Genomic DNA, 230686 nt, shown 5'->3' with positions numbered 1-230686 from the left:
AACAGACGGGGGCGATGAGCAGCGGGCGCACGCTGGCGATCGATATCGTCATGGAGACGCCTCAGCGTTTCAGTGATGCGGTGCGGGCCGCCTTCGAGGCCGAGACGGCAACCTTTTTCCCCGGGGTCTTTCGCTGCCGCTTCCACTTTGCCGAAGTGATGAAGCCGGCAGAACTTGTGCAGCTACTCGATCGCATTCGGCTGCGCGGCACGCACGGCATCGTGCTCAAGGCACCTGATGTCGGCGAGGTCGTTGCCGCCGTCGCGCGGGCGGATGCGGCCGGCATTCCCGTGGTGACCCTGGTGACCGATCTGCCGAATTCGGCGCGGATCGCCTATGCCGGGGCTGACAACCGGGCAGCGGGAGAAACTGCCGCCCACCTCATCGGCGAATGCCTCGGGAGGGGCGGCGGCAAGGTGCTGGTGACGCTGTCGAGCGGGCGGTTCCGCGGCGAGGAGGAACGCGAAATCGGTTTTCGCCGCGTCATCCGCGCCCATTATCCCGGCATCGGCGTCACCGAAATCAGCGAAGGGCACGGCAGCGATGCGGCGACGGGAACACTTGCGACGGCGGCGCTCGCGGCCGATTCCGCGATCAATGCTGCCTATTCGATCGGCGGCGGCAACCGAGCCGTGCTGGCGGCCTTCGAAGCGGCCGGCCGTCCCGCCCGCGTCTTCGTCGCCCATGATCTCGATGCCGACAATCGGGCTTTGCTTACGGCACGCCGGATCGGTTTCGTGCTGCATCATGATCTCAGAACCGATGCGCGTTCGGCATTCAGGGCGATCATGAGCCGCGAGCCCTCAGGCCGGCGGATGGTGGGCACCTTGCTTTCAGCGGTTGAAATCATCACGCCCTACAACATCCCGGCCGGCGATTGATCCAATCGGCTTTCCATAGAGGCCGAATTTGGGCTAAAGCTTGAACTGAGCGAGGTAAGCGGCATGGATTACAGCGACGTCAGCACAATTGCGGCCTGGATTACGGAGCAGGGACTGAAGGGCGCTTCGGAGGCCGAACTGATGACCGGCTTCTGCGCGGCCTGTCGGGATGCCGGCCTGCCGCTCGACCGCGGCCTGGCGCTGATGGATACGCTGCACCCGGTGCATGAGGGCCGCGCCTTCCGCTGGGATAGCGTGGAGGAGATCGAACCCGAGTTCGAGTATGGTCCGACGAGCTCGGGCGAAGCGGCTTCGAACTGGCAGCGCTCGGCTTTCTATCATCTTTGGTCGGGCAACGAGCGGGAGGTGCGCCGACGCCTGGGCTTCGGCGATCCGATCGATTTCGCAATGCTCGACAAGATTGCCGAAGCCGGCAACACGGATTTCGTGGCGATGATGCATCGTTTCAGCGAAGCCGGCACGATCGGCGAAATGGATTGCTTTTTCTCGCATTTCGCGACGAAACATCCTGAGGGGTTTTCCGATCACGATCTCGCCATCCTGCGCAAGCTCGTGCCGGTCCTCGGGCTGGCGATCAAATGCATCGCGCTCGGGCGCATCGCCCGCACCATTGCTGAAGTCTATCTCGGCGAGGATGCGGCGCGCCAGGTGATGGAAGGCAAGATCAGCCGCGGCAAATCGGAGCGAATTTCCGCGGCGCTCTGGTTTTCCGATCTGTTGAACTACACCAAGATTTCCGACCGTGTGCCGCCTGAGGAAATCATCCCGCTGCTCAACGATTACAGCGAGGTGGCGATCTCCGCGATCCACGAGGCGGGCGGCAACGTGTTGAAGCTGATCGGCGACGGGGTGCTTGCCATCTTCAAGGGCGAGGTGCCGGCCGAGACCTGCCGGGCGGCGCTCAGCGCCGAATCGCTGCTGCGGGAAAAGCTCGTCAAGCTGAACGCTGCGCGTGCGGCCGACGGCCGGGCGACGACGGACGTCTATATCGGCCTGCATATCGGCGATGTTTTCTATGGCAATATCGGCAGTCAGGACCGGCTGGACTTCACAGTCATTGGCCCCGCCGTCAACGAGGTCAGCCGGATCGCCTCAATGTGCCGGTCGGTCGACCTCAACCTGCTGATCTCCTCGGATTTCGCCGCGGCGATACCGGAGGGACAGCGAACCGCGCTCGCCTGCGTCGGACGTTATGCATTGCGCGGCGTGCAGCGCGCGCAGGAACTCTATACGCTCGACAGCGCCCGGCTGGACAACTGATCTTCGCCGATCCCTACCGCAGCAGGCTCTGGCCTCCGTCGATCCAGATGGGCGAGCCGGTGATGTGGCAGGCGCGCTCGGAGACGAGAAAGAGGATCGCTTCGGCGACATCGCCGCTTGCGCCCTTCTTGCCGTCGGTGATCGGAATTTCACCCTGTGGCCAGATGACGGGAATTTCGGTTTCCTCAGGGTGGCGCATGGTGGTGTTGGCGGCGATGCCGGTCTCGATCGCTCCGGGACAGACGGCATTGATGCGGATGTGATGTTTCCCAAGTTCCAGCGCCAGCTGCTGAACCATGGCGAGCTGCCCGGCCTTGGTGGCCGTATAGGCCGTGGCGCCGGGCGTCGTAAAAGTGCGTGTGCCATTGATCGAGGAGACGACGACGATAGAGCCGCCGTTCCTCTTCAGAAGGGGCACGGTCAGATGCAGCGTCAGATAGGTGCCGCGCAGGTTCACGGCCATCGTCTGATCCCATTCATCGGGCTTCAGGTCGTCGATCGGCGCCCAGACACCGTTGATCCCTGCATTGGCAACGACGATGTCGATACCGCCGAAAGCCTCGGTCATTCTGTCGATCGCCGTCCGCATCTGAGATTCGTCGCTGGTATCGGCGGTCAGAGCGATCGACTTCCCGCCAGCGGCAGCAATTTCCCGGTGTGTTTCCAGTACCTCGCTTTCCGTACGGCTGAGCACCGCGACCCCTGCGCCTTCGGCTGCGAGCTTCAACGCGGTTGCTTTGCCGATGCCGGAGCCTGCCCCCGTCACCAATGCGCTCTTTCCTTTCAGTACCATGGCCGTTCCTCTTTGCGATCGGTGGTAGAAGCAATGATCGCGGCGGCTCTTGGTTCCGGGACGGTATCGAACCGACGCCTTATTTGACGAGGCTGTGGCGAAGCGCCCATTTCTCCGGCCCATGGACGGCGGCGAAAAGGAGGCCGGCGAGGAAGGTGAAGTGATCGACGAAGAAGCCGAACTCAGCCTGATTCTGCTGCCAATGGGATGGCCCGTGGAAGGCAAAGGCGAGGAAGATCACGTAGATGCCTGCCAGCAGGCTGGCCTCGGTGAAGAAGGCGCCGGATATGAAGGCGAGCGCCAGCGCAATCTCGAAGATGGCCGCGACCAAGGAGAGGAAGGTCGCCATCGGAAAACCGGCAGCGGTGATATAGGCCGCCGTCGCGCCGATATCGGCGAACTTGAAGCCGGCGGCCATGAAGAAGATGAAACTGAAGATGATGCGGGCGCCGATGATCGCGATTGCTCTGGCCATTCTCAAATCTCCTCTTTGAGTCTCCACTATGACGGATGAGACGCGCGATATCCGACACGGCGAACAAAAAGGGCCGCTTGCGCGACCCCTGCAATTTTTACCACTCGGCGAAACTGCCGTCGGCATGGCGCCAGATCGGGTTGCGCCAGCGGTGACCCTCCTTGGCGCGTTCGATGACATAGGCCTCGTCGACCTCGATGCCGAGACCTGGGCCCTGCGGGATCGAGACGAAACCATCAGCATAGTGGAACACCTCCTTGTTGGAGATGTAGTCGAGGATGTCGTTGCCGGTGTTGTAGTGGATGCCGAGGCTCTGCTCCTGAATGAAGGCATTATAACTGACGGCGTCGACCTGCAAGCAGGCGGCGAGCGCAATCGGGCCGAGCGGGCAATGCGGCGCCAGCGCCACGTCATAGGCCTCGGCCATGGCCGCGATCTTGCGGCATTCGGTGATGCCGCCGGCATGCGAAAGATCCGGTTGGATGATGTCGACGTAACCGTCGGATAGCACCTGCTTGAAGTCCCAGCGCGAATAGAGCCGCTCACCGAGCGCGATCGGTGTCGACGTATGGTTGACGATATCGCGCAGCGCTTCCTTGTTTTCGGAAAGCACCGGCTCCTCGATGAACATCAGCTTGTAGGGCTCGAGCTCCTTGGCGAGAGCCTTGGCCATCGGCTTGTGGACGCGGCCGTGGAAATCGACGCCGATGCCGATATGCGGGCCGATCGCCTCGCGGATGGCGGCGATGGTCTCGACCGCCTTCTCGACCTTCTCGTTGGTGTCGACGATCTGCATTTCCTCGCAGCCGTTGAGCTTGATCGCCTTGAAACCGCGGGCAACCACATCCCTGGCATTGTTGGCGACGTCAGCAGGCCGGTCGCCGCCGATCCAGGAATAGACCTTGATACGGTCGCGCAACTGGCCGCCGAGCAGCGAATGGATAGGCTGACCGAGGGCCTTGCCTTTGATGTCCCAGAGCGCCTGGTCGATGCCCGAGATGGCGCTCATATGGGCGGCGCCGCCGCGGTAGAAGCCGCCGCGATACATCACCGTCCAATGGTCCTCGATCAGGAAGGGATCCTTACCGATAAGATAGTCTTCCAACTCGTGGACGGCGGCCTGGACGGTCAGCGCGCGGCCTTCGACGACCGGTTCTCCCCAGCCGACGATGCCTTCATCGGTCTCGACCTTCAGGAACAGCCAGCGCGGCGGAACGATATAGGTGGTGAGTTTGGTGATCTTCATCGCGGTTCTTCAGCTCTTCCTGGGGGTTGCGACTGGCGGCATTTCCGCAGAGGTGGCGGGATCGATTATTTCGATCTGCCGATCGCCTTCTCGGCGGCGGCAAGGTCGCGCACCGCAAGATCGAGCATGCGGTTGGCGCATTCGCGGGCGCCGGCTTTGTCACGCATGCGCAGGGCCTCGACGAGCTCGCCGTGAACGAGCACCGCATCCTCCCGGTTTTCGACGGCGATATTGGAGGCATGCAATGCATATTGCAGCGCCGCATGGATGGCGCTCGACAGGCGGCGGAACACCTGGTTGTGGCTGGCGGTCAGCAGCACCGTATGAAACATCACGTCGGCATCGGTGAAGCTTTCCGGTTCGCCGGCGCTGTCGCGCATCTGCCGCCAAGCCTTGTCGAGATCGGCGATCTCCTGGGCGCTGGCACGTTCGGCGGCATATTCGGCGGCTGCCGGTTCGATGGTGCGCCGGGCCTCGAGGATGCAGCCGAGCAGGTCGAAGTCCTTGATGTAAGGTCCCATCCAATCGAGCACTTCGGCATCGAGGATATTCCACTCGTCCCTGTCGCAAACGGTCGTTCCGACCCGCGGCTTGCCGCGGACGAGCCCCTTGGATTCCAGAACTTTCAGCGATTCGCGAATGACGGTGCGGCTGACGCCGTAGAGTTCGCAGAGGTCGTTCTCACGGGGTAGCGGCGAGCCCGAGGGATAGCGGTCCGCACAGATATCCTGAGCGATCGCCACTGTCACGTTGCGGCGTACGCGCGGCCGGCGTTCGCTGCTGCTGGAGCTTTTTTCCGCTCGGCTTTGTCCCTCAGATTCCAACTTCACCTCTCCGCAGCTCTCTCCCGGGAAGAAACCGAACCTCATTACCCGAATTCGACCGGCTTTGCGACGGGCCCTCCCGGCTCCTATCGCTATCCTATTATTCTAATCATCATACATTGGCAATTGACTGGTATGATGATTTAACATAATTCATGACACACTGCCGGGGAGGCAGTTGCTCGATTTCAGAGTTTAGGGAGAGAGACATGCGCTTGTTCAAAGCAGCTATTGTGGCTGGCGCTTTCGCCGTCTTGGCAGCCGGCTCGGCATTTTCCGCCGATGTGAAAATTGGATTCATCGTCAAGCAGCCGGAAGAGCCGTGGTTCCAGGACGAATGGAAATTCGCCGACCAGGCCGCCAAGGAAAAGGGCTTCACCGTCGTCAAGATCGGTGCTGAAGACGGCGAGAAAGTCCAGTCGGCGATCGACAATCTCGGCGCGCAGGGCGCGCAGGGCTTCATCGTCTGCACGCCCGACGTCAAACTCGGCCCTGGCATCGTCGCCAAGGCGGAGGCCAATCAGTTGAAATTGATGACGGTCGACGACCGTCTCGTCAGCGCCGATGGTAAGCCGTTGGAAGACGTGCCGCATATGGGGATTTCGGCGACCAAGATCGGCGAGACGGTCGGCCAGGCCATCGTCGACGAGATCAAGAAGCGCGGCTGGGACATGAAGACTGTCGGCGCGATCCGGGTCTCCTACGACCAGCTGCCGACCGCCGTCGATCGCGTCGAGGGCGCCATCTCGGTGCTGAAGGCTGCAGGCTTCCCTGCCGAGAACATCTATGACGCGCCACAGGCGAAGACCGATACGGAAGCGGCGCTGAATGCCGCGACCACGGTTCTCAACAAGCATGCCGACGTCAAATACTGGGTCGCCTTCGGCCTCAACGACGAGGCCGTTCTCGGCGCCGTCCGCGCGTCGGAATCGGTCGGCATCCCGGCGGCCAACGTCATCGGCGTCGGCATCGGCGGCGCGGAGTCGGCGATCAACGAATTTAAGAAGCCGGCCGCGACGGGCTTCTTCGGCACCGTCATCATCTCGCCGAAGCGTCACGGCTATGAGACGGCGCTCAACATGTACGACTGGATCGCCAACGGCAAGGAACCGGAAAAGCTGACGCTGACGTCCGGCTCGCTGGCGCTGCGCGGCGATTACGAGAAGGTCCGCAAGGATCTCGGCATCGAGTAATCATTCCCGGGTGATGCATCTCCGGCGGCCGCTTACGCGCGCCGCCGGAACTTTCGCGGTGTGGTGACGATGGCTTTCCTCGAATTCAAACACATTTCCAAGGGCTATCCCGGCGTGCAGGCGCTGGCCGACGTCTCCTTCAGCGTCGAGAAGGGCGCCGTCCACGGCCTGATGGGTGAGAACGGCGCCGGCAAATCGACGCTGATCCGGGTGCTTTCCGGCGATCAGGCGGCCGATGCCGGCAGCATCCTCATCGACGGCGAGGAACAGAGATACGGTTCCGTTCGCGACGCTTTCCACGCCGGCGTCATCGTCATCCATCAGGAACTGCAACTCGTTCCGGAGCTGACGGTGGCCGAAAATCTCTGGCTTGGCCGCTTTCCCGCCAAGGGCGGCGTGATCAATGGGAAAACCCTGATCGAGACGGTCCGGTCAAAGCTCGAAGAGATCGGTATCGATGTCGATCCGTCGGCCAAAGTCTCCTCGCTTTCAATCGGCGCCCGGCAGATGGTCGAGATCGCCAAGGCCGTGATGCTTGACGCCAGGGTCATTGCGCTCGACGAGCCGACGTCCTCGCTTTCCTCGCGCGAAAGCGAAATCCTGTTTTCACTCATCGAAAAGCTGAAGGCGAAGGGCGCGGTCATTCTTTACGTCTCGCATCGTCTCGACGAGATTTTCCGGCTTTGCGACAGCCTGACGGTGCTGCGCGACGGTAAGCTTGCCGCCCATCATCCCGAGATCGCCGGAACGACGCGCGAGCAGATCATCTCCGAGATGGTCGGCCGCGAGATCAGCGATATCTGGGGATGGCGCGCGCGCCCGCTCGGCGAAATGAGACTGGAGGCCAAGGACCTGTCGGGACCGAGACTGCGCAATCCGATCAGCTTTTCAGTCCGTCGAGGTGAGATCCTCGGCTTCTTCGGCCTGATCGGCGCCGGCCGCAGCGAGATGGCGCGGCTGCTCTATGGCGCCGATGCGAGAGACCAGGGCCAGGTGAGGATCGATGGCGCCGCCGTTTTGCCGGACGATCCGAAAGCGGCGATCGATGCCGGCATGGTGCTCTGCCCCGAGGACCGCAAGTCCGACGGCATCGTTCAGGGACGGTCGATCGAAGAGAATATCGCCATCTCCTCGCGCCGGCATTTCTCGCCCTTCGGGATTTTGAATCCCAAAAAGGAGGCGGCGCTGGCTGACGAGTTCATTGCGCGGCTTCGGGTGCGAACGCCGTCACGCAAGCAGGACATCATCAATCTTTCCGGCGGCAACCAGCAGAAGGTTATTCTCGGCCGATGGCTTTCGGAACAAGGCGTCAAGGTTCTCGTCATCGACGAGCCGACGCGCGGCATCGACGTCGGGGCGAAATCCGAGATCTACGACATTCTTTATGAGCTGGCCGCCGGTGGAATGGCGATCGTGGTGATATCGAGCGAATTGCCCGAGGTCATGGGTATCTCCGATCGCATCGTGGTGATGTGCCAGGGCAGGGTGGCGGCCGATGTTGCCCGACCGAATTTTGACGAGCGCAGCATTCTGACGGCGGCGCTTCCCGACAAGAATGCCGCCGGCACCATCCAGCATCAGGAACACGGACGATGAACTCGTTGAAAAAAATCCTTCTCGGCGAACAGGGACTGGTGGTGATCTTCGCCGCCGCCTTCGTGATCGTTTCGCTCTTCGTTCCGAACTTCCTCACCGAGCGGAACATGCTGGGGCTCCTGCAGTCGGTGGTCACGATCGGCATTGTCGCCTGCACGATGATGTTCTGCCTCGCGTCTCGCGATTTCGACCTTTCGGTCGGATCGATCGTCGCCTTTTCCGGCATGGCTGCGGTAATGGTCTCGAACGCGACAGGCTCCATCCCGGTCGGTCTGCTGGCCGCCCTGCTCTGCGGCGCGATTGTCGGCTTCGTCAACGGCATCGTCATCGCCCGCTTCCGCATCAACGCGCTGATCACCACGCTCGCGACCATGCAGATCGTGCGCGGGCTGGCGCTGATCGCTTCGGATGGCCGCGCCGTCGGCATCAACGATCCCGCCTTTTACCAGCTTGCGCTGTCGCGCTTCGTCACCGTGCCGACGCCGATCTGGATCATGCTCATCCTGTTCGTCTTCTTCGGTTTCGTGCTCAACCGCACCGTCTTCGGCAAAAACGCGCTGGCGATCGGCGGCAATCCGGAGGCCTCGCGGCTTGCCGGGGTCAACGTCGTCAACATGCGCGTCTGGATCTTTGCGCTGCAGGGCCTCGTCTGCGGCATTGCCGGCATCCTGCTTGCCTCGCGCATCACTTCCGGCCAACCCAATGCGGCAACCGGGCTCGAGCTTTCGGTGATTTCGGCCTGCGTCCTCGGCGGCGTCTCGCTGGCCGGTGGCCGGGCGGCGATGAGCGGCGTCATTGTCGGCGTGCTGATCATGGGCATTGCCGAAAACGTTATGAATCTGCTGAATATCCAGGCATTCTATCAGTATGTCGTGCGCGGGCTGATCCTGTTGATCGCGGTGCTGCTCGACAATCTGAGGTCTTCGGCGGCAGGACGGCGTGGATGAGCAAGGGACATGGCGGAGATGAAATCGCGCTGAGCCACGGCGATCTCTCGGTCCGGGTCAGCCGCCGGGGCGCCGCCCTGACCGCCGCAACGTTTCGGGCCAAGCCCTTTCTCCTTCCAGCCGGCGGCCCAAGCGGAAATTTCGCGAATTTTCCCATGGTGCCGTTCGGCAACCGGGTGGAAGGCAATGCCATGTCGTTCGGCGGACGCGACTATGTCTTCCAGCGAAATTGTCACGATCCCCTCTATCTGCACGGCGATGGCTGGATCAGTCTTTGGCAGCTGGAGGAATCGAGCCCCGGGCATGTGCGTCTCTGCTTTTCGCGTGATGCCGACGGGATCTCGCCCTATGCCTATCTCGCCCGGCAGGAGATCCGCCTCGCCGGCAATCGGCTGGCGCTGACGCTTTCCGTGGAGAACCGGGGTGAGGCGGCTCTGCCCTTCGGCCTCGGTCAGCATCCGTTCTTCGTCAGGACGCCGGACACGCGATTGACGATTGCCGCCGAGCGCTTCTGGAACGAGCGGCACGATCATCTCCCAGGCGAACCCGGCCCGGTTCCCGCTGCTTTCGATTTCAGCTCCGGCAAGCCGCTGCCGCGGCTCTGGATGAACAATGCCTTCGAGGGATGGGACGGGCGGGCGGCGATCGCCTGGCCGGAGCTTGGAATTGAGGCGGCGCTGGAAGCCGATGCCGCGCTCGGCCGGTTCATGCTGTATATGCGGACCGACCGCACCGATTTCTTCTGCCTCGAGCCGATGAGCCATCTGCCGAACGGCCATCACCTGCCCGAGCTCGGAGGCCTCATACCGCTTTCGCCGGGTGAGGTTCTTTCCGGCAAGGTCACGATCGAGCTGTCGGCGCTGCCGGTTCAACCGGAGGGAAGATGATGAGCAACCGCCTACAGGGCAAGAACATCCTGATAACGGGCGCCGCGCAAGGGATCGGCCTAGCGATCGCGAATGCATTCATCAGCGAAAATGCGGCTGTCTATCTCGTTGACCGCGATGCGGCGTTGCTGGCTCGGGCAGCGGGAGAGCTCGCGAGCACCGGCGCCCGGGTCGGCTATCTGCCGGCCGATATAACCGATGCCGGGACGATCAGGCTGGCGGTTGCCGAGGCGAATGAGGAGATCGGTCCGTTGAACGCGCTCGTCAACAATGCCGGGGTCAACGTCTTTGCCGAACCGCTCGCCACGACGGATGAAGAGTGGAGCCGCTGCTTCGACGTCAACCTCAAGGGCGCATGGAACTGCTGCAAGGCAGTGCTGCCCGGCCTGATCGAGCGGGGCGGCGGCGTCATCCTCAATATCGCCTCGACGCATGCCTTCACAATCATCCCGCATACCTTTCCCTATCCGTTGGCGAAACATGCGCTGCTCGGCATGACGAAATCCCTGGGCCTGGAATATGCCGCCCGCAATATCCGCGTGAATGCGCTGGCGCCGGGCTATGTCTCGACGCAGAAGGTGATCGACTACTGGAACAGCTTTCCCGATCCGGAAGCCGCCAAGGCTGAGACGATGAGGCTGCATCCGGGCGGGCGGATCGCAACGCCGGAGGAGATCGCCATGGCGGCGGTATTCATGATCTCCGACGAGTGCCCGTTCATGAACGCGACCTGCCTGACGATCGATGGTGGGCTCAGCATGTTGCAGCATTCGGTCTGAACGCTTCAAGCGCCGCCGATTTTTACAAGCCTGTCGTCTTCTGGAGATAGAGCATTATATTGCCCGTCGGGGGCTATCTGATCTCCCGCAGGCTCGGAGCGGCGCCCTGCCGCTTCCTCGAGAGCACAATCGAAAACAGGAGGACGGCATGCAGATCAATCGCACGGCTTCGGCTCATTGGAGCGGCGGCCTCAAGGACGGCAAAGGCCTGATCTCGACGCAGAGCGGCGCGCTGAAGGATTATCCCTACGGCTTTGCCAGCCGCTTCGAAGGCATTCCCGGCACCAATCCGGAAGAACTGATCGGCGCTGCCCATGCCGGCTGCTTCACCATGGCGCTGTCCTTGATCCTCGGTGAAGCCGGCTTCACGGCTGAACATATGGAAACCTCCGCCAAGGTGACGCTCGAAAGCGTCGAGGGTGGCTTTGCCGTCACCGCCATTCATCTTTCGCTTTCCGGCCGCATCCCCGGCGCCGATGAGGCGACCTTTACCGAACTCGCCAACAAGGCAAAGGCCGGCTGCCCGATTTCCAAGGCGCTCGCTGCCGTGCCGATCACGCTCGACGTCAAGCTGGCCTGATTTCCGTTATCCCTCGACGACGTGCCGCGCGCTTTCAAGCCGCGGCACTTTTCCATCTCGCTGGATCGTGATCATCCGGTCGCGCCAAAATCCTGACTTCACGAAGCTACGTCCTTCGGTGCAACGGGTCGCGACGCCCGCTGCCCGGCTCCGGAGTATTGACAAATGAGGCTTGATATTTTACGACTGACGAAATTCGAAAATCGTCAGTCGTAAAGTCGAGCATCGAAACTATGAACGACACCACAGAAAATGCGCTTGATGTCACGCGGCAGGAGAATGTCACGCGCATTCTCGACGCGGCCGAGCGGCTGTTCCGCCACTATGGCTATAGCAAGACGACGGTGGCCGACATTGCGCGCGATCTCGGCATGTCGCCGGCCAATATCTATCGGTTCTTCGCTTCCAAAGTGGAAATCCACGAGGCGCTCTGCGGGCGAATGCTCGCGACCGCCTATCAAATCGCCTATGACATCCGCCATCAGCCGGTCAGTGCCAGCGAGCGGCTGCGCCGCTATGTCGAGACCCAGCATCAGTTGACGCTCGACCTGATGCTCGACGAGATGAAGGTGCACGAGATGATCATCGTCGCGATCGAGCGCGACTGGCATGTCATCGAGAAACATATCGATCGCGTTCATGATCTGATTGCCGAAATCATTGCCGAAGGGATTGCTGCCGGCGAGTTCGCCGAGCAGGACCCGGTTGTCGCGTCACGTTGCTTCGGCGCGGCGACAATTAATCTCTGCCATCCGCAGATGGTGGCGCAATGTCTTGCCAAAACCAACCGCGCCAGCGTCGACGAACTGATCGACTATGTGATCAGGGCGCTGAAGAAATAACGGGCGGCAGCCGCCGTCGAATCCCCGAAACGATCCAGGAGTGCGGACGATGTTTTCGCTCAAGACCCTTAGCCACCGCATGCCGTCCGTCGCCAGCCTCGTGCTCGTCAGCGCCATCGGCATTGGCCTTTCCGCCTGCTCGGAGGAGAAGGCCGAGGTGAAAGAGGTCATCCGGCCGGTGAAGGTCGTCGAGATCGCCAGAGCCGGCGACACGCGCAAGCTCGATTATTCCGGTTCGGTCAAGGCACGCACGGAGATGAATCTCGGGTTTCGAGTCGCCGGCAAGATCACCGAACGCCTGGTCGATATCGGCAATCGGGTGACGCCGGGCGATGCGCTCGCCCGCATCGATGCCACGGATTACCAGCTGGCGGTCAAGACGGCGGAAGCCAATCTCGCCGCAGCCGAAAGGGGCGTGGAAACCGCCGATCTCGCCAACAAACGCGCCGAGCAGCTTTTCGACAAGAGCGTCGCTTCGAAGTCGCAGCTCGAACAGGCGGCGCTGAGCCATGACCAGGCGATTTCGCAGCGCGATGCCGCGCTTTCCGCGCTCGACCAGGCGAAGAACCAGGTAAGCTATACCGATCTCAAGGCAGGCCAGAACGGCATCGTGACCGCGATCAATGCCGATGTCGGCCAGGTCGTCGGCTCCGGCACCCCCGTCGTCACCGTTGCCGTCGATGGCGAGAAGGAAGTGCAGATCGCCGTTCCGGAAAACGACATCGCCGAATTCAAGCCCGGCAAGACGGTCAAGGCAAGCTTCTGGGCCGACGATAAGCTGGTGCTCGATGGTAAGGTGCGCGAGGTTTCCGGCAGCGCCGACCAGCAGTCGCGCACCTTTGCGGTGCGGGTGAGCCTGCCGAACGATCCGCGGGTGCTTCTCGGCATGACGGCGACGATCGAGGCCGATATTAGCAACGGCAACAGCTACGTCTCGATCCCGCTCAGCGCGCTCGCTGAAAAGGACGGCAAGCAGATGGTCTGGACTGTCGACCGCGACACGGCGACCGTGCATGGCCGCGATATCAAGATCGCCGATTTCACTGGCGACGGTGTGCACGTGACCCAGGGCCTCGATACCGGCGATCTCGTCGTTGCCGCCGGCACGCAGTTCATGAGCGAAAATCTGAAGGTGAAGGTGCCGGACCAGCAATCGGCCTTGGCCGCCACGGGCCAGACGGTTCGCTGATCGCGTCGCGAAGGGAAGAAGACCATGGATGCCACCACCACTGAAAAGCGGCCCTTCAATCTGTCGCGCTGGGCGATCGGCCATCCGAGCATCGCCCGCTTCCTCTTCGGTCTGATCATCATTACAGGTGTGCTCGGCCTGATGCGCATGGGCCAGCGCGAGGATCCCGAATTCACCTTCCGCGTCATGGTTGTCCAGGCGATCTGGCCGGGCGCTTCCATCCAGGAGATGGAAGACCAGGTCGTCAACAAGATCGAGCGCAAGCTGCAGGAAACCCCGCATATCGACTGGGTCAAGTCCTATACGCGGGCGGGCAGCGCGATCATGACCCTGCAGGTCAAGGGTGATACGAATTCGAAGGACGTGGCGGATGCCTTCTACCAGGTGCGCAAGAAGGTCGGCGACATCTCCAGCGAGCTGCCGCAGGGCCTGCTCGGCCCCTATTTCAACGATGAATTCGGCGATACCTTCATCACGCTGCATTCGATCAGCGGTGACGGCTATTCCTATCCGGAACTGAAGAAATTCGCCATTCAGGCACGCGACATGCTGCTGACGACGCCGGGCGTCGAGAAGGCCGTCATCATCGGCGATCAGCCGGAAAAGATTTATATCGACGTCTCGTCCAAGGCGCTCGCCGAGCGCGGTCTGACGATCCTCGACCTGCAGAACGCCGTCAAGGGCCAGAACAACGTCGATCCGGCCGGCTCCGTCGATACCGGCCTGCGCTCGGTGCGCATCTCCGTCGAAGGCGACGTGAAGAAGGCAGCCGATATCCGTGAGCTGCGCCTTCGCGCCGGCGGCCAGGTGACGCGCCTCGGCGATATCGCCACAGTCAGCTCCGGCCTGGAGGATCCCTATCAGCGCAAGTACCGCTTCAACGGCCATGATAGCGTCCAGGTCGGCGTGGTGATGGCCAAGGGCTTCAACGTGACTGATGTCGGCAAGGACGTCGAGGCGACCTATCAGCGCTTCGAGGAAGCGCTGCCCTACGGCGTGGCCGTCGACCAGATCGCCAACCAGCCCGACGTGGTGACCGATGCGATCAGCGAGTTCATGCATGCGCTCGGCGAAGCGCTCGTCATCGTGCTTGTCGTCTCGTTCCTGTCGATCGGCTGGCGCTCGGGCCTTGTCATCGCCATTGCCATTCCCTTGGTGCTCGCCGCCACTTTCGCGCTGATGTACGAACTCGGCATCGACCTGCAGCGCATCTCGCTCGGGGCGCTGATCATCGCGCTCGGCCTGCTCGTCGACGATGCGATGATCGTCGTCGAGATGATGGAGCGAAAGCTGGAGGAGGGCCTCGTCAAGGTCGAGGCGGCGAGCTTTGCCTATTCCTCCACCGCCTTCCCGATGCTGACGGGCACGCTGATTACCACAGCCGGCTTCATTCCCGTCGGTTTCGCCGCCTCGACGGCCGGTGAATACGTACGTTCGCTGTTTTATGTCGTGGGCATCGCGCTGGTGACTTCGTGGTTCGTCGCGGTCTATTTCACGCCGTGGCTCGGCTACATGATCCTCAAGCAGCGCCATCACGCCGGCGAGCATCACGACGCCTTCGACACGCGGTTCTATCGCCGGCTGCGCGGCACGGTCGGCTGGGCGGTTCGCCATCGGGTCATCGTGCTGCTTTTGACGCTCGGCACCTTCGTCACCAGCCTCTGGGCTTTCCAGTTCATCCCGCAGAATTTCTTCCCGCAATCCTCGCGGCCGGAAATCCTCGTCGATCTCTGGCTGCCCGAAGGCACCAGCATCAAGGAGGTCGAGGTTCAGGCCAAGGCGCTGGAAGCGAAGATGATGGATGATCCCGACAAGAAGTTCATCGCCACCTATATCGGCGAAGGCGCGCCGCGCTTCTTCCTGCCGCTCGACCAGCAGCTGCGCAATCCGAACTTCGCCCAGCTCCTTGTCATGGCTAAGGACGAACCGGCCCGCGAACGGCTGATCGTCAAGTTGCGGACGATCCTTGCGGAAGATTTCCCCTCGATCCGCGGCAAGGTCGACCGCCTGTTCCTTGGGCCCCCGACCGGCTGGCCGGTGCAGATGCGCGTCATGGGGCCGGACCGACAGGAAGTGCGTGCGATCGCCGACCATGTGAAGGCACGCTTTGAGGCCAATCCGATGCTCGGCGCCATTCATGACGACTGGCTGGAACAGGTGCCGGCAATGAAGCTGGTGATTGACCAGGACCGCGCCCGGGCGCTGGGCGTCACCTCGCAGCGGGTGCGCCAGATGCTGCAGACCGCCATGTCCGGCGCGCCGCTCGACGATTTCCGCGACGGCGAGGAGACGGTCTCGATCGTCGCCCGTGAGCCGGATTCCAGCCGTTCGCTGCTGTCGGCGGTCAATTCGGTCTATGTCCCGACGGATTTCGGCGGCTTCGTGCCGGTCTCGCAGGTCGCCAAGGTCGTGCCTGTCATGGAGCAGGGCATCGAATGGCGTCGCAACCGGCTGCCGACCATCACCATACGGGCGACGCTGCCCGATGGCGTCCAGCCGAACGACGTGGTGATGAAAATGTATGCTGACATGAAGGACCTGCGCGACAGCCTGCCGGCCGGCTACAAGGTCGAGATCCAGGGCGGCGCCGAGGATGCGGCGGAAAGCCAGATGTCGATCGCCGCCAAGGCGCCGATCATGCTTGCCGTGATCATCGTGCTGCTGATGGTGCAGCTGCAGCATTTCGGCAAGGCGATGCTAGTGCTCGCCACCGGGCCGCTCGGCATCATCGGGGCCGCAGCCGCCTTGCTGATCAGCGGCGCGCCCTTCGGCTTCGTGGCGATCCTAGGCGTCATCGCGCTGCTTGGCATCATCATGCGCAACTCGATCATCCTGGTCGATCAGATCGACCAGGATATCAAGGCCGGCATGCACCGGCAGGAGGCGATCGTCGGTGCTGCCGTGCGGCGTTTCCGGCCGATCATGCTGACGGCGCTGACCGCCGTCCTGGCGCTGATCCCGATCTCGCGCGGCGTCTTCTGGGGTCCGCTCGCCTACGCGATGATGGGCGGCATCCTGGTTGCGACCGTGCTCACCATTCTGGTTCTGCCCGCCGGCTACGCCCTTTTCTTCGGCCGGGAGCCGAAGGCAAAGGACGAGCCAGGCCGAGATGCCGACGCCATCCAGGAAGAGGCGGATGACAGACATCCGCCGGCGTTGGCAGCCGAGTGAGGACGGCGCGGCGAAAGCCGCGCCGTTTTCCCTTCTAAGTCACTGATCGTCGTCAAAATGTGTCGGTGCGGATTGCCATCACCATCGGCTTTGCCCGGGCTTGCGCCGATTCCCTTGCCGTCTCAAAAAAGCTAAGCTGCAAAGCATGCCGGGAGACCAGCGGAGGGCGCGACCATGGCCGATTATCGTCTGGAAACAAGCTGGCGCCCGGTCGAAAACAGTTTCGGGCGCTTGACCTTCACGCTCTTCAATCTTTCGACCGAGCCGCTGTCGGGCTTCTCGCTCGCCTACACGACGGAGACGCGGGTCGCCGACAATCATGTTTGTGACGGCGGCAGCCTAAAGCGGCAGGTTGCGCATTTCCATGAGTTCCTGCCGCCAGAGGGGCTGAGCGTGCGGCCGGGCGGACATTGGCGCTTCACGGTCGAAGGGCTGACGAGAGAGCCGAAACATGTCAGCGCTGGCGTCAAGTCGGCCTATCTAACACTCGCCGAAGGCCGCCATGTTCCCGTGGAGTTCAGCGATCTCCATTTGGAAGGCCGCGACGGCGGGGCGGCGGCGCCGCTTCTGCCGGTTGGCTCAGTCCCGGACCCGTATTCGCTGCTGCCGTGGCCGCTCTTGCTCGGACTGAAGGCGGGAGAGCTGCCCGTCATTCTCTATCCGGCCGAGAAGACGCGCCCCGACGCGATCAAATCGCTCTCCCTGGTGCTTGCGCTATATCAGCGCCTTTATCCTGCTGCGAATGCGCCGTTTTCGTTGAGCGCCATCAAAGGCGGGCGCGCCATTCGTTTCGCAACCGAATCGTCGATCGCCGGCTCCGCCTACGAGTTGCGTTTCACCGCACATGAGATTGTGCTGTCGAGCGCGGATGAAGCAGGGCGCCAATATGGGCTGATCAGCCTGGCGCAGCTAATGCACGGCGCTCGCGCCGATCGCGAGCGCTTCAAATTTCCCAATTTCGGCACGATCGCCGACCAGCCGCGGTATGACTGGCGCGGCTGCCATCTCGATGTCGCCAGGCAGTTCTATCCGGTCGCCGACGTCAACCGGCTGATCGATATTCTTGCCTGGAACAAGCTCAACATCTTTCATTGGCACCTGACCGACGACGAAGCTTGGCGGCTGGAGATCAAGGCCTATCCGGCTTTGACGGAGATCGGCGCGCGGCGCGGGCCGGACGAGGTGCTGGTGCCGCAGCTCGGCGACGGAGCGGAAACACGCGCCGGCCACTACACGCAGGACGACGTCCGCCAGATCGTGGCGCATGCCGCTTCGCTGCATATCGAGGTGGTGCCGGAAATCGACATTCCGGGTCACGGCACCGCGACGCTACTCTCGCTGCCCGAGCTCGTCGACGGGCAGGAGGCGCCCGCCAGCTACCGGGCGGTGCAAGGCTATCCCAACAACGCACTCAATCCGGCGGTCGAATTCACCTATGAATTCCTCGGCAAGGTGTTCGACGAGGTGGTAGCGTTGTTTCCCAGCGAATATCTTCATATCGGTGGCGACGAGGTGGCGCAGCGGGCGTGGCTTACCTCGCCGCTCTGCAGCGCGCTGATGGAGCGGGAGAAGCTTGCCGGCACCCCCGAACTACAAGCCTATTTCCTCAGACGCATCAAAACCATGCTGTCGGAGCGTGGCAGAAAGCTCGCCGGCTGGAACGAGGTCTCGCATGGTGGCGGCGTGGATCGTGACGGCACGCTGTTAATGGCTTGGGAACAGCCTGCAGTCGGCATCGAGCTGGCGCAGCAAGGCTACAATGTGGTGATAACGCCGGGGCAGGCCTATTATCTCGACATGGCACAGTCGGAGGCCTGGGCCGAGCCTGGCGCGGCGTGGGCAGGTTATTCGTCGCCGGAACATACCTATGCTTACGAGGCCGAGGACGATCTGCCCGAAGCACTGCAGGAGAAGATGCGTGGTATCCAGGCCTGCATCTGGACCGAGAACTTCGTCTCGCGCGGTTACTTCAATCGCCTGGTCTTTCCCCGCCTTTCGGCTGTTGCCGAAGCGGCCTGGACGCCGTTGACGCGCAAGGACTGGGACCGGTTTGCAGCGATCGTGCGGATGTGGCCAATACTTTAAACAGCGGCTGCTTCGGCCTTCAGCCCCAGCAGCGCGGCGCCGATCAGGCCGGGTTCGATACGGCATTGGCTCGGCACCACCAGCGGGCGGTCGAACTTGCGCAGGATGCGGGCACGTACGGCGCGATCGAGTTCGGCGAGCAAGGGCTCGACGTTGGACAGCCCGCCGCCGACCGGCACGATGGTCGCGCCGGTAATGTTGACCGTTAGCGCCAGGGGCGAGGCGACGAGATCGACATAGACGTCGATCGTGCGTGTCGCCTTTTCCTCGCCCTGCCGCCATTGGCCGATGATCTCTTCGCTGGAAAAATCGAGATCGTGCAGCGTCTTGTGCAGGCGCTCCAGGCCGCGGGCGCCGCCGACGGTATCGACGCAGCCTTTCTGGCCGCAGCCACAGGCATAGGCGGGAATGGCGACAGGCGGATTGCCGGCTGCGGACGCGATGATCGGGCCGTGGCCCCATTCGCCGGCAAAGCCGCCGGCTTCGTTGACGAGGCGGCCGTCGGCAACCAATCCGCCGCCGACGCCGGTGCCGAGGATGGCGCCGAAAACGATGCGGTGGCCAAGGCCGGCGCCGAGGCCGGCTTCTGCCATTGCAAAACAGTCGGCGTCGTTGGCGATCAGCGCCGGCAGACCGAATTCGGCTTCGAGATCGGCGGCCAGCGTGCGGCCATGAATGCAGGGAATGTTGGCGCAGATCAGCCGCTGCGTGTCCGGATCGACGACGCCGGCGATGGAGAGCGCGATGCGGCTCGGTTTCTCGCCGGTCTCGGCGATGATGGCGCGCAGGGTATCGACGAAAGCGGCGAAATCGTCCTTCGGCGTCGGTCGGCGGCCGAGAGGAATGATGTCTGCCTCGGAGCGGGCGATGCCGCCCTTGATGGCGGAGCCGCCGATGTCGAACGAAATGATCATTGCCACGCTGCCGCTTTCCTGGTCTATGCCGTCTGCTCGCACTGTTGGCATGGAATTACAAGCCTTCTTTCCCGCGTCGGTTCAAGGTCGTGCCGCAATTTCCGGCCGCATAAGTCATTCATTTGGCATATTGCGCGGCCAAAATCGGAGTCTGTCCCTCCATCATTCGCCGGTATCATGACCATCGAAAACGCCGATTCCCACAGACGCAGAAGACCACGTCCGCCACGTCCCAAAGGCCGCCGCCTCTCAGCCATCCTGCGGCAGCTTGCGGCCGACCGCAGCCGGGAGCGGATTTCGATCGGTGATCTGTTCCAGACAATGGGAGACCGGGCGATCAGCGCGCTGATGCTGATTTTTGCCCTGCCGAACGCCTTTCCCACGCCCCCCGGCACCTCGGCGCTGCTTGGCGCGCCTTTGGTCTTTCTGGCGGCGCAGCTGACCTTCGGTCTGAAGCCCTGGCTGCCGAGGGTGATCGCCGGTCGTTCGGTGCGGCGGGAGGATTTCGAGAGCATTGTCATCCGCATTCATCGCTGGCTCGCCTGGGCCGAACGCATGCTGAAGCCGAGGCTTGCGATCTTCGCCGAGCCGCCGGCAGAGTATTTCGCCGGTCTCGCATGCTTGCTGCTGTCGATCGTACTGGTACTGCCGGTTCCGCTCGGCAACATCCTGCCGGCGGTGACGATCTCGGTTTTCGCCTTCGGCATTATGGGCCGCGACGGACTCTTCGCCCTCATCGGCTTCATCATGACAGCGGTGTCGCTCGCCGTCGCCGGCAGCGTGATCTACGGCCTCCTCAAGGGGGGGATCTATCTCGTCATGCACTGGTTTGCCTGAATAGAAGCGGTTATTCCGGCACCCCTTTGTCAACAGGCTCGACATTTTCAGGAATTTTGTTTTGATCTGGTGCGGTACAGACTCGACATCATATTCGGCGGCGGCAAGCCGGCGCACTTTGCGTGGTAGGCAGTAGATGGCAAAAAGATCCGAGACCCCTGCACGGCTCGACGATGCGGCGCGTGCCGGTTGGCTTTATTATGTCGCCGGGCGCACCCAGGACGAAATTGCCGCCTCGATGGGGATCTCGCGACAATCGGCGCAGCGGCTGGTGTCGCTGGCGGTCGCCGAGCGCCTGATCAAGGTGCGGCTCGATCATCCGATCGCCGCCTGTCTTGAACTCGGCAGTCAGCTGCGGCGGAAATTCGGGCTGAAACATGTGGAGGTGGTGCCGAGCGACCCCGGCTCCTCCTCGACCACCATCGGCATTGCCGAGGCGGCGGCGGCCGAGATCGAACGCTGGCTGAAGCGAGCCGAGCCGATCGTGCTTGCGGTCGGCACCGGCCGCACGCTGAAGGCGGCCGTCGACCAGCTACCGGCGATCGAATGTCCCAATCACCGCATCGTCTCGCTGACCGGTAATATCGCGCCCGACGGATCGGCCGCCTACTACAACGTCATCTTCAGCATGGCGGATGCGGTGAAGGCACGGCATTATCCGATGCCGCTGCCGGTGCTCGTTACCTCGGCCGAGGAGCGGGAGCTGCTGCACGGCCAGCAACTGGTGCGCTCGACGCTTGATATGAGCGCCCAGGCCGATGTCACCTTCGTCGGCATCGGCGAGCTCGGCATCGACGGGCCGCTTTGCGTCGACGGTTTTCTCGAGAAGGACGAGATGATGGAGCTGATGCGCGGCGGCGCGGTCGGCGAGATCTGCGGCTGGATCTTCGATGTCGACGGCAGGCTGCTTGACAATCCGATCAACGAGCGTGTTGCGTCCGCACCGATCCCGTCGCGCGAGGCGTCGATGGTCATCGGGCTCGCCAAAGGAAAACGCAAATTCAAGGCGATCAAGGCTGCCGTCGTCGGCCATCAGATCAATGGATTGATCACCGACGAAGAGACTGCTGAGTTTTTGCTCATGGGCTGAGCAAAAAATTCTTTTTACGAATCAAGGGGATAGGCAGGGTGTTCGGCATTGCAGCAACGATTGCCGATTGACATTTTTTGCCGCTTGATGAGTAATTGCCCATGAGCAAAGCGAATGCTCACATCTCGTCTTCTGGGAGGAAGATATGACATTGAGAACTTTTCTGCTGGGCGCCTGCTCAGCACTGGCGTTTGCCGGCATGGCTTCGGCCGAAACGCTGACAATCGCGACCGTCAACAACGGCGACATGATCCGGATGCAGAAGCTGACGGATGATTTCAAGGCGAAGAATCCCGGCATCGACCTCGAATGGGTCACCCTCGAAGAGAACGTGCTGCGCCAGAAGGTCACGACCGACATCGCGACCAAGGGCGGCCAGTACGACGTTCTGACGATTGGTACCTACGAGGTTCCGATCTGGGCAAAACAGGGCTGGCTGCTGCCGCTCGACAATCTCGGCGCCAATTATGACGTCGACGACCTGCTGCCGGCGATCCGCAGCGGCCTGACCGTGGACGGCAAGCTCTATGCGGCGCCATTCTACGGCGAAAGCTCGATGGTGATGTACCGCAAGGACCTGTTCGACGCCGCCGGGCTAAAGATGCCCGACGCCCCGACCTGGGATTTCATCGCGGACGCGGCCCGCAAGGTCACCAACAAGGATAAGGAAATCTACGGCATCTGCCTGCGTGGAAAGGCCGGCTGGGGCGAGAACATGGCGTTCCTGACAGCCATGTCCAACTCCTTCGGCGCGCGCTGGTTCGACGAGAAGTGGAAGCCGCAGTTCGATCAGCCCGAGTGGAAGGACACGTTGGACTTCTATGTCAAGCTGATGAAGGATGCCGGCCCTCCGGGCGCTTCCTCCAACGGCTTCAACGAAAACCTGGCGCTCTTCCAGACCGGCAAGTGCGGCATGTGGATCGACGCAACGGTTGCCGCTTCCTTCGTCGCCGATCCGAAGCAGTCGCAGGTCGCCGACAAGGTCGGCTTTGCGCTCGCCCCGGACAAGGGCCTCGGCAAGCGTGGCAACTGGCTCTGGGCCTGGAGCCTCGCCGTCCCGGCAGGTACGCAGAAGGCGGAAGCTGCCGAGAAGTTCGTCGCCTGGGCGACGAGCAAGGAATACAGCAATCTCGTCGCCGAGAAGGAAGGCTGGCTGAACGCACCTCCGGGCACCCGCAAGTCGCTCTATGCGAATGCGGACTACCAGAAGGCGGCTTCGTTCGCCAAGATGACGCTCGACTCGATCAACTCGGCCGATCCGACCAAGCCGACCGTCAAGCCGGTCCCCTACGTCGGCGTTCAGTTCGTGGCGATCCCGGAATTCCAGGGCATCGGCACGGCTGTAGGCCAGCAGTTCTCGGCAGCACTTGCGGGCCAGATTTCGGTCGATCAGGCGTTGAAGAGCGCACAGCAACTGGCAACCCGGGAAATGACCAAGGCCGGCTACATTAAGTAAAACCTCCTGAGAAGAGGCGGATCCTTGACAATCCGCCCCTCTGGCCGCCGATCGCCCGAACCGCATCGGCGGCCTCTTTTCCAGACAAAGCTTCCTGCGGCCGCTCCCCGCGTCAGACCAGATCGGTGATTGCCATGGCAACCTTGCACACTCGCTCCGCAGCGCGCCTGATGATTGCGCCCTCCGTGCTGCTCCTCTTTGCGTGGATGATCGTTCCGCTTGCGATGACGATCTATTTCTCGACGCTGAACTACAATCTGCTCAGCCCCGGCATGGAGAGCTTCGTCGGTCTGCTGAACTACGAATATTTCCTGTCCGATCCGGCCTTTATCGCGGCGCTGCTCAATACGCTGCTGCTCGTCGCCGGCGTTCTTGTCATCACCGTTATCGGCGGCATCGCCTTCGCGCTGCTGCTCGACCAGCCGATGTACGGACAAGGCATCGTTCGCATCCTTGTCATTGCGCCGTTCTTCGTCATGCCGACGGTGGCAGCACTGGTCTGGAAGAATATGTTCATGAATCCGGTCAACGGCCTCTTCGCCCATCTTGCCAAGGCGCTCGGCCTGCAGCCGATCGACTGGCTGGCGAATGCGCCGCTGTTCTCAGTCATTCTCATCGTCGCCTGGCAGTGGCTGCCCTTCGCCACCCTCATCATGCTGACCGCGCTGCAGTCTCTCGACGAGGAACAGAAGGAGGCGGCCGAAATGGACGGCGCCGGGGCGATCTCAAAATTCATCTATATCATCCTGCCGCATATGGCCCGCGCCATCACCGTGGTGATCCTGATTCAGACGATCTTCCTGCTTTCGGTCTTCGCCGAAATCCTTGTCACCACCAATGGCGGACCCGGCACCGACAGCACCAACCTCACCTATCTCGTCTATGCGCAGGCGCTCTTGCAGTTCGATATCGGCGGCGCTTCGGCGGGCGGCATCGTCGCGGTCGTGCTTGCCAATATCGTCGCGATCTTCCTCGTGCGCCTCGTCGGCAAGAATCTGGAGGCTTGAGATGGCCAGAAAAGTCACAACGCAGCACAAGGTCATCGTCACCGCGATTGCTTGGACGCTCGGCATCCTGATCTTCTTCCCGATCCTGTGGACCTTCCTGACGAGCTTCAAGTCGGAAGCCGACGCCATCGCCTCGCCGCCGCAGTTCCTGTTCTTCCACTGGACGACGGAGAACTATGCTGAGGTGCAGAGCCGGTCGAACTATCTCAGTCACTTCATGAACTCGGTGATCATATCCTTCGGCTCGACGCTGATCGGCCTGATTATCGCGATCCCGGCCGCCTGGGCGATGGCGTTTTCGCCGACCAAGCGGACCAAGGACGTGCTGATGTGGATGCTCTCGACCAAGATGATGCCGCCTGTGGGCGCGCTGATCCCGATCTATCTGATGTTCCGCAATTCGGGCCTGCTCGACACACGTATCGGGCTGGTGATCGTGCTGACGCTGATCAATCTGCCGATCATAGTCTGGATGCTCTACACCTATTTCAAGGAAATCCCCGGCGAGATCCTCGAGGCGGCCCGCATGGACGGGGCGTCGCTGATGAAGGAGATCGTCTACGTGCTGACGCCGATGGCGGTGCCCGGCATCGCCTCGACACTGCTTCTCAACATCATCCTTGCCTGGAACGAGGCTTTCTGGACGCTCAACCTCACCGCCTCCAAGGCGGCGCCGCTGACCGCCTTCATCGCCTCCTATTCCAGCCCGGAAGGCCTGTTCTACGCCAAGCTCTCGGCGGCATCGACGATGGCGATCGCGCCGATCCTGATCCTCGGCTGGTTCAGCCAGAAACAACTCGTCCGCGGCCTGACCTTCGGCGCAGTGAAATAAGAAAAGGGAGACAAACATGGGCAGCATTACCCTTCAGAAGGTTTCCAAGGTCTTCGGCGAAGCCAAGGTCATCCCCTCGATCGATCTCGACATCAGGGACGGCGAATTCGTCGTCTTCGTCGGCCCGTCGGGCTGCGGCAAGTCCACGCTGCTGAGATTGATCGCCGGTCTCGAGGACGTCTCCGGCGGCAAGATCGTCATCGACGGCAGGGACGCCACCGAAAAGGCGCCGTCGGAGCGCGGCCTTGCCATGGTATTCCAGTCCTACGCGCTCTACCCGCATATGAGCGTGCGCAATAACATCGCCTTTCCGCTGAAAATGGCGGGCGTCGACAAGGCGGAGATCGACCGCAAGGTGGCGGATGCCGCCCGCGTGCTCAATCTTACCGACTATCTGGAGCGCAAGCCGCGCCAGCTTTCCGGCGGTCAGCGCCAGCGCGTCGCGATCGGCCGCGCCATCGTGCGCCAGCCTTCGGCCTTCCTCTTCGACGAACCCTTGTCGAACCTCGATGCGGCGCTGCGCGTCAACATGCGCCTCGAAATCAGCGAACTGCATCAGCAGCTGAAGACGACGATGATCTACGTTACCCACGACCAGGTCGAGGCCATGACCATGGCCGATAAGATCGTCGTCTTGAACAGGGGCAATATCGAGCAGGTCGGCTCGCCGCTCGAGCTTTACAGCCGCCCGCGCAACCTTTTCGTCGCCGGCTTCATCGGCTCGCCGAAGATGAATTTCATCAAGGGCCAGAACGCGGCCGAGCTCGGCGCGCATACGATCGGCATCCGCCCAGAACATATCCTGCTGTCGATGGAGAGCGGCGACTGGAAGGGCAGGGTCGTGGTCGCCGAGCATCTCGGCTCCGATACCTTCCTGCATATCGATATCGAGGGCATTGGCATGGTGACGGCGCGTGGCAGCGGCGATTTTGCCGCCAAGGCGGGCGATACCGTCTACCTGACGCCGGACCGTTCGCGCATTCACAAATTCAACGAGGGCGGCCTTGCCATCTGAGGCAGGCGGCCGGCTGGGGGCAGGCATGCGAGCCGGGCGATGGCGCCCGGCCGTTTGGGCAAGACCTTCAAGAGGACTGGAACATGACGTGCAAACTATCGCTGGCAACGCTTCCGGACGCGGCGCGCACTGCCGCCATCCCCGCATATGACAGGGCGTCGCTGAAAGCCGGGATCGTGCACTTCGGCGTCGGCAATTTCCACCGCGCCCACCAGGCGATTTATCTCGACGATCTCTTCAACGCGGGCACGGATCACGACTGGGCGATTGTTGGCGCGGGTGTTCTGCCGTCCGATGCCGCCATGCGTGAGAAGCTCGCGGGCCAGGACTTCCTGACAACCGTGGTCGAGCAGGACAACAACAGGACCGCGGCGCGCGTCACTGCGCCGATGATCGACATCCTGCCGGTCGGCGATGCCGCCGCGATCATCGCCAGGCTTGCCGATCCCGAGATCCGCATCGTCTCGCTGACGATCACCGAGGGGGGTTACTTCATCGATGCATCGGGCACATTCAATCCTGCCCATCCTGATATCGCGGCCGACGGGAACAATCCCGATGCGCCGAAGACGGTCTTCGGCCTGATCGTCGCCGGCCTGAAGGCACGTAGGGAAAAGGGCATTGGTGCCTTCACTGTCATGTCCTGTGACAACATTCCCCATAACGGCATCGTCACCGCCAATGCCGTGGTCGGCACGGCGGCACTTTCTGATCCCGCCTTTGCCGATTGGATCCGGACGAATGTCGCCTTCCCGAATGCGATGGTCGACCGCATCACGCCGGCGACCGGCCAGCGGGAAATCGATTTCCTCAGGGACAATTTCGACATCGAAGACAACTGGCCGGTCTATTGCGAGGAATTCAAGCAGTGGGTGCTCGAGGACAAGTTCACCGCCGGCCGTCCGGCGCTGGAAAAGGTCGGCGTCACCTTCGTGCCCGATGTCACCCCTTATGAGCATATGAAGATCCGCATCCTCAACGGCGGACATGCGGCGATCGCCTATCCGGCGGCGCTGATGGATATTCACTTCGTTCATGACTCCATGGAAGACCCGTTGATTCGCGCCTTCCTGGCCAAGCTCGAGAAAGACGAAATCATTCCGATCGTGCCGCCGGTGCCGAACACGTCGCTCGCCGATTATTTCGCCCTGATCGAACATCGCCTGCTCAATCCGAAGATTGCCGACACCATTCCGCGCTTGGCCCAGGACGGTTCGAACCGCCAGCCGAAATTCATCCTGCCGTCGACGCTCGACAATCTTCGCCAGGGCAGAGACGTTGTCGGCCTGGCGCTGGTCTCGGCGCTGTGGTGCCGCTATTTCGCCGGCAAGACCGACAGCGGCAAGGCTATCGTCTTCAACGACGCCAGCGCCGAGCGCCTGCATGCGGCGGCGCTGAAGGCAAAGGACGATCCGGCCGCCTTCCTCGTCTTCGACGATATATTCGGCGAGGTGGCAAAATCCGAACTCTTCCGCAAGCGTTTCGCCCATGCCCTCAAAACCCTGTGGGAAAAAGGCACGCGAGAGACGCTGCAACTCTATCTCGACGGCAAGCTTGCGGTGTAAGGACCGGATGGCGGCATTCGCGCCGCGATCCATCCGCCCTTGCGGGCGGCGCGGACGTGCGTGCGAATTGAACTCAGATTGGGTCTTTCATGGCTGATGCTGAACCACGGCTGGTCATTTTCGATTGCGACGGTGTGCTCGTCGATAGCGAGCCGATCTCGATCAGCGTCCTCGTCGGCGCGATGAACGATCTCGGCGTCTCGATCAGCGAAGATCAGGCCTATGAGCGCTTTCTCGGCCGCAGCCTGTCGACGCTCATCTCTACGCTGGAAACCGAATTCAACATCCATGCCAGCGAGGAATTCCTCGAGCGCATCCGCACCGATCTCTACGCTCGCTTCCGCACCGAATTGAAGCCGATCGACGGCATCGCCGCGACGATCGACCGGCTCGGCATTCCGTGCTGCGTCGCTTCGTCCAGCCAGATGGAGCGAATCCGGCTGTCGCTTTCCGTTACCGGCCTTCTGGGCAGATTGCCCGACATCTTCAGCGCAACGATGGTCAAGCGCGGTAAACCGGCGCCCGATCTCTTCCTGCATGCGGCCCGCCAGATGCAAGTCGAACCCGGATCCTGCGTCGTCGTCGAGGACAGTCCGGCCGGTATTGCCGCCGCCAAGGCGGCGGGTATGACGGTCTTTGCCTTCACCGGCGGATCGCATGCGAATTTCGCTGGATACCGTGCCGAACTCGACCGGCTTTCGCCGGAAGTCGTGTTTGACGCCATGCCGGATTTGATACACCTTGTCCGCAACCATAAGCTGGACGGGACCAAGATTTGATGCGTGATCATGTGGTTGCGGTCGATGTCGGCACCGGCAGCGCGCGCGCCGGTGTCTTCGATGCCGCCGGCCGTCTGCTCGCCAAGGCCGAGCACCCGATCGCAATGAACCGGCCGCGCGAAAACCACGCCGAGCACGATTCGGAAGACATCTGGTCGGCCGCCTGCGCGGCGGTGCGCGGGGCGATGGCGCAATCCGCTATTGCCGCCGCCTCGGTCGGCGCGATTGGTTTCGATGCCACCTGTTCGCTTGTCGTGCGCGACGGCGAGGGTCGGCAGATCAGCGTTTCCACCGGCGGCGAGCAGCGTTTCGATACGATCGTCTGGCTCGACCATCGGGCGCTGAAGGAAGCCGATTTCTGCACGGCGACGGAGCACGGGGTGCTCGAGCATTCCGGCCACGTGATGTCGCCGGAAATGGAAATGCCGAAGCTGATGTGGCTGAAAAAGAAGCTGCCCGCCACATGGGAAAAGGCCGGGTACTTCTTTGATCTCGCCGATTTCATGACATGGAAATCGACCGGATCGCTCGCTCGCTCGCGATGCACGCTGACGGCAAAATGGAACTATCTCGCCCATCTCGAAAGAGGCTGGCAGCAGGATTTCCTGCAGCGCATCGGTCTCGAAGATCTTCAGGCGCGCGGCCGCCTGCCCGATGAGACGACGCCGGTCGGCGGCAGCGTCGGACGGCTGACACCGGAGGCGGCGGAAGCCCTTGGGCTGACCACCGATTGCCACGTCTCGGCCGGGATGATCGACGCCTATGCCGGCGCGCTCGGCGCACTCGGCGGTTATGCCGCCGATCCTGTGAAACGCGAGCATCAACTGGCGCTGATCGCCGGCACGTCGAGCTGCATCGTCGCCTTTTCGCAAGACCGCAAACCGAGCCACGGCATGTGGGGTCCTTATTACGAAGTGGTCTTCCCGCAATCCTGGCTGGTGGAGGCCGGGCAATCGGCGACCGGAGCGCTGCTCGACCATATGGTCCGCATGCATGCGGCCGGCGGCCAGCCGACGGCGGCGCTGCATCAGAGGATCGTCGCGCGCATTGCCGAATTGCGGGCCGAGGAAGGCGATGCTTTCGGCGAGCGCATCTTCGTGCTGCCGGATTTTCACGGCAATCGTTCACCGCGCGCCGATCCGCATGCGGTCGGCGCCATCAGCGGGCTGACGCTTGATACCTCCTTCGACGGACTCTGTGCACTCTATTGGCGGTCTGCGGTGGCCATTGCGCTCGGCATTCGCCATATCCTGGAGAAGATGAAGGACTATGGTTACGTGCCGGATACGCTGCACATCGCCGGCGGGCATGTGAAAAACCCGGTGCTGATGGAACTTTATAGCGATGCCACCGGCTGCAAGCTCGTGGTGCCGAAGATGAATGAGGCGGTGCTGCTCGGCACGGCGATCGCGGCATCGGTCGCTTGCGGCTTGCACCGGGATTTGGCGGCGGCCGGCGAGGCGATGTATCCGGGCGGCGAGGAACGGCTGCCCAACAGGGCGAAGCAGGCTCTCTACGACCGCGATTATCGCCGCCTTCTGGCAATGTATCGACATCGCGCCGAGCTGGAAGCGATGCATTAAGCAGGAGCTTCCCTGGAATCGCTCAGTGGTTGGCCGTCTCGCCGAGGACGGTTGCGAATTCCAGCATGCGGCGGCGGCGAAGTGCTGCCTCTTCCCCGACGTCGAGGATGACCGACTCCGACAGGCAATCGAGCAACGCGATTAGCGGCGGAAGATTATCGAGATCGGGGGCGCGGGCGGGCGGCAGCGGCAGCATGACGTTCGACTGATCCGCCATCCAATCGGCCTGCTGCGGTGAAATGAGGACCACCTTGTAGCCGTAGCGACGCGCGGTTCTGGCAAGCAGGCGCGCCTTGGCAAAGCGACGACAGTCGATGATGACGAGCAGCGCGTCATCGACCGCTGGTCGGGCAAAGAGGTCTGCAAAACGGTTGTCGGCGCTGTCGAGCGTGTGAACGCCGTCGCGGGCCTGCGTCAACCGCTGGCAGAAATGATGGGCGAGGCTTGCAAGCCGCGCGTGGGTGGCGATCGACACTTCGCGGGCGGTGCTGATCAGGCTGACAGCTTCGGACCAGTGCGGTTGCGCCGTTAGATGATAGATATGATGAAGCGCCTGGATCTGTTCGGCGACCAGCACGGCGAGCGGTTTGCCTTCCGCAGCATCCGCATGCAGTTCACTCATGGCGCTCTGCAACTGCGCCGGCGACGTCGTCACGGTCTCGCGGATCTCCACTTTGACGCTGTCCAGGCCCTGGTATCCGAGCGCGCGCAGGAAGCGGCCGACGGTCATGGGGGACAGATCCAGCCGGTCGGCAACCGAGGCGGCCGTCTCGAACGGCAGGTCATTCAGGTGTTCGGAGAAATATTTCGCGATACGGCGCTCGGCCGGCGTGCCGCTTTTAACGTATTGCCTGAGTTTGTGCACAAAATCTTCCACATCAGCCTCCCCCGTATTCCCTCAGAGGCGTTCCGTGGATGCGCTATTGCGATCCCTTGTCTTTGCAACTATTGTCGGAAGCTGCTTCTCAGGCCCATGTTTAATTCTATCGGCCATAATATTATATTAGCACTTATATTGCGACAAGTTTCTATTACAGCCTGCAATTTTATTCTCTCTTGCCGGTGGCATTGCCCTTTCCTACATCTTCTGCGCAACTGGAGACGCTGAAGAAATGATCCTTGACGCCGCTCGACTATCGCTCGCCAACCTGTTCGCGCCGGAAACGCGGTCGGTCTTCTGGAAAGTGCTCGGCCTGACGATTCTGGTGCTGGTCGGTCTCTGGTTTGCATTGCGTGGGGCCTTCATGGCCTTCCTCTTTCCCTGGCTGACAAGCTTCTTTCCCGATATGCCGGGCTGGGCGGGGTGGTTTGCGCTGATCTTCGCGATCCTTGCCGGTATCGGCCTTGCGCTCATGCTGGCGCTGCTATTGTCGCCGGTAACGGCGCTGATCGCCGGTCTGTTTCTCGACGATGTCGCCGATGTCATCGAGAAGCGCGATTATCCCGGCGCCGTCCCCGGCGCCGCCATGCCGCTCGGCCCTGCCATGGCAAGCTCGATCAAGTTTCTCGGCGTGGTGATCCTCGGCAATATCGTCGCCTTGCTGCTGCTGTTTATCCCCGGGGTCAATCTGGTCGCCTTCTTTCTGGTGAACGGCTATCTCCTTGGACGGGAATTCTTCGAGTTCGCCGCCATGCGCTTCCGTCCGCCGCAGGACGCGCGACTCTTCCGGGCCAAACATGCGCCGACCGTCTTTCTCGGCGGGCTGGTGATCGCGCTGTTTCTGATGATCCCCATCGTCAATCTGCTGACGCCGCTTTTTGCCGCCGGCATGATGGTGCATCTGCACAAGCTGATTTCCGCACGCGACATCGGTTCTCGCGCCTGAGGTTCAGACGGGCAGGGCGGACAGCCGCTCTATTCGACGGCCTCGCCGATCACCTGCGGCGGCAGTTCGACGAGCGGCGCCGGCACATCCCAGCTCTTTTCCGGCGATTTGCAGAGATCGGCGATGACACAACGCTCACATTCGGGACGGCGCGCCTTGCAGGTATAGCGCCCGTGCAGGATCAGCCAGTGATGGGCGTGGTAGAGGTAATGTTCCGGGATCACCTTCATCAGCCGCGCCTCGACTTCGTCAGGCGTCTTGCCGGGGGCAAGCCGGATGCGGTTGGCGACGCGGAAAATATGCGTGTCGACGGCCATCGTCGCCTGTCCGAAGGCCATGGACAGCACGACATTGGCGGTCTTGCGGCCGACCCCCGGCAGCTTCACCAGCTCGTCGCGTGTCTCGGGCACCTTGCCGCCGAACTCGTCGACCAGCATCTGCGAGAGCGCGATGACGTTTTTCGCCTTGTTGCGATAGAGGCCGATCGTCCTGATATAGTCGCGCAGCCGCTCCTCGCCGAGATCGAGCATCTTTTCCGGTGTGTCGGCGACCTTGAAGAGGGCGCGTGTCGCCTTGTTGACGCCGACATCGGTCGCCTGCGCCGACAGCGCGACGGCGACGACGAGCGTGAAAGGATTGGTATGTTCGAGCTCGCCCCTCGGTTCCGGCCGCTGCACCGAGAAACGTCGGAAGATTTCCTCACGCTCGGCCAGCGAATAGGCGGTCTTCACTGCCGCCGCCGGCTTGCGGCGGGCGATCACATTCGATTTTTGCGACGGTCTGGTAATGGATTTGAGTTTCGGATTCGCCATGGAGAATCTATACTCAACGCCCATGACGGAAAGCAACGCCGACAGTTTCAACGAGCAGCCTGTTTTCGCCGCCGCGCTCTTTCCCCACCGGTCGCTCGGCCGCCGGGGCTTCAAGGTGCTGCTGATCCTGTCCGGCGCCGTCTGCTTCCTCTATGGGATGTTCTTCATCGCTACAGGTGCCTGGCCGATCGGGTTTTTCTTCGGGCTGGATTTCGCACTGCTCTACGGCGCCTTCTGGCTGAACTACCGCTCCGGACGGGCGCGCGAGGAGATCACGGTCTCGCGCACCGACGTATCGGTGCGCAAGTTTGCGCCTTCCGGGCGGATGGTGGAGCATCATTTCAATCCGTTCTGGACGCGCTTCCTCGTCCGCCGGCATCAGGAGATCGGCATTCTCTCCATGCATATTTTCGGCGAGGGCCGGCGCACGGATATCGGCTCCTTCCTCAACCCCGATGATCGCGAAAGCTTCGCCAAGGCCTTCAAGGGGGCGCTCGCGACCGTCAAGCAGCGCATCTGAACGGATCGGGCGCGTGCCGCAAGAATCGGGTGGTTTGGCCGAGGCCTATTGATTATCTCCTTGTGACAAGGAGAAAGACGATGGATATGATTGCGAACCTGCAGACAGACATCACGCCTGACGGCCCTGATTATGATATCGTCCGTCGGGTGATCGAACTCATCACCGAGGATTACCGCGATCAGCCTTCGCTGGAGGCGATCGCGGCGCGGCTCAATCAGTCGCCGACGCAGCTCCAGAAGACCTTCACGCGCTGGGCCGGTCTCTCGCCCAAGGGCTTCCTGCAGGCGGTGACGCTCGATCACGCCAAGCGGCTGCTGCGCAAGGAAGACATGCCGTTGCTGGAAACCTCGATCGAGGTCGGCCTCTCCGGGCCAAGCCGCCTGCATGATCTCTTCGTCACCCATGAGGCGATGTCGCCGGGCGAATGGAAAGCCAGGGGCGGAGGTCTCACGATCCGCTACGGCTTCCACATCTGCCCCTTCGGCGTGGCGCTGATCATGGTGACCGATCGCGGCCTTGCCGGCCTTGCCTTCAGCGATTCCGGCGACGAGCGGGCCTGCCTCGAGGACATGACCTGCCGTTGGCCGAACGCCTGTTACATCGAGGACCTGCAGGCGACGGTTCCTTACGCCGCCCGTATCTTCGAGCCCGGCAAATGGTCTTCCGATCAGCCGCTGCGCGTTGTGCTGATCGGAACGGATTTCCAGGTGCGCGTCTGGGAGAGCCTGCTGAAAATCCCGTTCGGCAAGGCTGTCACCTATTCCGATATCGCCAATGATATCGGGCGGCCGACGGCGCAGCGCGCCGTGGGTGCGGCGGTCGGCGCAAATCCGATCTCCTTCGTGGTGCCCTGCCACCGGGCGCTCGGCAAGAACGGCGCGCTGACAGGCTACCACTGGGGCCTCACCCGCAAGCGGGCGATGCTCGGCTGGGAATCGGCGCACGCCTGAGAATCCTGCGGCTTTAGCTAGTCGAAATCGAAATTGTTGATCCGGACGATGATATCGTCGTCCAGATTCAATATGGCCTCGGCGATATCGATATGCCCTTTGGCGATTGCCTGGGCGGCGCTTGCCGACAGGAATGTCGATCGGCTCCATGCTTCGTGACGATGTATGCTGACGCATTCGGTCAGGGATGCAATCGCTTGCTGATAAGCTTCTTGCAGATCAGACGGTATTTCAGGTCCGCGCCCGGCCTTTCGAGACACTTCGATGCATGCCGGCAATTGGTAGAATGAAAAGTCGATCGGGGTGGCCGTGGTAAGCGCGATCCTGACGATGTGAGGAACGGCCGCATATGAAGCGGTGTAGATATCGCCCTGATGGCAGAGGCTTGACCATAGACTGAACCATGGTTCTGCATCACCCGCCGCCGTTGGACCTGCAGATCGTTCGAGGGCTTTCAGCAGCTCAGGCGTATTTGCTGCTGGGCCATAGCAATGTCGTAATTCGCTCCAGCGCCGGCTATCGAGTGAAAGCATAATTTCATTCCGCCAGTTCGAGCAGCGCCCGCGCGGCGCCCTCGTCGGTGATCAGCGTGTTGCAGCCGATGCGCTTGATCGTGGCGCGGATGGCGATGGCTCTGTGGGCGCCGCCGGAGGAGAGCACGATGTGTTTGGCCTCCTTCAGCGTGTCGAGATCGACGGACATCACCCGGCGATTGATCGAGTGGTCGACCGAGTTGCCGTCCTTGTCGAGGAAGTTGAACATGGTGTCGCAGACGCAGCCGGCGTCGATCAGTTCCTGCAGTTCGGCCTTCGAGATCCAGCCTTCCGACAGCGAGGTGGAGTGCGGGCCGATATCGCCGCAGCTGACGATCGCCAGATCGAGATTCTCGGCGAGACGATAGATCGTGTCCAGCCCGCATTTTTCGATCAGATTGCGCTTGGTCTCGATGGAATCGACGAGAAGCGGCGCCAGGAACATGTAGCATTCGGCGCCGAGCTGATTTGCCAGCCGCCATGTATAGTCGATCGGGTTCGTCTGGTGCACGGCGACGATGCCGCCGAGCAGCGAGACGACCTTGCAATTGCTCCGGCGCGGCGGCCGGAAGCTCGACAGCGAGGCGGTCATGGTGCGGCCCCAACCGACGCCGATCGTATAGTCGTCCGGAATGGCTTCGGAAAGGAACTGGCCAAGCGCCAGGCCGACATTCTTTGCCAGCGAATCGACATCGCCATGGACCGATGACGGCACGACGATCGCCTCGTCGAGACCGTAGGCGCGCTCCAGCTTCACCGCGAGTTCGACGCAATCGCCGATCGAATCGTTGATCCAGATCTGGACTTCGCTACGTTTCATCGCCTCGTCGAGCAGGCGGATGACGGTGGTGCGGCTGATGCCGAGCTGTTCGGCGACATCCTTCTGGGTCAGGCCCTCATTGTAATAGAGCCATGCGGCGCGCAGCCGCAGCGACGATGCCTCGGAATAGGCGGTGTGCGTGCCGCGTTTGAGCTTGACCACATCTCCTCCAGCCGAATTCCTGCCCTAAATCCCTTTTGGGATGAACGGCTGTCACGGCGCGTTTGTTGCCGGAATAATGACGGGCGTGACACTTATGTCAATTGAAATTCACAAATGTCCTTGACTTTTCCTCGGGCGAATGGCGATAGTCCGGGCGACACGAAATCGTTCTGTCCGTCCGAGGAGGACATAGTGCGGGCATGCCGAAAGTCACGACCGGCCTTCCAGCCGCAGGCGACATCGCCTGCGTTCGGCGTGCGGTTTGCCCGCGGGAACATGGCCACTGTCCTTCACGTTTATGAATCATCCGTGACGGGCATGCGCATTTTCGCCTGCAGCAAGCAGACAACCTGTCGCTAGATCACCTTTGCCGGGCGGAACTCGCGCCGGTCACAGCCCAAGTTCAACAAGGATTATTGACCATGACATCCAAGCTTGACCAACTCCGCGAGATTACTACCGTTGTCGCCGATACCGGCGACATCGAGGCTGTCGCTCGCCTGAAACCGGTCGATTGCACGACGAACCCGAGCATCGTGCTGAAGGCGCTCGGCACGCCGATGTTCGCCGACGCCATCAAGGAAGCCGTCGCCTGGGGCAAGACGCAGGGCGGCAATCCTGAAGCCGTCTCCTCCGCCGTCGCTGATCGCCTGGCCATTTCCGTCGGCGCTGCACTGGTGAAGCTCGTCCCCGGCCGCGTCTCGACCGAGGTCGATGCCGACCTGTCTTTCGACACCGAGGCTTCACTTGCCAAGGCGCGCTCGATCATTGCCGCCTATAAGGATCGCGGCATCGAACGGGACCGCATTCTCATCAAGCTCGCTTCCACCTGGGAGGGCATCCGCGCCGCCGAAGTGCTGCAGAAGGAAGGCATCGACTGCAACCTGACGCTGCTCTTCAGCAAGGCCCAGGCGATCGCCTGCGCCGATGCCAAGGTGTTCCTGATCTCGCCTTTCGTCGGCCGCATTCTCGACTGGTACAAGAAGTCAACCGGCAAGGATTACACCGCCGAGGAGGATCCGGGCGTCATCTCCGTCCGTGATATCTACAACTACTACAAGGCGAACGACATCAAGACGATCGTCATGGGCGCCTCCTTCCGCAATGCCGGCGAAATCGAGGCCCTTGCCGGCTGCGACCGGCTGACCATCAGCCCGGCCCTGCTCGATGAGCTTGCCAAGGATGAAGGCAAGCTGGAGCGCAAGCTCTCCCCGGAGAGCCGCAAGCCCGACGCCAAGGTTTCGGTCGACGAGAAGACCTTCCGCTGGATGATGAACGAAGACGCGATGGCGACGGAAAAGCTCGCCGAAGGCATCCGTGCCTTCGCCAAGGACCTGACGACGCTGCGCACCATGGTGCAGAAGGAACTGCAGCTCGCCGCCGCCTGATCGAGCTGTGCAAACAATTGGAGGCGCGGAGGCCGGCTGGCCCCCGCGCCTTTTTCATGCTGATATCAACGGCCTATGCGGTCGGAGACGACGATCGTGCAAGACGAGCGGGCAATCCCTTTGGTGACTTTTTTCCGAAGACATGCGAGCTTCATCATCGCTTTCCTGGGCGGGCTGGCGGTATTTCTACTGGTAACCTCGCGTGAGGTCACCGCCCGCAACATCTTGTTAGGATGGAATGCGAGCGCCGGCTTCTTCATCGTGCTCAGCTGGCGCAAGATGCTGCGGGCGACGGTCGAAAGCATCCGCCAACGCGCCGCGGACCTCGATTTTTCCGATACGGTTCTTTTGGCCCTTTCGATCGGCGCAGCCCTTGCGAGCATTGCCGGCATCGGCCTCGAGCTTCATTTGATCAAGGACGCTACACCCGACGTGGCGCTCACACGGGCGGGCGGCGCCGTGCTGACGATCCTGATCTCCTGGGTCTTTCTGCACACGCTTTTCACCATTCACTATGCCCATTATTTCTATGGCGGGGCCGACGAAGAGGGCGGATTGAAGTTTCCCGACGGGATCGAAGAGCCCGGCTATTGGGACTTCCTCTATTTCTCCTTCACCATCGGTGTTGCGGCGCAGACGGCAGATGTCGCAGTCGGATCGACCAGCATGCGCAAGCTGACGCTGTTGCATGCCGTGCTGTCTTTCCTGTTCAATACGACGATCCTGGCGCTGGCAATCAATGTCGGCGCAAGCCTGCTATAATGCGCTTGCCACAGCGGCGGCGAGAATCGGAAGAACCGTCTGGCTCACGACAGCATGACGGGGAGGTGAAGAAAGAGCGGCTGGCCGATCGGCGCTCTTCGACGGGAGGGTAAGATGGAAAGCGTCTCAAGCCGGCTGCGGCCGGCCGATCTCATTCTCCTCCTGGGCAGGATTCTGCTGTCGCTCATCTTCCTGCACGAGGGCTTGTCGCTTGCGGCCGATCTCGCCGCGACCCTGGACGCGTTCGAAAAACTCGGTCTTTCGGCACCGATCGCCTTTGCCACCATTGTCCTTCAGATCGGCGCCGGCCTTTGCGTTGCGACCGGTTTCCTCAGCCGCCTCGGCGCCTTGGCGCTGGCGCTCTTTTGTCTGGCAACCGCCTTTCTCTTCCACACCAACTTGGCAAGTCAGAACGAACTCCTGCATTTCGAGAAGGATCTGGCGATTGCCGGCGGCATGTTCGTCCTGGCGGCTGCGGGGCCGGGGCCGATTTCGATCGACCATCTGCTGAAAAAGCGGACGGAGCGTATGCCCCTTTGGCTAAGGGCGATATTATAACGGGCGGGAGCTGCCCGCTGCTCCCGATGGGCGGATAGAGGGACGTGGCTTCAGGCCGGCGGCGTGCCAAATACCGCCGCCCGCCAGCGCTTACAGAACTGCCTGGCCGGCCATCAGCGCCAGAACCAGGAAGATCAGGAAAATCACCAGCGCGATACCGAAGAGCACGCGGGCAATGGTCGCGGTGGCGGCGGAAACGCCGGAGAAGCCAAAGAAGCCGGCGATGATCGAAATAACGAAGAATATCAGAGCCCATTTCAGCATGACACATCATCCTTTGCGTTTGTCTGAAAAGACGCGGCAACCGGGAAATTGTTCCACGTCGCGCGAAATTGGACGGCGTTATCTGCTGTCGGCGTTCTATATCCTGCCGGTTTCACGGTCAGCCATGATTGATCATCACGTGACGCACGGCGGTATAATCCTCCAGCGCATAGACCGACATGTCCTTGCCGTAGCCCGACTGTTTGAGGCCGCCATGCGGCATCTCGTTGACCAGCATGAAATGGGTATTGATCCAGGTGCAGCCATATTGCAGCCGGGCGGCCGTCTTCATGCCGCGGCCGATATCCTTGGTCCATACCGAGGAGGCCAGGCCGTAATCGCTGTCGTTTGCCCAGGCGACGGCATCATCGGCATCGGAAAAGCGGGTGACCGAGACGACCGGGCCGAAGACCTCGCGGCGGACGATCTCATCGTCCTGCAGGGCGCCGGCAATGACGGTCGGGGCAAAGAAGAAGCCCTTGTCGCCGGAGACCTTGCCGCCGGTGGTGATCTCTATATGCTTGTGCTCTGAAGCGCGGGCAACGAAGCTTTCGACGCGGTCGCGCTGGCGCCTGGAGATCAGCGGGCCGATCTCGTTTACGGTGTCGTCGGCCTCATTGAAGCGGATGCTGGAGACGGCCGAGGAGAGGTCAGCAACAAAATTGTCGTAGACCCTGGCGTCGGCATAGACGCGGCAGGCGGCGGTGCAGTCCTGGCCCGCATTGTAATAGCCGAAGGTGCGGATGCCTGAGACGACTGCATCGATATCAGCATCGTCAAAGACGATGACCGGGGCCTTGCCGCCGAGTTCCAGATGGGTGCGCTTGACCGTTTTGGCGGCGGCCTGCAGCACCTTTTTGCCGGTGGCGATATCGCCTGTTATCGAAATCATGCTGATCTTGGCATGATTGATCAGCGCGTTACCGACGCTTTCGCCGCGGCCGAGGATGATATTGACGACACCTTCGGGCAGGATTTCGGAGAGCAGCTTCGCCATCTTCAGCGCTGTCAGCGGCGTCTGTTCCGAGGGCTTGAAGACGACGGTATTGCCGCCGGCGATCGCCGGCGCCAGTTTCCAGGCCATCATCATCAGCGGATAGTTCCACGGTGCGATCGAGCCGACGATGCCGATCGGATCGCGGCGGATCATCGAGGTGTGGCCGGGCAGGTATTCGCCGGCGGCTGGTGCGTGCAGATTGCGCACAGCGCCGGCAAAGAAGCGATAACAATCGACGATCGCGGGAATCTCGTCGTTCAGCACGGCATTTATCGGCTTGCCGCAGTTCAGCGCTTCCAGCGTGGCGAAGCCCGCGGCATCCTTCTCGATGGCGTCGGCGATCTTCAGCAGGTAGCCGGAACGCTCGGAAGGCGTCGTCTGCGACCAGCCCGCAAAGGCCTTTTCCGCGGCGTCGACCGCGGCGTCGATCTGGGACAGCGAGGCTTCTGCAAGGTCGATCACCGTCTCGCCGGTCTTCGGGTTCAGGATGTGCTCTTCCGTCTCCGTGCCTTTTTCGAAGCGCGAACCGATCAGCATCTGGGTATCCATGATGTTCTCCCTGTTATTTGCCGCCGCCGGCGATCTGGTCGCCGTCGCGGGTGAGGTAATAGGCTGCCAGGATCGGCAGGAAGGTGACGAGCACCACCACCATGGCAACCACATTGGTGACCGGGCGCTGGCGCGGGCGGATGAGTTCTTCGAGCATCCAGATCGGCAAAGTCGATTGCTGGCCGCCGGTGAAGGTGGTGACGATCACCTCGTCAAAGGAAAGTGCGAAAGCCAGCATGCCGCCGGCCAGAAGCGCGGTGCCGATATTCGGCAGAATGACATGGCGGAAGGTCTGGAAGCCGTCGGCGCCGAGATCCATCGAGGCCTCGATCAGTGAGCCCGAGGTGCGGCGGAAGCGGGCGACGGCATTGTTGTAAACGACGACGACGCAGAAGGTGGCGTGGCCGAGCACAATGGTCCAGACCGAAAACGGGATGTCGAACAGGCTGAAAGCGGAGCGCAGGGCAATGCCCGTGATGATGCCGGGAAGGGCGATCGGCAGGATGACCAGCAGCGAGATCGCCTCGCGGCCGAAGAACTTCGTCTGGCTGACGGCCGCCGCGCAGAGCGTGCCGAGAATGAGCGCGATCGCCGTGGCAATGACGGCGACCTGCACGGACAGGCCAAGCGCCGACCAGACATCCGGCCGGTTCCAGGCGATGGTGAACCATTGCAGAGTCAGGCCGGGCGGCGGCCATTGATAGCTCTTTTCCTCCGTCGTGAAGGCATAAACGAAGATCAGCAGGATCGGCAGGTGCAGAAAGAGCAGCCCGCCGGCGGCGGCGATTTTCAAGGCCAGCGGCGATGTCTTGAGGTCAGAGCGCATCGAAGGCCCCTAGCTTTTTGGCGAGCGACAGATAAAGCGCCATGATGACGATCGGCACCACGGAGAAGGCGGCGGCGAGCGGCACGTTGCCGGCCGTTCCCTGCTGGGCGTAGACGGCCTGGCCGATGAACAGCCTGGACGAGCCGATGATCTGCGGGATGATGTAATCGCCCAATGTCAGCGAGAAGGTGAAGATCGAACCGGCGACGATGCCAGGGAGCGCCAAGGGCAGCAGCACGGTGCGGAAGGTCTGGCGCGGCGTGGCGCCGAGATCGGCCGAGGCCTCGATCAAATTGCCGGGCACCCGCTCGAGGGCCGCCTGGGTCGGCAGGATCATGTAGGGTAGCCAGATATAGACGAAGACGATGAAGGTTCCGAGATAGCTCACCGAGAGCGAATTGCCGCCGACCACGGGCAGATTGAGGATGCCATCGAGCAGCCAGGCGAGATGGAGCTTCTCGAAGATCCAGGTGAGGATGCCTTCCTTGGCGAGGATCAGTTTCCAGGCGTAGATCTTGACGAGATAGCTCGACCACAGCGGCAGCATGACGCCGAGGTAGAAGAGCGCCTTCCACTTGCCCTGCGCATAACGCGCCGCGTAATAGGCGATCGGAAAGGCGATCAGCGCGGCAACAATGGTGACGAGCGCGGCCATGACGACCGTGCGGATGATGATGTCGAAATTCGTCGGGCTCAGCAGCTGGGCATAGGTCGCAAGGGTGAATTCGTAGTTCACCAGGCCGGAGAAATCGTCGATCGAAAAGAAGCTCTGCAAGAGCAGGGCGATCAGCGAGCCGATATAGATGATGCCGAGCCAGAGCAGCGGCGGCGTCAGCATCAGGAAGAGCAAGAGCTTCGGGTGCCGCCAGAAGACATCCGACATCCGACCGAAGAGCCCGCTGCGTCCCGGCAGGATCGATGTCTTGGCGCTGGAGAGGGTGAGCGCCGTCATGCCGCGTCGTCCATATAGTGGATATCGGCCGGCTGCCAGGCGAGGCGGATACCGGCGCCGACATCAGGCACGGGCGCGCTGGCCGGAAGCATCACATGCAGTCGGCTGCCGCCGCGGAGATCAACGCCGAGACGGGTGGCGGCGCCGAGAAAGCTCGCATGTTCGACTGTAGCCTCGATGCCGTCGCCTGCCAGGCGGATCGCCTCGGGCCGCAGGCTCGCCCAGCGTTTCTCGCCGCCGAGTGCGGCCATCAGATCCGGCGCGATGACATTCGAGGAGCCGACGAAATCGGCGACGAAGCGGGTCCTCGGGCGGCGGTAGATATCCTGCGGCGTGCCTTCCTGGACGATGTTGCCGTTGTTGAAGACGGCGACACGATCGGCCATGGACAATGCTTCGCCCTGATCATGCGTCACGAAGACGAAGGTGATGCCGAGCGCGCGCTGCAGGCTCTTCAATTCCTCCTGCATCTGCTCGCGCAGCTTCAGATCGAGCGCGCCGAGCGGCTCGTCGAGCAGCAGCACCTTCGGCTTGTTGACGAGGGCGCGGGCAAGCGCCACGCGCTGCCGCTGGCCGCCGGACAGTTGCCCGGGGCGGCGGGCGCCATAACCCGGCAGCTTGACGAGCTCCAGGGCATCGTTCGCCGCCTTCAGCCGCTCCGCCTTGCCGACGCCCCTGACCATCAGCCCGTAGGCGACATTGTCGAGGATGTTGAGATGCGGGAAAAGCGCGTAGTCCTGGAACACGGTGTTGACGTTGCGGCGATAGGGCGGAACGCCGTCGGCCGTCTCGCCGAAGATCTGGATATGACCGGCACTCGGCTGCTCGAAGCCGGCGATCAGTCTCAGGCACGTCGTCTTGCCGGAGCCGGAGGGCCCGAGCATGGCGAAGAATTCGCCCGGCGCGATCTCGAGATCGACGCCGTCGACGGCGCGGACCTGGCCGAAATGGCGCGATACCTGCTGGAAACGGACGGCTGACGTCATCGGGAACTCCGGGATCACTATGTTCTGCAGTGTCGGCCCCTCATCCGCCCTGCCGGGTACCCCGCCTGGGTTGAGCCACTTGTCTCAACCCGTCCTTCGGACCCCCGCTCGCGGGGAGAAGGAGACACGCGGCGCTGTTCCTCATTCACAGGACTTGTAACGGGGCACGTCCTCTCTCCCCGCAACCGGGGAGAGAGTTAGGGTGAGGGGCTAGGACGCAATTACCGCCCGCCGATCACGCCGATATAATCCGACACCCAGCGATGGTACGGCACGCATTCGCCCTGCGTCGCGCATTTGGCGACAGGGGTCTTCCAGAACTTGATCTTGTCGAAGTGATCGAAGCCGTTGGTGGCGCAGCCGGTTTCCCCCATCAGTTCGTTGCCCTTGCAGGCAGCGGGAACCGAGGGCACGGCGCCGAACCAGGCGGCGGCGTCGCCCTGGACTTTGGCCTGCAGCGAATGTTCCATCCACATATAGGCACAATTCGGGTGTTCGCTGTCGGCGTGCAGCATGGTGGTGTCGGCCCAGCCGGTGACGCCTTCCTCCGGGAAGGTGGAGGCGATCTTCTGTTTGTCGGCCTGCAGCAGGTTCACCTGGAAAGGCCAGGAGCCGGAGGCGACGACGCCCTCGTTCTTGAAGTCGTCGATCTGGATCATCGCGTCGTGCCAATAGCGGGAGACCAGCTTGCGCTGGCCGCGCAGCAGATCGAGGGCGGCCTTGTATTGATCCTCGGTCAGTTCGTAAGGATCCTTGATGCCGAGATCCGGCTTGTGGGCCATCAGATACATGGCTGCGTCGGCGATGTAGATCGCGCCGTCATAGGCCTGGACGCGGCCCTTGTTCGACTTGCCGTCCGGCAGCGTCTGCTCCTCGAAGACGACGTTCCAGCTGGTCGGCGCCTTGTCCTTGAAGGCATCGGTATTATACATCAGCACATTCGGCCCCCAGAGATAGGGCACGCCGTAATGCACGTCGCCGACCGTATACCAGGCGCCCTTCTGCAGGCGATTGTCGACATTCTTGAAGCTCGGGATCAGATCGGTGTTGATCGGCTGGACACGTTTGCCGGCGATGAGGCGGAGGGACGCGTCGCCCGATGCGGTCACGAGATCGAAGCCGCCCTCGTTCATCAGCGATACCATTTCATCCGAGGTGGCGGCGGTTTTGACGGAGACCTTGCAGCCGGTGTCCTTTTCGAAGCCGGTAACCCAGTCGTAATTCTTGTCGGTTTCGCCGCGCTCGATGTAGCCGGCCCAGGCGACGATGCTGACGGCGCCTTCGCCCTTGCCGAGCGCCTTCAGCGGTTCGGCGGCGATCACCTGTGTCGCGAAGCTGAGGCAGGCCACTCCTGCCATGCAGGATTTCAAGAGATTCGTCATCATCCGTCTCCCGGTTTGGTGCCACTTTCCGTGGCTGATCGTTCCCGATTATGAAGGTGAGCCGAAAAAGCCGCTTTCGCAAATTCATTTATCAGAAAGGCGATATCGGAAATTCCGATATCAACGTATGCGGCCGGAGCGCATGCTTTCGGCGATCCCGACGAAATCGCGCGCCGCCTGCGGCAGGCTGGAGCCCTTGCGCCAGACCATGCCGACCTGCACGACCGGCAGCGAGCCGGAGACGTCACGGCTTTCGATGCGGTCGCCTTCCAGCGACCATGGGCGGTAGACGAGATCGGGAAGCAGCGCCACGCCGGCGCCCGTTGCAACCAGGCTGCGCACCGCCTCCACCGAACGGGTGCGGAAGGCGACATGCGGGCGGGCGCCGAGCGCCGACAGCAGCTTGCCGGTATTTTCCTCGATTTCGTCGACCGTCAGCATGATCAGCGGTTCGCGGGCGATATCGGCGACCGAGATAATGTCGGCCGAGACCAGCGGATGGCCCATCGGCAGCCACAGCCGATAGGGCGAGGTTTCGAGGATTTCCGCCTGCAGCGCCATGCGGTCGCGCAGGTTGGAGATCACCATGACGGCGACATCGAGTTCGCCGCCGACCAGGAGATGTTCGAGATAGCCGCCATTGTCCTCAATCGCACTGACCTCGACGCCAGGACAGGCGCGCCGGTATCGCGCCAGCAAGTCGGAGAGCACGTAGCCGGCGACCAGCGAGGTGACGCCGATGTTCAAGGTGCCGGAAAGGGCGCTCTGCCGGCCGGAGAAGCTGGTGCGCGCATCGGAGACGGAGGCGAGGATCTTGGTGGCGTGACGGAGGAACTGGTGTCCGTTGTGGGTGATGGTCAGGCCGCGCGGATGGCGCTCGAAGAGCTCGACGCCGAGGTCGGTTTCGAGCTCCTTCAGCGCCTCCGTCACCGAGGATTGCGAGATCGAAAGGTTCTGCGCGGCGCGTGTCACCGAACCCTGTTCGGCGACGGCGACAAAATACTGGATCTGGCGAAGCGTGAAGGCCATGGGCGTTTAGAGCATGACGGAATGTGTCGTGGCAAGCGGTTGAAAAAGGCGGACCTTTTTTGGTCTTTTTTCAAAATGGAGCAGGCTTGGCATGCTCACTTAAACTTTCGGAAACGTCATTTCTCTAGCATCCCAGCACCTGTCCTGCGTTGGAGTTTGAGATGGCGGAGCAGTTGGCGTGAAGGCCTTACTGCGCATATTCCGGCCTTCCCGGAAATTGGCAATCATCATCGGCGGCGTCGCGCTTCTGGCGGGCGTTTCCGGTGGTGCGGCGCTTTACGTCGGCAAGGACAGGCTGATCGGTGTCTCGGGCGGCGGCTACGGACTCGAATGCTCCGACGTAAATCTGGTGACGATCAAGAAGCAGGATCACGTCTGGGTGCGGAAATACATCAAGACCGAACCGACCGACGGCATGACGCGGGTCAGGACCGCGCTGCGCGTCGCCCAAGCCGTCTATGCCGCGCAGAAACCGGATCTGGTGCAGGTGGTGGTGCTCGACGAGAACGGCCCGACGCTGCGCGCCGACATTCGCGGCCGGGCGATCGGCGCCGACGTCGTCTACATCCCGCATCCCGACAAGACGGTTCCCGGTCTCGACGACAAGCCCTATACGGCGCGCTACTATGACGGCAAGGCCAGCGAAAATGGGCTGTTCTTCGGCGAGCGTATCGACATGCCGGTGGATGAGATCGCCATGATCAGCGCCGGCTTCAAGGATCCCGAGGACTGTGTCGACCCGGTCGCGGTTGGCTCGACCAAGAATGAGGAAAAGGGCAAGAAGGCTGCAGGCGGCGAACGCGCCGAAGCACCGGCTGCCGAAAGCGAAGCCGCGCCTGCCGCCGAAGGGAAGGGCGAGGTCGTGGCCGAGGCGCCGGCCGAAGAGCCGCCGGCAGAAGCTACGAAGACACACTGACCGCAAGCAGGAAAAAAACGGAGCGCCAAGGGCGCTCCGTTTTCAATTTTTGATGTTCCGTTTCCGTCAGTCGGCCTTGTTGCGGCGGGCCGGGAAGAGGATCACGTCGCGGATCGACGGCGCGTTGGTCAGCAGCATGATCAGACGGTCGACGCCGATGCCGAGACCGCCGGCGGGCGGCATGCCCTGGTCGATCGCGTCGAGGAATTCCTCGTCCAGCTGCTTTTCCTTTTCGCCGCGGGCATGCGCCTGTTCCAGCTGCTCGACCATGCGGCGGCGCTGCTCTTCGGGATCGTTGAGTTCCGAGAAGGCGTTGCCGAGTTCCCAGGCGTTGCAATAGGTTTCGAAGCGCTCGACCAGGCGCGGCTCGCCCGGCACTTCCTTGGCGAAGGGTGAGATGTCCTTTGGGAAATGCGTGACGTGGGACGGCTGGATCAGCGTCGATTCGACCTTCTCCTCGAAGATGAAGGCGAGACATTCGCCCCAGGTCCAATCCTTCTCCACCGCGAAGCCGCCAGCCTTGGCGGCGGTGCGCGCTTCCTCGTCCGTCTTGATCGCCAGGAAATCGATGCCGGTCGCTTCCTTCACGGCATCGGGCATCGGCACGCGCTTGAACGGGCCCTTGAAGGACAACCGCTTGTCGCCGAAATCGAATTCGGTCGTGCCGTGAATGGAGAGCGCCAGGGTCTCGAACAGCCGCTCGACGAGGTCCATCATGTCCTCGTAATCGGCATAGGCCCAATAGCACTCCATCATCGTAAATTCGGGATTGTGCCGGGTGGAGACGCCTTCATTGCGGAAGTTGCGGTTGATCTCGAAGACCTTGTCGGTCAGGCCCGAGACCAGCGTGCGCTTCAGGAACAGTTCCGGCGCGATGCGCAGATACATGTCGAGCTTCAGCGTGTTGTGATGCGTCTTGAACGGCTCGGCGGTGGCGCCGCCATAGATCGATTGCAGCATCGGCGTCTCGACTTCCATGAAGCCGTCATTTTCCATGAAGCGGCGGATGCCGGAGACGATCTTCGAGCGCTGCTGGAAGCGCAGCTTCGAATCCTCATTGGTCATGATGTCGAGATGGCGCTTGCGATAACGCAGTTCGATATCGGAAAGGCCGTGCCACTTCTCGGGCATCGGCAGCAGCGATTTGGTCAGCATCTCGATCTTCTGGGCGTTGATCGTCAGCTCGCCGCGCTTGGTACGACGCACGACGCCGGTGACGCCGATGATGTCGCCGATGTCGATCATCGGCAGCAGGGCACGGGCTTCCTCGCCGGTGACGTCCTTGTGCGAGAAGATCTGGATCTTGCCGGAAGCGTCATGGATATCCATGAACATGCCGGAGTTGCGCGAGGAGTAGACGCGGCCGGCGACGGTGACCACTTCCTGCGTCTCGACATCCGGTTCCAGGGATTCGTATTTGGCGCCGAGCTCGGCATTGGTCATCGTCCGGTGGAAATGCGCCGGATAGACGTCGCCGATCTGCTCGCGCAGCAGCTTCAGCTTCTGGGCGCGCACTTCGGTCGCGTCGGAGGAGAGAGCGTTTTCGGTCTTGTTGTCAGCCACTGTCGAAATCCTCTGACTGTTCTTACTTCGCGCCGACCAGGGCGGCGACCGCCTGCGCGGCGAGCTTCAGGCGCTGGCGCACGACCGAACGGCCGAGGATCGCCATGGAATCGAAGAGCGGCAGCGAGCGCGATGAGCCGGAGACGGCGACGAAGAGCGGCGAGACCACGACCTTCAGCTTCTTGCCCATGCGGTCGGAGATCGCGCGCAACTCCGCCTCGATTGTCTCGACATTCCACTCCAGGATCTTTTCGAGATCCGGCTGAACGGCGTTGAGGATCTCCAGAATCTCTTCCGGCGGCGACTTGATCTTGGCGAAGTCGGACGGCTGCAGGCCGAGATCGGACTTCAGCAGGAAGCCGGCGAGATCGGGCAGCTCGCCGAGCTTGGAAATTCGGGTCTGCGACAGGCGCAGACCCGCCTTTAGACGGTCGTTTTCCATCGCCCAGGCCAGCACGCGCGCCTGGAATTCCTCTTCGGACAGCTTCTCGCGAATCCAGCGACCGTTCAGCCAGTCGAGCTTCTGGATATCGAAGATCGCGCCGGCCTTGGACAGGTTGTCGGGGTCGAACTTCTCGGAGAGTTCGTCCATTGTCAGCAGCTCTTCGCCTTCGGCGATCTGGATGAAGAACAGGCCGAGGAAGTTCATCAGCGCTTCCGGGATATAGCCGAGCGCGGAATAATAGGAGATCGAGGTCGGGTTCTTGCGCTTCGACAGCTTCGACTTGTCGGCATTGCGCATCAGCGACAGATGCATGAAGACCGGCTGGTCCCAGCCGAAATAGCGATAAAGCAGGATGTGCTTCGGCACCGAAGCCAGCCATTCCTCGCCGCGCGCCACATGGGTGATCTTCATCAGATGGTCGTCGATTACGTTGGCCATGTGATAGGTCGGCATGCCGTCGGCCTTGATCAGCACCTGCATGTCGACGGAATCCCAGGGGATGGAGACATCGCCATAGACGCCGTCGGTGAAATCGCAGGAGCCTTCGGCCGGGATCTTCATGCGGATGACCGAGGCTTCGCCGGCGGCAGTGCGCGACGTCACTTCCTCCGCCGTCAGGCTGAGGCAGAGACCGTCATATTTCGGCGGCTTGCCGGCGGCGCGCTGCGCCTCGCGCATCTGCTCCAGCCGCGCTGGCGTGCAGAAACAGCGGAAGGCGTGGCCCTTGTCCAGCAGTTCCTGCGCATAAGGCTGGTAGATCGGCTTGCGGTCGGACTGGCGATAGGGGCCGTAGGGGCCGCCGATATCGGGACCTTCCTTCCATTCCAGCCCGCACCATTTCAGCGCGTCCAGGACCTTCGTCTCGAATTCCGGCGTCGAGCGCGTCGCATCAGTATCTTCGATGCGCAGGATGAATTCGCCGCCGTGCTTCTTGGCGAAGAGATAGTTGAAGAGAGCGATATAAGCGGTGCCGACATGCGGCTCGCCGGTCGGCGAGGGAGCGATGCGGACGCGGACGCCGGAAGTTGTCATTGCTATGGCCCGTCAATGAATGCCGGACGGTTTTCGCGGGAAAGCGACGTTCGGCCGGAAGGATGCAGATATCTTCGGCAAACCGGCCGGAAAAAGGGCATGCGCCCGCACCATCCGCCGATCGTCCGTTCGGCTGGCCTTAGGCCATATTCAACCCGGCGCGTCAAGAAAAACCGCGCCTGCAAGGCCTAGCGACACTGGGGCAGGGCGCGCCGGTTGCGGCGCGCCCCTTGCGTCGGTCTCAGTGGGTGCCTTCGCGTTTGCGCTTGCGGGCATTGCGCGCGAACATATTCAGCACCTCGACCAGCGCCGAGAAGGCCATGGCGGCATAGACGTAGCCCTTCGGCACGTGGAAGCCCATGCCTTCGGCGATCAGGGTCGTGCCGATCATCAGCAGGAACGCGAGCGCCAGCATGACGATCGTCGGGTTCCGCTCGATGAAGTTGGCAAGCGGGTTTGCGGCAACCAGCATGACGGTGACGGCGGCGATGACGGCGATGACCATGATCGGCAGATGCGGCGTCATGCCGACGGCGGTGATGATGCTGTCGACGGAGAAGACGAGATCGAGCAACAGGATCTGGCCGATCGCCGATGCGAAGCCTGTTGTGACGGACGTCGCGATGAAATCCTCCTGATGGTCGACCGGATCGACGGTGTGGTGAATTTCCTTGGTGGCCTTCCAGACGAGAAACAGGCCGCCGGCGATCAGGATCAGATCCTTCCAGGAAAAGCCGTGGCCGAAGGCCGTAAACAATGGTTCGGTCAGCTGCACGATCCAGGCGACGGTGCCGAGCAGTCCCAGGCGCATGACCAGCGCCAGACCGATGCCGATCTTGCGGGCCTTTTCCCTGTGTTCGGGCGGCAGTTTGTTGGTCAGAATGGAAATGAAGATCAGGTTGTCGATCCCGAGAACGACTTCCATCACCACCAGCGTGATGAGCGCCACCCAGGCGGCCGGATCCTGAATGAGCGTCATGATGTCCTGCATCAGAATATACCCCTTTGCGTCACATGAATGAATGACGCGCGCAATGTAATGTCGGCGGCCTGCCACGCAAGCGCCGCAAGGGGGTATACGGAATCGATGTGACTTTTATTCCCTAGAGCAGGATGTTGTCCGACCCGCTCACAGTTTTCGGCATCATGCTCTGATCGGCAACCAGATTTCGGTGACGCCCATGCCGGTATAGGGGTCGAAGCGTTCGTCATAACGCTCGAACATATCGGGTGTCTCGCCGTGTTCGAGGCCGGAGGTCGGCCACCATGTGCCGAAAATCCGGTGCATAGTCGCGGAAATGCCGGAGACATGGCCGCGATGGGTGAAGACCACATAGCGCTGGCCCGGAAGCTTGAGCGTCGCAAAATCCGCCGGCAGATCGGCGGCGTCGGAGACTTCGACCGCGGCCATATAGCGGAATTTTTCCGCCTCGCCGTCGAGATGGGTGCAGACGCCGTAGGCGACATTCCCCTTCTGGCCTGATATGTGGCCGAAATGGGCATTGAATTTCTGCCAGAGAGACGGGATGGCGGCATTGCCGCCATAGGGATAGATCTCCTGCAGACCGGCAAGGAGCATCGGCTGCAGGGTTTCGAAGCGGGGTGGTTCGAGGTCGTTGAGGTGGGCGGGGTCCATTCTGATCGGCTCCAGCAAGACAAGGTTACGGGCGTGCCCCTGTCGGCGCACCGCCTCCGGCGTCAGGCCAAACTGGTCGCGGAAGGCACGGGTGAAAGCCTCGTGCGAGCTGTAGCCCGCGCAAAGCGCAACCTCGAGAATGGTGGATGACGCGCCGACAAGCGCGGGCACGGCACGGCTGAGGCGCCGCCCTCTGATATAGCCGCTGATCGAGTGGCCGGTCACGAGCCCGAAGACGCGCGACAGGTGATAGCGCGACAATCCGGCTGCTTCCGATATCTGTTCCAGCGATAAATCGCTGTCGAAATGGCTCTCGATGAACCAGATCGCCCGTGCGATGGCGCTCATCCCTTACTCCCTGGCTGCGACCTCTCTCTTAAAGAAATTCCGACAGCCGGGTTTGATCGTCGTTGCGGAATTTGGCCGATGCAGGGCGGCAGTCAAGAATGGCGTCAGCCGGCCTCATGCCGGCGGGCGCCGTAGGCGGCCATGAAGACCCGGATCGCGCCGCGGATGACGCGGTCGATTTCCTCGCGGGACGGCGGCTCTTCCATGCTTCCGAACAGGCGGAGCTTGAAGAAGCTGCCGCTGGCGAGATCGAGGAACTGGCCGGCGGCCAGATCGATGTCGTCAATCTTAAGCGTGCCTTCGGCGACGTGCCGTTCGAGGAAATCGCGCATGATTGTGCGCAGGTTTACCGGACCCTTGAAGAAGCGCTGACAGAGCACCGGCATGCGGTCGCGAACGCCAAGAACGGTGCGCATCGCGTTGATGACCTTTTCGTCGGTCATGTGGGTGACGAAGCTTATCCCGAATTCGTACAGGCCGGCTTCGGGATCGTCATGCTCGGCAAGCGCGGTGCGCACGGCGTCCACGAAAGCGGCGCGCTCGGCTTCGATCATTGCCGAAAACAGTTCTTCCTTGTTGGTGAAATAAACGTAGAGCGTTCCCTTGGAGACGCCTGCTTCACGCGTCACGTCGTTCATGCTGGCGGCGTCGAAACCCATCTTCATGAAGACACGTTTGGCGCCGGCGAGGATCTGCTGGCGTTTTGCCGGATCTTCGCCCGCAGCAAACCGGCCTCCGCCAACGGGAGGGCTGAAGACGGCGGCATGGTCGGGTTTCAAGGTCATTTTTCCTTAACCGTGTTCACGGTTTCGTCTTTTCTTTAAAGAAATCGAACCGATTGGTTCTATACACCTTGATATGACGGCAAAACAGGTTTAAGTCAACTGAACCGAACCGTTCAGTTCGATTATTTACTCCAAGATCGGTAAAGTGGCCATGTCGAGCAACCAGAAAAGCAACGTCGCGCGTATCGTCAGCGAAAAGGCCGGGTCCGAAGAGGTCAAGGCCGAGGTCGTGACCGTTGTTGAGGCTCCGACGGCGGAAGCCCTGGAAAAACCGTCTGCCCCTGCGCAGTCGGCGCCGGCTTCGGTCGCCGCACCGGCGGCGGCCAAAAAGCGCCGCAGCCCGGTGCTGCCAATCGTCGTGCTTGCTCTGCTGGCGGGCGGCGGCTGGTATGGATACGAATGGTGGACGAACGGCCGCTTCATGGTGTCGACGGACGATGCCTATATCGAGGGCGATATTGCAACGATTTCGCCAAAGGTCACGGGCTACGTCGCGAAGGTGAATGTAGTCGCCAACCAGGAAGTCAAAGCGGGCGACGTGCTTGCCACGCTTGATAACGGCGACTATCAGAATGCCCTCGATCAGGCTGAGGCCCAGATCGCCACCGAACAGCTTTCGCTGCAGCGCATCGACGCGCAGATCGAAGGCGCCAATGCAAGCCTTGCGCAGGCGCAGGCGCAGAAGGTGGCACTCGAAGCGGCCGTTCGTGGCGCCGAGATTACCCAGAAACGCCAGAGCGAGCTTCAGGCGAAGTCAGTCGGCACGGCTGCCGATCTCGACAATGCCAATATCGCGCTCGACCAGGCCAAGGCCAATCTTGCCGGCGGCGACGCCAATATCACCGCTGCACAGGCCAATATCACCATTCTGCAGGCCCAGCGTAAGGAAGCCGAAGGTTCGGTCCGGGCGCTGGAGATCTCGCGCGACAAGGCGGCCCGCGATCTCTCCTTCACCGTGCTCAAGGCGCCTTATGACGGCATCGTCGGCAATCGCTCGGTCCAGGAAGGCGATCTTGTCTCGCCCGGCCAGCGGCTGATGGCGCTCGTTCCGGTGCATGAGCTCTATATCGACGCCAACTTCAAGGAAACGCAGATCCAGCATCTCGTTGCCGGCTCGAAGGTCAACGTTCATGTCGATGCCTATAGCGACCATCCTGTCGTCGGCACCGTCGAATCGATTTCGCCGGCATCCGGCTCGGTCTTCTCCCTGCTGCCGCCGGAGAATGCGACGGGCAATTTCACCAAGGTGATCCAGCGCGTGCCGGTGCGCATCGCGCTGCCGCAGGATGCGCTCGACAGCGGCCGTCTGCGCGCGGGCCTCAGCGTCGTCGTCGACGTCGATACGCGCACGGCGCCAAGCAAGTAAGCCTTTAGAGCAATTCCAGCAAAAGTGTGCAGCGGTTTTGCGCCCGGAATTGCGTGAAAACAAAGAGATAGAGCATTTTCGTTGCTCAGAAACGGAAATGCTCTAGACAAGGCGGAGGTGGTCCGATGGCCGGAAGCGCGACAGCAACAGCGGGGACGATTCCGGCAGCGCCTGCCCATGCCGGGGATCGCATGGATCCGCGGAAGCTCATCGCCTTCTTCGCGATGGTGCTCGGCATGTTCATGTCGATCCTCGACATCCAGATCGTCTCGGCCTCGCTTGCCGAAATCCAGGCCGGGCTTTCGGCCGGCTCGGACGAGATCGGCTGGGTGCAGACGGCCTATCTGATCGCCGAAGTGATCATGATCCCGCTGTCGGGCACACTGGCGCGCATCATTTCGACGCGTTATCTCTTCGCGATCTCGGCCGCCGGTTTCACCATGGCGAGCGCGCTGGCGGCGACGGCGACGAATATCGATCAGATGATCGTCTACCGCGCCATCCAGGGCTTCATCGGCGGCGGCATGATCCCCTCGGTGTTTGCGGCCGCCTTCACGATATTCCCGCCGTCGAAGCGCAGCATCGTCTCGCCGATCATCGGCCTGATCGCGACGCTGGCGCCGACCATCGGCCCGACAGTCGGCGGCTATCTCAGCCACGCCTTCTCCTGGCACTGGCTGTTCCTGGTCAATATCGTTCCCGGCATCATCGTCACGCTGGTCACCTGGAACTTTATCGATTTCGACAAGCCGGAACTGTCGCTCTTCAAGAAGTTCGACTGGTGGGGACTGATCTCGATGGGGATCTTCCTCGGCACGCTGGAATATGTGCTCGAAGAGGGCAATTCGAACGATTGGTTCAACGACAGCTCGATTGCGATTGCCGCCGTCGCCTCCGGCGTTGCAGCCATCGTCTTCTTCTACCGCGCCTTTACGGTGGATTTTCCCGTCGTCGACCTCAAGGCCTTTGCCAACCGGAATTTCTCCTTCGGCTCGGTGTTTTCCTTCGTCATGGGCATCGGCCTTTATGGCCTCACCTATATCTATCCGGTCTATCTCGGCCGCATCCGCGGCTATGACTCGTTGATGATCGGCGAGACGATGTTCGTCTCCGGGCTGGCGATGTTCTTCACCGCGCCGATCGCCGGGCGGCTGTCGACCAAGATGGATCTGCGCCTGATGATGGTGATCGGCTTCATCAGTTTCGCCGCCGGCACATATATCATGATCCATCTGACGGCGGATTGGGACTTTTACGAGCTGTTCATCCCGCAGATCCTGCGCGGCTTCGGGCTGATGATGTGCATGGTGCCGATCAACAATATCGCGCTCGGCACCATGCCGCCCTCGCGCATCCGCGGCGCGTCCGGCCTGTTCAACCTGACCAGAAACCTGGGCGGTGCCGTCGGCCTTGCTGTCATCAACACCGTGCTGACCAACCGGCAGGACGTGCATTACGAGCGGCTGCGCGAGAATATGGATTGGGGCAATCCGGCGGCGATCGACCAGATGAACAACATGGCCGCCAATTTCAACAGCTACGGCATGGATGGCAGCTCGGTCGCGATCAAACAGATGGTCGGCCTTGCCACCAAACAGGCGGTTATCCTCTCGTTCAGCGATATCTTCCTGATCCTGACCGCGCTTTTCGTTGCGATGATCTTCGGCGTCGCGATGATCAAGAAACCCGCGCCGCAAGGCGGGGGAGGCGGTGGCGGCCACTGACCTCCGGCCTGCCGCCCCATGAAAAGGTCCTCTCCGGAGGGCCTTTTTGTTTGCAGTTTTCCGGCCCCTATGCGATCAGCCAATAATAGCCTTGCATCCCGGCCCAAGGCCGTCGGCAATGCGGGAAAAGCGGCGCGCGAGTCGGCCCGTTCGATTTTTTGATTTACGTACATCAAAATTGGCGTTAATTGATCTCATCAGGAGGAATGATGAGGCCAACAGTTCACGATATCGCTGCCGCTGCCGGGGTCAGTCTTGCGACTGTCGATCGGGTTCTTAACCAGCGCCCGGGCGTGCGTCACGTCACTCGGGAAAAGGTCGAGACTGCGATTCGCGAGCTCGGTTATATCAGGGACGTGGCCGCCGCCAATCTCGCCAAAGGGCGCACCTATCCCCTCGTTTTCATCCTGCCGGCCAGCGACAATTCCTTCATGCACGGGCTGAATGCCGAGATCCGGCAGGCGATCGTTCGCTCGCCGGCCGAACGCACCAATATCCGCACCATCGAGGTGTCGGCTTTCGATCCGGCCGCCCTAGTCTGCGTACTGGAAGGGCTGGCCCGGGAGAAGCCTTGCGGCATCGCAATGGTGGCGACCGATGCGCCGGAAGTTCGTGCTACCGTCGACAGGCTGGTGCGTGCAGGGTTTCCGATCGTCACTCTGGTGTCTGACCTCACGGGGTCGCTGCGCCACCACTATGCCGGCGTCGACAATATCGCCGCCGGCCGCACGGCGGCGCGTCTGCTCGGCCGCTTTCTCGGGCCGCGAAAGGGCGAGATCGCCGTGCTCGCCGGGTCCATGCTGGTGCGCGACCATCGCGAGCGGCTGGAGGGCTTCACCGCAGTCATGGCCGAGGAATTTCCCGATCTGGCGATCCTGCCGGTTCTCGAAGGTCGTGACGATCCGGAGATCGCCCATATGCTCGTCGCCGGCGCGCTTGCCAGGAATGCCGGCATTGTCGGCGTCTACAGCCTCGGCGCCGGCAATCGCGGCCTCGTCCGCGCGCTGAAGGAGAAGGCCGTCGACCGGACGCTGACCGTCATCGCCCATGAACTGACCACCCATACGCGGGCGGCGCTCATCGACAATACGATCGATGCGATCCTCAATCAGGACGCCGGCCATGAAGTGCGCAGTGCGATCCGCGTGCTGAAAGCCAAGGCGGACGGGCTCTCGGTTATCGACGCGCAGGAGCGCATCCGTCTCGACATTTTCCTGAAAGACAATCTGCCGTAACGGCAAAGGAGCAACCCCATGTATCTCGGTCTCGATCTCGGAACTTCCGGCGTCAAGGCAATGCTGATCGACGGCGATCAGACGATCGTCGGCTCGGCCAATGGTTCGCTCGACGTCTCGCGTCCGCATTCGGGCTGGTCGGAACAGGAGCCGGCCCATTGGGTGCGCGCCGCGCAAGAGGCCGTCGCCGGTCTCAAGGCAAAACATTCGAAAGAGCTTGCCGCGGTGAGGGGTATCGGCCTTTCCGGGCAGATGCACGGTGCGACGCTGATCGATGCCGCCGACAAGGTACTGCGCCCCTGCATCCTCTGGAACGATACGCGCAGCCACGCCGAGGCCGCCGCCCTCGACGCCGATCCGCGTTTCCGTGCGCTGACCGGCAATATCGTCTTTCCCGGCTTTACGGCGCCGAAACTCGCCTGGGTGAGGAAGCACGAGCCTGAGGTTTTCGCGAAGATCGCCAAGGTGCTGCTGCCGAAGGACTATCTGCGTCTGTGGCTGACCGGCGAATATATGTCCGAAATGTCGGATTCGGCCGGCACCTCCTGGCTCGACACCGGCAAGCGCGCCTGGTCGTCCGAGCTGCTCGCCGCCACCGATCTTTCAGAGGAGCAGATGCCGGCGCTTGTCGAAGGCACGGCGCAGGCCGGCAGGCTACGCTCTGAACTGGCGGCACAATGGGGCATATCAGGGGGTGTCGTCGTTGCCGGCGGCGCGGGCGACAATGCGGCTTCGGCCTGCGGCATGGGCACCGTCAGCGATGGCGCCGCTTTCGTCTCGCTCGGCACCTCGGGCGTGCTTTTTGCCGCCAATGGCTCCTACCTGCCGAAGCCGGAAAGCGCCGTGCATGCCTTCTGTCACGCGCTGCCGAATACCTGGCATCAGATGGGCGTCATCCTGTCGGCCACCGATGCGCTCAACTGGCATTCCGGCGTGACCGGCAAATCGGCGGGCGATCTCACCGGCGAACTCGGCGAGACGCTGAAGGCGCCGACCGGCGTTACCTTCCTGCCTTATCTTTCCGGCGAACGCACGCCGCACAATGATGCGGTCATCCGTGGCGCTTTCATCGGCCTGGAACATGAAAGCAGCCGCGCCGTGCTCACCCAGTCCGTGCTCGAAGGCGTCGCCTTCGCCATCCGCGACAATCTCGAAGCGCTGCGGTCGGCCGGCACTGGCATCTCCCGCGTCACGGCAATCGGCGGCGGTTCGCGCTCGCGCTACTGGCTGGCGGCGATCGCCACTGCCCTCGGCGTTCCGGTCGACCTGCCCGCCGACGGCGATTTCGGCGCGGCCTTCGGTGCCGCCCGCCTTGGCCTGATCGCCGCGACGGGTGCCGATCCGGTTGCCGTCTGCACCCCGCCGGTGACATCAGGCACGATCGAACCGGTGTCGGCGCTGAGCGGCGCTTACGAGGATGCCTATAGGCGTTACCGCGCACTCTATCCGGCGATCAAATCGCTGGCGCATTGAGAACTGCAGCCTGTGGCCCCCTCATCCGCCTGCCGGCACTTTCTCCCCGCTGGGGAGAAGAGAATCGCGGCGGCGCCTCATTCCCCTTCTCCCCTTGGGGGTCCGAAGGACGGGGCGAGCGCGTGGCTCGCCCCTGGCAAAGGTGGCCCGAAGGGTCGGATGAGGGGGCCACAGGCGCAAACGACAAGACCGAACTACCACCCAAGGAGACCTGACATGAGCACCGGATTTTTCGGCGATATCCAGAAAATCAAATATGAAGGCCCCGACAGCACCAACCCGTTGGCCTTCCGCCATTACCAGCCAGACGAGATCGTTCTCGGCAAGCGCATGGAAGACCATCTGCGTTTTGCGGTGGCCTATTGGCACACCTTCACCTGGCCGGGCGGCGACCCCTTCGGCGGCCAGACCTTCCTGCGTCCGTGGTTCGAAGACACGATGAAGGCTGCCAAGCTCAAAGCCGACGTCGCTTTCGAATTCTTCTCGCTGCTCGGCGCGCCCTATTACTGCTTCCATGACGCCGACGTGCGCCCCGAGGGCAGGAACTTCGCCGAGAACACCAAAAATCTAAACGAAATCGTCGACTACTTCGCTGAGAAGCAGGCGGCGACCGGCACCAAACTGCTCTGGGGTACGGCCAACCTCTTCTCCAACCGGCGTTACATGTCGGGAGCGGCGACCAACCCGGATCCCGATGTCTTTGCCTTCGCAGCCGCGACGGTCAAGACCTGCATCGACGCCACGCAGAAGCTCGGCGGCGAGAACTACGTGCTCTGGGGCGGCCGCGAAGGTTACGAAACGCTGCTCAACACCGATCTCAAGCGCGAGCTCGACCAGCTCGGCCGCTTCCTCAACCTCGTCGTCGAATACAAGCACAAGATCGGCTTCAAGGGCACGATCCTGATCGAGCCGAAGCCGCAGGAGCCGACCAAGCACCAGTACGACTATGACGTCGCGACCGTTTACGGCTTCCTCAAGAAGCACGGCCTTGAAAACGAGGTGAAGGTCAATATCGAGCAGGGCCATGCGATCCTCGCCGGCCACTCCTTCGAGCACGAGCTGGCGCTCGCCAATGCGCTCGGCATCTTCGGCTCGATCGACATGAACCGCAACGACTACCAGTCCGGCTGGGACACCGACCAGTTCCCGAACAATGTTCCGGAGATGGCGCTTGCCTATTACCACGTTCTGGCAGGCGGCGGCTTCAAGACCGGCGGCACCAACTTCGACGCCAAGCTGCGCCGCCAGTCGCTCGATCCGGCAGACCTGCTGATCGGCCATATCGGCGGCATGGATTGCTGCGCGCGCGGCCTCAAGGCGGCGGCCAAGATGATCGAAGACAAGGCTCTGTCGCAGCCGCTTGCCGATCGTTACGCCGGCTGGGAATCGGCCGAGGCGCAGAAGCTCTTCCGCGGTGAGTATTCGCTGGATGAGATCACCAACTGGGTCGAGAGCCACGACGTCAACCCGCAGCCGAAATCGGGCAAGCAGGAACTGCTTGAAAACGTCGTCAACCGTTACGTCTGATAAAGCGCGCCGGCGGCCAGCGGTCGCCGGCGCAGCTCTTTGTAGCCGGCTATTATCGCGTCTTCAGCGCTTCAACCATAGGCGCGACGGTGCGGAGACGGAGTTGCGAACCACCAGATCCGGCCGCAGCAAGATTTCCGTCTCGGCCGGGCGGCCATCGGACAAGAGTTCCAACAGCAGCGCCATGGCCTGTTTGCCGATCGCCGTTCGCGGCTGGCGGATCGTCGTCAGCGAAGGCGATATGAAGACGGCCTGCGGCACGTCGTCGAAACCGGTCACCGAGAAATCGCGTGGAATGTCGTAGCCACGTGCCCCGAGCCCGACCATGACGCCGATCGCCGTCTGATCGTTCACGCACATGAAGGCGGTCGGAAGCGTGTCGCGCATGAAAAGCTGTTCAACCGCATGCCGGCCGCTCTCGATCGTGCCGTCGCCTTCGAGCACGATCCTGAGATCCGGCGGGATGCCGGCGGCATCGAGGCCGGCATCGTAACCCATGCGGCGTCTGACATAGGCAAGCCGGGTGCGGGAATCGCCGATGAAGGCGATCTTGCGATGGCCTTCGGCCAGCAGCAGATCCACCGCCTTTCGCGCCCCTTCGCTATCGTCGACGCCGACATAGGGAATGCCTCCGTTGAAGACCGGTTCGAAAACGCCGACGCTCGGCGGCAGCCGCGCGGTCATCGTCTGATGACCGAAGGGCAGGATGCCGGTGAAAAGGATCAGCCCGGCCGCTTGGTTGGAGTTGAAGAATTTCAGATATTCCAGGCCGCGCTGGGCATCGTTCTGCGTGTGGCCGATCAGGACGCCGTAGCCATGGGCGCGGGCCTCGTTCTCCAGGCCGACGAGAATATTGGAGAAATTGGGGTCGCCGATATCGGGCGCCACCACGAGGATCATGTTGGAGCGGCCGAGCCTGAGGCTGCGCGCCATGGCGTTGGTGGTGTAGCCGGTGACGGCGATCGCCTGGTTGACTTTGAGCCGCGTGGAGTTGGCCACCTTCTCCGGCGTGTGAATCGCCCGCGAAACCGTTGCGATGGAGACTTCGGCGATCCGGGCGACGTCTTCGATTGTTGCGGGCGTGGAATTCGACACTGGGCTCTGCCTTGGGGCTGTCTTCGCCGCGACACTACACAGACTTGTCGACAGGTCAAAGGCAGGCTTCGACGGATCTGCTTAAATCCACGATGTAAACCTTTACATGCTCGATGTAAAGGTTTACATAAAGTCCCAAAGCGGACGGGAGCCGTAAGCGCACGCGCCTGAAAGTCGGAGACGGTTTTCAGAAGCAGAATCTGCGCTAGTTCAAGATGATGGAGCGTTGCCGGCGCGTGCTGCCGGATGCAAGGCGCTTCTGGGGGAGGCATGATGACCGTGGAGATCGCCGACACCGCGCCTGTGGTGCTGTCCGCAAGGCGTATATGCAAATCCTTCAGCGGCGTGCAGGTCCTCTTCAGCGTGAACTTCGATCTTCGCGCCGGCGAAATTCATGCGCTGATGGGTGAAAACGGCGCTGGCAAGTCCACGCTCGTCAAGGTGTTGTCGGGCTTCGAACAGCCGAGTTCCGGCGAAATCCTGCTCGACGGCAAGCCTGTCGTGCTGCCGCCTAATGGCGCGGCGGAAGCACTCGGTATTGTCATCATTCACCAGGAATTCAATCTCGCCGACCACCTGACCGTGACGGAAAGCCTTTTCCTCGGGCGTGAGGTGACTCGTTTCGGTGTACTGGATCGCAAATACATGCGCGCTGAGACGCGCAAGGTGCTCGATGTGCTCGGTTCGCATGTCGACGAGAATGCGCTGATCAGCACGCTTTCCATCGCCGACAAGCAGATGGTCGAGATCGCCAAGGCGATCAGCCGCGATGCGCGCGTCGTTTTCATGGACGAGCCGACGGCCGTCCTGTCGCGGGAAGAGACCAATATGCTCTTCAAGCAGGTGCGCAAGCTGCGCGACCAGGGCACCAGCTTCGTCTTCGTATCCCATAAGCTCGACGAGGTAATGGAGCTGACAGATCGGGTGACGGTGCTGCGCGATGGACAGTGGATCAAGACGTCGCCGACATCAATTCTCGATGGGGAATCGATCGCGCAGCTGATGGTCGGCCGCGAGCTTTCCAGCCTCTATCCCGCCAAGGTCGAGCCGGATGTCGACGAGGAGGTCGTTTTGAGCGTTTACTCGGTGTCGACCGATTATGTCAGGGATGCGAGCTTTGAGGTGCGCAAGGGCGAGATTATCGGCTTTTCCGGGATGATCGGCTCCGGCCGAACCGAATTGATGGAGGCGATCGCCGGCCTGCGAAGCCGCCTCGAGGGTGACGTGGTCATCAAGGGGCAGAACGTTCCCTCCGGCGATGTGCATGCGGCCAATCGCTGCGGGCTTGCCTACATGACCAAGGACCGCAAGTCGAAGGGCTTGCTGCTGCGCTCCGGCATGATGACCAATCTGACGCTGCAATCGCTCGGAAGGCATTCTCGCCACGGTTATCTCAGTCCCGGCAGTGAGGCGGCTGCTCTGGCGAAGGCCAAGCGCCGCTTCGACATCAGGGTTCGCGACGGCAATATTCTTGCCGGCCGCATGTCCGGCGGGAACCAGCAGAAGCTGCTCTTGGCGAAGGTCATGGAGACCGAGCCTGATATCATCATCATCGACGAGCCGACGCGCGGCATCGACGTCGGCACCAAGCAGCAGATCTATCATTTCATCTCGGCACTCGCCCGCGACGGCCGGTCGATCATTGTCGTTTCCTCGGAGATGCCCGAGGTCATCGGCCTGTGCACGCGTGTGGTGGTGATGCGCGAGGGACATATCGTCGGCGTGCTCGAAGGCGACGAGATTTCCGAGCAGGAGATCATGCGCTACGCCGCCGGCCTCAAGAAGAAGGCGGCCGCCTGATGCATGTCGCCCCGACAGCGTGCCGCGGTTCGGGAGACATGCATAAGACAAAGACCTGAGCGGACGGGACTTTGCCGACGCGGACAATAGATAACATGCCCAGGCAGGCTGGGACGGGAGGTGGTTTTGGACATGAGTGTGAACGAGGAGACCAGGGAAATCCGGCGCAGGTCCTGGCGTGACGTTGATCTGCGCGCAGTCGCACCTTTTGCCGCTTTGGCCTTGCTTCTCATCGTCGGCGCACTGGTCAATCCGAATTTCATCGGCATCACCAATCTTGCCAACGTCGCGACACGCTGCGCTTTCATCGCCATTATCGCCGTCGGCGCAACCTTCGTGATCTCCGCCGGAGACCTCGATCTTTCCGTCGGCTCGATGGTGGCCTTTGTAGCCAGCCTGATGATCCTGCTGATCAATTCGGGCGTCATTGTCGACCCGGTGCTTATGCTGACGGCGGCTGTGGTCTTCACGGTCATTGCGGGGGCGCTTTGCGGCCTCGCCAACGGTCTCATCACCACCGTCGGCAAAATCGAACCTTTCATCGCCACGCTCGGCACCATGGGCATTTATCGCGGCCTGACCACCTGGCTGTCGCAGGGCGGCGCGATCACGTTGCGTTCGAGCGACATCCAGACGCTCTACCGGCCGGCCTATTTCGGTAATATCCTCGGTCTTCCGGTCCCGATCGTGGTGATCCTCGTCGTCACCGCGATTGCGGCCTTCATCCTCTACCGTACGCGTTACGGCCGCCATGTCGTGGCTGTCGGTTCGAACAGCGACGTCGCGCGCTATTCCGGCATCGCCGTCAACCGCGTGCGCACCATTGCCTTCGTCATCCAAGGCCTCTGCGTGGCGATTGCCGTGCTTCTCTACGTGCCGCGTCTCGGTTCCACCTCGGCAACGACCGGCATCCTGTGGGAGTTGCAGGCGATTACCGCCGTCGTCGTTGGCGGCACGGCGCTCAAGGGTGGCGCCGGCCGTGTCTGGGGCACGATTTGCGGCGCCTTCATTCTCGAGCTCGTTGGCAACATCATGCTGCTGTCGAACTTCATCAGCGAGTATCTCATCGGTGCGATCCAGGGTGCGATCATCATCATCGCCATGCTGGTGCAGCGGTCGCTGGTGCGCAAATCATAAAGTCAGACTGTTCTCAGATTGGCCGGGCTTCACAGGGCACCCGGCTCGCATTGGACAAGTCCCTGATTTTTTTGGGAGGAAATAAGCATGCGCAAGCTCATGTTGGGTCTGGCCGTTGCGGGGGTGGCTTTTGCCGGCGCAGCCTACGCCCAGGACAAGAACTACACGATCGGTGTGTCCATTCCGGCCGCCGATCACGGCTGGACCTCTGGCGTCGTGTTCCATGCCGAGCGTATTGCCAAGAAGCTGATGGCCGAACATCCGGGCCTCAACGTCATCGTCAAGACCTCGCCGGATGCCGCGACGCAGGCCAACGCCGTGCAGGACCTCGATACGCAAGGCATCGACGCGCTCGTCATCCTGCCGTCGGATCCTGATCCGCTCGTCAACGCCATCAAGGAAGTCAAGGACAAGGGCAAGTTCGTGGCGCTTGTCGACCGTGCACCATCGAACAACGATAACTCCGTGCGCGACCTCTATGTCGCTGGCAACAACCCGGCGCTCGGCGAAGTCGCCGGCAAATATATTGCCGAAAAGACGCCGAACGCCGAAGTCGTCGTCATCCGCGGCCTGCCGATTCCGATCGACCAGCAGCGCCAGGACGGTTTCGACAAGGGCATTGCCGGCTCCAAGGTCAAGGTGCTTGACCGCCAGTATGGCAACTGGAACCGCGACGACGCCTTCAAGGTCATGCAGGACTACCTGACGAAGTACCCGAAGATCGACGTCGTCTGGTGCCAGGACGACGATATGGCCGTCGGCGTACTGCAGGCGATCGAGCAGGCCAAGCGCACCGACATCCAGTATGTCGTCGCCGGTGCCGGCTCCAAGGACATGGTCAAGAAGGTCATGGATGGCGACAAACTGATCCCGGTCGACGTTCTTTATCCGCCGGCAATGGTCGGCACGGCGATGGAACTGACGGCGGCCGCGCTCTACGATCAGGTCCCCGTTCATGGCAACTACATTCTCGATGCGACGCTCGTCACCAAGGACAATGCCAAGAACTTCTACTTCCCCGATTCGCCGTTCTGATCGCGATCGGAGATAGGCGCCCATTCGAAAGAGTGGGCGCTCTTCTGTCTTTCGATTGGCATGCAGCTGAAAATGCTGCACGTACCTCTTGCCCGCCAAAGCCCATCATGAATAGCTCACAGCCACATCGCATGCGGGCTCACGCCAGATCCGAGAGCGAGGGCGAAGAGGCGCCTTGCGCCCGCCGAATTGCGTGCTACAAAGTTTCCAGAAACGTTTACGGTCGATATTCAGGGAGGAATCTGACATGAAGACGATCAAGGGTCCCGGCCTTTTCCTTGGCCAGTTCGCGGGCGATGCCGCGCCTTTCAATTCGTGGGACGCCATTACCAAATGGGCAGCCGATATCGGCTATAAGGGCGTTCAGGTGCCGACTTGGGCGAGCCAGCTGATCGATCTGAAGAAGGCCGCGACATCCAAGGATTATTGCGACGAATTCGCCGGCAAGGCTCGCGAAAACGGCATCGAGATCACCGAACTCTCCACCCATCTGCAAGGCCAGCTCGTCGCCGTTCATCCGGCCTATGACGAAGCCTTCGATGGGTTTGCTGCTCCTGAAGTGCGCGGAAATCCCAAGGCCCGCCAGGAATGGGCGGTCGAGCAGGTCAAGATGGCGCTGACGGCATCGAAAAACCTTGGCCTCAAGGCGCATGCGACCTTTTCCGGCGCGCTCGCCTGGCCGTTCATCTATCCCTGGCCGCAGCGTCCCGCCGGTCTGGTCGAGACCGCCTTCGACGAGCTTGCCCGTCGCTGGACGCCGATCCTCAACCATGCCGACGAAAACGGCATCGACGTCTGCTACGAGATCCATCCCGGTGAAGACCTGCATGACGGCATCACTTTCGAGATGTTCCTGGAGCGGGTGAAGAACCATCCGCGCGCCAACATGCTCTACGATCCCTCGCATTACGTGCTGCAGTGCCTCGATTATCTCGACAATATCGACATCTACAAGGACCGCATCAAGATGTTCCACGTCAAGGATGCGGAGTTCAATCCGACCGGGCGCCAGGGCGTCTATGGCGGTTATCAGGGCTGGGTGGAGCGCGCCGGCCGCTTCCGCTCGCTCGGCGACGGCCAGGTCGATTTCGGCGCGGTCTTCTCGAAGATGACGGCCAATAATTTCGACGGCTGGGCCGTGGTCGAGTGGGAATGCGCGCTGAAGCATCCCGAGGATGGCGCCCGCGAAGGGGCCGAGTTCGTCGCTGCACACATCATCCGCGTCACCGAAAAAGCCTTCGACGACTTCGCCGGCAGCGGCACCGATCAGGCGGCCAACCGGCGGATGCTGGGGCTTTAAGACACAAGGCGTGCCGCGAGGGCTGCCCCTCACCCTAACCCTCTCCCCGTAAACGGGGCGAGGGGACTTGCTCCACGAAATGTTGGAGTGGGACGGAGGCGGCGCGGCATATCCCTTCTCCCCGCTGGCGGGGGTCTGAAAGACGGGTCGAGACCCGTGGCTCGACCCAGGCAAAGGTGGCGGCAGCCGGATGAGGGGCCCATTCGCACCAAGTTTAAATTTCAGGAGGACAAGAATGGCAATCGAAGCATCATCCGAACAGACCCGCGAGCCGCGCATCCGGCTCGGCATGGTGGGCGGCGGTGCTGGCGCGTTCATCGGTGCGGTGCACCGGATCGCGGCCCGCATCGACGATCAGTACGATCTCATCGCCGGGGCGCTGTCGTCGACGCCCGACAAGGCCGTAAAGTCCGGCCGCGACCTCGGCCTCGATCCGTCGCGGACCTATTCCAGCTACCGCGAGATGGCAATCCGCGAGGCGAAGCTGAAGAACGGCATCGAGGCGGTGGCGATCGTCACACCGAACCATGTGCACTACGATGCGGCCAAGGAATTTCTGAAGCGCGGCATCCATGTCATCTGCGACAAGCCGCTGACATCGAACCTTGCCGACGCGAAGAAGCTGAAAAAGCTCGCCGACGAAAGCGGCGCGCTCTTCGTGCTGACGCATAATTACACCGGCTATCCAATGGTCCGCCAGGCGCGCGAGATGATCGCCAATGGCGAACTCGGCGATATCAGGGTCGTCCAGGCCGAATATCCGCAGGACTGGCTGACCGAAGCGGTCGAACAGACCGGCCAGAAACAGGCTGCCTGGCGCACCGATCCGGCCCAGTCCGGCGTCGGCGGCTCCACCGGCGATATCGGCACGCATGCCTATAATCTCGCCTCCTTCATCACGGGCCTGGAACTCGACAGCCTGGCGGCCGATCTCGACAGTTTCGTGCCCGGCCGCCGGCTGGACGACAATGCCCATGTCATGCTGCGCTTCAAGGCGAAGGGCTCGGAGAAACCGGCTAAGGGCATGCTCTGGTGCAGCCAGGTCGCGCCCGGTCACGAGAACGGCCTGATGGTGCGCGTCTACGGCAGCAAGGGCGGGCTGGAATGGACGCAGAAGGATCCGAACTACCTATGGTACACGCCGTTCGGCGAGCCGAAGCGGCTGATCACCCGTGGCGGCGCCGGCGCCGGAGCGGCTGCCGGCCGTGTTACGCGCGTGCCGTCAGGTCATCCGGAAGGTTATCTCGAAGCCTTCGCGACGATCTATACAGAAGCCGCGCATGCGATCAATGCCCACAAGAAGGGCAAGGCGGTCGACAAGGCGGTGGTCTATCCCACGGTTGACGATGGCGTGAACGGTGTCGCCTTCGTCGAAGCCTGTGTCGCCTCGTCCAAGAAAAACGGCGCCTGGGTCAAGCTCTGAGGCTTGGTGATCCGCGCCTGGGATCGGGCGGAGCCTGCGAAAACGCCGAGGCGGCCATTGGCTGCCTCGGCTTGTCCGTCCTTCGTCAGGCCGCAACGCGGTTGCGCTTCATCAGGCCGTCGACGCTGAGTGGCCCGGCGCCTGCCGCCACCAGATAAAGAAATAGGAAGCAGAACAGGATCGCCGCGACGCCGCCGTTCTGCGCGGGATAAAAGCTCTTTCCCGCATGGCCGATGAAATAGGCGAAGGCCATCAGGCCCGACAGAACGAAAGCTGCGATGCGGGTCTGGAATCCGATCAGGACGAGGAAGCCGAGGGTGAGTTCGATCAGCCCGGCAATCCAGGAGAGCGAGCCCATCGGCGGCACGCTTGCCGCGGCCGGAAAGTGCAGGATCTTCTGCGTGCCATAGCTGAACAGCACCAGCGACGAGATGATACGCAGCAGGCTCAGCAGGTGCGGCTGCAGCAGATGGATCGAAGACAGCATCGGATTCCTCTCATGTTTGCGATGACTTGGCTGTGTCGGTGATCGCAGGCGCGGCGGCAAGTCACGACTTCTGACATTCACGTTATGAGAGCGTCAGCGTCGGAGAGCGCGGCGGATGAAAGCGACGAAATGCTGCAAACGCCACCGCTTTCGCGGCCTACTGTAACGTTGCAGTTTCTGCCGCCAGACCTGTACTTTGTTTTTCGGCTTGGCTAAATCCGAACCTAAAGGATCCATTCACACGCTGAGAGACGGGAATTTACAGATGATCGATGCGAAGACGCTTGCAGACCGCTTTCCCGGCGATTTCACCTTTGGCGTCGCCACCGCCGCCTTCCAGATCGAGGGCGCGAGCAGGGCCGACGGGCGCAAGCCGTCCATCTGGGACGCTTTCTGCAACATGCCCGGGCGCGTCCACAATCGCGATAATGGCGACGTTGCCTGCGATCACTATAACCGGCTGGAGCAGGATCTCGATCTCATCAAGGAGATGGGCGTCGAGGCCTATCGCTTCTCGATCGCCTGGCCGCGCATCATCCCCGACGGCACGGGTCCGGTGAATGAGGCCGGCCTCGATTTCTACGACCGGCTTGTCGACGGCTGCAAGGCGCGCGGGATCAAGACCTTCGCGACGCTCTACCATTGGGACTTGCCACTGCTACTTGCCGGTGACGGCGGCTGGACGGCACGTTCAACCGCCTACGCCTATCAGCGCTATGCCAAGACGGTGATGAGCCGGCTTGGCGACCGTCTCGATGCCGTCGCGACCTTCAACGAACCCTGGTGCATTGTCTGGCTCAGCCACCTCTACGGCATCCACGCGCCGGGCGAGCGCAACATGCAGGCCGCCCTTCACGCCATGCACTACATGAACCTTGCGCACGGCCTCGGCGTCGAAGCGATCCGTTCGGAGGCTCCGAACGTGCCGGTCGGGCTTGTGCTCAACGCTGCCTCGATCATTCCCGGATCCAGCAACCCTGCCGACCTCGCCGCCGCCGAGCGCGCGCATCAGTTCCACAACGGCGCCTTCTTCGATCCGGTCTTCAAGGGCGAATATCCCAAGGCATTCGTCGAGGCGCTCGGTGACCGCATGCCTGTCGTCGAGGACGGTGACATGAAGCTGATCAGCCAGAAGCTCGACTGGTGGGGTCTTAATTACTACACGCCGGAGCGCGTCGCCGACGACGCCGACCGCAAAGGCGATTTTCCCTGGACCCTGAAAGCGCCGCCGGCAAGCGACATCAAGACCGACATCGGCTGGGAAATCTATGCGCCGGGCTTGAAGCGCCTGGTCGAGGATCTCTATCGCCGCTACGATCTGCCGGAATGCTACATCACCGAGAACGGTGCCTGCGACAACACGGGTGTCGCCGATGGCAAGGTCGAAGACACGATGCGCCTCAACTATCTTGGCGACCATCTCGATGTCGTGGCCGGCCTCATCAAGGACGGCTATCCCATGCGCGGTTATTTCGCCTGGAGCCTGATGGACAATTTCGAATGGGCGGAAGGCTACCGCATGCGTTTCGGCCTCGTCCATGTCGATTATGAGACACAGCTGCGGACGGTGAAAAGGAGCGGCAAATGGTATCGCGACCTCGCGGCACAATTTCCGAAAGGCAATCACAAGCCGAGTGAGCTCTGAAAGCGACTCCTGCCGGCGCCGCCCGGTGGGCTTGGGCCGGCGGCAAAAAATAGGCCGACGAAATCTGCAACAGACGGTTGCTTAAACGTTTCTGAACCCTTGGCTGGCAAAGTCGGATGGTCAGGGAGCGATAATGCAGATACTCGGAAAATTGCAGGGCAGGGGATCGGGAATAGGGCGTCACATTACCGTTACGGGCGTCTTGTTCTCCTTTGCGGTCATTGTCGCGGTTGCCACCATCATGGTGCTGTCGGCAATCGAACGCGTGGCTGAAAATGCCAATGTCCTTGATGACGAGCGCTCGCGTGAAACGACGATCGGCGCGTTGAAGACCTTCGAGGATCAACTCGGGGCGACGCTCGACGATTATGCCGCCTGGGACGACGCTGCCGCCAACGTTTACGCACCTGACGGAATGGCGTGGACGGTCAGCAATTATGGCGAGATGTCGGTCAACAGCTCGCTTTTTGATGTGGCGATCGTCATCGACGATACAAAGAATTCGATCATCGCCTATCGCGACGGCAAGCCGATGGAGGAGTCGCTCACAGATTTCTTCGCGCCTTCTCTCTGGAAGCTGCTCGACACGGTCAAAGCGGCCGGCTCGGCGGACAGGCCACAGGCCGTCGGTTTCGTCCGCACCAAACGGGGGATTGCCGCTGCCGGCGTGGCGCTGGTACGGCAAAAATCCGGGGCGCTCGACGTGCCCACCGGCCAACACCGCTATCTCATCTTCGCCCGCCATCTCGATGACGACCGGGTGAGCGCGCTGGGCCAGACCTATGTCATCGGCGGATTGAGGCTGGCGCCGGCGACGTTCAAAGCCGATTATCTCGTGTCCATCGTCGATCCGCTCGGGGCAACGCTCGGCAAGCTCGTCTGGACCTCGCGCTCACCGGGGAACGTGGCCTATGCCCAGGTGCGGCCGATGGTCATCGAGGCTCTCGGTCTGGTGGGCATGTTCTTCATGGTGCTGCTAGCCATCGGCTGGCTCGCCGGCCGTCGCCTGAAGGCGGAGGAAAACAGCGCTCGCGAGGAGGCACTGCGCGACAGGCTGAGCGGGCTCTCCAATCGCGACGGCCTGGGGCTCGCCGTCGACGGCTTTGTCGCCGAAGCTCGCCAGAGCAAGCGCAATGTGCTGCTCCTCTATCTCGACCTCGACGGTTTCAAGGAAGTCAATGACAGTTATGGACACGGCACCGGCGACCAGCTGATCCGGGCGGTCGCGGCCGGGCTCCAGGTGTTGATCCCACAAGGCGCGGTGCTTGCCCGCATCGGCGGCGATGAATTTGCGATCGCCTTTCTCTCCGACGGCGAGAATGCCGCCGCGCTGCAGCTTTCCGAGCAGATTCTCGATTTTATGGTCGAGCCGCTGGAGATCGGTCGCCGCGTCGTCGTCGTCGGCGCCAGCATCGGTATCGCCATGTCGCCCGCCGGCGCGATCGACCGCGAAGAACTGGTGCGGCGTTCCGATTTGGCCATGTACAAGGCCAAGGAGGCCGGCCGTGCGCGCATGACGCTCTACGATCCGTCGATGGATGCGGACCGGGAGCAGCGCAATGCGCTGGAGCTCGATCTCAGGATCGCCATCGAAAGCGGCGACCTGACGCTTGCCTATCAGCCACTGGTCGATGCAGCCACGCAGGCGCTGACAGGCGTCGAGGCGCTGGTGCGCTGGAACCGCCCGGGCCACGGTCCTGTTTCGCCCGAAGTATTCATTCCGATCGCCGAGACCAGCGGCCTGATCGAATCGCTCGGCCTGTTCGTGCTGCGCAAAGCCTGCGAGACGGCCAAACAATGGCCGGAACTCAACGTTTCGGTCAACGTCTCGCCCGGTCAGTTCCGCAATCCAGCCTTCACCGACTATGTGCGCTACGTCTTGAAGCAGACGGAGATCGAAGCCAGCCGCATCACGCTGGAGATCACCGAAGGTTACATGATCCAGAATCCGCAGCGTACTCGCCAGTCGATCGAACGGCTGAAGGGGCTGGGAGTGAAAGTGGCGCTCGACGACTTCGGTTCCGGCTTCTCCTCGATCGGATACCTCCGGCAGTTCGGCTTCGACCGCATTAAGATCGACCGCTCGCTTGTCATGGGCGTCAACGAGGACAAACGCCAGCGCGAAATGCTGCAGGCGACCGTGGCGCTCGCCCGCTCCCTCGATATCCCGGTGACAGCCGAAGGCATCGAGACCGAGGGACAGGCGGTCGCCATGCGCCTGTTCGGTTGCGACTGCCTGCAAGGTTACTTGTTCGGAAAGCCCATGGTGGCCGAGCAAATTACTGACATGCTCAACGAGCTTCGTGCTGCGGAGCCGTCGACCCGGCGCCGTCTCGGCGCGGCCTAACGGAGAAATTCGCAGACCGCAAGCCCGTCCGACAGGAACAGGCTCAACTGCCGATATGCCGCTGGCCGCGTTTTCTTGCCAGGGCGATCTGATGCTGCCGCTGACGGTAGCGCAGCCGGTCTTCTTCCGAGCGCGTGTGATAGCAGTGGCTGCAGGAAACACCTTCCTCGTAGAGCGGCGAGGTGATTTCCTCTGAAGTGATCGGGTTGCGGCAGGCGTGGCACAACCGGTGCTCACCTTCCTTCAGTCCATGCTCGACGGAGACGCGTTCGTCGAAGACAAAGCAGGCGCCGTCCCAAAGGCTTTCCTCCTGCGGTACGTCCTCCAGATATTTCAGAATGCCGCCCTTGAGATGATAGACTTCATCGAAGCCCTCAGCCTTCATGAAGGCCGTTGCCTTCTCGCAGCGGATGCCGCCGGTGCAGTACATGGCGATCTTCGGCTTGTTGTGCAGGCCGGTATTGCTGCGCACCCAATTCGGAAATTCGCGGAACGTCTTCGTCTTCGGGTCGAGCGCGCCGCGAAACGTGCCGATCGCCGTTTCGTAGTCGTTGCGGGTGTCGATGACGATCGTATCGGGATCGGAAATCAGCGCGTTCCAGTCCTGAGGCGCCACATAGGTGCCGACCACCTTGTTGGGGTCGATGTCTTCGACGCCCATGGTGACGATTTCCTTCTTCAGCTTCACCTTCAGACGCAGGAAAGGCATTTTCGACGCCCGGCTTTCCTTGTGCTCCAGGCCCGCAAATTCCGGCTGGGCACGCAGGAAGGCGAGCACGGCGCCTATGCCGGCATCCGGTCCTGCGATCGTGCCGTTGATGCCCTCATGCGCCAGAAGCAGCGTTCCCTTGACGCCGTTCTCTTCGCAAAGCGCCTGCAACGGCGCCTGCAGGCTCGCAAAGCGCGGCACCGAAACGAAATGATAGAGCGCCGCTACGAGGAACGGGCCGGTGTGTGTCAGGCTGTCGGTCATGGCCGGGAAATACAGAAAATCGGCGAGCGGCGCAATTGCCTTCCGAAATGGCCTCATCAACTCCCGGCCGTCAGCCAGAGGAGCTCGATACGCTCGGCTTCCTCGTCGGGATCGTCGGCGAAGACGGCCTCGGCCTTGACGAGCGCTTGCCGCCGGTCTTCCTGCTGGCGGAAGATGATGGCGTCGAGCAGGTGGGCCAGATCATCGTTGCGGGTGAAGAGCTGGGGTTCTGCCTCGACCAGTTCAGAGAGTACGGCGAGATCGTGGATGTGGCCGAGATCCTCGACAAGCTCCTTGGCCGCATCGCGTTTGGCCTGCATCGCGCCCGGCCAGACGTCGCGCAGGAGGGAATGATAGAGCCGGTAGTCATACGTGCGCTTGCGCAGGTCGTGGAAATCGCCGGCCGATGCCTCGCCGTGGCAGGCGTCAAGGGCAGCCTTCGCCTTCCGGGCGGTACGACGCCAGCTTTTGCCCAGCATGCGGGCATTCTTGCGATGGCCGCCGGCGAAGGACACCTCATCCAGGCAACCGGTCGCCTCGTTCAAAACATTCGAGATTTCCACCAGTCTCTGTTCCAGGCCGCTTTCGGCTTCTGTCATCCAATCGCGGCGCCCTTCGAGGATGGCGACGATGCGGCCGAGCGCCTCGTTCTCTTCTTCCTCGCGAGCCGTTGCCTGCAGGTATTGGGCGGTGCCGACGAGCGCGTTGGCGTCCCGGATCGGCGAAAGCGACCGGGCTGCGTCGCGCAGACGTTCGTTCTCACGGGCCTGGAAATCCGGCACCTCGTGGGCTACGAGCCGATAGAGCGAGCGCAGCCGCTTCAGGTTCTTGCGAAAGGAATGGATCGCCTCATGCGCGCCATCCGGTCTCTCCTCGAGAACTGTGACCGCTTCAACCAGCTGCTCCTTCGCAACGCTGTGGAATTCGCGGGTGAAATCGGTGTCAGGCCGTATGCGATAGGCCATGCCTGTGGTGCCCATATTCTGTGGCAAGGGCCTGGTTGGAATAGCGGAAATCGCCGGTTACCTCGCGGCCAAGCCAGCTGGGCAGGGCCGGGTCGTCGGTCTCCGACGTCATCTCGACCTCGGCGATGACAAGTCCGCGGTGCTCGCCGGCAAAGACGTCGACCTCCCAGATGAAGCCCTGATGCGGAACCCGGTAGCGCGTTTTCTCGATGACGACGCCGATTGCGTTCTGCAGCAGCTCTTCGGCATCGGCGATCGGAATGTCATATTCGAATTCGTCACGGGTGATGGCGCTGCGACCGATCTTGACGGTCAGCTTCGCATTCCTGCCGTCGAGGGTGCGCACCCGGACGGAACGATCGTCCATCGAGGCAATGTAACCCTGCCTGAGAACAGACTTCGTTTCGACGGCGGACCGCCATCCATCGGCGCGTACCAGGAACTTCCGCTCGATCTCTTTCGCCATAATCAGTGAACCTTTTGTGACGATCACTGCACGGTAGAACAATTCCCACGCATTTCCTACCCATCTTAACATGCCGCCGGGTTTTATCTCGACAAGGTCCGGCGGTAGCGTTATTCGGGAGACAATTTCAATCGTTTCAAGGAGGTCGTGCGACCATGGGCGAGAAAACAGAGAAACTCCTTTCCATCCTGAAACTCCAGCCCGTCGTCCCGGTCCTGATCGTCGATGATGCCAAGTCCGCGGTGCCGCTGGCCCGTGCACTCGTCGCGGGCGGCCTGAAGGCGATCGAGATCACCATGCGCACGCCGGCTGCCCTCGAGGCCGTGCGCGCCGTCGCCGCCGAGGTCGAGGGCGCCGAGGTCGGCGCCGGTACGATCCTGAATGCCGCGCACTGGGAAGCCGCCGTCGAGGCCGGTTCCAAGTTCATCGTCAGCCCGGGCACGACGCAGGAACTGCTCGATGCCGCTGCCGATTCCGACGTGCCGCTGCTTCCGGGAGCTGCCACCGCCAGCGAGGTCATGGCGTTGCGCGAGGAAGGCTACCAGGTGCTGAAATTCTTCCCTGCCGAGCAGGCCGGCGGTGCTGCCTATCTCAAGGCGCTTTCCTCACCCCTTGCCGGCACGCTGTTCTGCCCGACCGGCGGCATTTCGCTGAAAAATGCCAATGATTATCTGTCGCTGCCGAACGTCATCTGCGTCGGCGGCTCCTGGGTGGCGCCGAAGGAACTGGTCGCTGCCGGCGATTGGGCGGGGATCACCAAGCTCGCGGCAGAAGCGGCAGCTCTCAAAGCTTGAGTTTCGACGGGAGCGGGTCGAGCCCGCTCCCGTATTTGTATTTCAGCCGTCGCAAACCTATGTTCTCCTCCAGCCTCAACAGGGAGACGACGAGGAATGTTCGACGCAAAGAAGCTTCTCGACCAATTCTTGGGTTCGCAGGTGCCGGGTCTGGGCGGTTCGGTCCGCGACCGGGCCGACGAGGCCGTGCAGACGGCAAAGAACAATCCAATGAAGACCGGCGCGATCGCAGCCGTGCTTCTTGGCACCAAGACCGGTCGCAGCATCGCCGGCAATGCACTGGCGATCGGTGGTCTTGCCGCCATTGCCGGCCTCGGCTACCAGGCCTACAAGAATTATCAGGCGGGACAGGCGCCTGCGGCTCCCTCGGATGCGCCCTCGGCGAACAATCCGGTTCTCCTGCCGCCGCCGGCCGAATCCGGTTTCGGCCCGGCGTCGCCGGCCGGCAGCAACGAATTTGTGCTGGTGCTGATCCGTGCGATGATCGCCGCCGCCAAGGCTGACGGCCATATTGACGATGCCGAGCGCGCCCTCATCATGGACAAGATCAAAGCCGCCGACGTCAGCGGCGAGGCTGCCGCCTTCATCGAGCGCGAACTCGCGTCGCCGACCGATATCGATGCGCTCGTTGCCGCGGCGGTAACGGAAGAACAGCGTGTCGAGCTCTATACTGCCTCGCGGCTCACCATCGATCCGGATTCGCGCGCCGAGCGTGGTTATCTCGATCTGCTCGCCGGCCGGCTCGGCCTTGCCGATCAGCTGGTCGACCATATCGAGGCGACGGTCTCGTCCGCCAAGACCACCTTGTCACAGTAACATCTCGGCCGGTTGCCTTTGTCGGGCGGCTGGCCTATCCACTCCTCAGAACACGGGAGTGAACATGCGCGATCTTGCAAATTTTAAGGGCTGCCCGGCCCCGAAGCCGGTGACGCTTAGGGGCCGCTTCGTCACCGTCGAGCCTTATCGACGCGCGGAGCATCTTGAAGCGCTGTGGGACGGGCTTGGCGGCATGGGTATCAACCCGCTGCTGCTTTATTTCGCGCAGGACGATTTTTCCGGCATTGAGGACTTCGCCAATTGGCTGGAATCCGTCTACACCAAGTCCGGCTGGCTCACCCATATCTTCCGTGACAACGCCACCGGCAAGATTGTCGGCATGGCGAACTATATGCGCGCCGACCCGGCAAATGGTGTCGTCGAGATCGGCGGGGTGGCGCATGGCCCCGACATGAAGCGTTCACCGCTTTCCACCGAGGCGCATTACCTGATGGCCAAGCACGTCTTCGAAGATCTCGGCTACCGGCGCTACGAATGGAAATGCGACAATAACAACGAGGCGAGCAAGACGACGGCCGCCCGTTACGGCTTCAGCTTCGAAGGCGTGTTCCGCCAGCACATGATCTCCAAGCACCGCAACCGCGACACTGCCTGGTTTTCGATGATCGATGCCGAGTGGCCGCTGATCAACAATGCCTTCGAGGCCTGGCTCTCGCCGGAGAATTTCGACGCCGCCGGCAACCAGATCCGGCGCCTGCAGGATATTCGCGCTGATCTGGAAAAGGAAAGGCTAGCGTGAGCCCTGAGAGCCGCTCGCAGGCGATTGCCGCCGCCATCATTCTGCTCGGCGCCGGCCTCGTCATTTATTTTCTGCCGACCATTGTCTTATGGATCGGCAATTTCTCGCCGGTGCTGGGGATCGCCGTCGGCGTCTGCCTGATCATGGCGTTTTTCGCGGTCTTCTGGCTGCGGGCGCGTTATCAGCGCGGCAAGGGGAAGCACTAGACGCGGAGGTCTCACTACCCCTGCAGCGATGCCCCGAGTAGCAGGGCGCCCATCAATATGACCAGCAGGGCGCCGAGGATTTCGATAGCGTTGCCGATCCAGATCGAGGCGGTCGAGCCGCGCCCGGAGAGGCGGACGGCAGCACCCTTGGCGGTGACGGCGAGGGTGGCAAGGACGGAAACCGTGATTGCGGTGCCAAGCGACATGGCGGCGACCGACAGCATGCCGCCGACGTAGAGCCCGTTCAGCAGCGAGAAGGTCATCACCAGAAGCGCGCCGGAGCAGGGCCGAAGGCCGACGGCAACGATCGCCGACCAGGCCTCGCGGACGCTGAACTTGTCGCCGGCGAGCAGGGCCGGATCCGGCACGTGCGCGTTGCCGCAGGTCTCGCAGACCATGCCGGGAACGAAGGTGTGGCCGGCGGCGACGGCCTGCGCCTTGCCGTTGAAGGCATAGGCCTGGCGTTCGGCCGCGTTGTCCTTCCAATCGAGCATCATGCTGACCGGACCGGCGGATGTCGCCATCAGCCGTCGACGCGGCAAATTGCCCACCATCGAGCGCAGTTTGCGAAACAGCAGCCAACCGCCGAAGAGGATAACCATGACGAAGCTTGCGATTTCCATCGCATGGGTCGCTGCCGTCAGCGTGATGCCGGTGCCGCGCAGCACCAGCCAGGCACCGCCGACCAGCCCCACGGCGACGATGCCCTGAATGAACGCCGAAATGAAGGAAATCACCACGCCGCGCTTCAGCTCGACCTCGTTGGCGATCATATAAGAGGAGATGACCGCCTTGCCGTGGCCGGGGCCGGCCGCATGGAAGACGCCGTAGGCAAAGGAAAGGCCGATCAGCGACGTCAGTTGCCACGGATCCTGACGCATGCCCTTCAACGCATCGGTCAGCGCCCGGTAGAAGGCCTGCTGCTCATAATTCACATAGAGCAAAAGCGGTGCGAACGGCCCGCCGGTCGGTTGAAAACTCGGTTCCGCCGTGCCGATGCCGAGCGGCGATTGCGCATGGGCGAGACTTGCCGCCGTCACCAGCGCAAGGAGTGCTGCGGAAAGGACGAAGCACGGGCGTTTTGTCAGCATGTGATCTCCAGCCGGGTGGCGAAGAGTTTGGACATGTTGGTGCCGGTGGGGTCGTTGAAGAAAGCGTCGGTAAGCGACTGTTTGTTTTGCGAGATCACCTCGTCGGCGTCGGGCCTTACCACCTGGTGTTTGCAGGCCTTGAAGCCGTCGCCGACCGTGGCGAGTTCGTTGTCTGTCGGAAAGTCGATCGATGTATAGAGCGTCGGGTCGTAGACGCCGAAAGTGAGCCTGCCTTTCAGCGGCATCTTCTCCGCCGGTTTGACTGCGAAGAACATCAGCAGCTGGCCGTTCTTGTAGTCGACATGGATGATGTCAGGCTGCTGGACGGTGACGTTCTTCCCGTTGACCGTCAGGTTCATGTAGTAGTCGTAGTCGGCAAGCGATTGCTTCACCGTTTTGCCGACCTGCGCGAGTTCGTTCGGCTCGAGCTTCAGATCGGTGTTCTTGTCGAAATCCATGACGACCGAGGAGGAGAAGACCTCGTCGAAGCGCCAGACATTGCGCAGTTCCTCGACGCTGCCGTCAGCGCCGGCCACGACTTCGAGCCGCGCCTCCACGAAGATATGCGGATGCGCAAAGGCGGCGGCTGGCGCCAGCGAAAGAAGCGCGGTCATCAATGGTATGGATCTGTTCATGCGTCCCGCTGCCTTATTCGCTCGAGCTGAGTTCTTGCCAGAAATTGGGACGGAATTGGGACAGGCTTGCCGGCCGAACGTGCCCGGCATCACCCGATCGTCCGGCTCGGGCGGCCTTTCGGTGCAGTCTCACGGATGCTTCTTGAACCAGCTGTGCAGGTAGTCGACGAAGATCCTCACCTTGGCCGGCAGGTAGCGCCGGTGCGGGTAGACGGCATAGATGCCGCGGTCAGTCGGGATGTAGTCGTTAAACAGCGTCAGCAGTTCGCCACTCTCGATCGGCTTGCGGGCGATGAAATCGGGAATGAGGGCGATGCCGATGCCGGCAAGGGCGGCGCGTAATGTCGCATGCGGACTGTTGACTTCTATCGGCCCGGAGACGGCGACGGCGAAGGTTGTGTTATCAGGGTTGTAGAAGCGAATGCTACCTTGGGTGCGCGAATTGGTGTCGACGATGAAGGGGACGTTGGAAATGTCGCTCGGATGCTCGAGATCGGGATGGTGCTCGATAAAATCCGGTGTGGCGCAGAGATGGACGCGGAAATCGGAGATCTTGCGGGCGATCATGCCGGAATCTTCGAGCTTGGAAATGCGAATCGCCACGTCGAAGCCTTCTTCGATCAGGTCGACGAATCGGTCATCGGCAGCGATCTCCAGCGAAAGATTCGGGTTCTCGGCGGCAAAATCGATCAGAGACTGGCCGACGTCGGCGTCGACGAAGGTGCGGGGGACGGATATGCGCAGCCGTCCCTTCAACTGGGCGTTGTTTTCACGCACGAGATCGGCAAGGTTGTCGATCTCCTTCAGAATATCGGACGCGCTGCGGTAATAGGTGTGGCCGGCTTCGGTCATGGAGAACTGCCGAGTGGTGCGGTTGAGCAGCAGAGCGCCGAGCTCGTCTTCCAGTTCGCGCACATATTTGGACAGCAGCGCTTTCGAGCGGCCGGTGCGCCTTGCGGCGGCGGAAAAGCCTTCGGCCTCGACGACGTCGATGAAGGCGCGTATGCGGGTCAGAGTGTCCATTGCGCTTCCCCAAGCTGTTTCGAAACGTTGAACAAATTGGCCCGACCTGTTCAATTATTTTTTTTGACCCCGAGATCAAAAAAACGCTTGATTGTGAAGGCGAATATTCTTATTTCCACCTCAGCCCAAAGTCGCACGTGCCCATGGGTGTCCGCCGAACCCTCGAATTGGTGAGGAAATCGGTAAGGTACCTGGAATTAACCCCTCCAGTCGCTATTCCGGCCAACCGGAAAATGCGAGGACGCCTGAAGCAACGACGGTGCGGGCCTTTTTGTTCTCTCCCTGCTTTCCATCAGCGGGGGTTACTGAAGAGGCACACCATCATTGCCGGAAGTGCGGTTGGGATTCTCCCTCCAATCCATGGCAGACAAAGCCGAACTTACACCGCGTCCGCGGCGTTGGTTCACTATCCGCGCATCGAGCGCTTGCTATGGTTCCGGGGTCTCCACCGGCTGGTTCCAATGCGAGTTCTCGTATGCCCTTTGTCCTCCGGTTCATGCCGGAGCTCTGGAATTGGAAGAGGGAACGATATGACCACCCAGCGCATCCGCGACTTTCTCGCAACCCGACGTCCCGACGGTCCCTGCCTCGTGGTTGACCTTGACGTCGTTCGCGACAATTTCCACGCCTTCCGTCATGCCATGCCGGACAGCGCCATCTACTATGCCGTCAAGGCAAACCCGGCTCCTGAGGTCCTGAAGCTGCTCGCAGGTCTCGGCTCCAATTTCGATTGCGCATCCGTTGCCGAAATCGAAATGGCGCTCGAAGCCGGTGCGACCGCTGCCCGCATCTCCTTCGGCAACACGATCAAGAAGGAACGCGATGTCGCCCGCGCCCATGCGCTCGGCGTCAGCCTCTTTGCCGTCGACAGCCACGAGGAAGTCGAGAAGATCTCGCGTGCCGCTCCCGGCGCCCGTGTCTTCTGCCGCGTGCTCACCGATGGCGAAGGCGCTGAATGGCCGCTGTCGCGCAAGTTCGGCTGCGTTCCGCAGATGGCCGTCGACGTTCTCGTCTACGCCCATCAGCTCGGCCTGCAGTCCTACGGCGTCTCGTTCCATGTCGGTTCGCAGATGACCAAGGTCGATGCCTGGGATTCCGCACTCGCCGATGCCAAGCGCGTCTTCGTCTCGCTTGCCAAGCAGGGCATCCACCTGCAGATGGTCAACATGGGCGGCGGCTTCCCCACCAAGTATCTGCGCGACGTTCCGTCCGCGGAAGCTTACGGCAAGTCGATCTACCAGGCGCTGCGCACGCATTTCGGCAACCAGATCCCGCAGACGATCATCGAGCCGGGCCGCGGCATGGTCGGCAATGCCGGCGTCATCAAGGCGGAAGTCGTGCTGATTTCGAAGAAGTCGGACAATGACGATGCGCGCTGGGTGTTCCTCGACATCGGCAAGTTCGGCGGTCTCGCCGAAACGATGGACGAAGCCATCCGTTATCCGATCCGCACGGAGCATGACGGCGACGAGATGGAGCCCTGCGTCATCGCCGGCCCGACCTGCGATTCGGCCGACGTGCTCTACGAGAAGAACCTTTATCCGCTGCCGATCTCCCTTTCGATCGGTGACGAGGTTCTGATCGAAGGCACCGGCGCCTATACGACGACCTATTCGGCGGTCGCATTCAACGGTTTCGAGCCGTTGAAGGCCTACGTCATCTAAGGTCGTTTCCGCCGGCCCCGTAACCAGCCGGGGCGGCAACTTCACAATTTTCCTTCATCGCCGCTGATAACGGTATTGGGTACGGGAGGCCAAGATGGCCGCTGTTCTTGATTCTGTCCGCGCATTTTTTGCGCCCACCACCTTCGCCATCGACGCCGAAAATCCCTCGGATGTCGTTGCCCGTGAAAACCTGCTCGACCGCGTCATGGGGCCGGACCGTCGCAAGAAGTCGTCGGAGAAGATCCGCCGCAACCGTGTTCCGGCCGAGGGTCTCGCGCTCGTTGCGCGTGATCGCGATGGTCATGTCATCGGCTCGGTGCGGCTCTGGAACATCGAGGCCGGCGTCAATGATGAAGGCACGCCGATCAATGCGCTGCTGCTCGGTCCGCTCGCCGTCGATTCCCGTCACGGCGGCAAGGGCATCGGCGCGGCGCTGATGCGGGCAGCGATTCTCGAGGCGAAGAATCGCGGGCATGGTGCCGTCCTGCTCGTCGGCGATGCAGCCTATTACGAGCGTTTCGGCTTCTTTGCCGAAAAGGCTCGCCATGTCGTCATGCCGGGTCCGTTCGAACGCTCGCGCTTTCTTGCGCTGGAGCTTACGGAAGGCTGGCTTGACGGTGCGGCCGGCATGATCGTCCCCTCAGGACGCATGCTGGCCAGCGCGCCGGTTCGCCGCGCCGCCTAAGTTCGGCGCCAACCAGTCGGCGCTGGGGTTGAGGTCCTTCCCTCGGCCGGCAATGTCCGCGCCACTTGACCATGAAGGCAGGCGGGCCGCCGTGGTTGCGGCACGGATTTTCTTTCAGCAAGATATTATCGGCGCCGTGCGCGCCGCCTGACAAAAGGCGCCTTGAAAAATCGGGATCGTTAAACTTTTAACGAAGCCTCCAATCAAACCGCAAAATGCTTGCTGTAGGTTCGCTGCCAGAACCTCGGGAATGCGTCATGCTGCTGGATCTCCGGACGATCTATTTCATTGTTGCCGTGAGCTGTTTCGTGCTGGGGATTCTCCAGCTTGCAGCCTATGCGACCGGCCGCTCCGACAGGTGGCCGCTTTGGTGGGGCTTGAGCAACCTCCTCATCGGCATCGGTTCCTTTCTCGTCGCGCTGCGCAATAGCGTTCCCTACGCGGTCTCGATTGACGGCGGCAATGTCGTCACCATCGCCGGCTACATGCTGATGTTCTTCGCCATGCGCGTCTTTTCCGGGCGGGTTCTCGAGCAGCGCTTTTTCTGGCTGGCCATCCTCCTCGTCAGCGTGCCTGTCATTCTTATCGTCAGCGATCCCACAGCGGTCTCGGCAAGGCTTCTCTACGTTTCCGTCATCTGCTGCCTCTGCGACCTTGCCGTCGCAAGGGAGGCGTTCAGCATCGTCCGTCGCGAGAGGCTCTATTCGGCGGCCCTGCTGGTCGCCCTCTACATCTGCACAGCCATGATCTTTGCCGCGCGCAGCATACTTGCGGCGACCGGCGAGATTGGCGGGCCGGATCCCTTCGGCGGCAGCGTGATCCATAGCTGGATGGCGGTATCGGCGGTTGCTTTCATCATGCTTCGCAGCATGGCCATGGTGCTGATGGCAGCCGAGCGCAGCCGAAACCAGCTGACCGAACTCGCCCATCATGATCCGCTGACAGGCGCGCTCAACCGCGGCGGCCTTGCGCAGCATGCGTCTGCTCTTGGGTCTCAGCCTATCTCGCTATTGATCATGGATATCGATCACTTCAAGCAGCTGAATGACCGGCACGGTCACGCGGCCGGCGACGAGATCCTGCGACTTTTCGCAAGGGTCTCCAGAGGTATCATGCGCCCGCAGGATCTGCTCGCCCGTCAAGGCGGGGACGAGTTCCTGGCGGTGCTGAAAAACCTATCGCGGGAAGATGCGATGGCGATTGCCGAGCGCATTCGTCTCGAATTCGCCGCCGTCGTCATGCAGCGGCCGGATCTGGCCGTCTTTCCGACACTGAGCATCGGTGTCGCCACACGGATAAGCGGTGGAGACTTCGAAAGTCTGATGCACAAGGCGGATGAGGCGCTCTACCGCTCGAAGCGCGAAGGCCGCAACCGCGTCGAAGCCTCCTGGGATAACCAGCAGGCCGCGTAGCTAGATATTCTGATCCATCGTCTCGGCCGGGACTTCGTCGGCGCGGTGGATGCGCACGACGGTGGCCGGCACGCCGGCGACCGTGCAATGTTCCGGAACCGGCTTCAGCACGACACTGCCGGCGGCGATCTTGCTGAAGGCGCCGATCTCGATATTGCCAAGGATCTTGGCGCCGGCGCCGATCATCACGCCATGGCGGATCTTCGGGTGGCGGTCGCCGGTTTCCTTGCCGGTGCCGCCGAGCGTGACGCCCTGCAAGATCGATACCTCGTCCTCGATCACCGCCGTTTCGCCGATGACGATGCCCGATCCGTGGTCGAGCATGATGGAGGCGCCGATCCGTGCGGCCGGATGGATATCCGGGCCGAAGACCAACGAAGCAAGATTGGCGAGCCAGGTGGCGATCTCCGGCCGGCCGGCGTTCCAGAGTGCATGGGCGATGCGATGCGTCTGCAGCGCATGAAAGCCCTTGAGGTTCAAAAGCGCGTGCAGAAATGTCGTGCAGGCCGGGTCGCGCTCGCGCACGGCTGCGAGATCGGCCTCGACCTTGCGCATGATGTCGTCGGTGAGCGTGGAGAGGATGAGATCGAACAGATTGCCGGTTTCCACCTGCGTCACCGAAAGCCGCGCGGCCAGAACACGGGCGAGGATCTCATTATCGCCGATGGCATCCGTTACCTCGGTGGTCAGCAGCCGCCGCAAGATCGGCTCGCGCGCGGCAAGCTCCGCCGCCTCGGCGCGGATGGTGGTCCAGACGGATGCATCGCCCAAAGGCGGCGGCTGTTGCTCGGCAAAACCGAGGCCGGTCGATTTCGGCATTCGCATTTCCTCTGTCAGAACGGCGACGGCAATGCCTGCGTCAGTTTCCATGTTTCGCCCGTGCAAAGCATTTGGCAAGCCCGATATTCTCAGGCCTCGGCCGATATATTAGCCGGACGGTTTCAGGTCAGGTGCCAGCTCCGGAAGGCGGCGCCAATGATAGAGCACGTCAGGCTCCTTTTCCTCATTATCAACGCCGTCGGTTTCCTCTTCGGCGGAAAAACCATGCCGCTCGTAGAAAGCGCGTGTGCCCCTATTGCGCTGGAATGTCCAGAGCCTGAGCTCATCCATCTCCCCCTTGGCGCAGCCGAGGAGCAGGGAGCCGATCCCCATGCCCTGGAAACCCGGGAGAACATAAAGCTGCTCTATCCATTCGCCGCCATAGGCGATGACGCCGACGAGCTTGTTTCCTACAGCGGCGCCGAGGATCATGCAGTTCGGCAGGAGATGCATGCGCCAATACTGCTCTTCTTCCTCAGGAGCATGTACGTCCGGCAGCCAGGGCAGGCGCTGCCACAGCGCCACGCGCCGGATCCCTGCCGCCACCTGCATGTGCTCGGCGCCAAGCGTCACGATCTCTGGTTTCAGAGCGCCATCCATCGCCGGCAACACGGCCTCAAGCCGAAATATCGATGACGCCGCAATCACCGGCTTCGGAGGCGAAGGCGAGCAGCTTGCCGTTTGCGCTCCAGCTCATCGCCGTGATCGCGCCCTTGCCGGGGCGGCGCAGCAGCGCTTCCTTGCTGTCGGCGATGCGCACAGCCAGAATCATGCCGTCGACGAAGCCGATGGCAAGGATGTCTTCCAACGGGTGGAATTTCACCGAGGTCGCCATGATATTGGCGCGGGTGCCGAGTTCGAGCGGCGCCTTGCCCATCGGCCCGTCCTTGCCCTGGAAGGGCCAGACGATGGCTGCGGGTGCGCCTGATGAGGCGAGCCACTTCCCCTTGATCGACCAAGAAAGCGATTTAACCTTGGCGGGATAGCCGGTCATGCGCATGTGCCGGGCCTCGGCGCCGGGCTTGCTGTCGAGCTTCCAGCCGTGCAGGGCATTTTCCTGCATCGAGGTGACGAGGAAATTGCCATCCGGCGAGAAGGTGACGCTGGTATGGGCACCCTTCCACTCGAGATCGACCGGTTTGGCGCTCGTGCCGACCCAGTGCAGCGTTACGCCGTTGTAACGGGCGGCGGCGATGCGCAGGCCCTTCGGCGCGAAGGCGATGCCTTCGACCGTGCGTTCCTCGGGAAATTCCTTGGTCGTGCCGTCGGCGAGGCGGACGAGCGAGCTCTTGCCGTAGGAATAGGCGATGGCGCCCTGCGGGCCGGCCACAACTTGGGAGATCCACTTGCGCGGCGCCGTTGCGAGTTCGCTGACGCTGCCATCGGCAGCGATGCGCAGCACCTTGCCGTCCTCACCGCCCGAGATCAGGCTTTCGCTATAAGGATCGCGGATGGCGGTGAGCATGCCCTGATGGGCTTCGCAAACCCTCTCGCCGCCGTCCAGCCGATGAAACGTGCCGTTTGCGTTTGCGAAGACGGGGATGTCACCTAAAAATTCGACGGCCAGAACGTGGCCGTCGAGATCAAGCGGTGCAACTGTCGGCATCAGGCGGCTGCCTCGCAGGCCTTGAAGGAGGCCTCCAGTTTTTCGCGGTCGAGGTCGCGGCCGATGAAGACCAGACGGCTTTCATGCTTTTCGCCGTCCTTCCAGGGCCGCTGATGATCACCCTCGATGATCATGTGCACACCCTGGACGACATAACGCTCGGGATCGTCCTTGAAGGCGATGATGCCTTTGAGGCGCAGGATGTTCGGCCCCTGCATCTGGGTGACTTTCTGGATCCAGGGGAAGAAGCGCTCGGCATTCATCTCGCCGCCGCGCAACGACACCGACTGCACCGTCACATCGTGGATCGCCGACATGGCGCCGTGATGATGGTGGCCGTGGTCATGATCGTGATGGTGGTCGTGATCATGGTCGTGGTGATGATCGCAATCCGGGCCGCAAACATGATCGTCATGGCCGTGTTCGAGGAAATGCGGATCGTTTTCGAGCGCGCGCTCCAGGTTGAAGGCGCCCTGGTCGAGCACGCGGGCGAGGTCGACGCCGGAGCGGCTGGTCTTGTAGACGCGGGCGGCCGGGTTGATGGCGCGGACAATGTCTTCGATCACATCAAGTTCTTCCGCGGTTACCAGATCGCTCTTGTTGATGACGATGACGTCGGCGAAGGCGATCTGATCTTCGGCCTCACGGCTGTCCTTCAGGCGCAGCGGCAAGTGCTTGGCGTCGACGAGAGCGATGACGGCGTCGAGCTCGGTCTTGGCGCGCACGTCGTCATCCATGAAGAAGGTCTGGGCGACCGGCACCGGATCGGCAAGGCCGGTCGTTTCGACGATGATGCCGTCGAAGCGGCCGGGCCGGCGCATCAGGCCTTCGACGACGCGGATCAGGTCGCCGCGCACCGTGCAACAGACGCAGCCATTGTTCATCTCGTAGATTTCTTCATCCGACTCGACGATCAGGTCGTTGTCGATGCCGATTTCGCCGAACTCGTTGACGATGACCGCATATCTCTTGCCGTGGTTTTCGGAGAGGATGCGGTTGAGCAACGTCGTCTTGCCGGCGCCGAGATAACCGGTGAGCACGGTGACGGGAATAGGCTTCTGGGTGGAGATCGCGTCGGTCATGAGAACCTCTAGGATTAGGCGTGCGGCCGAACGGCTTGGGATCGGCCGCTTGAGCGGTTGGTCTCATATAACGGCATGGGCACGGCAGTTCAAAGGATTTTATAATGTTATAAGATCACGTCATCTGCCTGTGCTGATCGGTCGTCCTCACCGGAGTTCGCCAACGTCGAAGGCATCGACATCCTCGAGCAATTCCACCAGCCCCTTCACCGCATGGGCAATCAGCGCTTCGCCCTTTTCAGCCGTCGCGGCCGCGGCGTTGCCCGCCGCGCCTTGCGGGTTGAGATCCGACATCTTCCAGCCGAAAGCGTGCGGCCCGTAGGCGCGCAGATGTTTGAAGCGCCCGGCAAATTCGCTCTGCCGGGAGGGGAAGTCCGCCGCCTCCGCCATGTCGACTTTATCAGGATGAAGCGCCAGCATGACCGAGGTCTCGATATCGCCGCCGTGAATGCCGATCGCCTTTTCCTGCGGCCGGATCACACCGTCGGGCAGGCCGAAGCGGGTCCAGCTCGTCGCCACCGCCAGCATGGCAAAGCGAATCCGCGCCTCGGTCGCGACGATCGTCATCAGGGGCGAATTGCCGCCATGGGCGTTCAGCATCACGAATTTGCGTATTTTCTGCTCGGCCAGCCGCTCGGCAATGCCGAGCCAGCGGTTGACCGCTTCGTCGAAAGCGAGCGTCTTCGTTCCTTCAACATCCATGTGCTCTATGGAATAGCCGACCGATTCGGCGGGCAGGAAGGTGACCGGCAGGCCGGCGGGCAGGGCCGTCTTCAATCGTCCGGCGATGCCTTCGGCAATCAGCGTGTCGGTTTCGAAGGGCAGGTGAGGACCGTGCTGTTCATGAGCACCCAGCGGCAGCACGGCGATCGGCGGGCGCGGGGCAGGGGCAGAGGCCGGCTGGCTATCGGGCGAAGGCGTCATCATCCGGTCGTTGCCTCTTGTTTATGACGAGATCCTGGGCAATGTCATATCGCAGCGGCGTCGGGGCTTAAAGATCAAAGGGATGGCTATGGGAAAGAAGCATAAGGACGGCAAGAAGAGCAAGTCCAAGAAGAAGGACCAGACGGAGTATACGCTCGTCGATCTCTCGCCGGCGCTGACCCAGGCGGCTCGTTCCATGCGCACGGTGCTCTCGCGCAACCTGTTCGAGAGCGGCCTCTATGCCGGCCAGGACGGCGTCATTCTCGCGCTCGCCGAGAGCGACGGCATGACGGCGGGCGGCCTTGCCCAGAAGCTCGGCGTCAAGGCGCCGACGATGACGCGCACGATCGGGCGCATGGAGGCGCAGGGCTTCCTCGAGCGCAAGCCCGACGCCGAGGATGCGCGCCTGACCAAGGTCTATCTCACGGCGCTCGGGCGTGACAGCGTGCGCGCGATCGAGATGGCGGCGTCGGCCTGCGACAGACTGGCGACTCTGGAATTTTCAGAAAAGGAAATCCGCAATCTCGTGCGGCTGCTGAAGGCGATCGACGCCAATCTGCAGGCCGAAGCGCTTCCTTTGGAAGAGCCGGACGAAGATTGAAATTTCGCTGAAAGACGAATTGCCTCCGCCTGTTAAATCTTTTAATTAAACATTTTAAGGGACTGCGCCGGTTTTCCGGCGCGGTTTGCTGTCTTGCGTGCTGCCTGGAGGAGGACACGTGGTCCAGAAGATCAAGCTTTCGACAATTGCCGAAACGCTCGGCATTTCAACCGCGACGGTCTCGCTAGCCCTGCGCGACAGTCCGCTCGTTGCCGGCAATACCCGGGAAAAGATCAAGGAGCAGGCGCGCGCGCTCGGCTATATCTACAATCGCCGCGCCGCCAGTCTTCGCACCTCGCGCTCCGGCATCATCGGCGTCGTCGTGCACGACATCATGAATCCGTTCTACGGCGAAATCCTGAAGGCGATCGAAAGCGAACTCGATCGCAGCCGCCACACCTTCATCCTTTCCAACCATTACGACAATGTCGAAAAGCAGCGCACCTTCATTGAGACGCTGCTGCAGCTCGGCGGTGACGGCGTCATTATGTCGCCGGCGATCGGCACGCCGCCGGAAGATCTGCAGCTGGCGGAGGAAAATGGCATGCCGGCAATCCTTGTCGCCCGCTCGATGGACGGTCTGGAGCTGCCGACCTATCGCGGTGACGACAGCTACGGCATTTCGCTCGCCACCAACCACCTGATCGGTCTCGGTCACCGCTCGATCGCGATGATCGGCGGCACGGACCAGACCTCCACCGGCCGCGACCGCTACCAAGGTTATGTCAATGCGCTGCGCAAGGCCGGCATCGAAGTCGATCCGAACCTGCGCATTCCCGGGCCTCGCTCGAAGCAGGGCGGTTTCGAGGCCGCGGTGCATTTCCTCTCACTGCCACAGCAGCCGACGGCGGCCGTCTGCTGGAACGATCTCGTTGCAATCGGCCTGATGAATGGCATTGCTCGTGCCGGCCTGGTGCCGGGGCGCGACATTTCCGTCACCGGTTATGACGATCTCGAGGAAGCCTCGATTGCCACGCCGGCGCTGACAACCGTCTGGAACGGCCAGACCGAAGTCGGCCGCCTGGCTGCGCGCGCCCTTCTTGATCGTCTCGCCGGCAGTCACGAACCCGATGGCATGCATCTCATCAAGCCGGAAATGCGCATCCGCCAGTCGACCAGTCCCCATCGGCCCCGCGCCTGAACCAGACCCCGTCCAAGAGGAAAAGCCATGTCCCGCATCGCCATTCTCGTTCCTGGGAAGATACACGAGCGTGTTCTCGAGAGACTGAAGGATCGTTTTGAGATCATTGCCGTCGCCCGCGAGGAAAAGCTGGGGCTCGACGGCGAGATGGCCGGCCGCATCCGCGGCGTCGCCGTCTCCGGCGCCTTCCCCGGCAGCTGGATGGACCAGTTGCCCGGCGTCGAGGTGATCGCCAGTTTCGGCGTCGGTTATGACGGCATGGATGTCAAACGGGCGGCCGAAAAGGGCATCGTCGTCACCAATACGCCAGACGTTTTGAATGACGAGGTTGCCGACACGGCGATTGGCCTGCTCCTCAACACGATCCGCGAATTGCCGCGGGCCGAAGCCTGGCTGCGCGCCGGCAACTGGAAGCCGGGCACAGCCTATCCGCTGTCGCGTTTTTCGCTCAAGGGCCGTCATGTCGGGCTCTACGGCCTCGGCCGCATCGGCCTCGAGATTGCCAGGCGGCTGGAGCCGTTCAAGGTGAAGATCAGCTATCACACGCGCTCGCGCCATGCCGATGCGCCCTATGATTATTATCCGACGTTGAAGGGATTGGCCGAGGCGGTGGACACATTGATCGCCATCGTTCCGAAGACACCGCAGACGCATAAAACGATCGATGCCGATATCCTGGCCTCTCTCGGTTCGAACGGCATTCTCATCAATGTCGGCCGTGGCTGGACGGTGGATGAAGAGGCGCTGAGTGCGGCGCTTGCGTCAGGCGCGCTCGGTGCGGCCGGCCTTGACGTCTTCTATGACGAGCCGACCGTGCCGGCGACGCTGATGGAACCGGCCAATGCCGTGCTGCTGCCGCACGTCGCCTCGGCCTCCGTGCCGACACGCAACGCAATGGCCGATCTCGTCGCCGACAACCTGATCGCCTGGTTCGAGACAGGGGCGGCGCTGACGCCGGTGCCGGAGACACCGCAAAAGGTTTAGAGATGGTTCAAGCCGGCGCGCTTGACCGAGCCAGTGGTCAGCTGATCGCCTGCGCCGCGGTCACTGGCGGTTTGGCGGCGGCGTAATCGCGGACGGCGTCGCCGAAGGCGGAAAACAGCCGATTCGACGTCTTGTCGGTTTCGGCCCAATATTCCGGATGCCATTGCACGCCGACGGCGAAGGCCTTGGCATCGATGACGGAAACGGCCTCCACGGTGCCATCCTCGGCGGTGGCCTCCACCTGCAGGCGCGGCGCGGTCCTGGCGATCGCCTGACGATGGAGCGAGTTGACGCGGATATCGCCCGGGCCGAGGATGCCGGCAATGCAGGAACCTTCCTTGACGTGGACAGTCTGGCGGATGGCGTACATGCCGTCACGGTCGACGCCTTCCGGCCGGCGATGGTCCCAGATGCCGGGCTGCTCGTGGATCTCGCTTGCCAGCGAGCCGCCGAGCGCAACGTTCAGCTCCTGAATGCCGCGGCAGATGGCGAGCAGCGGGATGGCGCGATCGATGGCGCGGCGGATGAGCGGCAGGCTTGTCGCGTCGCGGGCGGGATCGAAGGGGCCGTCCTTGTCTTTTGCCTCGGCGCCGTAAAGCGAAGGATGCACATTGCTGGCCGAGCCCGAAACCAGCAGACCATCGACGCGGTCGAGGATTGCGTCGGTGTCGTAGCCCGCCTCGAAAGCCGGGATGAGAAAGGCCATGACGCCGGCCGCGTTCAATGCGGCACCGAGATATTGGTGCTGCACGGCGTGCCAGGTCGCGCCGTCGTAGCTGCGGATATCGGCAGGAATGGCAACGATCGGTTTCGTCATGTTCGCCCCGGTGAAATCTTCTGCTTGTCGTTTCTGCCGCCAGAATGACGGCGAAGTCAACGTTTGGCTGCGGCTGGCGGCCATTTTCCGCCAGGGCCTCGTCGCTGCTTCTGTCCTCGCAGCTAACCTGCTGATTTTGATGGGTGCGTGCGTGTTGCCTTATTGCTGTCTTGATGCCAAAGGCTAATAGACTAAAGCTTGAATCGCGGCCTTCGCCATGCTTAGCTCTGCCCTCGCTGCGGGTAGGGGTGAAGATCGGCCGCGCAGTGCCATCTATATGGGAGGTTTTTGATGGATCGTCGTTCGTTTTTCAAGAAGGCGGGAACCGCCGGGGCCAGCGCGGTCGCCGCAACGGCATTGGCAGCGCCTGCGATCGCGCAGGAGAATCCGAAGATCGCGTGGCGCATGACGTCGTCGTTTCCGAAGAGCTTGGATACGATCTATGGCGGTGCCGAAGACATCGCCAAGCATGTTGCCGCCGCAACCGACGGCAATTTCACCATCCAGCCCTTCGCGGCCGGTGAAGTCGTGCCGGGCCTGCAGGCCGTCGATGCCGTCGCCGCCGGAACGGTCGAGGCAGCCCACACCACCTCCTATTATTTCGTCGGCAAAGATCCGACCTACGCCATCGGGACGGCTATCCCTTTCGGCCTCAACAGCCGCCTGACCAATGCCTGGTTTTACGAGGGCAACGGCACCAAGCTGATGAACGAGTTTTATGCCACGCAAGGGATGTATGCTTTGCCGGCCGGCAATACCGGTGCCCAGATGGGCGGCTGGTTCCGCAAGGAAATCAACACGCTCGACGACCTGAAGGGCGTCAAGATGCGCATCGCCGGCCTTGCCGGTCGCGTCATGGAAAAGGTCGGCGTCATCCCGCAGCAGATCGCCGGCGGCGACATCTACCCAGCGCTCGAAAAGGGCACGATCGATGCGGCGGAATTCGTCGGTCCCTATGACGATCTGAAGCTTGGCTTCCACAAGGTGGCGAAATATTACTACTATCCGGGCTGGTGGGAAGGTGGCCCGACGGTGCATGCGTTCTTCAACCTGGATAAATGGAGCAATCTGCCGAAGCACTACCAGGCAGCGCTCACCGACGCCTGCGCCTTCGCCAACACCAACATGCTGGCGAAATACGACACGAAGAATCCGACGGCGCTGAAGCAGCTCGTCGCCGAAGGGGCGACACTGCGCCCGTTCAGCCAGGAAATTATGGAAGCTTGCTTCCAGGCGGCCATGGGCATCTACGGCGAAATCTCGGCCAACAACCAGTATTTCAAGAAGATCTACGACGACCAGACCGCTTTCAAGCGCGACGCCTATCTGTGGATGCAGCTTTCGGAATACACGTTTGATACGTTCATGATGATCCAGCAGCGGGCCGGCAAGCTCTAAGCGCTTCCAGCGCCGCATCGACGCATACAAAACCCCGGATCGGTTGGTCCGGGGTTTTGTTTTGGCCCTGTTGTTTTGAGGAGCTATTTCGCGGGTGGCGGCGGGGCTCCCGGCAAGCCGAGAGGCGGCAGGTTGAGGCCGGGAATCTGCGGCGCGCCATTGCCGCCGCCGCCCACCGGCGGCAGGCCGAGCTGGCCGCCGAAGCCCGGCACTTCGATCTTGATCGAGTTCGGGTCGACCTTCGGGCCATGGTCCAGCCAGTAGGTCACCGATTGCGGCCAGAAGATCACGATTGCCACCAGGATGATCTGCATGCCGACCCATGGCAGCGCGCCCATATAGATATCGGATGTCTTGACGTCCTTGCTGGCGATCGAGCGCAGATAGAAGAGCGCGAAGCCGAAGGGCGGATGCATGAAGCTCGTCTGCATGTTGACGCAGATCAGCACGCCGAACCAGATCAGATCGATGCCGAGACTGGAGGCGACCGGCGCCAGCATCGGGATGACGATGAAGGCGATCTCGAAGAAATCGAGAAAGAAGGCGAGCACGAAGATGAAGATGTTGACGAAGATCAGGAAGCCGACCGGGCCGCCTGGAATGCCCGAGAGCATGTGCTCGATCCAGCGCGAGCCGTCCATGCCCTGGAAGACCAGGCTGAAGCAGGTGGAGCCGATCAGGATCATCACCACCATCGAGGTGATGTGGGTGGTCGACGTCATCGCTTCGCGGATCAGCGGCCAAGTGAGGCGCCGATTCATCTCGGCGAGCAGCATGGCGCCGACGACGCCGAGCGCGCCGGCTTCCGTCGGCGTCGCAAGCCCCATGAAGATCGTGCCGAGTACGAGGAAGATCAGCACGATCGAGGGCACCATGCCCATCAGCACCTTCGCCAGCAGCGCCCAGTTGAAATCGCCGCGCACCTCCTTCGGCAGCGGTGGCATCGATTTCGGTCGGATGATCGACATGACAAGGACGAAGAGCACGAAGATCGTCACCTGCAGGATCGAGGGGCCGATCGCGCCGAGATACATGTCGCCGACCGATCTGCCGAGCTGGTCGGCGAGGACGACGAGCACGAGCGAGGGCGGGATCACCTGGGTGATGGTGCCGGAGGCGGCGATGACGCCGGTGGCAAGGCGCGGGCTGTAACCGTAGCGCAACATGATCGGCAGCGAGATCACGCCCATGGTGATGACGGAGGCGGCCACCGTGCCGGTGATGGCGCCGAGCACGGCGCCGACCAGGATGACGGCATAGGCGAGGCCGCCGGGAATGCCGCCAAAGAGCTTGCCGGTGCCTTCGAGCAGATCCTCGGCAAGGCCGCAGCGTTCCAGCACCGCCCCCATGAAGGTGAAGAAGGGAATGGCGAGCAGGAGGTCGTTGGAGACGATGCCGAAAAAGCGCAGGGGCAGCGCCTGCAGAAAGGCTTCGCTGAAATGGCCGGTGGCGATGCCGATGATGCCGAAGAACAGGCCGACGGCGGCGAGCGAAAAGGCCACCGGAAAGCCGTAAAGCATGAAAATGACCATGCCCAGGAACATGGCCGGCGGAATGATGCCGAAATCAAACAAATCCGTTCCTCCCCGGGGGCGCTATTGCAGCGGCTTTTCGTATGTCGTGTCGATGCTGATATGACCGGTGAGGGCGGCGATCCGCTTGATCAACTCGGAAAGGCCCTGGAGGGACAACAGTCCGAAACCGGCGACCAGGATCAGCTTGACGGGCCAGCGGATCAGTCCGCCGGCATTGCCCGATATTTCCCCCTGCCTGTAGGAAAGTGCGAAGAAGGGCCAGCAGAGCCAGGTGAGGAAGATGCAGACGGGGATGAGGAACAGGATGAGACCGACGATATCGATCCAGATCTTCGCCTTGTCGGACACGGCGCCGTAGATCAGGTCGACGCGGACATGCTCATTGTTGCGCAGCGCGTGCGAGGCGCCGAGCATGACGACAAAGGCGAAAAGGTACCACTGAATTTCCAGCCAGCCATTCGAACTATAGTTGAAGGCATAGCGAACGATGGCATTTCCGGCGCTGATCAGACAGCAGAACAGCACCATGTATTCGGAAAGTTTTCCCATGATCCGACTGACCGAATCAATCAGCCGGCTTGCCGCCAGAAGTCCCGACATGCGTTTCCCTTGTTCTTGTCCTGCCGTTATTCGGCAGCTTTCCCTCTTTGGAATCGGTGTAGACCACGGCATTTGAAATTGGAAGGATAAATGCCGCGCATAGGCGCATAGTCGTATAGCGCCGTCTCGTCATTTCCCGCGCGCTTCGGATTTTCCGAAAACGATTCCGATTTTCGGGGCTGAGGCGCCACTTAAGATGGCCGGCCCGCACGGCCGGTAACCATTTTAACAACCCAGGCGTGGATGATTATTTCAACAACCTCGCGACAAGGCTGCAATATCACGCCAAGGCTGTGGTGCTCATCCTGGGGTTTTAGAAAATTCGACCAAATGTTTGATTCGATTGAAATCAATTTTTAAAGGGTTGCCACTAGAATTCCCGCGCACAGGGAAAGTGTGGATGAAGCCAGATAGCCCGAACAGGGTCCCTTTAGATGTGTATCTGTCGTTTGTGAGCTCCCTTTCCGGGAATCGCATGACGCTTCTTGTTGGCGTGATAGTACATATTGCGACGTGCCTTGCTGTGGCCGCCAAAACACAATCTTTCATCTATATTCCGCTGTCGATTGCCTTCCTCCTGGTTTTCACCGCCCGCATGGCCATCTTTCGGCAGTTCGATCGCGTCGACAAGGAGAGCTTGTCGCATGCCGGAATCGAGCGTTGGGAGCGGATCCTCGTTGCCAGCGGGGCCTGCACCACGGCCCTGCTTGGCTTTGCCAGCGGCTACGCCATCTTCGTCGTCCACGATTCCTTTGCCGAACTTGCCTGCATTTCCGTTACCATGGCGACGATGGTGTCCGTCGTCGGCCGCAACTACGGCTCGCGCTTCGCCGTCGACCTCCAGACGTTCTTCTGCTGCCTGCCGATGATCGTCTGCAGCCTGCTGGCGATGGATTTCTATCGCGGCGTGCTGTCGATCTTCCTCATCCCCTTCTGGCTGACGACGCGGGCGATGGCCAACGGCGTGCGCGAGTTTCTTTACGAGAATGTCATCGCGCGCCGGGAAATCACCATCATTGCCGATCGTTTCGATACAGCGCTCAACAACATGCCGCATGGTCTCGTCATGGTCGATGCCGAGAACCGCGTCCAGGTCATCAACCGCAAGGCGTGCGAGCTTCTGAAGATCGGGGCGCCTGAGCGGCTGAAGGACCGCGATCTCGGCGCGGTGCTGCGCTACGGCGCCCGCTACAGCTTCATGGATGCCTCGCAGCCGGAGCTCATCCTGCGCCAGCTCACCCAGGTCGCCGACGGCAACCTGTCGCGCACGCTCATTCATTTCCCTGAGGACCTGTCGCTCGAATTCTCCGCCAGCCGGAGGGCCGACGGCGGTGCCGTTCTGATCTTCGAGGACGTGTCGAGCCGGGTGAAGGCGGAGCAGAAGATCATGCATATGGTCCGCTTCGATGCGCTGACCGGCTTGCCGAACCGTGAATATTTCGGGCAGCTGGTACAGGAATATCTCGCCAGACACCCGCGCAAATCAGGACCGCTCGGCTTCATGGTCCTCGACATCGACGAGTTCAAACATGTCAACGACATGCGTGGTCACGTCACCGGCGACCATCTGCTTTGCGCCATCGCCGCCCGCATCAAGCAGGCTTGCGGCAATGCCATCCTCGGCCGCTTGATGGGCGATCAGTTCATCCTGTTCTTCCCGCATGCGAAGGAGCCCACATCGCTCGAGCTCTCGATTCGCCGGGTGCACGCTGCGATCCAGGGCCATTACGAGGTCGACGAGCTCACCTTCCTCGTTTCGCTCAGCGCCGGCTACGCGATCCTCGAAAGCTCGGCCTTTGCCATGGACGAGTGGAGCGTCAAGGCGGATCTCGCACTGTTCGAAAGCAAGTCCCGCCTCAAGGGCGGCATCTCAGGATTCGAGCGGGAGATGGACGGGCGCTATATCGAGCAGCAGAAGCTGAAGGCCGACTTGCGCGAAGCGGTTTCGGCGCAGGCGCTGCATCTCGTCTTCCAGCCCATGTTCCGGGCTGATGGCACACGGATAGAATGTGCCGAAGCGCTGGCGCGCTGGGTGCATCCGGAGAAGGGTTCGATCCCGCCCGACGTGTTCATCCGGCTTGCCGAAGAGATGGGCATTATCTCCGACATTACCCGTTTCGTCTTGTTCAAGGCTTGCAGCGAGTGCATGAACTGGCCGGACCATATCGCCGTTTCGGTCAATCTCTCGGCGCGCGACCTGCGCGATGCCGATATCCTTTCGGTGGTCGCCGATGCGCTCGTCCATTCCGGCCTCGACGCGGCGCGGCTGCATCTCGAAGTCACCGAAAGCTGCCTGATCGACGAGCCGCAGGCCGTGCGCGCCATCCTGGCGGAACTCAGGGCCCGCGGCATCACCATCGCCATCGACGATTTCGGCACCGGTTTCTCCAGCCTCAGCTATCTCGACACGCTGCCGCTCGATATCGTCAAGATCGACCGGTCCTTCGTGCGCAACATCGTCGAGGATACCCGCCGTCTCAAGCTGTTGCGCGGCACGGTCCATCTCGCCCGCGAGCTCGGCCTGAAGATCGTCATCGAGGGCGTCGAGACAGAGGAGCAGCTCGCGCTGCTCAACAAGCACCGCAGCACCGATCTCGTCCAGGGCTATGTTTTCTCTCAGCCGGTGCCTTCCCAGAACATCCCGCTGTTGCAGCAGGGCATCGGCCGCCGCCCCGTCCAGCGCCGGCGCAACAAGGTCGCCTGAGCGCGCCGCAGCGGCCGCCTTTTCTCCGGACAATACTCCCCGCCGTTAACCTTAATAGTTTATATACCGCCCGAATTATCGGATTTCCTTGCCTAAATTTCGCCGGCATATGATTAATGATCCGTTAACGACGGATCGAGAGAATGTCAGACATACTTTTCACGCGTAGTGATTTCAGCAGTAAAATCCTGGAAATTTTGGACCATGTCGAATATCGCCGCGTTGAGAGCAGCGAAGACATGGAAGAGGTGGAACGCCTGCGCTACAAGGCCTACAAGGCCCACGGCGCGCTGTCGCTTGCCCCGGAAGGCCTATTGGACGAGGTCGATTTCGATAGCCATGCCTATATCTTCGGACTGTATTATTATGGTGAACTGATCAGTACGATCCGAATTCATTATGTGACACCCGAACATCGTGTCAGCCGGTCGGGAGAGGCCTTTCCCGAGGCGATGGACGAGCTTCTGGACGCCGGGCTGACCTTGATCGACCCGGCGCGTTTCGCGGCTGATCCCGAACTCACCGCCAACATGCCATGGGTTCCCTATCTGACATTGAGACCCGCCATCGTTGCGGCAGCCTATTTCCGGGCGGACCGTGTTATTCAATCCGTCCGGCCGCCGCATGCCGCCTTCTACAAGCGGGTTTTCTATGCCGATACGATTGTGCCCGGCCGGCTGGCGGAGAGTTACGGGGTTGATGTCACGCTGATGGCGACGAACGTGGTCGAGGTCGGGCGCAAGCTTCTGACGCGTTATCCCTTCTTCATTTCCAGCGCCAGCGAGCAGCGCATGATGTTTTCGCGCAATCCGAATGACACGCTGCCGCCGCTCACCATTATCCCGACGGCGCGTTTCGTGCCGCAAGGCGAACTCGGCACCGACCTGCCGCTCTGATTTCTTCGAAGCCAGCATCCAAGTGAGAAGCGTGGGGCGACGGCGCTATCGCAGTCGTCGCCTTCATGCTTTTTCGCCTGGAAACCGGTGGTTTGCAGCGTAAAGCGCGTCGTATCAAATTTGATTGATGCGATGCGCCTCAGTCCTTTGTTCTCATGCATGTCGTGTCCCGGAGCCGCTGCACACATCCCGATGACATGGGCTGACTGCGGCATTCTCATGCATTGCGCTTTCGCCTGTCATTGTGTAATTCCTGCAAGCAGGGATTTCCCTCGGCATAAGCGGGGGAATCAGGCAGCGCAGAGGCATTTGAGGGAGACGATATTTATGGCCGAACATCATACCGGACCGGTCGAGACCGGCGCGCCGATGGATTACCGCGAACATGAAAAGACCTACGACATGTTCATCGCCGGCGCGAAATACGGCTCGATGCTTCTCATCGTCCTCCTGCTTGCCATGACTGCCGGTTTCTTCGGCGGCGCCGGCCTTCTCGGTGGCCTCTTCGTTTTCATCGTTCTTCTCGCTGCCGGCATCTTCCTGGTCCGCTGATCGCGGCAAGGGGAGGAGGGGCATTTCCGCAGCTTTGTGACTGAAGCGCGTCGCGGTCTTTCAGATTCGCTGCTCGCGCTTCAGGTCTTTATTTTCTCGCACGTCGTCATCGCAGAACTCCCGTACAGTTTTGCGCGACATGCTTAGGTGCTTGGCCTGCGCAGGTAAGCCTGCGGCGGTCTGGCTGACCCGGAGGAGGGGGCAGTTGGGCAATATCGTTTTCGTTGCAAGGGAAATTGCCGGCGGGGAGACGCGTGTCGCGGCCTCCGCCGAGACCGTGAAGAAAATGAAGAGTTTCGGCTTCGACGTCGTCGTCGAAGCCGATGCCGGGGCGGCGTCACGTATTCCTGATCGAGAGTTCGAGGCTGCCGGCGCCAGGATCGGCAGTTCGGCGGATGCCGCTTCGGCCGACGTCGTGCTCAAGGTGCGTCGTCCGAACGAACAGGAAATCTCATCCTATAAAAGCGGCGCCGTGGTGATCGCCATCATGGATCCCTACGGCAATGACGAGGCGATCGCGGCCCTCGCCGCTGCAGGGCTTTCGGCTTTCGCGATGGAACTGATGCCACGCATAACCCGCGCCCAATCGATGGACGTGCTGTCGTCTCAGGCCAATCTCGCCGGTTACCAGGCCGTCATCGAGGCGGCCGCGGTTTATGACCGCGCCATGCCGATGATGATGACGGCGGCCGGTACCGTGCCGGCTGCCAAGGTCTTCGTCATGGGCGCTGGCGTCGCCGGTCTTCAGGCAATCGCCACCGCGCGGCGCCTGGGTGCTGCGGTCTCGGCCACCGACGTGCGACCGGCCGCCAAGGAACAGGTCGCCTCGCTCGGCGCGAAGTTCATCGCCGTCGAGGACGAGGAGTTCAAGGCGGCGGAAACGGCCGGCGGCTATGCCAAGGAAATGTCGGCCGATTATCAGGGCAAGCAGGCCGCGCTCGTGGCTGAACATATTGCCAAGCAGGATATCGTCATTACCACGGCACTGATTCCCGGCCGCGCTGCGCCGCGTCTCGTTTCGCGCGCCATGCTCGCCTCGATGAAGCCGGGTGCGGTGGCCGTCGACCTTGCCGTCGAGCGCGGCGGCAATATCGAGGGCGTCGTTGCCGGTGAGATCGCCGATGTCGAAGGCGTGAGCGTTATCGGTTTTGCCAATATGCCGGGCCGGGTTGCGGCCAGCGCCTCGGCGCTCTACGCCAAGAACCTCGTCACCTTCCTCGAGACCATGGTCAACAAGGAAACCGGGAGCGTCGTCATCAACCTCGACGACGAGCTGGTCAAGGCGACGATGCTGACCTATGCCGGCGACGTGGTTCATCCCGCCTTCGGCGGCGCGAAGAAGGGGGACAACTGATGGCCAGTGAAGCAATGGACAAAGCGCTGGAACAGCTCGACCAGGCGGTAACCGCCGTCGTCACGGCGGCGGCCCAGGCGCCGGAAGCGGCAAGTGCGGCGACCGGTGGGGCGATCGATCCCTTCGTCTTTCAATTCGCGATCTTCGTCTTGTCGATCTTCGTCGGTTATTACGTCGTCTGGTCGGTGACGCCGGCGCTGCATACGCCGCTGATGGCAGTCACCAATGCGATCTCCTCCGTCATTGTCGTCGGCGCGCTTCTGGCGGTCGGCATTTCGACGAGCGGGCTTGCGACCGGCTTCGGCTTCGTCGCCCTCGTGCTGGTTTCGGTGAACATCTTCGGCGGCTTCCTCGTCACGCAGCGAATGCTTGCGATGTACCGCAAGAAGGACCGGTGAGGGACCGATGACCAATATTGCAGCCTTCCTCTACCTCGTCTCCGGTGTCCTGTTCATCCTGGCGCTGCGCGGCCTGTCGCATCCTGCCACCAGCCGCAAAGGCAATCTCTACGGCATGGTCGGCATGGCGATCGCCATTCTGACGACGCTCGTGCTGGCAACGCCCAATTTCGGCGGCTTCGTGCTGATCATCCTCGGCCTTGCCATCGGCGGCAGTGTCGGCGCCTATGTCGCCCGCACGATTGCCATGACCTCGATGCCGCAGCTGGTCGCTGGCTTCCATTCGCTGGTCGGCCTTGCCGCCGTCCTGGTCGCCGCCTCGGCGCTCTATACGCCGGCCTCGTTCGGCATCGGCGAAATCGGTCACATCCACACCGAGGCGCGCATCGAAATGGCGCTAGGCGTGGCGATCGGAGCGCTCACCTTCACCGGCTCGATCATCGCCTTCCTGAAGCTCGACGGACGCATGTCGGGCAAGCCGATCTTGCTGCCCTACCGACATGTGATCAATGCGGCGCTGCTGGCGCTGATCATTCTCTTCATCATCGGGCTTGCCGCCACCGAAAGCCATTTCGATTTCTGGGCCGTCGTGGCGCTGTCGCTGGCGCTCGGCGTTCTCCTGATCGTGCCGATCGGCGGCGCCGACATGCCCGTCGTCGTCTCGATGCTGAACTCCTACTCAGGCTGGGCCGCGGCCGGCATCGGCTTCACGCTCGGCAATCTGGCGCTGATCGTCACCGGCGCGCTCGTCGGCTCCTCCGGTGCAATCCTCTCCTACATCATGTGTAAGGGCATGAACCGTTCCTTCGTTTCCGTCATCCTCGGCGGTTTCGGCGGCGAGACGGCGTCCGGCGGACCCGACACCACAGACCGGACGGTCAAGCTCGGCTCGGCCGAGGATGCGGCCTATCTAATGGCCAATGCGTCGAAGGTCATCATCGTGCCGGGGTACGGCATGGCGGTGGCCCAGGCCCAGCATGCATTGCGTGAACTCGCCGACAATCTGAAGAAGAATGGCGTCGAGGTGAAATATGCAATCCATCCGGTCGCGGGCCGCATGCCCGGCCATATGAACGTGCTGCTCGCCGAAGCCAATGTTCCCTATGACGAAGTCTTCGAGCTGGAGGACATCAATTCGGAATTCGCCCAGGCCGATGTCGCCTATGTCATCGGCGCCAATGACGTCACCAATCCTGCCGCGCGCGACGACAAGACCTCGCCGATCTACGGCATGCCGATCCTCGACGTCGATCGGGCCAAAACCTGCCTGTTCGTCAAGCGCTCGCTCGGCTCCGGTTATGCCGGCATCGACAATACGCTGTTCTACAAGGACGGCACGATGATGCTGCTCGGCGATGCGAAGAAAATGACCGAGGATATCAACAAGGCGATTTCGCATTGATCGAGTGAAATGCAGCCGCCCATCGGGCGGCTGTTTGCTTCATCCTGTTCAGCCGGTGTGATGCCGGCTCGGTCTCGCCTTGCCGCAAACAACGCTCCTTCGTCATATCTCGCCGGGTACGAGCGTCATCTTCTCGACCCCGATCGCCAGGTTCAGCCCTTCCTGAGCCTGCACGTTCAACGGCTGCAGCATGAAAGCCTTGTTGGTGCCGCCCGCGATCACCTTGGCGCCGGCGCCTGCACCGATGCTCGCATCCGCCCCGACGCCGTAATACTCGCCGGCCAAGGCGTATTGTGGCATATCCCTGCCGGCTTTCGCCAGCACCTGCCAGATCATCACGCTCTTGCCGGTCTGGCCGATATCGAGGCCGAACTTCTCAATCTTGCCGGCATAGACCGCCTTGGCGCCGCCGGATGCCGGCGTGTAGGTGCAGATGAGGTTCTTCTGCGACGTGATGATCAGACCCTGGCCGCCATCCGATCCGCAGACCAGGCGGCCAAGCGTGACATAGTTTTCCGCGCCCGCCGGGCTTGCCCAGGCCGCGGCCGTCAGAGCCGCGGCCGCGATCATGGTTTGCTTGAACATGGTCTTTCTCCTTGGAAACGACCTGTTCGAAACGGGTGCAGGTGGCGATTGTTCCGGGAGACTGAAGCCCGCTGCATCAGACGTGATGCATGGGATGCGCTCCCGCGCTTCAATTTCCGGGGAAAGACTCCGCCCTTCCGGGCGACATATGTCAGTCCCGCTCCAGCGTGGCGCGCTGCGCCGTCAACACCCAGGACAGGCCTTCAGGCAGGAAATCGATCTCAACCGTGCCGCGGAAGGCGGCGGCGGCATGGGCTTTGATAACGGTCGTGCCGAAGCCCGTGCGTGACGGCTCTACCACCGGTGGGCCGCCACGCTCCTCCCAGGTGAAGCGGAGCAGGGCATCCGGCTTGTCTGCCTCCCTGACATCGCGCCATTCGAAGCGGACGCGGCCTTGCGGAACGGAAAGCGCGCCGTATTTCACCGAATTGGTGGCCAGCTCGTGCAGCGCCAGACCCAGATTCTGCACCGCATCCGGCTTCAGGACGAAATCCTCACCTGCGATTTCGATCTGTTCGCGCGATTGCGGGAAGGCCTGCAGATGGATATCGACGACCCGCCGGAGTGACACGCCTCCCCATTGCTCGCTGGTCAGGAGCTCGATCGAACGCCCCAGTCCGTCGAGGCGGTCGGCGACAGCGGCCTGGAAGGTCTCGACGCTATCGGCCTGCTTAGCGAGCTGGCGCATCATTGCCTGGGCGAGCGTCAGAAGATTCTTGGTGCGGTGGACGAGCTCGTGCATGACGAAACGCAGCCGGTCCTCGGTCTGGCTGCGGTCGAAGGACGCATTCGACAGGGCGATCGCCACCTGGTTCGCCTCGATGACGCTGGTCTCGACCGGCGAGACGATGTGGCCGTCGCCCATACGCTTTGCCATGTCGGCGATATCGCGGATGGTGGTGCGCACCTGCCTTGCGACGGCATAGGCAGCGAGCACTGCGACCAGCACAAGCGCCACGCCACCGATGATCAGGAAGCGCCAGGTGCTGAGGATCGAAGCCTGCGCCACCGGCCCCCAGATCACTGTTTTCCATGACCAGCCGGGAATTTGGGCATAACCCAGGAGCATGTGGGGCAGGATCGTCCTATCTTCGAAGACACCTCGGGCGAAACTAAGCGCCGGCAGGATGCGGGGATCGAAGGGTGTGCCGGGTTCCAGCGCTGCCGGGCCGGCGGCAACGACCACGTGACCGCTTTGATCGATGACGGCGGCCGACCAGCCGGGAGCAAGGCCCTGAGTCGTCACCAGCTTGCCGAGATCTCCCGCATCCTGCGTGATGATGAGGGCGGCGACCGGATCATCCGCCCGCGGGAGGGTGACGTTATAGACCCAATCGCCGCTGGTTTTGCCGCGAAAAACATCCGAAGCCTCGATGCGGCCGGATTTCATGGCGGCATCCAGCGCAGCGATGTTTGCCATCTGTCCCAGCGGCGTCCCGAAAGGCCGGCGTGTATTCAGCAGTTGGTGACCGGTGCGATCGACGGCGAGGACGTAAAGCGAATTGTTGCGCAGCGCTGTTTCCGTGCGCTCGTGGAAGGAGGCGAGGTCGCCGTTTTCAAGCTCCGGCGAGCTTGACAACAGCCGCAGCGTCGTCGCCATGTCCTGAAGCTGGCGGTCGATGATGCGCGAAAGGGCAAGCGCGTCCTGCGCCGTCTCGCGCTTCAGTGTCGAACGCTGGTTGTCCTCCAGCTGCAGCAGAAGCAGCGCCACGAAGGCGAAAATCGGCAGCGCGATCGCCACCGCCATGGCGACGAGATAGGTGCCGATCGAAGCCTTTGGGAAGAACAGCGTAACGATCTTCATTGAACGCGCCACGTCGCCAGTACCATCGGACAATCCAGCGAGGCCGATCGAGCGAAGGATAAAATCACGGGGCGGAAAAGGTAGCCGCATCCCTGGCGTCGCTCGGACGAAGCGCGGCACCGGTGCGGGCGCTGCCCGCGATAGTTTTCGCTCGCGGTCAGGAAGGCAAAGATCCGCATTTCTCGCAAAACGCCCTCAACACGTTTTTCCAACGCCCGATAGCGGGCTATCGAAGCAGCGACATGTTAGGGGGAGCATGAGCCGGTTGCAACATCGTATGACATGCCATCGATGATGACGGGTGTTTTTCCGTCTCTCTTTTCAAGGCGATGCGGCCGCCTTCATGACAAGCTTCGCTGTCATCGGCGGCCGCGCCCATGCGCATCTTTAGCCGGCTGAGGCGCCAACCCGGGCGAGGCCATCGCGGGCCGGCTGGTATTTCGGATCAAGCCCGACGGCATGGCGATAGGAGCGGGCAGCCTTCGCCTTATCGCCGCGGCGTTCGTAGACGAGCGCCTGGTTGGCCCATGATTCGGCGATGTTGCCGTTGAGCTCGATTGCATGGTTGAAATCGGCAAAGGCGTTATCGTCGTCATTCAGTGCGATGTAGGAAATGCCTCGGCCGTTATAGGGCTCGGGCGAATTCGGTGCGAGCGAGATCGCTTTCGAGAAATCGTCGATCGCCTTGTCCTGCTGATTGCGCTTCTGATAGATCAAGCCGCGATTGTGATAGGCGCGACCGTCGGTGGTGCCGAGCTGGATCGCCCGGTCGAAATCGTTGAAGGCCTGATCGTCCTGGCCGGCCATGCGATAGACATTGCCGCGGCCGATATAGGCGACGTCATAGCTCGGATTGATCTGCAGTGCGGCGTTATAATCGGCGATCGCCTGGGCCTGCTGACCCATGTTGCGATAGACGAGGGCGCGGTTGGCGTAGGCCTGGAAGAAGCGCGGATTGATCTGCAGGGCCGTATTGAAATCGTTCAGCGCCTGGCGGAACTGGCCGCCGCGGCCGTAGGCGGAGCCGCGGACATTATATCCTTCGGGATCCTTGGGGTTGGCGTTGATAACCGCCGTCAGCGACGCAATATTCTCTTCCGACCCTTGAGCCTTGTCGATGCGGATCACGGCGTCCGTGGTATTGGTCGTTTCGCAACCGGCAAGGCCGAGCATGGCGGCCAGCGCCATAGCGGGCAGCAATGCGGTTTTCTGCAGGCGCCAGGCGCGCGACGGATTGAAGGTGGTAACAGCCATTCGGGCTCGCTTTCCCCATGCGGCATATCCGAGACCGGAATATGCGATCTTCAGCGGCAAACTAAAAAGGCGGCGGCGAACCAATCGCCCCCGCCACAATGCATCTGAAAACGTCGAAAAAACGACGGCAACGCTTAGCGTGCGACCAGGCCTTCGCGCTGGGCGCGCTTGCGGGCCAGCTTGCGAACGCGGCGAACAGCTTCGGCCTTTTCGCGCGCACGCTTCTGCGACGGCTTCTCGTAGTAGTCGCGCATCTTCATTTCGCGGAAAATGCCTTCGCGCTGCATCTTCTTCTTGAGAGCGCGGAGAGCCTGATCGACATTGTTATCGCGGACAAGTACCTGCACGAGAATCACGTTCCTTTGGTTTGGTTGATGCCTGAGGCGGCGCAGCGCCAGGGGCAAAAAAATAACGTTCGCGCGGCCGCAGCCTTGCGATTGGTGATGCGGGATATCAGATCGAGTAGGGGAAGTCCAGACGGATATGGGAGACGGGCGGAAAAATCACACCTGGCCGGCATCCTGTCTCGATCGCGCCGACTCCGGCAAGGCTTCATCCAGAGCTGCGATCGCCTCCTTGAGCGCCGTCCTGACCCGCAGGCGGTCGGCAGGCTCCACTCGGCTCATATCCAGATGCAGGTCGAGGCCGGAGAGGTGTTCGCTCAGAACGCGGCTCTTATGGTCCGCACCGAGCGTCAGCCCGTCCACGGCATAGGGCACGATCTCGCGCTGTATGCCCTTCATCGTGATCGGCGGCAGCGGATGAGCGGCGACGATTTCGTTCACCAGAGCATAGGTTTCGTAGCTGATGACGATCTCTCCGCCCTGGGCGATCGATTGCAGGCGGGCGGCGAGATTGGCTTCGGCGCCGATGATCGTATAGTCCATGCGGTCGTTGCTGCCGAAATTGCCGACGTTGCAATAGCCGCTGTTGATTCCCATGCGCACGACGAAAGGCTCTTCGGTGCCATTTCTGCGCCATCTGTCCTTGAGTTCGCCGAGGCGGCGCTGCATGTCGACGGCCATGCGCAGGCAGGCCTTCGCATCCTCCTCCGGTCCCTTTGTTTCCGGATCGCCGAAGAAGACCAGCATGGCGTCGCCGATGAACTTGTCGACCGTGCCGCCGTGGGCGAGCGCAATGTTCGACATTTCGGTCAGATATTCGTTGAGCATCTCCGTCAGCGCTTCCGGCTGCAGCCGCTCTGTGGTCGCGGTGAAATCCTTGATGTCGGAGAAGAAGATCGTCAGCCGCTTGCGTTCGGTATGGACCACCACGTCCTTTTGTCCGCTGAAAATGCTCTTGTAGATCTGCGGCGAGAGGTAGCGTGAAATCTTAAGGGAAACGCCGGCGAGGAATTCATTAGCCGCTTCCAAATCCCGGTTGGCGTTGTGGATCGCGCGCGCCTGCTGCCGCTGCAGCAGAATGAAACTGAGGCCGATGATGGCGACAAAGAGAAAATAGCAGAGCAGGTATTTGAAGGCGAAGACGTTGCTGGCATAGGGCTGCCGGATGATCACTTCCTGGATGCCGCGCACATCGCCCACCTTCCAATCGGTCTTTGGGCTTTCCGGGTGGCTATTGTGGCAGGCAACGCAGGCCTGCCCCATGACGACGGGGGTGATGAACCGCAGGGTATCGGTCAATCCGACACGCGTGAGATCGTTCAGCGTCTGTTGCGGATTGGCGCGCAGCGCCGCAAGCGCCCGTTTCTCGAAGTCGTCGAGTTCGTGGGATGCGCGGCTCTTGAACGGCAGGTCGGAGACGAAACGATAGGTAATATTGGCCTGCTGTTCCTTGATGACGTCGCCAAGCTCGAGCGAAAGTGTCGCCGGCAGCGGGATGGCGCCTGGAATATTGGCGTAGTTGTGGGAGACGACCGTGCCGGCGGTCGCCCCGCTGGCATGCGCGGCCAGAACGCGTCCGACGACGTTCGCCGAATAATAGGAGCGAATGCTCGATATCAGCGAGCTCATGTCACGCGCCTGCCGCCGCAAGGTATTTCCCGAGAGATCGCTGATGTCGAGCCAGACGGCAAGCGGTAGCCCGGCCAGCATTGCCAGCACGACGGCGATCAGCCAGTAGCCGCTTCGGCGCGCGGCGGATTCGGAAATCACGGCGATCCTTCCCCTTCTCTTGAAAAAAGCGTGCGATTTTAAATCGGCACAAGAACATTTCGCCGGGCGCCCGGCAAGGTCGAAGCCTTGTCATCCCGGTAAAAGCCCCGCCAAAATCAAGGCCGCGGGCTGATTGAAGGCGCTCCTTATCGGCTGAGTGGAAAGACGAAGGGCAGGAGGTCGAAAACGGAGCGTCCTGGACGCGTCCGTGAATGGCATTCGGGCCGAAAGCGGCGTAGCCTATCTGCCGGCAGACGCAGGCCGCTTCATCGGCCGCGGGAGGGACAGCCGGTGAGATGATGACGCGCGCGCAGCAAATCGGTGTGGTTATCGGCCTGGCGATCGTGGCGGCGCTGACGATGCTGCGGGCGGACGATCCCGGGATTTTCAAGCTGATCCGCGGGGTGACCTTCGACGAATATCAGCGGCTGGTCCCGAGAAGCTTCGAACCGATGCCGGTCCGCGTGGTCGACATCGACGAGGCTTCGCTGCGCGAATTCGGCCAGTGGCCGTGGCCGCGGGACAGGCTGGCCCTGCTGGTGGACAGGCTCTCGCAAATGGGGGCCGCCGCCATCGCCTTTGATGTTCTTTTCGCCGAGCCGGACAGGCTGTCGCCGCGCAACGTCGTTCGCGAGGTCGCCGGGGTCGATCCGCTGCTGGCTGAGAAATTGCCTGACAACGACGAGATATTCGCCGGTTCGATTGCCGGCAAACCCGTCGTGCTCGGCTTCGGCTTGTCCAACGAGGGCGGATACCGGCCGCCCGTCAAGGCGGGCTTCGCCTTTACCGGAGAAAGCCCGGTCTCGGCTCCGCCCTTTCTCAGCGCTTCGACGCCGCTCAGGCCGCAACTGGAGGCCAATGCAGCCGGGCTTGGCCATATCAGCCTCAATCCCGGCAATCCCTCGCCTGTGGTTCGTGCAGTTCCGCTGTTCCTGACCGATGGCGAGCAACTCTATCCGAATCTGGCGATCGAGGCGCTGCGGGTCGCCCAAGGGGTGTCGACCTATGTGCTGTCGGGCGCGCCCGATCGCGCCGGGGTGATGACATCGGCAAAGATTGGCGATTTCGTCGTGCCGCTGACGGCGGCTGGCGAACTCTGGCTCTATGTCACGCCGGACCGGGCCGAGCGCTATATTTCTGCCCGCCAGGTGATCGCCGGTGCAGGTGCAAGCCCGGACGTGGCGGCCGCAGTCAACGGCAGCATCATTTTCGTCGGAACTTCGGCCGCCGGCCTGCAGGACATTCGCGTCACTGCGCTCGGCGAGAATGTCCCCGGCGTTTCGCTGCATGCGCAGGCCGTCGAGCAGATTCTCTCTGGCCAGTTCCTGTCGCGGCCCGATTGGGCGGACGGGCTGGAAATCCTTGTCATCGCGGTGCTCGGATGTCTGCTCGTCGTGGTGACGACCTTCGTCAGTCCCGCCGTTGCTCTGATCTGCGGTCTTCTGATCACGGCAATGGCGCTTGTGGCGTCCTGGTTGTCGTTTCTCTATGCGGGCCTTCTCTTCGATCCGCTGGCTCCGATCATCAGCGGATCGATCACCCATTTTGCCGCGACCTCGTTCCGGATCCTGGTGATCGACCGGGAGCGGCGCGCGGTGCGACGCGCCTTCGGGCACTATCTGTCGCCGTCGCTGCTCCATCGCATCGAGCATACCCGCGATGCATTGCGGCTCGGCGGCGACGACCGCGAACTGACCGTCATGTTCGTCGATGTCAGGAACTTCACCGAGATCAGCGAGCGACTGGCGCCGGCCGAGGTCGTCAGGTTCCTGAACACGCTGCTCGATGCGCTGAGCCGCCATGTGGTGGCCAATGAAGGCACGCTCGACAAATTCATCGGCGATTCGATCATGGCGTTCTGGAATGCGCCCATCGATGTGACAGATCATGCGACAAAGGCGGTTCGCGCCGCACTTGCCATGCGCGAGACGCTGACCGAATTGAATGCCGGCGACGCTTTCGGTTTTGGGCCCGGGCAACAGGTCGGCATCGGCATCGGCATCCATACCGGCCTTGCCTGCGTCGGCAATATGGGTGCCAAAACGCGCTTCAACTATTCGGCGGTCGGCGATGCCGTCAATGTCGCGGCGCGCATCGAATCCTGCTGCAAGGAGGTCGGCTTCGATATTCTGATATCCGACAGCACGGCAAAGCTGGTGCAGACCATGGCGCTGGTCGAGGCTGGCGCCATCCCGCTCAAGGGGAAGAGCAGCCGAACGAAGATCCTCGCGGTGGTCGGCAATGAGCGCGTCGCGGCATCCCGGGAATTTGCCGCCCTCGATATCGTTCACCGGCAACTGATCCAGGCTTTGCATTCGCATTCGAGGAACACGCGCAAGCTTGTCGGGACCGCAAAACTCAGAGCGGCGCAGGTGATCGGCGGTTTGACGGAGTTTTACCAGCGGATTTCTGCCAGGACCGACCACTTCCGGGACGTGTCCGAGGACATCGAGAAGAACGCCGCTGATTGAGGGGTCTCAGCGGCTGTGATTGAAATTCCAGCTTCTGTCGTGGTTGCGATCCCAGTCGTGATGGCGATGATCCCTGTTGTCGTCCCCATGATCCCTATGATGCTCGCCGTGGTCGTCATGGCGCCCGTGGCGGTCCGGCTTGTCATGCTCATCATGCACGTCGGGTTTATCCGGCCTATCATGATGCGGCCTATCGTAATGCGGCCTGTCGTGATGGGGCTTGTCGTGATGGTGCTCATGATGCGGCTTGTCGTGATGCGGTGTGTCGGGTTTGTTCGGCCGTTCTTTCTGCGGCTCGACAGGTGTTTGCGGCGGATCCTGGCGTTGCGGCGCGGGCGTGGCTGCCGGCGGCGGCGGGCTCCGATCGCTTCTTTCCGGCAGCAGTGAGGCCATTCCGCAGCCGCCCAGCATGCCGAGGCCGCCGGAAAGCCGTTGATTGCCGGAAAGGAAGGGCAGGGCACGCTGGTTCCCAAGTCTGCTAAGAACGTTGCGATCGACCCGGCCGGCTGCCGTCATATCGCCATTCGGTTTGGCGACAACGCAATCGCAGCGTTGCTGCAGCTGGCGACAGCCACCGGGGCCGCAGAAGTTGGCCGCGCCGTTCAAGAGGACGACGGCGGTGGTGCCGTCGGGGCCGACATAGAAATCGAATGCGGTGCCGCGCACGCCGATCGTGCCGGCCGGCGTCAGGATTTGATAGGCCGAAGATTTCGAGTTGCCGCTGACCCAGCGGAAGGTCCCCTTGGCCGCCCTGATGGTGAGTTTCCTGACCGATTGGGAATCATCGAAGACATATTTGTCGATAACGACGGAGGAACCCCAGCCGACTGCGAGCTTTGTGCCGTCACGAAACACAAACTGGCCGAGCCCGGATTGCGACGTCCTGATGCGTTCGTCGCGGTGCACGCTGGTATTGACCTCAATCGGTCCGGCCTGTCCGGTGACTTCGGTCTTGATGAGGACAGCCTGGCCGACCGGCTCGGCGGCGAGCGCCACCTGGGCGCTGCAAAACGCGACGAAAAGCGCGTGGAAGAATGAACGCCGACCCCACATCATGCAAGAACCCCGGCAATGGGGCGAGAATTAACATTTTAGTAACTGCTTGTCTTCTCGCCCTCTTGGGTGAGGGCTAATGCCGCCCCGGTGCATGGCATTCGCTGCGGCGCCGGAGGCAGAGAAACAGGGCGCTTTTCGACATCATGTCGCTCAGTGTCAAAACCAAAGCTCTCGCGCGTCGCAAAAGAGCCGTTGTGCCGCATTTGGATTTGCGATTTGTATGGGCACGGAGAATAGCCTGCCCGAAGGAGAAGAAGGCGGATGCGGAAATATTCGGTTTTTGCCGTGGCGCGAGAGGCCCTGCGCGGTCATCGGGGTTGGGAGAAGCAGTGGACGTCGCCGGAACCGCGCGCCGAATACGACGTCGTCATCATCGGCGCCGGCGGACACGGCCTGGGCGCCGCCTATTATCTCGCCAAGGAGCATGGCATCACCAATGTGGCGGTGATCGAGAAGGGCTGGCTCGGCGGCGGCAATACCGGGCGAAACACCACCATCATCCGCTCGAACTATCTCTATGAAGAGAGCATGCACATTTACGAGCATTCGATGAAGCTCTGGGAGGGGCTATCGCAGGAGCTCAATTACAATGTGATGTATTCGCCGCGCGGCGTGATGATGCTCTCGCACAATATTCACGACCAGCAGTCCTTCAAGCGACATATCCACGCCAACCGGCTCTACGGCATCGACAATGAGTGGCTGACGCCGGAACAGGCGAAGGCCTATTGCCCGCCGCTCGATATCTCCGCCAGCGCGCGCTACCCGATCAACGGTGCGGCGCTCCAGCGGCGCGGCGGCACGGCGAGGCATGATGCGGTCGCTTGGGGTTATGCCCGCGCAGCATCGGACCGCGGTGTCCATATCATCCAGAATTGCGAAGTGACCGGCATCCGGCGTGCGCCCGATGGACGCGTGACCGGTGTGGAGACTACGCGCGGGTTCATCGGCGCCAGAAAGATCGGCGTGTCGGCAGCCGGCCACACGACGACGATCATGAAAATGGCCGATGTGCGGGTGCCGCTGCAGTCGAGCCCGCTGCAGGCGCTGGTGTCCGAGCCGCTGAAGCCGATCTTCCCATGCGTCGTCATGTCAAACACGGTGCATGCCTATATCTCCCAGTCCGACAAGGGAGAACTCGTCATCGGCGCCGGCACCGACCAATACAATTCCTACTCACAGACCGGCGGGCTGCAGATCATCACCCACACGCTCGATGCCATCTGCGAGCTCTTCCCGATGTTCCGGCGCGTCAAGATGATGCGCCAATGGGGCGGCATCGTCGACAACACGCCGGATCGTTCGGCCATCCAGTCGAAGACGCCGGTTCCCGGGCTTTACGTCAATTGCGGCTGGGGCACCGGCGGCTTCAAGGCGACGCCGGGCTCGGCCAATCTCTTCGCCCATCTTATCGCCCGCGACGAACCGCACAAGTTCAGCGCCGGCCTGACGCTGGAGCGTTTCCGCAGCGGCCGGCTGATCGACGAGGCTGCTGCGGCGGCGGTGGCGCACTGACGATGGGTGCTTTCGTGCTAACGCTCGCTCCTTTCGTCACTCACCCCCTCATCCGTCTTTCAGGCACCTTCTCTCCGCTGGGGAGAAGTGGAGGAGAAGGAAATCCTACATGCTGCTGATCCATTGCCCTTACTGCCAGGAAGAGCGCTCCGAGCTCGAATTCCGTGGCGCGGGTGACGCGCATATCGCGCGGCCCACCAACATGGCCTCGATATCGGATGAGGAATTCGAGGCCTATTTCTTTCTGCGCGACAATCCGAAGGGGCTGATCTTCGAACGCTGGCGGCATATCCACGGCTGCGGGCGCTTCTTCAACGCCGCGCGCGACACGGTGAGCGACAAGTTCATCATGACCTACAAGGCAGGCGAGCCGAAGCCCGAGATTGGGGCTGCGGCCGAGAAACATGCGCCTGTCGAGACATATGAAGCCCTGGAAGGAGAGGCGCAATGAGCGGCGTCAACCGTATCGCCGGCAAGGGGCGTCTGACGCCGGCCAAAACCGCGCGCTTCAGCTTCGACGGCAAAAGTTACACGGCGCTCGAAGGCGATAGCGTCGCCTCGGCGCTGATCGCTCACGACGTGCATCTCGTCGGCCGTTCGTTCAAGTATCATCGGCCGCGCGGCATTCTGTCGGCCGGCGCCGAGGAGCCGAACGCCCTGATCGACGTCGCTCGCGATGCCGCACGCAAGCAGCCGAACGTGCGTGCCACCGTGCAGGAAGTCTTCGACGGCATGATCGTCAGCTCGCAGAATCGCTGGCCGTCGCTTGCCCGCGATGTCGGGGCCATCAACAATCTGATGGCGCCGTTCTTTGCCGCCGGCTTCTACTACAAGACCTTCATGTGGCCGCGCGCCGCCTGGAAGCACGTCTATGAACCGCTTATCCGTCGCGCCGCCGGCCTCGGTGTTGCGCCGAAGGAAGGCGATCCGGATCATTATGCCAGCCGTTACGCCCATTGCGACGTGCTGGTGGTCGGCGCCGGCGTTGCCGGGCTGTCAGCGGCGTTGGCCGCGGCCCGGACCGGCGTCAGGGTAATCCTCTGCGACGAGCAGCCGGAAGCGGGCGGTGCGCTGCGCTATGATGCCGGCGCCAAGATCGACGGGCAGGACGGCTTCACCTGGGCGCAGAAGACCGTGGCGCAGCTGAAGGCGATGGACAATGTCGAAGTGCTGCTGCGCACGACTGCCTTCGGCTACTACAACCACAATTTCGTCGGTCTCGCCGAGCGCGTCACCGACCATTTGGCCAATCCGGCCCATGATCTGCCGCGCGAGCGGCTCTGGCAGGTCCGGGCCAAGCGCGTGGTCCTCGCCAACGGCGCGATCGAACGGCACATGGTATTTCCGAACAACGACCGGCCAGGCATCATGCTGGCCTCGGCGGCGCGGACCTATCTCAACCATTACGGCGTCGCTGTCGGCACGAATGTCGGCATCTATACGGCCCACGATTCGGCCTATGAAGCGGCTTTCGATCTGAAACGAGCAGGTGTCTCGATCGCCGCTATCGTCGATGTCAGGCAGGCGCCGGGTGCGGCGGTGCTGGCGGAGGCGCGGGCGCTCGGTATCGATGTCCTGGCCGGCCAGTCGGTCATCAACACGGCTGGGCGGCTGCGCATCTCGTCGATGACGGTGGCGCGCAACGGCGGCGGTTCGCCGCGTAAGATCGCGGTCGATGCACTGCTGGTTTCGGCCGGCTGGACGCCGTCGGTGCATCTGTTCTCGCAGTCGCGCGGCAAAGTCGCCTTCGACGCTGAAAGCCAGCGCTTCCTGCCCGGCTCCTACGCGCAGGACTGCCTGTCGGTCGGCGCCTGCAACGGCACCGACGACCTGCAGCAGACGATCGAAGAATCGCTTGCCGCCGGCGAGCTGATGGCCCAGGCCACCGGCGGAAGCCGCGGCGAGAAGATCGCAATTTCGGCCGAGCAGGCCTTCGAATGGACAGGCGGCATGATCGGTGCTGCCGAAGGCGCCGGGCCGAAAACCAATGCCAAGGCCTTCATCGACTTCCAGCACGATGTCTGTGCCAAGGATATCCGCCTTGCCGTGCGCGAGGGCATGCATTCGATCGAGCACATCAAGCGCTTTACGACGAATGGAATGGCCTCGGACCAGGGCAAGCTTTCGAACATGCACGGCCTGGCGATCGCAGCCGAAATGCTCGGCAAGGAAATCCCGCAGGTCGGTCTCACCACCTTCCGCGCGCCCTACACGCCGGTCACCTACGGCACGCTGATCGGCCATTCGCGCGGACCGCTGTTCGATCCGACGCGCAAGACGCCGCTGCATGGCTGGGAAGAAGCCCATGGCGCCGTTTTCGAAGATGTCGGCAACTGGAAACGCGCCTGGTTCTATCCGCGTGCCGGCGAGAACATGCATCAGGCGGTCGCGCGCGAATGCCGCACGGCCCGAGAGTCGGCTGGTATTTTCGACGCTTCGACGCTTGGCAAGATCGAAGTGGTGGGGCCGGATGCGGCGAAGTTCCTCAACCTCATCTACACCAATGCCTGGGATACGCTGAAGCCGGGCAAGGCCCGCTACGGCATCATGACCCGCGAAGACGGCTTCGTTTATGACGACGGCGTCGTCGGGCGACTGGCCGAGGACCGTTTCCATGTCACGACGACGACCGGCGGAGCGCCGCGCGTTCTTCACCACATGGAAGATTACCTGCAGACGGAATTCCCGGACCTGAAGGTATGGCTGACCTCGGTCACCGAGCAATGGGCCGTCATTGTCGTGCAGGGACCGAAGGCGCGCGCGATCGTCGAGCCGCTGGTCGAAGGCGTCGACCTCTCAAACGAGACCTTCCCGCATATGAGCGTTGCCGAGTGCACGGTTTGCGGCGTGCCGGCGCGGCTCTTCCGCGTCTCCTTCACCGGCGAAATCGGTTTCGAAATCAACGTGCCGGCCGATTATGGCCAGTCCGTGCTCGAAGCCGTCTGGGCCAATGCCGAACCACTCGGCGCTTGCGTCTACGGCACGGAGACGATGCACGTTCTGCGCGCCGAAAAGGGCTACATCATCGTCGGCCAGGATACTGACGGGACGGTTACTCCTGATGACGCGGGCGTTGCCTGGGCCGTTTCGAAGAAGAAGAAGGACTTTGTCGGCATTCGCGGCCTGCAGCGGCCGGACCTCGTCAAGGAGGGACGCAAGCAGCTCGTCGGGCTTCTCACTAAGGATCCGAAGCTGGTGCTCGAGGAAGGCGCTCAGGTCGTCGCCAACCCGAACGAACCGAAGCCGATGACAATGCTCGGCCACGTCACCTCGGCCTATTGGTCGGAAAACTGCGGCCGGTCGATCGCCTTCGCGCTCGTCGCCGGTGGCCGGGCGCGGATAGGCGAGACGCTCTACGTGCCGATGCCGGACCGGACGATCGCCGTCGAGGTGACGGATCTGGTGTTCTTTGACAAGGAAGGAGGCCGCATCCATGGCTGATGTCGCAATTCGCAAGCCAGTGCTTGCCGGCCGTCTCGGCGGCTCCGCTACGGTACGGCTGACGGTGGCGCCGGCAGCGAGCCGGGTGGCGCTGCGCGCGCCGGCGGAATCGCTTGCCGCGCTTTCCAAAGCGCTCGGTCTTACCCTGCCGAACGCTCCGAAAACATCTAGCCGGGCCGGCGCGCGGTCGGTGCTCTGGATCGGGCCGGACGAATGGCTTGTCATCGACGAGGATGGCGCCGATCTGATGGCGGTGTTGTCAGGCGTCGGCGCCGTGCATTCGGCGACCGACGTTTCCCACCGCAATGTCGCAATCATCGTCTCGGGACCGGGCGCGGAAAAGACGCTTGCCGCCGGTTGCCCGCAGGATCTGTCGCTTTCTTCCTTTGCGGTCGGGGCTGCGTCTCGCACGATCTTCGGCAAGGCGGAAATCGTGCTTCTGCGCACGGATGAAGAGACGTTCCGGGTCGAATGCTGGCGGTCGTTTTCCGACTTCGTCTTCGGGCTGCTCAACGAGGCGGCTCATGATGCCGGCCATTGAGCCCGGACCAGTCCTGCCTGCATAGGGCGCCCATTCGAGGGAGGAAAAATGCTGCAACATGCCTCCCTCGGCGTTTCCGATATAGAGCAGTCGGCGGCATTTTACGATGCCGCCCTCGGCGCCCTCGGTTATGTCAAGGTCTGGGATGACATCAGGCCTGGTCAGACGGGACAGGCGGTCGGCTATGGCCTTCCCGGCGGCGGCGACAAGCTGGCGATCAAACATCGGCCAGAGGGTCAGCGCCCAGCCGGCCCAGGATTTCATCTGGCTTTTGCCGCGCTAAGCCGTGAGGCGGTCGATGCGTTCCATGCCGCGGCAATCGCGCATGGCGGTCGTGACAATGGCGCTCCCGGTCTGCGGCCTCATTACGGCGAGCACTATTATGCCGCCTTCGTCATCGATCCGGACGGTCACGCTCTTGAAGCGGTTCTCAATTCCGCAGAATCATAGCCGCATCCGGGCTTAGACGTCCTCGGGACGATCCTTCGGGTCGAACTGGATGATGGTGATCCACCTGGCCGTCAGGGCCGGCTTCTTCTCGTTTTCGATTTCGATCGTGACGTCGTAGGTGGTCATCAGCATGCCGCCGCCGCGGAAGCGGGCGTCGGAGAGCAGGAAGCGGCCGCGCACGCGGGCGCCGCTTTTGACCGGCGTCATGAAGCGGACGCGGTCGAAGCCGTAATTGATGCCCATGGTCTGCTCGCGCACCTTCGGCAGGCAGTTGTAATTCATCGCCGAGAGCAGAGACAGTGTCAGGAAACCATGGGCGATGGTGCCGCCGAAGGGGCTCTCGGCGGCGGCGCGCTCCGGATCGACATGAATGAACTGGTGGTCATCCGTTGCCCCCGCGAAAGCGTCGATCATCGTCTGGTCGACGGTGACCCAATCCGAAAGGCCCGTTTCCATGCCGATCAATCCCCGCACGTCGGAGAGTGAAATTTCCGTGCCCATGCATTTCCTCGTCAGATAAGCCCGCCGGGCCAAAGCCTTATCGTGCATTTATGACGATTGCGACAAGGATTTGCGCCAAGGGGAGGCGCCGGTCATTTTTCTATGAAAAAGGCGACGGAGCGTGGCTCGACGGTGACTCGGGCGCCGGACTTCTTCGTACCCGCCGGCGTCAATTGACGCCACGACGCTTCGCCTTCCGACGGAAGCGTAAAGAGTTCGCGGCTTTCGGAACGATTGAAGAGCACGGCAAGCCGGGTCCGCCTGCCCTTTGAGGCCCGGTCGCCGGTCGCCAGCAGCATGCCGAGGGTTGGGAGCGACGGCGTCTCCCATTCGGCGACCGTCATCGGTTCGCCCGAAACCGAAATCCATTCGACGTCGCCATTCCCCGACAGGAAATCCGTTTCAGAAAAGACGGTGAAGCGGCGGCGCAGCCCGGAGACGAAGGCGGTATGGGCGATGAGAGCCTCATCCAATGCCTTCCAGTCGAGCCACGTGATTGCGTTGTCCTGGCAGTAAGCGTTGTTGTTGCCGCGCTGGCTGCGTCCGCCTTCGTCGCCCGCCGTCAGCATGATGCTGCCGCGGGTGGCAAAGAGCGTTGATAGCAGCGCCATCACATCGTTTATCCGGCGCTTGCGGATCGAGGGGTAGAGCGTTTCGCCTTCGAGGCCGTTGTTCCACGAGTGGTTTTCATTGTGGCCGTCGCGGTTGTGCTCGCCATTGGCGTCGTTGTGCTTTCCGGCATAGGAGACCAGGTCGATCAGCGTGAAACCGTCATGGGCGGCCAGGAAATTGACGCTGCGCGTCCCTTGGCCGTCGTTGCGGGAGAAGATGTCGGACGAGCCGGCAAGCGCGGTTGCCAGGGCGCCGGTCTTCCACTGGTCACCGCGCCAGTAACAGCGCAAATCGTCGCGCACCCGGTCGTTCCATTCGAGGAAGGACGACGGGAAGTTGCCGAGCTGATAACCGCCCGGACCGATGTCCCAGGGTTCGGCGATCATGATCCGGTCGGCGAGCACATTATCGGCCAGAATGGCGGCAAGCGTTCCGCCGTCGCGCTCGAAGCCGGTCGCAGTGCGGCCGAGGACGGGCGCAAGATCGAAGCGAAAACCGTCGACGCCGGCGTTGAGCACGAAATGGCGCAGGCTGTCGATGACGAGACGGCGAACTTCGGGATGGTCGCAGGCGAGCGTGTTGCCGGTTCCAGTATCGTTGACCAGCTCGCCTGGGCAATTCTGGACATGGCGGAAATAATGCAGGTTGTCGAGGCCGCGCAGCGACAGCGTCGTGCCGTACCGGTCGCTCTCGCCGGTATGATTGAAGACGAGGTCGAGGATGACGGCGATGCCTTCGGCGTGGAGGGCGGCGACCGTCTCGCGCAGCTCCGCCATGCCGCCGGGAGCAAGCCGCGGATCGAGCGCCATGAAGGCGACGGGATTGTAGCCCCAGCCGTTGGTGAGGCCGAGCGGCGGCAGGTGGCGTTCGTCGATCCAGGCGGTGATCGGCATCAGTTCGACGGCATCGACGCCGATCCGCTTCAGGTGGGCGATGATCGAGGGATGGGCAAGGGCTGCGATGGTGCCGCGCTGGCGTTCCGGTATGTCGGGATGGAGGATGGTAAAGGGTCGGACCGCCACTTCGTAGATGAAGCCGCCCGGTTTGAAAAGCGGCTTGGCGATGGCGGCGCGCGTCTCCGAGGTGACGATCGCCTTCGGCATCAGATCCTGGCTGTCTTCCCCATAGACGCCGAGACGTGGGTCGTAGCGGAACGGCCGGTCGATCTCCTTGGCGTAGGGATCGATCAGCAGTTTGGAAGGATCGAACCAGAGGCCGTTGTCAGGCGCGTAGATGCCATCGGCGCGATAGCCGTAGCGCGTGCCTGCCTTCAGGCCGTCGACAAACAGACGGTGGGTGTGGTCGCCGTCGCGCGCCATCGGCAGGCGCGCGAATTCCCGGTTGCCGTCCTCTTCGAAAAGGCAGAGCTCGATTTGTGCGGCGTCATGCGACCACACGGCAAATTCGACGCCGGTCTCGAAGACAATCGCGCCAGCCTGCGCCGCATTATTCCCGCGCATGTTTCCCCCGGATCAGGTGATCACGGTTGGCGCGTCGCGTCCCGTGCGTTCCCGAATGCTGGCAACGCTGTCGGCGGCCGTAATGAGATCGGCGAGCGCTTCCTGCGTTTCGATGTTGTGGCGAGTCGAATCCGGCTCGTAACGCTCGATATAGACACGCAAGGTTGCGCCAGACGTGCCGGTGCCGGAGAGACGGAAGACGACGCGGGAGCCGCCCTCGAAGAGGACGCGGATGCCCTGGTGCTCGCTTATCGATTTGTCGATCGGATCGTGATAGGCGAAATCGTCGGCTTTCTCGACCTTCAGGCTGCCGAAGCTCTTGCCGGGCAGGGTGGAAAGCTGGCTGCGGAGATTGTCCATCAGCCCGTTCGCAGCGTCGGTGTCGAGGCCTTCGTAATCGTGGCGCGAATAATAGTTGCGGCCGTAGGTCTGCCAGTGCTGGGTGACGATATCGGCGACGCTCTCGCCACGCACGGCAAGAATATTCAGCCAGAGCAGCACCGCCCAGAGGCCATCTTTTTCGCGGACGTGGCTGGATCCGGTGCCGGAGCTTTCCTCACCGCAGATCGTCGCCATGCCGGCGTCGAGCAGGTTGCCGAAGAACTTCCAGCCGGTCGGCGTCTCATACATGCCGATGCCGCGTTTTTCGGCGACGCGGTCGGCTGCACCCGAGGTCGGCATCGAGCGGGCGATGCCGGCGAGGCCGCCCGAGTAGCCGGGAGCGAGATTGGCGTTGGCGGCGAGGATCGCCAGGCTGTCGGAGGGAGTGACGAAGATGCCGCGCCCGATGATCAGATTGCGGTCGCCGTCGCCATCGGAAGCGGCGCCGAAATCAGGCGCGTCGTCGCTCATCATCTCGTCGAACAGTTCCTTGCAATGAACCGGGTTCGGGTCGGGATGATGGCCGCCGAAATCCGGCAGCGGCATGAAGTTGCGGACCGAGCCGGAGGGAGCGCCGAGGCGGTTTTCGAAGATTTCTTTCGCGTAAGGACCGGTGACGGCGCTCATGCCGTCGAAAGCGATGCGGAAGCCGAGGCTGATCAGATTGCGGATGGCGCCGAAATCGAACAGCTCTTCCATCAGCGCGGCATAGTCCTCGACCGGGTCGATGACCGAAAGGATCATGCCGCCGGGAAGCTCTTCCTTGCCGATGCGGTCGAGATTGACGTCGGCGAAATCGGTGATCTTGTAGCTGTCGATCGTCTTGGAGCGGGCATAGATCGCGTCGGTGATCTTTTCCGGCGCCGGACCGCCATTGTTGATGTTGTACTTGATGCCGAAATCTTCTGTCGGGCCGCCGGGATTGTGGCTGGCAGACAGAATGATGCCGCCGAAAGCCTTGTACTTGCGGATGATGTGGGAAGCGGCCGGCGTCGACAGGATGCCGCCCTTGCCGACCATCACCTTGCCGAAGCCGTTGGCGGCGGCCATCTTGACCGCCTTCTGGATGACTTCGCGGTTGTAGTAGCGTCCGTCGCCGCCGATGACGAGGCACTTGCCCTGGTAGCCCTCGAGCGAATCGAAGATCGACTGGATGAAGTTCTCCGCATAATTCGGCTGCTGGAAGACCGGAACCTTCTTGCGCAGGCCGGACGTGCCGGGCTTCTGGTCGAGATAGGGCGTGGTGGGTACGGACTTGATCATTTTAGGTCACATGCCTTTCGAGACGAGGCTTGAATAGAGGGCAGCGTAGCGTTCGGCGCTCTTCTCCCAGGAGACATCCGATTTCATGCCCTGCTTTTGTAATTGGGTCCAGAGTTTTCGGTCCGCATAAAAATGCATTGCACGGCGGATTGCCTGCAGCAGGCCCGTTTCCGTCACAGGTGAGAATTGTATGCCGGTTGCCACTTTCGCTGCAAGTGCGGCGTGATTGGCATCGATCACCGTGTCATTCAAGCCGCCGGTGCGCGCGACGATCGGCACGCAGCCATAACGCAGGCCGTAAAGCTGGGTCAGGCCGCAGGGCTCGAAGCGCGAGGGGATGATAATTGCGTCACAGCCGGCCTGCATCAGGTGCGACATCGGCTCGTTATAGCCGATCGAGACGCCGATGCGGCCGGGATGACGGCTGGCGGAGGCAAGCAGCGCGCCTTCAAGTGCGGCTTCGCCGGAACCGAGCACGACGAGCTTGCCGCCCATGGCGACGATTTCGTCGGCGACGTTGGCGACGAGATCCATGCCCTTCTGCCAGGTGAGACGGCTGATGACGCAGAAAATCGGAGCATCGTCATTGTCGAGATGGAAGAACTCGGCGATCGAGCGGCGGTTCTCGTCGCGGTTCTTCAGCGTCGTCGGGCCGTAATGGGTGTGGACGACGGGATCGGTTGCCGGATTCCAGATATCGGTGTCGATGCCGTTGACGATGCCGTGCAGATTGTCGATGCGGGTGGCAATGACGCCTTCGAGCCCCATGCCGAACTCCGGCGTCAGGATCTCATCGGCATAGGTGGGGCTGACAGTGGTGATCGCATGCGCGGTCTGCAGGCCGCCCTTCAGAAAGCCGGTCGTGCCGTAATATTCGACGCCGTCGATGGCGAAGGCATGACCGGGCAGCCGCAGGCCGGGAAAGATCTCGGAACCGAACTGGCCCTGGAAGGCGATGTTGTGGATCGTCAGCACGCTCGGCAGTTCCGGCGTCGGATAATAGCGCATGTAGACCGAGGTCAGCGCCGCCTGCCAGTCGTGTGTGTGCACAAGATCCGGCTGCCAGCCGGGCAGCAGGCCGGCGGCGATTTCGGCGGCGGCAAGCGACAGGGCGGCGAAACGGCGCCAATTGTCGGGGTAGTCCTTGCCGAGCGGATCGAGATAGGGGCCGCCCGGCCTGTCGTAATAGGCTGGCGCATGGAGGACGAGGAGATCGAGGCCTTCGTGCTCGACCTCGAGCACGGTTGCTTTTTCTCCGAGCAGGTCCGCGAATTCGAGCCTGACGACCGGGTCGCGAATGACCTTCATGACGGCGGGATAGCCGGGCAGGAGGGTCTTGGTCTCGACCCCGAAGGCTTTGAGAGCGATTGGCAGGGCGCCGGACACATCGGCCAGGCCCCCTGTCTTGATCAGAGGGAAGACTTCGGACGAAACCGAAAGAACTTTCATAAGTCAGATATCCAGCTTGTCGATCATCGGTTGCGTGATCAGGCAGATGCCGCTTTCCGTCCGCCGGAAGCGCTTGGCGTCGAGTTCGGGATCCTCGCCGACAACAAGACCTTCCGGAATGACGACACCGTGGTCGATCACCACATTCTTGAGCTGCGCGCGGCGTCCAATCTTCACATTCGGCAGGATGACCGCCCCTTCAAGCTTGGAGAAGGAATTGGCCCTGACACCGGTAAAGAGCAGGCTCTTGTTGAGGCTGGCGCCGGAGATGATGCAGTCGCCCGAGACGACGGAAGACGTGGCCGAGCCGCGGCGGTCCTCGTCGTCATGAACGAACTTCGCCGGCGGGGTGATCTCGGCATAGGTCCAGATCGGCCAGGACTTGTCGTAGATGTCGAGTTCCGGAACGATCGCCGTCAGGTCGATATTGGCCTGCCAATAGGCGTCGATCGTGCCGACGTCGCGCCAATAGGGCTCGTGCTCGAAATCCGATCGGACGCAGGACTTGGCGAAGCGGTGGGCGACCGCCTTACCGTTCTGAACGATATAGGGGATGATGTCCTTGCCGAAGTCGCGGCTCGAATTCGGGTCGGCGGCGTCGCGGCGCAGCGCATCGAGCAGGAACTTGGTGTGGAAGACATAGATGCCCATCGAGGCAAGCGCGAAATCCGGCTTGTCGGGGATGCCAGGCGGATCGGCCGGTTTTTCGACGAAGGCGAGAATCTCGTCCTTGTCGTTGACATGCATGACGCCGAAGCCGGTCGCCTCCATGCGCGGCACTTCCAGGCAGCCGATGGTGACGTCGGCGCCGGAATCGACGTGCTGCTGCAGCATCCATTCATAGTCCATCTTGTAGACGTGGTCGCCCGCGAGAATGACCATGTATTCGACGCCGTAATCCTCGATGATATCGATGTTCTGGTAAACGGCGTCGGCCGTGCCTTCATACCATTGCGTCTCGGAGACGCGCTGGCTGGCGGGCAGGATATCGAAGCTCTCGTTGCGTTCGGGACGGAAGAAGTTCCAGCCGCGCTGCATGTGGCGGATCAGCGAATGCGCCTTGTATTGGGTCGCGACGCCAATACGGCGAATGCCTGAATTCAGCGCGTTCGACAGAGCAAAATCGATGATGCGGGCCTTGCCGCCAAAATAGACGGCCGGCTTGGCGCGCCGGTCGGTGAGTTCCTTGAGACGGCTCCCCCTGCCGCCCGCCAGAACATAGGCCATTGCATCGCGGGCAAGTGGCTGAATACGCTTTTCTACCATTTTCTCCTCCCACCAGTCTTAATTTTCAGGTTCAAGCATAATTGTCGCCAAGGGCGGCAGGGTGATCGAGCAGGTGATGTTGCCGCCGGCATCGACGGCCTGCACGCGCCCGCCATTGCCCTTGCCGCTGCCGCCGTAGATGTCGGCATCGGTATTCAGAATTTCCCGCCAGCGGCCCGCCAGTGGCAGGCGGATCGAATAGTTCTCGCGATAAACAGGCGTGAAGTTGGTGATGACGGCGACCGGCTTCTGGCCCGGCGCCTTGCGCAGCCAGGCGAAGACGGAATTCTCGCCGTCGTCGGCGACCAGCCATTCGAAGCCGTCGCCCTCGCAATCACGCTCGTGCAGCGCCGGCTTGCTGCGGTAGGTGAAGTTGAGATCACGCACCAGGCGGCGCATGCCCTCGTGCATACGGTATTGAAGCAGGTTCCAATCGAGCGACTTCGCTTCGCTCCACTCGCTCCACTGGGCGAATTCCTGGCCCATGAACAACAGCTTCTTGCCGGGATAGCCCCACATATAGGCGTAATAGGCGCGCAGATTGGCGAATTTCTGCCAATCGTCTCCCGGCATCTTGGCAATCAGCGAGCCTTTTCCGTGGACGACCTCGTCATGCGACAGCGGCAGGACGAAATTTTCCGAATAGGCATAGAGCAGGCCGAAGGTAAGCTCGTTGTGATGGTGCTTACGGTGCACCGGATCGCGTTTCATGTAGCTCAGCGTGTCGTGCATGAAGCCCATGTTCCATTTGAAGCCGAAGCCGAGGCCGCCTTCATGCACGGGTTGCGAGACTTTCGGCCAGGAGGTCGATTCCTCGGCGATAGTCATGACATTGGAATGCTGGCCATAGATCCGGGTATTGAGGTCTTGCAGGAAGCGGACAGCTTCGAGGTTTTCGTTGCCGCCGTACTCGTTCGGGATCCATTCGCCGTGTTTGCGGGAATAATCGAGATAGAGCATCGAGGCGACGGCATCGACCCGCAGGCCGTCGAGATGGAACTTCTCCGCCCAATAGAGGGCGTTGTTGACGAGATAGGAAACGACCTCGGTGCGGCCGAAATTGTAGATCGCCGTGTTCCAGTCGGGATGGAAGCCCTTGCGCGGATCTTCGTGCTCATAGAGCGCCGTGCCGTCGAACCAGCCGAGGCCATGTTCGTCGGTCGGAAAATGCGCCGGCACCCAGTCGAGGATGACGCCGATGCCGACCTTGTGGCAGCCATTGACGAAACGGGCAAAACCCTCCGGCTCGCCGAAGCGGGCGGTCGGCGCGTAGAGGCCGGTCGTCTGGTAGCCCCAGGAAGGATCGTAGGGATGTTCGGTAATCGGCAGGAATTCGATATGGGTGAAACCCATGTCGACGCAATAGGGAATGAGGCTCGAGGCAAGCTCGTCCCAGGTCAGCATCGTGCCGTCCTGCCGGCGCTGCCAGGAGGCGGCATGAACCTCATAGATCGAGATCGGCTGGCGGCGCTTGTCGGTCTCGCGCCAATGCTTCAGATGGGCCTCGTCCTCCCAGACCTGCTCCAGTTCGGCGGCGGCGACCGAGGCGGTCTTCGGCCGCAACTCGCTGCGCCGGGCGAAGGGATCAGCCTTCAGCGGCAGCAGGACGCCGTCATGGCCGCGGATCTCGAATTTGTAGGCAACGCCGATCGGCACGTCAGGGGCAAAGATTTCCCAGATGCCGCTGTCGGCACGCAGCCGCATGACGTGACGGCGACCGTCCCAATTGTTGAAATCGCCGACGACCGAGACGCGCTGCGCATTCGGGGCCCAGACGGCGAAGTGGATGCCCTGGGCGCCGTCATGGCGAATGAGGTGGGCGCCCATCTTGTCGAACAGACGCAGATGCGAGCCTTCGCGGGCGAAATAATCGTCCATAGGGCCGAGCACCGGCCCGAAGCTGTAGGGGTCGGTGACGGCCCATTCGGCATCGCCGCGCCGGGCGCGGTAGCGCACCGGCTGCAGCCTTGTCAGCGACACCGGACCGGCGAAAAAGCCGTCGGCATGCAATTGCTTCAGCTCGCCGATGACGCTGCCGTCGAGTGTCATGGCGGTCACTTCTTCGGCGCCCGGAATGAAGCAGCGGGCGACGAAGGTGTCGCCGGCCTGATGCACGCCTAGGACGGCAAAGGGATTGGAATGCGAGCCGGCAAGGATCGCCTTGATTTCATCTGCCGAAATTTCCCAGGAAAGCTTTACTTCAGGGACTGTTTTCGGCGTTTTCATCCGGCTCTCCAGATTTCGTCGGCATATTGCCTGATCGTCCGGTCGGAAGAGAACCAGCCCATCCGTGCCGTGTTGTTGATCGTCTTGGTGTACCAGGCGGACTGGTTGGTCCAGATCTGGTCGACGTCGCGCTGAGCCTGGGCATAGGCGTCGAAATCGGCGGCGACCATGAACCAGTCGTGCGAATAGATGCCATCGATCAGCGCCGCGTAGCGGTTGCGGTCATCGGGGGAGAAGACGCCGGAGCCGATGGCCGAGAGCGCCTGCGAAAGTTCGCGCGAGCCCTCGATGATGGCGCGGGGATTGTGGCCGTCGCTGCGGACCTTGGCGACCTCGTCGGCCCTGAGGCCGAAAATGACGATGTTGTCCTCGCCGACATTGTCGCGCATTTCGACATTGGCGCCGTCGAGCGTGCCGATCGTCAGTGCGCCGTTGAGGCCGAACTTCATGTTGCCGGTGCCGGATGCTTCCATGCCGGCAGTCGAGATCTGCTCGGAAAGGTCGGCGGCGGGAACCATGACCTCGGCGAGCGAGACGTTGTAGTTCGGCACGAAGACGACCTTCAGCAGACCGCGCACCGACGGGTCGTTGTTGATGGTGCGGGCGACGTCGTTGATCAGCTTGATGATGAGCTTGGCGTTGTAGTAGCTCGGCGCCGCCTTGCCGGCGAAGAGCTTGACGCGCGGCACCCAGTCCAGCTCCGGATGCGAACGGATCTGGTCGTAGAGGGCGACGGCTTCGATAATGTTCAACAGCTGGCGCTTATATTCGTGGATGCGCTTGATCTGGATGTCGAACATGGCCGAGGGATCGAGCTTCACGCCCATGCGGCTGGCAACGAGATTGGAAAGCGCCACCTTGTTGGCCCGCTTCACTGCGGCGAATTTCTGCTGGAAGGCCGGATCGGAAGCGTGGGCCTCGAGCGGGCGCAGCTCCTCGGCATCATCGAGGAATTCGTCGCCGATTGCCTCGCGGATCAGGCCGGTGAGGCCGGGATTGCACTGCTGCAGCCAGCGGCGCGGCGTGATGCCGTTGGTCTTGTTGTTGATGCGGTCGGGATAGAGCTTGTGCAGGTCGGCAAAGACCGTGACCTTCATCAGATCGGTGTGCAGCGCCGAGACGCCATTGATCGAATGCGAGCCGATGAAGGCGAGGTTGCCCATGCGCACCCGGCGGTCGCCGCTTTCCTCGATTAGCGAGATCGAGCGGATTTCGCTGTCGGAAAAGTTCTTGGTCTTGCGGGCATCGAGCAGGATCTTGGCGTTGATCGCATAGACGATCTGCATGTGACGCGGCAGCAGGCGCTCGAACAGCGGTACGGGCCAGCTTTCCAGCGCTTCGGGCAGAAGCGTGTGATTGGTGTAGGAGAAGGTGTGGCGGGTGATCTCCCAGGCCTGTTCGAAATCCATGCCATGCACGTCGCAGAGCAGACGCACGAGCTCGGCGACCGAGACGGCCGGATGGGTGTCGTTCAACTGGATTGCCACCTTATCAGGCAGCGAGGTGAAATCATCATATTGCTGCAGGTGGCGGCGCAGGATGTCCTGCAGCGAGGCGGACGAGAAGAAGAACTCCTGACGCAGGCGCAATTCCTGACCGGCGGGAGTGGCGTCGGCCGGATAGAGAACCCGGGTCAGACTTTCGGCCTTGTTGCTTTCGCGCAGCGCGCCGATGTGGTCGCCGGCGTTGAAGGCATCGAGCAGGATCGGATCGATCGGCTGCGCCGACCAGAGGCGCAGCGTGTTGACGCGTTTGCCGCGCCAGCCGACGGCCGGCGTGTCGAAGGCGGCGGCGATCACGCGCTCGGCCGGTTTCCAGACGTAGCGCGGCTGGTCGTCATGGGTGGTGATGAATTCGACGGAACCGCCAAAGCCGATTTCATAGGAGCTCTCGCGGCGCTCGAACTCCCAGGGATTGCCGTGGGCAAGCCAGTTTTCAGGCAGTTCCACCTGCCAGCCGTCGGCCAGCTGCTGACGAAAGAGGCCATGGACGTAGCGGATACCGTAGCCATAGGCTGGGACGTCGACGGTCGCCATGCTCTCCATGAAGCAGGCCGCGAGACGCCCGAGACCGCCATTGCCGAGTGCGGCATCCGGCTCCAGCCCGGCGATGACGTTGACATCGACGCCGAGCGAGGCAAGCGCATCGCGCACCTCTTCCATCAGGCCGAGGTTCGAGACGGCATCGCGCATCAGGCGGCCGATCAGGAATTCGAGGGAAAGATAATAGACGCGCTTGGCACCCGTCGCATAGACCTCGCGGGTGGAGGCCATCCACTTGTCGATGATGCGGTCGCGCACCACCAGAATTGTCGCCGTCAGCCAGTCATGCGGCTTTGCCACCTTGGCGTCCTTGCCGATGCGGTAGGTCAGACGTTCGATGATTTCTTCAGCGAGAATTTCCGGCCTTGAACTACGGGGAGCGGGAGAAGGGATAACCGGCTTGGAAACGGTATTCATGGTCAGATCTCGCCAATTTTAATTTGGTTTCAGGGTGTTATACCTGATTTAATCGATTTGTCGCTGCGCTGACCACAGTTTATGCATCGTTAGGAAGCACTTGCAACAAAGGATTTGGACAAACGAAAAATTTGCGAAACCTTCATATGCACGCCGTTCAAGGCGATTGATTTCAATAGATTTTCCCGAACTGATGCCGGCACAAAACAAAGCCGCGGCGGTCTGGTCCGACGCGGCTTTTTGTTTTTTGTCTGTCGAGCGTTCTATCAGTTCGTCAGGCGCGTCAGCTGCGACGATGCCTTCGCTCCGATTGCCTTGAAGGCGGCGAGTAGGTCTTCCATTTTTTCCGCCTGGAAATAATGGGAGTCGTCGGAAGCGCAATAATGCAGCAACGCCTGTCCGCCCTCGGGCGCCATGAAGGCGATCGTATAGATCTCGATACCCTTGGACTTGGCGGTGTCGCATGTTGCCTTGGTCAGCGTGTCATATGAACGGCCGCCGCTGCTATCGTCGTTGTTGTCGCCGTCCGTCATGAAGACGATGTATTTTTTGGGTGTCTGCCCGGTCTTCAGCTTGTGGGCGGCGTCTTCGGCATCGTTCCCTGCAGCATTCTTTGCCGTCAGGGACGAATAGGCGGTGCTCATCGCGCCGCTGGAATTCGTGCCGCCTCCTGCCTGAAGCGCATTGACATAGGTTGAAACACCAGAAGTCCCCCAGGCAAGAGCGCTGGGTGTATATTGAACGATATCGTAAGATACTGCGCCGGTGCGGACGTATTGAGCGTTGGGATCGGCGCTGCTCAGCTGGCCGAAGAGATTGCCGGCGGCCATCTTTAGCGCTTCTATTTTCGTGTAATAATTCGCGCGGCTGCCGGTGCAAGTATCGTAAATCCACTTGCCCTTCTTATTGTAGTGCCCATTGCAGTCGTAGGTGTACGATTCCGTGGGGTCCTCCTCGTTGACGGTCGCCGTGTCTTCTCCCATCGATCCCGACTTATCGAGCGCCAGATACATCGAGATCGAACCCTGAGTCTGCGAATGGCCGCCGATCGTCGTGCCGGATGTCGAAAGGTGCTGCGTGGTGAAGCCGACCGCTTGCATCAGCGGATTGACCGTCAGGTCGTAGCTCGGCGAGACTGTTACCTGGTAGGATGTCGAATTTCCCGACGTGTTCGTTTGCACGGTGACGCCCGTCGCGCTTTTGATGTCGACGCCGCTTTGCAGGTAATTCGCCATTTGTCCCGCGACGAAATTCCGCGCGAAGGCCTCGGCCTGAGAGGTTTGGATCGTGCCATTCGCGAGCGCGGTGGCGGTCGCAAGCGCCGCCGAATCGGCGGCTTCCTGCAGTTGCTGTTTGGAGATCAGCATATCGCCGACCTGGATCGCCATGCCGGCAGCGCCGAGAAGGACCGGCGCCAAAATCGCCGTCATGATACCGAAGTTACCGCCTCGATCGCTGAACATGCGACGCAGGCAGGGATGCAAAAAGGAGGTGCTCATCATGTTCACCCAACTGGAAACCCTGTGAGGTGATTAACGCACGCTGCTTCTTTACGGCGCCCTTACGGCGTCAATCAAATTTTAGCGAATCGACGGTTTTTTCCAGTTTTGGGATTGGCTTATTTTAGCGGGATCACATCGACCGCCTGGACGGCGCGCTGACCGCCATAGCTTTTCAATACGCCGATGACGGGAACCACGTCGGCATAGTCGCGCCCATAGGCGACGACGATGTGGTCCATGCTGGCGGCGATGTCGTTGGTCGGGTCGAGCTCGATCCAGCCGATCGTTTCGCCGCACCAGATCCTGACCCAGGCATGCATAGCATCCGCCCCTTCCAGCCGTTCCTTTCCGGGTGGCGGAATGGTGCGCAGGAAACCGGAGACGTAACCGGCCGGAATGCCGAGGCTTCGCAGCGCCAGGATCATGATGTGGGTAAAATCCTGGCAGACGCCGCGCTTCAGCTTGAACGCCTCGAGCGGCGTGGTGTCGACCGTCGTTGCGTCGGGATCGTAGGTGAAGTCCTTGTTGATGCGGGTGCAGAGCGCATGGGCGATCTGCATCGCCGTGAGATCGGGCTTGGTGCAGCCCCGTGCATAGTCGGCGATCTCGCGCGTTTGCGTCAGGCGCGGGCTATCGCCGAGGAAGTGGTGCGGCGAATCCGGCGCCAGCGACCAGATGCCTGCTATCTCCTCCGGCAGGTCGGCAAGCAGCGGCGAGAAATCGGCGGCGATCGGCTGGCTTTCCACCTGCACGCGGGCCTGCATGCGAATGTCGAGCGCCTCGTGTGGTGCGCGCAGCATGAAAGAGGTGGCGGGGTGTTGAAAGAAATCGACGAAATGCGACTGTTCGTCCGGCGTCGGCGAAATGGTGATCGATCCGGCGACCAAGCGTTGCCGGTTGGTCAGCGACAGTGGCATCAGGCGCATGACGTGGCGAGCGCCGGAGGCCGGCACGTCGTAGCTGTAACCCATGCGGAGCGAGAGGTCGTAAAGCACTGCCGTCACCCGAGATAGGTCTGGGCGAGCAGGTCGGAAAGCTGCTCCAGTTCGCGTTCGAACCGCTGATAGACCTCAGGCCCCATGCCCTCCGGCGTCATCACCGCGAGGCCCGAATGAAGCCGCATCGCCTCGCGGTAGAAGGGCGACATCTGGCCGTTGATCAGGGCATTCGGCAGTTGCTCGACCTCGTGGTGAATCTCGTTCACCTGGAAGAGCACCGAGCGCGGGTTGAGCGGATCGAGCGCCAGCAGATCGGTGACGGTCAGCCGCGCGGTGTTGACGTTGTAGCGGCGGCGGTGGGTCATGACGCTGTCCCCGATCTCCAGCAGCATGTCGAGCGCGCCGTCGGGCGCCTCCGGGCCGGACATGTGGCCGAGCAGGCGGGTCATGTGCAGACCGCGTTCGATATAGCGGCCGAGCGAGAGGAAACGCCAGCCCATGAAGCGGTACATGTTCTCGTGCACAAGGCCGGCAAAGCCGGCAAGCTTGCGCAGAAGGATCGTCATCGCATGGCTGGCGTCGTCGCCTGCAGAGACGGTGACACGAAAGCGGCGCGCGGTCTTGGCGAGATCGTTGAGCGCCAGCCAGCCATCCGGCGAGAAACGGTCGCGGATGTTGCTCGCCGAATAAACCGCGCTGTCGATGTTGCGCAGCAGCGTTTCCGGCACGGCTTCCGCCGTATCGATATCGACGGCGGCGAGATAGGCCGAGACGTCGGCAAGCAGCGGCTGGCTCGGATCGGCGGCCTCGGCATATCGCGCATGCCAGGCGCGCAGGATGCGCAACGCCCCTTCGGCGCGTTCAATGTAGCGGCCGAGCCAGAACAGGTTGTCGGCCGCCCGGCTGGGCAGGCTGCCCGGCATGTTGCGGGTGAAGCTGCCTTCGGCCGGCAGCAGCGTGTGGCGCTCGACCGGTTTGTCGCTGACGATCCAGACATCGGCGGCCGCGCCGCCCGACTGCATGGCGATCGCCGCGACATCAGCGCCGGAGCCGATGCGGGCAAAACCACCGGGCATGATCTGCCAGCCGTTGGCGGTGCGGGCGGCGAAGACGCGCAGCGACATCGGCCGCGGCACCAATTTACCGTCCACCCAGGCGGGCGTCGTCGAGAGTGTGACGACCTCCTGGCCGACCAATTTGGGACCGTCGGAACTCAGCCAGTCGGTGATGGAATCCCTGGCGGTTGCCCGCAGCGACGAGCCGAGCACGGATTGGCCGTCGTCGTCGAAGAAGGGCGCCCGGGAATAGGCCGGGCCGATCACCATCTTCTCGATATTCTTGGCGACGTGCTCGCGCTCTTCCTCCTGGCCGCACCACCAGGTCGCAATCGAGGGCAGCCGCAGATCCTGCCCCAACAGACGGCGGCAGATGGTCGGCATAAAGGCCAAAAGCGCCCGGGTTTCGAGAATGCCGGTGCCGAGTGCATTGACGATGGTGACGCTTTCGGTGCGCAAGGCTTCGACGAGGCCGGGCGTGCCGATATGCGAATTCTGGTTCAGTTCCAGCGGATCGGCGAAGGCAGAATCGAGACGGCGCCAGAGCACGCCGATCGGCTTCAGGCCGGCGACGGTGCGCACCATGACGCGGCCCTTGACGACAGTGAGATCCTCGCCCTCGAGCAGCATGAAGCCGAGATAACGGGCAATATAGGCGTGTTCGTAATAGGTCTCGTTGGCCGGGCCCGGCGTCAGCACGGCGATGCGGTCGTCGCCGGAATGCTTCATGTCCTGCAGCGCGTCGCGGAAGGCGCCGAAGAAGGAAGCGAGGCGGTGGACCGGGGTTTCGGCGTAGATATCCGAGAAGGCTCGGGTGGTGGCGACGCGGCTTTCCAGCGCGAAACCGGCGCCCGACGGCGCCTGCGTCCTGTCGGCGAGAACCCACCAGTTGCCGTCAGGCCCGCGGCCGATCTCGAAAGCGCAGAAATGCAGATAGTGGCCGGATGCCGGTCTGATGCCGGAGAGCGGGCGTTGGAATTCCGGATTGGCGGCGATCAGCGCCGGCGGCAGGACCCCTTCCTCGACCAGCCGGTTGTCGCCATAGATATCGGCGACGATCGCTTCCAGGAGATCGGCGCGCTGGACCAGGCCCGCCGACAGCGCCTGCCATTCGCGCTCGTCGATCAGCACTGGAATATGCGAGATCGGCCAGGCGCGTTCGCCGGTGCCCTTGCTGCCATAGGCGCGGTAGAAGACGCCGGCATCCCTGAGATAACGGTCGGCCCGGGCGAAACGTTCGGCGAGATCCTTTTCCGGCATCGCACTCAGATGCGAGAGGAAACGCTGCCAGACAGGGCGAACGACGCCATCGTTGTCGACCATCTCGTCGGCGGTGCCGGGAAGCGGCGCATAGTCGAAGGCCGCATCCTTGCCGATGCGATCCTCTGCCTCACCCCTACGCTCCGCTGCGGGCCTTTTACCCATCAAAACTCACATCCCAACCCCGGTCTCAGCCCTCGGCCTCGGCCCGCTCAAATTCCGGCGGGCCGCCGCAGATCCAGCGTCAGCGGGAATTCCGGCGAACCCGTCTCGGCGCGCGGAATATAGCCGCCCGCCGTATGTCCCCACGGCTCGAACCGGGCGAGCCGCCTTGCTTCCGCCTCGTTGCCGTTGACCGGGAAGGTGTCATAGGTCCGGCCGCCCGGATGGGCAACATGATAGATGCAGCCGCCGATCGAACGCTTCGACCATGTATCATAAATGTCAAATGTCAAAGGCGTGTTGACCGGCAGGACGGGGTGCAGGCCCGAGGCCGGCTGCCATGCCTTGTAGCGGACGCCGGCGACCGATACGCCGGAGGTGCCGGTCGGCGTCAGCGGCAGGATGCGGCCGTTGCAAGTGACCGTGTAGCGGGCCGTGTTGCTGGTTTCGAACCGCACCTGGAGGCGCTCGACCGACGAATCGACATAGCGCACCGTGCCGCCGATCGCGCCTTGCTCGCCCATGACATGCCAGGGTTCCAGCGCCTGGCGCAGTTCCAGCTTCGAGCCTTCATATTCGACTTCGCCGCAGAAGGGGAAGCGGAATTCGAGCTGCGCCTTGAACCATTCGGGGCTGAGATCGAAGCCGTTTTCGCGAAGGTCGGCGAGCACGTCGAGAAAATCGGCCCAGACGAAATGCGGCAGCATGAAACGGTCGTGCAGGGTCGTGCCCCAACGGACGAACTTGCCGTCGACGGGGTTTGTCCAAAACCGGGCGATCAGCGCGCGCACCAGCAATTGCTGGGCAAGCGACATGCGCGCGTTCGGCGGCATCTCGAAGCCGCGGAACTCGATGAGGCCGAGCCTGCCGGTCGGACCGTCGGGCGAGAACAGCTTGTCGATGCAGATCTCGGCGCGGTGGGTATTGCCGGTGACGTCGGTCAGCAGGTTGCGGAACAGGCGGTCGACGAGCCAGGGCAGAGGCTTTTGGCCGCGGCCGGGCGGCGCGATCTGAGCCAGGGCAATCTCCAGTTCGTAAAGGCTGTCATGACGGGCCTCGTCGATGCGCGGCGCCTGGCTGGTCGGGCCGATGAAGAGGCCGGAGAACAGGTAGGACAGCGAGGGATGACGCTGCCAGTGCAGGACGACGCTCTTCAGGAGATCGGGACGGCGCAGGAAAGGGCTGTTGTTCGGATTGGCGGAGCCCACGACGACATGGTTGCCGCCGCCGGTGCCGGTATGGCGGCCGTCGATCATGAACTTGTCGGCGCCGAGTCGGCTGGCGCGGGCCTCCTCATAGATCGCCGTGGTGATGTCGACCGTATCCCTCCATGTCGAGGACGGGTGGATGTTGACCTCGATGACACCGGGATCGGGAGCGACGCGGATGACGTTGATGCGCTCGTCCTGCGGCGGCGGATAGCCTTCGATGTGGACGGGCAGATCCAATGCGGCGGCCGCGCGTTCGGCCGAGGCGACAAGATCGAGATAATCTTCAAGTGTTTCCGTCGGCGGCATGAAGATGCAGAGGCGGCCGTCGCGGGGTTCAACGGAAAGCGCGGTGCGGACATGGCCGCCGATCTCGTTGGCCGATTGTGGCGTGATCGGTTGCTGGCCGTTGAAGGGCTGGAAGTGCGCTGCCTGCAGCGCGCGTCCGCTATCCTGCCCGAAATCCGGCAGTTCGGCCCGCTCAACAAAGGGATCGAGCGGATTGATATAGGGATATCGCGAAGGCGGGATATAGGCGAGCGAATCGAGCGGCAGGCGATAGCCGACCGGGCTGTCGCCCGGCACGAGGAAGATGCGGCCGCGCCGCGTCGACCACTTCTCGCTCGTCCATGTGCGGCCGCTGGCGCGCGCATTCCAGGCTTGGACAGGCAGCACGTAGCCGGTCGGGCGCGTCAGTCCGCGATCGAAGACGCGGGCGATGCGGCTGCGTTCCTCGGCATCCTCAAGCTTGGAATTCGAGGGGTCGACATTATCGGGCAGGCTCGCTTCCTTGACCAGCCATTCCGCCGGATCCTCGAAAGCGGGCGTGACATATTCCGGTGCAAGGTCGAGCTCGCCGGCGATGGCCGTCAGCAGGCGGCCGGCATCGTCCTCCGACACCTGGTAGTTGCGGCCTTCGGTGGCGACGAGATTGTCGTTGGACCAGATCGGCAGGCCGTCTTTGCGCCAGTAGAGCGAGAAGGTCCAGCGCGGCAGGCTTTCGCCGGGATACCATTTGCCCTGCCCGTAGTGCAGGAAGCCGTTCGGCGCAAAGCGGTCGCGCAGGCGGCGGATGAGCGTGTCGGCCTTTTCGCGCTTGGTCGGTCCGACGGCGGCGGTATTCCACTCGTCGGACTGGAAATCGTCGATCGAGACGAAAGTCGGCTCGCCGCCCATTGTCAGCTGCACATCCTCGGCCTCAAGAACACGGTCGACCTTTTCGCCGAGTTCGTTGAGCTCCTGCCAGCTGTCGTCGGAGAAGGGCTTGGTGATGCGCGGGTGTTCAGCGACGCGCGAGACCTTCATGTCGAAGGCAAATTCGGTTTCGGCCTCGCCGAAGTAACCGCCGGAGATCGGCGCGGCATTGCGGTAATGCGGCGTGGCGGCCAGCGGAATATGGCTTTCGCCGGTCAGGAGGCCAGAGGTCGGGTCGAGGCCGACCCAGCCGGCGCCGGGCAGATAGACCTCGGCCCAGGCATGCAGATCGGTGAAATCGACCTCGGTACCCGAGGGGCCGTCGAGCGCCTTCAGATCCGGCGTCAGCTGGATGAGGTAACCGGAGACGAAGCGGGCGGCAAGGCCGAGATGACGGAGAATCTGGACGAGCAGCCAGCTGGTGTCGCGGCAGGAACCCGTGGCGCTTTCCAGCGTCTCCTCAGGCGTCTGCACGCCGGCTTCCATGCGGATGACATAACCGATCTGCCGCTGCAGGCGGGCGTTCAGAGCGACGACCATATCGATCGTCGCCTGGCCCGGCGACCAGTCGAGCGTCGGCAGCAGCGCCTTCAGGCGCGGGCCGGCCGGCTCGGGCGTCATATAGATCGACAGATCCTCGCGGATCGTTTCAGGATAATCGAAGGGCCACTTGGTCGCTTCTTCTTCGACGAAGAAGTCGAAGGGGTTGTAGACCGTCATGTCGGCGACGAGGTCGACCTCGATCTTGAACTCCGTCACCGGGTCCGGGAAGACGTAGCGGGCGAGATAGTTGCCGTAGGGATCCTGCTGCAAATTGACGAAATGGTTGGAAGGCGTGACCTTCAGCGAGTGGCTGAGCACCCGCGTCTTCGAATGCGAGGCCGGTTTCAACCGGATTATCTGGGGGCCGAGGCGAACCGGCTTGTCGTAAATATAATGCGTCAGATGATAGATGCTGGCTTTGATCGACATATTTCTCTTTTTATCCGGCGCGCATCGTCGTGCGTCTTGCTGTTCCCAAAGCCAGTCTGTGCAATGCAGCGAAAGAAAGCAAGGTGGAAAGGCCGAGGTGGCGACGGCTTTTACGACGCCCTGGCAAAGGTGATGGCCACCTTCAGCCCGCGGCCGCCCGTTCCGGGCTCCAACGTCATGACGGCATTGAAAAGATTGGCGATTTCTTCGACGATGGGAAGGCCGAGGCCGGCGCCGGGCGCGTCGGATTCATTGCCGCGCGAAAAACGGCGGCGCACCGCCTCCAGCTTTTCACACGGAATACCGGGGCCGTTGTCTTCGACCTCAAGGCGGATCGTCTCGGTGGCAGCGATGACGCGGACGGTGGCTTCTGCCCCCTTGCCGGCATAGGCGATTGCATTGCCGGCAAGATTGCGCAGCATTTCGCCGATCAGCAGCGGCTCGGCGCGGATCATCGCCGGGCTTTCGCCTTCGAAGCCGAGATCGATGCCGGCGACGGCGGCGGCCGGGATCTGTTCGCCGGTAATTTCCTGGGCGAGGGCGGCGAGATCGATGGCGGAGGCGGTCAGCGCCTCCTTGGCCGTGGCGGCGTCGATCTTCGCCATCAGCAAAAGCTGGGCAAGGATGCGCTCGGCATGGGCGACGGCCTGGTCGCCTTTCAGCGCCGCCGCCTGAGCTTCGTCAAGCGAGCCGGCCCGAGCCGAAAGAGCAAGCTGGGTGCGGATGATCGCCAGTGGCGTGCGCAGCTGGTGGCTGGCATTGCCGGTGAAATGGCGCAGCGCATCGAGGGCCGACTGCAGGCGGACCATGAAGGAATTGACCGTATCGACCAGCGGCTCGACCTCGCGCGGCACGGTCTGTTCGATCGGGTGCAGGTCATCAGGACTGCGCTCGCCGATGGCGTCGCCGAGCTTGTAGAGCGGACGGAGCGCCATCGTCACCGAGATCCAGACGATGACCGCCGCTCCGGCGATCATGACGGCGAGACGCAATGCCGAGCGCACGAGGATCGCCTGGGTCAATTGCCGGCGGGCAATGGTGGTTTCGGCCACGGTCACGACGAAGGGTACGGAGCGGATGCCGGTCGAGGCGGAACGTTCGAGGGTGGCGACGCGGATCGGCTCGCCGCGAAAGTTGCCATCGCCGAAGGCAGCTGCACCGCTCGGCGTCTTCTGCAGGACTGGCAGAGCCTGGTAGCCGGTGATGAACTGGCCCGGCGGGCCGTCGACGCGGTAGAAGACGCGGTCCTGCGCGGCCGAGGTCAGCATTTCGAGCGCGACATAGGGGATATCGACCTGCAGCGTGCCGTCTTCGGCAACGACGACTCGTTCGGCGATTGCGAGCGCCGAGCCGGCGAGAACACGGTCGGAGACGATGTTCGAGGTCTGCACAGCCTCGCGATAGGTGTCGGCAAGCGCCACCGTGCCGATCACGGCCGTGGAGACGAGCAGCCAGAAGAGCAGCCGGCGCCTGAGGGAATAGGCCGCCTTCATGGGGCCTCGGGCAGCTTGTCGAGATAATAGCCGATGCCGCGGGCAGTCTTGACCGTCAGGCCGTGCGGCGACAGGCGCTTTCTCAGCCGGCTGACATATTGCTCGATGGCGTTTGAGGAAATGTCGTCATCGAAAGCGGTCAGCGACTGGATGATCGCTTCCTTGGCGACGACCTTGCCGGCCCGCATGAAGAGGATTTCGAGCAGGCCAAGTTCGCGGGCGGGAATGTCGAGAGGGGTGGAACCGGCGGAGAAGGTGCGGGAGGTGAGGTCGAAGGAAATGCCGCCGAAGCCGACGGTCGCCGAACGCAGCCCGGCTTGGCGGCGCAGCAGCACGCGCACGCGCGCCTCGAATTCTGATATGTCGAAGGGCTTGATCAGATAATCGTCGGCGCCGAGATCGAGACCCTTCACCCGTTCTTCCGGCGTGCCGCGCGCCGTCAGGATAAGAACGGCCGCCTGGTTCTGCCGGGCGCGCATGGCGCGCAGCACGTCGAGCCCGTCCATCTCGGGCAGGTTGAGGTCGAGAATGACAAGATCGAAATTTTCAGCGGCGATGACCGCATTGGCAGACGCGCCGTCATGAACGACGTCGACGGCATGGCCCGTGCCGCGCAAGATCGCCGACAGGCCGTCCGCCAGCGCGATATTGTCTTCGGTGAGCAGAATGCGCACGGATGGTTCCCCTGTTTTTCAGCGAGATTACAGAGGTGCCGATACGCCGGTCAACGGCGCCCACGAAAAGGCGCTTTCAGCTGGCCGTCCTCTCGATCCGTTCGCGCTGCGTCATCGCTGCGGCGAGCAGTTGCTGGAAGCGGCGATCGCCGCGGATGTTATCGAGATCGGAATCATTGTCGTACCATTTGATATGGTAGACGGAGCTGTCCGGCAGCAGCTTCTGCAGCAGGTCGAGGCGCGCCCAGTTTTCCGTATCAAGCACACGGCCGAGCGAGCGGTAGGCAGACATCAGATGGATCGGCGAGACATAATCGTCGGGGCGGAGCTCGACGAGGACCGTGGCGCAACTTCGAAGCCGTGAGGTTCGCCACCCTCGAATGGATCGGCTGATTCAACAACTGCCAGCTTCCGGAGCCCATCGGCAACATTCCACCAGCTGAAGCCGGAAGAACGATACTACGCCATGCTGGACGCGCCAGTCATGGCCGCATAACTTAAACCAAACGGTCTCCGTCAAACCGGGGGCGGTTCACAGCCCTTGAACGAGAGAACAGACAATGCTTGGTTTCCTACGACGCAAAGCAGAGCCGGACCCATCACCCGAAATCCTGCGGATTCCATCGAAAAAGTTCAACGCTGCCATGGGTGCTGCTATGGCGGCTAAACAGGAGTTACAGGATATCGCGAGACGCGCAAAGTCTCGGATGAGGGATCAAAAGAGACCAATCGAGCAAGGAGACCTTGAGGAAGTCCTACGAATGCTGTCCGATGCAAAGCGGCGAATTGATAGCGAACTGGAAGATGAAATAGCAAAATCTGACGATCAAAGTGACACTGAGTGGAACAAGGACGGATATGATCGACTTGTGGCTCCAATTTTTCGAATGGCTAACTCACCGCAGGAAATAATTGATCTTACGTTGAGAGCTGCATACGGTGGCGCCAAGAGTGCCCGATTGGTGTATGAACTGATAATTGCGGAGATGGATGTTGCTGTTGCGCGTTTTTGCGTGACACTAAACGCAGGCATCAACACTGAATAGGAGCAAACCAGGTCAAATGTGACTTGGATGCATAGGGGGCGTTGGCGCCGAGATCAAGACCCTTCACCCGCTCTTCCGGCGTGCCGCGTGCTGTCAGGATGAGGGCGGTGGCCTGGCTCTGTCGGGCGCGCAGTGGCGCGCAGCTCATCTAGCCCCATCCATCTTGGGCAGGTTGAGGTCAAGGATCACCGGATCGAAATTTTCGGCGGCGAGGCGCTTTCAACTGGCCGTCCTCTCGATCCGTTCGCGCTGCGTCATCGCGGCGGCCAGCAGTTTCTGGAAGCGCGGGTCGTCGCGGATGTTGTCGAGGTCGGAATCATTGTTGAACCATTTGATATGGTAGACGGAGCTGTTCGGCAGCAGCTTCTCCAACAGGTCGATTGCCTGGTCGAGGTCGCCGAGGACGGAATAGACGCAGGCGAGATTATACTGGGCAACAATGTCGTCGGGATCGATGGCGATCGCCCGCGCCGCCCAGTCGCGTGCGCGCGCCGCATCGCCGAGATGGGCAAGCGCCAGCGCGCCGCGATGGGCCGGGCCGGAATTTTCCGGATTGAGATTCAGCGCGCGTTCGGCGCGCAGCAGACCGAGGCGCGCCCAGTTTTCCCTATCCACCCAACGGCCGAGCGAATGGTAGGCGGCCATCAGATGGATTGGCGAGACGTAGTCGTCAGGGCGTATTTCGGCGGCTCGGGTGAAATAATGAACGCATTCGGCAAAGTTTCCATGCATGAAGAAGAACCGGGCATAATGGAAATTCGCCTCGAAGAGGTTCGGGTCGAGCGTCAGGGCACGTTCGAAGGCCGCCGCCGCCCGATCATCGTAGCCGCTCTGGTGCAGCGCCAGACCGTGCGAGGCATGGGCTTCGGGAAGATCGGGATCGAGCGCCAGCGCGCGGGCGCTCATCTCGAGGATGCGTCTGAGCGGCACATCGTCGGGTGCCCAGTCGCGGATCGCGGCGTCGCAATCGGCGATGCCGGCATAGGCGCGGGCATAGTCCGGATCGAGCTCGACTGCCTTGCAGAACATCCGTCTGGCGAGCTGCAGATAGGATTTCGTCCAGGTATGGGAAAGCTGGCGGCCCCGGAGATAATAGGTATAGGCCTCGACATTGGCGGTCGGTTCGTTGGCGATCGCCTTCTTCTCCTCCGGCAGCAGGCGCACCTTCAGCTGGCCGACGATCGCATGGGTGATCTCGTCCTGGATGGCGAAGATGTCGGTGAGGTCGCGGTCGTAGCGCTCGGCCCAGAGATGATCGCCATTCGCGGTGTCGATCAACTGGCCGGAGATGCGCACGCGCTTGTCGAAGATGCGCACGCTTCCTTCGAGCACATAGCGCACGCCGAGTTCCTGGGCGAGCCGCTTCAACTTCACCGATATGCCCTTATAGGTGAAGATCGTATTGCGCGGTACGACGTGCAGGCTTGAGATCTTGGAGAGATCGGTGATGATGTCTTCGGTGATGCCGTCGGAGAAATAATCCTGGTCGGCGTCGCCGCTCATATTGGTGAAGGGCAGCACCGCGATGAAGCAGGTATTGCGGTTCTGCGCGATGAGCCTGGCGGAAGAGGGCGGCGCAAGGGTGACGGTATAGACCTGCACCGGCTGCCGGATGTTCTTCAGCATGTGCTCGCCGATGAATTCGAAGCCGAGATTGAGGCGCGAGCCGACCTGATCGCGGACCGAGGCGGAAACGGCGATGCCGCCCGGCGCGGCGATACGCTCGAGTCTGGCGGCAAGATTGACGCCGTCGCCGAAAATGTCGCCGTTTTCGACGACGACATCGCCGAGATTGATGCCCATGCGGAATTCGACGAGCTCATCCTTGGGAACGTTCTCGTTGCGGGCCGACATGCTGCGCTGGATCTCGGCGGCGCAGGCGACCGCATTCACCACGCTCTGGAATTCGGCAAGGATGCCGTCGCCGGTGAGTTTGACGATCCGGCCCTTGTAGTCCGAAATCCGGATATCGACCAGCTCGCACCGATGGCGGTTCAGCGCCTGCAGCGTGCCTGACTCATCGATGCCCATCAGTCGGCTATAGCCGACGACGTCCGCAGCGAGAATAGCGCTCAGTCGTCGTTCCATGACCCCTCCCATGGATCTTCCTGGAATAACCTAGCTATTTTCAGAGTTTTTCGTCGCGCACAGTCGTCGCCCAAAAACAAAATTCGGGCCGCTTCGACGTTTTGACGCGGTAGCGCGACCATATATCGTCGCGGGTCTTCATCAATACTCTAAAGGGGTGAAGGACGGCTTTGATTGCTAATCCTTTGTGGTGAAAAAGGGTTCTCGTTGGCGGAGACGAAATAGACGGCTCGGTCAAAGCCTGCCTGTCGGCAGCGAAAGCGATGAGTTACCGAGTTGCGCTGGCCTGATCGAGGGGGCTTGCTCCAGCGCGCCCTTGCTCCCACCCGCACGCTCGGGCATTGTTCCGGCATGAGGAGAATTTTCATTTTGTTGTTGGCGTTCTGGCCGGGCTTTGCCCTGGCCGATCAGACCTTCTATCCGGCGAAATCGGGCAGGGCCGGGGCGCCGGTGCTGACCGTTTATTCCTCGCTCGACCAGCCGCTGGCGCAGCCGATGATCCGGGGTTTTCAGGAGGCCAATCCCGATGTCGCGGTCAGGTATGAGGACATGCTGACCGGCGAAATCTACGACCGGATCGTCGGGGAGACGGATGCCGGCGGCAAGACGGCGGATTTTGCCTTCTCCTCGGCGATGGACCTGCAGGTGAAGCTCTCGAATGACGGCTATGCGCAGGTCAGCAATCTGCCGATGAGCGCCGCCTGGCCGAAATGGGCGAACTGGCGCAACACCGCTTATGCGCTGACCTTCGAGCCGGCGGTCTTCGTCTATCACAAGCCGAGCTTCGCGCATGAGCCGGTGCCAAGTTCGCGGGCGGAATTCGTCGACTATCTGAAGCGCAAGGGCAATGCGGTCTATGGCCGGATCAGCACCTACGATATCGAGCGGTCCGGTGTCGGCTTTCTGTTCATGGCGCGCGACCAGGAGCAATTCGGCGACATCTGGTCGGTGATCGGCGCGATGGGCGCGGCCGGCGTCAAGCTTTACTCGACGAGCTCGGCGATCCTCGAACGCGTTGCCGACGGGCGCTTCGTGCTCGGCTACAATATCCTCGGCTCCTACGCCGCCGACTGGGCGTCGCGGCATCCCGATGTCGGCATCGTGCTGCCGAAGGACTATACGGTGGTGATGTCGCGGATCGGGCTGGTGCCGCAGGCTGCCGCCGAGCCGGAGCTCGGTCGCCGCTACCTTACCTTCTTCATGTCGAAAGAGGGCCAGACGATCATGGCGCGTGAGCTGCAGATCCCCGCGGTGAGTCCCGAGGTGGCCGGCGAGAATACTGCCAATACGCTGCAGGAGCTGCTCGGCGCCCAACTTCGGCCAGTGCCTGTCAGCCCCGGGCTGATGGTCTATCTCGACCAGGTGAAGCGGGCGCGGCTGATCGCGCACTGGAACGAGGTCCTGCGGGCGCAGTGAAAGGCTCCCAGCGAAGACGACGCGTGCAATTACGGCAAAAAAGTGTCCTTTCCTCCTGGATATCTGGCCGATGTCAGCTAGATGACAGCTTGTTGTGGTGGCTTTGGCTACTTCTTCTCCGTGGAGGCGGAGAACTGAAGTCTTGGGAGGTCTTCCGCTCGTCATTCAGGACAACTGTGTCCGCCGGCCGGCTACCCCTCCCGATTCCCTGGAGAATAACAGGCGGTGCGCTCAGCCGCCGACGGAGGACACATCGTGAAGCATACGTTCATCGCAACCATCATCGCAGCGGCGATCGCTCTGCCCGCCTATGCGGCCGACTACACCATCATCGCGCCGGCTGCGCCCGGCGGCGGCTGGGACCAGACGGCTCGTTCGCTGCAGACAGCGCTGCAGCAGGAGAAGATTTCCGGCAACGTCCAGGTCCAGAACGTCCCCGGCGCCGGCGGCACCATCGGGCTGGCGCAGTTCAGCAGCCAGGCCGCCGGCAACCCGAACTCGCTGATCGTCGGCGGCTATGTCATGGTCGGCGCTATCCTCACCAACAAGTCGCCGGTGACGCTCAAGAACGTCACACCGATTGCTCGCCTTACCGGCGAATATGAGGCCGTCGTCGTTCCCGCCTCGTCCGATATCAAGACGATGGCCGATCTGGTCGCGGCGCTGAAGAAGGATCCAGGCGCCGTTTCCTGGGGCGGCGGCTCGGCCGGCGGCACCGACCACATCACCGTCGGGCTGATTGCCAAGGCCGCCGGCGTCGACCCGACCAAAATCAACTATGTCGCCTTTTCCGGCGGCGGCGAAGCACTTGCCGCCATTCTCGGCAGTCAGGTTACAGCCGGTGTATCGAGCTACAGCGAGTTCGAATCGCAGGTGAAAGCTGGCACGCTGCGTCTTCTCGCGGTTTCCAGCGACAAGCGCATCGACGGCGTTGATGCGCCGACGCTGAAGGAAGCCGGCACCGATGTCAGCATCCAGAACTGGCGCATGGTCGCCGCTGCCCCCGGCCTGTCGGCAGAGCAGGTCGCGGCCATCACCTCCGATTTCGAGAAACTGCACGGCTCCGCCACCTGGCAGGAAACTCTGAAGACCAAAGGCTGGGCCGACACCTATCTGTCCGGAGACGCCTTCAAGGCGCAACTCGAAAAGGATGTCGCCGCCACCGAAGGCATTCTCAAAGAGATCGGACTTGTTCAATGAGCGGGGATAACACCTCCTCGGCAACCACACGCCGCCCTGATTGGGCGGCGTTCATCATTGCCGCTTTCCTCTTTGTCGTCGCCGGCGTGATGTTCTGGGATGCATCGCATCTGAAAACAATCGCGCAGTACGACCGCATCGGCCCGGCAACGATGCCCGAAGTGGTGGCCTTCGGCCTATTCTGTCTTGGGATCTGGACCGTCGCCGAAGCCTGGCGCGGCGAGTTTCCGGAACGCGATCGGCAGGAAGTGGCGCCGGTCATCTGGATCGTTGCCGGTCTTGTCGGACAAATGCTGCTCTTGCGCCTTGCCGGCTTCTCGATCGCCACCGGCCTGCTGTTTGCATTCACGGCACGCGGCTTCGGCAAACGCAAGCTCTGGATCTCGCTGCCGTTCGGCATCGTCTTCAGCTTCGTCGTCTGGGCGATCTTCTCGCAGCTGCTGCAGCTGACGCTGCCGGCCGGCCCGCTCGAACGCCTGTTCTTCTGACAGCGCGGATGCGCTGTCGGCACTTTTGATTTTGCGCAGCGCCGGATCGGGTAACGCACGGCCGGGAACGCGCTTGGGATATCAAGATGAGCACATTCGAATTCCTATGGCAGGGGATCCTGGTTGCGATGCAGCCGATGAACCTGGTTTATGCGCTGGTCGGCGTGACGCTCGGCACTGCCGTCGGCGTGCTGCCCGGCATCGGACCTGCACTCACCGTGGCGTTGCTGTTGCCCGCCACCTATAAACTCGACCCCGGCGGTTCGCTGATCATGTTCGCCGGCATCTATTATGGCGGCATGTATGGCGGTTCGACGACCTCGATCCTCTTGAACACGCCAGGCGAAAGCGCCTCGATCGTCACGGCGCTCGAGGGCAACAAGATGGCGCGGGCCGGGCGTGGTGGGCCGGCGCTGGCGACGGCGGCGATCGGTTCTTTCGTCGCCGGCCTGATTGCGACACTCGGGCTCGCCTTCATCGCACCCTATATCGTCAAGCTGGCGCTGGTCTTCGGACCGCGTGAATATTTCGCACTGATGGTGCTCGCCTTCGTCACCGTCTCCTCGGCTTTCGGCGATTCGGCGCTGCGGGGGCTGACCTCGCTGTTCATCGGCTTTGCCCTTGCCATGGTCGGCATCGACCAGCAGACGGGGCAGGCCCGGCTTTCCTTCGGCATACCCGACCTGCTCGACGGCATCGAAGTGACGACGCTGGCGGTGGCGATGTTCGCAATCGGCGAGACGCTTTATATCGCCGCGCAGGGCAACCGGGGCGAGGACAAGGTCGAAGCCGTCAAGGGCTCGCTGTGGATGAACGCGCAGGACTGGGCGCGCTCGTGGAAGGCGTGGCTGCGCGGCACGTTGATCGGCTTTCCGATCGGCGCCATGCCGGCGGGCGGCGCCGAAATCGGCACTTTCCTCTCCTATGCGACGGAAAAGCGGCTGGCCAAGAACCCCGAGGAGTTCGGCCATGGCGCGATTGAAGGCGTGGCCGGCCCGGAGGCGGCGAACAACGCGTCTGCGGCTGGGACGCTGGTGCCGCTGCTGACGCTCGGCCTGCCGACGACGGCGACGGCGGCGATCATGCTGGCCGGCTTCCAGCAATATGGGCTGCAGCCCGGGCCGCTGCTGTTTGCCACCAACCCGCAGCTCGTCTGGGGTCTGATCGCCAGCCTGCTCATCGCCAATGCGATGCTCCTCGTCCTCAACCTGCCGATGATCGGGCTCTGGGTAAAGCTGCTGACGATCCCGAAGCCGTGGCTCTATGCCGGCATTCTGCTGTTTGCGACGCTCGGGACGATCGGTGCCAATCCGTCGGTGTTCGAGCTCGGCATGCTGCTGGCGTTCGGCCTGCTCGGTTACGTGATGCGGCTCTTCGGCTATCCGATTGCGCCGACGGTTGTCGGCCTGATCCTCGGGCCGCTTGCCGAACAGCAGCTGCGCCGGGCGTTGGCGATCAGCCAGGGCGACGTCACGACGCTGGTCATGTCGCCGATCGCCGCCGGCCTGCTCATTGTCGCCGCAGCCGCCTTCCTTATCCCGCTGATCCTGCGGCTGCGGGGCCGCGGACAGGTGCTTGCGCAGCTGGCGGCAAACGAAGACTAAAAGACAGACTTACCCCTGCCTCAAGGCCGGCCATGGAGACATGCGCCGGCTTCTTCTTTTTGCATGGCTGAGGTGATTTTCCGTGCATTGTGCTGCGGGACGGACGGCCCCACTTACAGCTGGTCAATCGTAGAACGAGAGTAAAACACAATGTCCGCTATCCGCAGTTCAATCCGCACCGGTTTCCTTGGCCGTGCATTTGCCGTGCTCGGCGCCGCAAATGCGGTCAGCGCCGCTGTCGAAGCCGGCCGCCGGCCGCGCGCCCGCGACCTCAGGGAACTCGGCATCGACCCGGCCTCTTTCGATCAGGTCAGCCGCTGAAATCTTCAAGGCATGCATGAACGAAACTGCCCGCAACCGGATGGTCGCGGGCTTTTTTTTGATATCGTCAGGCGTGAAGTTCTTCCTGCCGGGGCGCGTGATCTTCCCGCTCGCGCCTGTTGTGGCGGATGGATGACCAGAGCGACAGGCCGATCAGGGCGGCGCCGCCAAGGCCGGTGATCACCTCGGGGATGTGCACCAGGGTCTGCGCATACATGATCACTGCGAGGATCAGGATGGCATAGAAGGCGCCATGCTCGAGATAGCGGTATTCGGCAAGCGTTCCCTTCTCCACCAGCATGATCGTCATCGAGCGCACGTACATGGCGCCGATGCCGAGGCCGATGGCGATGACGAAGAGGTTCTGCGTCAAGGCAAAGGCGCCGATGACGCCGTCGAAGGAGAAGCTGGCATCCAGCACCTCCAGATAGATGAAGGCGCCGAGGCCGCCCTTGGCGGCCGCGCTCATCGTCTGCTGCGACGCATCGAGCAGCTCGCCGACGACCTCGACCGCCAGGAAGGTGAGCAGGCCGTAGATGGCGCAATGGACGAAGATGCTGGCTTCCTCGCCGCCGATCAACCAGGAGAAAACAAGCATCAGCGCCAGCACGAAGGCGATCTCGATGCCCCTGATGGTCGCCGAGCGCGCCATCACCTTTTCCAAGCCGCGCAGCCAATGGATTTTCTTCTCGTGGTCGAAGAAATAGCTGAGGCCGACCATCATCAGGAAGGTGCCGCCGAAGGCGGCGATCGGCAGATGCGCATCGTTCATGATGCGGGCATATTCTTCGGGCTCGCGGGCAGCCAGCACCAGCGCGTCCCAGGGACCGATCCGTGCCGCGATCGCGACGATCGCCAGCGGAAAGACGATGCGCATGCCGAAGACGGCAATGATGATGCCCCAGGTGAGGAAGCGCTTCTGCCAGAGCGGCGTCATCTCCTTCAGCTTGTTGGCATTGACGATGGCATTGTCGAAGGACAGCGAGATCTCGAGCACCGCAAGCACGGTGCAGATGAAGAAGACGGTCGCCATGCCGCCGATGGTGCCGGTCGTCTGCCAGCCGAGCACGGCGCCGAGAACAAGGCCGAGCGCGGTGACGATGAAAGCCCAGCGGAAATAGCCGAGCGAGGATTTATGGGTTGCAGATTGATTCATGGCCGCACCTCCCGGCCGCAAATCTTGTTGGAGAGCTTTGAGAGCGAAAAACGCGGCATGCCACAACGGGCATGCTGGCAAGGCATGGTGAGCATTTTCATCGATGAAAAATCCGCCGGCTAAGCTGCAGGCGGTACCGACATCACGAGAGCGCCGTAAAAACTCTCGCCAGAGGGGCCCGGCACCAAACGTTGCCCGCAGCCGATGTCTGGAAGGCTGCGGACAGGCTCTAGGTAATCAACTTCCCGGCGCAGTCAAGGCCGTCGTCGCAGGTCGATCGGCCGATTTTTTGGGAACCATCCCGGCGCCCGCTCGTTAAGCTCTGGTTGAGCTGAAAAGGAGGCCGATGATGCACACTTCGACCCATGTTCCGGACAAACGCACGGAGGCGTCAGACCGCATGAAGCGGGCGAAGCCGAACCGCATGCAGAAGGCGCAGGTGTTGCCGCCGCATCACGTCGACCTGACGCTAACGCCTGGCGTCATTCATGACATCCATGTGCCGGCGCATGTGACCGGCGCTGATCTTTCGAAAGGCGGCCCCGACCTGAAGGGCCACACCGAAACCAAGAAATAACGCCTATTCCAGCGGCCTCTTCAGCGCCTGCCGGCAGATTTTCGAAACAGGATGAGGAACATATGACGATCACCTTTGTGCCCCGCGACATCGCCATCCGGCATGAAAACGAATGGCAGGCTATACGCGAGGCGGCGGACGAACGCATCGATATCGGCAAACGCCAGAAGCCGCTTGTCTCGTCCATTCCAGGCTCGGCATTGGCTGGGAAAAACGATTCTTCGGCCGCACGCGCCGAATGAGCAGTAGACCCATCATGTCGAGACGGCGCCCGGCATGATGCCGGGCGTTTTTCTTTCTGTCGCTGTTCATCCCGGTCGGCACGTTTTGCGGCGCCATTCACTCGCTGGCTAATTTATGGCTTCGGATTCGTTCGGCTTTTCCTTCACGACGATTGCAGCTTCCGTGCAGGCCTTGCCGTCTGACGCCCGGCCTGTCGATTCCATTCGTGGGAAAGATCGGGTGTGCAAGCATCTTCAGTCGCCGCGCCAACCTTTCGGAAAGGATTGGCCGGCGATAATCCCGGCCTCACGGGAATCGGACAGATGGCCAAGACAGCGACACGCGGCCGCCGCAAGGCGCCGGCGAGAGGAAAGAGCAAAGCGCGCAGCGGCGGCGGATTGCTGCCCTGGGCGGTGATCGGCATTGCCGCGATCGGCGGCATTGTTGCTCACGACCATTGGAAGAGCATTCAGCCGCTGCTTGCCCGCCAATCGGCGCCGGCTACGCGGGAAACGGCGGAGCCGAGGCCCGTCACCAGGAGGGATGTTCCGCCGAAGCAGGTGGCGCTTGCCGCGCCGACGCCGAAAACGGCGCCGGCCACCGCGCAACCGTTGCCGCCGGCCGCCATCCCGACACCGGCCATCCAGCCGGTCAAGGCGGTTCCGGCCACGATCTCTTCCGGGGCTGCGGAAACGGGAACGGCCGCCTTCGGCTATTGCGGGCAGGGCGCCCATATCAACTGCGTCGGCGACGGCGGCGTCTTCTGGTACAAGGGCGAGAAGATCGTCATCGCCGATATGGCAAGTCCGGTGGTCGACCGGGCGCGCTGCGATGACGAGCGGAGGATCGCCTTTGCCGCCAAGTCGCGCCTGCTGACGCTTCTGAACGCCGGGGCCTTCACCATGAATGCGGCGGGCAAGACCGACGCTTCCGGCGCCCCGCGCGTCGTTTCGCGCGATGGGCGCTCCTTTGGGGCGCAGCTGATCAACGAGGGGCTGGCGCGCAAGCCAGGAGCGGGCGGCGCCTGGTGCGCCTGATCTTCGTTACTTGCCCTTTTTCACCAGTTTGCCGCCGGTGCGGAAGCTGCCGGTGAAGGAGGAATCCTTGCTTTCGGCCGTGCATTCGATCGCGATCGGCTTGCCGGCGTAGGGATTGCCGAAGGTGCAGAAGCCGGCGACCTTGACCTGACCGGTCATCTTGTTGCCGACGCCCGTGGTGACGAGGCTGAGCGGCAGGCGGGCATTGCCATTGGAGGCGGGCTTGATCCCGGCGCCGTCGCCCTGGAAGCCGAGTGCCTTGCCATCCGACGTGAAGATGAACGTCACCGAGCCGTTGGCCAGCGTAACGCTGGCAAGCTCGTCCTTGCAGCCTTTTGTGGCGTCAAACTTGGCGACGACGAGCTTGGCGCATTTGCCGGCAAGGGTAATGACGCCGGCTGCGCCGGGAAAAGTTTCGGCGGGAGAGGCCGGCGCGGCGGCGGCCGGCAAGGCAAGGGCGGCGGATAAAAATGCGGCGGCGGCAAGCGCGGATAAGTTCATTTCGATTTCAAACCCCATGTGCTGGCGAGGCGAATCACTGCCTCATCCTCGATTCGCCATGGCATGGTTCTGTGTCCGAATTTGGTTCCGCTGTCGCCGCGGCCTGAGATTCTCGCCGGCTGCGGTTGATCAGCGATCGACGGCAAATGGGAAGAAAAGCCCGTTGAGCTTGCTTCGGCAAGGGCGTCGCCGTCAGGCATCGACAACAAGCCGACAGGATATGACGGTGGCAAGGCACTCGTCGAGCGCCTGCCGTCTTGAATGCACTGTCTGATCAGGGGGAATGGGTCCAGGCAGGGAAGTCCAGACCCATTCTTTCCCGATCGGAGGTCAGTCGGATCAGGAATTTGCGGCTGCCGGACGAGCCGGCAGCCCTTTTTATTAGAATGCGCGCTGCAGGCGGAAGTAGCCCGAGGTGACGTCTTCAGCATTGTCCGGATCGAGGTACTGAACCGAAACCTTGGCCGAAAGGTTGTCGACGATCTGGTAGTCGATCGTTACGCCGGCCTTCCAGGCGTCAACGTCGTCGTTGAACTCGCCAGCAGTGACGCCGTAGTTGTTGTAGTACTGAACAGCCGGGGTGATCTTCAGCTTGTCAGTCGCCTTGATGGCGTATTCAGCAGCGATCGCCCATTCGGCCTTGTTGTAGTAGGCGTTCGGGTTGGATGCGTAGACGACTGCGAGGCCGAGCGTGCCCGGGCCGACGGCAACCGTACCCATAGCGCGGACGGCGCCTTCTTCGTTGTCGGTGTCGTAACCAGCCGTGATCTGGTAGCTGAAGGCACCGGCCTTGCCGCCGAGACCAATGGCAACGCCGACGTTGTTGGCGGTTTCGCCGTTGTAGAACGGGCTGTCTTCCAGCTCGTCAACGCTGATGCCAGCGTAGAAGGCGTCGGTTTCGTACTGATAACGCAGCGAGTTATGCAGCGTGACCGGAGAACCGATATCGTCGGTTTCGCCCGAGAGGCCATCGTCCCACCAGCTGTAGAACAGACCAGCGCGGAAGCCGGCGATGTCGAGGTAAGCAGAGTCGAGCTGGGCCTTCTGGGCCGAAGCGTTGTCAGCATTGAACTGCATGACGATGACGCCGGTCAGCGGACCGTACTCGGTGTCGCTCTTGGCGGTGAACTGAACCTGACCGCGCGTACGGGCGTCCCAGTCGGAGTCGTTGGCAACAGAACCGCCGCCGCCGGCGCCAATCGAGCTGGCGTTCGGAGCAACGTCAACCTGGAAACGGATGTAGCCGTTGATCTTGAGGCAGGTTTCGGTGCCGGGGATGTAGAAGTAGCCGGTGCCGTAAGCGTCGCAGACGCGAACATATTCAACCGGTTCCGGCTCGGCAGCAACGATAGCGTCAGCCGCCTGAGCGCCGGATACTGCTGCGAGAGCAGCAGCGGAGCCGAGAAGAAGGCCCTTGATGTTCATGAAATAACCTCCAGTTCAGATGCGAGAGGATGAAGACCGTTGCCATCGGCAGTCCCTACGGATCTTCACCCCGTGTGAGCGAAGCGGCACCTTTTTGACCAGGTGCCTGCCTCGCCGCGGTAGTTACATGGAGGATGTTGCGCCGCAATAACGATCTCGATCATGACAGCAGGCCGGTGTTGTTATGTTGCTGAAACAACACGCGTTTTGTCATCTGTTCGTCACAAAGTCGGCACTTCCTGATGCTTGATCAACGAGGGGCTGAAGCTTGAAAACGCTAATGCAAGTGACGGGCGTGTGAGCATATCCTCATATCCTGTCGCGCCGTCGCTGTGATCTGCGCGAAATCCGGGGATGCGCATAGGTAACTGCGATGAGCATGATCGGAGCGTGGCAAGCGACACCGGGACCGCGGCGCTTTCGTTGTCTGCCTTTTTATCTTTTTGCCGTGGGTGCGGAAGCTACCGGGACAGAGGAGTGGCGACGACCAGTCCGGCGCACTTGCGGGAAGCGTAATGACCCGGGGGGGCGCCGGGAAGTGTCTCAGGCGTGGAGGCAGCCTTGGCAAAGGCCGGCAAGGCGAGGACGGCGGCAACAAGGGCCGCGGGTGCCGGGACGAAAAATCTCCTACCCACTGTCTGCGCGGCGAACCGGCCGTGTGCTGGAAGGTCAGCGGCGGCGAACGCCTGTGCCCAAGAATTCACTCCAGGGTGGCTTCCTTGCGGGACACATTGCCGCTCACATCGATGTCACTGCCCAACATCGCACTGCCGGTCAGGTCGACACCGTAGTCCACGAGATTCTGACGCGTCAGGTGAAGCACAATCCGGCCGGCCTGCTCGACCGGCCTGCCACGCATATGGGAGACGACGTACTCGGCGGTGACGGGGTAGCGTCCCTCAGGAAGGCTGACACCCTTTGCGAGGGAAATCTTGTCGTTGGAAACCACAAGAGTTTTGCGTCGTTTGATGACCTGGGCCAAGTCTGAAACTCCTACTGGGAGCAGGTGTAGCACACCCGCAAGCCGCGATGTAAAAAGGCCTCTCGATTTCTCGAAAGGCCTTCTAGCTCAAGCAATCTGGATGGTGGGCGTGACAGGGATTGAACCTGTGACCCCTACGATGTCAACGTAGTGCTCTCCCGCTGAGCTACACGCCCATCCGATGGCGGCGCATAGATCACAAAACCTTTGGAGCCGTCAATAGGCTTTTTTCAGTTTTGTGACGCGCCGCCCGGCAAGCCTTATGCGGCAAGCATTTTGTTGACCTCGTCGACGAGGTCGCGCAGGTGGAAGGGCTTGGAAAGGACCTTGGCATCCTTCGGCGCCTTCGAATCAGGGTTCAGCGCCACGGCGGCAAAACCGGTGATGAACATCACCTTCAGGTCGGGATCGAGTTCGGTGGCGCGGCGCGCCAGTTCGATGCCGTCCATCTCGGGCATGACGATATCGGTCAGCAGCAGGGAAAACGGCTCCTCGCGCAGCCGGTCATAGGCGCTGGCGCCGTTATCATAAGAAAGGACCTTGTAACCGGCCTTTTCCAGCGCTTTCACCAAGAAGCGGCGCATGTCGTTGTCGTCTTCGGCGAGAAGTATCTTCTGAGTCATCAATCCAGACCGCTGATCAATAGGTTTTGGGTGGGCTGCCAGCCGTTTACACTAGTCGTTGCCCGGTAAACAACCGGTGAATTGCCTGTGCGTGATTGCCATCCCTCCTACATAGTATGGACTTGGGGCCGGGCAACTGGCAACATGGCCGAAGCAGTCAGTTCATGACATGGTAAAGAGGGCCGAAAGTGCCGGAAATCCGCGAATACGAGCTTTTCGAGGTCCATGAGCCCGTGTCGCAGACCATTCCCTTCGTCTACAACTCCCCCCATAGCGGCCGCATTTATCCACCGGAATTCATCGCCCAGTCGAGGCTCGAAGGCATCGCTATCCGCCGTTCCGAGGATCATTACGTCGATGAGCTCTTCGGTTCGGCCGTCACTCTCGGCGCGCCGCTTCTCGCCGCCAACTTTCCGCGCGCCTATCTCGACGTCAACCGCGAGCCCTACGAGCTTGATCCCAGGATGTTCGACGGGCTGCTGCCGCCCTATGCCAATGTCAATTCGCTGAGGGTTGCCGGCGGGCTCGGCACCATTCCGCGCATCGTCGCCGAGAACATGGAGATCTATGCGCGGCGCCTGCCGGTGCAGGAGGGGCTGGATCGGGTCGAGGCGGTCTACAAGCCTTACCATGCGGCGCTGCGCCGGCTGATCGCCCGCACCCATGTGCAGTTCGGCTTCGGCGTGCTGATCGATTGCCACTCGATGCCAGGCAATGTGCGCGTCGCCGGCTGCACCGGACGGCCCGATTTTATCATCGGCGATCGCTACGGCACCAGCGCTTCGGCCGAGCTTTCACGCGCCGCCATCGCCATCCTTGAGGAAATGGGCTTTGCGGCGATCCGCAACAAGCCCTATGCCGGCGGTTTCATCACCGAACATTACGGCCGCCCCTCGCGCGGCCTGCATGCATTGCAGATCGAGGTGAACCGGGCGATCTATGTCGATGAAGTGACGCTGGAGAAGCGCGAGGATTTTGCCGCGGTGGCCGACGCCGTGACGGCCTTCATGCAGCAGATGGCGGATTACGTCGAAAAGTTCGCCGGCGACCGGGCGCTGGCCGCCGAATAAGCTCTCTGTCAAATTGGGATTTTTAAATGGCCGCCGTCTTTCGCAAGGGCCAAAAAAGAACCGCGCTTGTCAGCGCGGCTAAGTCTAGGGAGGAAACACCCAAGGAGGGTATTTACAGTCAGAAGACTGTACCGAAGACGCTACTATTGCATTGCACAAATGTCAAGCAATATATTGCGCTGCGATATCTTTGGGCAGTACGTCCGAAATTGCCCGCTGCGTTTGCATTCCCGCCACGTTTCGCTATGAAAGCCCCGTTCCCGCCAGCCAAAGGGTGCCACCATGCTTCCTGACCGTTCGTTCTTCAATCGTCTGGCGGAGGCCGCCCGCGCCGAGACGCTGCCGCGCTTCCGCTCCGGCCTCGATGTCACCAACAAGCTTTCCTCGGGATTCGATCCGGTAACGGAAGGCGACCGGGCGGCCGAGCTCGCCATCCGGGCGCTGATCGAGGAACATTTCCCCGATCACGGCATTCTCGGCGAGGAGCACGGCAATGTCGGGCTTGACCGGGACCATGTCTGGGTGATCGATCCGATCGACGGAACCCGCGCCTTCATCGCGGGCGTACCGGTCTGGGGAACGCTGATCGGTCTGCAGAAGAAGGGCCGGGCGATCATGGGGATGATCGAACAGCCTTTTACCGGCGAGCGCTATTTCGCCGACGAAAACGGTTCGATCTACAGCGGGCCGGAGGGCGAACGGCGGCTGGTGACGCGCCGGTGCGACAGGCTTTCGGACGCCATCCTGTTCACCACCTCGCCGCATCTCTTCGGCGGCGCGGAGATGGAAAAATACCGGGAGATCGAGAGCCAGGTGCGGCTCTTCCGTTACGGCTGCGACTGCTATGCCTATGCGCTGCTTGCTGCCGGCCATGTCGATCTCGTCATCGAGAACGGCCTCAAGCCCTATGATGTCGGCGGCATCATTCCCGTCATCGAGGGCGCGGGCGGCATCATCACCACCTGGGACGGCGGCCGGCCGGAAAATGGCGGCTCGATCATCGCCGCAGGCAGCCGGGCGGTCTATGAGCAGGCGATGGCCGTGCTGCAACGCTAATCCCTTGACCGGCCATCCCCGGTCAGCTTGGTCAATCCCGCGGTGAGTTCGGCTGATCCCCGGTCGGTTCCTGATCCGGGCTCACGTGCCGAGGGCGGCCACATCCTGGTTCTCCTCGGCATCGCTGCCGGGAATGAAGGCATGGAAGGCCGCCAGCGCCGCAGCGCGGTAGATATCCCGTTCCTGAAAGATTTCATGGCGGGCGCCGTTGATCGGCACGAGCTGACCGGCGCGGAAATAGCGCGAGAGCCGCTCTTGTGCGGTATAGGGAACGACGCCGTCACGCGTCGGGGCGATCACGATGGTCGGGATGGTGATCGAAAAGAGATGGTTGGGTGAGGTGACCCGATCCATGGTGCGGAACGCCTCGGTGAGCCAGCGGGCGGTCGGCGGACCGAGCGTCAGCTCCGGATGAGCCTTCATCATTGCGACATTGCGGTCGAAGCGGTGCTCGTCCGAAGTCAGCGGGTTGTCGCTGAAATCAGGCTCCTTCAATTTCGAGGTCAATGGCAGGAAACCAAGGCCGAGAGCAGTCAGCGTGCCGGCAAGGGTACGGATGACACGTGGCGAGGCTGCCTGGCCGGTCAGGCCGATGAAGGGGGCGGACAGCACCATGCGGTCGATGCGGGTGGTCAGATAAGGCGCGGCCGACAGCGCGATCAGCCCACCGGTGGAATGGGCGAGCAGGTAGAAAGGCAGGCGCGTATCCGGCAGCACCACCTTCTCGAGGAAGGTGTCGAGATCGTGCTCATAATCGGCAAAGCGGCGGATGTGACCGTGATTGCGGCGCTTCATCAGCCGCGGCGAACCGCCCTGGCCGCGCAGATCGAAGGTCGCGACCCAGAGGCCTTTCGCCGTCAGGTCGCGGATCGTCTCGAAATACTTCTCGATATATTCGTTGCGGCCATGGAGAATGACCACGGTGCCCTTGGCGACCTGGCCGCCGGAGCGAAAGACGGCGTAACGCAACTGGTGGCCATCATGGGTTTCAAAATACCCTTCCGTGCGGTTTTCCGGGGCGGGATTGTCGGGCGTCGAATAGAGAACCTGATCCATGACTTTGCCAATGCGCCGCTGCTGACTGCTTCCCCATCAGGGATAGCGCATGGCTCCCGGCTTGGAAAGCGGCGGCTCCGCAAAGCGGCGGGAGAAAAGGGCCGGCAGGAGCATGAGGGTGCCCGCAGCCGGCCTAAGTTAAGGCTGAAGAAGAAGGGACGATGCACTTCAGCCGTCGGGACCAGATTTACCCGACGCTGCAATCTCTAGGCGCATGCGTCTGAATGCGTTCCGAACCGGCCGTTCATGCGGGGTTCACGGGCCGTTCAAGGCGATTTCGAAAGGGTCTTGAACTCCGCAAATCCCATCACCATCTCCTTGCTGCGGGTGCCAAGAAGGGCCCGCGCAACCGTCCCGGGGCCGCCAAACATGGGGTTTCAGGGACAATTTATCGCAACACGTCGCTTCCATAGGAGGACATCATGCGTCACGTAGACTTCTCTCCCCTTTATCGCTCGACGGTCGGTTTCGACCGGCTGTTCACCATGCTCGACAGCCTTGCCCAGCCGGAGCAGGCGCAGACCTACCCGCCCTATAATATCGAGCGCACCGGTGAAAACACCTATCGCATCACCATGGCAGTTGCCGGTTTCGACGAGACCGAACTTTCGATCGAAGCCCATGCCCATGTGCTATCCGTGAAGGGTGAAAAGAACGAGGACACCGCCGAAGGCGGCGAATTCCTCTACCGCGGCATTGCCAAGCGCGCCTTCGAGCGCCGCTTCCAGCTTGCCGACCATGTCGAGGTGACCGCCGCTTCGCTGAAGAACGGCCTGCTGCACATCGACCTTCTGCGCAATATTCCCGAGGCCATGAAGCCCCGCAAGATCGCGATTGCCGCAGAGCCGGTCGAGGCTCCGAAGGCCATCGAGGCGCAGGTCGTCAACCGCTGATCATCATCCTGTTTGGGTAGATGGACGGCGCTCCGCTTGGGGCGCCGTTTTTTATTGCCGCTTGCTTTATTGCTGTTCAGGCCGGGCTGGCGGCGTCCTTGATCTGCTGGTCGGTTGCGCGGCGGGCCGCTGCGGCGGCATATTTCTGGGCGATGACGGCGCAGACCATCAGCTGGATCTGGTGGAAGAGCATCAGCGGAAGCACGATCGCGCCGATCGATTGGCCGGCAAATATGACGTTTGCCATCGGCACGCCGCTTGCGAGACTTTTCTTGGAACCGCAGAAGGTGATGGTGATCTCGTCGGCCTTGCCGAAGCCGAGCCGGCGGCTGACGAACATCGTCAGCACCAGCACTATCCCCAGAAGCACGGTGTCGGCGACGATGACGACGGCGATATCGGCGACTGAGAAGGTATGCCAGAGTCCCTCGACGACTGCCTTCGAGAAGGCGAGATAGACGACCATCAGGATAGAGCCGCGGTCGACGGGCATCAGAATCTTCTTCCTGGCGCGAATCCAGTCGCCGATCCAGGGCTGCAGGATCTGGCCGGCGATGAAGGGGGCAAGCAGTTGCAGCAGGATCTGCTGAAGCGCGTCGAGGGAGAAGCCGCCATGGCCGCCTACGGAAAAGAGCAGGCCGACGAGCAGCGGCGTCAGAAACATACCGAAAATATTCGAGGCGGAGGCCGAGCAAATGGCGGCAGGCACGTTGCCGCCTGCCATCGAGGTGAAGGCGATGGATGACTGCACCGTCGACGGCAGCACGCAGAGGAAGAGAATGCCGAGATAGAGCGGCTGCGGCAGGATCGTATCCGGGATGAAGCCGAGCGCCAGGCCAAGCAGCGGGAAGATGCCGAAAGTCGTCAGCAGGATGAGGAGATGCAGGCGCCAGTGCAGCAGGCCTGCTATGACGACATCACGCGAGAGGCGGGCGCCGTGCAGGAAGAACAGGGCGGCGATGGCGAGATCGGTGGCAATGCCGAAATAATCCGCGAAGGTGCCGCTTGCCGGAAACAGCGAGGCGAGGATGACGGTGCAGACAAGCAAGCTGGTGAAGGTATCGGGCAGAAAGCGGCGCATGGGCGGTCTCGCGGCAAAACAAGATTGGTTATTGTTCTGTCGTCCATTATGATCCAGGATGCAAGAAATAACAGTTATCAAGAAGCTGGATTTCATGCTTGACCTTTCGCAATTGCGCAGTTTCGTCGCCGTCGAACAGATGGGCAGTTTCACACTCGCCGCGGAAAGGCTGGGTCTCGGGCAATCAACGGTCAGTCAGCATATTCAGCGGCTGGAGGCGACGCTCGGTCGCAAGCTTTTGGCGCGCGACACGCACAAGGTCATGCTGACCGGCGATGGCGAAGCGCTGCTGACGCATGCGCGCGCCATGCTGTCGATCGAGGGGCAGGTGCAGTCGCTGTTTAAGAGCAACAGCCTGCGCGGCAGCCTGCGGCTCGGCGTCTCGGAGGATTTCGTTACCAGCCAGTTGCCGGCGGCATTGGAGGATTTCGTTCGGTCGCATCCGTCCGTCGACCTGGAATTGACCGTGGCGCTTTCCGGCGTCCTTTACGAAATGCAGGACAATGGCGACATCGATCTGGTGCTTGCCAAGCGTCGGCTCGGTGATGCGCGCGGCAAGCTCGTCTATCGCGAGCCGCTGGTCTGGCTGGCGCGCGATCCCGAACGCGTGCTCGCCTCCGGCCCGCTGCCGCTGATCGCCTTCCCGCCGCCGAGCGTGACGCGGGCGATCGCCCTGGAGGCGCTCGGGCGCAACGGCGTGTCGTGGCGGATCGTTTGTACCTGCGGCAGCCTCAGCGGGCTGACGGCGGCGGCGCGGGCCGGGATGGGTGTGCTGGTGCAGCCGCGCAGCATGGCGCCATCGGGGTTGAAAGAGATCGCCGCAGGAAAATTGCCGGCGCTGGAGGACGTGGAATTCGTACTCGTGCCGCGCAAGGGCGCCGACCAGGCGCTGGTCGCCGCACTTTCGGACGATATTCTGCAAAAAGTCAGGGGGCTGAGGTCGGCGTGAGCCATCGTCGGCACCGGGAGCCTGCCCGGCGGCGAGCTCGGCCGATCAGGCGGCCAGGCACTTCAGGAAACCATCCACGTCCGCTTCCGTGGTCGCAAAGCTGGTGACGAGACGGATCAGGGTTTCGCCGTCGGCGACGAGTTCGGGCATTGCCGCAGGCACCGGCCATGCGTAGAATTTTGCCCCCCTTTCCTCGGCGGTTTTTGCCGCGCTTTTGCTGATGACGGCAAAGACTTCGTTTGACGCGGTCGGCCAGGCGAGCCGGGCGGCGTTGCTGGCGCCGATGCCGGCGCGCAAGCGGTCGGACATGCCGTTGGAATGGCGAGCGAGGTCGAGCCAGAGGCCGTTTTCGAAATAGGCATCGAACTGGGCGGCGATGAAACGCGACTTGGAGAAGAGTTGGGCGGCGCGCTTGCGGATGAAGGGCATTTCGCGCGCCCGCTCCGGATCGAAGAAGACGATCGCCTCGGCGCACCAGCAGCCGTTCTTGGTGCCGCCGAAAGAGAGCATGTCGACGCCGCGCTTCCAGGTCATTTCGGCCGGGGTGGCGCCGAGCGCAATCAACGCATTGGCGAAGCGGGCGCCGTCCATATGGAGCGGCAGGTTGCGCTTTCTCGATATGGCGGCGATCTCGCCGATCTCCGGCAGTGAATAGACGGTGCCGATCTCGGTTGCCTGAGTGATGGTGACGGCGCTGGCACGGCCGTGACGGAGGGCGTCCTCGGGAAAGTTTGCGATCTTCGCCGAAAGCTTGGCGGGATCGATCTTGCCGGCTTCGCCGTCGACGGCGACAAGGCGGGCGGAACCGGAGAAGAATTCTGGCGCACCGCATTCATCCTCGATCACATGCGCCTCGGAATGGCAGAAAGTAATGCCGCCGGGGCGCTGGACGCTTGCCAGCGACAAGGAATTGGCGGCGGTGCCGGTGGCGACGAAGAAGACGGAAACCTCACGCTCGAAGATCTCGCAGAAACGGGTCTCGATCTTTTTGTCGAGATCGCCGGCGCCATAGGCCGGGGCAAAACCGGCCGATTCCGCCAGCAGGCGTTCGGCAATGGATCTGTGGGCGCCGGCCCAATTGTCGGATGCAAAGAACATAGCGGAGACCGTGAGGAGTGAAACAGGTTGGGAGGTTCGCAGCGGACATTACGTCAATCGTTTACGCGATCAAGGCTCTTGCCGACAATCCATCACGAAAACTGAATGGCGCAATCACTAGATAAAATATTCAGCGCTTGCGTAATTTTATTTCGTGATTGCGACTGATTTGGTAATCTTCCTTCGCAAAATGACGATTTTTGGGGCGGCGCTCTTGCGAAGCCAAATGCTTTCTGGCATAGAGCAGATGAATTAGGACAGTGTTGCTGTCCTATTTTGGCCATTGCGGCCGAAGAGGCGCCGAAAGCCCTGGAACGGGCGGGCTTTCACGCTATAGTTCTCCCGAGCGCCAAGCCCCAGGGCGGGCGGCGCGCGGAGGCGAATGGCAGGCGCGGAACGCGACGGTTTGCTTTCCCTAAAAGCAGATGTCTGCGGCGATCTTCACAATGCAACAGCGCTGTCATGCGTCGACCCTATCTTCGGGTTGCGGCGCATGACGAAAAGCCGCCCGCGGCCCGCGGGTTTCGACAGGAGGAAAGACGATGACGAAGACGCCATCCATGGAATTTGACCGATTTGCCGCTGCTGAGGCGCGCGCGACGGCCAATATGTCCAAATCCGCCTCCGGCCTGCCGAAGAAACAGGGCCTCTACGATCCCCGCAACGAGCATGATGCCTGCGGCGTCGGCTTTGTCGCGCATATGAAGGGCGAGAAGTCGCACCAGATCGTCAAGGACGGCTTGTTCATTCTTGAGAACCTGACGCACCGCGGCGCCGTCGGCGCCGATCCGCTGATGGGCGACGGTGCCGGCATCCTGGTGCAGATCCCCGACCGCTTCTTCCGCGAGGAGATGGCCGGGCAGGGGATCACGCTGCCGCCGGCCGGCGAATATGGCGTCGGCCATATCTTCATGCCGCGCGATGAAAAGCAGATCGAGCACTTCAAGAAGGTGATCAAGGACGTCATCGAAGAGGAAGGCCAGGTCCTGATCGGCTTCCGCGACGTGCCGGTCGATAATTCCTCGCTCTCCAAGGCGCCGGCAATTGCCGCGACCGAGCCGCATCATGTGCAGGTCTTCATCGGTGCTGGCGAGGATGCCGAGAACAACGACGAATTCGAGCGCCGGCTGTTTACGCTGCGCAAGGTGATCTCCAACCGCATCTATGACGAGTTCGACGGCGAGGAAAGCAATTTCTATCCGGTGTCGCTGTCGTCGGCGACGGTGGTCTACAAGGGCATGTTCCTGGCCTATCAGGTCGGCGCCTATTATAAGGACCTGTCGGACCCGCGGTTCGAAAGCGCGGTCGCCCTCGTGCACCAGCGTTTCTCGACCAACACCTTCCCGTCGTGGAAACTCGCCCATCCCTATCGCATGGTCGCCCATAACGGTGAGATCAACACGCTGCGCGGCAATGTCAACTGGATGGCGGCGCGCCAGGCCTCGGTTTCCTCGCCGCTGTTCGGCGAAGACATCTCCAAGCTCTGGCCGATTTCCTACGAGGGACAGTCGGACACGGCCTGCTTCGACAATGCGCTCGAATTCCTGGTGCGCGGCGGCTATTCGCTGGCGCATGCGGTGATGATGCTGATTCCGGAAGCCTGGGCGGGCAACCAGTCGATGGCGGCCGAACGCAAGGCCTTCTACGAATATCATGCCGCATTGATGGAGCCGTGGGACGGGCCGGCTGCCGTCGCCTTCACCGACGGCAAGCAGATCGGCGCGACGCTCGATCGCAACGGCCTGCGGCCGGCGCGCTACCTCGTGACCGATGACGACCGTGTCATCATGGCGTCCGAAGCCGGCGTGCTGCCGGTTCCGGAGGAAAAGATCATCCAGAAGTGGCGCCTGCAGCCGGGCAAGATGCTGCTGATCGACATGGAAGAAGGCCGCATCATCTCCGACGACGAGGTGAAATCGCAGCTTGCGACGGCACATCCCTATCGCAGCTGGCTCGACCGCACCCAGCTCATCCTCGAAGAGCTGAAGCCGGTGGAGCCGCGGGCGCTGCGCCGCGACGTGTCGCTGCTCGACCGCCAGCAGGCCTTCGGCTACACGCTCGAGGACACCCGCATCCTGATGTCGCCGATGGCGACGACAGGTCAGGAAGCGATCGGCTCGATGGGCACGGATACGCCGATCTCGGCGATGTCGGAAAAGCCGAAGCTGCTTTACACCTATTTCAAGCAGAACTTCGCGCAGGTGACGAACCCGCCGATCGACCCGATCCGCGAAGAGCTCGTCATGAGCCTCGTCTCCTTCATCGGCCCGCGCCCGAACATTCTCGACCATGAAGGCATGGCGAATGCCAAGCGCCTCGAAGTGCGTCAGCCGATCCTGACCAATGGTGACCTCGAGAAGATCCGCTCGATCGGCCATACGGAAGACCGGTTCGACACCAAGACGCTCGATTTCACCTATGATATCGAGCGGGGTGCTGCCGGCATGCCCGAGATGCTCGACCGGCTCTGCGAGCGCGCCGAGGCAGCCGTCAAAGGCGGCTACAACATCATCGTGCTCTCCGACCGTCAGATCGGACCGGATCGAATCGCCATTCCGGCGCTGCTGGCAACGGCGGCAGTGCACCATCACCTGATCCGCAAGGGGCTTCGCACCTCGGTCGGCCTCGTCGTCGAGACTGGTGAGCCGCGCGAAGTGCATCATTTCTGCCTGCTCGCCGGCTACGGTGCCGAAGCGATCAACCCCTATCTTGCCTTCGACACGCTGCTCGACATGCATGCCAAGGGGGAGTTTCCCAAGGAAGTGGACGCCTCGGAAGTCGTCTACCGTTACATCAAGGCGGTCGGCAAAGGCATCCTCAAGGTCATGTCGAAGATGGGCATCTCGACCTATCAGTCCTATTGCGGCGCGCAGATTTTCGATGCGATCGGCCTGTCGTCGGAACTGGTCGACAAGTACTTCTTCGGCACCGCGACGATGATCGAAGGTATCGGCCTCGAGGCGATCGCCGAAGAGACCGTCGCTCGCCACAACGCTGCCTTCGGCAAGGATCCGCTGCTTGCGACGACGCTCGACATCGGCGGCGAATATGCCTATCGCATGCGCGGCGAAAGCCATGCCTGGACGCCGGATGCGGTGGCAGCGCTTCAGCATGCCGTGCGCGGCAATGCCGAGGATCGCTACCGCGAATTCGCCGAGATGGTGAACAACACGGCGCTGCGCATGAACACGATCCGCGGGCTCTTCAATATCAAGAGCGCCGAGTCGCTCGGCCGTAAGCCGGTGTCGATCGACGCTGTCGAGCCGGCGGCCGATATCGTCAAGCGGTTCTCGACGGGCGCGATGTCCTTCGGCTCGATTTCCCGGGAGGCGCATACGACGTTGGCGATCGCCATGAACCGGATCGGCGGCAAGTCGAACACCGGCGAGGGCGGCGAGGAATCCGACCGCTACATGCCGCTCTCCGATGGCTCGAGCAATCCGGAACGTTCGGCGATCAAGCAGATCGCGTCGGGCCGCTTCGGTGTCACGACCGAATATCTGGTCAATGCCGATGTGCTGCAGATCAAGGTGGCGCAGGGCGCCAAGCCCGGCGAAGGCGGCCAGTTGCCCGGTCACAAGGTCGATGCGACCGTCGCCAAGACCCGCCACTCGACGCCGGGTGTCGGCCTGATCTCGCCGCCGCCGCACCACGACATCTATTCGATCGAGGATCTGGCGCAGCTGATCTACGATCTGAAGAACGTCAACCCGACGTCCGATGTCTCGGTCAAGCTCGTCTCCGAAGTCGGCGTCGGCACGGTTGCCGCCGGCGTCGCCAAGGCGCGCGCCGACCATATCACCGTCGCCGGCTTTGACGGCGGCACGGGTGCATCGCCGCTGACCTCGCTCAAACATGCCGGCAGCCCGTGGGAAATCGGCCTTGCAGAAACCCAGCAGACGCTGGTGCTGAACGGCCTGCGTTCGCGTGTTGCGCTGCAGGTGGACGGCGGTCTGAAGACCGGCCGCGACGTCATCATCGGGGCGCTGCTCGGCGCCGACGAGTTCGGCTTCGCTACCGCGCCGCTGATCGCGGCCGGCTGCATCATGATGCGCAAGTGCCATCTCAACACCTGTCCGGTCGGTGTGGCGACGCAGGATCCGGTGCTGCGCAAGCGCTTCAAGGGCACGCCGGAGCACGTCATCAACTACTTCTTCTTCGTTGCCAACGAAGTGCGCGAAATCCTCGCTTCGCTCGGGTTCACCCGGCTCGACGAGATCATTGGCGCCTCGGAGCTGCTGGAGAAGGACGAGATGCTGGCGCACTGGAAGGCCAAGGGTCTCGACTTCAGCCGCATCTTCCACAAGGTCGACGCCGCCAAGGAAGAGACCTTCTGGACGAGCCGGCAGCAGCACCCGATCGACGATATTCTCGACCGCGTGCTGATCGAGCAGGCTCAGCCGGCGCTGACCGACAAGACGCCCGTTGCCTTCGAGGTCGACATCAAGAATGTCGATCGCTCGGCGGGCGCGATGCTGTCCGGCGAAGTCGCCAAGCGCTTCCGCCATCGCGGGCTGAAGGAAGACACGATCAATGTGACGCTTCGTGGCACGGCAGGCCAGAGCTTCGGCGCCTTCCTGGCGCGCGGCGTCACCTTCAATCTGATCGGCGACGGCAACGACTATGTCGGCAAGGGACTTTCGGGCGGCAAGATCATCATCCGGCCGCCGGAAAACTCCAGAATCATCGCCGAGAACTCGATCATCGTCGGCAACACCGTGCTTTACGGCGCGACCGAGGGCGAATGCTACTTCCGCGGTGTGGCGGGCGAACGTTTCGCCGTCCGCAACTCGGGAGCGATCGCCATCGTTGAGGGTGTCGGCGACCATGGGTGCGAATATATGACCGGCGGTGTCGTCGTCGTGCTCGGCGCCACCGGCCGCAACTTCGCGGCCGGCATGTCCGGTGGCGTTGCCTATGTGCTCGATGAAGCCGGCGATTTTGCCAGCCGCTGCAACATGGCGATGGTCGAGCTCGAGCCGGTGCCCGAGGAGGATGACATGCTGGAGAAGCTGCATCATCACGGCGGCGATCTCATGCACAAGGGACGCGTCGACGTCTCGGGCGACATGACCCGCCATGACGAGGAGCGCCTTTACCAGCTGATCTCCAATCATCTGCACTATACGGGCTCGTCCCGCGCCAAGCAGATCCTCGATCACTGGGCCGACTACCGTCCGAAGTTCCGCAAGGTCATGCCGGTCGAATACCGCCGTGCGCTTGAGGAAATGGAGCGCAGCCGGATGGGTATCGCCGCCGAGTGATTTGCACCGGGATATTCGCCACGGGCTGATTGCGGGTGGCGAATATCGGAAACGTCTCGATGATCCGTGACGATCATGCCGACGGCCGATGCCGTCGAGATCGACCGGAAGTTTCAGGGGATATGTTCCAATGACGGTCAAGAGAAGCAACCCGCCCGGAATGCCGGGACTGACGACAGACAATTGGCCGCGGATGAGGCGGTCATGAGGGTAAGGGACGAAGAGATGGGTAAGGTAACAGGGTTTCTGGAAATCGACCGGCAGGTGGCGAAGTACCAGCCGGCGTCGGATCGTATCCGCCATTTCCGCGAATTCACGATTCCGATGTCGGATCCGGAAGTGCAGAAACAGGCCGCGCGCTGCATGGACTGTGGCATCCCCTATTGCCACGGCCCCACCGGCTGCCCGGTGCACAACCAGATTCCCGACTGGAACGACCTCGTCTACAACAACAACTGGGAAGCGGCGATCCAGAACCTGCATTCGACCAACAACTTCCCGGAGTTCACCGGCCGCGTCTGCCCGGCGCCTTGCGAGGAAGCCTGCACGCTGAATCTCGAAGATGCGCCTGTTGCCATCAAGACGGTCGAGCAGGCGATTGCGGACAAGGCCTATGAACTCGGCTTCATCCGGCCGCAGCCGGCCACCGTTCATACCGGCAAGAAAGTGGCCGTCATCGGCTCCGGTCCGGCGGGCATGGCGGCGGCCCAACAGCTCGGCCGCGCCGGCCATGAGGTGCATGTTTATGAGCGTGAGACCAAGCCGGGCGGCTTGTTGCGCTACGGCATTCCCGATTTCAAGATGGAGAAGAACTTCATCGATCGCCGCGTCGAGCAGATGAAGGGCGAGGGCGTCACCTTCCATTGCGGTGTCAATGTCGGCGTCGACGTCAAGGTCGAGCAGCTGCTCGCCGATCACGACGCCGTGCTTTATTGCGGCGGCTCCGAGACCCCGCGTGAGGCGGGCATTCCGGGCATCGACCTTGCCGGCGTGCATGATGCCATGCCCTATCTGGTGCAGCAGAACCGCCGCGTCGGGCGCGAGAACATCGACAGCGTCGGCTGGCCGTCGGATCCGATCCTGGCCGGCGCCAAACATGTTGTCGTCGTCGGTGGCGGCGATACGGCATCGGACTGCGTCGGCACGGCGTTCCGCCAGGGCGCCGTCAAGGTCACCCAGCTCGACATCCGGCCGCAGCCGCCGGAGAAGGAAGACAAGCTCGCCGTCTGGCCTTTCTGGGCGACGAAGATGCGCACCTCCTCCTCGCAGGCCGAGGGCGCCGTGCGCGAATTCCAGGTGGCGACACTCGAATTCATCGGCGAAGACGGTGTGCTGACAGGCGTCAAATGCTGTGAGGTCGATGAGCGCCGGCGGCCGGTTGCGGGCACGGAATTCGTCATCCGAGCCGATCTCGCCTTCATCGCCATCGGTTTCCGCGGCCCGTTCACGACAAGCGTGCTGAAGGAGCTCGAGGGCAAGCTGACGCTCAATACCGATAAGCGCGGCTCGACCAACGTCGTCGCCAACGACCGGGACTACAAGACCTCGGTCGACAAGCTCTGGACGGCGGGCGACGTGCGCCGCGGCCAGTCGCTGGTGGTCTGGGCGATCCGCGAAGGCCGCCAGGCTGCCCGCGCCATCGACGAGGCTTTGATGGGCTCGACCGTGTTGCCGAACTGACGGGCGGCTCACCCAGACTCAGCAAGAGACGAACTCCGCCTGTGAACTGACCCCCGAAGGTTGTTGCCCAACTTTCGTGGGTCAGTTCACAGGCGGAATTTTTTATGGAGTCGCGTCCGGAACGGCGCTTTGTTGCCGGTGCGACCGCTTGACGCGCCGGGCTTCCCCGCAAGCCTCGAGCAATGCCCGCACATGAAGCTTGCGGCGGACGCGGGCTCAGGAGGAGCCGGCGGCGACCGGAGCGGAGGTGCCCCGCCGTTTCGGCCAAGGCATTTCACCATCGGCCGCGGCACTGGGGATATTGACCGCCGCGAATGATCGACAAGGATTTTTCAAATGGTTTCCGCGCTTGACAGCACACGGGTGGTTTCGGCCCAATATGCCCTGAAGAACCTCCGCAATTCCGACGACGACTCGCAGGATACGCAAAGTTCGTCGGCGGCCAGTATCCTGAGCAGCTACGGGCTCGATCCGAGCTCCGCATCGCTTCTTTCCAACCAAGCGCTGTCGGGACTGCTCGACACGCTTTCATCCCAGAGCGACACGACTGAAGAAACCGATGCGACGGGTGACCGCGCGGATATCACCAGCGCCTCCTTCATGGCGATGCTGAAGCAGCAGTTGCAGGAAGCCGCCGCCGCAGAGGGCGAGAGCGGCAAGGCTCATAATATGCTGGCGGCGCTGGAAGCAGGCACGCTCACCATCTCCGATCCGACACAAGGCGTGTCGGTCGCCGCCTGGGACGTCGACGATCCTGATGAGGCAGACACGGAAAGCAAGGCCGGCAAGGCGATTGACGTCAGCGGCTGGAGCGATTTCCTGAATACACATCTGGAGCGTGGTTCCGACGGCGCCTTCGTCAAGGAAAACGGCAGCTATGTCGACCAGACGACCGACAGCAATGCCTTCTTCGGCCTGATCGGTTCGAACTATTATTATCTGAGCTGGCCACAGGCGGCGGCAAAGTGAAGGCAATAAAGACCGGCTAGAAGGGGATGATTTCAGGCCAGTTCGGCCTATCATCCCCTTCTAGCTTCTGTGATCAAAGCATGACCTGGTCCGAAAGCAGCCGACACGTTTCGGCATCATGCTCGCGCGGCCTTTCTCATTTCACCGAGACTTCAGCCGGCGTCTTGGCCGCCGGCATGCGGTAGTCGTCGACGCGCCCGACGGGCGCCGGCGTCATCTCGCCCTGCTCGACGAGAAGATCGCGCGGCGATTTCGTCAGCGTCACAGGCGGCGGCCTTGCGCCGAGAAGCTCGGTGCCGCCGTCGAGATTGGGATCGGAGAGACTGATCGGCACGGTGTGTTCGACCGGATTGGTAGGAAGCCCGAGACCGGGCAGGGCACTTTCGTCCAGCCGCACCAGATCCGGGCTTGCCTGGGTGCCGAGAATGCGGCGAGCTGGCTTTTCCACATAGAAGGCAAGTTTGCGGCGGCCCGCCTGCGTGAGATTGATGCCGTCGGATGTACGCAGACGCACCTGCTGGCCGTTCACGTCCGAACCGGTGACGATGAAATTGCTGTTTTCGTCGACGAAGCCATCCCAGATATCGACGAATTCGCCGCCGATGCTTTCGACTTGGTTGCGGTAGAGCTGGTTCATCTGAACGGCGTCGGCCGTCATCTGATCGGATTCGAAGGCGGGCAGCCCGACCCAGAGCAGCGGGATCTTCCGGTCGGTGACCTCTTTGCCGAAGGAAAGGACACGGCGGCGATATTCGGCGAACCAGCCGTCGGTGCGGAATTTTTCCTTGGCGGTGTCGGTCACCATCTGCTGGCGGTCATTGGCGCCGATCATGACGACGATGATGGCCGGCTTCAGCTCGTCGATCATCTTCGGCAGCTGTTCCGGCCAGTCGTAATAATCGTCGCGGACAAGGCCTGAGGAGACATTGCCGCGGGCTTCGACGACGACGCCGGGCGACGTCTCGAAGGCGGCGGTCAGGCCGTCGCCGAGGCCGCTGGCGAGGAAATCGCCGACGATCAGGATTTTCTTGGCGTCGCCGAGCTTCTGCACGACCGGCTCTTCCTGCACTGGCGGCCGCACCGGCGGCGCGGTGCGGGTATTGACCACCGCCTTCTGCGCCGGCGGGCGCTTGCGCTGCTGCTGGCGTCTCGGCTGCGGGGCGTCGGGGGCCTGCGGACTGTCATCGAGATAGCGCCGGCCAAGGAAGAAATCGAGGATCGACCGGCGTTGGTAGCGCTGCTCCTGGGCCTCGGCGACATGCACCGGTGCAAGCGCGCCGATGCATAGCGAAGCCGCCGTCAAGGCGAGCACCAGCCAACGGGTTGGGGGTCGATCCATTTTCTTCATCATGGGCAGTTCCGCATCTGCCGGCATCTTGCACGCAGGGTAGGTCCGCGTCCACTCCCGCTATTCATGTAGGTCACGGTTCCGCCGCTTCCAATCAGCGCTTGCTTTTCGGCATGGCGATAGAACATTTCGTTTTTTTTCGATCACGAAAATGCTCAATCTTTTCGATTTTTCGCAATTCCGAACGCAAAACCGCAGCACACTTCTGCTGGAATTGCTCTAGCGGCGAAGTGCGTTCAGAAGCGGCAGCGAGGGCTCGCCGTCCGGCTGCATGCCAATGCGCTCCTGCACCGCCGATATCGCCGCCTTCGAACCCGAGCCGAAATTGCCGTCGACCTCGCCATTGTAATAGCCGAGGGTCTTGAGGCGGGTCTGCAGCTCGAACTTCTCGGTGATATCAAGGGCGCCGTCCGGGCGCGGCCAGCGCTGCTGCATGCCGCCGTAACCGGCGATCTGATCGGCCAGCAGGCCGACGGCAAGCGCGTAGCTGTCCGAGGCGTTGTAGTTCTTGATGGTGAAGAAGTTGGCGGTCATCAGGAAGCCCGGACCGTTCGGTCCGGCCGGCATTTTCAGCATGGCCTTGGTGCCGCCCTCGCGGAAGGCCTTGCCGTTTGGGCGTTTCAGGCCAAGCTCCGCCCATTGCGCGAGCGTATGGGTCTTACCCACCTGCTTGGCGGCGGCCGCGGGAACGACGACCTCGTAACCCCAGGTCTTGCCGGTATCCCAGCCGTTCTTCATCAGGAGATTGGCCGAGGTCGCCAGCGCATCCGGCACTGAATTCCAGATGTCGCGATGGCCGTTGCCGTCGGCATCGACGGCGTAAAGCAGGTAGCTCGTCGGGATGAACTGCGTGTGGCCCATGGCGCCTGCCCAGGATCCTGTCATCTCACGTGCCGGCACGTCGCCGTTCTGCAGGATCTTCAGCGCGGCAACCAGCTGCTTCTTGGCGAATTTGGCGCGGCTCGGATCGGCATAGGCCAGCGTCGCCAGTGCGCGCGGCACGTAGTGCAGCCGGTCGTCCTTGTCGAGGATCGCGCCGTAATTGGATTCCATCGACCATATGGCGAGCAGAATGGTCTTGTCGACGCCGAAGCGCTGCTCGATCGCGTTCAGCGTCCGGGCATGCTTGGCGGCCATCTCGCGGCCGATCTTGACCGTGTAGGGATTGACGCGCGAATCGATGTAATCCCAGATCTTCGAGGTGAATTCCGGCTGATAGGCGGCTTTTTCGAGCACCGTCGGGTCGGGTTCGCTCACCCCCGAAAAGGCCTTTTGGTAGGTTGCCTTACTGATGCCACTCTGTGCGGCTGTTTGGTAAAAATCCCCGATCCATTTCTGGAACCGGGAATCGGCTTTCGCGTTGTCGGGGACCAGGCCTGCCTGGGCGGCGACAACGAGGGCGAGAGCAAGACCACGAAGGGAGTTTTTGTGATTCTGGATCATCGACAGTCGTATCCGTCATCTTCAGTTTTCGGTGCAGCAGAGGCGTCATGTCCGCCCAGACCCGAGACTACAGGAACGGAGTCAACAAATTCTTTACCATGGCGGCGCGCTCCGGTCACCATTGCAAAACAGTAGCAATTCTATACTAGGTAGAGCGAAAAGGCTCTATTCCAAAGCGATATGACGAAGCAGGAGGCCGATGTGGCTCAGCACAACAAAGTTCGTAAAGCAGTATTTCCGGTGGCCGGGTTGGGGACGCGATTCCTGCCGGCGACAAAGGCTGTTCCGAAGGAAATGTTGACCGTCGTCGACAAGCCGATCATTCAATATGTCGTCGACGAGGCGATCGAGGCCGGGATCGAACATCTGGTTTTCGTCACCGGGCGCAACAAGCACGTCATCGAAGACTATTTCGACATTCATTTCGAGCTGGAGCAGACGCTGCGCGAGCGCGCGAAGAAGGCGGAAATCACCCTTCTCGCCCAGCAATTGCCGAAGGCCGGAACGGTGAGCTTCACCCGCCAGCAGGAGCCGCTCGGCCTCGGTCACGCGGTCTGGTGCGCCCGCGAAATCGTCGGTGACGAACCTTTCGCGCTGCTGCTGCCCGACATGATCATGAAGGGCGACACGGGCTGCATGAAGGGGATGATCGACCTTTACGGCCAGAGCGGCGGCAATATCATCGCCGTTGAGGAATGCGCGCCCGACCAGGCGCATAAATACGGCATCGTCGGCGTCGGTGAGGCGATCGGCGAGGGCTTCCGCATCACCGGCATGGTGGAAAAGCCCGCCAAGGGAACGGCGCCTTCCAACTTCTTCATCAACGGCCGCTACATCCTGCAGCCGGAGATCTTCAAGATCCTCGAAACCCAGGAGCGCGGCGCCGGCAACGAGATCCAGCTCACCGACGGCATGCTGAAGCTGCTGAAGGAACAGGATTTTGCCGGGTACCACTTCCGCGGCACGACCTACGACTGCGGTGCCAAGGATGGCTTCATCCTGGCAAATGTCGCCTACGCCCTCGAGCGCGCCGATATCCGCCCGACCGTCGAAGGCGGCTTCAAGGAATTGCTTGCCGGCCTGAGGTAAGCTTCTTTTCAGCGCATACTTGACAAAGCGCCGCACATCCCACCGGATGTGCGGCGTTTAGCGTTTCAGCTTGAGCCCGACGCCGGCGCGCCATTGCTGGGAATCGTCGCCCTCCTTGCGCGTCGTCAGTTCGTAGCCGAGCGTGCTGGTCAGATCGAGATAGCGGTTGATGTTCCAGGTGAGGCCAGTCGCCGCGGTATAGACGAGCTCGTCGTTGATGGTGCTGTCTGTGGGATAATCGCGCCATACGACGCCGCCGATCATCGTGCCGACCAGATTGTCGCGCAGCTGATGCGTGACCGTCGTCGTCAGCGCGTGCGAGACGTAGCCGCTTTCGCCTGCGGTGGTCGAGGGCTGGATGCTCGTCTGCAGGTCGAGATTGACATCGGTGCCGCGGATCGGCGACCAGAGCAGGCTCGCATCGAGCGTCGCCGTGTCGATCGAGGAGAGCCTGTTATCTTCGAAATCCGCCCTCTCGTAGCCGACGCCGACTTCGCCTTTCAGCTTTTCGCCGAGATCGACCTCGACGCCGGCTTTGGCGCCATAGCTGTGGCCGGAACGCTCGTAGCCGGCGGAATCGCGTGTCTCGTCATAAAGCGTCCGGCCGATATTGGCCTCAAGGAAGGGGATGAGCGCCTGCGACAGCTCGTAGCCGACGCGGCCGCGCAGCGTGCCCGTTGTCTGGTTGCGGTCGCTCAAGGTCACCGTCGTGCCGTTTGCCAGTGTGGCGTCGGAATAGATTGAACGGGTGAGCGCCAGCGCCGTCGTACCGCGCAGGATGCCGAAATCGCGTTGGACGGAGGCCCCGGCCGAAAACTCCTGCACATCGGATTGCTGCGTCGCATTGGCGATCGCGTCAGGGTCGTCCGTATCTTCGCGGTAGAAATTATACCCGGCGGTGAGGTGCGCGACCGTGTCCTGGGGAAGATCCAGCCTCAGATCGCCGTTGATCTTGAAGGAAGGCTGCTCCTCGCCTTCACCACTGATATTCCTCTGCCAGGCGCCCTCCGAGGTGACGCTCAGCTGGTGGCGGCTCCAGTCGGAGGTTAGCGCTGCTGCCGCATCGGTTTCGAGAAAGGCGCGCCGCTGCCTGGTGTCGCCGTCCTTGGTGGTCTCGGTGTTGATGCTCTGGGTGACGCTCGGACGGAGCACGAAAGTGCCGAGCGGAATGCCCGGCGTTTCCGCCGTCGAGGCGCTTTCGGCAGCCCGGCGCCCCGGCAGCGTCTCATCGATCCGCGCTTCACGGGTGTTCAGCCGGCGCATGTTCTCGTCGAGGATGGAGCCGGTAATCTCGTCGCCGGTTTGCGCGTCGGCTATGGCGGGCCGCTGGGCTTCATCCGCAGTCGCGGCCGCGCCGTTTGCCGCAGGCGCGGTGGAAGCATCGGTTTCCTCATCGAAACCGGGGGCTGCATTGTTTGTGGTGCGGGTGTTCGTCGCGCTTGCCGGCTGCTGGGAGGCGGACTGCGCGAAAGCGGGGGTCTGGCCGAGAAGCAGGCAGCCGAATGCAGCAAAAGAGACGGCACGGCTCATGGCGCGGAGCGGCGTCACACTGCTCGTCTGATTTGGGTGGCCCATGCAATTCGCGCCTGACATGCTTTCGGTTCTTACCCAAACGTAAAGCCTCGTGGTTAATCATTCGTTGCCGTAGGCGGGCGCCGTTCACAATTCGGAAAGAAGCCGGGGTGGACTTGGAAAGTGAAAAGGTCTAACGCAGGTCCATGAACAGAAGAGCGATAAAACTGGTCGAAAACGGCGTGCTCGAATCAGCAAAACGCACGATCGAAATCGAAAAACGCGGTCTTGAAGCGCTCGAACAGGCCTTGGACAATGGATTGGCCGGCCCGTTCACCCGCGCAATCGAAGTCATCGGCGATATCTCCGGCCGGGTGATCGTCACCGGCGTCGGCAAGAGCGGCCATATTGGCGCCAAGCTGGCGGCGACCTTCGCTTCGACCGGGACGCCCGCCTTCTTCGTGCATGCGGCCGAAGCCAATCACGGCGATCTCGGCATGATCGCGCGCGACGACGTCGTGCTGGCGATTTCCAAGGGTGGCGAGAGCGCCGAGCTCAAGAGCATCATTTCCTTCACGCGGCGCTTCTCCATTCCGTTGATCGCGCTCACCTGCGGCGAAAGCTCCTCGCTTGCCACTGCCGCCGATATCGTGCTTCTGGTGCCGAATGAGCAGGAAGCCTGCCCCAACGGTCTGGCGCCGACGACCTCGACACTGATGCAGCTTGCGCTTGGCGACGCCTTGGCAGTGGCGCTTCTGGAGGCACGCGGCTTTACCGCCACCGATTTCCACGTCTTCCATCCCGGCGGCAAGCTCGGCGCCAGCCTGACGCATGTCGCCGACATCATGCATACCGGCGAGCGGTTGCCGCTCGTTGCCAAGGGCACGCCGATGCCGGAGGCGATCACCGTGCTGTCGCGCAAGCATTTCGGCTGCGTCGGTGTGCTCGACGAGGAGGGACGGCTCTGCGGCATCGTCACCGAAGGTGATATGGCGCGCAACCTCACCCGCAATCTCGCCGAGCTTGCCGTCGACGACATCATGACTAAGACGCCGAAGACCGTGAAGCCGACGATGCTGGCGACCGCGGCCCTTGCGCTGCTCAATCAGCACAGCATCGGCGCGCTGATCGTCGTCGACGATGATCGGCGGCCGCTCGGGCTGGTGCATTTCCATGACCTGCTGCGGATCGGCGTCGCCTGATCAGCATTGTGTGATCAGATGGGCTCGACCCTGAGGTCGCGGCCGTTGCTCGCCACCACCTTAACCTGCGTCCCAACGGGCAAATCAGGCCCCATCACCTGCCACAGCGTATCATCGAGACGGATGCGGCCGCGGCCTTCGCGGATCGGCTCGTGCAGCGTCGCGGTACGGCCGACGAGGCTTGCGCCGCGCTGATTGAGGAAGGGCTCGTCGGTGGCGGCATTGCGCAGCATCAGCCGGCGGCCGGCAAAGGTCGTGGCGACGGCGAGCAGCGCGAAAAGGATTGCCTGCAGCTCCCAGACCCAGAAGGCGCTGTCCCAGAAGAGCAGCGACAATGCGCCGACGATCAAGGCGGCAAGGCCGATCCACACCAGGAAGAAGCCGGGCACGATCATTTCCGCGGCGAGCAGAACCAGGCCAACAACCCACCAGCTCCACGGACCGAGTTCGGCGATGATCTTCGCCAGCATGGCTTAGCGCTCCGGATCGGGGTTGAAGGGATTGGGGTTCGGCGGATTGATCGGCGGCGTCGAGCGGACCGGGGCGGGACGCGGACGCGGCGGCGGAGGCGGCGGGTTGCCGGCGTCGCCGAAGACCTCGCGGGCAATGGCGCCGATGCCGCCGAGAGAGCTGAGAATAGACGAGGCTTCCATCGGCATCAGCACGATCTTAGAGTTCGGCGCCGAACCGACCGAGGCGAGTGCTTCGGTGTATTTCTGCGCGACGAAGTAGTTGATCGCCTGAACGTCGCCGGCGGCAATCGCCTCGGAGACCATCCTCGTCGCCTTGGCTTCGGCCTCGGCTAGCCGCTCGCGGGCTTCGGCGTTTCGGAAGGCGGCTTCGCGCTGGCCTTCGGCCTGCAGGATGGCGGATTGTTTGGCGCCCTCGGCTCTCAGGATCTGTGCATTGCGCGCGCCTTCGGCTTCCAAGACCTGCGCGCGTTTTTCGCGCTCGGCCTTCATCTGGCGGGCCATGGCATCGACGAGGTCACGCGGCGGCTGGATGTCCTTGATTTCGACGCGGGTGACCTTGATGCCCCAGGGCTGCACGGCCTCGTCGACGACGCGCAGCAGCCGGTCGTTGATCGCATCGCGGTTGGAAAGCAGTTCGTCGAGATCCATCGAGCCCATGACCGAGCGGATATTGGTCATGGTGAGGTTGAGAATGGCGTTTTCGAGGTTGGAGACCTGGTAGGCGGACTGGGCAGCGTTCAGCACTTGATAAAAGGCGACGGCATCGGCCGAAACCGAGGCATTGTCCTTGGTAATCACTTCCTGGGTCGGCACGTTCAGCACCTGCTCCATCACGTTTAACCGGGCGCCGACGCGCTCGATGAAGGGGGTGATGAGGTTGAGGCCCGGCTCCAGCGTGCGGGTATAGCGACCGAAGCGCTCGATCGTGTAGCGGTAGCCCTGCGGCACCGTCTTGATCCCGGCGAAGAGGACCAGGATGACGAAGATGACCAGCACGATCACGACGATATCGAAACCGCCCAACAGCATGAAAAATCCCTCCCATCGGCGCATGCGCGCACACACTCATGTGGTGAGTTAGCATGTTCTTTGCGAGGAAGAAATGACCCGCGGATGCACCACCTCCGAGGGAAATAGAATGTGGGGTCTCGGCAGGATTCATCCGGGCCACCCGTCGGATGCGGGTCCGCGAAGGTCTCTCAGACCCAGCCCTGCAATTCGCGTCGGACGACCTTTTCCAGCACCTTCATGCCGTCTTCACTGTCGTTGAGGCAGGGAATGTGGGCAAACTTCTCGCCGCCGTTCTCGTGGAAGGAATGCGCGGCCTGTTCGGCGATCTCCTCGAGCGTTTCCAGACAGTCGGAGACGAAGCCGGGATTGATGACGGCGATGCGCTTGACGCCGTCGCGGGCGAGCTTCTCCACCGTTTTGTCCGTATAGGGTTGCAGCCATTCCTCCGGCCCGAAGCGAGACTGGAAGGTGACCATGAAGTTTTCCTGAGTGAGGCCCAGGCGCTCGCGCAGCAGCCGGCCGGTCTTCTGGCACTGACAGTAATAGGGGTCACCCTGCTTGAAATAGGACATCGGAATGCCGTGGAAGGAGGCGATCAGCATGTCCGGCTTCCAGTCGAGCGACGAAAGATGCTTTTCGACGGATTGGGCGAGCGCGTCGATATAGGTCTCGTCGTCATGATAATCTGGCACGGTGCGCAGCGCCGGCTGCCAGCGCATCGAAAGCAGCTTGTGGAAGGCCTTGTCGTTGACGGTCGCGGTCGTTGCCGCCGCATATTGCGGATAGAGCGGGAAGAGCACGATGCGGTCGCAGCCTTCTTGCTTCAGCGCCTCGATGCGTGAGGCGATCGACGGCGTGCCGTAGCGCATCGCCCAGTCGACCTTGACGTTATCAAGATCCTTCAGCCGTTCGGCCATCAGTTCCGACTGATTGCGGGTATAGGTACGGAGAAAACTTTCGTTTTTCTCCTTGTTCCAGATCAGCTCGTAGGCCCTCCCGACCTTCTGCGGGCGCCTGTTGAGCACGATGCCGAACAGGATCGGATACCACTTCCAGCGCGACCATTCGATGACGCGGCGATCGGTCAGGAACTCCCTGAGATAGCGGCGCATCGAGGTGTAGTCGGTTCCATCGGGCGTGCCGAGATTGACCAGCAGGACGCCGACTTTGCCTGACTTGACGGCCGGATGATCCGCCGGACGGAGTGAAATATCTGCTGTCATTCTGGCCCCAACACTCATTGTCTCGTCGGCTCATACGCAGCCGGGAGATCATGGTTCACCCTATAGAAAGAAAAGCCGGCCCGGGAAACCCCGGGCCGGCCGATGACATCGAGACAAATCGTCTTACTTGGCGGGAACCTGGATCTCCTTGCCGACCGTCAGGTGATGCGGGTTCGGCTTGCCGTTGGCTTCCGAAAGCTTCCGCCACAGCGTACCGTCGCCATAGAAGGTCACGGCGAGATCCCAGAAGGTGTCGCCCGCGGCGATCACATGGGTCGATGGCGTCGTTGCTGCCGGCGCGGAAGCTGCCGGCGCCGGTTCAGTGCCCGGCGCGGGTGCGGCCGGTGCTGCCGGAGCAGGCTCGGTGGCTGGGGCGGGTGCCGACGGCGCGGCAGGAGCAGGCTCGGCGGTTGGCGCCGGCGTTGCCGGAGCCGCGGGGGCGGGAGCAGGTTGGCTGGTTGGCGCCGGTGCTGCGGCCGGTGCCTGTGCGACAGTTGCGCCGATTTCGGTAACGCGGCCATCGGTATAGGGCTTATAGGGCGAGTGGGCAGCCAGATATTCGGCGGTCACGTCGGCGAGATCCGGGCCGAAATCATAGGCGTTCTTGCCGTCCTTGAAGATCGAATAGCCGTCACCGCCAGCCCGCATGAAGTTGTTGGTGGCGAGCTTGTAGGTCTTGGCTTGGTCGATCGGAGCGAAACTGTCGCCGTCCTTCACCTGGACATCGCTGACGCGGCTGCCTACCGGCTTGGACTGGTCAAACGAGAATTTCAGGCCGGCGACCTGCGGAAAGCGGCCGGCGCCCTGATCAATCTGGCTGACGCCGTTTTCGAGCGCCTTGACGATGTCGGCGCCGGTGGCCTCGAACGTGGCGAGCGTGTTCTGGAAAGGCAGGACGGTGATGACCTCGCCCTGGGTAACGTCGCCGCCGTCGATCGACGCACGCAGGCCGCCGCCGTTCTGAACGGCGATGGTGACGCCCTGGTTCTTCGTACGGTCGAGCATGGCGTCGGCCACCAGATTGCCCATCGAGCATTCCTTGACGCGGCAGACCTTGCGGTCGCCCTCGATCGGGCCTTCGGAGGAGCCGATCACCTTTTTGCGCAATTCCTCGATCGGTTTTGCGAGTTCGGTGACACGGGCGACGACGGCCGGATCGGGCGTGAAGGACGCGTCGATCAGGATCGGGTCGCCCTTGGCATCCTTGACGACGCCGTTATCGTCGAAATTGACGACGACATCACCGAGATATTTGCTGTAGGAGGCGGCCTGGACGACCGGCACCTTGTAGCCGCCGGGATTGTCGACCATCGTCGGGTATGGGCCTTCGGCCTTCGGATCGGTGTTGGACAGCAGGCTGTGGGAATGGCCGCCAACGACGACATCGACATCCGGAATCTTGGCGATGAAAGCGAGGTCGCGGGGATAACCGACATGGGTCAGCGCAATGATCTTGTTGACGCCCTGGCCCTTCAGATCCTGGACGGCTGAAGTGATGGTCTGAACGTCATCGTCGATCGTGACGTTCGGGCCGGGCGACGACAGCTCCGGCGTATCGTTGGTGACGGCGCCGACGATGCCGATCTTCTGGCCGCCGACATCGAGCACCAGTGACGGCTTGATGCGGTCGCCGAGCTTGGAGGCAGCCGTCGCCTTGACGTTCGCCGTCACGACGGGGAATTGCACCTTGTCGAGGAAGGTGGCAAGCCCGTCTTCGCTATCGTCGAATTCATGATTGCCGACGGTCATGGCGTCGAACTTCATCATGTTCAGGAATTCGGCTTCGGCTGCGCCCTTATAGGTGGTGTAGAAGAGCGAACCCTGGAAATTGTCGCCGGCATTCAGCAGAAGGACATTCTTGCCCGATAGCGCCTGGCGGCGCTGGTCGATCGCGGTCTTCAGGCGGGCAGCACCGCCGAAGCATTCCTTCTTGCCTTCCTCTTCGGCCGAGCAGGTGGAATCGAACTTGTTGATCGATTCGATGCGGGAATGGAAATCGTTGATATGAAGAATATTGAGTTCGTAATCCGCAAAGGCGGCACCCGCGCTCAGCGCCAGCATGGACGCGGTCAAAAGACCGAAGCTGAAAGACTTCGTCATCCCTGTTCTCCTGATTGAGGCGAAAGATCCCCCTCGCCGATCCCTTCCATAGTCCGCCGGGCCGGTACCCGGCATGCCGATGTTCCATGACACGACATATGACTGCAAGGGAAAGCTGGGCCAGACGGCACTCTTTCCAAGAGGGACGGGACAAAAAAGCCGGCTGCTATTCCCGGCATTCGCCGCCGACGTTGTTTCGGTGGAGTTCGTGCATAGCGGCGACAATGTTCGGAACCGCGGAGAGTGCTGTGATCAGGCAGAGAAGGGAAACGAGGCGATGAAAGCGCCGCCCGGCTCGATAGAGAAGGAGTGCACCGACCCCATAGATCAGCACGACCGGCAGGGCGAAGATCAACACCTGCAGCGCTCCATCGCAATCGGGAGCATCGATGCCCTGGGCGCGATAGACATTGGACGGCAAAACGACGGCCAACGCGGCAAGCGGCATTGCGAGCAGCAGGATGAGGTAACCGGCACCGGCCCGCATAGTGTGCTTTCGGCCTACCGCCTCACCCTTCAGCCGCGGCGGGAAAGGGTGAACTGGGACCCCGTTGCGGTGGTGCAATTAAGCTGGCTTGGGCCAATGAGGGCGCAATTGACGAGAGAGCTTGTCTTTTTCACATTCGAATAAAGGTTAATCTGAATAATTTGATCAGCTCCGACCGTATAGGTGCCCGATGCCATCTGCGTGTTTGTTCCATCACTTGTACGCGTTACAAACTGCCCACCTGTGAAGGTGGAGGTTAAGCCATTGGCATCCGTCCATTCGCCCTCGACAGAATTCGTAACGGGTGGGGCGACTGCAATCGCCCTCTGTCGCGGCTCCGGTGAAACGCAGGCGGCAAGAGCAACCGCGGCACCGACAAGAACGAGACCAGTTCTGATTTTCATAAGGCTTCTCCCGGCGATTCGGCGAGGCGGTCGCCCGCCAAGTTCGGGCAAAACATGGCGTGCGCCCGCCATGATGGCAAGGCTCGGCGCGGCGGAGAGGCCATTTATACAGCCAGCGTTACAAAAATGCCCGCCTTGCGGCGGGCATCATGGAGCTTATGCTGAGCACTCTCAGCGAACGAGAATGTTGCGGAACTGCCAAGGATCCTTGGTGTCGATGTCCTCGGGGAAGAGGCCTGGACGGCCGTCGAGCGGAGTCCAGTCGGTGTAATGGCCTTCGACCGGGCCGAGATACGGCATCTGCACTTCGAGGCAGCGCTTGTAGTCGATCTCGTCGGCTTCGACGATGCCGACCGTCGGGTTTTCCAGCGCCCAGACCATGCCGGCGAGAACAGCAGAGGTCACCTGCAGGCCGGTGGCGTTCTGATAGGGCGCGATGCGACGGGTTTCTTCGAGCGACAGTCGCGAGCCATACCAGTAGGCGTTCTTCTCATGGCCGTAGAGCAGCACGCCGAGTTCGTCGATGCCGTCCTCCAGTTCGTCCTCGTCGAGAACGTGATGGACCGGCTGCGGCGTACCGCCATTGCCGAACATCTCGTGCAGCGAGAGCACGGCGTCGTTGGCCGGATGATAGGCATAGTGGCAGGTGGGGCGGAAGGTCACTTCGCCGTCCTTGTCGCGGACCGTGAAATAATCGGCGATAGAGATCGACTCGTTATGGGTGACAAGGAATCCATATTGTGGGCCGGGCGTCGGGCACCAGGTGCGCACGCGGGTGTTGGCACCGGGCTGTTCCAGGTAGATCGCCGCCTTGTTGCCCTTCTTGTGCTTCTTGGCGTTCTTCGGCATCCATTCTTCGTGCGTGCCCCAGCCGAGTTCGGCCGGCTGCATGCCTTCCGAGATGAAACCTTCGACGGACCAGGTGTTCCAGAAGACGTTAAGCGGCTTCGGATGCTTGGTGCGCTGGGTGTCGCGCTCGGCGATGTGGACCCCCTTGACGCCGAGCTTCTTCATCAGCTTGGCCCAGCCTTCGCGATCGTGCTGGTCCGGCTCGTCGAACTTGAGGCCGATGTCATTGGCGAGGTTGACGAGCGCCTGCTTGACGAACCAGGAGACCATGCCCGGATTGGCGCCGCAGGTGGAGACGGCGGTGGCGCCGCCCGGGTTCTTCGCCTTTTCCTTGCGCACGGTTTCGCGCAGCGCATAGTTGGTGCGGTCGGCGTTGCTCATGCCCTTGTCGAAATAGAAGCCGAGCCAGGGCTCGACGACGGTGTCGATGTAGAGAACGTCGAGCTTGCGGCAGAGCTTGATGATGTCGAGCGAAGAGGTGTCAACCGAGAGGTTGACGCAGAAGCCCTGGCCTTCACCTTCCGTCAGGAGCGGCTTCAGCAGGTCCTTGTAATTGTCCTTGGTGACATATTCCTTGATGTGACGGACGCCGTGCTTCTTCAGGATCTCCATGTCCGAGGGCTCTTCACGCGGGTCGATGACGACCATCCGGCTCTTGTCGAATTTGAAGTGGCGCTCGATCAGCGGCAGGGTGCCGCGGCCGATGGAGCCAAAGCCGATCATCACGATCGGACCGGTAATTTCGGCATATACCGGGTGGTTCTTGTCCGTCATTCTTTTCTCCTGTGGAAGGGGACGAAGGCGATCAGCCCTGAAGAATTCTTTTGAAATTGCCGCAGAAATTGCGAGGTGACCGGCTCTAACCACAAAACGCCGTCACAATAAAGAGCGTAGACCGGGAAAGGTCAAATATCGGGCGGGTGAGACCGGCAGGCGACGGATCGTCCGCCCCGCCTCTGCAAAATCAGCGTTTCAGGATTTCCAGCCCTTCGACCGTCGTCGTCATGGCAAGCTCGATGATGTCATATTCGGCGACGCCATGGACGGTGAAGGGATCGGCGGCGACATAGGCCTGGATCGCGGCGCGCTCGCCGATTGCGAGGATTACGCCGCCGGTGCGCGGCACCTTGCGGCCGGAGGCGAGGAACCAGCCCTTGGCATAACCCTCTTTCACCCACGCCATGTGCGGTTCCATGTGCTTGTCGGCCTCGTCATTGGATTTGCGATAGGTGAGGGAGAGAATGAACATGATCAGGTCCTGACGAGATTGGCGCGGATCAGCCCGCGCAGCGAGTTGCCGACGTAAAGCGTGCCTGTATCGAGATCGGCAAGTGTGAGTCGGCCGACACGCGCCTTGCGCGCGCAAATCAGCTCGGTGCGCAGCACGCCGGCAAGCAGGCCGCAGGAGATCGGCGGAGTGCGCAGCAAACCGGTCCCGTCATCGAGAAAGACGGAGGTAATGGTGCCCTCGCAGACCTCGCCGCGCTCGTTCAACAAAATGACTTCATCGGCCTCATCGGGTGCATATTCGGCGCGCGCCGTCTCGTAGACGGCACGCCGCGTGGTCTTGTGGCGCAGCAGCCTGTCGGTGGAATCGAGGCGGGTCTCGGCGATGCGGATCGTCCAGGCCGTCTCCGGCGCGAGCGGGACGAAAGCCGCGCTCGTTACCTCGATGCGGCCCTGCGCATCGAAGGTCAGTCGGATGCGCCGCGGACCGGCAGAACCTGCAACGGCGTCCTCGAGCTTGGCGGCCGCCTCGATCGGCGGCGGGAAGCCAAGGCGACGGGCGGAACGGGAAAGCCGGGCGAGATGCAGGCGCAGGCGGATGAAACCGCCGCGGGGCTGCCAGCGCAGCGTCTCGATCAGCGAAAAATCGGTCATCGTGTGATCCATTGATCACCGACGGCGAAGCGGGCCTTGAGCAGACATTCCTCATATTCGGCCTCGGCGGTCGAATCGAAGACGATGCCGCCGCCGACGTTGAAGATGGCCCTGCCGCGCTCAAAAAGCGTGATGGTGCGGATCGCGACGGAAAAACGCATGGCGCCGCTCGGCGAGATCATGCCGATCGCGCCGCAATAGGCATCGCGGGGAGCGTCCTCCAGCGCGTGGAGGATTTCCATCGCCCGCATCTTCGGCGCGCCGGTTATCGAGCCGCAAGGAAAGAGGGCGGAGAAGATGTCGCGGAGCGAAAGGCCGGGACGCAGCCTTGCCTGCACATGGCTGACCATCTGGTGGACGGTCGGATAGGTCTCGACATCGAAGAGCTTCGGGACATCGAGCGTGCCGACCTCGCTGATGCGGGAGATATCGTTGCGCAGGAGATCGACGATCATGCGGTTTTCGGCCTGCGTCTTGATATCGTTGCGCATGGCCTCGATGATGCCGGCATCCTCGGCGGCGGTGGCGCCGCGTTTGGCCGTGCCTTTCATCGGATGGGTCTCGATCCAGCCTTGCTCATCGGTGCGGAAGAACAATTCGGGCGAGCGCGACAGGATGACGGGGCCGCCGAGATTGACCAGCGCGCCGTATTTGACCGGCTGGCGTTCGATCAGCGACCAGAAGGCAGCGCGCGGATCGCCGTTCCAGCGAGCCTCCACCGGCATGGTGAGGTTCGCCTGGTAGGCGGCGCCGAGCCTGAGATGCTCGTGAAGCCGGTCGAAACGCTCTTTATATGTAGGGAAATCCCAGGCGGCTTTCGGGCGGTTAAGGAATTCCTCGTTTTCGAGACGCTGTTTCGGCTTGGCAAGCGGGTGTGTGTCCGGCTGGGGCGCGTCGAAAACGCCGAAAAGGAGAAGCGGTGCTTCGCGGTTTTCATCGGCGAAGGAGGCGAGTTTTTCTTCGAAGAGATATCCGGCTTCGTAGGCCATGTAACCGGCAAGCCATTTGCCTGCGGCCTTGGCCTCTTCCATTCTGATAAGGCCGGCAAAGAATTCGGTGCGCGTTCGCGCAACGATGATCTCGGCCGGTTCGGCGAACAGCATCACCTGGCCGGTCGTATCGTCGCGGAAGAGGATATAGGGTTGATCGGACACGCAACGCTTTCAGTTGTTCTGCTCCCCATGGCTCGGATGCGATCGGGAGCGTCAGATATTTTCTCTCTTCTTCCCTCGGGGAGAAGATGCCCCATGGGCAGATGAGGGGGTGGAGCGAAACGACGTCCTGAGCGTATGCGAAGGAGAGCGGCTACCGTGTAGCCCCCCTCATCCGCCTGCCGGCACCTTCTCCCCGAGGGGAGAAGGGACTCGCTCTCTTACGCCTTATCCAAAGCTTCCAATTCGTCGATCAGCCCTTCAATCATCGACAGGCCATGGCTCCAGAACGACGGATCGGTGGCGTCGAGGCCGAAAGGTTTCAGCAGTTCGGAATGATGCTTGGTGCCGCCGGCCTTCAGCAGCTCGAAATACTTCTCCTGGAAACCCTTCTCGGCCTTCTGGTAGACGGCATAGAGCGAATTCACCAGGCAGTCGCCGAAGGCATAGGCGTAGACGTAGAATGGCGAGTGGATGAAGTGAGGGATATAGGCCCAATAGGTCTCGTAGCCCTCGGAAATGCTGATCGCCGGCCCGAGGCTTTCCGACTGGACGGAGAGCCAGAGTTCGCCGATGTCGTCGGCGGTCAGTTCACCTGATTTGCGGGCGGTGTGCAGCTTGCGCTCGAATTCGTAGAAGGCGATCTGGCGCACGACCGTGTTGATCATGTCCTCGACCTTCTGGGCCAGCATCGCTTTGCGCTCGCGTCTGTCGGTAGTCTTTTCGAGAAGTGCGCGGAAGGTCAGCATCTCGCCGAAGACGGAGGCGGTTTCGGCAAGCGTCAGCGGCGTCTGGCACATCAGCGCCCCTTGCGCGCCGGCGAGAACCTGGTGCACGCCGTGCCCGAGTTCATGGGCAAGCGTCATCACGTCACGTGGCTTGCCCATATAGTTGACGAGCACATAGGGATGGGCCGAGGGAACCGTCGGATGGGCGAAGGCGCCGGGCGCCTTGCCGGGACGGACCGGAGCATCGATCCATTGCTCGTCGAAGAAGCGCCTGGCGATATCAGCCATCTCGGGGGCGAAGTTGCCATAGGCCGACAGCACCGTGTCCTTTGCGTCGGACCAGGAGATGACGGCGCTGGAGGTTTCCGGAAGCGGCGCGTTGCGATCCCAGAAGTTCATTTGCTCCATGCCGAGCCATTTCGCCTTCATCTTATAATAGCGGTGCGAAAGGCGGGGATAGGCTTCCCGGACGGCGGCGGCGAGCGCATCGACGACCACGCGCTCGACACGGTTTGCAAGGTGCCTGGAGTCGGCAATGTCCTCGAAGCCGCGCCAGCGGTCGGAGATATCCTTGTCCTTGGCAAGCGTGTTGGTGATCAGCGTGAAGATGCGGATATTGGCCTTGAAGGTCTCAGCGAGCGCCATCGCGGCCTTGCGGCGCACCTCCGGATCCTTCTCCTGCAACATGTTCAAGGCAACCTCGAGCGGCACCTTCGCGCCATCGATTTCGTAGCGAAGTTCCGCCATGGTTTCGTCGAACAGGCGATTGAACGCGGCGGCCGATGTCATCGACTTTTCGAGGAAGAGCTGCTCCAGCCTGTCGTCGAGCTGATAGGGCTTGTCTTTCCTGAGGTCGATCAGCCAGGGGCGATAATGGCCGGCATCGGGGTCGTTGGCGATGCAGGCGTCGATGACCGCGTCGTCGATGCGGTTCAGCTCCAGCGCGAAGAACAGGAGATGGCCTGAGAATTCGGTGATCTTGGCCTGCACGTCGCCGTAGAGCTTGCCGTTGGTCGGGTTTGTGGTGTCGGAGAAATAAGTGAGGCCGGCGAAGGAGCCGAGACGGCCCATGATGTCGTCAAGCGCCTCATATTCCTTCAGCGCCGCGCCGATGCCCTCAGCGCCGGCTTTCGTCGCGGCGTCGGCGAGTTTGCCCTTCCACCTTTGCTCGAAGGCGATCGCGGCCTTGCCGGCCTTTTCCATGTCGGCAACGAAGGCGGTCGACGTGGCGGAGGGATAAAGATCCTGCAGCTTCCAGACCGGCAGATCGCCGAGCGCCGGATCGGCAGGCCCCGCCGGCGCTGCAGGCGACAAATGAAGGCTGGCGTGCGGGAGCTTGATTTTCATAAACGCAATTCCTCTCCACTTTATAACAGGTCTGTTTGAATAAGCGTGAGCAGGCGCCGCATCAAGGGCCTTTCGGCCCATCAACAGCCTCGCTTCGGCACGAAAAACGGCCGTCGCAATCGTTAAAATGCAATTGTTTCTCAAAACTGGATGTTCAAGCCTTTCTGCCAGAGTGCCCTCCATGGTTTCGCATGAAGTGAGGCGACAATGACCGGTTACAATGAGCTCAAGGGAGCAGGGCAAATCCTCGTGGTCGAGGACGACCCGGTGCAGCGCCGCCTGCTCAAAAACGCAATCGAGCGTCACGGCCATGTCGTGCACCAGGCGGAAAACGGCCGGATCGGCCTTGAAATGGTCAAACGCGACAGCGGCCTTTTCAACGTCATCGTGCTCGACCTGATGATGCCCGAGATGACCGGCCTCGAATTCCTCGACGCGCTTCACGAATTCGGCACGCAGATCCCGGTCATCGTGCAGACGGGTCAAGGCGGCATCGAGACCGTCGTGCAGGCGATGCGCGCCGGCGCCTTCGATTTCGTCGTCAAGCCGGTTTCGCCCGAACGGATCGCCACGTCGATCTCCAATGCGATGAAGCTCGACCAGCGCGAGGTGAAGGCACGGGCCGGACGCCGGTCGCGTTCAGGCTCCGTCGGCTTCGACGACATCGTATCGGCCAGCCCGGCGATGCTCCGCGTCATCGACCTCGCCCAGCGAGCGGCGCAATCCAACATTCCCGTCGTGCTCGAAGGCGAATCAGGCGTCGGCAAGGAACTGGTGGCGCGCGCCATCCAGTCCGGCGGCGAGCGCTCGAACAAGCCGTTCGTCACCGTCAATTGCGGGGCGATCCCGCACAATCTCGTGGAGAGCATCCTCTTCGGCCATGAGAAGGGCGCCTTCACCGGCGCGACCGAACGTCACATCGGCAAGTTCATGGAGGCCGACGGCGGCACCATCTTCCTCGACGAGATCGGCGACCTGCCGCTCGAAGTGCAGGTGAAGCTGCTGCGCGCGGTGCAGCAGGGCGAGATCGAGACCGTCGGTGCGCGCACGGCCCACAAGGTCAATGTCCGGCTGATCTCGGCAACCAACAAGGACCTGATCGAAGAAGTCAAGAACGGTCATTTCCGCGAAGATCTTTACTATCGCCTCAACGTCTTCCCGATCACCATCCCGGCGTTGCGCAAGCGCAAGGAAGACATTCCGCACCTGGTGCGCGTCTTTGCCGACCGCTTCTCCAGCGAGCAGAAGAACGGCCGCCGCATGACGGTGAACTCAGGCGCGTTGGCGCTGCTGACCGCCTACGACTGGCCGGGCAATATCCGCCAGCTCGAAAACGCGATCTTCCGCGCGGTTGTTCTCGCCGAGGGGCCCGAGCTGACCGAGGCGGACTTCCCGCAGATCGCCGCCCAGCTTCCGGAATATGAAGTGGTGGATCACCTGGCGCTCGTCGCCGACAATACCGGCCTCGACGCGGACGAGGCATATAGCGAAGAATACCGGGCGCCGCCTGAGGTTCACCATCACCGCCTGTCCGAGGCCTCCGATAATGCAATCGCCAGCGTCAACCCCTCAGGCGACGTGCGCAAGCTTGCCGATGTCGAGGAGGAACTCATCCGATTCGCGCTCAAATTCTATCGCGGACAGATGAGTCAAGTGGCGCGCAAGCTTGGCATCGGACGATCCACACTTTATCGCAAGCTCAAAGATTACGGCATAGACCCCGATAATCCCCAGAAAGATGCGGCTTAAGCCCTATTTATTAAGACTCAGGCAACCACGATTTGTTACTGATCATAAACCACTTGTTAGTGGCTCGTTCACTATGTAAAGAAAAGGTTGATCATGTGTGGCATTTTTGCCATCGTGTGACCGCATTTGACAGTCATCTGAGACAGTACGGGACATTGTCTGTCTGACGGGGATCGAGTTGCCGAATCTGAATGGGATTTCCAAGCCTTCGCGCTTGAGCTGGCGTTCTTTGTGCGCCGACATCTGCGGAAAGGCAGTGAGGACGGCGGCGGCCGCCCTTCTTGCGCTTGCGGTTTCCTCGCCGGTATTCGTCAGTACGCCTTCCGAGGCCGCGGGCGAAACCCGCAGCCTCAAGCTCTATTTCATCCATACCGGCGAAAAGGCGGTCATCACCTACAAGCGTAACGGCAAGTTCGATCCCAAGGGTCTGGAGCAGCTGAACCGCTTCCTCCGTGACTGGCGCAAGAACCAGCCGACGAAGATGGATCCGCGCCTGTTCGACCTGATCTGGGAAGTCTATCGCCAGAGCGGTTCACGGGACTACATCAATGTTGTCTGCGGCTTCCGCTCGCCGGCGACCAACGAGATGCTGCGCGGGCGCTCGCGCAATTCCGGCGTCGCCGAAAAGAGCCAGCACATGCTCGGCAAGGCGATGGATTTCTTCATTCCTGATGTCAAGCTCGCAACCTTGCGCGGCATCGGCATGAAGATGCAGGTCGGCGGCGTCGGCTTCTATCCGAAATCCGGCTCGCCCTTCGTGCACATGGATGTCGGCGGTGTTCGCGCCTGGCCGCGCATGAGCCGCGACGAGCTCGTCCGGCTGTTCCCGAACGGTAATACCATCCATATTCCGGCCGACGGTAAGCCGCTGCCGGGCTATCAGCAGGCGATGGCCGACTACAAGCGCCGCGTCAGCGGCACGCAGATCGAGATCGCCAGCGCTTCCGAATCGGCGCCGAAGCACAAGACGCTGTTTGCGGCGCTCTTCGGCGGCGGCGCGGACGAGCAGGAAGACGATACCGACGATTCGGCCCCGGTCGCCGTCGCCAAGGCCACGCCGCCGAAGGCCGAGCCTGCCCCTGCCGAGCCGCAACAGACTGAGGTCGCCGATGTCAACGCGCCGGTGCCGCAGGTTCGTCCGGCATTCAGCAACCAGCCGGCCGGTAGCGAAGTGGCAAGCGCCCTGGTGGCGCCGCCTTCGGGTAATGCCGCGCAGCAGGCCCTGGCCGCGCTCCCGGTCGATCAGGCCCAGCCGCAGCAATTCGCTGATCTCAGCGCCTACAGTATCCCGGTCCCCTCGCTTCTTGGTCAGCGCCGCGCGCCCGGCGATGCCGAAGTTGCTTCGACCGACCCCGCCATGCTGAGCGGAATGCCGGTTCCGACGCCGGTTGAACGTCCTGCTCTGGCCGAAAAGCTTCTCGCTGCGGCCGATGCCGATCCGGAAGCAGAGGCCGACGAGGCCGATCAGGACGGCGGACTGTCTCCTGCCGTTGCCGATGCTCTCGACCAGCAGAACAAGGGTGACGAAAATCAGGTCGCTGCGCACGCTCCCGAGATGACGGTTGAGCAGGCGATCAACGCCGCGATGCCGCAACAGCCGCCTGCCCAGAAGCCGTCGCTTCAGCTCGCAGCCCTGGCGCCAGTCACGAAGTCGGCAAGCTTCGGCGACGCCTTCGACGAACCGGCTGCCGAAAACGCCGTGGCACCGGCTGTTCCCAGCAAGGGTGGCCGCCCGACGCATAAGGAGGCCGCTGCGGCCGACGCCAGCCGCGCGACGGTGCGTACCGAGCCGAAGCTAACGCAGAAGATGATTTCGCAGTGGGCGCTGACCAATGCCCGCCTCGAAATGGCCTCCAAGCAGGTCAAGGCGCCGCGCTTCGTCAGCCAGACGATGCGTGCCCAGCCGACCGCCGTCTATGCCGAAGGCTTCAACGTCAAGACCGCCTCAGTCGATCCGGCCCGCTTCAGCGGTACGGCCGTCAACTTCATGGAAGTGCGCAAGTTCAATACGAACTGAGCGTGCCGATCATCGAAGTATCGGAAGCTGCCGATGCGATCGGCAGCCGCCAACCAATTGCAGATTCCCTAGACGCAACGGGGCTCGTCTCGCTCGGGCAGGCACATTGCGACCATTATCCTTGCCGAAACTATCCTCCTGAAGCATTCTGCAGGCTCTATCCGCTCGAAGATCGAAGGGAGAGAATGTCGTGACAGAGGGTGCTTTGCCAGCCGCGTCGATGATTAGACGCGCGCGCCGATCTGATGCCGAAGCCTTGTCCGACTTCGCGGTACGACTATTCCGCGACACCTACAGCGGCGACACAGCAGCGTCCGATCTCGAATCCTATATCGACGAGCATTTCAGCACGGAACGCCAGGCTGCCGAGATCGACGATCCTTCAGCCGCCGTTTTTGTCGCGATGGTCGATAATCTGATCATTGGGTATGCGCATGTCGTCGTGCGCTTGGCCGATGAACGCTCTGCTCTTCTCAAGCGAATTTATGTCGATGCCGGGTGGAGGGGACGCGGATTGGCCAGCGGTCTTCTCGACGCCGTTGTCGGCGAGGCCGGGGAGCGCGGCGTTAGACACTTGGAGTTGACGGTGTTCGAACGGAATAATCGAGCTTTGGCATTCTACAGGCGGGTTGGATTTGCTGCGATCGGCAGCACGACATTTATGGTTGGCGAGGACCCCCAGACCGACGTCGTGATGCAATTGGACTTGGTCGGACGGCTTAACGGCGGATTAGCCTGAGAAAAAAAGCCGCCGGATCGCTCCAGCGGCTTGTCGGCATCGGTGATTCCAGTCGGATCAGCCTTCCGGCGGGGACTCGATCATGCCGAGCGCGTGCAGGTAGGTGTCGAGGATCGCTTCCTCTTCCATGCGCTCCTGCTCGTCCTTTTTGCGCAGCGCCACGACCTTCTTCAGGATCTTGGTGTCGAAGCCCATTCCCTTGGCTTCGCCATAGACGTCCTTGATGTCGTCGGCGATGGTCTTCTTTTCTTCTTCCAGCCGTTCAATGCGCTCGATGAAAGCGCGAAGCTGGTCGCGGGCGACGCCATGAGCATCAGACATCGTGTTCTCCTGATTGGGATGATAGTTTTGGATGCCCGTGACTGCCGCGAAGCGGCGCGAGGGTCAAGCCTATTCGCCGCGTGATGGGCTATTTGTGCGGGTTGTTCAGTTCAAAAGCGGCCTTTTGCACAGGCGAGGCCTCGTTCTGGTGGAGATTTTTCCAGTCCTCGTAAGCCATGCCGTAGACCATTTCGCGCGATTCGTCCTTCGTCATCGCAACGCCCTCGGCTTCGGCCGCTTCGCGGTACCAGTTCGACAGGCAGTTGCGGCAGAAGCCGGCGAGATTCATCAAATCGATGTTCTGCACGTCGCTGCGCTTCTGAAGATGCGCGACGAGGCGGCGGAAGGCGGCGGCTTCGAATTCGGTCTGCTGTTCTTTGTTGAGCGCGGTCATCTCGCTTTCCTTCCTTCATAGGGACCGGTACGCGACAGATGGACGTCGTATTCGTGCAGGGCAGGATCGGCGTTCATCGCCGCAAAGATCGGCGCCAGGCGTTCGGCCCATGCAGCAATTCCGGTCTCGTCTGTGATCAGATCCTGGCGCACTTCGAGCAGCGCGTGCGGGATGCCGGTCATCATGCAGTGGCGGTACATGGTATCGCCCTTCAGGGCGCCGTCATAGGGCTCGTTGTCGCCAACGACGAGATCCGGATCGGCGCGCAGCATGTCGAGCAGCGGGCCGACGGCGCGCCGGTCGCTGTCCCAGAGGACTGCGGCATGCCAGGGGCGGGGAATTCCTTTCCACGCCGGCGTGAAGGAATGCAGCGACAGGACCAGCGGCGCCCGGCCTGTGGCGTTCGCAACCCTATCGATCGTTGCTGCCACGGCATGGTGATAGGGGCGATGGAAGGTCTCGATGCGATACTCCCATTCCTGCGCTGTGATCGGATGATTGCCCGGGATGACGGCGCCGTCGGAAATCTTCATGATCAGTGTCGGGTCATCTTCACCGCGGTTCGGGTCGATCAGCAGGCGCGAGAAGCCGCCAAGCACTGCGGGCACGCCGAGTCTCGCCGAAAGCTGCCGTGTCAGGCCCTCGATGCCGATGTCATAGGCGATGTGTCGGGCAAAGGCGGCATCGGGCAGGCCGAGCCGGCCATATCGCGCGGGCAGGCGGTTCATCGCGTGATCGGCGAGGATCACCATGCCTTTGTCATGTTTGCCGGATAGGATTTCGAAGGATTGGAAGTCGTCCATGAAGGAATTGCCATTCGTCATTGCGCGGTCGGGCTCAGTGATCGCATGTGGCTGCCGACGGTTCAAGCACTACAGGCGGCAGGAACGGAGATGACCCTTGACGTACAGTTTATGAAAGGAAATATAATCGATTAGCATCGCGTTGACTTTCGCATGACGGCGGCGCAAGAAGACACGGATATGAATAACCGTGGAGCTATTTGGGAGCCGTGTTGATTCAAGCCGCGCCAAGTTTCCTCACGCGGTCCGGACCGCTGGTCCGACTCGCTCTGTTCGCTCTTGCAGCCTTTATGCCGTTCTTCATCGCAGATGCCGCACGCGCCGATTTTCGCGTCTGCAACGGAACACAGAATCTCGTCGGCGTCGCGATCGGGTACCGGGCCAAGGATGGCTGGGTGACGGAAGGCTGGTGGCAAGTGCCGGCAACAACCTGCGCCACGCTGATCGAGGGAGAACTGCAGTCGCGTTATTATTACCTCTACGCAGAGGACGCCGCCCGGGGAGGACGATGGACGGGGGACGTGCAGATGTGCGTGGCGGAAAACGAGTTCAAGATCTCGGGCGTGCAGGATTGTTATGCCCGCGGTTACCAGAAGATGGGATTCAAGGAATACGACACGGGCCGCCAGGGCAGCTGGATGGTCCAACTCTCCGACACCCCAGGGACGCAAGAAAGCCAGAATTGATGAAGCGTAATCGCAAAATTAAAATCCTCGCCACCCTCGGGCCCGCCTCCGCCGAGGAATCGATGATCGAGAAGCTGCACCAGGCCGGTGCCGACGTCTTCCGCATCAATATGAGCCATGCGAGCCACGACCTGATGCGCACGCTGATCCAACGCATTCGCTCGGTCGAAGCCCGCTCCGGGCGGCCGATCGGCATTTTGGCCGACCTGCAGGGGCCGAAACTGCGTGTCGGCAAGTTCGTCGACAGCAAGGTCGACCTGAAGCCCGGCCAGACCTTCACGCTCGACAATAATGAAGCGCTCGGCGATCAGACCCGCGTCTATCTGCCGCATCCGGAGATTCTGGAATCGGTGCAGCCCGGCCATCGCCTGCTGATCGACGACGGCAAGCTGGCGCTGCGCGCCGAAAAATGCGACGGCAAGAGCATCGTCACTACCGTTATTTCGGGCACGCGCATCTCCGACCGCAAGGGCGTCAGCCTTCCCGACACGCTGCTCGGCGTCGGGGCTCTGACGGATAAGGACCGCGCCGACCTCGACGCCGTGCTGGCCACCGACGATGTCGACTGGGTGGCGCTGTCCTTCGTCCAGCGTCCCGACGACCTTGCCGAAGTGCGCAAGATCGCCCGCGGCCGCGTCGGCCTGATGTCGAAGATCGAAAAACCGCAGGCTCTCGAGCGCATCGAGGAAATCATCGAGCTGTCCGATGCCCTGATGGTCGCCCGAGGCGATCTCGGCGTCGAAATGCCGCTCGAGTCGGTTCCCGGCATCCAGAAGCAGCTGATCCGCGCCTGCCGCCGTTCGGGCAAGCCGGTGGTCGTCGCCACGCAGATGCTGGAATCGATGATCTCGGCGCCGGTGCCGACGCGCGCCGAAGTGTCTGACGTCGCGACCGCCGTCTTCGAAGGCGCCGACGCCGTCATGCTCTCGGCCGAATCGGCTTCCGGCGACTATCCGGTCGAAGCCGTCTCGACCATGGCGTCGATTGCCACTGCGATCGAGCGCGAGCCGCATTATCCCGGCATCATCTATGCGCAGCGTGCTCAGCCGGAAGCGACCGGCGCCGATGCGATCTCGCTCGCCGCTCGCCAGATCGCCGAGACGCTGAAACTGTCGGCGATCGTCTGCTATACCTCCTCGGGTACGACAGGCCTTCGCGCCTCGCGCGAGCGTCCGCAGGTGCCGATCCTGGCGCTGTCGCCGATCATCAAGACGGCGCGCCGGCTTGCCATCGTCTGGGGCCTGCATTGCGTCGTCACCCATGACGCCACCGATCTCGACGACATGGTCAACCGCGCCTGCCGCATCGTCGCCGATGAAGGCTTCGGCAAGCCCGGCGACCGCATCATCATTTCGGCCGGCGTGCCGCTCGGCACGCCCGGCGCCACCAACATGATCCGCATTGCCTATATCGGTTCCGACGGCCAGAGCGGCATCTGATCCGACGCATCCCTACAAGAGCCCGCTGCCTCAAGGAGGCGGCGGGCTTTTTCGTTAATGGCAAGGCATTGCCACGGGTTGCGGCCTGTGCAAGTTTCACCCTCCGGGCTTGGAGGGATCATCATGGACATCGTCACGCTTCTCGCTTTTGCAGCCGTTTCCTTCGTCGGCATCGCGACGCCGGGGCCGACGGTGCTGCTGGCGCTGACAAACGGTTCGCGACATGCGCTGCGCCGAGCGGTTGCGGGCATGATCGGCGCCGTACTTTCCGATTTCGTGCTGATCGGTGCCGTGGCAATCGGTCTCGGCGCGGTGCTGGCGGCATCGGAATTCTGGTTCTCGATGCTCAAATGGGCCGGGGCTGCCTATCTTGCCTTTCTCGGCATCATGCTTTTGCGCTCGAAGGGCACGATCGATGCGGCGCTCCAGCCGGGGGCGGCGGCGGGTGCGTCTTCGATCTTCTCGATCGGGTTGAAGAGCTTCATGGTCGCTGCGACCAACCCGAAGGGCTATCTGTTCTTCTCGGCCTTTCTGCCGCAATTCATCGACCCGACCCTGCCGCAGGCTGGGCAATACGCGCTGCTCGCGCTCACCTTTGCCGCGCTCGATTTTCTCATCATGTTCGGCTACGCCTTCTTCGGTTCGCAGGCGGTGCGTCTTCTGAAAACATCGGGCACCCTGTGGCTGGAGCGCGCCTGCGGCGGCGCGCTGCTGGCGCTTGCCGGCTCGCTCGCCTTCTACCGGCGGGCGACCGTTTGACGTCAGGGCAGGGACAGGTGACCGACGCGATAGCCTTGGGTGCGCGCGTCAATTGCGGGCATTTCCGGCCATAATCTGAATCGCACTCGCGTCCATGTCGTCGGTTCGAAACCGGAGACGGAGGCAAGCGCGCCGCCTGCCGCAACGTCGGCTCCAGCGGCAGCACTTTCGGCCTCGCGGATATCGGCGAGCGGCGCGTAGGGCTCCGTTGACAGGATGTCGCGTGTCGCAAACCTGGCCGCGGCGATATGAGGTGAAGCCTCCGCATGCCAGACGATCCAGGTTCTGACCTGTGGCCAACCGAAGGCGCTGGTCAGGGTTTCGAAGCCCGGGCTGCAGAGGAAGTCGCTCGCCCCTTCCGGCTTCTGCCAGAGATAGAAGGGCGCATAGAGATTGTCGCGGCTGGCGATTTCATCCCTGCGGGCGCTGAGGTAAGCCTTGAAACCGAGATTGGGAAAGCCGTCGAGCAGCGGCCCCTTGTCACGGACGCGGCGGTCGACGATCGACATGTCGTAATCGGCGGGCAGAGTGAAACTATACTGCATGGCGATCATGAGCATTCCTCCACGGGCTGCAGCCATTCGACAATGCTGCCGTTTTCAACCGCCTGGATGCTGAGATAGCTGAAGGGGCTGTCGTCGGCCGCGCCATGCCAATGGCGCTCGCCGGGCGCAAACCAGATGGCATCGCCGGCACGCAGCGTCTCGGCGGCGCCGCCTTCGCTCTGCGCCAGCCCATGGCCGGAAAGCACATAGAGCAACTGGCCCCTGGGATGCGTGTGCCAGCGCGTGATGGTGCCGGGATCGAGCGTGGCGCGCATGGCGGTGTTTTCACCGTCAGCGCTGCTTTCGAGCAGCATTTCGACCCAGAACGGCGCTGTTGCGACGCCCTCCGGCGAGCGCACCGCCCTGCCGGGACGGCTGACGGTCATCGCCCTCGGGTTCGAAGCGCTCATTGCTGGCCCCCGAGCGCCCGCGCCCGCCAGTCAGGGTCCGTCATCTGGGCGACGCCGTTGCCGAAGGACCAGTCTTCCGGGGCGCTGGTGCTGATGACAATCATCACGTCCTCCGGTCGAAGCCCCGGCGATTGCGCCAGGAGATCGACAAGCCGGCGGTAGAGCGTCGCCTTCATCTCGGCCGTGCGGGGGCGGCCGATCGTGATCGAGATATAGACGAAATCGTCGGAGCGCGGACCGGCGAGGTAGTTGCGGTCGAAGATCAGCTCGTGCTCATCATGCTGGTGGATGGTCTGAAAGCGATCACTCGCGGGCACATCGAAGGTCTCGACAAGGGCGCGTTGAATGGTGTCGGCGAGTGCTGCGAGATAGTCCGGCGACTTGCCTTTGCGAAGAGAAATGCGAACAAAGGGCATAGGAAACTCCATGATTAAGGCCGTCCGTCGGCCTTGACAAGGAAACCTTGGCACGACACGATAATGCTGAAAATCAGAATTTTTTGAACGTATGATCCTGAAAATTGGAACTGTACGGTGCGGCGGACGATCTTCGATCTTGATGTGCTTCGAACCTTTTCGACCGGCATGGAGCTTGGCAATTTCGCCAAGGCTGCCGAACGGCTCGGGCGTTCGACCTCGGCTGTCAGCGCCCAGCTGAAGAAGTTGGAGGAGCAGGCGGGCACGCCGATCTTCCGCAAGGCGGGACGCGGACTGGCGTTGACCGACGCCGGCGAGACGCTGCTCGGTTATGCCCGGCGGCTCCTGGAGCTCAACGACGAGGCGGCCGCGGCCGTAAACAGCATCGAACTGGAGGGCTGGGTGCGGCTCGGGCTGCAGGAGGATTTCGGAGAGACTTTGCTGCCCGAGGTGCTCGGTCGTTTCGCCCGCGCCCATCCGAAGGTCCGCATCGAGGCGCGGGTCGGACGCAATACCGAACTGCTCGATCGCGTCACCTCAGGCAAGCTCGACCTGGCGCTCGCCTGGAGCGCCGGCGCGCTGACGGCGCATTGCGAGCGGATCGGCGAAGTGCCGATGTGCTGGATCGGGCCTGCGGAGGGGCCGATCGGCTGGCATGCGGCAAGTGGCGAGCCGATGCCGCTTGCCTCGCTGGAGGCGCCCTGCCTGTTGCGCAGCGCGGCGACAAAGGCGCTTGACGAGGCCGGCATTTCCTGGCGGCTCGCCTTCGTCAGTGCCAGTCTCGGCGGCCTCTGGGCGGCGACGGCAGCCGGTCTCGGCCTTACCATCCGCACCCCGATCGGCGTGCCGGCGAAGCTCCGGCCGCTGACGCCGAAGGCGGTTGGACTGCCCGACCTGCCGAAGCTTGGCCTGGTTCTGCATCGGGCCGAAGCCGAGCTGCAACCGGCTGCGGCGCGGCTTGGTGAGCTCGTGCTGCAGTCCGTGCACGGGGCGCTGCAGGAAAGGCGCTAAGCGCGTCGCATCAAGTTTGATTCACGCAACGCGCTTTAGTTCTTTGTTTTTATGCGTGTCGTTGTCCCGGAACCGCTGTTCCGGGCGACATGCATCAAAATCTCAGCCGAAGCGTTCGAGCGCCATGGCGAAGAGATCGGCATCGACGTTGCCGCCGGAGGTGACGGCGATGACCGCGTCGCTTTCCAGCGCCTCGCCATGGAAGAGGGCGGCGGCGAGCGCCACGGCGCCGCCGGGTTCGACGACGATCTTCAGCCTGACGAAGGCGAGCGCCATGGCGCGCAGCGCCTCTTCATCGCTGACGACGATGCCGGCGCCGGCAAGGCGCCTGAGGATCGGAAAGGTGATGTTTCCCGGCTGCGGCGTCAGGATCGCATCGCAGATCGAGCCTGATATCGTCGCGTTGCGCTCGATCCTGCCGGAGGCGAGCGAGCGGGTGGTGTCGTCGAAATCCCTGGGCTCACAGGGGCGGACGCGAAGGCCGGGAGCACTGGCTTCGAGGGCAAGGGCGATGCCGGAGGTCAGTCCGCCGCCGCCGCAGGGCACGAGAACGTCGGCGGATGTCACGCCTTCTTCCTCAATCTGTTCGGAAATCTCAAGGCCGGTCGTGCCCTGGCCGGCGATCACCAGCGGCTCATCGAAAGGCTTGATCAGCGTCAGGCCGCGCTCGGCCGAAAGTCGGGCGCCGATTGCGTCGCGATCCTCGTTGGCGCGGTCGTAGAGCACCACTTCAGCGCCGAAGGCGCGGGTGTTGGCGATCTTCAGCTTTGGCGCATCGCTCGGCATGATGATGACGGCCGGCACGCCGTGCAGCTTGGCGGCCAACGCCACACCCTGCGCATGATTGCCCGAGGAGAAGGCAATGACGCCGCGGGCGCGCACGGCCGGATCGAGGCCGGAGACGGCGGACCAGCCGCCGCGAAATTTGAAGGAACCGGAATGCTGCAGACATTCCGCCTTCACGAACAGGCGCCGACCGGCGATCTCGTTCAGGAACGGGGAGGAAAGAAGCGGCGTGCGGCGCGCATGACCGCGTAGACGGGCGCGGGCGGCGACAATCATTTCAATGCTTGCCATTCGGGAATCGTCCTGCTTGGAGAGTTCTGACATGCATAGGACGCGGCACGCCGTTTGTGAACGTCGACTTTGTCACCGTGACATGAATGGTTATCAGCCGCGCTAACCATTTTGGCGCCATCAATAGCCGCCGGCCGAACCTTCTGCCGCCCGAGCATCCATGGCGCCGTTATAGCGGGCGCCACCGCCCTTTTCGATGGCGGCGAGGCTTTTGCCGCCGACCAGGATGCCGGCAGCCTGGCCCCAGAGCGGCGCGTCGTTGCCGCCGTCGAAGCTATAGCCCATGGCGGCAAGCGTCCTTTCCGTATCCGGCGAAAGCGCATAGGGCTCGAGAAAGATCTTATCAGGCTGCCATTGGTGATGGAAACGCGGTGCATTGACCGCCTGGCTGATATCCATGCCGAAATCGACGACGTTGAGGAATGCCTCCAGCGTGATGGTGATGATGCGCGAGCCGCCGGGGCTGCCGATCACCATGAAGGGCTTGCCGTCGCGGGTGATGATCGTCGGGCTCATCGAGGAGAGCGGCGTCTTTTTCGGCGCGATGGCGTTCGCCTCGCCCTGCACCAGACCGTAGAGGTTCGGCACGCCGGGTTTGGAGGTAAAATCGTCCATCTCGTTGTTGAGCAGGACACCGGTGCCCGGCGCCACGACGGCGGCGCCGAAGGAGCCGTTCAGCGTGTAGGTGACAGCGACCGCATTGCCCTCGTCATCGATGATCGAATAATGCGTCGTCTCGTTGCTTTCCTTGCCGCCGAGCGGCTTCAAATCCGCCGACGTGCCGGCTTTGTAGGGATCGATCTTTGCTGCGGTCTCCTTGGCGTAGTTCTTGTCGAGCAGTTTTTCGACCGGGTTTTCGACGAAATCAGGATCGCCCAGCGCCGCATTGCGGTCGACATAGGCATAGCGCATCGCCTCGACCATCACGTGCACCGTTTCTGCCGAGGCGTAGCCGAGATAGGAAAGTGGATAACCTTCGAGAACGTTGAGGATTTCGCAGATGATGACGCCGCCGGAGGAGGGCGGCGGCGAGGAGATGATGTCGTAGCCGCGGTAATTGCATTCGATCGGCTTCAGTTCGCGTACGGCATATTGCTCGAAATCTTGCCTGGCGAGAATACCGCCCTTGGACTGGCTCGCCGTGACGATCGCCTCGGCGGGCGCGGCCTTGTAGAAGGCGTCGGGGCCTTTTTCGGAGATGGCTGCCAGCACTGCGGCGAGATCCGGTTGCTCAAGTTTCTCGCCCGATGCATAGGGCTTGCCATCCGGCTTCAGAAAGATTTTCGCCGCCGCCTCATCCTTGGCGAGGCGTTTGGAGCTGCCGGCGAGGATGGCCGCGTCGCCCTGTTCGAGGGTGAAACCCTCCTTGGCGAAGCGGAGCGCCGGCGCGATCAGATCCTGGCGTGAGCGGGTGCCGTATTTCTCGCGCGCCGTTTCGAAGCCCATGACCGACCCGGAAACGCCGACGGCGAGATAGCCGTCGAGGCTGGCACGCGGCACGATATCGCCCTTGGCATCAAGATACATGGTCTTCGTCGCGGCGAGCGGCGCGCGTTCGCGGAAATCGAGGAAGGTTTTCGTGCCGTCTTTCAGGCGGATGGTCATGAAGCCGCCGCCGCCGAGATTGCCGGCCGAGGGATAGACCACCGCCAGAGCGTAACCGACAGCGACGGCCGCATCGACGGCGTTGCCGCCGCTCTTCAGCACCTCGACGCCGACATCGGTCGCCAGATGCTGGGCGGTGACGACCATGCCGTGTTCTGCTTCAACAGGTGCAGGCGAGGCCGCGAAAGCCGATGTCAGGCTGAGCGACAATGCCGATACGACGGCGATCGTCCCGATATGCAGGCGGCCCATGATATCCCCTCCTATGGACAACAACGGAAAAACATATGGGGCTGCGCCGGCTCGAGGCAATGCAGCGATCGGCTTTATGCGAGCCGTTCGATCGAGTTTCCTGCTGCTGAAGGATCACGCCCGGGCGGAGCGCGAGGCTCCAGCGACGGCAGCGTCGTCCGATCGGCTGAAGCCGCGGCGAGCCGCTCTTCGGCCTTGCGGGCGATTGCCTGCAGGTCGCGTGGCTTGCCGGCGATCTTTTCCATGGCAGCGATGGCGACATCGGTCGCGAGATAATCCGGCTTGTGGCCGACGCCGCGGACGGTGATGAGTTCGGACCCTGCTATGTCGCGGGCAAGGCCGCGTGAATGCAGGTGTTCCCAGACGATCTCGTCGCTATCGCCTGTTATGATGACGGTCGGCGCGGTGATCTGCGAATAGAGCGGCGATTGCTCTTTCAAATAGGCGAGCAGCCGTTTGAAATCGGTGGCGTTGTTGCGGAAGGTGCGGGGCCGCAGCACCAGCGATGGGCCGGTCCTTTCGATGTAATCGAGCGGGCGCGGATTGGGACGGAAGACATTCAGCGTGCCGCGCTCCAGCCGGCTGAGCCCCAGCGGCACGACGATGGCGTGATTGAACAGCCAGCCGACGACCGGCGCCGTCGCGACATGATAATACCAGTCGATGCCGCCCGGCCAGGGATGGGTGGCGGGTGCGAGAAAGAGCAGGCCGGCTGTCTTTTCGGGATGGCGCAGGCCGAAGGTTGCGGTGATCGCGCCGCCGAAAGAATGACCAACAATGATCGCCCTCTCGATGCCGCGCGCCTCCATCAGCCGGGCGATCGCGTCCGCCTGGCCGGAAGGCACCGCATTTTCGGGGCCGCCGCGTTCGGAATAGCCGTGACCGGGACGATCGACGAAGAGCATTTCGGCCCGGCCCTCGAGTGCGGTGCGGAAGGCGACGAGCTGGTCGAGCAGATTGCCGCTGGCGCCGTGAATGAAGACGAGAGGGGGCAGATCCGCCTGTTCCGGACGCCTGATATGGACGGCATTCATGCGGTAGCCGCCGATATCCGTCAGTTCACCGATATTGGGATAGGCCTGTTCGAATCGCCGTGCCTTGTAAGAGGAGTAGCCGATGGCGGCGGCGAGGGGAGCGAGAAGAGCGGAAACTTCTGCAAGCATGATCTTTACGGGCGATGGTTGCGGCGGTTCTCGAGAAGGGCGGGCGAAGTGCCACGTGGCCCTTCGAGAATTCTAAAATTGTGCGGTCCGGCCGGGCTTCAAGATCGGGGTGAGCGACATCAGGTGCGGTTGCCGGCAAGTTTTTCCGACAGCGTATTGACCTGTTCCTGGGCGGTGCGCTCGGCGGGATAGATGTCGAGGAACCGCTCCCAGGCTTTCAACGTCAGCTCATCGTTACCGGCATTGCTGAGGATCGCGGCCATGCCGGAGAGGGCGCCGAAATGGCGCGGCTCGAGATCCAGCACGTGTTCGATGTCGGACATCGACTTGCGGTAATTGCCCATGACGAAATTCAGCGTGGCACGGCGATTCCAGCTTTCGGCGTAATCGGGCTTCAGCGCTATTGCCTCGTCGAGGAAATCGAGAGCGGCGGGATTGCGCTTTTCCTCAATCGCCTTGTCGGCCCATTGCATCAGCAGATTGACGGTCGCGCTGCCGGAATCATTCCATTGCAGGCGAATTTCGTTGGCGATGCTGCTGGCCTTGTCGGGATCGCGCTCACGCTTCAGCTGGCTGAAGAGCTGGTCGAGACGCTGCTTCGGCGAATTGTCGGCGTTGCTCTGCTCGACGATGACATCCTTTTCCGCCGCGATGGCCGGAAGCGGAGAGGTGGAGAGGACGAGGAAGAGCGGCAAGACCGCCGGCATCAAAGCAAAAAAGCGCATGGCGGACATATTAGCCCGCCAGCGCCGAAGATCAAACAAATTAGACGTGATCACCACAGCGACCCTCCGGATATCCGCCGGCGCAATCTGCGCGGCGCAGCAATCCGGATGCGCGCAATCAGCCCTGACGAGCCTTGTAGCGCGGGTTCAGCTTGTTGATGATGTAGATGCGGCCCTTGCGGCGAACCAGACGGTTGTCACGGTGGCGAGCCTTGAGCGACTTGAGCGAATTCTTGATCTTCATTTTTCTGATCCGCGATCTCTATGGGGGAATTCACATTCGCCCGTATCTTTAACAATCAAAAGCGCGCCGTCGGGGCGCGCTCTTTAGGTGGGGGAGCAGATACCCCGTCGCCCTTTCCGTGTCAACCACGTGACGGTGTTTTTCCCAAGGCGAGAGGGTGTTTTCTCACCGGGAAAGCGGCGATTTCAGCGCCAATGTGGTGACATGGCCCATCTTGCGGCCGGGACGCCACTCGGTCTTGCCGTAGAGATGGACCAGCGTATCGGCACGTCGCAGCCAGTCGGGAACGGCAAGGATATCGTCGCCGATCAGGTTCTGCATGACGCAGTCGGAATGCCGCTCGCCATTGCCGAGCGGCAGGCCGGCGACGGCGCGGATATGCTGCTCGAACTGGCTGACGGCGCAGGCGGCCTCCGTCCAGTGTCCGGAATTGTGCACGCGCGGAGCCATCTCGTTGGCGATCAGGCTGCCGTCGGCAAGCACGAAGAATTCGATGCCGATGACGCCGACATAGTTCAATGCTGCGAGGATTTTTTCCGCCGACCGGCGTGCGGCTTCACCCGTCGTTGCGGAGATCGCGGCGGGAACGGTCGAGGTATGGAGGATGCCGTTGCGGTGCACATTCTCGGCGGGATCGAAGCAGACGACCGTGCCGTCGGCGGTGCGCGCGGCGATGATCGAAACCTCGCGTTCGAAGGCGACAAAGCTTTCGAGGATCAGTGGCACGGCGCCGAGCGCGACATAGGCGCCGTCTGGGCTGTCGGCCGCCGAGCGGAAAACCTTCTGTCCCTTGCCGTCATAACCGAGACGGCGGGTCTTCAATACGCCCTTACCGCCGAAATCCTTAAGTGCCGCCTCGAGGTCGGCCTGGCTGTCGATCGCGTGAAAGCGGGCGGTGGTGATGCCGCAATCGTTGAGGAAGCGCTTTTCGACCAGGCGGTCCTGGGCGGCTTCCAGCGCTTTCGGCGGCGGATAGACGGGAATGCTTGCCGAAAGCGTTTCTGCGGCTGCGACGGGCACGTTCTCGAATTCGTAGGTGACGACGTCGCAGGCGGCGGCAAGTTCGGCCAGCGCCGCCGGATCATCATAGGCGGCGGTGATCTGCCTGTTGGCGAGCTGGGCGGCCGGGCAGTCCGCCTGCGGCTCGAGAATGATCGTGCGGAAATTCAGTCTGGCGGCGGCGATGGCCAGCATGCGGCCGAGCTGGCCGCCGCCGACAATGCCGATCGTTCTTACAGTCATTGGTCGTCCATCGGGTATTCGGCGATCGCAGCGCTCTGACGTTCGCGCCATTCGTCGAGCCGCTCGGCGATTTCTTCGTCGGACAGCGCAAGCACGGCGGCGGCGAGCAGGGCGGCGTTGACGGCGCCCGCTTTGCCGATGGCGAGCGTTCCCACGGGAATGCCGGCCGGCATCTGCACGATGGACAGAAGACTGTCCTGGCCGGACATGGTTTTCGACTGGACCGGGACGCCGAAGACCGGCAGCGGCGTCATCGATGCGGTCATGCCCGGCAGATGGGCGGCGCCGCCGGCGCCGGCGATGATAACCTTGAAGCCTTCGGCGCGCGCGCCCTTGGCGAAATTCGCCATGCGGTCGGGCGTGCGGTGCGCGGAGATGATGCGCGCATCATAAGGGATTTCCAGGGCTTCCAGGGTATCGGCCGCGTTCTTCATGGTTTCCCAATCGGATTGGCTGCCCATGATAATGGCGACGGGTGGTCTGTCTGTCATCGTTGCCGCTATTCCTCTCAAGCGATCGGGCGATACGATCAGGCGATGATATCAGGGACGATCTGATCTTCCAGCTTGGAAAGCTTGTCCTTGATAACGAGCTTCTTCTTTTTCATGCGCTGGATTCGCAGTGCGTCGCATCCGGTCTCGATCATGGCGTTGATCGCGGCGTCGAAATCCTCGTGCTCCTGACGCAGACGCGCCACCATGAGCCTGATTTCCGCCTGTTCCTGATCGGCCATGTGCATTCCCCGTTATCGTCTTCGGATCTTGTCCGATCTGCCGATGATTTCCGCAAGCTCCTATCACCAAATACGGGTAACGGCTAGTTAGTCTTGATCATGAATTTGCCATCTCATCTTCATCTTTTCGCCTTCGACAAGCCGTCAAAAATATGTCACAGTCCGGCGCGTTGACACCTTGATCCCCGACGATGATGGCCGGGGAGGGTAAGAGGAAGGAAGGGTCAAATGACAGTTGAAGCTCATCTTGAATCACTCCAGAAAAAGCATGTCGCTCTCGAGGAGGAGCTGCATGCACTCAGAACAGCTCCTTCGATCTCCGATACGGAAATTGCTGAATGCAAGCGCCGCAAGCTGCGCATCAAGGACGAGATTCAGCGTCTCAAGTCATCCGTCCATTAAATCTTCCCAAGGGTCGCCGGACGATCTTCTTGCGTAAGAGGTAAACCATCCATTCCGCCTAAAATTTGCAAGACCCGGTGATTTGACACCAGAATTGCGCCAGCCCGATGCTCGCGGCATCGCGGCTGGCGCTTTTGCATCTGGCGCCGCAGTTCGCGCTCGCGTGAGCCCAGGGTTCTTAGAGTATCTCGCGAAAGTGTGCAGCGGCTTTGCGATAAAGACATGCGTAAAAACAAAGACCTGAATCGTAACAACGAATCTTAAGACCGCGACACGCTTCAGGGGAGGGCGATCAGGCCCAGAACTGATCCAGCCAAAGATTGAGCTTGTCGAAGCCGCGGTTGTTGACCGCGTAGATGCGTTTCGTGCCTTCCGACGTCACGGAGACGAGGTTGCTATCGAGCAACGCCTTCAGGTGCTGCGAAACAGCGGGACGGCTGATCGATAGACCCTCGGCAAGCTGGTTGACTGTCCGGGGCGCGCGCCGCAATTCCTCCAGCAGAAACCGCCGGTGCGGATCAGCAATCGCAGAGAAGGGGTCCGTGTTCGACATGGCGGGAACGCTACGTCAAACCGGCCGCGGCGGCAAGAAAATTGTGCGTTGCAGCGTACGAGAGCGCCGCGCGTCTTCTGAGCCGCGCTCGGGACGCTGTTCCACCTAGAACTGCTGCATAATTCCTCAGGTCGAGTATGCAGCAGCGCTGCCTTACCCGCCAAGGCCTTCGCGCACGATCAGGAAGGCGGCGATGAAGGCCATCGCATACATGAAGGGATAGAAAATCTCCGGCTTCATGCGGCGCACGCACCAGGCGCCGGCAAGCGTGGCAAGCGGCGCGAAAGGCAGCAACGTCGCCGAGGTCGCGAGATTCTGCGTGTCGAGCTGGCCGAGCGCGAAATAGGGGATGAGCTTGACGGCATTGAGGATCGCGAAGAAGCGCACGCTGGTGCCGGTATATTCGCGCGGCTGCAGCTTGAGCGGCAGGGCATAAACCTGAAAGGGGGCGCCGCCGGCATGGGCGACGAAGCTGCCGTAGCCCGAGAACGCGCCCCAGAAACCGGCAGCGATCGGCCGCTGGCCGCGCGGCGGGATCACCCGGCCGGCGCCGGGGCCGAAATTGTTCCAGAAATAGCGCAGGCAGAAGAGGATGGTCACTGCGCCGATGACGATGCGCAGGATGTTGCCCGGAACGAGCGCCGAGGTCGCCCAGCCGAGGCCGATACCGAGGATGGCGCCGGGCAGCATGATCTTCAGCGTCGTCCAGTCGCCGTGCTTGCGCCAGACGACGAGCGAGATCATGTCCATGAAGACCAGGATCGGCAGAAGGATCGCAGCCGCCTCGACCGGCGAGACGACCAAGGCGAGAAAGGGCAAGCCGATCAGCGACAAAGCGTCGCCCATGCCGCCTTTTGCGAGGCCGACCAGCAGAACGGCGGGCACGGCGGCGTAGTAGAATGACAAATCCTGCGGCATGCTTTCGGCGTCCTCCTCTTGCAAGCCTCCTCTAACGGAACTACTCACACAAAACGAGTGCGGATCCGTCCTTTCGAAGAGGGGAATTCGCAGGAAACGGAAAGACCTCATGACCGAACCCGAAAACCGCTGCCGCCTGGTGCTCATCGTCCCTGATATCGCCGACGCCGATGAACAGGCAAGGATCGTCGCCGATGCGCTGAAGGGCGGCGATGTCGCCTCGGTGATCGTGCCGCAATACGGGCTCGACGACGGCACCTTCCAGAAACATGCCGAAAAGCTGGTGCCTGTCATTCAGGATGCCGGCGCCGCGGCGCTGATTGCGGGCGACAGCCGCGTGGCGGGACGGGCGAAGGCCGATGGCCTGCATCTTTCCGGCAATGCCGAGGCGCTTTCGGAGGCGATCGACAAGCACGCGCCGAAGCTGATCGTCGGCGGTGGCAATGCGGCCGACCGGCATACGGCGCTGGAGATCGGCGAAGTCCGGCCGGACTATATCTTCTTCGGCAAGCTCGATGGCGATATCAAGCCAGAGGCGCATCCGAAGAACCTTGCGCTTGGCGAATGGTGGGCTTCGATGATCGAAATTCCCTGCATCGTCATGGGCGGCACCGACCCGACTTCGGCGCTCGCCGTTGCGGAGACCGGAGCGGAGTTCGTCGCGCTGCGGCTGGCGGTCTTCGACGATCCCGCCCGGGCGCCATCAATCATTGCCGAGATCAACGCGTTGCTTGACGAAAAAGCGCCACGGTTTGAGGATTGAAATCGCGCTCATGCCGATCCCGCCCGCCCGCCTTTCGAAATATTTTCTTGCAAGCATGGCCGTCCTCGCTGCGGCCGGGCCGGGTATTGCGCTGGCGCAGGCGCCCGACAGCGTCATCAGCCAACCGGGGACGGCGCCGGCTTCGACCTTCCGCACCGATCGGCTGACTGGCGAGGACGTAAAGCCCTCCGATGGCGTCGGGGTCTTCGACCGGATGGGCGCGAAGCTGCCCGACCTGCCGCCGGAGAAGGATTACAAGGGGCCGATCGACGAGGCTTACGGCGCCTATCAGCGCGGTTACTACCTGACGGCAATGGATAGGGCGCTGCCGCGCGCCCAGCTCGGCGATCCGGCGGCGCAGACGCTGATCGGCGAAATCCTCTCCCAGGGTCTCGGCGTCAAGAAGGACGTGAAGAACGCGGCCTTCTGGTATGGCAAGGCGGCCGAAGGCGGCGATGCGGCGGCAATGTTCAAATACGCGCTGATGCTGATGGAAGGCGAAGGCGTGCCGCGCGACAAGGTCAAGGCCGACGACTACATGCGCAAGGCAGCCGAGGCAGGCAACCCTTCAGCGGAATTCAACTGGGCGCAGATCCTCGTGGCCGACAATCCTGGCGAGAAGGGGCTGAAGCTAGCGCTGCCATTCTATGAAAAATCCGCCGAGCAGGGCATTGCCGATTCGCAATATGCGGTGGCGCAGCTTTACGCGACGCTGAAAGACCTGCCGGAGGAAAAGAAACGACTGGCCCGCGAGTGGATGGCGCGTGCAGCGCGTGCCGGCTTCGACACGGCTCAACTCGATCTCGGCATCTGGCTCGTCAACGGCGTCGGCGGCCCGAAGGATTATGTCAAAGGTTTCGAATGGCTGAAGCTTGCCGCCAATGGCGGCAATGTCGCGGCGCAAAACAAGCTCGCCCACCTCTATGTCAATGCCATCGGCACGGCGCCCAATCCGGTCGAGGCGGCGAAGTGGTACGTGCTGTCGCGCCGCGCCGGGCTTGCCGATCCGGCGCTCGAGGATTTTTATCTAGGCATCGAGGACGACCAGCAGAAGGCGGCGATCGAGGCCGCCAACAAGTTCCGGCGGCGCTAAATAAGCGCGCCGCGCCTCTCAACCGGGGCGACTTTAAAACAGCGCATCGGCGAAAAGATCCTCATCGTTTTCGATTTTGGCAGGCTCGGCGGGAGCCGGGGCAGCAGCGCTTTCCGCGCAGGCGGGGATGATGTCGCGATGAATGTTGCGCTCCTGAACCATCGTATAGTGCTTGAAGATCTTGCGGTCGAGCGACGCGATCGCCTCCGCCAGATCGGAGATATCGGCGACCTCGGTGCCGGCGGCCTCATCAAGTACATCGGCGCAGCGGGCGAAGACCTCGCCGAGGTCACGCTGGAAATCGAGCTTGCCGATCAGCAGACCGATCTTGGTGGCGACCTCGCGGCCGTTTTCGGCAAGCACCTTCAGCTCTTTTTCCATCATGTCGGCTGCGGAGCGGATGTTGCCGACGGCCGAGGTCAGGCCTTCTCCTAGCCCCCCCGTTCCGGCATCCATGGCCGGAGTGACGCGCCCGGCCGCGGCTTCGAGCGCCGGCAGGCCGGTGACGATGGCATCGGCGGATTCGTCGAGCTTGCCGGCGAAAATGCGCAGCTCGGCCGTAACGACGTTGATCGACCTGCCTTCCTCGCCGAGACGGCTGCAGCGCAGGTTGGTGTTCAAGGCCATATAGTGGATGTCGGTCTTGACGGCGCGGATGTTGGCAATCGCTTCGGAGAGCTTGGCGGCGGTGCCGATCGTCGACTGGCTGACCTGGTCGGCTTGCCGGCTTGCCGTATCGACCTGCCGGACGATTTCATGGGCGGCCGAAACGCTTGATTCCAACGCCCGCATGAAATTACCGCCGGATTCGCCGCTGGCGCCGCTCATCTGGTCGCGCAGCTTGAGGATCTCCCGCATGTCGTGGTCGAAACTGGCGATCGTCGTGACGACGTTTTCCGACTCCCGCTGGAAATTTACGCACATGTCGCTCATCTGCGCCGCGGTCAGATGGTGAATAACGTTCTGAAGACGCTTGCGTGCGCCGGCGTCGAGCTTCGCGCCCTCCTCGCCGGTAAGGAATTCTTCGAGCAGCGAAAGGGTGGCCTGCACATGCTCGATGCGCTGACGGGTGATGTCGCCTATCTGCAAGGCGGAGAGCGTCGAGGCGACCTTGCTCTGAACGCCGCGTGCAATCGCGCCGACCTCACGGGCGACGACGCCCAGATGCTTACGATGTTCGGCGATCTTGGCGGCGTCGTCGCGCAGGGCGGCGGCAACGGCCGGGACGGTATCGGCGTAGCCCTTGGAGACACTGGCGCCGAAGGCGGCTGCGAGTTTGACCTCCTTGTCTAGGCTGTCGAGATGCGCGGCGAAACGGTTGACTTCATCGGTGCCGGAATAGATCCGCTCCAGGATCTCCTGGGCGAAGCCGGCGAATTCGGCAAGGCCGGCGCCGGTGATCTTCACGGTCACGGCGAAGGTTCTGAGATAACGCATCGTCTCCTGCATGTCGGACACGTATTTGCGCAGATCCCGGCCGGTCTGCGCCAGTGAGACGAGTGCCTGCTGACGATTTTCTTCGGTGACCGGCAGCGCCGTCAGGCTCTCCACCGTGGCACGGAGATCGGCGCCGGTATCGCTCTGCTCCCCATTGTCCAGCGCCGCGGTGACACCCTCAAGAGAATTCAACAGACGGTTGAGAACATCCATCACCGAGAGCAGCACCGTGCCGCCTTCGAGAAAACGTTCCTCGACCCGGCTGCGGGCGGATTCCAGGGTTCGGCCAATGTCCCGCCCGGAGGTGTAGGCTGCAGCGGTCGGCGATACCAGAGTGTGTGCCAACATTTATACCTTTTCTTAAAACACCGGCTTATCTGACTCTATTTCTACGGGAAGGATGGAAACGTCCGGTAAACGCGCCGGACTCGTCAGCGTTGTGATTAACGAAAGATGTGGAGGGCACGCGGCCCGAACCTCGCGGCGGGTTAATATTGCTTAACCTCTTGCTTTTGTTTTATTTGTTTCTAAATTTTGAGAAGAGAATACAACTTATCCCCGATGAGAAATTGGGAGTCCCGGGACTCGTTATACGACAGCTTCATACAACCGCTGTTTACCCTGCATTAACGCTGCCGTGAGAGTCCTCTAACGGTCGTCAAGTATTTCTCGGCCAGAGGAGGCTGCGTTGGACACTCCTAAACAATATTGCGAATCTATAGATCTGCCGGAAGCGCTCAGTATTCGCTCTGTGTCTGAGCTATATTCAAAGTTTTCCAATGAATTTCGGGGCCGCGATACAATCATAATCAGCATTCCCGAAAGTGCGGAAGCGGATCTGAGTTTCATTCAACTCATAGAGTCATCGCGCCGCCAAGCAAAAGCTGACGGGAAGACATTCAAACTTTCCACACCTGCTCGCGGCTCGGTTCTGAAGGTACTTGAGCGTGCAGGTTTTATAGAATCCTTCGATCAAGAAGATTCCAAGTTCTGGTTGCATAAAGAGGTAACGTTATGAGTGCAAACATCCTGACTGTTGACGATTCCGCCAGCATCCGCCTGACCACCAAGGTTACGCTGAGCAATGCCGGTTACAACGTCACCGAGGCCGTAGATGGGGCCGAGGGCCTCGCGACGGCCAAGAGCAGCCGCTTCGATCTGATCGTGACCGACCTCAACATGCCTGTCATGGACGGGCTGACGATGATCGAGGAACTGCGCAAGCTGCCGGGGCAGGCAGGCGTTCCGATCATCTTCCTGACGACGGAATCGGATACCGATCTAAAGGCACGCGCCAAGGCCGCGGGTGCTACGGGTTGGCTGACCAAGCCGTTCGATCCGGAAAATCTCGTGAAGATCGTGAAGAAGGTTCTCGGACGATGAGCACGCTCGATCCCGTTGCCGTGTTCCGCATGGAGGCCGCCGAATGCCTTGAGGCGATCGAGGCCGGTCTTCTCGACCTGACCCACCAACTCGACAACAAGGATCTCGTCGATGCCGTATTCCGCGGGCTTCATACGCTCAAGGGCTCCGGCGCGATGTTCGGTTTCGAGGCGCTCGCCGCTTTCACGCATCATTGCGAAACCGCCTTCGACCGCGTCCGCAAGGGCGAGGTCGCTGCGACCAGCGAACTCGTCGCTGCCGTCCTGGCCGCCCAGGACCATATGCGCGCCCTCGTCGAACGGCCGGACGCCGATCACGGTGACACCGGCAGCAAGCTTCTGGCGCAGCTGCAGGCTGCCGTCGGCGGCAAGCCGGCGGCGCCGGCGGCGGCACCTTTAGCTGTTGCGGCACCCGTGGTCGTGCGTGAGGTATCGGCGAAGAAGAAGAACAGATGGCGGATCCGCTTCAGTCTGCCCGCCAACTCGATGGCCAACGGCACCAACCCGCTTGGCCTGCTGGATGAGCTGCGCGATCTCGGCGAATGCACGGTGCGGGCCAACACCTCGGCCATTCCGCCCCTTAACGAGCTCACGCCGACGGAGCTCCATATTTCCTGGGACGTGATGTTGACCAGCGAGCAGGATCGCTCGGCGATCGACGACGTCTTCATCTTCGTGCTCGACGATATGGAACTCAGCGTCGAGGAGATCGTCGGCGCGGCAACCGCCGCTCCGACCGCGGAGAAGGCTGCAGCCGCACTGGTCGCTGCAGTATCGGCTGCCGTTCCACCGGCAGCCGTTCCGGAGTTTCGACCGGTCGAGGCCGTCCCGGTCCGGCGCGAGGCGCCCGCGGCCGCCAGCCAGGCGAAGTCGGCCGAGAATGTCCGCGTTCCGGCCGAGCGTCTCGACGAGCTGATGGACCGGGTCGGCGAGCTTGTCATTGCGCAATCGCGGCTCAGCCAGCTCGCCAGCGCCAGCGCCGATATTGGGCTGCGCTCCGTCTCGGAAGAAATCGAACGCCTGTCCGGTGAACTGCGCGACACGATGATGGTGCTGCGCATGGTGCCGGTCGCAACCCTGTTCTCCCGCTTCCGCCGCCTCGTCCACGATCTCGCCCGCGAGACCGGCAAGGTGATCGAGCTGGTGATGGAGGGCGAAACCACCGAAGTCGACAAGACGGTGATCGAACGGCTGGCCGATCCGCTGGTGCATCTGGTAAGGAATTCGATCGATCATGGCCTCGAGATGCCTGCCGACCGCCTTGCCGCCGGCAAGACCGAAGCCGGCACGGTGATCCTTTCGGCCCGGCAAGCCGGCGGCGAGGTGATCATCTCGATCAAGGACGACGGCCGTGGCATCAATCGCGAACGGGTTCGGGCCAAGGCGGAATCCTCCGGCCTCATTCATCCCGGCCAGCCTCTTTCCGATTCCGAGCTGCTGCAGCTGATCTTCGCTCCCGGCTTCTCGACGGCTGCGGCTATCACCAATCTCTCCGGGCGCGGCGTCGGCATGGACGTGGTCAAGAAAACGGTCGAAGAGCTTCGCGGCGCGATCGACATCGTCAGCGTCCCTGGACAGGGTTCGGAAGTGTCGCTGCGCATCCCGCTGACGCTTGCCATCATCGACGGCCTGCTGGTGCGTGTCGGTTCCGGCCGCTACGTCATCCCGCTTTCGGCAGTCGAGGAATGCCTCGAACTGTCACTCGAGGAAGATCTCCGCTCGCGCGGCCGCAGCTTCATCTCGCTGCGCGACAGCCTGGTGCCGTTCCTGCGCCTGCGCGACCTCTTCCGTACCGGCACGAAACCCGACGTGCACCAGAAGGTCGTCGTCATCTCGACCGGCACGGAGCGCGTCGGCCTGGTCGTCGACCAGATCATCGGCGACCACCAGACGGTCATCAAGTCGATGTCGAAACTGCATAACGACGTGGCGACTTTTTCGGGCGCCACCATTCTTGGCGACGGCAGCGTCGCCCTCATTCTCGACGTCGGGCACCTGGTTGCCGCGGGTCAGCAGCAGGAGGCGCAATTGCGGGTAGCAGGATGAGTGCAACAGCAGCGACAGCCGAACGATTCGACAATCACTGGAACTATGCCGAGGAGGTCGAGGTCCTGACCTTCGATCTCAACGGTGAAACCTTCGCGCTCGAAGCGGTCATCGTCCAGGAAATATTGGACCTGCTTCCGGAGACCGCGGTGCCGGGAAGCCAGCCCTTCGTCGCCAGCGTCATCAACTTTCGCGGCAAGGTCATTCCGCTGGCCGATCTGCGTCTTGCCTTCGGGATGGAGGCGGCGGAGGCCACGATCGACAGCCGTATCATCGTTATCGAAATCGATCTGCAGGGCGAGCAGACACTCGTCGGACTCAGAACCGACAAAGTGAACGAGGTGACGACGCTTGCAAAATCCGCGAGCGAGGCGCCGCCGAGCGTCGGCATGCGCTGGCGCGCCGATTACATCAACTGCCTGGTGAAGCGGGGCGTGGAGTTCATCATTCTCCCTAATCTGCAGGCGATATTTTCGTCGAGGCACAAGGCGGCGGGAGCCGTCAGCTGACGTCGGATGAATTCAAACGTGGGGGTTTGACGATGCGCTTGACAATAAAGACGAAACTGGTGACGGCGTTCACCTTCATCATTCTGATGCTGGTGGGCACCGCCGCCTACGGTGTCCTCAGCCTTGGATCGCTGAACGATACGATCGATAAGCTTCTCTCCGGCCCGGCAGCCCGCCTCGATCTGGCGCAGCAGATCAACATTGCCCAGCTCGAAGCCATTCGCCAGCAGAAGAACCTGCTCACCGCCCGCACGGCGGAGGAGACGGCGGGTTCGATCGCCAAGGGCAATCAGGCCCGCAAAGACTTCGCCGACGCCTTCAGCCAGGTGCTGGCACTGGCAACGGAAGAAGGGAAGGCGCGCTGGGCACGCATTGCCGAACTTTCCAAAACCTTCAATGCGGCCGACGATCAGATCCGCGAATATGTTAAAGTCGGCAATGCTGAAGGCGCAAATAGCATCTCGGTCACCACGGCGCGGGCCGCCGCCAACGACATCGACGCGACACTCAGCGAAATCCTGACACTTGAAAAGCAGCGCATGAAGGCAGCCGATGACGGTGCCGAGGCACAGTATCTGACGACGCGCACAATGATGGTCGCGGTCGCCATTGTCGCCCTGCTGACTGCGGCTCTCACCGCCTTCTGGATCGCCAACACGATCAGCAAGGGCCTCAAACGCGCCAACACCGTGGTTCGCGAAGTATCGGAAGGCGATCTGACCAAGACGGCCGATATCACCAGCCATGACGAAATCGGCGAGCTTCTCGGCAACGTCAACACGATGATCGAACGCCTGCGCGGCGTCGTCGCCGATGCGCTATCGGCCGCCGACAACGTCTCTTCCGGCAGCCAGGAACTTTCGGCAAGCTCGGAGCAGGTATCGCAGGGCGCCACCGAACAGGCGGCTTCAGCCGAAGAGGCCTCCGCCTCGATGGAGGAGATGGCCGCCAACATCAAGCAGAACGCCGATAATGCCGCGCAGACTGAGAAGATTGCCCGGCAGTCGGCCAAGGATGCGGAAGCGAGCGGTGAGGCGGTGACGCGTGCTGTCGACGCCATGCGGACGATCGCTCAGAAGATCGGCATTGTCCAGGAAATCGCCCGCCAGACGGACCTGCTGGCGCTCAACGCCGCCGTGGAAGCGGCGCGTGCCGGCGAACACGGCAAGGGTTTTGCGGTTGTCGCCTCCGAAGTGCGCAAGCTTGCCGAACGCAGTCAGTCGGCCGCTGCCGAAATCAGCGCGATGTCGAGCGACACGGTCAAGGCTGCAGCCGATGCCGGCGAAATGCTTGGCCGCCTGGTGCCCGATATCCGCAAGACGGCTGAACTGGTTTCCGAAATCAGTGCTGCCTGCCGCGAACAGGATATCGGCGCCTCGCAGATCAACGAGGCGATCCAGCAGCTCGACAAGGTGACGCAGCAGAATGCCGGCGCTTCCGAGCAAATGTCTGCGACCTCGGAAGAGCTTGCCAGCCAAGCGGAGGAACTGCAGACGTCGATCGCCTTCTTCAAGGTCGATATGGCAGGCAGCGCTCGGCCCGACGCCCACAGGGCGCAGCCGAGCGCTTCGGCGAGGGGGATCAAAGCCTCGGCGGCTGCCCGCAAGCCCGCCCCGCAGGCCCGCAGCCAGGGTCGCGGCCAGACGGTCTCGGCTCAGCAGCAGCGTCTCAAAGGCTTTGCTCTCGACATGTCGATGGGCGGCCCGGACGCCGGCGACGATGATTTCAGGGAGAGCGCATAAGCGCTCCCCTGGGGAGAGCGCACTCCCTCTGGGGAAGCCGCCCAAGCGTCTTCGCCCCCATATGATCCCTCGGGCCGCTCCGGTGGCCCGAGGCGGAATATCCCCAACGCGTGTAGGCGTTGGCGCTGCGACCGATAAATGTCCGGCTGCCGGGAAGTGAATGTAGTCGCTTTCCCCCTTTCAGACACATCACTTGAATTTCGGCGTTCCGTGGACGGGAACGTCTCCATCTCATCGTTTTGGCGCATAGAACGGGGTATCACATGCGTTTCACCATCAAACTCAAACTAGGCCTGGCCTTCGGGATCATGACGCTGCTGCTGATCGGCATCGCAGTCTATGGAAGCCTCAGCCTCGGCACTTTGAACGAGGCAAGCGGGAATATGATCGACGGCCCGGTGCGCCGCCTGGAACTGGCGCTGAACGCCAATATTGCCGAAGTCAACGCCATCCGCGCGCAAAAGAACGCGCTGCTTTCCACCGATGCCGAGGCTGCCGCCGGTTTCTACAAGGAGGCCGACGAGAACATGCAGGCCATGTTCGACGCCGTCGATGCCGGTCTTGCCATCGCCAGCGCGGAAGGCAAACCGCACTGGGAGAAGTTGCGGACGGTCGGCGAGAAATTCCGTGAAAAATCCGCCGAACTGCAGCAACTCGACGCCAGAGGCGACAAATCGGGTGCGATGGCGCTTTCACTCGGCGACCTCAGGACGATGACCGACGATATGGGCGGTGCTATCGCCGCCCTGACGGAGATCCAGCGCAAGGGTATGCAGGCGACCAACAACGCCAATACCGAGCTTTATGACTCGACCAAGCTTGTTCTCACCACCGCATCCGGCATCGCCGTGCTGATCGCACTTGGCGCGGCATTGTGGATCACCTTCGGAATCAACACCGGTCTGCGCAAGATCACGACCGTCGCGAACGCCGTAGCACTCGGCGATCTCAATCAGACGGTCGATGTCAGAACCAATGACGAGATCAAGGATTTGATCAACACGGTCAATGCCATGACCGCCAACCTGCGCTCTACCGCGGCGCTTGCCGACCAGATTGCCCTGGGTGACCTCACGACCGATGCCAAGCCGCTCTCCGACAAGGATACGCTCGGCATGGCGATGCAGAGCATGATCGCCAACCTGAGGACCACCGCCCGTATCGCCGATCAGATCGCCAATGGTGATCTGACGGTGTCGCCGAAGCCGCTCTCCGATAAGGATGCCCTGGGCCTTGCCCTGGAGCAGATGGTCGACCGCCTGCGCGGCGTTGTCGCCGATGCGATCTCTGCCGCCGAGAACGTCTCCGCCGGCAGCCAGGAACTTTCGGCAAGTTCGGAGGAGGTGTCGCAGGGCGCCACCGAACAGGCGGCTTCAGCCGAAGAGGCCTCCGCCTCGATGGAGGAGATGGCTGCCAACATCAAGCAGAACGCCGATAATGCCGCGCAGACTGAGAAGATTGCCCGGCAGTCGGCCAAGGATGCGGAAGCGAGCGGTGAGGCGGTGACGCGTGCTGTCGACGCCATGCGGACAATCGCCCAGAAGATCGGCATCGTTCAGGAAATCGCCCGTCAGACCGATCTGCTGGCGCTCAACGCCGCCGTGGAAGCGGCGCGTGCCGGCGAACACGGCAAGGGGTTTGCGGTTGTCGCCTCCGAAGTGCGCAAGCTTGCCGAACGCAGTCAGTCGGCCGCTGCCGAAATCGGTGCGATGTCGAGCGATACCGTGACGGCCGCCCAGGAAGCAGGCGAAATGCTTGGCCGCCTGGTGCCCGATATCCGCAAGACGGCTGAACTGGTTTCCGAAATCAGTGCGGCCTGCCGCGAGCAGGATATTGGAGCTGCCCAGATCAACGAAGCGATCCAACAGCTTGATAAGGTGACGCAGCAGAATGCCGGCGCCTCCGAACAAATGTCTGCGACCTCAGAAGAACTCGCAAGCCAGGCAGAAGAGCTGCAGACGTCCATCGCCTTCTTTAAGGTCGATACGGCAGGTGATCGTCAAACCCGCGCGCCGGCTGCCAGGACGAAGGCCCGCAATCCGGTACTCGCCACTGGGCGCAGCCTCGGCGGCAGGAGGCCCGCGGCCAATAGCGTCGCTGGCCAGCAAGCGCGGGCAAAGGGCTTCGCTCTCGATCTCTCCATGGGTGGTCCCGATGATGGGGACGCCGAATTCAAGGAAAGCGCCTAAACATGGCTCCAACATCTCTGGAAGCGCAATTCGTGACCTTCAGCCTCGGCGAAGAGATTTTCGCCGTGCCGGTTGAGGTCGTAAGGGAAATCCTCGACTATGCGGAAGCTTTCAAGATTCCGAACGGTCCCGACTATCTGCTCGGCCTGCGCGATGTGCGCGGGCAGGGCGTGCCGACGATCGATCTTCGATTGAAGCTCGGCATGACGAAGACCGAGCCGACGCCGCATACGCGGGTGCTCGTCCTCGACGTGCCGATGGAAAGTCGGCTCTTAACGCTGGGCCTCGTCGCCGACCGCGTGTTCGAGGTCACGCCGTTTCGGCGTGACCAGATCGAGGCGGCGCCAGATATCGGCGTGCGCTGGCGTTCGGACTATATCGCCGGCGTCGTTCGCCGTGAAAACGGCTTTGTCGTCATCATCGATCTCGCGCGGCTGCTGTCGCGCGAGGACGCCTCTGCACTGCAATCGGCGGCCTGACCGCGCGTCAACCCGGAGTACTACGTCTCATGAGTATGGCAGCAGCGGTGGAAACCCAATTGCCGGGCGACCGGATCAGCAAGCGCAATTTTGAGCGGCTTGCCCGGTTCATCTACGACTATAGTGGCATCAAGATGCCGCCGACCAAGCTGACGATGCTCGAGGGGCGGCTGAGGCGCCGTCTTCGGGCAACCAATCATGCGACCTTCGACGACTATTGTGACTTCCTGTTCAATCAAGACGGTCTTGCACAGGAAACCATTTACCTGATCGACGTGGTGACGACGAACAAGACCGACTTCTTCCGCGAAGCCAAGCATTTCGACTATATGCAGAGCGTGGCATTGCCGGCTATCGCCGGCAGCGGCGTCCGCACGATTCGCACCTGGAGCTCGGCCTGCTCGACGGGAGCCGAACCCTATACGATGGCAATGGTGCTGGCGGAATTCGCCGAAGGCCGCAACGACGTCTCCTACAGCGTGCTGGCGACCGATCTTTCCACCGACGTGCTGCAGACGGCGCGCCGGGGCATCTATCCGGAAGATCTCATCGCACCGGTGCCGCGCGACCTGCAGCGAAAATATGTGCTGACGGCCAAGCAGCCGGATCGGCGGGAGGTGCGCATCACGCCGAAACTGCGCAGCAGGATCGGATTTGCCCGCATGAATCTGATGGACGAGAAATACCCGATCGGCGAGCCGATGCACGTCATCTTCTGCCGCAATGTGCTGATCTATTTCGACAAGCAGACCCAGGCGGGCGTGCTCAACCGTCTGTGCGATTGCCTGGCGAAAGGAGGGTACATGTTCATCGGTCACTCCGAATCGATCACCGGTTTCGATCTGCCATTGAAGCAAGTCTCCAATACGGTATTTCAGCGTGTCTAGTGCGTGTCGGTTTTTGCGAGCACCTCCCGGCAAAACCGCTTATGCGCGTCGCGCTTTGCCTGGCAAAACCGCTTTGCGCTTTGCCTGGGAAAACCGCTTCACACTTTTCTGGAATTGCTCCAGGGGCATTCATGGCTAAGAAAATCCGCGTTCTCATCATCGACGATTCCGCCAGCATCCGTCAGACGCTGGCGCATGTGCTGGAGCAGGATCCCGATATCGAGATCATGGCGGTGGCCTCCGATCCCTTTGTGGCGGCGCGCAAGCTGCTGGAGGAGGTCCCCGACGTCATCACGCTCGATGTCGAGATGCCACGCATGGACGGCATCACTTTCCTGCGCAAGCTGATGGCGCAGCGGCCGATCCCTGTCGTGATGTGCTCGTCGCTGACGGAAGCGGGTTCGCAAACGCTGATCCAGGCGCTGGAGGCCGGTGCCGTCGACGTCATTTTGAAATCGAAGATCGGGGCCGCCGACAGTCTTTCCGATGATGCGATACGCATCCGCGAAATCGTCAAGAGTGCCTCGCATGCACGCCTTCCCACCGTCCGCCGCGCCGCCGGAACCGTGCGCTCGGCTTCGGCCGACGGGCCGGCCAAGAAGCTGACGGCGGATGCGATGCTGCCGCCGCCGACAGGACAGGCCATGGCGAAGACGACCGAGATGGTCGTCTGCGTCGGCGCCTCCACCGGCGGCACGGAGGCGCTGCGTGAATTTCTGGAGGAATTGCCGGCCAATGCGCCCGGCATGGTGATCGTCCAGCATATGCCGGAAAAATTCACCGACGCCTTTGCCAGGCGGCTGAACGGGCTCTGCGAGGTCGAGGTCAAGGAGGCCGTCGACGGCGACCCGGTGCTGCGCGGGCATGTGCTGATCGCGCCCGGCGACAAGCACACGCTGCTTGAACGCCAGGGCGCGCGCTATCATGTCAGCGTCAAGACCGGGCCGCTGGTGTCGCGCCACCGGCCTTCTGTCGACGTGCTCTTCCGCTCGGCGGCGCGGTCCGCCGGCTCGAATGCCATGGGGATCATCATGACCGGCATGGGTGATGACGGCGCGCGCGGCATGCTGGAAATGCATCAGGCCGGCGCCTACACGGTGGCGCAGGACGAGGCGAGCTCGATTGTTTTCGGCATGCCGAAGGAGGCGATCGCCAAAGGCGGCGTCGACCGCGTCTTGCCGCTCGATCAGATCGCTCGCGAAGTGATGCTGACGCAGCAGAAATTCTGAGATCTGTTTCAGCGGAACCGAAGCAAAGTGCTAGGCAGGACACTGCCGCCGGGCAACCTATTCGGCATAATCGGCGATGCATCGATCCGACGTCGTTGAGAACAAGCGTTGGGACGACCTGCTGTCGATTGTCGCTAAGCCGCCTCGAAGGCTTTGACCCGTTGCTTGAAAGATCAATCGTTGGTGATTGCCGCTGGGGTCTCAAGGCGCGCGATTTCGGCGCCGGCTTGTAAAGAGCTGCCGGCCTCAACCTTGAAGCGGACCGTGCCGGCCTGCTGCGCCGTCACCTGGGTTTCCATCTTCATGGCTTCCACGACGGCAACCAAATCGCCGGCCGCCACCTCGGCGCCATCCTCGACCTTGAAGGCCTGCAACGTACCCGAAATTGGCGCCGTAATGCTCAAGGGGTCGTGCGCCGCAATAGCAGAAGCCGGAGCGGCAGCGGTCGGTAAGCTCCCCAAGCTGGCGAGAAGCGCAGATGGAATACCGACCTCGTGGCGTCTGCCGTCTATTTCGACATGGGCGCGGATGAGCGTGTTATCGAAGCTTGCTGCCGGCCGAGCTTCCGCCTCAAGACGGGCGGCGAAGTCCGTTTCGATCCAGCGCGTATGTACCTTGAAGCCATCCTCTCCAGTGAAATCGCGGCTTTCCATCACCGCGCGGTGGAACGGCAGCACGGTCGCAATGCCTTCGATCCTGAATTCGCTCAAGGCGCGCCGGGCACGAGCGAGGGCCTGTTCGCGGGTGGCGCCGGTGACGATCAGTTTTGCCATGAGGGAATCGAAAGTGCCTGGCACGGTCGAACCGGAAACCACGCCGCTGTCGAGACGGATGCCAGCGCCCGCCGGAGCATCGAAGCGCGTAATCGTCCCCGGTGTCGGCAGGAAGCCGCGGCCTGGATCCTCGGCGTTGATGCGAAATTCGATTGAATGGCCACGTGGCGCAGGCGTCTCGGTGACAAACAGCGGCAGGCCGTCAGCGATGCGGAATTGTTCGATGACCAAGTCGATCCCCGTCGTCTCTTCGGTCACGGGGTGTTCGACCTGCAGGCGGGTATTGACCTCGAGGAAGGAGATCGTACCGTCAACGCCGACCAGGAATTCCACCGTGCCGGCGCCGGAATAGCCGGCGGCGGCACAGATGCGCTTGGCCGCATCATGGATCTGTTGCCGTTGGGCATCTGAGAGGAAGGGGGCAGGAGCCTCTTCGACAAGCTTCTGGTTGCGTCGTTGCAGCGAGCAATCGCGGGTACCGAGAACCAGAACATTGCCGTGTTTGTCGGCCAGAACCTGCGCCTCGATATGGCGCGGACGGTCCAGGAAACGTTCGAGGAAACACTCGCCACGGCCGAAGGCGGCCTTGGCTTCACGCACTGCGGATTCGTAGAGTTCGGCGATGTCTTCGATCTTCCAGGCAACCTTCAAGCCGCGGCCGCCGCCGCCATGGGCTGCCTTGATAGCGACTGGCAGGCCATATTGTTCGGCAAAGGCAATGACTTCGGCTGCGCTCTCGACCGGGCCATCGCTGCCTGCGACCAGGGGGGCGCCGACCGAGGTCGCGATCCGCCGCGCTTCGACCTTGTCGCCGAGCGCGTCGATGACATGCGGATCGGGGCCGATCCAGATCAGTCCGGCTTCCTGCACGGCGCGAGCAAATTCGGCCCGTTCGGACAGGAAGCCATAACCCGGATGGACGGCATCGGCGCCCGAGCGTTTGGCAATGGCGATCAGCTTTTCGATGTCGAGATACGTCTCAGCCGGCCGGCTGCCGTCCAGCCCGTAAGCTTCGTCTGCCAGCGTGACATACGGCGCATCAATATCCGGATCGGCATAGACGGAAACCGATTTCAGGCCATGATCGCGGCAGGCGCGGATGATACGGACGGCGATTTCACCGCGATTGGCGATCAGCACTTTTTTCATTGGCGTCTCCTCACTGTTTTTCTCGCTCAGACCGTGGCGGGCTTGATATCGCCGAAATCTCTCACGGGTCTGAAGCGTATCTGGGCATTGACCGGGATCTGTCCGGCGAGATCGAGATGATATTCGGCAACCGTGCCGATGACCGGATAGCCGCCGGTCAAGGGATGGTCGGCGAGGAAGAGGACCGGTTGACCACTGTGCGGCACCTGAATGGCGCCGGTCGCTGTTCCCTCACTCGGCAGTTCCGCAGTATCCTTGCGCTCGAGTGCTGTTTCACCGGAAAGTCGGATGCCGACGCGATTTGACTGCGGTGTGACATGAAAGAGCTGACTGGACAGCATTCCGATGGCAGCCTCTGTGAACCAGTCGCTGCGCGGCCCCATGATCACGTCAAGGGTCACGACATCGCCGCAGGCCGGATGATCGAAAGCCGGCGCTTCGGTGAGCGAGACGCTGGTGAGGTCCGATGCGTCATTGTTGACGCCCAGAACCATGCCCGCCGTCACGGGATCAGGCCCGACCACGGCGAGCGTATCGGTCGAGGCACTGCCGAGCACCGGCTTCACATGAAAGCCGCCACGAATGGAAAGGTAGCTGCGCATACCCTTCGGCGCCTGTCCAAGGGTCACGACATCGCCGGCTTCGAGCGAGATCGGCTGGTAGGTTGCGGCAGCGAATACTCGGCCCGACGCGTCGCGGATGCTGATCGGGCAGGGGGCGCCCGCCACGCCGATAACAGTACGGCCGGATACCTCGAAGGAGAAACCGCCGAGGACGATTTCGAGACAGGCTGCGCCGACAGGATTGCCGACAAGGCGATTGGCGGTTTTCAGGGCGCCTTGATCGAGTGCACCGGACGACGACACACCTTGTCCTGCCTGGCCGAAGCGGCCGAGATCCTGAAACAGCGCCGGCATAGGGGCAAGCAGCACCTTCAGCGTGAGGGCATCGGTTTCCGTCTGGGCCGATGCGGAGGTTGCGGTCTTTGCCGGTGTGGTCGAAACAAGGACCGATTTTTTTGCAAGATCGAAAAATCGCACCCGGTAACCGGGCTGAAACAGCGCCGGCGGATCGCGCGACAGATCCCACATCTTTGTCGTCGTCGTGCCGATGATCTGCCAGCCGCCAGGGCTCGCTTGCGGGTAGACGCCGGAAAATGCACCGGCCAGCGCGACCGAACCCGCCGGAATTTTTGTCCGCGGGCTCTGGCGGCGTGGCACCTGCAGGGCGATATCGCCGCCGACAAGATAGCCGAACCCCGGAGCAAAACCACAAAAGGCGACCGTAAAGGTGCTCTCTGTATGGCGGCGGATGACCTCTTCCACGGAAAGGCCGCTGAGTTCGGCCACGTCGGAAAGATCCTCTCCGTCATATTGCACGGGAATTTCCACCAGCATGTCCGAAGGCGCGATCCGGGCGGAAAGATCGCGCGTGGCGATATTGGCGGCCAGCGCCTCCGCAGTCAGCTTTTCCGGACGAAACCGGATCATCAAGGTGCGGGCGGCGGGCACCGTATCCACGACACCCTCCACGGGCTCTGCCTTGAGAGAGGCAAACAGCGCCAGGGTCTCGTCGAGATCGGCGAGTTCGACCAGGATAACCGTCAGGCTGACAGGCAGGAAACGCATCGGAACCTCCGGCGTGATAGGCTGAATCAAGAATATTAGTGACGAACATATGCTCCGGCACATGGGTGATGGAAAAAGGCACGCCAGATGCGGTAGAGCGGCAAATCCCTGCGCAGGTCGGCCCCGGCGCCAGAAGTGTTGCGTGTGAGCCCGGATCCGAAACGTCGAGAACCGGGCAGGCTTTCGGATTGCTTTGCGCATAGAGTAGGTCGTCGAAGGCAGAGTCGCGCGGCCGCACGATATGTCGGCCTGGGTAAAACCGGGGGTGATGCCCTAGGCCAATGGTGCCTGCGCGACAGCACGCGCTGGCGGTGCGCGCCGACTCGATATTGACGTGGCGAAGATGGTCGACGGCGATCACGATGTTCCTCCCGTGGACGCCTGATCAGGCGGATAGGAATGAGCGGACAGTGATGCCGGCGGCTTCGAAGGCGCGACGAATTTCCCGGGCGATGGCAACGGCACCGGGACTGTCGCCATGTACACAGATCGATTGCGCGTCGATCCGGATGGTCGAACCGTCGATAGCCTCCAACGTGCCCTCGTTGGCAAGCTGCAGCATGCGCTGGGCGATGACCTGCGGATCATGCAGGACCGCGCCTGTGTCGCGGCGCGAGACAAGCTGACAGTCGGGCGTGTAGGCACGATCGGCGAAAGCTTCGGCAACGACCTGAAGGCCGGACTTCCGCGCGAGTTCCAGAATGGGTGCGCCGGCCAATCCCATCAGGACCAGCGAGGGGTCCACGGCCTTGATGCCGTCGATCACGGCCTGGCCCTGTTTCGGATCGTGGGCAATGCGGTTGTAAAGCGCACCATGCGGCTTGACGTAGCCGACGCTGACGCCGGCCGCTGCGGCAATGCCTTTCAACGCGCCGATCTGGTAAATGACGTCGGCGATCAGTTCGTCGCGTGCAACGTCCATGTCGCGCCGGCCGAAGCCGACACGATCCGGGTATGAGACATGCGCCCCGATCGACACACTTTTTTCAGTGGCTGCCCGGACGGTCTTCAGGATGCCGAGCGGATCGCCGGCATGGAAGCCGCAGGCGACATTGGCGCTGGAAACGACGGCAAGCATCGCCGCATCATCACCCATGCCCCAGGCGCCATAGCTTTCGCCGAGGTCGCTGTTCAGATCGATGGCAGTCATGTCTGTTCTCCTCAAGCAGCTGTCAGCAGAGCGAAGATCGGGCCGATCGACTTGTAGCCCATATACCAGGTGAGCACGCACGTCAGTACGCCCAGCACCAGGAGCCAGCGCGGATAACGATACCCGCCCAACAGATCCGAACGAGCCCAGACCGCATACATGAAGATCGACAGGCCGACCGGCAGGACGAGGCCGTTCAATCCGCCCACAAAGACCAGCATGGCGGCCGGCGGGGTGGTTATCAGCATGTAAGCGATTAGAGAGATGGCAATGAAGCCGACGGTGGCGAAGTTGCGCTGCCGCTCCGGCATATCCTTCTTGAACGCCGTCAGGAAGGAGACCGACGTGTAGGCAGCGCCGATGATGCTTGTCATCGCCGAGGCAAGGAAGACTGCGCCGAATAGACGCAAGCCGATATCGCCTGCAGCTGCATGAAACGCTTGGCCGGCCGGATTTGCAGCTTTGCCCGACAGGTCAATGACGGCGCCACTTGCGACGACACCGAGGACGGCGAGGAAGAGAATATACCGAAGCATGCCGGTGATCGCGATGCCGCTCAATGCTGCCCTGTTCACAGCGCCGAGATTTTCAACGCCAACCGTGCCCTTGTCCAGCAGGCGATGCGCCCCGGCATAGGTGATGTAACCGCCAACAGTGCCGCCGACGATCGTCGTGATCGTCGCGAAATCAATGACGTCGGGCAGGACGGTCTGGCGCAGGGCTTCGGCGATGGGCGGACCTGATACGATTGTCGCATAAAGAATAAGAGCGAGTTTGATGAAGGCTGCCACATAGACCACGCGATCCATGGCTACGCCCGCGCGCCGCGACAGGAAAATACCGATCGCCGCGAGCGCGCCGATCAGGCCGCCGATCTTCGGATCGAGGTCGATCATCGCGTTGAAGCCGAGGCCAGCTCCGCCGATGTTGCCAATATTGAAGAATAGTCCACCAATGATGACGAGGGCGGCGAGGAGATAGCCGGAGCCGGGTATCGCCGCATTGGCGATATCGGAGGCGCGCATGCGGGTGATGGTGACGATCCGCCAGATGTTTGCCTGGACGATGAAGTCAATCAGGATCGAAACGATAATGCCGAAGGCAAAGGCCGCGCCCAGCTTGACGGTGAATGTGGCGGTCTGAGTGATGAAGCCGGGGCCGACGGCAGACATCGACATCAGGAAGATGGCGGCCATCAGAGCCGAGCGGCGCGACTTGACCGATATCCCAGACGGCACTGGTGATGCGATGCCGGTGGACGAAATAGCTGGCTGTTCCAAGAAACCTCTCCTTATGTGTGGACGGCCCTGAACTCCCCCGGGTTGGCCCACTTGATTTATCGACAGGGCTAGCGTCGTCTTGTTCGACAATTATGTCAAGATTGTTCAACGATTTTCTTTATATCGTTCAAGGAGAATGTGCAGATGTTGAGCGATCTGGTGTATGATTGGGCACGAAAACGCCTTACTTTGTGCAGATTTGGACCGCGGTGTAGCCGTGCCCGCCGCCTTCCGGTTGTTACGTGGCTGCGATCTGCCCGGTCGCGTCGTGCAGCCATTGTCCCCATGGGGCGAGAACCGCTATATCGATCGCCACATGGACGGATGTTTTGTCCGTGTGCGTATATAGGGGTTTCGATGACTGAGCAGGATACCACATTGGCGCTTGCGCCGCGGCTGGCGGAGGAGCTCCGCGACAAGCTGATTGCGGGCGAATTGAAGCCCGGTCAGCGCCTCTCCGAGGCGGCGCTCAGCGTCGGTATGGATGTGTCTCGCAATTCGTTGCGCGAGGCCTTCCGACTTCTGACCAAGGAAGGCCTTTTGCGGCACGAGCACAATCGCGGCGTCTTCGTCGCCACGCCCAGCGTGGCCTCGATCATCGACATTTACCGGGTGCGCCGCACGATCGAATGCCAGGCGCTCGCCAAGGCCTATCCCAATCATCCGGCGGTAGCGAGAATGCGCTTGGCTGTTGAGCGGGCTAGGGCCGCGCGCAGCGACAAAGATTGGAGCACGGTCGGCAGCCAGAACATGGTCTTTCACGCAGCGATCGTCGATCTTGCTGACAGTCAGCGGCTGAATGCCTTCTATGCTCAGATCGCCGCAGAACTACGCCTTAGCTTCGGTCTGCTCGCCGATCCGGAGCTGTTGCACGCACCCTATGTCGACCTGAATGCGGCGATAGTCGAAAAGCTCGAAGCTGGGATGACGGCTGAGGCTTCCGCGGCGCTCGAGGCTTACCTAACGCAGTCTGAGCGCACTGTTCTCGCTGCCTTTTCGCGAATTGATGAGAGGAACCCTTCCGGGAAGTAAGTGAGTAAGGCACACAGCACGAGCAGCAGAATCTCCGGCCACGGTCAAACCACCCGCCAACTTTGCCGAGGATCGAAAAGCGCCGAAACGATCGGAAATGGCACGTGAAGATGCGGAAGAGGCTGGCATGAACGGCTTCGTCGCTTCGAAGTGCCTCATGAATCACAATCCTACCGCTCCACGCCACGGCAATTTCCAACGCTGAAGCGATTGCTCTGCAGCCATGCGTGCGTCCCCTTGAAATTTCCGTGATTTTGTGGTCTTGAGGCCGCCAATCTTTGCAGCGCTGCCTGTCATGCATGTTCAGGGACAATTCCCGCCCCTGGCAGCGCGCGTCCCGTATCAGTCCCAAGGAAATGTGCCGATGGCCCGTTCAGCTCTTCTCAATGTCATGGTTCAGGCTGCCCTCAAGGCAGGAAAATCGCTGGGGCGTGATTTCGGCGAAGTGCAGAACCTGCAGGTTTCGGTGAAGGGGCCGGGCGACTTCGTTTCCGCCGCCGACCGCAAGGCCGAAAAGATCGTTCGGGAAGAGCTGCTCAAGGCGCGCCCGACTTATGGTTTCCTCGGTGAGGAGAGCGAGGAGATCAAGGGCACCGACGGCGCGCATCGCTGGATTGTCGATCCGCTCGACGGCACCACCAACTTCCTGCACGGTATCCCGGCTTTCGCCGTCTCGATCGCGCTCGAACGCAACGGCGAGATCGTTGCGGCCGTCGTCTTCAACCCGGCGACCGACGAACTCTATACTGCCGAGCGCGGCGGCGGCGCCTTCCTCAACGACCGGCGCCTGCGCGTCGCTGCGCGCCGCGTGCTGTCGGATTGCGTCATCGGCTGTGGCGTGCCGGCGCTCGGCAAGCGCAATCACGGCAAATTCCTGGTCGAGCTTCGCCACGTGATGGGCGAAGTGGCGGGCATTCGCCGTCTGGGCTCGCCGACGCTTGATCTCGCCTATGTTGCCGCCGGACGTTTCGATGGTTTCTGGGAAGCGGAGCTTGCGCCCTGGGACATGGCGGCGGGCATCCTGCTCATCCGCGAAGCCGGCGGCTTTGCCAGCGATTGGGACGGCGGAGCGGCCATTCTGGAGGGTGGCGCGATCGTCGCCGGCAACGAACACATCCACAAGGCGCTGATCGAGGTTATCAAGCGACCGATTCCCGCCAAGTAGGCGGGAGAAAACGCGGCTGTTGTAAAGTCACGGTTTTCGCCTCCGGATACTTCAATTCGGCACAATGTTGCTCTAGTCTCCGCCAGCAATGAGTTCGGAGGCTGCTGAACCTATGGAAAATGTGAATGTGGCGGAGCTCGGCTCCACCGAAAAGACGCCGGGCGGTTATGCCTACAGGCTTTCGAGCCCGATGCCCTTCCTCTGGACGATGCTGCTTTTCCTCGTCATCGTCGGGTTCATTGCCGCCATCCTCTTCCGGCAGACGCAGACCGCCTTCATGCACAATCCAGGCCTCAACGGCCTGATCGTCGGGGTTCTCGCGGTCGGCATCATCCTTGTTTTCAGTCACGTGCTGGCGCTTCGCCCCGAAGTGCGCTGGTTCAACTCCTTCCGCGCCGCCGGCAGCGCCGACAAGGTCAATCGCAATCCGCGGCTTTTGGCGCCGATGCGGGCACTGATCGGCAATCGCAAGACCTCGTTGGCGCTATCGACGACGGCGCTGCGTTCGATCCTCGATTCGATCGCGACCCGCCTCGATGAATCGCGCGACGTCTCGCGCTACCTGATCGGCCTGCTGGTTTTCCTCGGCCTGCTCGGTACGTTCTGGGGCCTCATCGGCACGATCGGTTCGATCAGCAGCGTCATCCAATCGCTCGATGCCGGCTCGAACGGCACGGGGGACGTGCTTTCGGCACTGAAGGAGGGGCTGTCCACGCCGCTTTCGGGCATGGGCCAGGCCTTCTCATCCTCGCTGCTCGGCCTTTCCGGTTCGCTCATTCTCGGCTTCCTCGACCTGCAGGCCGGCCGCGCGCAGAACCGCTTCTACATGGAGCTGGAAAACTGGCTCTCCTCCGTTACCGATGTCGGCTCCGACCTTGCGCCGGCGCTCGACGCCGTGTCCGGTTCGTCGTCGGAGGACATGCGTGCGCTCTCCGAATATCTGCGCAAGGCCTCCGAAGAAGGGGGTGTCGGCAGCCAGCGCTCGGTCGCCGCCATGGCGAGCCTTGCCGAAGGCATCCAGGGACTGGTCAAGAACATGCGCAACGAGCAGCAGATGCTGCGCGACTGGATCGAGGCACAGCAGGACGAGGCCAAGGCAATGCGCCGCACGCTCGACCGGCTGGCCGAACGCATCGGCTCGCAGGAGCGGGCCGGTGAGAAACCCGAACGCCACCGCGACCGCGCAAGCCACACAGAGAAGAGCGAGGGCAAGTAGGCCATGGCTCTTGCCCGCAACCGCCGCCGCGAACGCACGGTGGATTACTGGCCGGGCTTCGTCGATGCTTTGTCGACGCTGCTCATTTCCATCATGTTCCTGCTGACGGTCTTCGTCGTCGGGCAGTTCATCCTCAGTCGTGAGATCACCGGACGTGACGAGGTGCTCAATCGCCTCAACAGCCAGATCA

General features: G+C 62.0%; 205 protein-coding genes, 1 tRNA gene and 4 pseudogenes (2 of these 210 only partly in view). 106 read left to right on the top strand and 104 right to left on the bottom strand.

Annotation, left to right across the window (positions count from 1 at the left end):
* A protein-coding gene (locus AMC88_RS19125) for a LacI family DNA-binding transcriptional regulator (protein WP_041683782.1) crosses the window boundary here: on the top strand, nt 1-881 show its 3' portion. It extends 145 nt beyond the left edge of the window; only the last 881 of its 1026 coding nucleotides appear in the window; its start codon lies off the left edge, out of view; the stop codon is at nt 879-881.
* A gap of 63 nt (nt 882-944) precedes the next feature.
* The gene (locus tag AMC88_RS19120; RefSeq protein ID WP_012485320.1) at nt 945-2162 is read left to right on the top strand and encodes an adenylate/guanylate cyclase domain-containing protein; all 1218 of its coding nucleotides are present in this window, start codon (nt 945-947) and stop codon (nt 2160-2162) included.
* Between the two features lie 13 nt (nt 2163-2175).
* Here the strand turns inward: AMC88_RS19120 and AMC88_RS19115 are convergent, their stop codons facing one another.
* The 4 genes from AMC88_RS19115 to AMC88_RS19100 all read right to left on the bottom strand — a co-directional run bounded on the left by AMC88_RS19115 (nt 2176) and on the right by AMC88_RS19100 (nt 5545).
* Nucleotides 2176-2955, bottom strand: coding sequence for an SDR family oxidoreductase (locus AMC88_RS19115; protein WP_012485319.1), 780 nt, complete (start codon nt 2953-2955; stop codon nt 2176-2178).
* A gap of 79 nt (nt 2956-3034) precedes the next feature.
* Nucleotides 3035-3430 (bottom strand): DoxX family protein, encoded by a 396-nt coding sequence (locus AMC88_RS19110; protein ID WP_012485318.1) that lies wholly within the window; start codon nt 3428-3430, stop codon nt 3035-3037.
* A gap of 97 nt (nt 3431-3527) precedes the next feature.
* Nucleotides 3528-4676 carry a galactonate dehydratase gene (dgoD, locus tag AMC88_RS19105; RefSeq protein ID WP_064825671.1) on the bottom strand — a complete coding sequence of 383 codons (1149 nt, stop codon included), beginning with the start codon at nt 4674-4676 and terminating at the stop codon, nt 3528-3530.
* Nucleotides 4677-4741: 65 nt separating this feature from the next.
* Nucleotides 4742-5545 carry a FadR/GntR family transcriptional regulator gene (locus AMC88_RS19100; RefSeq protein WP_404817298.1) on the bottom strand — a complete coding sequence of 268 codons (804 nt, stop codon included), beginning with the start codon at nt 5543-5545 and terminating at the stop codon, nt 4742-4744.
* Nucleotides 5546-5709: 164 nt separating this feature from the next.
* Here AMC88_RS19100 and AMC88_RS19095 point away from each other — a divergent pair, with 164 nt between their 5' ends.
* The 10 genes from AMC88_RS19095 to AMC88_RS19050 all read left to right on the top strand — a co-directional run bounded on the left by AMC88_RS19095 (nt 5710) and on the right by AMC88_RS19050 (nt 18769).
* On the top strand, nt 5710-6693 hold the full coding sequence (locus AMC88_RS19095; RefSeq protein ID WP_012485315.1) for an arabinose ABC transporter substrate-binding protein: 984 nt from the start codon (nt 5710-5712) through the stop codon (nt 6691-6693).
* A gap of 69 nt (nt 6694-6762) precedes the next feature.
* A complete protein-coding gene (araG, locus tag AMC88_RS19090) occupies nt 6763-8289 on the top strand; it encodes an L-arabinose ABC transporter ATP-binding protein AraG (protein ID WP_012485314.1) in 1527 nt (508 codons plus the stop codon).
* Nucleotides 8286-9236 carry an L-arabinose ABC transporter permease AraH gene (gene araH / locus AMC88_RS19085; protein ID WP_064825670.1) on the top strand — a complete coding sequence of 317 codons (951 nt, stop codon included), beginning with the start codon at nt 8286-8288 and terminating at the stop codon, nt 9234-9236. The genes araG and araH overlap by 4 nt, the downstream gene beginning before the upstream one ends.
* Nucleotides 9233-10123, top strand: a complete 891-nt coding sequence (locus AMC88_RS19080) for an aldose 1-epimerase (protein WP_012485312.1) — start codon at nt 9233-9235, stop codon at nt 10121-10123. Before araH ends, AMC88_RS19080 begins: the two co-directional genes overlap by 4 nt.
* Nucleotides 10123-10902 carry an SDR family oxidoreductase gene (locus tag AMC88_RS19075; RefSeq protein ID WP_012485311.1) on the top strand — a complete coding sequence of 260 codons (780 nt, stop codon included), beginning with the start codon at nt 10123-10125 and terminating at the stop codon, nt 10900-10902. Before AMC88_RS19080 ends, AMC88_RS19075 begins: the two co-directional genes overlap by 1 nt.
* 148 nt (nt 10903-11050) lie before the next feature.
* Nucleotides 11051-11482, top strand: coding sequence for an OsmC family protein (locus AMC88_RS19070; RefSeq protein WP_004668726.1), 432 nt, complete (start codon nt 11051-11053; stop codon nt 11480-11482).
* Between the two features lie 233 nt (nt 11483-11715).
* Nucleotides 11716-12324 (top strand): TetR/AcrR family transcriptional regulator, encoded by a 609-nt coding sequence (locus AMC88_RS19065; RefSeq protein ID WP_064830001.1) that lies wholly within the window; start codon nt 11716-11718, stop codon nt 12322-12324.
* 49 nt (nt 12325-12373) lie between these two features.
* A complete protein-coding gene (locus AMC88_RS19060) occupies nt 12374-13513 on the top strand; it encodes an efflux RND transporter periplasmic adaptor subunit (RefSeq protein WP_064830000.1) in 1140 nt (379 codons plus the stop codon).
* Nucleotides 13514-13537: 24 nt separating this feature from the next.
* The gene (locus AMC88_RS19055) at nt 13538-16684 is read left to right on the top strand and encodes an efflux RND transporter permease subunit (protein WP_064825667.1); all 3147 of its coding nucleotides are present in this window, start codon (nt 13538-13540) and stop codon (nt 16682-16684) included.
* 174 nt (nt 16685-16858) lie between these two features.
* Nucleotides 16859-18769, top strand: a complete 1911-nt coding sequence (locus AMC88_RS19050) for a beta-N-acetylhexosaminidase (protein ID WP_064825666.1) — start codon at nt 16859-16861, stop codon at nt 18767-18769.
* Here the strand turns inward: AMC88_RS19050 and AMC88_RS19045 are convergent.
* A complete protein-coding gene (locus tag AMC88_RS19045; protein WP_064825665.1) occupies nt 18766-19683 on the bottom strand; it encodes an ROK family protein in 918 nt (305 codons plus the stop codon). The genes AMC88_RS19050 and AMC88_RS19045 overlap by 4 nt on opposite strands.
* A 258-nt stretch (nt 19684-19941) precedes the next feature.
* Here AMC88_RS19045 and AMC88_RS19040 point away from each other — a divergent pair, with 258 nt between their 5' ends.
* From AMC88_RS19040 to AMC88_RS19000, 9 genes are all read left to right on the top strand, one after another.
* Nucleotides 19942-20520: an exopolysaccharide biosynthesis protein gene (locus AMC88_RS19040; RefSeq protein WP_029532257.1), complete on the top strand. Its 579-nt coding sequence runs from the start codon at nt 19942-19944 to the stop codon at nt 20518-20520.
* Nucleotides 20521-20656: 136 nt separating this feature from the next.
* Nucleotides 20657-21610: a sugar-binding transcriptional regulator gene (locus AMC88_RS19035; RefSeq protein WP_064825664.1), complete on the top strand. Its 954-nt coding sequence runs from the start codon at nt 20657-20659 to the stop codon at nt 21608-21610.
* Nucleotides 21611-21755: 145 nt separating this feature from the next.
* Complete coding sequence (locus tag AMC88_RS19030) at nt 21756-23066, top strand: ABC transporter substrate-binding protein (RefSeq protein WP_037112991.1); 1311 nt, start codon at nt 21756-21758, stop codon at nt 23064-23066.
* A 134-nt stretch (nt 23067-23200) separates the two neighbouring features.
* Nucleotides 23201-24073, top strand: a complete 873-nt coding sequence (locus AMC88_RS19025; protein ID WP_004668735.1) for a carbohydrate ABC transporter permease — start codon at nt 23201-23203, stop codon at nt 24071-24073.
* Between the two features lies 1 nt (nt 24074).
* On the top strand, nt 24075-24905 hold the full coding sequence (locus tag AMC88_RS19020) for a carbohydrate ABC transporter permease (protein WP_004668736.1): 831 nt from the start codon (nt 24075-24077) through the stop codon (nt 24903-24905).
* A 16-nt stretch (nt 24906-24921) separates the two neighbouring features.
* Nucleotides 24922-25920, top strand: coding sequence for an ABC transporter ATP-binding protein (locus AMC88_RS19015; protein ID WP_004668737.1), 999 nt, complete (start codon nt 24922-24924; stop codon nt 25918-25920).
* 83 nt (nt 25921-26003) lie between these two features.
* The gene (locus AMC88_RS19010) at nt 26004-27485 is read left to right on the top strand and encodes a mannitol dehydrogenase family protein (RefSeq protein WP_012485300.1); all 1482 of its coding nucleotides are present in this window, start codon (nt 26004-26006) and stop codon (nt 27483-27485) included.
* Between the two features lie 89 nt (nt 27486-27574).
* Entirely contained in the window at nt 27575-28264 is a 690-nt protein-coding gene (locus AMC88_RS19005) for an HAD family hydrolase (RefSeq protein WP_012485299.1), read from the top strand.
* Nucleotides 28264-29847, top strand: a complete 1584-nt coding sequence (locus AMC88_RS19000; RefSeq protein WP_064825663.1) for an FGGY-family carbohydrate kinase — start codon at nt 28264-28266, stop codon at nt 29845-29847. The genes AMC88_RS19005 and AMC88_RS19000 overlap by 1 nt, the downstream gene beginning before the upstream one ends.
* A gap of 22 nt (nt 29848-29869) precedes the next feature.
* Here the strand turns inward: AMC88_RS19000 and AMC88_RS18995 are convergent, their stop codons facing one another.
* A complete protein-coding gene (locus AMC88_RS18995) occupies nt 29870-30724 on the bottom strand; it encodes a MurR/RpiR family transcriptional regulator (RefSeq protein ID WP_012485297.1) in 855 nt (284 codons plus the stop codon).
* A 235-nt stretch (nt 30725-30959) separates the two neighbouring features.
* Between AMC88_RS18995 and AMC88_RS18990 the strand changes: the two genes are divergently transcribed.
* Nucleotides 30960-31673 carry a sulfate transporter family protein gene (locus AMC88_RS18990; RefSeq protein ID WP_064825662.1) on the top strand — a complete coding sequence of 238 codons (714 nt, stop codon included), beginning with the start codon at nt 30960-30962 and terminating at the stop codon, nt 31671-31673.
* A 29-nt stretch (nt 31674-31702) separates the two neighbouring features.
* Here the strand turns inward: AMC88_RS18990 and nth are convergent, their stop codons facing one another.
* Entirely contained in the window at nt 31703-32509 is an 807-nt protein-coding gene (gene nth, locus AMC88_RS18985; protein WP_170965709.1) for an endonuclease III, read from the bottom strand.
* Here nth and AMC88_RS18980 point away from each other — a divergent pair.
* Both AMC88_RS18980 and AMC88_RS18975 read left to right on the top strand, forming a co-directional pair.
* Nucleotides 32508-33005 carry a DUF2244 domain-containing protein gene (locus tag AMC88_RS18980; RefSeq protein ID WP_064825660.1) on the top strand — a complete coding sequence of 166 codons (498 nt, stop codon included), beginning with the start codon at nt 32508-32510 and terminating at the stop codon, nt 33003-33005. The genes nth and AMC88_RS18980 overlap by 2 nt on opposite strands.
* A gap of 80 nt (nt 33006-33085) precedes the next feature.
* A complete protein-coding gene (locus AMC88_RS18975) occupies nt 33086-33958 on the top strand; it encodes a methylated-DNA--[protein]-cysteine S-methyltransferase (RefSeq protein ID WP_064825659.1) in 873 nt (290 codons plus the stop codon).
* 17 nt (nt 33959-33975) lie between these two features.
* On the opposite strand, the gene AMC88_RS18970 is transcribed toward AMC88_RS18975, so the two are convergent.
* Both AMC88_RS18970 and AMC88_RS18965 read right to left on the bottom strand, forming a co-directional pair.
* Entirely contained in the window at nt 33976-34491 is a 516-nt protein-coding gene (locus AMC88_RS18970) for a hypothetical protein (protein WP_004668749.1), read from the bottom strand.
* A 4-nt stretch (nt 34492-34495) separates the two neighbouring features.
* Nucleotides 34496-35473 carry a sugar-binding transcriptional regulator gene (locus AMC88_RS18965; protein ID WP_064825658.1) on the bottom strand — a complete coding sequence of 326 codons (978 nt, stop codon included), beginning with the start codon at nt 35471-35473 and terminating at the stop codon, nt 34496-34498.
* Nucleotides 35474-35895: 422 nt separating this feature from the next.
* Here AMC88_RS18965 and tal point away from each other — a divergent pair, with 422 nt between their 5' ends.
* The 3 genes from tal to AMC88_RS18950 all read left to right on the top strand — a co-directional run bounded on the left by tal (nt 35896) and on the right by AMC88_RS18950 (nt 38181).
* Nucleotides 35896-36861 (top strand): transaldolase, encoded by a 966-nt coding sequence (tal, locus tag AMC88_RS18960; RefSeq protein ID WP_004668751.1) that lies wholly within the window; start codon nt 35896-35898, stop codon nt 36859-36861.
* Nucleotides 36862-36954: 93 nt separating this feature from the next.
* Complete coding sequence (locus AMC88_RS18955; RefSeq protein WP_167355295.1) at nt 36955-37623, top strand: DUF1345 domain-containing protein; 669 nt, start codon at nt 36955-36957, stop codon at nt 37621-37623.
* 114 nt (nt 37624-37737) lie between these two features.
* Nucleotides 37738-38181 (top strand): DoxX family protein, encoded by a 444-nt coding sequence (locus AMC88_RS18950; RefSeq protein ID WP_016737311.1) that lies wholly within the window; start codon nt 37738-37740, stop codon nt 38179-38181.
* A gap of 90 nt (nt 38182-38271) precedes the next feature.
* On the opposite strand, the gene AMC88_RS18945 is transcribed toward AMC88_RS18950, so the two are convergent.
* From AMC88_RS18945 to AMC88_RS18915, 7 genes are all read right to left on the bottom strand, one after another.
* Nucleotides 38272-38445, bottom strand: coding sequence for a DUF1328 domain-containing protein (locus AMC88_RS18945; RefSeq protein WP_004678026.1), 174 nt, complete (start codon nt 38443-38445; stop codon nt 38272-38274).
* A 118-nt stretch (nt 38446-38563) separates the two neighbouring features.
* Nucleotides 38564-39991, bottom strand: coding sequence for a gamma-aminobutyraldehyde dehydrogenase (locus tag AMC88_RS18940; protein WP_064825657.1), 1428 nt, complete (start codon nt 39989-39991; stop codon nt 38564-38566).
* Nucleotides 39992-40004: 13 nt separating this feature from the next.
* Nucleotides 40005-40817, bottom strand: a complete 813-nt coding sequence (locus AMC88_RS18935) for an ABC transporter permease (RefSeq protein WP_004678022.1) — start codon at nt 40815-40817, stop codon at nt 40005-40007.
* Nucleotides 40807-41769 carry an ABC transporter permease gene (locus tag AMC88_RS18930; protein WP_012485285.1) on the bottom strand — a complete coding sequence of 321 codons (963 nt, stop codon included), beginning with the start codon at nt 41767-41769 and terminating at the stop codon, nt 40807-40809. The genes AMC88_RS18935 and AMC88_RS18930 overlap by 11 nt, the downstream gene beginning before the upstream one ends.
* Nucleotides 41766-42755, bottom strand: a complete 990-nt coding sequence (locus AMC88_RS18925) for an ABC transporter ATP-binding protein (RefSeq protein ID WP_064825656.1) — start codon at nt 42753-42755, stop codon at nt 41766-41768. Before AMC88_RS18925 ends, AMC88_RS18930 begins: the two co-directional genes overlap by 4 nt.
* A 221-nt stretch (nt 42756-42976) precedes the next feature.
* Nucleotides 42977-44137 carry an ABC transporter substrate-binding protein gene (locus AMC88_RS18920; protein WP_012485283.1) on the bottom strand — a complete coding sequence of 387 codons (1161 nt, stop codon included), beginning with the start codon at nt 44135-44137 and terminating at the stop codon, nt 42977-42979.
* Nucleotides 44138-44257: 120 nt separating this feature from the next.
* Nucleotides 44258-45166, bottom strand: coding sequence for a LysR family transcriptional regulator (locus AMC88_RS18915; RefSeq protein WP_004678014.1), 909 nt, complete (start codon nt 45164-45166; stop codon nt 44258-44260).
* A gap of 178 nt (nt 45167-45344) precedes the next feature.
* Here AMC88_RS18915 and AMC88_RS18910 point away from each other — a divergent pair, with 178 nt between their 5' ends.
* Nucleotides 45345-46082, top strand: a complete 738-nt coding sequence (locus AMC88_RS18910; RefSeq protein ID WP_064825655.1) for a hypothetical protein — start codon at nt 45345-45347, stop codon at nt 46080-46082.
* A 66-nt stretch (nt 46083-46148) separates the two neighbouring features.
* Here AMC88_RS18910 and lysS read toward each other — a convergent pair whose 3' ends face one another.
* The 5 genes from lysS to AMC88_RS18885 form a co-directional block, all read right to left on the bottom strand.
* Complete coding sequence (lysS, locus tag AMC88_RS18905; protein ID WP_064825654.1) at nt 46149-47645, bottom strand: lysine--tRNA ligase; 1497 nt, start codon at nt 47643-47645, stop codon at nt 46149-46151.
* A gap of 22 nt (nt 47646-47667) precedes the next feature.
* A complete protein-coding gene (gene gltX, locus AMC88_RS18900) occupies nt 47668-49122 on the bottom strand; it encodes a glutamate--tRNA ligase (protein WP_064825653.1) in 1455 nt (484 codons plus the stop codon).
* Between the two features lie 241 nt (nt 49123-49363).
* Nucleotides 49364-50113 (bottom strand): TerC family protein, encoded by a 750-nt coding sequence (locus AMC88_RS18895; RefSeq protein ID WP_041683941.1) that lies wholly within the window; start codon nt 50111-50113, stop codon nt 49364-49366.
* 153 nt (nt 50114-50266) lie between these two features.
* Nucleotides 50267-51106, bottom strand: coding sequence for an AraC family transcriptional regulator (locus AMC88_RS18890; protein WP_064825652.1), 840 nt, complete (start codon nt 51104-51106; stop codon nt 50267-50269).
* Between the two features lie 104 nt (nt 51107-51210).
* Entirely contained in the window at nt 51211-51891 is a 681-nt protein-coding gene (locus AMC88_RS18885) for a TetR/AcrR family transcriptional regulator (RefSeq protein WP_010003423.1), read from the bottom strand.
* 151 nt (nt 51892-52042) lie between these two features.
* Here AMC88_RS18885 and AMC88_RS18880 point away from each other — a divergent pair, with 151 nt between their 5' ends.
* The 5 genes from AMC88_RS18880 to xylA all read left to right on the top strand — a co-directional run bounded on the left by AMC88_RS18880 (nt 52043) and on the right by xylA (nt 59216).
* The gene (locus AMC88_RS18880) at nt 52043-53257 is read left to right on the top strand and encodes an HlyD family secretion protein (protein ID WP_064825651.1); all 1215 of its coding nucleotides are present in this window, start codon (nt 52043-52045) and stop codon (nt 53255-53257) included.
* Between the two features lie 125 nt (nt 53258-53382).
* Nucleotides 53383-54981, top strand: a complete 1599-nt coding sequence (locus tag AMC88_RS18875) for a DHA2 family efflux MFS transporter permease subunit (protein WP_016737305.1) — start codon at nt 53383-53385, stop codon at nt 54979-54981.
* A 209-nt stretch (nt 54982-55190) separates the two neighbouring features.
* Nucleotides 55191-56216: a LacI family DNA-binding transcriptional regulator gene (locus AMC88_RS18870; protein WP_029532252.1), complete on the top strand. Its 1026-nt coding sequence runs from the start codon at nt 55191-55193 to the stop codon at nt 56214-56216.
* An 18-nt stretch (nt 56217-56234) separates the two neighbouring features.
* Nucleotides 56235-57689 carry a xylulokinase gene (gene xylB, locus AMC88_RS18865; RefSeq protein ID WP_064825650.1) on the top strand — a complete coding sequence of 485 codons (1455 nt, stop codon included), beginning with the start codon at nt 56235-56237 and terminating at the stop codon, nt 57687-57689.
* Nucleotides 57690-57905: 216 nt separating this feature from the next.
* Nucleotides 57906-59216 (top strand): xylose isomerase, encoded by a 1311-nt coding sequence (xylA, locus tag AMC88_RS18860; protein WP_064822789.1) that lies wholly within the window; start codon nt 57906-57908, stop codon nt 59214-59216.
* Between the two features lie 63 nt (nt 59217-59279).
* On the opposite strand, the gene AMC88_RS18855 is transcribed toward xylA, so the two are convergent.
* Nucleotides 59280-60311: a LacI family DNA-binding transcriptional regulator gene (locus AMC88_RS18855; RefSeq protein WP_012485271.1), complete on the bottom strand. Its 1032-nt coding sequence runs from the start codon at nt 60309-60311 to the stop codon at nt 59280-59282.
* Between the two features lie 273 nt (nt 60312-60584).
* Between AMC88_RS18855 and AMC88_RS18850 the strand changes: the two genes are divergently transcribed.
* The 5 genes from AMC88_RS18850 (at nt 60585) to AMC88_RS18830 (ending at nt 67006) form a co-directional block, all read left to right on the top strand.
* Complete coding sequence (locus AMC88_RS18850) at nt 60585-62111, top strand: sugar ABC transporter ATP-binding protein (protein WP_012485270.1); 1527 nt, start codon at nt 60585-60587, stop codon at nt 62109-62111.
* A 132-nt stretch (nt 62112-62243) separates the two neighbouring features.
* The gene (locus AMC88_RS18845; RefSeq protein WP_012485269.1) at nt 62244-63248 is read left to right on the top strand and encodes an ABC transporter permease; all 1005 of its coding nucleotides are present in this window, start codon (nt 62244-62246) and stop codon (nt 63246-63248) included.
* 87 nt (nt 63249-63335) lie between these two features.
* Nucleotides 63336-64283, top strand: a complete 948-nt coding sequence (locus AMC88_RS18840) for a substrate-binding domain-containing protein (protein WP_012485268.1) — start codon at nt 63336-63338, stop codon at nt 64281-64283.
* Between the two features lie 247 nt (nt 64284-64530).
* Nucleotides 64531-65583, top strand: coding sequence for a sugar phosphate isomerase/epimerase family protein (locus AMC88_RS18835; protein WP_003566650.1), 1053 nt, complete (start codon nt 64531-64533; stop codon nt 65581-65583).
* 235 nt (nt 65584-65818) lie between these two features.
* Nucleotides 65819-67006 carry a Gfo/Idh/MocA family protein gene (locus AMC88_RS18830; protein ID WP_012485267.1) on the top strand — a complete coding sequence of 396 codons (1188 nt, stop codon included), beginning with the start codon at nt 65819-65821 and terminating at the stop codon, nt 67004-67006.
* Nucleotides 67007-67091: 85 nt separating this feature from the next.
* On the opposite strand, the gene AMC88_RS18825 is transcribed toward AMC88_RS18830, so the two are convergent.
* Nucleotides 67092-67493 (bottom strand): DoxX family protein, encoded by a 402-nt coding sequence (locus tag AMC88_RS18825; protein ID WP_012485266.1) that lies wholly within the window; start codon nt 67491-67493, stop codon nt 67092-67094.
* Between the two features lie 265 nt (nt 67494-67758).
* On the opposite strand from AMC88_RS18825, the gene AMC88_RS18820 reads away from it, so the two are divergent.
* Complete coding sequence (locus AMC88_RS18820) at nt 67759-69138, top strand: GH1 family beta-glucosidase (protein WP_012485265.1); 1380 nt, start codon at nt 67759-67761, stop codon at nt 69136-69138.
* 133 nt (nt 69139-69271) lie between these two features.
* Nucleotides 69272-71485, top strand: a complete 2214-nt coding sequence (locus AMC88_RS18815; RefSeq protein ID WP_012485264.1) for a putative bifunctional diguanylate cyclase/phosphodiesterase — start codon at nt 69272-69274, stop codon at nt 71483-71485.
* Nucleotides 71486-71528: 43 nt separating this feature from the next.
* On the opposite strand, the gene trhO is transcribed toward AMC88_RS18815, so the two are convergent.
* Genes trhO through AMC88_RS18800 form a run of 3 tightly spaced genes read right to left on the bottom strand, consistent with a single transcriptional unit; the run spans nt 71529 to nt 73889 of the window.
* Nucleotides 71529-72458 (bottom strand): oxygen-dependent tRNA uridine(34) hydroxylase TrhO, encoded by a 930-nt coding sequence (trhO, locus tag AMC88_RS18810; protein WP_041683940.1) that lies wholly within the window; start codon nt 72456-72458, stop codon nt 71529-71531.
* 56 nt (nt 72459-72514) lie between these two features.
* Nucleotides 72515-73423 (bottom strand): CHAD domain-containing protein, encoded by a 909-nt coding sequence (locus tag AMC88_RS18805; protein ID WP_010024193.1) that lies wholly within the window; start codon nt 73421-73423, stop codon nt 72515-72517.
* Nucleotides 73401-73889: a CYTH domain-containing protein gene (locus tag AMC88_RS18800; RefSeq protein ID WP_029532240.1), complete on the bottom strand. Its 489-nt coding sequence runs from the start codon at nt 73887-73889 to the stop codon at nt 73401-73403. The genes AMC88_RS18805 and AMC88_RS18800 overlap by 23 nt, the downstream gene beginning before the upstream one ends.
* Nucleotides 73890-74044: 155 nt before the next feature.
* Between AMC88_RS18800 and AMC88_RS18795 the strand changes: the two genes are divergently transcribed.
* The 4 genes from AMC88_RS18795 to AMC88_RS18780 all read left to right on the top strand — a co-directional run bounded on the left by AMC88_RS18795 (nt 74045) and on the right by AMC88_RS18780 (nt 76465).
* Nucleotides 74045-74683: a 2-dehydro-3-deoxy-phosphogluconate aldolase gene (locus AMC88_RS18795; protein ID WP_004677971.1), complete on the top strand. Its 639-nt coding sequence runs from the start codon at nt 74045-74047 to the stop codon at nt 74681-74683.
* Nucleotides 74684-74779: 96 nt separating this feature from the next.
* Nucleotides 74780-75499: a tellurite resistance TerB family protein gene (locus tag AMC88_RS18790; protein ID WP_012485261.1), complete on the top strand. Its 720-nt coding sequence runs from the start codon at nt 74780-74782 to the stop codon at nt 75497-75499.
* Nucleotides 75500-75563: 64 nt separating this feature from the next.
* A complete protein-coding gene (locus AMC88_RS18785; RefSeq protein WP_064825649.1) occupies nt 75564-76259 on the top strand; it encodes a GNAT family N-acetyltransferase in 696 nt (231 codons plus the stop codon).
* Complete coding sequence (locus tag AMC88_RS18780; RefSeq protein WP_010018538.1) at nt 76256-76465, top strand: hypothetical protein; 210 nt, start codon at nt 76256-76258, stop codon at nt 76463-76465. The genes AMC88_RS18785 and AMC88_RS18780 overlap by 4 nt, the downstream gene beginning before the upstream one ends.
* Nucleotides 76466-76479: 14 nt before the next feature.
* Here AMC88_RS18780 and AMC88_RS18775 read toward each other — a convergent pair whose 3' ends face one another.
* The 3 genes from AMC88_RS18775 to AMC88_RS18765 all read right to left on the bottom strand — a co-directional run bounded on the left by AMC88_RS18775 (nt 76480) and on the right by AMC88_RS18765 (nt 79214).
* A complete protein-coding gene (locus AMC88_RS18775; RefSeq protein WP_064825648.1) occupies nt 76480-77556 on the bottom strand; it encodes a nickel/cobalt transporter in 1077 nt (358 codons plus the stop codon).
* Complete coding sequence (locus tag AMC88_RS18770; RefSeq protein ID WP_016737289.1) at nt 77550-78191, bottom strand: DUF1007 family protein; 642 nt, start codon at nt 78189-78191, stop codon at nt 77550-77552. Before AMC88_RS18770 ends, AMC88_RS18775 begins: the two co-directional genes overlap by 7 nt.
* A gap of 129 nt (nt 78192-78320) precedes the next feature.
* Nucleotides 78321-79214, bottom strand: a complete 894-nt coding sequence (locus tag AMC88_RS18765) for a LysR family transcriptional regulator (RefSeq protein WP_016737288.1) — start codon at nt 79212-79214, stop codon at nt 78321-78323.
* A gap of 530 nt (nt 79215-79744) precedes the next feature.
* Here AMC88_RS18765 and odc2 point away from each other — a divergent pair.
* The 3 genes from odc2 (at nt 79745) to AMC88_RS18750 (ending at nt 82975) form a co-directional block, all read left to right on the top strand.
* Nucleotides 79745-80878, top strand: a complete 1134-nt coding sequence (gene odc2, locus AMC88_RS18760; RefSeq protein ID WP_038691369.1) for an ornithine/lysine decarboxylase — start codon at nt 79745-79747, stop codon at nt 80876-80878.
* A 94-nt stretch (nt 80879-80972) separates the two neighbouring features.
* Entirely contained in the window at nt 80973-81563 is a 591-nt protein-coding gene (locus AMC88_RS18755; RefSeq protein WP_010017967.1) for a GNAT family N-acetyltransferase, read from the top strand.
* Between the two features lie 257 nt (nt 81564-81820).
* Complete coding sequence (locus AMC88_RS18750) at nt 81821-82975, top strand: GGDEF domain-containing protein (RefSeq protein WP_064825647.1); 1155 nt, start codon at nt 81821-81823, stop codon at nt 82973-82975.
* Here AMC88_RS18750 and cysE read toward each other — a convergent pair whose 3' ends face one another.
* The 5 genes from cysE to AMC88_RS18725 all read right to left on the bottom strand — a co-directional run bounded on the left by cysE (nt 82976) and on the right by AMC88_RS18725 (nt 87409).
* Entirely contained in the window at nt 82976-83794 is an 819-nt protein-coding gene (gene cysE / locus AMC88_RS18745) for a serine O-acetyltransferase (RefSeq protein ID WP_064825862.1), read from the bottom strand. It lies immediately after the preceding gene.
* A gap of 108 nt (nt 83795-83902) precedes the next feature.
* Nucleotides 83903-84394 (bottom strand): GNAT family N-acetyltransferase, encoded by a 492-nt coding sequence (locus AMC88_RS18740; protein ID WP_064825646.1) that lies wholly within the window; start codon nt 84392-84394, stop codon nt 83903-83905.
* Nucleotides 84395-84410: 16 nt separating this feature from the next.
* Nucleotides 84411-85400, bottom strand: coding sequence for a WD40 repeat domain-containing protein (locus tag AMC88_RS18735; RefSeq protein ID WP_064825645.1), 990 nt, complete (start codon nt 85398-85400; stop codon nt 84411-84413).
* Entirely contained in the window at nt 85400-86482 is a 1083-nt protein-coding gene (locus AMC88_RS18730) for a CobW family GTP-binding protein (RefSeq protein WP_064825644.1), read from the bottom strand. Before AMC88_RS18730 ends, AMC88_RS18735 begins: the two co-directional genes overlap by 1 nt.
* 147 nt (nt 86483-86629) lie before the next feature.
* On the bottom strand, nt 86630-87409 hold the full coding sequence (locus AMC88_RS18725; protein ID WP_016737280.1) for a creatininase family protein: 780 nt from the start codon (nt 87407-87409) through the stop codon (nt 86630-86632).
* 85 nt (nt 87410-87494) lie between these two features.
* Here AMC88_RS18725 and AMC88_RS18720 point away from each other — a divergent pair, with 85 nt between their 5' ends.
* The 3 genes from AMC88_RS18720 (at nt 87495) to AMC88_RS18710 (ending at nt 90132) form a co-directional block, all read left to right on the top strand.
* Entirely contained in the window at nt 87495-88007 is a 513-nt protein-coding gene (locus tag AMC88_RS18720; protein WP_029532235.1) for a MarR family winged helix-turn-helix transcriptional regulator, read from the top strand.
* 118 nt (nt 88008-88125) lie between these two features.
* Nucleotides 88126-89148, top strand: coding sequence for a LacI family DNA-binding transcriptional regulator (locus AMC88_RS18715; RefSeq protein WP_029532233.1), 1023 nt, complete (start codon nt 88126-88128; stop codon nt 89146-89148).
* Nucleotides 89149-89175: 27 nt separating this feature from the next.
* A complete protein-coding gene (locus tag AMC88_RS18710) occupies nt 89176-90132 on the top strand; it encodes a 2-hydroxyacid dehydrogenase (protein ID WP_064825643.1) in 957 nt (318 codons plus the stop codon).
* Between the two features lie 37 nt (nt 90133-90169).
* Here AMC88_RS18710 and AMC88_RS18705 read toward each other — a convergent pair whose 3' ends face one another.
* Nucleotides 90170-90949: a gamma-glutamyl-gamma-aminobutyrate hydrolase family protein gene (locus tag AMC88_RS18705; RefSeq protein WP_004668318.1), complete on the bottom strand. Its 780-nt coding sequence runs from the start codon at nt 90947-90949 to the stop codon at nt 90170-90172.
* On the opposite strand from AMC88_RS18705, the gene AMC88_RS18700 reads away from it, so the two are divergent.
* Both AMC88_RS18700 and AMC88_RS18695 read left to right on the top strand, forming a co-directional pair.
* Nucleotides 90927-91136, top strand: a complete 210-nt coding sequence (locus AMC88_RS18700; protein ID WP_064822769.1) for a hypothetical protein — start codon at nt 90927-90929, stop codon at nt 91134-91136. The two genes, AMC88_RS18705 and AMC88_RS18700, sit on opposite strands and share 23 nt — an antisense overlap.
* Before the next feature lie 104 nt (nt 91137-91240).
* Nucleotides 91241-92347 carry a TRAP transporter substrate-binding protein gene (locus AMC88_RS18695; RefSeq protein WP_064825642.1) on the top strand — a complete coding sequence of 369 codons (1107 nt, stop codon included), beginning with the start codon at nt 91241-91243 and terminating at the stop codon, nt 92345-92347.
* 83 nt (nt 92348-92430) lie between these two features.
* Here the strand turns inward: AMC88_RS18695 and AMC88_RS18690 are convergent, their stop codons facing one another.
* Nucleotides 92431-93921 carry a TRAP transporter large permease gene (locus AMC88_RS18690; RefSeq protein WP_064825641.1) on the bottom strand — a complete coding sequence of 497 codons (1491 nt, stop codon included), beginning with the start codon at nt 93919-93921 and terminating at the stop codon, nt 92431-92433.
* 21 nt (nt 93922-93942) lie between these two features.
* Nucleotides 93943-94482, bottom strand: coding sequence for a TRAP transporter small permease subunit (locus AMC88_RS18685; RefSeq protein ID WP_016737275.1), 540 nt, complete (start codon nt 94480-94482; stop codon nt 93943-93945).
* Between the two features lie 400 nt (nt 94483-94882).
* Here AMC88_RS18685 and AMC88_RS18680 point away from each other — a divergent pair, with 400 nt between their 5' ends.
* From AMC88_RS18680 to AMC88_RS18655, 6 genes are all read left to right on the top strand, one after another.
* Nucleotides 94883-97186 (top strand): putative bifunctional diguanylate cyclase/phosphodiesterase, encoded by a 2304-nt coding sequence (locus tag AMC88_RS18680; RefSeq protein WP_029532230.1) that lies wholly within the window; start codon nt 94883-94885, stop codon nt 97184-97186.
* A 143-nt stretch (nt 97187-97329) separates the two neighbouring features.
* Nucleotides 97330-98082 carry an N-acyl amino acid synthase FeeM domain-containing protein gene (locus tag AMC88_RS18675; RefSeq protein ID WP_029532228.1) on the top strand — a complete coding sequence of 251 codons (753 nt, stop codon included), beginning with the start codon at nt 97330-97332 and terminating at the stop codon, nt 98080-98082.
* A gap of 327 nt (nt 98083-98409) precedes the next feature.
* Nucleotides 98410-98634: an aa3-type cytochrome c oxidase subunit IV gene (locus AMC88_RS18670; protein WP_004668331.1), complete on the top strand. Its 225-nt coding sequence runs from the start codon at nt 98410-98412 to the stop codon at nt 98632-98634.
* Between the two features lie 205 nt (nt 98635-98839).
* Nucleotides 98840-99988: a Re/Si-specific NAD(P)(+) transhydrogenase subunit alpha gene (locus AMC88_RS18665; RefSeq protein ID WP_064825640.1), complete on the top strand. Its 1149-nt coding sequence runs from the start codon at nt 98840-98842 to the stop codon at nt 99986-99988.
* Entirely contained in the window at nt 99988-100386 is a 399-nt protein-coding gene (locus AMC88_RS18660) for a proton-translocating transhydrogenase family protein (RefSeq protein WP_004668336.1), read from the top strand. The genes AMC88_RS18665 and AMC88_RS18660 overlap by 1 nt, the downstream gene beginning before the upstream one ends.
* Before the next feature lie 7 nt (nt 100387-100393).
* Entirely contained in the window at nt 100394-101788 is a 1395-nt protein-coding gene (locus tag AMC88_RS18655) for an NAD(P)(+) transhydrogenase (Re/Si-specific) subunit beta (RefSeq protein ID WP_012485239.1), read from the top strand.
* A gap of 102 nt (nt 101789-101890) precedes the next feature.
* On the opposite strand, the gene AMC88_RS18650 is transcribed toward AMC88_RS18655, so the two are convergent.
* The 5 genes from AMC88_RS18650 to AMC88_RS18630 all read right to left on the bottom strand — a co-directional run bounded on the left by AMC88_RS18650 (nt 101891) and on the right by AMC88_RS18630 (nt 107545).
* Nucleotides 101891-102373, bottom strand: a complete 483-nt coding sequence (locus tag AMC88_RS18650; protein ID WP_064825639.1) for a DUF992 domain-containing protein — start codon at nt 102371-102373, stop codon at nt 101891-101893.
* A 151-nt stretch (nt 102374-102524) separates the two neighbouring features.
* Nucleotides 102525-104177: a sensor histidine kinase gene (locus AMC88_RS18645; protein ID WP_012485237.1), complete on the bottom strand. Its 1653-nt coding sequence runs from the start codon at nt 104175-104177 to the stop codon at nt 102525-102527.
* Between the two features lie 387 nt (nt 104178-104564).
* Nucleotides 104565-105431: a tetratricopeptide repeat protein gene (locus tag AMC88_RS18640; RefSeq protein ID WP_010016973.1), complete on the bottom strand. Its 867-nt coding sequence runs from the start codon at nt 105429-105431 to the stop codon at nt 104565-104567.
* 134 nt (nt 105432-105565) lie between these two features.
* Nucleotides 105566-105778 (bottom strand): 30S ribosomal protein S21, encoded by a 213-nt coding sequence (gene rpsU, locus AMC88_RS18635; protein ID WP_003585885.1) that lies wholly within the window; start codon nt 105776-105778, stop codon nt 105566-105568.
* 156 nt (nt 105779-105934) lie between these two features.
* Nucleotides 105935-107545: an adenylate/guanylate cyclase domain-containing protein gene (locus AMC88_RS18630; RefSeq protein ID WP_012485236.1), complete on the bottom strand. Its 1611-nt coding sequence runs from the start codon at nt 107543-107545 to the stop codon at nt 105935-105937.
* A 299-nt stretch (nt 107546-107844) separates the two neighbouring features.
* Here AMC88_RS18630 and AMC88_RS18625 point away from each other — a divergent pair, with 299 nt between their 5' ends.
* Entirely contained in the window at nt 107845-110016 is a 2172-nt protein-coding gene (locus tag AMC88_RS18625) for a CHASE2 domain-containing protein (RefSeq protein ID WP_041683939.1), read from the top strand.
* Between the two features lie 6 nt (nt 110017-110022).
* Here the strand turns inward: AMC88_RS18625 and AMC88_RS18620 are convergent, their stop codons facing one another.
* On the bottom strand, nt 110023-111069 hold the full coding sequence (locus AMC88_RS18620; protein WP_012485234.1) for a FecR family protein: 1047 nt from the start codon (nt 111067-111069) through the stop codon (nt 110023-110025).
* 264 nt (nt 111070-111333) lie between these two features.
* Here AMC88_RS18620 and AMC88_RS18615 point away from each other — a divergent pair, with 264 nt between their 5' ends.
* From AMC88_RS18615 to AMC88_RS18595, 5 genes are all read left to right on the top strand, one after another.
* Nucleotides 111334-112587 carry a sarcosine oxidase subunit beta family protein gene (locus tag AMC88_RS18615; protein WP_012485233.1) on the top strand — a complete coding sequence of 418 codons (1254 nt, stop codon included), beginning with the start codon at nt 111334-111336 and terminating at the stop codon, nt 112585-112587.
* Nucleotides 112588-112696: 109 nt separating this feature from the next.
* Nucleotides 112697-113038, top strand: a complete 342-nt coding sequence (locus AMC88_RS18610; protein WP_012485232.1) for a sarcosine oxidase subunit delta — start codon at nt 112697-112699, stop codon at nt 113036-113038.
* Nucleotides 113035-116028 (top strand): sarcosine oxidase subunit alpha, encoded by a 2994-nt coding sequence (locus AMC88_RS18605; RefSeq protein WP_064825638.1) that lies wholly within the window; start codon nt 113035-113037, stop codon nt 116026-116028. The genes AMC88_RS18610 and AMC88_RS18605 overlap by 4 nt, the downstream gene beginning before the upstream one ends.
* Complete coding sequence (locus AMC88_RS18600) at nt 116021-116569, top strand: sarcosine oxidase subunit gamma (RefSeq protein WP_010017079.1); 549 nt, start codon at nt 116021-116023, stop codon at nt 116567-116569. Before AMC88_RS18605 ends, AMC88_RS18600 begins: the two co-directional genes overlap by 8 nt.
* A 48-nt stretch (nt 116570-116617) precedes the next feature.
* Nucleotides 116618-117019 (top strand): VOC family protein, encoded by a 402-nt coding sequence (locus tag AMC88_RS18595; RefSeq protein ID WP_012485230.1) that lies wholly within the window; start codon nt 116618-116620, stop codon nt 117017-117019.
* A gap of 12 nt (nt 117020-117031) precedes the next feature.
* Here AMC88_RS18595 and AMC88_RS18590 read toward each other — a convergent pair whose 3' ends face one another.
* The 14 genes and pseudogenes from AMC88_RS18590 to AMC88_RS18525 form a co-directional block, all read right to left on the bottom strand.
* On the bottom strand, nt 117032-117520 hold the full coding sequence (locus tag AMC88_RS18590) for a MaoC family dehydratase (RefSeq protein WP_004668361.1): 489 nt from the start codon (nt 117518-117520) through the stop codon (nt 117032-117034).
* Between the two features lie 92 nt (nt 117521-117612).
* Entirely contained in the window at nt 117613-119592 is a 1980-nt protein-coding gene (gene glgX / locus AMC88_RS18585) for a glycogen debranching protein GlgX (RefSeq protein WP_012485229.1), read from the bottom strand.
* 12 nt (nt 119593-119604) lie between these two features.
* On the bottom strand, nt 119605-121236 hold the full coding sequence (locus AMC88_RS18580) for an alpha-D-glucose phosphate-specific phosphoglucomutase (protein ID WP_004668364.1): 1632 nt from the start codon (nt 121234-121236) through the stop codon (nt 119605-119607).
* 6 nt (nt 121237-121242) lie between these two features.
* Complete coding sequence (glgA, locus tag AMC88_RS18575) at nt 121243-122685, bottom strand: glycogen synthase GlgA (RefSeq protein ID WP_012485228.1); 1443 nt, start codon at nt 122683-122685, stop codon at nt 121243-121245.
* Nucleotides 122686-122688: 3 nt separating this feature from the next.
* The gene (gene glgC / locus AMC88_RS18570; RefSeq protein WP_004668370.1) at nt 122689-123951 is read right to left on the bottom strand and encodes a glucose-1-phosphate adenylyltransferase; all 1263 of its coding nucleotides are present in this window, start codon (nt 123949-123951) and stop codon (nt 122689-122691) included.
* 18 nt (nt 123952-123969) lie between these two features.
* The gene (gene glgB, locus AMC88_RS18565; protein ID WP_012485227.1) at nt 123970-126177 is read right to left on the bottom strand and encodes a 1,4-alpha-glucan branching protein GlgB; all 2208 of its coding nucleotides are present in this window, start codon (nt 126175-126177) and stop codon (nt 123970-123972) included.
* Entirely contained in the window at nt 126174-128636 is a 2463-nt protein-coding gene (locus AMC88_RS18560) for a glycogen/starch/alpha-glucan phosphorylase (protein ID WP_012485226.1), read from the bottom strand. The genes glgB and AMC88_RS18560 overlap by 4 nt, the downstream gene beginning before the upstream one ends.
* Before the next feature lie 266 nt (nt 128637-128902).
* The gene (locus tag AMC88_RS18555) at nt 128903-130135 is read right to left on the bottom strand and encodes a vWA domain-containing protein (protein WP_012485224.1); all 1233 of its coding nucleotides are present in this window, start codon (nt 130133-130135) and stop codon (nt 128903-128905) included.
* 119 nt (nt 130136-130254) lie between these two features.
* Nucleotides 130255-131142, bottom strand: a complete 888-nt coding sequence (locus tag AMC88_RS18550; protein ID WP_041683773.1) for a transglutaminase family protein — start codon at nt 131140-131142, stop codon at nt 130255-130257.
* Nucleotides 131139-133556, bottom strand: coding sequence for a circularly permuted type 2 ATP-grasp protein (locus AMC88_RS18545; RefSeq protein WP_012485222.1), 2418 nt, complete (start codon nt 133554-133556; stop codon nt 131139-131141). The genes AMC88_RS18550 and AMC88_RS18545 overlap by 4 nt, the downstream gene beginning before the upstream one ends.
* A gap of 47 nt (nt 133557-133603) precedes the next feature.
* Nucleotides 133604-136927, bottom strand: a complete 3324-nt coding sequence (locus AMC88_RS18540; protein ID WP_012485221.1) for a transglutaminase family protein — start codon at nt 136925-136927, stop codon at nt 133604-133606.
* Between the two features lie 110 nt (nt 136928-137037).
* Nucleotides 137038-138420, bottom strand: a complete 1383-nt coding sequence (locus tag AMC88_RS18535; protein ID WP_012485220.1) for a sensor histidine kinase — start codon at nt 138418-138420, stop codon at nt 137038-137040.
* Nucleotides 138417-139094 (bottom strand): response regulator, encoded by a 678-nt coding sequence (locus tag AMC88_RS18530; protein ID WP_012485219.1) that lies wholly within the window; start codon nt 139092-139094, stop codon nt 138417-138419. The genes AMC88_RS18535 and AMC88_RS18530 overlap by 4 nt, the downstream gene beginning before the upstream one ends.
* 76 nt (nt 139095-139170) lie before the next feature.
* Nucleotides 139171-139437 (bottom strand): annotated as a pseudogene (locus AMC88_RS18525) (adenylate/guanylate cyclase domain-containing protein); the annotation flags it as partial.
* On the opposite strand from AMC88_RS18525, the pseudogene AMC88_RS32160 reads away from it, so the two are divergent.
* Nucleotides 139425-139590 (top strand): annotated as a pseudogene (locus tag AMC88_RS32160) (IS3 family transposase); the annotation flags it as partial. The pseudogenes AMC88_RS18525 and AMC88_RS32160 sit on opposite strands and share 13 nt — an antisense overlap.
* Nucleotides 139591-139654: 64 nt before the next feature.
* Nucleotides 139655-140140 carry a nucleoside/nucleotide kinase family protein gene (locus AMC88_RS18520; protein ID WP_064825636.1) on the top strand — a complete coding sequence of 162 codons (486 nt, stop codon included), beginning with the start codon at nt 139655-139657 and terminating at the stop codon, nt 140138-140140.
* Between the two features lie 40 nt (nt 140141-140180).
* On the opposite strand, the pseudogene AMC88_RS33190 reads toward AMC88_RS18520, so the two are convergent.
* Both AMC88_RS33190 and AMC88_RS18515 read right to left on the bottom strand, forming a co-directional pair.
* A pseudogene (locus AMC88_RS33190) lies at nt 140181-140353 on the bottom strand (response regulator); the annotation flags it as partial.
* 6 nt (nt 140354-140359) lie between these two features.
* Nucleotides 140360-142228: an adenylate/guanylate cyclase domain-containing protein gene (locus AMC88_RS18515; RefSeq protein WP_012485218.1), complete on the bottom strand. Its 1869-nt coding sequence runs from the start codon at nt 142226-142228 to the stop codon at nt 140360-140362.
* A 369-nt stretch (nt 142229-142597) separates the two neighbouring features.
* On the opposite strand from AMC88_RS18515, the gene AMC88_RS18510 reads away from it, so the two are divergent.
* The 5 genes from AMC88_RS18510 to AMC88_RS33690 all read left to right on the top strand — a co-directional run bounded on the left by AMC88_RS18510 (nt 142598) and on the right by AMC88_RS33690 (nt 147257).
* Nucleotides 142598-143644 carry an ABC transporter substrate-binding protein gene (locus AMC88_RS18510; protein WP_041683771.1) on the top strand — a complete coding sequence of 349 codons (1047 nt, stop codon included), beginning with the start codon at nt 142598-142600 and terminating at the stop codon, nt 143642-143644.
* A 255-nt stretch (nt 143645-143899) separates the two neighbouring features.
* The gene (locus AMC88_RS18505) at nt 143900-144844 is read left to right on the top strand and encodes a Bug family tripartite tricarboxylate transporter substrate binding protein (protein WP_012485215.1); all 945 of its coding nucleotides are present in this window, start codon (nt 143900-143902) and stop codon (nt 144842-144844) included.
* Nucleotides 144841-145332, top strand: a complete 492-nt coding sequence (locus tag AMC88_RS18500; protein WP_012485214.1) for a tripartite tricarboxylate transporter TctB family protein — start codon at nt 144841-144843, stop codon at nt 145330-145332. The genes AMC88_RS18505 and AMC88_RS18500 overlap by 4 nt, the downstream gene beginning before the upstream one ends.
* Before the next feature lie 86 nt (nt 145333-145418).
* Nucleotides 145419-146936 carry a tripartite tricarboxylate transporter permease gene (locus AMC88_RS18495; protein ID WP_004677843.1) on the top strand — a complete coding sequence of 506 codons (1518 nt, stop codon included), beginning with the start codon at nt 145419-145421 and terminating at the stop codon, nt 146934-146936.
* Nucleotides 146937-147086: 150 nt separating this feature from the next.
* A complete protein-coding gene (locus tag AMC88_RS33690) occupies nt 147087-147257 on the top strand; it encodes a hypothetical protein (protein ID WP_010022899.1) in 171 nt (56 codons plus the stop codon).
* A gap of 67 nt (nt 147258-147324) precedes the next feature.
* Here the strand turns inward: AMC88_RS33690 and AMC88_RS18490 are convergent, their stop codons facing one another.
* Entirely contained in the window at nt 147325-148413 is a 1089-nt protein-coding gene (locus tag AMC88_RS18490) for a DUF475 domain-containing protein (protein ID WP_041683770.1), read from the bottom strand.
* A gap of 346 nt (nt 148414-148759) precedes the next feature.
* On the opposite strand from AMC88_RS18490, the gene AMC88_RS18485 reads away from it, so the two are divergent.
* The 3 genes from AMC88_RS18485 (at nt 148760) to AMC88_RS18475 (ending at nt 150249) form a co-directional block, all read left to right on the top strand.
* Nucleotides 148760-148990, top strand: a complete 231-nt coding sequence (locus tag AMC88_RS18485) for a hypothetical protein (protein WP_010008599.1) — start codon at nt 148760-148762, stop codon at nt 148988-148990.
* A 62-nt stretch (nt 148991-149052) separates the two neighbouring features.
* Nucleotides 149053-149232 (top strand): hypothetical protein, encoded by a 180-nt coding sequence (locus AMC88_RS18480; RefSeq protein WP_004677836.1) that lies wholly within the window; start codon nt 149053-149055, stop codon nt 149230-149232.
* A gap of 303 nt (nt 149233-149535) precedes the next feature.
* Nucleotides 149536-150249, top strand: coding sequence for a hypothetical protein (locus AMC88_RS18475; protein WP_012485211.1), 714 nt, complete (start codon nt 149536-149538; stop codon nt 150247-150249).
* A 6-nt stretch (nt 150250-150255) separates the two neighbouring features.
* Here the strand turns inward: AMC88_RS18475 and AMC88_RS18470 are convergent, their stop codons facing one another.
* The 5 genes from AMC88_RS18470 to cpdR1 all read right to left on the bottom strand — a co-directional run bounded on the left by AMC88_RS18470 (nt 150256) and on the right by cpdR1 (nt 153780).
* On the bottom strand, nt 150256-150750 hold the full coding sequence (locus tag AMC88_RS18470) for a hypothetical protein (protein WP_012485210.1): 495 nt from the start codon (nt 150748-150750) through the stop codon (nt 150256-150258).
* A 381-nt stretch (nt 150751-151131) separates the two neighbouring features.
* Nucleotides 151132-152175 carry a porin gene (locus AMC88_RS18465; RefSeq protein ID WP_012485209.1) on the bottom strand — a complete coding sequence of 348 codons (1044 nt, stop codon included), beginning with the start codon at nt 152173-152175 and terminating at the stop codon, nt 151132-151134.
* Between the two features lie 700 nt (nt 152176-152875).
* Nucleotides 152876-153157 carry a hypothetical protein gene (locus AMC88_RS18460; protein ID WP_210256201.1) on the bottom strand — a complete coding sequence of 94 codons (282 nt, stop codon included), beginning with the start codon at nt 153155-153157 and terminating at the stop codon, nt 152876-152878.
* Between the two features lie 101 nt (nt 153158-153258).
* A tRNA-Val gene (locus AMC88_RS18455) sits at nt 153259-153333 on the bottom strand.
* Between the two features lie 84 nt (nt 153334-153417).
* The gene (cpdR1, locus tag AMC88_RS18450; RefSeq protein WP_003542883.1) at nt 153418-153780 is read right to left on the bottom strand and encodes a response regulator CpdR1; all 363 of its coding nucleotides are present in this window, start codon (nt 153778-153780) and stop codon (nt 153418-153420) included.
* Between the two features lie 188 nt (nt 153781-153968).
* Here cpdR1 and AMC88_RS18445 point away from each other — a divergent pair, with 188 nt between their 5' ends.
* Nucleotides 153969-154850, top strand: a complete 882-nt coding sequence (locus AMC88_RS18445) for an N-formylglutamate amidohydrolase (RefSeq protein WP_010009312.1) — start codon at nt 153969-153971, stop codon at nt 154848-154850.
* 282 nt (nt 154851-155132) lie between these two features.
* On the top strand, nt 155133-155906 hold the full coding sequence (hisN, locus tag AMC88_RS18440) for a histidinol-phosphatase (protein ID WP_004677817.1): 774 nt from the start codon (nt 155133-155135) through the stop codon (nt 155904-155906).
* Between the two features lie 81 nt (nt 155907-155987).
* Here hisN and AMC88_RS18435 read toward each other — a convergent pair whose 3' ends face one another.
* Entirely contained in the window at nt 155988-156962 is a 975-nt protein-coding gene (locus AMC88_RS18435; RefSeq protein WP_012485198.1) for an alpha/beta fold hydrolase, read from the bottom strand.
* 422 nt (nt 156963-157384) lie between these two features.
* Between AMC88_RS18435 and AMC88_RS18430 the strand changes: the two genes are divergently transcribed.
* Complete coding sequence (locus AMC88_RS18430) at nt 157385-157855, top strand: Hsp20 family protein (protein WP_012485197.1); 471 nt, start codon at nt 157385-157387, stop codon at nt 157853-157855.
* A 76-nt stretch (nt 157856-157931) separates the two neighbouring features.
* Here the strand turns inward: AMC88_RS18430 and AMC88_RS18425 are convergent, their stop codons facing one another.
* Nucleotides 157932-158936, bottom strand: coding sequence for a bile acid:sodium symporter family protein (locus AMC88_RS18425; RefSeq protein ID WP_012485196.1), 1005 nt, complete (start codon nt 158934-158936; stop codon nt 157932-157934).
* Nucleotides 158937-159030: 94 nt separating this feature from the next.
* On the opposite strand from AMC88_RS18425, the gene AMC88_RS18420 reads away from it, so the two are divergent.
* Nucleotides 159031-159885, top strand: a complete 855-nt coding sequence (locus AMC88_RS18420; RefSeq protein ID WP_004677809.1) for a LysR family transcriptional regulator — start codon at nt 159031-159033, stop codon at nt 159883-159885.
* A 45-nt stretch (nt 159886-159930) separates the two neighbouring features.
* On the opposite strand, the gene AMC88_RS18415 is transcribed toward AMC88_RS18420, so the two are convergent.
* Complete coding sequence (locus tag AMC88_RS18415; RefSeq protein ID WP_012485195.1) at nt 159931-160983, bottom strand: threonine aldolase family protein; 1053 nt, start codon at nt 160981-160983, stop codon at nt 159931-159933.
* Nucleotides 160984-161525: 542 nt separating this feature from the next.
* On the opposite strand from AMC88_RS18415, the gene gltB reads away from it, so the two are divergent.
* The 3 genes from gltB (at nt 161526) to AMC88_RS18400 (ending at nt 168896) form a co-directional block, all read left to right on the top strand.
* Nucleotides 161526-166247, top strand: coding sequence for a glutamate synthase large subunit (gltB, locus tag AMC88_RS18410; protein WP_012485193.1), 4722 nt, complete (start codon nt 161526-161528; stop codon nt 166245-166247).
* Between the two features lie 225 nt (nt 166248-166472).
* The gene (locus AMC88_RS18405) at nt 166473-167927 is read left to right on the top strand and encodes a glutamate synthase subunit beta (protein ID WP_004677801.1); all 1455 of its coding nucleotides are present in this window, start codon (nt 166473-166475) and stop codon (nt 167925-167927) included.
* A gap of 336 nt (nt 167928-168263) precedes the next feature.
* Nucleotides 168264-168896, top strand: coding sequence for a hypothetical protein (locus AMC88_RS18400; RefSeq protein ID WP_012485192.1), 633 nt, complete (start codon nt 168264-168266; stop codon nt 168894-168896).
* Between the two features lie 136 nt (nt 168897-169032).
* On the opposite strand, the gene AMC88_RS18395 is transcribed toward AMC88_RS18400, so the two are convergent.
* Both AMC88_RS18395 and AMC88_RS18390 read right to left on the bottom strand, forming a co-directional pair.
* The gene (locus tag AMC88_RS18395) at nt 169033-170271 is read right to left on the bottom strand and encodes an SGNH/GDSL hydrolase family protein (RefSeq protein ID WP_012485191.1); all 1239 of its coding nucleotides are present in this window, start codon (nt 170269-170271) and stop codon (nt 169033-169035) included.
* Between the two features lie 192 nt (nt 170272-170463).
* Nucleotides 170464-171687, bottom strand: coding sequence for a lytic murein transglycosylase (locus tag AMC88_RS18390; protein WP_004677794.1), 1224 nt, complete (start codon nt 171685-171687; stop codon nt 170464-170466).
* Between the two features lie 201 nt (nt 171688-171888).
* On the opposite strand from AMC88_RS18390, the gene galU reads away from it, so the two are divergent.
* On the top strand, nt 171889-172776 hold the full coding sequence (galU, locus tag AMC88_RS18385; protein WP_041683936.1) for a UTP--glucose-1-phosphate uridylyltransferase GalU: 888 nt from the start codon (nt 171889-171891) through the stop codon (nt 172774-172776).
* 57 nt (nt 172777-172833) lie between these two features.
* Here galU and AMC88_RS18380 read toward each other — a convergent pair whose 3' ends face one another.
* A complete protein-coding gene (locus tag AMC88_RS18380) occupies nt 172834-174351 on the bottom strand; it encodes an outer membrane beta-barrel protein (protein ID WP_012485189.1) in 1518 nt (505 codons plus the stop codon).
* A gap of 143 nt (nt 174352-174494) precedes the next feature.
* Here AMC88_RS18380 and AMC88_RS18375 point away from each other — a divergent pair, with 143 nt between their 5' ends.
* Complete coding sequence (locus tag AMC88_RS18375) at nt 174495-175490, top strand: KpsF/GutQ family sugar-phosphate isomerase (RefSeq protein WP_012485188.1); 996 nt, start codon at nt 174495-174497, stop codon at nt 175488-175490.
* 14 nt (nt 175491-175504) lie between these two features.
* Here the strand turns inward: AMC88_RS18375 and AMC88_RS18370 are convergent, their stop codons facing one another.
* The 11 genes from AMC88_RS18370 to AMC88_RS18320 form a co-directional block, all read right to left on the bottom strand.
* Entirely contained in the window at nt 175505-175960 is a 456-nt protein-coding gene (locus tag AMC88_RS18370; RefSeq protein WP_010018737.1) for an NfeD family protein, read from the bottom strand.
* 3 nt (nt 175961-175963) lie between these two features.
* Nucleotides 175964-176992, bottom strand: a complete 1029-nt coding sequence (locus AMC88_RS18365) for an SPFH domain-containing protein (RefSeq protein WP_012485187.1) — start codon at nt 176990-176992, stop codon at nt 175964-175966.
* Between the two features lie 170 nt (nt 176993-177162).
* Nucleotides 177163-178197 (bottom strand): ferrochelatase, encoded by a 1035-nt coding sequence (hemH, locus tag AMC88_RS18360; protein ID WP_012485186.1) that lies wholly within the window; start codon nt 178195-178197, stop codon nt 177163-177165.
* Nucleotides 178198-178320: 123 nt separating this feature from the next.
* Nucleotides 178321-180297 carry a bifunctional metallophosphatase/5'-nucleotidase gene (locus tag AMC88_RS18355; RefSeq protein ID WP_064825635.1) on the bottom strand — a complete coding sequence of 659 codons (1977 nt, stop codon included), beginning with the start codon at nt 180295-180297 and terminating at the stop codon, nt 178321-178323.
* A 166-nt stretch (nt 180298-180463) separates the two neighbouring features.
* The gene (locus AMC88_RS18350) at nt 180464-180784 is read right to left on the bottom strand and encodes a hypothetical protein (RefSeq protein WP_012485184.1); all 321 of its coding nucleotides are present in this window, start codon (nt 180782-180784) and stop codon (nt 180464-180466) included.
* A 29-nt stretch (nt 180785-180813) separates the two neighbouring features.
* Nucleotides 180814-181188: an outer membrane lipoprotein Omp10 gene (omp10, locus tag AMC88_RS18345; RefSeq protein ID WP_004676087.1), complete on the bottom strand. Its 375-nt coding sequence runs from the start codon at nt 181186-181188 to the stop codon at nt 180814-180816.
* A 171-nt stretch (nt 181189-181359) separates the two neighbouring features.
* Nucleotides 181360-182811, bottom strand: coding sequence for a homospermidine synthase (locus AMC88_RS18340; RefSeq protein WP_012485182.1), 1452 nt, complete (start codon nt 182809-182811; stop codon nt 181360-181362).
* Between the two features lie 190 nt (nt 182812-183001).
* A complete protein-coding gene (locus tag AMC88_RS18335) occupies nt 183002-183286 on the bottom strand; it encodes a YciI family protein (protein ID WP_012485181.1) in 285 nt (94 codons plus the stop codon).
* Between the two features lie 2 nt (nt 183287-183288).
* Nucleotides 183289-183918: an aminotransferase class IV family protein gene (locus AMC88_RS18330; RefSeq protein WP_029532198.1), complete on the bottom strand. Its 630-nt coding sequence runs from the start codon at nt 183916-183918 to the stop codon at nt 183289-183291.
* Nucleotides 183915-185021, bottom strand: coding sequence for an aminodeoxychorismate synthase component I (locus AMC88_RS18325; protein WP_418314104.1), 1107 nt, complete (start codon nt 185019-185021; stop codon nt 183915-183917). Before AMC88_RS18325 ends, AMC88_RS18330 begins: the two co-directional genes overlap by 4 nt.
* A 269-nt stretch (nt 185022-185290) precedes the next feature.
* Entirely contained in the window at nt 185291-187144 is a 1854-nt protein-coding gene (locus tag AMC88_RS18320) for a M3 family oligoendopeptidase (RefSeq protein ID WP_012485178.1), read from the bottom strand.
* A 207-nt stretch (nt 187145-187351) separates the two neighbouring features.
* On the opposite strand from AMC88_RS18320, the gene AMC88_RS18315 reads away from it, so the two are divergent.
* The 3 genes from AMC88_RS18315 (at nt 187352) to AMC88_RS18305 (ending at nt 191649) form a co-directional block, all read left to right on the top strand.
* Nucleotides 187352-188893, top strand: coding sequence for a sigma-54-dependent transcriptional regulator (locus AMC88_RS18315; protein ID WP_004679332.1), 1542 nt, complete (start codon nt 187352-187354; stop codon nt 188891-188893).
* A gap of 178 nt (nt 188894-189071) precedes the next feature.
* Nucleotides 189072-190910, top strand: coding sequence for a peptidoglycan L,D-endopeptidase MepK (locus AMC88_RS18310; protein WP_012485177.1), 1839 nt, complete (start codon nt 189072-189074; stop codon nt 190908-190910).
* A gap of 190 nt (nt 190911-191100) precedes the next feature.
* Entirely contained in the window at nt 191101-191649 is a 549-nt protein-coding gene (locus tag AMC88_RS18305; protein WP_237353152.1) for a GNAT family N-acetyltransferase, read from the top strand.
* 57 nt (nt 191650-191706) lie between these two features.
* Here AMC88_RS18305 and AMC88_RS18300 read toward each other — a convergent pair whose 3' ends face one another.
* The 3 genes from AMC88_RS18300 to AMC88_RS18290 all read right to left on the bottom strand — a co-directional run bounded on the left by AMC88_RS18300 (nt 191707) and on the right by AMC88_RS18290 (nt 193167).
* Complete coding sequence (locus tag AMC88_RS18300) at nt 191707-191970, bottom strand: DUF2312 domain-containing protein (RefSeq protein WP_003585771.1); 264 nt, start codon at nt 191968-191970, stop codon at nt 191707-191709.
* A gap of 88 nt (nt 191971-192058) precedes the next feature.
* Nucleotides 192059-192364: a DUF1244 domain-containing protein gene (locus AMC88_RS18295; RefSeq protein WP_012485174.1), complete on the bottom strand. Its 306-nt coding sequence runs from the start codon at nt 192362-192364 to the stop codon at nt 192059-192061.
* Complete coding sequence (locus AMC88_RS18290; protein ID WP_012485173.1) at nt 192361-193167, bottom strand: N-formylglutamate amidohydrolase; 807 nt, start codon at nt 193165-193167, stop codon at nt 192361-192363. The genes AMC88_RS18295 and AMC88_RS18290 overlap by 4 nt, the downstream gene beginning before the upstream one ends.
* A 200-nt stretch (nt 193168-193367) precedes the next feature.
* Here AMC88_RS18290 and AMC88_RS18285 point away from each other — a divergent pair, with 200 nt between their 5' ends.
* From AMC88_RS18285 to AMC88_RS18275, 3 genes are all read left to right on the top strand, one after another.
* Entirely contained in the window at nt 193368-193853 is a 486-nt protein-coding gene (locus tag AMC88_RS18285; protein ID WP_012485172.1) for a DUF1036 domain-containing protein, read from the top strand.
* Complete coding sequence (pyk, locus tag AMC88_RS18280) at nt 193853-195292, top strand: pyruvate kinase (protein ID WP_012485171.1); 1440 nt, start codon at nt 193853-193855, stop codon at nt 195290-195292. Before AMC88_RS18285 ends, pyk begins: the two co-directional genes overlap by 1 nt.
* A 123-nt stretch (nt 195293-195415) precedes the next feature.
* Nucleotides 195416-196051, top strand: coding sequence for a LysE family translocator (locus tag AMC88_RS18275; RefSeq protein WP_064825634.1), 636 nt, complete (start codon nt 195416-195418; stop codon nt 196049-196051).
* Between the two features lie 2 nt (nt 196052-196053).
* On the opposite strand, the gene AMC88_RS18270 is transcribed toward AMC88_RS18275, so the two are convergent.
* The 3 genes from AMC88_RS18270 to AMC88_RS18260 are packed head-to-tail and all read right to left on the bottom strand — an operon-like array spanning nt 196054 to nt 197422.
* Nucleotides 196054-196605, bottom strand: a complete 552-nt coding sequence (locus tag AMC88_RS18270) for a DUF4865 family protein (protein WP_012485169.1) — start codon at nt 196603-196605, stop codon at nt 196054-196056.
* Complete coding sequence (locus AMC88_RS18265) at nt 196602-197006, bottom strand: cupin domain-containing protein (protein WP_012485168.1); 405 nt, start codon at nt 197004-197006, stop codon at nt 196602-196604. Before AMC88_RS18265 ends, AMC88_RS18270 begins: the two co-directional genes overlap by 4 nt.
* On the bottom strand, nt 197003-197422 hold the full coding sequence (locus AMC88_RS18260) for a tautomerase family protein (protein ID WP_010017920.1): 420 nt from the start codon (nt 197420-197422) through the stop codon (nt 197003-197005). The genes AMC88_RS18265 and AMC88_RS18260 overlap by 4 nt, the downstream gene beginning before the upstream one ends.
* A gap of 117 nt (nt 197423-197539) precedes the next feature.
* Here AMC88_RS18260 and AMC88_RS18255 point away from each other — a divergent pair, with 117 nt between their 5' ends.
* Entirely contained in the window at nt 197540-198433 is an 894-nt protein-coding gene (locus AMC88_RS18255; protein WP_012485166.1) for a LysR substrate-binding domain-containing protein, read from the top strand.
* A 102-nt stretch (nt 198434-198535) separates the two neighbouring features.
* On the opposite strand, the gene AMC88_RS18250 is transcribed toward AMC88_RS18255, so the two are convergent.
* The 8 genes from AMC88_RS18250 to AMC88_RS18215 form a co-directional block, all read right to left on the bottom strand.
* Nucleotides 198536-199510, bottom strand: a complete 975-nt coding sequence (locus tag AMC88_RS18250; RefSeq protein ID WP_010022050.1) for a threonine ammonia-lyase — start codon at nt 199508-199510, stop codon at nt 198536-198538.
* A gap of 120 nt (nt 199511-199630) precedes the next feature.
* On the bottom strand, nt 199631-201367 hold the full coding sequence (ggt, locus tag AMC88_RS18245; protein ID WP_012485165.1) for a gamma-glutamyltransferase: 1737 nt from the start codon (nt 201365-201367) through the stop codon (nt 199631-199633).
* A 74-nt stretch (nt 201368-201441) separates the two neighbouring features.
* A complete protein-coding gene (locus AMC88_RS18240; RefSeq protein WP_064825633.1) occupies nt 201442-202530 on the bottom strand; it encodes an alpha/beta fold hydrolase in 1089 nt (362 codons plus the stop codon).
* Between the two features lie 119 nt (nt 202531-202649).
* A complete protein-coding gene (locus tag AMC88_RS18235) occupies nt 202650-203264 on the bottom strand; it encodes a tetratricopeptide repeat protein (protein ID WP_012485163.1) in 615 nt (204 codons plus the stop codon).
* A 109-nt stretch (nt 203265-203373) separates the two neighbouring features.
* Nucleotides 203374-203499, bottom strand: a complete 126-nt coding sequence (gene ykgO, locus AMC88_RS18230) for a type B 50S ribosomal protein L36 (protein ID WP_003582204.1) — start codon at nt 203497-203499, stop codon at nt 203374-203376.
* Nucleotides 203500-203664: 165 nt separating this feature from the next.
* A complete protein-coding gene (locus tag AMC88_RS18225; RefSeq protein WP_064825632.1) occupies nt 203665-204741 on the bottom strand; it encodes a 5-(carboxyamino)imidazole ribonucleotide synthase in 1077 nt (358 codons plus the stop codon).
* The gene (gene purE / locus AMC88_RS18220) at nt 204738-205232 is read right to left on the bottom strand and encodes a 5-(carboxyamino)imidazole ribonucleotide mutase (RefSeq protein ID WP_012485161.1); all 495 of its coding nucleotides are present in this window, start codon (nt 205230-205232) and stop codon (nt 204738-204740) included. Before purE ends, AMC88_RS18225 begins: the two co-directional genes overlap by 4 nt.
* A gap of 38 nt (nt 205233-205270) precedes the next feature.
* Nucleotides 205271-205474, bottom strand: a complete 204-nt coding sequence (locus AMC88_RS18215; protein ID WP_010028538.1) for a YdcH family protein — start codon at nt 205472-205474, stop codon at nt 205271-205273.
* A gap of 228 nt (nt 205475-205702) precedes the next feature.
* Here AMC88_RS18215 and AMC88_RS18210 point away from each other — a divergent pair, with 228 nt between their 5' ends.
* Nucleotides 205703-205876 (top strand): YdcH family protein, encoded by a 174-nt coding sequence (locus AMC88_RS18210; RefSeq protein WP_008533139.1) that lies wholly within the window; start codon nt 205703-205705, stop codon nt 205874-205876.
* Between the two features lie 292 nt (nt 205877-206168).
* Here the strand turns inward: AMC88_RS18210 and AMC88_RS18205 are convergent, their stop codons facing one another.
* Both AMC88_RS18205 and AMC88_RS18200 read right to left on the bottom strand, forming a co-directional pair.
* Nucleotides 206169-206429, bottom strand: coding sequence for an ArsR/SmtB family transcription factor (locus AMC88_RS18205; protein ID WP_064825631.1), 261 nt, complete (start codon nt 206427-206429; stop codon nt 206169-206171).
* A 153-nt stretch (nt 206430-206582) separates the two neighbouring features.
* Nucleotides 206583-207347 carry a sulfite exporter TauE/SafE family protein gene (locus AMC88_RS18200; RefSeq protein WP_012485159.1) on the bottom strand — a complete coding sequence of 255 codons (765 nt, stop codon included), beginning with the start codon at nt 207345-207347 and terminating at the stop codon, nt 206583-206585.
* A 109-nt stretch (nt 207348-207456) separates the two neighbouring features.
* Between AMC88_RS18200 and AMC88_RS18195 the strand changes: the two genes are divergently transcribed.
* Entirely contained in the window at nt 207457-208110 is a 654-nt protein-coding gene (locus tag AMC88_RS18195; protein ID WP_012485158.1) for a thiamine phosphate synthase, read from the top strand.
* A 10-nt stretch (nt 208111-208120) separates the two neighbouring features.
* A complete protein-coding gene (locus tag AMC88_RS18190; RefSeq protein WP_012485157.1) occupies nt 208121-209203 on the top strand; it encodes a tetratricopeptide repeat protein in 1083 nt (360 codons plus the stop codon).
* Between the two features lie 33 nt (nt 209204-209236).
* Here AMC88_RS18190 and AMC88_RS18185 read toward each other — a convergent pair whose 3' ends face one another.
* Nucleotides 209237-210988 carry a hypothetical protein gene (locus tag AMC88_RS18185; protein ID WP_041683764.1) on the bottom strand — a complete coding sequence of 584 codons (1752 nt, stop codon included), beginning with the start codon at nt 210986-210988 and terminating at the stop codon, nt 209237-209239.
* A gap of 340 nt (nt 210989-211328) precedes the next feature.
* Between AMC88_RS18185 and AMC88_RS32155 the strand changes: the two genes are divergently transcribed.
* The 9 genes from AMC88_RS32155 to AMC88_RS18145 all read left to right on the top strand — a co-directional run bounded on the left by AMC88_RS32155 (nt 211329) and on the right by AMC88_RS18145 (nt 221103).
* Nucleotides 211329-211658, top strand: coding sequence for an STAS domain-containing protein (locus AMC88_RS32155; RefSeq protein WP_012485155.1), 330 nt, complete (start codon nt 211329-211331; stop codon nt 211656-211658).
* On the top strand, nt 211655-212023 hold the full coding sequence (locus AMC88_RS18180) for a response regulator (RefSeq protein ID WP_010014479.1): 369 nt from the start codon (nt 211655-211657) through the stop codon (nt 212021-212023). Before AMC88_RS32155 ends, AMC88_RS18180 begins: the two co-directional genes overlap by 4 nt.
* Nucleotides 212020-214068 carry a chemotaxis protein CheA gene (locus AMC88_RS18175; RefSeq protein WP_012485154.1) on the top strand — a complete coding sequence of 683 codons (2049 nt, stop codon included), beginning with the start codon at nt 212020-212022 and terminating at the stop codon, nt 214066-214068. Before AMC88_RS18180 ends, AMC88_RS18175 begins: the two co-directional genes overlap by 4 nt.
* Nucleotides 214065-214577, top strand: coding sequence for a chemotaxis protein CheW (locus tag AMC88_RS18170; protein WP_064825630.1), 513 nt, complete (start codon nt 214065-214067; stop codon nt 214575-214577). The genes AMC88_RS18175 and AMC88_RS18170 overlap by 4 nt, the downstream gene beginning before the upstream one ends.
* 32 nt (nt 214578-214609) lie before the next feature.
* On the top strand, nt 214610-216319 hold the full coding sequence (locus AMC88_RS18165; RefSeq protein WP_012485152.1) for a methyl-accepting chemotaxis protein: 1710 nt from the start codon (nt 214610-214612) through the stop codon (nt 216317-216319).
* A 263-nt stretch (nt 216320-216582) separates the two neighbouring features.
* Complete coding sequence (locus AMC88_RS18160; RefSeq protein WP_064825629.1) at nt 216583-218508, top strand: HAMP domain-containing methyl-accepting chemotaxis protein; 1926 nt, start codon at nt 216583-216585, stop codon at nt 218506-218508.
* Nucleotides 218509-218510: 2 nt separating this feature from the next.
* Complete coding sequence (locus AMC88_RS18155; protein ID WP_003590275.1) at nt 218511-218987, top strand: chemotaxis protein CheW; 477 nt, start codon at nt 218511-218513, stop codon at nt 218985-218987.
* Between the two features lie 29 nt (nt 218988-219016).
* Nucleotides 219017-219874 carry a CheR family methyltransferase gene (locus AMC88_RS18150; protein ID WP_037118081.1) on the top strand — a complete coding sequence of 286 codons (858 nt, stop codon included), beginning with the start codon at nt 219017-219019 and terminating at the stop codon, nt 219872-219874.
* A 131-nt stretch (nt 219875-220005) separates the two neighbouring features.
* Complete coding sequence (locus tag AMC88_RS18145; RefSeq protein WP_064825628.1) at nt 220006-221103, top strand: protein-glutamate methylesterase/protein-glutamine glutaminase; 1098 nt, start codon at nt 220006-220008, stop codon at nt 221101-221103.
* A 173-nt stretch (nt 221104-221276) separates the two neighbouring features.
* Here the strand turns inward: AMC88_RS18145 and AMC88_RS18140 are convergent, their stop codons facing one another.
* The 5 genes and pseudogenes from AMC88_RS18140 to AMC88_RS18125 form a co-directional block, all read right to left on the bottom strand.
* Nucleotides 221277-223025, bottom strand: coding sequence for an acetyl/propionyl/methylcrotonyl-CoA carboxylase subunit alpha (locus AMC88_RS18140; protein WP_064825627.1), 1749 nt, complete (start codon nt 223023-223025; stop codon nt 221277-221279).
* Between the two features lie 26 nt (nt 223026-223051).
* Nucleotides 223052-224653, bottom strand: a complete 1602-nt coding sequence (locus AMC88_RS18135; protein ID WP_064825626.1) for a 5-oxoprolinase subunit B/C family protein — start codon at nt 224651-224653, stop codon at nt 223052-223054.
* 80 nt (nt 224654-224733) lie between these two features.
* A pseudogene (locus AMC88_RS32150) lies at nt 224734-225014 on the bottom strand (DUF1445 domain-containing protein); the annotation flags it as partial.
* Between the two features lie 24 nt (nt 225015-225038).
* Nucleotides 225039-225803 carry a LamB/YcsF family protein gene (locus AMC88_RS18130; RefSeq protein ID WP_064825625.1) on the bottom strand — a complete coding sequence of 255 codons (765 nt, stop codon included), beginning with the start codon at nt 225801-225803 and terminating at the stop codon, nt 225039-225041.
* Between the two features lie 11 nt (nt 225804-225814).
* Complete coding sequence (locus AMC88_RS18125; RefSeq protein ID WP_064825624.1) at nt 225815-227083, bottom strand: NRAMP family divalent metal transporter; 1269 nt, start codon at nt 227081-227083, stop codon at nt 225815-225817.
* A 357-nt stretch (nt 227084-227440) separates the two neighbouring features.
* Here AMC88_RS18125 and AMC88_RS18120 point away from each other — a divergent pair, with 357 nt between their 5' ends.
* The 4 genes from AMC88_RS18120 to AMC88_RS18105 form a co-directional block, all read left to right on the top strand.
* Nucleotides 227441-228115 carry a GntR family transcriptional regulator gene (locus tag AMC88_RS18120; protein ID WP_064825623.1) on the top strand — a complete coding sequence of 225 codons (675 nt, stop codon included), beginning with the start codon at nt 227441-227443 and terminating at the stop codon, nt 228113-228115.
* 364 nt (nt 228116-228479) lie between these two features.
* Nucleotides 228480-229280, top strand: coding sequence for an inositol monophosphatase family protein (locus tag AMC88_RS18115; protein WP_012485142.1), 801 nt, complete (start codon nt 228480-228482; stop codon nt 229278-229280).
* Between the two features lie 112 nt (nt 229281-229392).
* On the top strand, nt 229393-230496 hold the full coding sequence (locus tag AMC88_RS18110) for a MotA/TolQ/ExbB proton channel family protein (protein WP_064825622.1): 1104 nt from the start codon (nt 229393-229395) through the stop codon (nt 230494-230496).
* A 3-nt stretch (nt 230497-230499) separates the two neighbouring features.
* A protein-coding gene (locus tag AMC88_RS18105) for a peptidoglycan -binding protein (protein WP_064825621.1) crosses the window boundary here: on the top strand, nt 230500-230686 show its 5' end (the start). 845 nt of this gene lie beyond the right edge of the window; only the first 187 of its 1032 coding nucleotides appear in the window; it begins with the start codon at nt 230500-230502; its stop codon lies off the right edge, out of view.

Origin of the sequence: Rhizobium phaseoli (genome assembly GCF_001664385.1) — a bacterium.
Taxonomy (GTDB): Bacteria; Pseudomonadota; Alphaproteobacteria; order Rhizobiales; family Rhizobiaceae; genus Rhizobium; species Rhizobium phaseoli.
Note: the sequence above shows the minus strand (reverse complement) of the source record. Positions and strands in the feature narration are given on the sequence as shown.

Excerpts from the sequence above, each read along its gene's own strand:
- AMC88_RS19120 (WP_012485320.1), top strand. The coding sequence starts at position 945 with ATGGATTACAGCGACGTCAGCACAATTGCGGCCTGGATTACGGAGCAG.
- AMC88_RS19115 (WP_012485319.1), bottom strand. The coding sequence starts at position 2,955 with ATGGTACTGAAAGGAAAGAGCGCATTGGTGACGGGGGCAGGCTCCGGC.
- AMC88_RS19110 (WP_012485318.1), bottom strand. The coding sequence starts at position 3,430 with ATGGCCAGAGCAATCGCGATCATCGGCGCCCGCATCATCTTCAGTTTC.
- dgoD (WP_064825671.1), bottom strand. The coding sequence starts at position 4,676 with ATGAAGATCACCAAACTCACCACCTATATCGTTCCGCCGCGCTGGCTG.
- AMC88_RS19100 (WP_404817298.1), bottom strand. The coding sequence starts at position 5,545 with ATGAGGTTCGGTTTCTTCCCGGGAGAGAGCTGCGGAGAGGTGAAGTTG.
- AMC88_RS19095 (WP_012485315.1), top strand. The coding sequence starts at position 5,710 with ATGCGCTTGTTCAAAGCAGCTATTGTGGCTGGCGCTTTCGCCGTCTTG.
- araG (WP_012485314.1), top strand. The coding sequence starts at position 6,763 with ATGGCTTTCCTCGAATTCAAACACATTTCCAAGGGCTATCCCGGCGTG.
- araH (WP_064825670.1), top strand. The coding sequence starts at position 8,286 with ATGAACTCGTTGAAAAAAATCCTTCTCGGCGAACAGGGACTGGTGGTG.
- AMC88_RS19080 (WP_012485312.1), top strand. The coding sequence starts at position 9,233 with ATGAGCAAGGGACATGGCGGAGATGAAATCGCGCTGAGCCACGGCGAT.
- AMC88_RS19075 (WP_012485311.1), top strand. The coding sequence starts at position 10,123 with ATGAGCAACCGCCTACAGGGCAAGAACATCCTGATAACGGGCGCCGCG.
- AMC88_RS19070 (WP_004668726.1), top strand. The coding sequence starts at position 11,051 with ATGCAGATCAATCGCACGGCTTCGGCTCATTGGAGCGGCGGCCTCAAG.
- AMC88_RS19065 (WP_064830001.1), top strand. The coding sequence starts at position 11,716 with ATGAACGACACCACAGAAAATGCGCTTGATGTCACGCGGCAGGAGAAT.
- AMC88_RS19060 (WP_064830000.1), top strand. The coding sequence starts at position 12,374 with ATGTTTTCGCTCAAGACCCTTAGCCACCGCATGCCGTCCGTCGCCAGC.
- AMC88_RS19055 (WP_064825667.1), top strand. The coding sequence starts at position 13,538 with ATGGATGCCACCACCACTGAAAAGCGGCCCTTCAATCTGTCGCGCTGG.
- AMC88_RS19050 (WP_064825666.1), top strand. The coding sequence starts at position 16,859 with ATGGCCGATTATCGTCTGGAAACAAGCTGGCGCCCGGTCGAAAACAGT.
- AMC88_RS19045 (WP_064825665.1), bottom strand. The coding sequence starts at position 19,683 with ATGATCATTTCGTTCGACATCGGCGGCTCCGCCATCAAGGGCGGCATC.
- AMC88_RS19035 (WP_064825664.1), top strand. The coding sequence starts at position 20,657 with ATGGCAAAAAGATCCGAGACCCCTGCACGGCTCGACGATGCGGCGCGT.
- AMC88_RS19030 (WP_037112991.1), top strand. The coding sequence starts at position 21,756 with ATGACATTGAGAACTTTTCTGCTGGGCGCCTGCTCAGCACTGGCGTTT.
- AMC88_RS19025 (WP_004668735.1), top strand. The coding sequence starts at position 23,201 with ATGGCAACCTTGCACACTCGCTCCGCAGCGCGCCTGATGATTGCGCCC.
- AMC88_RS19020 (WP_004668736.1), top strand. The coding sequence starts at position 24,075 with ATGGCCAGAAAAGTCACAACGCAGCACAAGGTCATCGTCACCGCGATT.
- AMC88_RS19015 (WP_004668737.1), top strand. The coding sequence starts at position 24,922 with ATGGGCAGCATTACCCTTCAGAAGGTTTCCAAGGTCTTCGGCGAAGCC.
- AMC88_RS19010 (WP_012485300.1), top strand. The coding sequence starts at position 26,004 with ATGACGTGCAAACTATCGCTGGCAACGCTTCCGGACGCGGCGCGCACT.
- AMC88_RS19005 (WP_012485299.1), top strand. The coding sequence starts at position 27,575 with ATGGCTGATGCTGAACCACGGCTGGTCATTTTCGATTGCGACGGTGTG.
- AMC88_RS19000 (WP_064825663.1), top strand. The coding sequence starts at position 28,264 with ATGCGTGATCATGTGGTTGCGGTCGATGTCGGCACCGGCAGCGCGCGC.
- AMC88_RS18990 (WP_064825662.1), top strand. The coding sequence starts at position 30,960 with ATGATCCTTGACGCCGCTCGACTATCGCTCGCCAACCTGTTCGCGCCG.
- AMC88_RS18980 (WP_064825660.1), top strand. The coding sequence starts at position 32,508 with ATGACGGAAAGCAACGCCGACAGTTTCAACGAGCAGCCTGTTTTCGCC.
- nth (WP_170965709.1), bottom strand. The coding sequence starts at position 32,509 with ATGGGCGTTGAGTATAGATTCTCCATGGCGAATCCGAAACTCAAATCC.
- AMC88_RS18975 (WP_064825659.1), top strand. The coding sequence starts at position 33,086 with ATGGATATGATTGCGAACCTGCAGACAGACATCACGCCTGACGGCCCT.
- AMC88_RS18970 (WP_004668749.1), bottom strand. The coding sequence starts at position 34,491 with ATGCTTTCACTCGATAGCCGGCGCTGGAGCGAATTACGACATTGCTAT.
- tal (WP_004668751.1), top strand. The coding sequence starts at position 35,896 with ATGACATCCAAGCTTGACCAACTCCGCGAGATTACTACCGTTGTCGCC.
- AMC88_RS18950 (WP_016737311.1), top strand. The coding sequence starts at position 37,738 with ATGGAAAGCGTCTCAAGCCGGCTGCGGCCGGCCGATCTCATTCTCCTC.
- AMC88_RS18945 (WP_004678026.1), bottom strand. The coding sequence starts at position 38,445 with ATGCTGAAATGGGCTCTGATATTCTTCGTTATTTCGATCATCGCCGGC.
- AMC88_RS18940 (WP_064825657.1), bottom strand. The coding sequence starts at position 39,991 with ATGGATACCCAGATGCTGATCGGTTCGCGCTTCGAAAAAGGCACGGAG.
- AMC88_RS18935 (WP_004678022.1), bottom strand. The coding sequence starts at position 40,817 with ATGCGCTCTGACCTCAAGACATCGCCGCTGGCCTTGAAAATCGCCGCC.
- AMC88_RS18930 (WP_012485285.1), bottom strand. The coding sequence starts at position 41,769 with ATGACGGCGCTCACCCTCTCCAGCGCCAAGACATCGATCCTGCCGGGA.
- AMC88_RS18925 (WP_064825656.1), bottom strand. The coding sequence starts at position 42,755 with ATGACGTCAGCCGTCCGTTTCCAGCAGGTATCGCGCCATTTCGGCCAG.
- AMC88_RS18920 (WP_012485283.1), bottom strand. The coding sequence starts at position 44,137 with ATGACGAATCTCTTGAAATCCTGCATGGCAGGAGTGGCCTGCCTCAGC.
- AMC88_RS18915 (WP_004678014.1), bottom strand. The coding sequence starts at position 45,166 with ATGGCCTTCACGCTTCGCCAGATCCAGTATTTTGTCGCCGTCGCCGAA.
- gltX (WP_064825653.1), bottom strand. The coding sequence starts at position 49,122 with ATGACAACTTCCGGCGTCCGCGTCCGCATCGCTCCCTCGCCGACCGGC.
- AMC88_RS18895 (WP_041683941.1), bottom strand. The coding sequence starts at position 50,113 with ATGCAGGACATCATGACGCTCATTCAGGATCCGGCCGCCTGGGTGGCG.
- AMC88_RS18890 (WP_064825652.1), bottom strand. The coding sequence starts at position 51,106 with ATGAGCGCCATCGCACGGGCGATCTGGTTCATCGAGAGCCATTTCGAC.
- AMC88_RS18885 (WP_010003423.1), bottom strand. The coding sequence starts at position 51,891 with ATGACCTTGAAACCCGACCATGCCGCCGTCTTCAGCCCTCCCGTTGGC.
- AMC88_RS18880 (WP_064825651.1), top strand. The coding sequence starts at position 52,043 with ATGTCGAGCAACCAGAAAAGCAACGTCGCGCGTATCGTCAGCGAAAAG.
- AMC88_RS18875 (WP_016737305.1), top strand. The coding sequence starts at position 53,383 with ATGGCCGGAAGCGCGACAGCAACAGCGGGGACGATTCCGGCAGCGCCT.
- AMC88_RS18870 (WP_029532252.1), top strand. The coding sequence starts at position 55,191 with ATGAGGCCAACAGTTCACGATATCGCTGCCGCTGCCGGGGTCAGTCTT.
- xylB (WP_064825650.1), top strand. The coding sequence starts at position 56,235 with ATGTATCTCGGTCTCGATCTCGGAACTTCCGGCGTCAAGGCAATGCTG.
- xylA (WP_064822789.1), top strand. The coding sequence starts at position 57,906 with ATGAGCACCGGATTTTTCGGCGATATCCAGAAAATCAAATATGAAGGC.
- AMC88_RS18850 (WP_012485270.1), top strand. The coding sequence starts at position 60,585 with ATGACCGTGGAGATCGCCGACACCGCGCCTGTGGTGCTGTCCGCAAGG.
- AMC88_RS18845 (WP_012485269.1), top strand. The coding sequence starts at position 62,244 with ATGAGTGTGAACGAGGAGACCAGGGAAATCCGGCGCAGGTCCTGGCGT.
- AMC88_RS18840 (WP_012485268.1), top strand. The coding sequence starts at position 63,336 with ATGCGCAAGCTCATGTTGGGTCTGGCCGTTGCGGGGGTGGCTTTTGCC.
- AMC88_RS18835 (WP_003566650.1), top strand. The coding sequence starts at position 64,531 with ATGAAGACGATCAAGGGTCCCGGCCTTTTCCTTGGCCAGTTCGCGGGC.
- AMC88_RS18830 (WP_012485267.1), top strand. The coding sequence starts at position 65,819 with ATGGCAATCGAAGCATCATCCGAACAGACCCGCGAGCCGCGCATCCGG.
- AMC88_RS18825 (WP_012485266.1), bottom strand. The coding sequence starts at position 67,493 with ATGCTGTCTTCGATCCATCTGCTGCAGCCGCACCTGCTGAGCCTGCTG.
- AMC88_RS18820 (WP_012485265.1), top strand. The coding sequence starts at position 67,759 with ATGATCGATGCGAAGACGCTTGCAGACCGCTTTCCCGGCGATTTCACC.
- AMC88_RS18815 (WP_012485264.1), top strand. The coding sequence starts at position 69,272 with ATGCAGATACTCGGAAAATTGCAGGGCAGGGGATCGGGAATAGGGCGT.
- trhO (WP_041683940.1), bottom strand. The coding sequence starts at position 72,458 with ATGACCGACAGCCTGACACACACCGGCCCGTTCCTCGTAGCGGCGCTC.
- AMC88_RS18805 (WP_010024193.1), bottom strand. The coding sequence starts at position 73,423 with ATGGCCTATCGCATACGGCCTGACACCGATTTCACCCGCGAATTCCAC.
- AMC88_RS18800 (WP_029532240.1), bottom strand. The coding sequence starts at position 73,889 with ATGGCGAAAGAGATCGAGCGGAAGTTCCTGGTACGCGCCGATGGATGG.
- AMC88_RS18795 (WP_004677971.1), top strand. The coding sequence starts at position 74,045 with ATGGGCGAGAAAACAGAGAAACTCCTTTCCATCCTGAAACTCCAGCCC.
- AMC88_RS18790 (WP_012485261.1), top strand. The coding sequence starts at position 74,780 with ATGTTCGACGCAAAGAAGCTTCTCGACCAATTCTTGGGTTCGCAGGTG.
- AMC88_RS18785 (WP_064825649.1), top strand. The coding sequence starts at position 75,564 with ATGCGCGATCTTGCAAATTTTAAGGGCTGCCCGGCCCCGAAGCCGGTG.
- AMC88_RS18775 (WP_064825648.1), bottom strand. The coding sequence starts at position 77,556 with ATGCTGACAAAACGCCCGTGCTTCGTCCTTTCCGCAGCACTCCTTGCG.
- AMC88_RS18770 (WP_016737289.1), bottom strand. The coding sequence starts at position 78,191 with ATGAACAGATCCATACCATTGATGACCGCGCTTCTTTCGCTGGCGCCA.
- AMC88_RS18765 (WP_016737288.1), bottom strand. The coding sequence starts at position 79,214 with ATGGACACTCTGACCCGCATACGCGCCTTCATCGACGTCGTCGAGGCC.
- odc2 (WP_038691369.1), top strand. The coding sequence starts at position 79,745 with ATGACCACCCAGCGCATCCGCGACTTTCTCGCAACCCGACGTCCCGAC.
- AMC88_RS18755 (WP_010017967.1), top strand. The coding sequence starts at position 80,973 with ATGGCCGCTGTTCTTGATTCTGTCCGCGCATTTTTTGCGCCCACCACC.
- AMC88_RS18750 (WP_064825647.1), top strand. The coding sequence starts at position 81,821 with ATGCTGCTGGATCTCCGGACGATCTATTTCATTGTTGCCGTGAGCTGT.
- cysE (WP_064825862.1), bottom strand. The coding sequence starts at position 83,794 with ATGCCGAAATCGACCGGCCTCGGTTTTGCCGAGCAACAGCCGCCGCCT.
- AMC88_RS18740 (WP_064825646.1), bottom strand. The coding sequence starts at position 84,394 with ATGGATGGCGCTCTGAAACCAGAGATCGTGACGCTTGGCGCCGAGCAC.
- AMC88_RS18735 (WP_064825645.1), bottom strand. The coding sequence starts at position 85,400 with ATGCCGACAGTTGCACCGCTTGATCTCGACGGCCACGTTCTGGCCGTC.
- AMC88_RS18730 (WP_064825644.1), bottom strand. The coding sequence starts at position 86,482 with ATGACCGACGCGATCTCCACCCAGAAGCCTATTCCCGTCACCGTGCTC.
- AMC88_RS18725 (WP_016737280.1), bottom strand. The coding sequence starts at position 87,409 with ATGATGACGCCTTCGCCCGATAGCCAGCCGGCCTCTGCCCCTGCCCCG.
- AMC88_RS18720 (WP_029532235.1), top strand. The coding sequence starts at position 87,495 with ATGGGAAAGAAGCATAAGGACGGCAAGAAGAGCAAGTCCAAGAAGAAG.
- AMC88_RS18710 (WP_064825643.1), top strand. The coding sequence starts at position 89,176 with ATGTCCCGCATCGCCATTCTCGTTCCTGGGAAGATACACGAGCGTGTT.
- AMC88_RS18700 (WP_064822769.1), top strand. The coding sequence starts at position 90,927 with ATGGCAACGATCGGTTTCGTCATGTTCGCCCCGGTGAAATCTTCTGCT.
- AMC88_RS18705 (WP_004668318.1), bottom strand. The coding sequence starts at position 90,949 with ATGACGAAACCGATCGTTGCCATTCCTGCCGATATCCGCAGCTACGAC.
- AMC88_RS18695 (WP_064825642.1), top strand. The coding sequence starts at position 91,241 with ATGGATCGTCGTTCGTTTTTCAAGAAGGCGGGAACCGCCGGGGCCAGC.
- AMC88_RS18685 (WP_016737275.1), bottom strand. The coding sequence starts at position 94,482 with ATGTCGGGACTTCTGGCGGCAAGCCGGCTGATTGATTCGGTCAGTCGG.
- AMC88_RS18680 (WP_029532230.1), top strand. The coding sequence starts at position 94,883 with ATGAAGCCAGATAGCCCGAACAGGGTCCCTTTAGATGTGTATCTGTCG.
- AMC88_RS18675 (WP_029532228.1), top strand. The coding sequence starts at position 97,330 with ATGTCAGACATACTTTTCACGCGTAGTGATTTCAGCAGTAAAATCCTG.
- AMC88_RS18670 (WP_004668331.1), top strand. The coding sequence starts at position 98,410 with ATGGCCGAACATCATACCGGACCGGTCGAGACCGGCGCGCCGATGGAT.
- AMC88_RS18660 (WP_004668336.1), top strand. The coding sequence starts at position 99,988 with ATGGCCAGTGAAGCAATGGACAAAGCGCTGGAACAGCTCGACCAGGCG.
- AMC88_RS18655 (WP_012485239.1), top strand. The coding sequence starts at position 100,394 with ATGACCAATATTGCAGCCTTCCTCTACCTCGTCTCCGGTGTCCTGTTC.
- AMC88_RS18650 (WP_064825639.1), bottom strand. The coding sequence starts at position 102,373 with ATGTTCAAGCAAACCATGATCGCGGCCGCGGCTCTGACGGCCGCGGCC.
- AMC88_RS18645 (WP_012485237.1), bottom strand. The coding sequence starts at position 104,177 with ATGAAGATCGTTACGCTGTTCTTCCCAAAGGCTTCGATCGGCACCTAT.
- AMC88_RS18640 (WP_010016973.1), bottom strand. The coding sequence starts at position 105,431 with ATGGCTGTTACCACCTTCAATCCGTCGCGCGCCTGGCGCCTGCAGAAA.
- AMC88_RS18625 (WP_041683939.1), top strand. The coding sequence starts at position 107,845 with ATGACGCGCGCGCAGCAAATCGGTGTGGTTATCGGCCTGGCGATCGTG.
- AMC88_RS18620 (WP_012485234.1), bottom strand. The coding sequence starts at position 111,069 with ATGTGGGGTCGGCGTTCATTCTTCCACGCGCTTTTCGTCGCGTTTTGC.
- AMC88_RS18615 (WP_012485233.1), top strand. The coding sequence starts at position 111,334 with ATGCGGAAATATTCGGTTTTTGCCGTGGCGCGAGAGGCCCTGCGCGGT.
- AMC88_RS18610 (WP_012485232.1), top strand. The coding sequence starts at position 112,697 with ATGCTGCTGATCCATTGCCCTTACTGCCAGGAAGAGCGCTCCGAGCTC.
- AMC88_RS18605 (WP_064825638.1), top strand. The coding sequence starts at position 113,035 with ATGAGCGGCGTCAACCGTATCGCCGGCAAGGGGCGTCTGACGCCGGCC.
- AMC88_RS18600 (WP_010017079.1), top strand. The coding sequence starts at position 116,021 with ATGGCTGATGTCGCAATTCGCAAGCCAGTGCTTGCCGGCCGTCTCGGC.
- AMC88_RS18595 (WP_012485230.1), top strand. The coding sequence starts at position 116,618 with ATGCTGCAACATGCCTCCCTCGGCGTTTCCGATATAGAGCAGTCGGCG.
- AMC88_RS18590 (WP_004668361.1), bottom strand. The coding sequence starts at position 117,520 with ATGGGCACGGAAATTTCACTCTCCGACGTGCGGGGATTGATCGGCATG.
- glgX (WP_012485229.1), bottom strand. The coding sequence starts at position 119,592 with ATGCGCGGGAATAATGCGGCGCAGGCTGGCGCGATTGTCTTCGAGACC.
- AMC88_RS18580 (WP_004668364.1), bottom strand. The coding sequence starts at position 121,236 with ATGATCAAGTCCGTACCCACCACGCCCTATCTCGACCAGAAGCCCGGC.
- glgA (WP_012485228.1), bottom strand. The coding sequence starts at position 122,685 with ATGAAAGTTCTTTCGGTTTCGTCCGAAGTCTTCCCTCTGATCAAGACA.
- glgC (WP_004668370.1), bottom strand. The coding sequence starts at position 123,951 with ATGGTAGAAAAGCGTATTCAGCCACTTGCCCGCGATGCAATGGCCTAT.
- glgB (WP_012485227.1), bottom strand. The coding sequence starts at position 126,177 with ATGAAAACGCCGAAAACAGTCCCTGAAGTAAAGCTTTCCTGGGAAATT.
- AMC88_RS18560 (WP_012485226.1), bottom strand. The coding sequence starts at position 128,636 with ATGAATACCGTTTCCAAGCCGGTTATCCCTTCTCCCGCTCCCCGTAGT.
- AMC88_RS18555 (WP_012485224.1), bottom strand. The coding sequence starts at position 130,135 with ATGAGCACCTCCTTTTTGCATCCCTGCCTGCGTCGCATGTTCAGCGAT.
- AMC88_RS18545 (WP_012485222.1), bottom strand. The coding sequence starts at position 133,556 with ATGGGTAAAAGGCCCGCAGCGGAGCGTAGGGGTGAGGCAGAGGATCGC.
- AMC88_RS18540 (WP_012485221.1), bottom strand. The coding sequence starts at position 136,927 with ATGTCGATCAAAGCCAGCATCTATCATCTGACGCATTATATTTACGAC.
- AMC88_RS18535 (WP_012485220.1), bottom strand. The coding sequence starts at position 138,420 with ATGAAGGCGGCCTATTCCCTCAGGCGCCGGCTGCTCTTCTGGCTGCTC.
- AMC88_RS18520 (WP_064825636.1), top strand. The coding sequence starts at position 139,655 with ATGCTTGGTTTCCTACGACGCAAAGCAGAGCCGGACCCATCACCCGAA.
- AMC88_RS18515 (WP_012485218.1), bottom strand. The coding sequence starts at position 142,228 with ATGGAACGACGACTGAGCGCTATTCTCGCTGCGGACGTCGTCGGCTAT.
- AMC88_RS18500 (WP_012485214.1), top strand. The coding sequence starts at position 144,841 with ATGAGCGGGGATAACACCTCCTCGGCAACCACACGCCGCCCTGATTGG.
- AMC88_RS18495 (WP_004677843.1), top strand. The coding sequence starts at position 145,419 with ATGAGCACATTCGAATTCCTATGGCAGGGGATCCTGGTTGCGATGCAG.
- AMC88_RS33690 (WP_010022899.1), top strand. The coding sequence starts at position 147,087 with ATGTCCGCTATCCGCAGTTCAATCCGCACCGGTTTCCTTGGCCGTGCA.
- AMC88_RS18490 (WP_041683770.1), bottom strand. The coding sequence starts at position 148,413 with ATGAATCAATCTGCAACCCATAAATCCTCGCTCGGCTATTTCCGCTGG.
- AMC88_RS18485 (WP_010008599.1), top strand. The coding sequence starts at position 148,760 with ATGATGCACACTTCGACCCATGTTCCGGACAAACGCACGGAGGCGTCA.
- AMC88_RS18480 (WP_004677836.1), top strand. The coding sequence starts at position 149,053 with ATGACGATCACCTTTGTGCCCCGCGACATCGCCATCCGGCATGAAAAC.
- AMC88_RS18475 (WP_012485211.1), top strand. The coding sequence starts at position 149,536 with ATGGCCAAGACAGCGACACGCGGCCGCCGCAAGGCGCCGGCGAGAGGA.
- AMC88_RS18470 (WP_012485210.1), bottom strand. The coding sequence starts at position 150,750 with ATGAACTTATCCGCGCTTGCCGCCGCCGCATTTTTATCCGCCGCCCTT.
- AMC88_RS18465 (WP_012485209.1), bottom strand. The coding sequence starts at position 152,175 with ATGAACATCAAGGGCCTTCTTCTCGGCTCCGCTGCTGCTCTCGCAGCA.
- cpdR1 (WP_003542883.1), bottom strand. The coding sequence starts at position 153,780 with ATGACTCAGAAGATACTTCTCGCCGAAGACGACAACGACATGCGCCGC.
- hisN (WP_004677817.1), top strand. The coding sequence starts at position 155,133 with ATGCTTCCTGACCGTTCGTTCTTCAATCGTCTGGCGGAGGCCGCCCGC.
- AMC88_RS18435 (WP_012485198.1), bottom strand. The coding sequence starts at position 156,962 with ATGGATCAGGTTCTCTATTCGACGCCCGACAATCCCGCCCCGGAAAAC.
- AMC88_RS18430 (WP_012485197.1), top strand. The coding sequence starts at position 157,385 with ATGCGTCACGTAGACTTCTCTCCCCTTTATCGCTCGACGGTCGGTTTC.
- AMC88_RS18425 (WP_012485196.1), bottom strand. The coding sequence starts at position 158,936 with ATGCGCCGCTTTCTGCCCGATACCTTCACCAGCTTGCTTGTCTGCACC.
- AMC88_RS18420 (WP_004677809.1), top strand. The coding sequence starts at position 159,031 with ATGCTTGACCTTTCGCAATTGCGCAGTTTCGTCGCCGTCGAACAGATG.
- AMC88_RS18415 (WP_012485195.1), bottom strand. The coding sequence starts at position 160,983 with ATGTTCTTTGCATCCGACAATTGGGCCGGCGCCCACAGATCCATTGCC.
- gltB (WP_012485193.1), top strand. The coding sequence starts at position 161,526 with ATGACGAAGACGCCATCCATGGAATTTGACCGATTTGCCGCTGCTGAG.
- AMC88_RS18405 (WP_004677801.1), top strand. The coding sequence starts at position 166,473 with ATGGGTAAGGTAACAGGGTTTCTGGAAATCGACCGGCAGGTGGCGAAG.
- AMC88_RS18400 (WP_012485192.1), top strand. The coding sequence starts at position 168,264 with ATGGTTTCCGCGCTTGACAGCACACGGGTGGTTTCGGCCCAATATGCC.
- AMC88_RS18395 (WP_012485191.1), bottom strand. The coding sequence starts at position 170,271 with ATGCCGGCAGATGCGGAACTGCCCATGATGAAGAAAATGGATCGACCC.
- AMC88_RS18390 (WP_004677794.1), bottom strand. The coding sequence starts at position 171,687 with ATGATCCAGAATCACAAAAACTCCCTTCGTGGTCTTGCTCTCGCCCTC.
- AMC88_RS18380 (WP_012485189.1), bottom strand. The coding sequence starts at position 174,351 with ATGGGCCACCCAAATCAGACGAGCAGTGTGACGCCGCTCCGCGCCATG.
- AMC88_RS18375 (WP_012485188.1), top strand. The coding sequence starts at position 174,495 with ATGAACAGAAGAGCGATAAAACTGGTCGAAAACGGCGTGCTCGAATCA.
- AMC88_RS18370 (WP_010018737.1), bottom strand. The coding sequence starts at position 175,960 with ATGCTGGCGAAGATCATCGCCGAACTCGGTCCGTGGAGCTGGTGGGTT.
- AMC88_RS18365 (WP_012485187.1), bottom strand. The coding sequence starts at position 176,992 with ATGCTGTTGGGCGGTTTCGATATCGTCGTGATCGTGCTGGTCATCTTC.
- hemH (WP_012485186.1), bottom strand. The coding sequence starts at position 178,197 with ATGACAGCAGATATTTCACTCCGTCCGGCGGATCATCCGGCCGTCAAG.
- AMC88_RS18355 (WP_064825635.1), bottom strand. The coding sequence starts at position 180,297 with ATGACGAAGTCTTTCAGCTTCGGTCTTTTGACCGCGTCCATGCTGGCG.
- AMC88_RS18350 (WP_012485184.1), bottom strand. The coding sequence starts at position 180,784 with ATGCGGGCCGGTGCCGGTTACCTCATCCTGCTGCTCGCAATGCCGCTT.
- omp10 (WP_004676087.1), bottom strand. The coding sequence starts at position 181,188 with ATGAAAATCAGAACTGGTCTCGTTCTTGTCGGTGCCGCGGTTGCTCTT.
- AMC88_RS18340 (WP_012485182.1), bottom strand. The coding sequence starts at position 182,811 with ATGACGGACAAGAACCACCCGGTATATGCCGAAATTACCGGTCCGATC.
- AMC88_RS18335 (WP_012485181.1), bottom strand. The coding sequence starts at position 183,286 with ATGTTCATTCTCTCCCTCACCTATCGCAAATCCAATGACGAGGCCGAC.
- AMC88_RS18330 (WP_029532198.1), bottom strand. The coding sequence starts at position 183,918 with ATGACCGATTTTTCGCTGATCGAGACGCTGCGCTGGCAGCCCCGCGGC.
- AMC88_RS18325 (WP_418314104.1), bottom strand. The coding sequence starts at position 185,021 with ATGCTGTTCGCCGAACCGGCCGAGATCATCGTTGCGCGAACGCGCACC.
- AMC88_RS18320 (WP_012485178.1), bottom strand. The coding sequence starts at position 187,144 with ATGAAAATCAAGCTCCCGCACGCCAGCCTTCATTTGTCGCCTGCAGCG.
- AMC88_RS18315 (WP_004679332.1), top strand. The coding sequence starts at position 187,352 with ATGACCGGTTACAATGAGCTCAAGGGAGCAGGGCAAATCCTCGTGGTC.
- AMC88_RS18300 (WP_003585771.1), bottom strand. The coding sequence starts at position 191,970 with ATGTCTGATGCTCATGGCGTCGCCCGCGACCAGCTTCGCGCTTTCATC.
- AMC88_RS18295 (WP_012485174.1), bottom strand. The coding sequence starts at position 192,364 with ATGACCGCGCTCAACAAAGAACAGCAGACCGAATTCGAAGCCGCCGCC.
- AMC88_RS18290 (WP_012485173.1), bottom strand. The coding sequence starts at position 193,167 with ATGGACGACTTCCAATCCTTCGAAATCCTATCCGGCAAACATGACAAA.
- pyk (WP_012485171.1), top strand. The coding sequence starts at position 193,853 with ATGAAGCGTAATCGCAAAATTAAAATCCTCGCCACCCTCGGGCCCGCC.
- AMC88_RS18275 (WP_064825634.1), top strand. The coding sequence starts at position 195,416 with ATGGACATCGTCACGCTTCTCGCTTTTGCAGCCGTTTCCTTCGTCGGC.
- AMC88_RS18270 (WP_012485169.1), bottom strand. The coding sequence starts at position 196,605 with ATGATCGCCATGCAGTATAGTTTCACTCTGCCCGCCGATTACGACATG.
- AMC88_RS18265 (WP_012485168.1), bottom strand. The coding sequence starts at position 197,006 with ATGAGCGCTTCGAACCCGAGGGCGATGACCGTCAGCCGTCCCGGCAGG.
- AMC88_RS18260 (WP_010017920.1), bottom strand. The coding sequence starts at position 197,422 with ATGCCCTTTGTTCGCATTTCTCTTCGCAAAGGCAAGTCGCCGGACTAT.
- AMC88_RS18250 (WP_010022050.1), bottom strand. The coding sequence starts at position 199,510 with ATGGCAAGCATTGAAATGATTGTCGCCGCCCGCGCCCGTCTACGCGGT.
- ggt (WP_012485165.1), bottom strand. The coding sequence starts at position 201,367 with ATGGGCCGCCTGCATATCGGGACGATCGCCGTCGTATCGGCATTGTCG.
- AMC88_RS18240 (WP_064825633.1), bottom strand. The coding sequence starts at position 202,530 with ATGCTTGCAGAAGTTTCCGCTCTTCTCGCTCCCCTCGCCGCCGCCATC.
- AMC88_RS18235 (WP_012485163.1), bottom strand. The coding sequence starts at position 203,264 with ATGTCCGCCATGCGCTTTTTTGCTTTGATGCCGGCGGTCTTGCCGCTC.
- ykgO (WP_003582204.1), bottom strand. The coding sequence starts at position 203,499 with ATGAAGATCAAGAATTCGCTCAAGTCGCTCAAGGCTCGCCACCGTGAC.
- AMC88_RS18225 (WP_064825632.1), bottom strand. The coding sequence starts at position 204,741 with ATGACTGTAAGAACGATCGGCATTGTCGGCGGCGGCCAGCTCGGCCGC.
- purE (WP_012485161.1), bottom strand. The coding sequence starts at position 205,232 with ATGACAGACAGACCACCCGTCGCCATTATCATGGGCAGCCAATCCGAT.
- AMC88_RS18215 (WP_010028538.1), bottom strand. The coding sequence starts at position 205,474 with ATGGCCGATCAGGAACAGGCGGAAATCAGGCTCATGGTGGCGCGTCTG.
- AMC88_RS18210 (WP_008533139.1), top strand. The coding sequence starts at position 205,703 with ATGACAGTTGAAGCTCATCTTGAATCACTCCAGAAAAAGCATGTCGCT.
- AMC88_RS18205 (WP_064825631.1), bottom strand. The coding sequence starts at position 206,429 with ATGTCGAACACGGACCCCTTCTCTGCGATTGCTGATCCGCACCGGCGG.
- AMC88_RS18200 (WP_012485159.1), bottom strand. The coding sequence starts at position 207,347 with ATGCCGCAGGATTTGTCATTCTACTACGCCGCCGTGCCCGCCGTTCTG.
- AMC88_RS18195 (WP_012485158.1), top strand. The coding sequence starts at position 207,457 with ATGACCGAACCCGAAAACCGCTGCCGCCTGGTGCTCATCGTCCCTGAT.
- AMC88_RS18190 (WP_012485157.1), top strand. The coding sequence starts at position 208,121 with ATGCCGATCCCGCCCGCCCGCCTTTCGAAATATTTTCTTGCAAGCATG.
- AMC88_RS18185 (WP_041683764.1), bottom strand. The coding sequence starts at position 210,988 with ATGTTGGCACACACTCTGGTATCGCCGACCGCTGCAGCCTACACCTCC.
- AMC88_RS18180 (WP_010014479.1), top strand. The coding sequence starts at position 211,655 with ATGAGTGCAAACATCCTGACTGTTGACGATTCCGCCAGCATCCGCCTG.
- AMC88_RS18175 (WP_012485154.1), top strand. The coding sequence starts at position 212,020 with ATGAGCACGCTCGATCCCGTTGCCGTGTTCCGCATGGAGGCCGCCGAA.
- AMC88_RS18170 (WP_064825630.1), top strand. The coding sequence starts at position 214,065 with ATGAGTGCAACAGCAGCGACAGCCGAACGATTCGACAATCACTGGAAC.
- AMC88_RS18165 (WP_012485152.1), top strand. The coding sequence starts at position 214,610 with ATGCGCTTGACAATAAAGACGAAACTGGTGACGGCGTTCACCTTCATC.
- AMC88_RS18160 (WP_064825629.1), top strand. The coding sequence starts at position 216,583 with ATGCGTTTCACCATCAAACTCAAACTAGGCCTGGCCTTCGGGATCATG.
- AMC88_RS18155 (WP_003590275.1), top strand. The coding sequence starts at position 218,511 with ATGGCTCCAACATCTCTGGAAGCGCAATTCGTGACCTTCAGCCTCGGC.
- AMC88_RS18150 (WP_037118081.1), top strand. The coding sequence starts at position 219,017 with ATGAGTATGGCAGCAGCGGTGGAAACCCAATTGCCGGGCGACCGGATC.
- AMC88_RS18145 (WP_064825628.1), top strand. The coding sequence starts at position 220,006 with ATGGCTAAGAAAATCCGCGTTCTCATCATCGACGATTCCGCCAGCATC.
- AMC88_RS18140 (WP_064825627.1), bottom strand. The coding sequence starts at position 223,025 with ATGAAAAAAGTGCTGATCGCCAATCGCGGTGAAATCGCCGTCCGTATC.
- AMC88_RS18135 (WP_064825626.1), bottom strand. The coding sequence starts at position 224,653 with ATGCGTTTCCTGCCTGTCAGCCTGACGGTTATCCTGGTCGAACTCGCC.
- AMC88_RS18130 (WP_064825625.1), bottom strand. The coding sequence starts at position 225,803 with ATGACTGCCATCGATCTGAACAGCGACCTCGGCGAAAGCTATGGCGCC.
- AMC88_RS18120 (WP_064825623.1), top strand. The coding sequence starts at position 227,441 with ATGACTGAGCAGGATACCACATTGGCGCTTGCGCCGCGGCTGGCGGAG.
- AMC88_RS18115 (WP_012485142.1), top strand. The coding sequence starts at position 228,480 with ATGGCCCGTTCAGCTCTTCTCAATGTCATGGTTCAGGCTGCCCTCAAG.
- AMC88_RS18110 (WP_064825622.1), top strand. The coding sequence starts at position 229,393 with ATGGAAAATGTGAATGTGGCGGAGCTCGGCTCCACCGAAAAGACGCCG.